Genomic DNA, 230,686 nt, shown 5'->3' with positions numbered 1-230,686 from the left:
ATGGCTTGTTCAATGGTACGTACACTGTGACCTATTTCTAAATTAAGATCCCACAGCATAGTGACAAACTGGCCAATTTTTTCGCAAATATCGTCATTGGGTTGCTGGGTAACAAGCAGTAAAAAGTCAATGTCGGAGTAGGGATGAAGTTCACCGCGACCATAACCTCCTACAGCAATTAAAGCGAGATCGGGCTCGTGGGCTAAATCGAAAACATGAAAGAGTTTAATCAGTAACCGGTCTATAAATTCTGCACGGGCGTTTATTAGATTACCAACAGGTTGTTTTGAGAATTCATTATGCAACCATTTATAAAAATAGGCGGAGCAATCGCGGTATTCGCTAAGTTGCTGAGCATCATTGAGCAACTTTTTTACTTTGTTAGGTAATGCCACTTAGGCTGGCTCCTATATATGGACTGCATTATAAGTCTTGGATTAAGTTATTTTTATACTGTGTTTGCTGCAAAGGGAATAAATCATGTTATTTCCCTTTGCAGCAAACCACTTAATCTGTACGCAGGCTAAAGCCCGTTATTACTATGATTAAGCACACACTACTATTAGTGCTCGATGATTCTATCGATAGTATCATCTGATCGTAGTGTTAAAATTTCAACACCATTTTCAGTTACCAGTAAGGTATGTTCCCACTGAGCTGATAAACTACGGTCTTTTGTTACCACAGTCCAGTCGTCTTTTAGTAATTTACATTGGCGTTTGCCTGCATTGACCATGGGCTCGATTGTTAAACACATACCGGCTTTTAATGTTTCGCCTGTACCTGGTTTTCCGTAATGCATTACCTGTGGTTCTTCATGAAATTCACTGCCAATACCGTGCCCGCAGTATTCACGTACGATAGAGTAATTAAAGCTCTCTGCATATTTTTGAATAGCTGCACCAATATCACCAAGGCGAACACCTGGTTTTACCATTTTAATGGCAAGGTAAAGGCTTTCTTGAGTCACTTCTGCAAGGCGTTTGCCTTGAATGTTAGGTGTGCCAACATGGAACATTTTTGAAGTATCACCATGGTAACCATCTTTAATAACAGTAATGTCAATATTGACACTGTCACCGTCTTTTAATGCTTTGTCGTTCGGAATTCCGTGACAAATTACATGATTTACCGAGGTACAAATTGATTTTGGAAAACCATGATAATTAAGAGGAGCAGGAACGGCATCTTGCACATTAACAATATAATCATGACAAATTGTATTTAGCTCATCGGTGGTGATACCTGGTACCACATGTGGTTCGATCATTTCTAGCACATCAGCAGCCAAACGGCCGGCTACACGCATTTTCTCGATTTCTTCAGGGGTCTTAATCACAGCGCTCATTGAGGCTCCAAAGTTGCGTTTTTAGATGATTATCGTCGCACAATTTTTGCACGAGACGTTGAGTATTTAATTTTAATATGGTATAAAGCGCGCCGTCTTTTTACAAATAAATTCTTAAATGATTTTTTGTATTTAAGGCAAACACAATTTTATTTTAACACACACACGTATCGTCACATACACTTGGGTGCATTTCAGTTTCATTTAACTGCGGTGTTGGTGCTATGGGATATGTGGAGGCCTAACCCTAAACAACTTAGAGGATTTACAAAATGGCAAACGTTTCAATGCGCGATATGCTTCAAGCTGGTGTTCACTTTGGTCACCAAGCACGTTACTGGAACCCTAAGATGAAACCTTTCATCTTCGGCGCACGTAACCGTGTACATATCATCAACCTTGAGCAAACTGTACCAATGTTCAACACTGCACTTAAGTTTTTATCTGGTGCTGCTGCAAACAAAGGTAAAGTTCTTTTCGTTGGTACTAAGCGCGCAGCAAGCGAAGCAGTAAAAGAAGCTGCTTTACAAAGCGATCAATTCTTCGTTAACCACCGTTGGTTAGGCGGCATGTTGACTAACTGGAAAACAGTTCGTCAATCAATCAAGCGTCTTAAAGACCTTGAAGCTCAAAGCCAAGACGGTACTTTCGAGAAGTTAACTAAGAAAGAAGCGTTAATGCTTACTCGTGAAATGGACAAGCTTGAAAAAAGCCTTGGTGGTATTAAAAACATGGGTGGCCTTCCAGACGCTATCTTTGTAATCGATGCTGACCACGAGCACATTGCTATCCGTGAAGCTAACAACCTAGGTATCCCAGTTGTTGCAATCGTTGATACTAACTCTAACCCAGACGGTGTTGATTACATCGTACCTGGTAACGATGATGCTATCCGTGCAATCAACCTTTACACTAGTGCTGTTGCAGCTGCGATCACTGAAGGCCGTGAGAGTAACATCGTTGCTCAAGCTGAAAAAGATGACTTCGTAGAAGCTGAGTAATTAGCTGTCATCAAGTCTTCATCTTTTAAAGGTGAAGACTTGCTATTCTTGTGGAGCGGGTAACCCGCTTATCTAAACCTGATTTCAGATTTGAGGATTTACTAATGGCTGTAACTACTGCCCTAGTTAAAGAATTACGCGAGCGTACTGGCGCTGGCATGATGGATTGTAAAAAAGCGTTAACTGAGACTGATGGTGACATCGAGTTAGCGATTGAAAACATGCGTAAGAGCGGTGCTGCAAAGGCTGCTAAAAAAGCAGGTAACATCGCTGCTGAAGGTACTATCATCATCAAGCAAAACGCAGGTGTTGCAGTACTTGTAGAAGTTAACTGTCAAACTGACTTCGTAGCTAAAGATGCAAGCTTCTTAGCATTTGCTAATAAAGTTGCAGATGCTGCTATCGCTGACACTTCATCTATCGAAGACTTACAAGCTAAGTTTGAAGAAGATCGTGTTGAGCTAGTAACTAAAATTGGTGAAAACATCAATGTACGTCGTCTTCAGTACATCACTGGTGAGCAACTAGTTGAGTACCGTCACGGCGAGCGTATTGGTGTTGTTGTTGCAGGTGTTGCTGATGAAGAAACACTTAAGCACGTTGCAATGCACGTTGCTGCTTCAAACCCAGACTACCTAACGCCAGATGATGTACCTGCTGATGTTGTTGAAAAAGAAAAGCAAGTACAAATCGACATCGCGATGAATGAAGGCAAGCCTGCTGAAATCGCTGAGAAGATGGTTGTTGGTCGTATGAAGAAATTTACTGGTGAGGTTTCTCTTACTGGTCAAGCTTTCATCATGGAACCTAAAAAGTCTGTTGGCGAAATTCTTAAAGAGAAAAACGCAACAGTTACTGGCTTTGTACGTATGGAAGTTGGTGCAGGTATCGAGAAGAAAGAAGAAGATTTTGCTGCTGAAGTTGCTGCTCAAATTGCAGCTGCTAAAGCTAAGTAAGATTAGCTATTTGTGATGCCAAAGGAAAATAGATGCAATTAAAGTACTATTTGCTTTTGCGTCACGCTTAGAAATTCTTTAAAATAACCGCGCTTTTATGTTTAACATAAGCGCGGTTATTTTTTATCCATAATTCAATAAAAGTTGGCCCCAAAACTATGACTATCAATCGCAAACCTATTTTTAGACGTGTTCTTCTCAAATTAAGTGGTGAAGCTTTAATGGGAGACGAAGGCTTCGGCATCGACCCTAAAGTTTTAGATCGTATGGCACAAGAAATTAAAGAGCTCGTAGAACTCGACGTAGAAGTGGGTTTAGTTATTGGTGGCGGTAACTTTTTACGTGGTGGCTCACTAGCCGAAGCGGGTATGAACCGCGTTGTTGGCGACCACATGGGTATGCTTGCAACCGTCATGAATGGCCTTGCTATGCGTGATGCGTTGCACCGTGCATTTGTAAATTGCCGTTTAATGTCAGCCATTCCTTTAAATGGCGTATGTGATGCATATAACTGGGCAGAAGCCATTAGCTTATTAAAAACAGGTCGTGTTGTTATTTTTGCAGCCGGTACGGGTAACCCGTTCTTTACAACTGACTCTGCAGCGTGTTTACGTGGCATTGAAATTGAAGCTGACACAGTAATTAAAGCAACCAAAGTAGATGGTGTATTTAGCGATGATCCGGTTAAAAACCCAGATGCGACACTTTACCGTCACTTAAGCTACAATGAAATTATTGATAAAGAACTAAAAGTAATGGATTTAGCGGCATTTACATTAGCTCGCGACCATAATATGCCATTGAGCGTATTTAATATGAATAAATCAGGCGCATTAAAACGCGTAATAATGGGTGAAGAAGAAGGAACCCTTATTTCTTCACAAGCCTCAGATGAAGTTAGTAACTAGATTAGGATTAAACCGTGATTAACGATATTCAAAAAGATGCGCAAGCGCGCATGCAAAAAAGTGTAGCAGCACTTGGTAGTCAATTATCTAAAATTCGTACTGGCCGTGCTCATCCTGCAATTTTAGACGGCATCATGGTGTCGTACTACGGCGCACCAACACCGTTAAACCAAGTTGCAAATGTAACAATTGAAGACTCACGTACATTGGCTATTGGTGTATTTGATAAGTCATTAGCGCAAGCTGTTGAAAAAGCGATTATGGCATCTGACCTTGGTTTAAATCCAATGTCTGCAGGCACAGTGATCCGTGTACCACTTCCTCCATTGACTGAAGAACGTCGTAAAGATTTAATTAAAATCGTACGTGGTGAAGTAGAAGGCGGTCGTGTTGCTATTCGTAACATTCGTCGTGATGCAAATGGCGATATTAAAAACTTATTAAAAGATAAAGACATCTCTGAAGATGAAGCGCGTCAAGCTGAAGATGCTATCCAAAAAATCACTGATAAGTTTATCAAAGAAATGGATACGCAACTAACAGCGAAAGAAGCTGAGTTGATGGAAATCTAATTGCTAATCTAGGCTCGGATTAACAGCTTTACTAAAGTAACTAAGTCGTTGTTTATATGTCTTCGCACTTAACTTTAATTGTGTGATTTTAAAGGGTAACAGATTGTGTTTACTCTTTGCTATTGGCTCGATTATCAGTAAATACAAGGTTGTTAGCTGTATAATTATTTGCTTTATGTAGATTTATTATCACGGGTACAGGTTAAAATTATTAGTTTTGAAACGCCGTCTGGGGTATACTAGGCGGCGTTTTTTTATGGAATACACAAAATTTATGGTTCTAGACGCTGATACAATTTCACAGCAATGTTTACCTAAACATGTTGCCATCATCATGGATGGGAACGGGCGTTGGGCACAAGCTAGAAATAGACCTCGTGTATATGGGCATAAAAAAGGCGTGGATGCAGTTCGTCAATCCGTGCAGTTTTGTACTAAATTAGGAATACAATCGTTAACCTTATTTGCTTTTAGTAGTGAAAACTGGCGCCGCCCTGAAGACGAAGTAAATACACTTATGGAGCTTTTTTTATTTGTACTGAGTAAAGAAGTTAAAAAGCTGCATAAAAATAACGTAAAACTAACCATCATTGGAGATTTATCTCGATTCTCTGAAAGCTTGCGCGCTAAAGTACATACAGCTCAAGAACTAACAGCGAACAATACCGGGCTGCACTTAAATGTTGCGGCAAATTACGGTGGTCGCTGGGATATGACTCACGCTGCTAAGCAAGTTGCTTTACAAGTAGCGAATGGAGAAATTGACCCAGCAGATATTACAGAAGAACATATTGCACAGCATATGAGTATGGCAGATCAAGCTCAGCCTGATTTATTGATCCGTACCGGTGGCGATGTCAGAATTAGTAACTTTTTACTTTGGCAGGCAGCCTACGCTGAACTTTATTTCACCAATACACTTTGGCCTGATTTTAATGAAGCTGCTTTTGCAGAGGCCATTGCATGTTACGTTGCCAGAGAGCGACGTTTTGGTTGCACGGGCGAACAAATAAAACAATTACTCGCTCAAACCTAAAATAGATTAAGGGTCATCATTTTGTTAAAACAACGTATTTTAACCTCACTAGTGCTAGCGCCATTAGCACTGGCTTTGGTTTTTTACACCCCACTAACGTTATTTAGTTATTTTGCGGGTGCTATTGTATTAATGGGCGCGTGGGAATGGTCTGCCTTTATGGGACTATGCGATAAGCTAAAACGCGGTGCGTTTGTATTATTAGTGGCTGTATTACTTGGTTTACTTAATTTACATTGGCCTATAGAAACCCTATGGCAAGATGGTCAGCTTGTTGGCGATGCTAATTACTTATTTACCTTGTCGTTTTCTTGGTGGTTGGTAGCCAGTTACTTAGTGTGGCGTTACCCTGCTATGGCGAAAGGGTGGAACGAAGGGCTTGTGATGCGCGGCATTGCTGGTTTGTTGACCTTAGTACCGCTATGGCTTGCACTTAACACACTGCGTAGTGCGCAATATACGGAATCTACTCACTATGGCTCTATGCTCATTTTAGTTGTATTAGGCATTGTATGGAGTGCCGATATAGGCGCTTACTTTACAGGTAAAAGTTTTGGTAAACATAAGTTAATGCCTAAAGTTAGTCCAAATAAAACCATAGAAGGCCTCGCAGGTGGCGTGGTTGCTGCGGTGTTATTTGTACTGGCTTTTTGTTATTACACTAACGTTGATACCTCTGTATGGCCTATTTATGCAGTTATGACAGCGTTTATTGCCTTGTTTTCTGCGGTAGGTGATTTACTTGAGAGTATGTTTAAGCGCGAAGCGGGACTTAAAGATAGCGGCAGTTGCTTACCAGGACACGGTGGTATTTTAGACCGTATTGATAGTTTAACTGCGGCAGCACCGATGTTTGTTATTTGCTTTGCTTGGACGCTTAGCTTATGAGTGCTGTGCAACAACTGGTTATTTTGGGTGCGACGGGGTCGATAGGTCTTAGCACGTTAGATGTTGTTGCAAGAAACCAACAGCAATTTAAAGTTTTTGCATTGACCGCAGGACAAAATGCAAAAAAAATGGCTGAACTGTGTATAGCTCACCAGCCTCGTTATGCTGTAATGGCATCTGAATCAGCGGCTAAGCAGCTTTCTGCGCTTTTAAAGCATGAGAGTAAAACGCAAGTAATGCATGGCGAGAAAGCCATGAGTGAGCTCTGTGCTCATGGTGATGTTGATACGGTTATGTCAGCGATTGTCGGTGCAGCCGGATTACTACCTACCTTGAGCGCTGTTGAAGCAGGCAAAAAAGTATTGCTTGCCAACAAAGAGTCACTGGTGATGTCGGGTCAGTTATTCATTGATAAAGTTAAAAAGCATCAAGCAACTTTATTACCCATCGACAGCGAGCATAATGCTATTTTTCAGTGTTTACCTAGTGCGTTACAAAATACCCAATGGCAAGCAAGGCTTGAGCAACATGGGGTTAGCAAAATTTTATTGACTGGCTCAGGTGGCCCGTTTTTAAATCGCGATATCAATACCCTTAACACCGTTAGCGTCAGTGAAGCGGTTGCTCATCCTAATTGGTCTATGGGGCAAAAAATATCAGTAGACTCAGCTACGATGATGAACAAAGGCTTGGAGTTTATTGAGGCTAAATGGTTATTTAACTGTGATGCAAGCGATATTGATGTGGTGATTCATCCTCAAAGTATTATCCATTCTATGGTGCAATACCAAGATGGCTCTATTTTAGCGCAAATGGGTAACCCTGATATGCGCACCCCGATAGCGCATGCACTTGCGTATCCAGAGCGCATTGATGCGGGTGTCAAGCCGTTAAATTTTTCTGATATTTGTGATTTTTCGTTTACCAAACCTGATTTCTCGCGTTACCCCAATTTAAAGCTTGCAATTGCAGCCTGTGATGCAGGCCAAGGAGCCACCACCACCGTTAATGCGGCAAATGAGATTGCAGTCAATGCGTTTTTACAGGGGCAGATTAGGTTTACGGATATTTATAAAGTGAATGCGCAAACATTAGACGCCGCACAACTTACTGATGCGAAAACTCTCGATGAAATTTTAGAGTGTGACCGTTTAGCACGCATCAGCGCTGCGCAGTTTATAACAAAAGTGGTGCATTGATATGTTCGATTTTTTTTGGAATTTAGGTTCGTTTATACTCGCACTAGGCATTTTAGTAACCGTTCATGAATATGGTCATTTTTGGGTTGCGCGTAAAGCGGGTGTAAAGGTACTGCGCTTTTCAATTGGTTTTGGTAAACCCTTACTAAAATGGCACGATAAATATAATACTGAGTACGTTATTGCGGCAATCCCGCTGGGCGGATACGTGAAAATGCTCGACGAGCGTGTTGATGAAGTGCCTGCCAATCAACGTCATTTATCGTTTAATGCTAAATCAGTTCAAGCTCGCATAGCCATTGTGGCAGCAGGGCCGATGGCGAACTTTTTGTTCGCTATTTTTGCTTTAGCGGTGATGTACATGGTAGGTGTGCAAACCATAAAACCAGTTGTGGGTAGTGTTGTTGAAGGCAGCCGAGCTGAACAAGCCGGTATTATGCCAACCCAGCAAATTATTAAAATTGGTGATGACGACATAAGTAATTGGCAAGATGCGACCTTTTCTTTGATGTCTCATTTAGGTGATAAAAGCGTTGCCGTAACCTTACGTAACGAAAATTATCAGCAAACAGTGCAAACACTTAACCTAGATGGTTGGAAGCTTGATCAACAAGATGTACCGCCGCTCAGTTCGTTAGGTATTGTACCGTTTCGTCCTCAGGCAACCTTGGTTATTGCCGCTATTACTAAAAACTCAGCTGCTGAACAGGCTAATTTACAGGTTAACGACGTTATTTTAGCTGTGAATGGTGAAACAATGAGCAGTTGGCAGCAATTAGTTAATCTTATTACTCAATCGGCTAACAAATCCTTACAATTTAGTGTAAAAAGACAAGATAGTATAAAAACAATAACAGTTACTCCAAAGAGCCTGGTCGTCAGTAATGGCATAGAGCAAGGCTTTTTGGGTGTTGCTCCCGTTGTAGAGCAGTGGCCTGATGATTTTGTAGAGACTAGACATTATGGGCCACTAGATAGTATTGTGCTGGGCACAAAAGAAACATGGCGTTTAATTACGCTGAGTTTTGACATGATAGGTAACTTAATAACAGGCCAAGTGTCGGTTAAAAACCTAAGTGGACCCGTCGGCATAGCCGTAGGCGCCGGCACCAGTGTTAGTTATGGATTAGTCGCATTTTTAAGCTTTTTAGCTTTGATAAGCGTTAACTTGGGAGTATTTAATTTACTTCCTCTGCCAGTGCTTGATGGTGGGCACTTAATGTATTACATAATTGAACTTTTTCGTAAAAAGCCAGTCTCTGAAAAGACACAAGAGTTTGGTTTTAAAGTGGGAGCCTTGCTACTCATTTTTCTAACATGTTTCGCTTTGTTCAATGATGTATCGCGCTTGTAGTTATGTAAGCGTGGTAATGACAAATTAGAACACGATTGTAAAGCTCGTAAATATTTAATTTTCGATGCTAAGCGGTAATACAGTTGTAAAGGATAAAGATAATAAAATGGCTATAAAAAAACATTTGGTAGTTTCAAGTTTATTGGGTGCAAGCTTTGCAGCCCTAGGCCAAAACTCCTTTATTGTTGAAGATTTAAAAGTTGAGGGATTGCAACGTGTCGCACTTGGTGCTGCATTAACGCATATTCCTATTAACGTGGGCGACAATGTTGATGAATATACAATTTCAAAAACAATTAAGTCACTTTATCGCTCTGGTCACTTTGACAATATAAAAGCGTTACGTGATGGTAATAACGTTATTTTTAAAGTAACTGAACGTCCAACCATTAGCTTTATTGAATTTGAAGGCAATAAAGACATAAAAGATGAGCAGTTAAATCAGTCACTCGATCAACAAGATATTCGCCAAGGCGAGCCGCTTGATAAAACGGTAATCGATAACATCGAAAAAGGCCTGATTGAATTTTTCCACAGTATTGGTAAATACAATGCAAAAGTGGATATCAGTGTTACTAAATTACCACGTAATCGGGTTAAATTAAGACTTGAGTTTGACGAGGGCGATGCAGCCTCCATTCGTCAAATTAACTTAGTAGGTAATGAGCTTTTCTCAAACGAAGAGTTATTGCAACTAGTTGAGTCACAGCAAGACTTACCATGGTGGCAGTTTATGGGTAGCGACCGCTATCAAAAACAAACCATTGAAGGCGATTTAGAGAAAATTCGCAGCTTTTATTTAGACCGTGGCTATTTACGCTTTAATATTGACTCAACTCAAGTATCAGTTAGCCCTGAACGTGAGTCTGTTTATGTAACGGCAAATATTACCGAAGGCGTTAAATACAAAGTGAAAGGCTTTGATTTCATCGGTGATTTACTCGGTCGTGAAGAATTAATAAAAAGTGTTATTCCACTGCGTACAGGCGAGCTTTATAACGGATCAGTGGTTACCTCATCAGAAGAATTTATCAAAAGCTACTTGGCGCGTTTTGGTTACGCCAATGCTGAAGTACGTACGATTCCAGAAATTGATGACGAGAACCAAGAAGTACAATTGACTCTGTCGGTTGATCCAGGCAAGCGTGTGTATGTTCGTCGAATTATTGTAGGTGGTAACCAAAACACGGCTGATGAAGTACTGCGCCGTGAAATGACACAGCTTGAAGGTGCATGGTTATCTAATCAAAACCTAGAGCGTTCTAAACTACAAATTCAACGTTTACCTTATATGGAAACCGTTGATTTTAATGTGGTGCCAGTTCCAGGTGTTGATGACCAAGTAGACGTTGACTTTACTGTTAAAGAGCAATCTGCGGGCAGCTTCAATGCCGGTCTTGCCTATGGCTCATACTTAGGTCTGCAGTTTAATATTGGTGTAACCGAGTCTAACTTTTTAGGCACAGGTAACCAAATTGGCTTTAATATTAATACTTCACGCGGTTCTGAGCGTGTCAGTGTATCGTATACCGACCCTTACTTTACGCCGGATGGCGTATCGCAGGGCAGCAGTATCTTTTACAGTAACTACGATGCCAGTCAGTTTAGCTTGATTGACTATAAGTCAAAAAGTTATGGGTTAGGGACAAACATTGGTTTCCCAATTGATGCCATTAACCGTATTAACTTTGGCGCACGTTGGATAGAAGAAGAGCTATCTGATATTGCTGAATATGAGCAAACACGTGTACTACGTGAAACCTTCTTAGATCCAGAAAATCCAGATGCGGGCTTTGAATTTACAAAGTACGAGCTAAGTGTTGGTTGGTCACGAGTTACAGTTAACCGTGGTTTATTCCCAACGGCAGGTTCACGACAAACATTAAACTTAACAGCCACAACGCCAAACTCTGATTTACAGTACTTTAAATTAAATTATGATTCGCGTTTTTACTGGCCGATTTCTAACGATCATCGTTGGGTTTTCTCAACGCGTGCTGCATTAGGTTATGGTAATGGTTATGGCTCTACCAACGGCTATGATCAAACTTTACCGTTCCAAGAATACTTCCGTATCACTGAAATGGAATTACGTGGCTTTGATAGAAATACCATTTTACCGCGTGCTGTTTCGCGTATACCGCAATCAATACCAGGTACGCCATCAGGTGATGGCACAACCACAGGTAACATTGGTGGGGCGTCAGAGTTTGACGTGCTAATACCACAAGGTCGTATTGGTGGTAATGCTAAAGCAGTGGCAGGTATGGAGCTTATTGTACCTACTCCATTCTTAGATGAAGAAAATACTAGCTCAGTGCGAACGAGTTTCTTTGTTGACGCTGCCAATGTATGGGATACCGAATTCAGTGTTGATCGCTATCAAAACTTAGGGATTGATGAGCGTGCAAAATTAGATGACTACTCAGACCCAATGCGCTTTAGGGTTGCAACCGGTTTATCATTACAGTGGATCTCACCTATGGGTCCGATGCTGATCAGCTTTGCGTATCCGTTGCAAAAAGAAGAAGATGACGATACCAAGACCATCAGTTTTAATATTAGTAACACTTTCTAAAGGAGTTTATTGTGAAAAAATTATTCAAATCAACAGCAGTTGCCGTTTTAGCTACACTTATGATGGGTACATCAGTTAACGCTTTTGCTCATAAAGTGGGTATTGTAGATATGCAAGAAATCTACAAGCAGCTTCCACAAATGGCTAAAATTGAACAGTCTCTGCAAACTGAGTTTGCAGAGCGTCGTCAAGAGCTTGAAAAGTTACAAGGTGACATTCGCTTTGAAGCTGAAAAGTTTAAGCGTGAAAGCACTACAATGAGTCAAGACCAAAAAGACGCATTACGTGATAAAATTCAAGGTATGCAAAAAAATCTTGCTGAAAAAGGTCGTCCTCTAGAGCAAGAAATTAAATCACGCCAAAATCAAGAGTTGGCTAAAGTTCAGACTCTAATCATTGAAACAATCCAAGAGATTGCTAAAAAAGGCGACTTCGACGAAGTTAAAGTAAAAGACACAACAATTTACTTTAACCCTAAAGAAGTAACTGATCTTTCTGAAAAAGTTGTACAAGCTGTAAGTAAGAAATAATTAATCTATGCAAAATTATACGCTTTCGCAAATTGCGGAACTTCTAAGCGCCGAGCTACAAGGTGATGGCGCTTTAGAAATTAAAAAAATAGCAACACTTGCAAATGCCCAGACTGGGCATATTGCATTTTTAGCGAACAAGAAATATCGCTCTCAGCTTGAAACAACACAAGCCAGTGCTGTGATACTGAGTCCTGAGGATGCGCCTTATTTTTCAGGCAACAAAATCATCGTCGCCAATCCGTATGTGAATTACGCCAAACTCGCTCAGTTAATGGATACCACGCCACGTAGTGCCATTAGTGGTATACACCCAAGTGCGGTTATACATGCCAGTGCGCAAGTCAGTAAAAGCGCAGCCATAGGCGCGAATGTTGTAATTGAAGCTGACGCTGTGATTGGCGATAACGTACAAATTGGTCCGAACAGTTTTATTGGTGAACGTGTTAAAATAGGCTCAGGCACCAAACTATGGTCAAGTGTGAGCGTTTATCATGATGTTGAGATTGGCGCAGACTGTTTATTTCAAGCGAATACTGTTATTGGCAGCGACGGTTTTGGTTATGCGAATGAACGTGGTCAGTGGCTTAAAATTCCACAACTAGGCTCAGTGATCATTGGCGATAAAGTCGAAATTGGTGCAAGCACCACCATAGATCGTGGTGCACTCGATGATACTATTATTCACAGTAACGTTATTATTGATAATCAGTGTCAAATAGCACACAACGTTGAAGTTCAGTCAGGCACTGCAATTGCCGGTTGTACTGTACTTGCAGGCAGTGTCAGCATAGGTAAAAATTGCCAGATTGGCGGCATGACCGCAATTAACGGTCACATGTCTGTATGTGATGGTGTTATAATTACTGGTATGAGTATGGTGACTAAATCAATCACCGAACCGGGTATTTACTCATCCGGTATGCCTCATACGACTAACAAAGAATGGCGAAAGTCAATTGCTCATTTGCGTAACCTTTCAGACATGAAGTCACGTCTAAAAGCGCTTGAAGCATTGAATAAGTCATGAACGTTGAACACTAATAAGGATGCTATTTTGGCAAACGAATTAAATAGCCTTGATATTCAAGAAATTTTAAGTTTATTACCGCACCGTTACCCGATGCTACTGATTGATCGCGTTATAGATTTCACCCCTGGTGAATCGTTACATGCAATTAAAAACGTATCGATTAATGAACCCATTTTCACCGGCCATTTCCCAAACCAGCCGATTTTTCCTGGTGTGCTAATATTAGAGTCAATGGCACAAGCAACGGGTCTATTAGGGTTTAAAACGGTTGAAAATCGTAGTGAAAACGAACTTTACCTATTTGCAGCCGTAGACAATGCTCGTTTCAAGCAGCCGGTTGTGCCAGGTGATACCATGCATCTTCATGTTAAGTTTTTAAAAGAGCGTCGTAACATATGGAAATTTGCGGCTGAAGCTAAAGTTGACGGCAAAACAGTGTGTAGCGCCGAAATCATGTGTGCTAGAAGAGAGTTTTAATTGTGATCCATGCTACGGCAATAATCGAACCGGGTGCAAAACTTGGTAACAATGTGTCAGTTGGACCATACAGTTACATCGGTAATGATGTTGTTATTGGTGATGACTGTATTATTGAGTCTCACGTTGTTGTTAAAGGGCCTGCTACTATTGGCTCTGGTAACCATATTTTTCAGTTTGCTTCTGTGGGCGAAGCCTGCCAAGACAAAAAATATAACAACGAACCAACAAGCTTAATTATTGGCGACAATAATGTTATTCGTGAATGTGCGACTATTCATCGCGGTACAATCCAAGATGAAGGTGTTACCAAAATAGGTAGCAATAACTTATTTATGGCTTACACACACGTTGCACACGATGCGGTGATTGGCGATAACGTTATTTTTGCAAATAATGCCAGTGTAGCGGGTCACGTTCATGTTGGTGATTGGGTTATTTTAGCGGGTAACTCAGGTGTGCATCAATTTTGTAAAATTGGTGCTCATGCATTTGTTGGTATGTATTCTGGTGTAAATAAAGACGTACCTCCTTTTGTTACCACCATTGGGATGCCAGCAGGCCCTGCAGCAATCAATACCGAAGGTATGAAACGCCGTGGTTTTGAAAGCGATGAGATAATGGCAGTACGCCGCGCGTACAAAGCGTTTTATCGCAAGAGCCTAGGCGTTGATGAAGCGATAGAATCGCTTTCAGAAGACGCTGAAAAATACCCAGCGGTGCAGCTGATGATTGATTTTGTTAAAAGCTCAGAGCGCGGTATCGTGCGTTAATAAAGAGCATTTTAATTTATAAAAAAACCACCTTTGAGTAATCAAGGTGGTTTTTTATTAGCTGATATTTGATCAATAACTCAGCCATGAAGTGCATGTTGCTATGTTTATTAAATTCAGTCTCTACTCAGGCTTACCTTATTACACTCCCTACACATTTTCCTATAAAGTATTAATAATGAAACGGATAAAGTTAGTATTGCTTTCAATGCTATTGGTTATGTTAACTGCTTGTAGTACTGCGCCAAGGCAAATAATTAATCAACAAAGTGATATGTCAGAGCGAGGTAAAGCATCATTCTATGCAGACAAATATCATGGCAGAACCACGGCTAATGGCGAACGTTTTAGCCAACAGGCGGCAACGGCTGCGCACCTAAGACTCCCATTTGGTACAAAAGTGAAAGTTACCAATATTGCTAATAATAAGTCTGTAGTGGTCAGAATTAATGACAGGGGGCCTTATATTCGGGGGCGAATTATTGATTTATCTAAGGCGATGTTTAAAAAAATAGCCGACCCTAAAGTCGGCGTTATTGATGTAACGGTCACCGTTATTGATAAAAGTAATACTGCTAAGGACTAAAAGCGGGTCGTTAACGCCACATAGTCAGGGTGTTCATTGAGCAATTGTTGATGTGAACCTTGAGCGATGATTTGTCCACTGTCTAACCAGATGACACTATCCATTTGCGATAACAACGCTGGATCATGAGTAATTGTTAATACACTAGCATGCTCTTTTAGCTGTAAAATACTGTTCATAACGGCTTGTTTAGAAATATTATCGAGCCCTTCAGTGGGTTCATCGAGCACTACAATGGCGGGTTGTTGCAGCAGCGCTTGTGCCAAGGCAATGCGTCTTGACTGGCCTTGAGAGACACTGCGTCCCCCTGTGCCTAAACGAGTATTTAAGCCTTCTTTTAGCGCGCTAAACCAGTTACCCAGCTCGGCTTGTTTTAACGCCGCTGTCATTTGTTGCGGTGTTGCATCAGGTGCCGCATAGGCAAGATTATCGCTTAATGTACCATCAAAAATATGATGCTGCTGGGCTAAAATATTTAATGTTTTTGCACGGCTTTCATTATTTAAATTATGCAGGTTTATTGTTTCTTTTTCGTTTTGTAAGCTAATTGCACCTTGTTGCAGAGGCCATAAACCGCTTAGTAAATTCACTAAGGTTGTTTTACCACTGCCGCTTCTACCAACAATCGCCACTTTATGCTTTGCAGGTAGCTCAAAACTCACATTATTTAATGCCTGCTTTTGGCCATAGTGGTAGCTAATTTTATCTAGCGAAAGTGTCCATTTTTTATTTTTTGAATTAATTACTTGTGACGGTACCTCGTTTTTCTTTAGTACTTTATCTTCAAGGGTAAATAGTCGCTCAGCTGCTTTTAATACATTAGGTAGTTCAATAAACGCGTTGGGTAGTAACAATACGCTTTCAAAACTGGCCAGTACAAACAAACTCAACATCGCCAATTCAACATTTACCATCTCGGCGCTAAACACCAGCGGCACAATAGTGACAATGCTGGCGAGCATAGCCAGTTGCACTATGAGTAAGCTCAAACCATCAGCATTGCCAAGAGCCTTATGACGAATAAATAATTGCTGATTATACTGCTTACTTAACTGATCACACTTAGTGAGTTGTTGGTTTCGAGCTTGGTAAATATTTAGTTCTCTAAGACCCGTTAAGGTATCAGATAGCTCAGCTCTTAATTGGGCGCTGAGTAATGTTTCTTGGTGGCTGTTTTTATCTAATTGTCTGCTCAATATAGCGGGTATAACCACCCCAATAACAACGATGCCCGTAAAGCAAATTAAGGCTACACTTGGGCTGTAAGCAGACATAAACAGCATAATAATAGGCACTGTTAGTAGAGCAACTAACATCGGCAGCAACACATTTAAATAAAATTTATCTAGTGCGTCTACATCATTTTGTAAGCGGTTAACTAAATCGGCACTGCGGCTCATAGCCAAATCAAGATTATTAAGTTTACTGAGTGTGGCGAACATATTTACTCGTATTTCACTTAACAATAAAAATGTGGCGTTGTGAGTAACTAAGCGTTCAGCGTAACGTGAAGCGGTGCGCATAATCGCCAAAAAACGAATGGTGCCAGCTGGGGTAAAGTAGTTCATATGGACGCCTGCAATTCCTGCGGCAGCCATTGAAGCTAAAAACCAGCCGGAAATAGCGAGTAAGCCTACATTAGCTAGCACCGTGAGTGACGCTAGAAACGTCCCTAAAAGCATCGCTTTATAATGAGGGCGGCACAATTTAAGTAAACGAATAAAGTTAGTCATTAGTCGCTCCATGTTGCGCTGTTTGCAGCAGCTTTGCAAATTCGCCAGCTTGCTGGCTGAGCGTTATAAAGTCGCCTTGCTGAGCGATGGCACCGTTTTCCATAACGATAAGTTGTTTGGCATTTCTTACTGTATTTAAGCGGTGCGCTATGGTGATCACTAAGTGTTCTTTTGCATACTCAGCAATAGCGTTTTGAATGAGCTGTTCAGTTTGACTGTCTAAATGAGCGGTTGGCTCATCAAGCATTAAAATAGGGGCGTTTTTTAAAAATGCACGAGCTAAAGCAATACGCTGCTTTTGCCCTCCAGAGAGCCCTTCGCCTTGTTCACCTATTAAGGTGTTAAACCCATCAGGTAAGTCGTTAATAAATTCCAGCGCACCAGCTTGCTGCGCCGCCTGCTCAAGTGCTGCATTTGAAACGCCTGGGTTACCTAGCTTTATATTAGCGCCAATGGTGTCGAAAAATAAGGTTGGCTTTTGTGGGATCCAGGCAATGTTTTGTTGTAATTGGCTTATATCGGCTGTCGTCAATGGTTGTTGGTCAATGGATATGTGTTGTATTACTTCTGGGTGAAAACCAAGCATGCAATCAAGTAGGGTGCTCTTACCTGAGCCGCTAGCTCCCACAATGGCTACTAGTCCTGTGTTTGGCAGGGTTAAATTAATATTATTAATTCCCTCATTGCTATTAGGGTAACTAAAATTGAGATCATGGACGCTGATAGTGCTGTTACCCTCCATGTTTATATGAGCTGTGTGGTTATTATTTTTTGATGGCAGTGGTGCATTTAAAATGATTAGCATATCTGCAGCAGCACTAATTCCTTGTAAGCGCGCATGATAATGGCTGCCTAATTGGCGAAGCGGTAAGTAAAATTCAGGCGCTAGCAGCAATACTACAAAGCCGGTTGCAAAATCGAGCGTGCCAAAAAATAATCTAAAACCAATAATAACCGCTACCAGTGCCACACTAATTGTGGCTAAAAACTCCAGTGCAAAAGAAGATAAAAAAGCAATTTTTAACACGCTTAGCGTTGCATGCCTAAAATCATCTGAAATTTGGGCTATTTGCTTTAGCTCTTTGCGCGTAGCATTAAACAATTTTAGTTGGGTAAGCCCTTGTATGCGGTCAAAAAAGTAGTTGCCTAATACCGCCAGTTGTTGCCAGCGCTTTTGGTTAAGCGCTTCTGCCTTATGACCAACTAGAATCATAAAAAACGGAATAAGTGGTGCGGTTAATAAAAATATCAGTCCTGCTTTATAATCGGTCGGAAATATAACCACTAATATTGCCAGAGGAATAAGCGCACTATAGGCAACCCCTGGTAAGTACTTTGCATAGTAGTCATGCAGAGCTTCTACACCATTGTGCAGCGTGTTGAGCGTAGCGCCTTGGCCGTGTTGTTCTATATAACTTGGCCCAAGTAGCGTGAGTTTATCGAGTAAAGTTTGGCGAATAGCCGATTTGATTTTAAGCGCTGCAAATGCGCTTAAGCGCTCACTTAACGCTAAAAAAATGGCGCGAAGTAAAATAATACCCGCTAAAGGCCATAAAAAGTGGGTTACTTGGGCTAAATTACGACCTTCAAACATCACATCATGAATGGTTTGTGCAAGTAAATAAGCGCCTGCAATCATTAAAATCGCATTAACTGTACCTAGGGCAATGCTTAGCTTTAACCACATTGCTGCCGGCTTACTTTGCTGCTTTAAAAAAGCGCGCAGAGACTGTTGCTGCGCGCGATTAGGTCGGGGGTTAGTCGTCATTATGAGTTGTATTATGCTCGTTTAATAAATCATGGGTGGCTTGTTCATCATCAGCAATGCTGTTTTTATTTTGATGAAACTCATACCACATTACATTTATTACGCCTAAGGTACAGGCAAGTAATACACCTAAAATCCACGCGAAATACCACATAATTTAGTCTCCTTAATAGCTGCCGTGAGGGTTGTTTTCAATTTCATCAACCGTCACTCTGCGCCACATTTTTACATAACACCACGTGGTGTAGGCTAAAATGAGTGGCACAAATATAACCACAGCAATAAACATAACATTGAGTGTTCTGTGGCTTGATACCGCATCCCAAATGGTTAAGCTAATATCAGGGTTGTTGCTTGAGGGCATGATAAATGGGAATAACGAAACGCCCGCGGTCATAATCACTCCAATTAACATCACACTGGTTGCCAGTAAGCCTAAAGCGGGTTTATTTACTTTAGAAAACAGCAGTGCACACAGTGCCATTGCAAATGCCAAAATAGGGAAGGTCATTGTCCATGGGCGTTCGCTGTAGTTATTAAGCCATGCGCCTTGGGCGGTTGTGACTACTTTTGCCAGTGGATCTGCATGGCCTTGAGTATCACCCATAGAAACAATTTGATAGCCCGTTAGGTTGGCAACCCACACACCAGCCGCCGCAAATAACACTATAAAGGCAAGTAATGAGTAGCGACCGTATTGTCCTGAGCGCTCAGCGACCTGATCTGCGGTGCGCAGTTGTAGCCACATTCCCGCGTGTGCAATTAACATGGTAATACTAACTAAGCCGGCAATGAGCGCAAACGGATTAAGTAAAGCAAAAAACGACCCTTGGTAACTGACTCTTAATAAATTATCGATATTAAACGGTACACCCAAAAACAAGTTACCAAACGCGACACCAAATACCAGCGCAGGTATGGCACTACCGGCAAACAAGCCCCAGTCCCAGTTATTACGCCAGCGTTTAGAGTCAACTTTAGAGCGATAATCAAAGCCAAGAGGCCTAAAAAATAATGCAAATAACACCAGCATCATGGCAAAGTAAAAACCAGAAAACGCTGCCGCATAAACCATAGGCCACGCTGCAAACAAAGCACCGCCTGCAGTAATAAACCATACTTGGTTACCATCCCAGTGGGCACCAATGGTATTAATAACGGTACGCCGTTCACTGTCTGTTTTGCCCACAATACGCAGTAACATGGCAACGCCCATATCCATACCATCGGTAATGGCAAAACCAATTAACAGCACACCAATAATTAACCACCAGAGCATTTTTAATGTTTCATAATCAAAAATCATGATAGTTCTCCTTTAGCAGCCGTGCTGTGATCAGGTAATTCAAAATGGTACTTACCGGTATGCAAAGAGCTTGGGCCTTGCTTAATAAATTTAATCATTAACCATGCTTCAACAATCGCCAATCCAGTATAGAAAACAATAAAACCAGTTAAGCTAATTAAAATATCATTTACCGTCAGCGATGACGTTGCTAAAAAGGTCGGTAATACTTCAGAAATAGCCCATGGCTGGCGGCCATATTCAGCCACAATCCAACCAAATTCAATAGCAATCCAAGGCAGAGGAATGCTCAATACCGCCGCCCACAACAACCAACGTTTTTGTTCAATAATACGATGGGCGTTGTAATAAAAAGAGAGAATAAACACGCCAAGCATAATTACGCCACAGCCAACCATAATCCTAAATGACCAAAACATAGGGCCCACTTTAGGGAAGGAGTCTTTAACGGCTTGTTGTATTTGTGCCTCGCTGGCATCTACCACATTAGGAGTGTAACGTTTAAGTAATAAGCCATAGCCTAAATCATCTTTGACGTTATCAAACTTTTCGATATTTGCAGGGGTATCGTCACCTGCGCGAAGTTTTTCTAGGTATTCATAAGCAATCATGCCATTGCGAATACGCTTTTCGTGTTTTTTCTCAAGATCTGAAATACCAATCACTTGCTCATCAAGTGAGCGAGTTGCAATAATCCCTAATGCGTAGGGAATTTTTACTGCAGCATGAGTGACTTGCTCTTCTGAGTCAGGGAAACCTATTGCAGTAAAGGCTGCTGGAGCTTCTTCTGTATGCCATTCAGCTTCTATTGTCGCGAGTTTTACTTTTTGTACTTCACCGACTTCGTAACCAGATTCATCACCGAGTAAAATAACACACAAAATAGAGGCTAAACCAAAGCCAGACGCCACCGAGAACGACCGTTTAGCAAATGCCAAATCACGTCCTTTTAATATGTACCAGCTACTAATTCCAAGTACAAACATAGAGGCGGCCACATAACCTGCAGACACAGTATGAATAAACTTAACTTGAGCTACCGGGTTAAATACCAGCTCTGCAAAACTAGTCATTTCCATACGCATGGTTTGATAGTTAAACTCAGCCCCTACTGGATTTTGCATCCACGCATTAGCGACTAAAATCCACAGCGCAGACATATTTGTGCCCAGCGCCATTAAAAATGTGACCCCTAAATGCTGGCGTTTAGAGAGCCTATCCCAACCTAAAAAGAACATTCCCACAAAGGTTGATTCTAAAAAGAAGGCCATTAAGCCTTCAATGGCCAGTGGCGCACCAAATACATCACCCACATAATGCGAGTAATACGACCAGTTAGTACCAAACTCAAATTCCATGGTGAGGCCCGTCGCCACGCCAATAGCAAAGTTAATACCAAATAACTTGCCCCAAAACTTAGTCATATCACGATAAATTTCGCGACCGGTCATAACATAAACCGATTCCATGATAACTAAAATCCAGGTCATACCGATTGTTAACGGCACAAATAAAAAATGAAATAGAGCGGTGACAGCAAACTGTAATCGCGATAGATCCACAAAGGTTTCATCTATCATTTTTGGCTCCTTTGGTTGTGATGCAGTGACAGCACAAAGCAATTGTTAATGTTTTAATAAACTTTCAGTAATTTCTGAAAGTTTGCATCATTATTAGCGTTTGTACAATTTTTGTCAATATGTATATTAGAAAACTTTAATATACTATGACATTACATCAGTCTATAAAATACGCAATCATCAATTAAGAGTAAGTTAGAAAAAAGTGGTGTGTTTTAAGCGTTTAACCTAGCCTTAAAACACGGTAAACTAATCGGTATGAATGCCGGGTTTACTTGTGAAAAAATAGCAAATGAAAAAAGATAAAAAACAACTACGAATTGGTATTGTGGCAGGTGAACTGTCGGGCGATATTTTAGGTGAAGGGCTCATAAAAGCGCTTAAAATACACTTTCCTGATGCCACTTTTGAAGGTATTGCAGGCCCTAAAATGCAAGCTCAAGGCTGCAAAACGCTGTTTGATATGGATGAGTTGTCGGTTATGGGCTTGGTTGAAGTCCTAGGCCGTTTACCGCGCTTGCTAAAAATCCGCAAACAACTCGTGCAGCACTTTGTTAATAACCCTCCTGATGTATTTATTGGTATTGATGCGCCGGACTTTAATTTACGTGTAGAAAAACCGTTAAAAGATGCAGGCATCAAAACCGTGCAATACGTAAGCCCTTCAGTGTGGGCGTGGCGTGAAAAACGTATTCACACTATAAGTGCAGCAACTAACTTAGTATTGGCTTTATTGCCTTTTGAAAAAGAATTTTACGACAAACACCAAGTACCGTGTACTTTTGTAGGCCATACATTAGCTGACGACATTGCACTTAAGCACGACGATAGCCAAGCCCGCAGCCAACTAGGCTTAAGTGCTGATGATAAGGTGTTAGCGTTATTGCCCGGGAGCCGGGGCTCAGAAGTGGGCTTGTTAAGCGAAACTTACATAAAAACAGCGACGCAGTTACAAGCGCAGAACCCTGCATTAAAAGTCGTGGTGCCACTGGTGAACGAAAAGCGCAAAGCGCAGTTTATTGCTATTTTAAATGCCACAGCGCCCTCACTTAATGTTAACTTACTGGATGGGCAATCAAATTTAGCCATGCAAGCCGCCGATGCTATATTGCTTGCATCAGGTACAGCAACGCTTGAGGGCATGTTATATAAAAAGCCAATGGTGGTTGGTTATAAAATTAAACCCATGAGTTACTGGATTTTTAAAACCTTATTTACCTTTAATATTAAATATTTTTCGCTACCCAATTTATTGGCAGATGAAGAGTTAGTACCAGAGTTTTTACAAAGTGAGTGTAATGTCGCTAACTTAACAGCAGCACTTACCCCTATGCTCAATAGCGATAATAAAGAATTAAAAGCACGCTTTTTAGCCATACATGAAAAAATTAGATTAGATGCAAGTAAACAAGCTGCAAATGCAGTGGCGGAGTTAATAGATGCAAATTGAACGACCCAATGTAACCTTAATAGCCGGTGTGGATGAAGTTGGTCGTGGACCGCTGGTGGGTGATGTGGTTACAGCCGCTGTTATTTTAAATCCCGCTAAACCGATTGCTGGCCTTGCCGACTCTAAAAAATTAACCGATAAAAAGCGCCAATTATTAGCCATCGAAATAAAAGAAAAAGCACTGTGTTACGCCATTGGCCGTTGTAGCCCCAGTGAAATAGATGAGTTAAATATATTACAAGCCACTATGCTTGCTATGAGCCGCGCGGTGGAAGCGCTTAGCACAGTGCCTGAATTTGTGTTTGTAGATGGAAACCGCCTTCCTAAATTAGCCATGCCCGCACAAGCGGTGGTAAAAGGCGATAGCCTAGTTGCTGAAATATCAGCCGCGTCTATTTTAGCAAAAGTTGCCCGGGATGATGAAATGATTGAACTTGATGCACGCTACCCACAATATGGGTTTGCAGGGCATAAGGGGTATCCAACTAAGGCACATTTTGCAGCGCTTGAACAATACGGTGCGATAGATGAGCATCGCAAGAGCTTTAAACCTGTGCAGCGTGTGCTTGCGCTTTCGGGTAAGGAGTAATTATGGCGGCTCCTGAATTTGTTCATCTAAGAGTTCACTCAGACTTTTCAATGGTTGATGGTTTGGCAAAAACCAAACCAATCGTCGCTAAAGCACAAGAGCTTGAAATGCCAGCGTTGGCAATTACCGATCAAATGAACTTTTGTGGTCTGGTGCGTTTTTATGGCGCAGCGCATAATGCGGGTATTAAGCCGATTGTTGGTGCGGATTTTTGGGTACGTAGCCCAGAATTCCCCGACGAACCAAGCCGATTAACATTATTAGCCAAAGATAACATTGGCTATAAAAATATTACTTTATTGATCTCTAAAGCCTATCAACGTGGCCATGTTTTTCATCGCCCTGTCATTGACCGTGAGTGGTTAGTTGATTTAAAAGAGGGGCTTATCATACTCTCGGGCGCCAAAGATGGCGATTTAGGAAAAGCCTTAATAAAAGGTAACCCCGCTATTGTTGAGTCGGTGGTCAGTTTTTATAAACAGCATTTTAGCGATCATTATTATATAGAGCTTATTCGTACCAACCGTGCTCAAGAAGAAAATTATTTGCACATGGCGGTGGAGCTTGCAACAAATGAGCAATTGCCAGTAGTGGCCACCAATGAAGTGGTATTTTTAAAACCTGAAAACTTTGAAGCCCATGAAATTCGTGTGGCTATTTTTGATGGTTACACTCTAGATGATAAACGCCGACCAAAGCGTTTTTCACAAGAGCAATACCTAAAAACGCCAGAACAAATGGCAGAGCTATTTAGTGATATTCCAGAAGCGCTACAAAATACCGTAGAAATTGCAAAGCGCTGTAATGTAACCGTGCAATTAGGTGAGTATTTCCTACCAGATTACCCGACGGGCTCACTAAAAATTGATGAGTTTTTGGTTAAAGTGTCACAAGACGGCCTTGAAGAACGATTACAGTTTTTATTTCCTGACGAGCAAGAACGTCAAGAAAAACGTGGCGAATACGATGAACGTTTAAAAATAGAACTTGATGTAATTAACCAAATGGGATTCCCTGGTTACTTCTTGATCGTAATGGAGTTTATTCAGTGGAGTAAAGATAACAATATTCCAGTAGGCCCAGGGCGTGGTTCAGGTGCGGGTTCATTAGTGGCTTATGCCCTTAAAATTACCGACCTTGATCCGCTCGAATTTGACCTACTCTTCGAGCGATTCTTAAACCCTGAACGTGTTTCTATGCCCGACTTTGACGTCGACTTTTGCATGGATAGGCGTGATGAAGTAATTGATCATGTATCGGCCTTGTATGGCCGTGACGCGGTATCGCAAATTATTACCTTTGGTACTATGGCAGCAAAAGCGGTAATACGCGATGTAGGCCGGGTACTTGGTCATCCGTATGGGTTTGTCGATCGTATTTCTAAGCTTATTCCGGGCGACCCTGGGATGACACTGGCTAAAGCATTTGACGTAGAACCCCGTTTGCAAGAAGCCTACGACGGCGATGAAGAAGTTAAAGACTTAATCGACATGTGTCGTATTCTTGAGGGCTGTACGCGTAATGCCGGTAAACATGCCGGGGGGGTTGTAATATCGCCGACCACCATTACCGATTTTGCGGCGCTCTATTGCGATGACGAAGGCAAGTTTCCTGTTACCCAGTTTGATAAAAACGATGTAGAAACCGCCGGTTTAGTTAAGTTTGACTTTTTAGGCTTACGTACGCTCACCATATTACAGTGGGCGCTGGATATGACCAATGAGCGCTTAAAGCGTGAAGGCAAACAGCCGGTCGATATCAACACCATTCCATTGGATGATAAAAAAAGTATAGAGTTACTGCTGCGCGCTGAAACCACCGCGGTATTCCAGCTAGAATCACGCGGCATGAAAGACCTAGTCCGCCGATTAAAGCCCGATTGCTTTGAAGATATGATAGCCCTAGTGGCCTTGTTCCGCCCAGGTCCACTGCAATCAGGCATGGTAGATAACTTCATCGACCGAAAGCTCGGCAGAGAAGAAATCTCATACCCCGATGCGCAATACCAACACGAAAGTTTAAAGCCGATTCTTGAGCCGACATACGGCATTATTTTGTATCAAGAACAAGTTATGCAAATAGCGCAGGTGCTGGCCGGTTATACACTGGGTGGCGCTGATATGTTACGTCGTGCTATGGGTAAGAAAAAGCCTGAAGAAATGGCAAAACAGCGCTCAACCTTTGAAGAAGGCGCACGTAACAACGGTATTGACGGCGAACTGGCAATAAAAATATTTGACTTGGTTGAAAAGTTTGCGGGTTACGGTTTTAACAAATCTCACTCAGCAGCTTATGCATTAGTATCGTATCAAACGCTGTGGATGAAAACGCATTATCCGGCCGAGTTTATGGCGGCGGTAATGTCGGCTGATATGGATAACACCGACAAAATAGTAACGCTGGTGGATGAGTGTGAAAACATGAAACTCACTTTGTTACCGCCCGATGTAAACGCGGGTGAATACAAGTTTACTGTTAACCTTCAAGGTGAAATTGTTTACGGCATAGGGGCAATTAAAGGCGTAGGTGAAGCGCCGGTTGATGCCATATTAGAGGCGCGAGCAAAAGGCGGCCCATTTAAAGACCTATTTGATTTTTGTGCGCGTGTTGATTTAAAACGCTTAAATAAACGCGTTACCGAGAAATTAATTTATGCAGGCGCATTAGACCAACTAGGGCCTGAAAAAACTCAGCCAGGGCGAGCAACACTATTAGCCAGCTTAAAAGATGCGATGCGCGCAGCCGATCAGCACAACAAAGCTGAATTATTAGGGCAAAGTGATTTATTTGGTTTATTGGCTACAGAGCCTGATGAAGTAGAGCAAGCGTTTATAAAAGCAACACCGCTTACGGATAATCAGTGGCTTGATGGCGAAAAAGACACCCTAGGCCTTTATTTAACCGGACATCCTATAAACCAGTATCGACGAGAGCTTGGGCATTATACCAGTGGGCGACTCATCGACTTACAACCAACTAATCGTGATGTAGTCTCAACCGGAGCAGGTTTAGTGATTGCAGCGAGAACCTTAATTAATAAAAAAGGAAATCGTTGGGGGCTGATAACTTTAGATGACAAAAGCGCCCGAATTGATGTACGCTTGTTTCCAGAACAGTTTGAAATGTACCAAGATATGTTGCAAATCAACAATATTTTGGTGATATCCGGACAGGTCAGCTTTGATAACTTCTCTGGTGGTATTACAATGACCGCCAGAGAAATAAACACCATTGCTCAGGCGCGTGAAAAGCGTATAAAAGCGATTAAGATGACGCTGAATATGGTGCAGATCGAGGCTGGTTTCTTCGATAAATTACAAAAAGTACTCGAACCATACAAAATGGGAACGTGTCCGATCAAGGTATATTATCAACGCCCCGATGCGTTGGTGCAATTAACCCTAGGGATCGAATGGTGTGTTACGCCAAGTGACGACTTAATTCATAAGTTATCGCTGATGGCAGCGCAAAATGTAGAACTAGAATTTAACTAATTAGGTAGTTTAGAGCATGAGCCTCAATTATCTTGATTTTGAGCTTCCAATTGCAGAATTAGAAGCAAAAATTGAAGAATTACAAAATGTAAGCCGCGCTGGCGAATTAGACCTTGGATTAGAAGAGGAAGTCAGTAAACTTAAAGAAAAGAGCGCACAAATGAAGGAGAAAATTTTCTCTGAACTAGGCGCTTGGCAAGTATCACAGTTAGCACGTCATCCGTTGCGTCCTTATACTCGAGATTATATCGAGCGTATTTTTACGGAATTTGACGAATTTGCGGGTGATCGCACGTTTGCTAACGACCCTGCCATTTTAGGCGGCGTAGCCCGTTTAGATGGTGAGCCAGTAATGGTGATCGGTCAGCAAAAAGGCCGTGGTACTGCTGAAAAAATCAAACGTAATTTTGGCATGCCAAAACCTGAAGGTTACCGTAAAGCATTGCGCTTAATGGAAATGGCAGAGCGTTTTAAAATGCCAATCATGACCTTTATCGACACCCCAGGTGCATACCCTGGTGTTGGCGCTGAAGAGCGTGGTCAGTCTGAAGCAATTGCACGTAACCTAAAAGTAATGGCCGCACTTAAAGTACCAACAATTTGTACTGTTATTGGTGAAGGTGGTTCAGGTGGTGCATTAGCCATTGGTGTGGGCGACAGAGTAAACATGTTGCAATACAGCACTTACTCGGTTATTTCACCAGAGGGTTGTGCCTCTATTTTATGGAAAAGTGCTGACAAAGCACCATTGGCTGCAGAGGCAATGGGTGTAACAGCAGAGCGTGTTAAAGAGCTAGATTTAATTAATAATTTAGTTGAAGAGCCTCTAGGCGGCGCGCACCGTAATTATGATGCGATGGCACGTAACTTAAAAGTACGCCTTAAGCGAGATTTAGCAGACCTACAAGCGTTATCGCTTGAAGAGATGCTTGACCAACGTTACAAGCGTTTAATGTCGTTTGGTTATTGTTAAAAATAGCTAAATATAGAAAAAAGCCGCCTATGCGGCTTTTTTTGTTTTAAAATACCGTAACGTAGAGCCTTTATTGTTCGGGTTATTAGCAATTTACTCATTGGGTATATTAATGCACAAAACACCTATTTATCTGCAGGTAAAAAAAGCCCTTAATCACTACTTAGAAAATGGGCAATTCACATTTACAGTAGCCTTATCTGGTGGGGTAGACTCGGTGGTGCTGTTGCAGGTAATGCATGCGTTAAAACAGCAGTGCCCGCAATTAGATTTAAGTGCAATTTATGTCAATCATGGCTTAAGTGATAACGCCCATCACTGGCGGCAATTTTGCCATGCACGCTGTGAGCAGCTTTCAATTGATTTTAAGGCGGCAAACGTCATTATTGAGCCGAAATCGCGCACCAGTATTGAAGCGCAGGCTCGCGAAGCGCGTTATCAAGCGCTTGATGAACACAGCCCAAGTGATAGTGTCATTTTGTTAGGCCAGCATTTAAACGACCAAGTAGAGACATTTCTACTTCGTTTAAAGCGCGGCTCAGGCTTAAAAGGGCTCGGCGCTATGCAGCAAACTCGCGTGCTTGAAAGTGGCCGTGAGTGCTACAGGCCATTACTTGGGGTAAAACGCAGCGACATAGAAGCGTTTGCTCAGCAATTTAATATTAGCCATATTACTGATGAGTCAAACTCCAATGAACGCTTTGATCGTAATTTTTTGCGTCAACAAATAGTGCCTAAGTTGGCTGAGCGTTTTACTGGGTTTGAGCAGTGTACAGCCCGTAGTATAGAATTATTACAACAGCAACAAGCACTGCTTGATGAATATACCCAGCAAGATCTCGCACAGTGTATTAACCAACATCAGGCGCTTAATATACAAAATATGGCTCATTACAGCGCTATTCGCATTGCGAATCTTCTGCGCGCATGGCTGGCTTTATTTACTCATACCATGCCTTCGCAAAAACAGTTAATGCAAATAATGAGTCAGGCTATTCATGCCAAAGCTGATGCGCAAATGGTTATTGAGCTAAGCGATGGACAAATACGCCGTCATCAAGGTTATCTGTATTTTGTGCAACCGACGCCTTTAGCCGTTAATATTGAACACGTAACAAGTCGCGAACTAGTGCTGAATGACGGACAAATACTACAATGCCTGCAGGGAATAGGTATACGCGCCCCTAAACCTGATGAACAAGTCAGTGTTCGTTTTAACTGTAATAGTGCGCGTATTAAACCACTCAAAAAACCAGGCAGTAATACCCTTAAGCATTGGTTTAAAGATGCAAAAGTAGCGCCTTGGCTACGTGCTGATATTCCATTAATTTTTTACAATGATGAGCTAGTTCAAGTGGTTGGCTATTTTATTAGTGATAATCACAAAGATGATACTGGTTTTATTTGGGAGTATAAATCATGAGTCAACAACCTCATGTTGGGCTGTCGCTTATAAATAAGGCACCTACTGGCATATTAATTACGCTATTGATTGCGGTTTTAGCGAATGTATTTTTAACCCTTAATATAATTACATTAGGCTACGCTGTGTTGGGCGGTATGGTATGTGCCGCCATTTTACTTGCCTATTGGTTAGGTAAGGGGGGCGTATTTTTCATTCTAGGGGTGAGTATGCCCTTACTGTTAGTGCTTTTTACACCGCTTGCGACAATTGCCGCATTGCTTAATTTACTCAGTGGCTTCTTTTTTGGCTTTTGCGCCATGTTGCTCATTTATAAGCACGTGATATTAAAAAAGTAGCGTAAAAAAGCCCAGCGGGGGAGGCTAGGCTTTTTAAAAATAATGTTTTTATTACTTAATAGGCTTTTGCGCAGTTTCGCCCAGATGCTTTTGCTTTATATAAGCCTTTATCTGCGCGAGAAAATATCTCGTTCTGGCAATCGTCGCTATTAGTCAGCGTAAAACCAATACTGGCTGTGACGTTGTATTTAGACATAATCGGTGAGTTTCTGACTAAACGCATAATACGTTCAGCCACCACTTTATTGGTGGTAAAAGCCGGGTCTTCGATTAATATTGAAAACTCATCGCCACCAAAGCGAAATACCGAATCAGTCCCCCTAATACTACTAGATAAAACCGCAGCAAACTCGATTAAAACGTCATCGCCAATTTTGTGACCATAGTTGTCATTTACTTGCTTAAAATTATCTAAATCAAGCAGCATTAAACTAAACGAATGACCGTTACGTCGATGATTTTCAAGCTTTTGTAGCAACATGTCATTAAATTGACTACGGTTGTTTAATCCGGTTAATGAATCTTTTGTGGCTAACCTTAATACACGGTTATACATAAGCGCATTACGCAATGGATAAATTAGTACACTATGAAAGTGTTGTAGCTTTTTCTCAATAGCCGCACTAAGCGGATACTTTGTATAATAAGTTAATGTGCCTAAGTACTCATTTTCAACTTTTAAATCAAACGAGTACGCTGGATTTTCAACATCACTATTGGGTGTTTTTACATCAATACTTGTTGCTTTAAAATGCACACCAGAAAAATTAAGCAGTTGTTTTGCAAAATTTGCAAACGTTCCTAAAATATCTTCTAAAACTAAGCTCGTTTGCAGTTTAGCTGCTAGCTCATGCAGTGCTGTCGGTGTATTGCTATTATATTGCTCTGCTGAGAACGGCAAAAATTCGCCGCGACCAGAGATACGTTGTGTCAAAATATGAACGTTTTCCACTATTTCTTCCCCCTATAGTATTACTTTTTATAACTAAGCAGGTTATATGCCATATTTACATTCTGGCTGAAACTTATACGGTTGCTATAGTTAAGTTACATTCCATTGATTGCTTATAAGGATTGCATTGCAAAATATTAATGCTCAGGTTTTTGGACTTTTAGTTGCTGCGGTTCTATTTGTATGGCTATTTAAGCGAATAGGGCTTCCCCCTGTATTAGCTTATTTAGCGGTAGGTTTACTAGCTGGTGGCCATGGCGTTGGTTGGATGGCACAAAGCCATGAAATGGACTTTATTGCTGAGCTGGGTATTGTGTTTTTGTTATTTAGTTTAGGGCTGGAGTTTTCTGTATCGCGCTTAATGGCAATGCGAAATATCGTATTTGGCTTAGGCTCATTGCAAGTCATAGTCAGCAGTATCTTGCTTATTTTAATCCTTTATTTATTAAATTTTAGTTTATTAACTAGTTTTACCATCGGCATTATTATTATGCTCTCCTCTACGGCGGTGGTTGCTAAATTATTAAAAGAGAGTGGTGATTTAAATAAACGCCGAGGGCAATTGGCAATCGGTGTTTTACTATTTCAAGACATTGCGGTTGTGCCGTTACTCATTATTTTGCCATTATTTGCCAGCAGTGATCCCAATAGTATTGGTTGGGCATTACTGTTTGCGCTGACTAAAGGCGCGTTTGTGTGTGTATTGCTATGGGCTATTGGCAAGTGGGTTTTGCCCAAGGTGTTTAAAGAAGTGGCACTAGCACGAAGCGATGAGCTGTTTGTATTAACCACGTTATTGGTGTCTTTGTTTGCCGGGTTACTCACATACTCTTTTGGTTTATCGATGGCATTAGGGGCTTTTTTAGCAGGCATGATGCTAGGGGAGAGCCACTATCGTCATCAATTAGAGGCCGATATTCGCCCGTTTCGCGATATTCTCATGGGGTTATTTTTTGTAACCGTGGGGATGCAGTTAGACATTGGTTTTGTTGTTGATCATGCGGGTATTATTATTGTTGCCTTGATGGGCATCTTAATCTTAAAAATTGCCGTAGTGATGTTATCTTCTTTATTTATGGGAGAGCGAAAACAAGATGCGTTAGCGTGCGCTATAATGTTGTGGCAAATGGGTGAGTTTGGCTTTGTGTTAATTGCACTCGCTGCACAGCATAACTTGCTGAGCGTTGAGCAAGTATCATTTTTAATTGCCATGGGCGTAATTTCTATGGCGCTTACGCCCTATTTAATTGATAAAACCCCTTTTATTTTAAAACGACTAGGCATGTTAGAGCGCGCAAAGTTTGCCTTTGAAGACGAGCTTCAAAGTAGCACGCTTTATCATAACCATGTGGTGATATGCGGTTTTTCTCGCGTAGGACAAACTATTGCCCGCTTTTTATCCCCAGAGGCAATTGATTATGTGGCAATAGAGAGCGACCCCATTTTAGTACAGGAAGGAAAAGCGGCGGGCGAGCCTTTAATATTTGGTCATGTTGAGCAAAAAGATATTTTAAAGTGTGCGGGGGTAGAGCGAGCGCGACTAATCATTATTACTTTTACCGAATTTCAACAAACTCAAATAGTCATTAATGCCATTAAACAGGTTGCACCTAAGGTTAAAATACTCATAAGAACCCGTGATGATAGTCAGTTAGAGCGCTTAAAAGCGCTAGGGGTTACTGAGGTTGTGCCTGAGGCGCTTGAAGCAAGCTTAATGTTGGTGTCGCATGTGTTGTCAATGTCTGGTGTGCCAATGAGCCGTATTATTCGCCGTGTTAGTAGTGAGCGACGAAACCGTTATAAATTATTGCATAGCTTTTTTGCCGGCGAAAATATTGACAGCGATACCAACTTGCCAGAGCGTTTAGAGTATTTACATGCAATAGCCTTACCAGATAAAGCATTTGCGGTTAATAAAGCAATTAGCGAACTCAATTTAGCAAAAAGAAAAGTGCTAATTAAGGCGCTTCGCCGCGAGGGCGAAGAAATAGACACACCACAAGAACACACAATATTGTATGCTAATGATATTCTAGTGCTGCAAGGTAAACCACGGCGTGTAGAACGTGTTGAGCATTATTTACTTGATGGTATAGAGTAGCCCATCAAGCAAAAAAACTTACTCTAGCTCTAAGAACTTTCTGATTTCAGGGAGTTGTTTCATACCATCGTCGTATCCGATTTGAATTAAATGCTGGGTGTAGCGTTTTTCAAATAACAAATAGCTGGTCAAACTCGACTGAGAGCGCTTTTTTACCCCGATCATACGTAATAAAACTTTTATCGCCCAAGGCATATCATCGTAATACTGCGCGGCAATGGCATTGAAGTTTTGCGATGGATTAATAATAAAGCTATCTATTTGTTTCAATTCTTGATGCTTATGCTTATTGGGCAGTAAACCGAGTGTGCGGTTTATTCTGTCCAAGCGCTCTAAATCAGATTGCATGGTGTCGGTAAATACACTGTCGAGTAAATGCCCTGCCACGGCCGAAAGCCCCGGGAAATGTGCAGAGTACCCTGGAGGATGTGGCTCTTTGGGTTGATCAACCCCAATAATAAATATTTTATTTGCCCCTAAGTGAATAGAGGGGCTCAAAGGTGAAAGCTGATGTATTGAGCCATCGCCAAAGTAATGGTTATAAATATTCACACTTGGAAACACCATAGGAATGGCACTTGAGGCCATTAGGTGTTCAACATTGATACGAGTAGCGCGTCCTTCGCGCTTGGCTCGTTGCCAAGAATGCTGCGTATTTGACTGAAAAAAAGCAACAGAATCGCCAGTAGTATAACTGGATGCAGTGATAGACAGCGCCTCTAAATATTCACGGTGTAAATTACGCTCAATACGATGTAAATCCAGTATATCGTTTAACAGTTTTCTAAGTGGTCGGTTATTTAACAAGCTTGCTGGTGGATGGTTTATATGCTCTGACTGGAAACTGGTTAAAATATTACGGGTAATATGACCAAACACACTTAAAAAGTCGCTTTTATATACCATCGAAGTTGAAAAGTTTTTCCAAACTGTTTCTAGTTTTCTTACCGCTAAATGCATACATGAGGCGTAACATGCTAAGGCTGCAGAATTAATTGCACCGGCAGAGGTGCCATTTATCACTCTAAAGGGGAGCGGGGCGGTTCTGGGCATACTTTGCGCTAACGCTTTCAAAACACCCACTTGATAAGCCGCTCGGGCACCACCACCTGTTAGTAATAAGGCAATTTTAGGTTTACTAGGATCGACTTGCTTAATTTTCATGTTAGGTATTTAAACTGTTCGCTGTCTTTACTTTATTTATTTACTGTAAGTCTTTAAGCTAGAAGAATCAAAGGATATGTTAGAGTCTATTTATCTTTCGAGGTTGAATTTTTAGTAGTGTGTTTGTTTTTCAGGCAAGGCTGAGCCTATGTATTGTGGTTACTTCCCATAAATAGGCGATAACGTAGCTTAAAAATTAAACATCCTCTACCCAAGGGGGCTGAACAAATTTTAATCCGGAAAGGTCAACAGACCCTACTTATTAATGAATATTAGTGTAAGTTAGGAATTAAATCTGTTTAGAGTACTCTAAACGGTATCGCATTTTTATATTTATGGAGTTCGTATGTCAGATAAACCATCAGAATCAGATGTTCAAAAACGTCCACCGAATAACAACCTTATCTTCGCAGGGGTTATTTTATTAATCATTATTATTGCCGCCGCGTTTGTATTATTAAAACCAAGCGGAGCCCCAGAAACAGTTATGCAGGTTGAAGAACCCATAAAAGAGCAACCCGTTATGGAGCTAAAACCTGAAAACGACCCAGTGGTCGGTGCGCCATCGGTTAAGCCAGAAAAACCTGAAGAGTTGGCAGTGCCAACACAGCGCCCAGACGTTGAGCCAGAGTCTGAGGTTGTGCCTTTACCAACATTAAATGACAGTGATCCTGTCGTGGTTGCAAAATTAGATGAATACTTAGGCGATGCGGCAATGAGCCTAGTGTTGAACGATGATGTTATTCGTCGTGGTGTGGTGTTTATCGATAACTTAGCAAAAGGTAAGGTGGCTAAGAAACATACCCCAGTTGTAAAGTTAGAAGAAGGTTTTAGCGTAAACGAAGGCGATATTTTAACCATTGACCCTAATAGCTATGAACGCTACACCCCATATGTAAAAGTACTAACAAGTATGAGTGCCGCACAAGCTGTTCGTTTATATGAAGAATATAAACCGCTAATCAACAGTGCATACACTGAAATTGGCTATGGCGATGATGAGTTTACACAAACACTTGAAGATGCCATTGACTTGCTACTTGATACTCCAGAGCCAAAAGGCAGCTTACCTTTATTGCGTGACTCGGTTACTTATCAGTATGCGTTTTCTGAGTGGGAGCAATTACCCGCTGCACAAAAACAACTTTTACGCATGGGCCCAGAGAACATGAAAAAGGTAAAAGCAGCGCTACGTAATATAAAAGCGCAGTTAGAGAGTAATTAATAACCGCTTTAATAACTAAATACCCTGCGATTGTATATGAAGTATGCAATCGCACTTTCTTTTTTGATTATCCCTTGAATAACAGAGTAAAAGTAGCGATAATCTCAATCGCGCCAACCAAGGCCCTCAATGGTAGTCTTATTGGTCCTCTCGCAACACTAGCAGGCGAACCTGGTCAGGCCCGGAAGGGAGCAGCCACAGTTTGTGACGTGTGTGCCGAGATGTGGCTGGTAAGACTGCCACCCAAATTCCTCATTTGGGTGTTGTTTGAAGTATAAGTTGACATATTTGTACTAAAAGATGGCATAAATTGGAAGTATAAGGTGGCATAGTCTAGTATTTAACCAAATGGTTAGATGGTTGATTCACATGCACAGAAGAAAACTCAAACACTCCCGTGTTAAAAACCTCCATAAATTTGCTAGTCATAAAAATAAATCTACCTGTTTAGTTGAATCCTCCTTAGAGTTCGATGCTTGTTTCCATTTTGAATTCTCACCATCAATAGCCGCATTTGAAGCACAACCACTCGGTTACGAATATGAGTTTGATAACCGTACTTGCCGTTACACACCTGACTTTTTACTTACCCACACAGACGGCACGCAAAAATTTATAGAAGTAAAACCGCAAAGCAAAATTGCTGACGAAGACTTTCGTGCACGTTTTATTGAAAAGCAAACCATAGCTAAGCAAGATGGACGCGACTTAATACTGGTTACTGATAAACAAATCCGTGTATACCCAACACTCAATAACTTAAAGCTTTTACATCGCTATTCTGGTTTTCAGTCTTTAACAGAGCTGCAAGCATCGGTGCTAGAACTTGTTAAGCAATACGGCTCTATTAAAGTGGGCCAGTTAGTTAACTTTTTAAAAGTAACTGCCGGTGAGCTACTTGCTACGGTGCTACGCTTATTATCACTAGGGCAGTTATTTGCCGACTTAACTACAAATGAAATATCAATAGAAACAGCAATTTGGTCTAACAATGTTTAATGACGGTTTGTTTGAAGATGAATTTAACCAGCCATTACCAAAAGTAGAAACCAAACTACCTCAAAATTACGCCAAAGATTTACAAGCCCTTCCTGAAAAAATTAAAGCCACAACATTTGCTAAGTTTAAATATATTCAATGGCTTGAGGCTAATATTCAAGGCGGTTGGACGCAAAAAAACCTTGAGCCTATATTGAAAGTAATGCCCGAAGTTGAGGGAGAGAAAAAGCCCAGCTGGAGAACAGCTGCACGATGGTATAGCGCTTATACAAATGCAGATAAAAATATCATGGCGCTAATACCAAGCCACCAAAAAAAGGGTAACAGGGAGCGCGATACAGCCACCGATAAGTTTTTTGAAAAGGCACTTGAGCGTTACTTAGTAAAAGAAAAGCCATCGGTGGCTTCGGCTTATAAGTATTATGCAGACTTAGTTGTTATTGAAAACGACAGTGTTGTAGGCAGTGTTTTAAAGCCTTTAACATACAAAGCATTTAAAAAATAGAGTCGATAATTTACCGCAATACGACGTGATGGTTGCTCGTTATGGTAAGCGCCTTGCTGATATTGCTTTTAATAAAGTAGAAGGGCATACACGGCCTACCCGAGTACTCGAAAAAGTTGAAATTGACCATACACCGCTTGATCTTATTTTATTAGATGATGAGCTACATATCCCGCTTGGTCGGCCGACACTCACCATGTTAGTTGATGTGTATAGCCATTGTATTGTTGGCTACTACTTTAGCTTCAGCGAACCCTGCTATGATGCAGTAAGGCGAGCGATGATGAATGCCATGAAACCTAAAAGTGAAGTGGCAAAGCTATACCCTGATACGGTAAATGAGTGGAAGTGTGCAGGTAAAATTGAAACGCTCGTTACTGATAATGGAAGAGAATTTTGGGGTAACAATCTTGAGCTTGCTGTTTGTGAAATTGGAGTTAACATTCAATATAACCCAACGAAGAAGCCTTGGCTTAAACCTTTTGTAGAACGTATGTTTGGCACTATTAACACTGAGTTATTAGATCCAGTTCCCGGTAAAACCTTTTCTAACATTTTACAAAAGCATGAATACAATCCCAAAAAAGATGCAATCATGCGCTTTACGACCTTTATGCAGCTATTTCATAAATGGGTAGTAGACGTTTACCATCAAGATGCCGACAGCCGCTTTAAGTACATACCAAGCCAATTATGGGATCAAGGCTTTAATACGTTACCACCAACAATGCTGAGTGATGCTGACCTTCAACAACTAGATGTTGTACTCAGTATTTCAAACCATCGGGTGCTTCGTAAAGGTGGAATAAGGCTAGAAAACTTAAGCTACGACAGTACTGAACTAGCAAATTATAGAAAGCAATTTAGCCACAAAGTATCTCAAGAAGTTTTAATGAAATTAAACCCCGATGATATTTCTTATATATACGTTTACCTCGATAAGCTAGAGCATTACATAAAAGTGCCATGCATAGACCCAAACGGTTACACCCAAAATTTAAGTTTGAATCAGCATAAAATAAATATGCGCATTCATCGCGACTTTATTTCGGGCTCTATCGATAATGTAGGCTTAGCAAAAGCGCGTATGTTTATTCATAATAAAATTCAAAACGAGTTTGAAGCGTTAAAAAATGCGCCAAAAAACTCAAAGGTAAAAGGGGGTAAAGCGTTAGCTAAGCATCAAAATGTTAGTAGCGACTCGCAGAAATCAATAGCTCAGAGTGAGCCAGTAGAACACAAAAAGGTTACACCTAAAGAGCAAGTAACTGATAGCTGGGATGACTTTATCTCAGATCTAGATGGATTCTAATTATGCTGACCGAAAAACAAAAAGAAAAGCTTAATGAATTTCGCGATGTATTTATTGAATACCCAATAATAACCACGGTATTTAACGACTTCGACAGATTAAGACTTGGTAAAGGGTTAACAGGTGAAAAGCCTTGCATGCTGTTAAATGGCGATACAGGCACAGGTAAAACAGCACTAATAAAACAGTATAAAGAACGTCACTTACCGCAATTCATTAATGGAGTGATGAATCACCCTGTATTAGTAAGCCGCATACCTAGTAACCCGACACTAGAATCGACTTTAGCCGAGCTTCTTAAAGACTTAGGGCAAGTAGGGAGTACAGAGCGTAAGCTGCGAATAAACGGTACTCGATTAACGACATCATTAATAAAATGCCTAAAAACATGTGGTACAGAGCTTATAATTATTGATGAGTTTCAAGAGCTAATTGAGCACAACCAAGGTAAAAAGCGCCGCGAGATTGCCAACCGATTAAAATACATTAACGATGAATCGGGTGTATCAATTGTCTTGGTAGGTATGCCGTGGGCAGAAAAAATAGCAGACGAGCCCCAGTGGTCATCGCGTTTATTAGTAAGGCGGCAGCTGCCTTATTTTAAATTATCAGAAAACCCAAAGCATTTTGTGCAGTTAATAATTGGCCTAGCCAACCGTATGCCATTTACCGAAAAGCCAAACTTAAGTGAGCAAGCAACAGTATTTGCTTTGTTCTCATTGTCAAAAGGCTGTTTTAGAACCCTTAAATACTTTTTAGATGATGCCGTACTTTATGCATTAATGGATGACGCGAAAACCCTCACAACCAAGCACTTAGTTAAAGCATTTGAGGTACTGTTTCCTGATGTATCAAACCTATTTACCTTGCCCGTTGCAGAAATTACAGCAAGTGAAGTCGAGCGCTATTCACTTTATAAACCTGAAAGCGCCCAAGATGAAGACCCGTTTATAGCGACTAAGTTTACTGACCGAATGCCTATTAGTCAGTTGTTGAGGAAGTGAAGGCAATTATGAAATCACGGTATATGTAAATAGTTTTTTAATTATCGAATTATTCGTATAAAGAATATCAGGAATAAATTGTTCTACACATATGCCTTGTAGCGGTACACGCCAATGCATGAACTGATGGTAATGAGCATTGAAGATGTGCGTAATATAACAAGTGTCATGATGGGCTTTATTTATAATCGGAAGTAAAACAAGGGGCTATTAAGTTCCTTATTTTATAAGACTATTAAACAAATTTTTCATTTCAGCGTCAGAATAGTTTTTGAGCATGTGATCTGAGTTTTGGACATCCGATGGCTTCTTAGTTGTACTTTCCGCTTCTTCCATTTCAGAGGCCATTGAGTCTAAAAGCGTGATGACGTCATCTGTACTGTATTTTGTTATATCAGTTATTTTTTTGAAGCTTTCAAGGTATAGATCTACATCGTACAGATCTTCCAGATATGCATTGCCGTTTTTTACGTTTAGTATTTCATCAGAAATTAAACCATTAATGGTTACTTGGACTTTACTGGTGAAAGACTCGGGCATGAATTCATATAAATACTCGATAGTAGATACGAGATCTTCTATGTCCATGTTGAAACTCAATAAATGGCATATTTTTTTCTCAATCAAGGTAAGTAACGCTATTTTCTGTTGGCTACTGATATCCTCTATTTCCAATATCTCAGCATGTATTTCTGGAAGGTTTCTAGAGTCACGGGAAACATCTAGAGCCAGATTGTCTGCAAGTAATAATGATGTGATCGCCTCGATGGTCTTTATGTCTGAGGTGTCAAAAAATATATTAAGAAGTAGGCTAATTCTATCTGAAAGATAGAGATCATAGTTTTTATAGGTAGTGTACTCATTTTCTTGTTCTACTAAGGAAACAGGTGAAGAAAGAAACAGTGGGAACAAGCTTTCATACTTAAACGTACTAGCTTTTAGGTTTAGTCGATTCTGCTTAAAGAGAAAGCGAATGTGGTGCCATACCTTCTGCACAAATCTCACGCGAGTGGCGCTGCTTAAAACGAGAAATATAAGTTCATCGTTTTTTAGGTGGGCTTTTAAAAAATCTTGAACTGACGGATTTACAAAACTTATTTTAGTATTTGAGATTGAAATAAACCCTGACTCCAAAACCTTAATTGCTTCTTCAAAATCATTTGGTTTTTGTTGATTGGAATAGTGCTCAGATAACAATCTGTGCAGCGGTATATAATAACCTTTTAAATCTTCGACTTCAGTTCCGAAATACTCATCACAAAAAAACAACGTAATCAGCAAGTGACGACAATTAACAGGTAGCTGGTTGAAAGCCTTTTCCCAAATTAAGCTCGGATTTTCAAGGGCTGACAAAATTGATTGTGGATAGTTTTGAGGTGAAGGTAGTGCAATGTTCTCACTAGACATATGAGAAATAACCCGAGGGTTATAGTTTTCGTGATCGACAATTAGGCGTAGCCAATCATTTTCTAATAGCTTAGAAATATGCTCTGAACTAATCTCAGAAATAGATAAATGATTGAATAATATATGTGATTTTATCTTTCTTGTATAGAGCCCTACATTGAGGACAAACTTTGATAGTTCAAACCTCTGGCTGTCTATGTTGTCAGATAAGGTTCTTGCTTCCTCGTAAATATGTGACCTTGTAGTCAGAACAAACTTTGAGTTATTAGACCTTTGGATTTTCCTAACAAAAGTCGCTAAAGCTGATTCGTGGGTCACTAAGGCTTTTCTATTGAGCTCAATTTTGCCTAAAAAGTCATCAAAGAAGAAAATTGTCGGCTTTGTTTCGTTAATTCTCGCATATCCTTGTTCTAGCGAATTTATTGCTTGAAAGGACCAGCCATCTTTTAGATATTGGTAACATACCATTTTTGCTAAGGTAGTTTTCCCAACACCTGGAGGACCTGAAATAACGAGGGTATTTTTGTCGTTTAAAATAGTGGATGCATCAGGGTAGCTTGGGTTCATCACATAGGTTTTTGACTCTTCGATAATTTCTTCTTTAGTGATAGCGGTAAAATTCTCTAAACCCGAATGAAGGATCTTGTCCAATATTGCAGAATCAGTGAGCCATAGTTTTATATGTGATTTAAGGATATCTGGATGCTTTCTAAGGGAACTCTGAATATCTTCAGTACCCCAGATTTCAACATTCTCAATGTATGGAGAAAATAAGTCCTGAAGCCTATCGCTTAGGGCGGGAGTCAATGAGTATGAGGTTAAGAAAATATATTTATTAGCTCCCAATTTTTGGATTTTTGGTAACTCTTTTCTTGCGGCTCTTATTAGTTCAGAAGAGTTTGAGCGTATGTAATGCTTACATTGTAAAATAGTTAAATTATCGCCTTTTGAATGCCGGCCATCAATGCCACCATCAGCTCCTGGTCCAAAAGAAGAAAACCTTTCTTGGGTCTCTTTTTGGATGATGTCGATGCATAATTCCTCAAAGTCAATATGTGATAAATTAGCAAGGTTTGTCATCTGGTAATACTTCCTTAGTCTTTGAAAAAACGGCGGCAAACTAACTTTATGACATCTACCTTATGATTTTACAAATAAAATTAGTTTAAATAATCGAATAAACTACTATGCAATGTAACTTGTATTTTCAAATATGTATGGTTTCTTTCTGGTTGTGCTCAATCTAAAATTATTATTGGTAGCTATTAGTTCTAAATTTAAAAAAGGAGAACTTGTAACTTAACTAAGTATTCCTTAGTACCAAATAGGGCGTTATACTAAGAGAATCTTAGCATAATATAATTTATCGCTAAGGTTCACATGGAAACTCCAACACCTTCACGCCTAAAATCTGCAAGAAAAGCAGCTGGCCTTACTCAGCAACAGCTAGGTATGGCATTAGGAATGGAGCCAAACACGGCTAGTGCTCGCATGAACCAATACGAAAAAGGCAAACATGCCCCTGATTTTTTAACCATGAAACGCATTGCTAAAGAGCTAGATGTGCCAGTTGCTTATTTTTATTGTGAAGAAGATGTTTTATCTGAATTAATCTGCACGCTTGGAAAGTTGAGTAGCACTGATCAAAAAGAATTGTTAATGAAACTTAAGGAAAAGTAAATGTCAAAAGATTGTAAGTCTAATACCGAAGAGCCAAGTGACGAAAAACCGAGTAAATCAGATCTATGGGATATAATTAAGCGCTATGATTCGTACATTGCCACAATTAATTTTAAAAGCGGTCTAATTACAACGTTTAATTTCGGTGTTTTTGCTGGCTTGTTGGTTAAAGCCCCTGAGTTACTTCCTAATTCAGGGTTCTATTTGTGGGCTATCTCTATTAGTCTTATCGTAATTGCCTTGTTTAGTATGCTTAGTATTCTTTATGTAATGGATAGCATAAAACCTAAGCTAGATAGCTCAAAGAAACCTAGTCCTAGTTCTGTTATTTTTTTTAGTTCAGTGGCTGAGTTTGATCGAGAGGATTACATTAATAAATTTAAAAACACGGATGCGGATGCCTTTCTAGAGGATATTTCAGGGCAAGTTCACGAGGTCGCTGGTATTACTAAGAGTAAATTTAATAGCTTAGACAGAGCCACGACAACCACTAAAGCAAATCTATTTCTATTATTAATTCTCTTCATATTAATAGTTTCAGACACATTAGGGATCACATTATGTCAAAGCTAAAAGGAGCTTACGGGTCAATAGATGAAATTTTGAAGCGGAGTTTTGACAGGGAGAGAAGCTCTTCCAAGCAGGAAGAAAGTGTTTATAAGGCTAAAAGCTTTTCACAAGATTCATTGAATTATGAAAGCTACCAAACAAGCCTAGAAACGGCTTCTTCGATTCTAACTACTAACACGGGTTTACCACAGGAACAAAATTTTGGAATTCAAGAGAATATCCGAAAGGCTTTTGGCAAAAAAGGAATAAGAGACTCAAAGATAGGTGGGCATCCTGATTTTGATTATTTAGCTGACACGAAGACCCTAAAAAATGGTTTTAATGTTACGTTATTTATCGATATTAAAGGTTCGACTAAACTAGGCGTTACTTACTCTGCGGAAACAGTTTTTTTAATTAAAAATGCAATTATTAGAGCCGCTATTGAGACAATCCAAGCATTTGATGGTCATGTTCACAGAATTATGGGGGATGCCGTACTTGCTTTTTTTAGAAGTGATAAGAAGGCAAGAAATGCTGCTATTGACGCTATTAATTGTGGTACTTATATAGTTCAAGTTATGAACGAAGTTGTAAGGCCATATTTTGAAAATCAAGGTATTGAAGATGATGTTGGTATTCGAATAGGTATTGATTATGGCGAAAAAGAAAATGTCATATGGGGTATGTATGGTTATTCCGGTGCTTCTGAAGTTACAGCTACATCTTTCTTTGTTGATATTGCAGCAAAGTTGCAGCAAAGAGCCCCTAAAAATAGAGTTTTATTGGGACAATCAATTAAAGAGTTATTAGATTTACCTGAGGATATTTTGGAAATAATGTATGTTCAATCTAAAAACGAAAAAGTAAAAAAAGAATTTGTTGAACCAAATTATCGAAATGCTGATGGCAACCAAATTAATTACAAGCAATATGTACTTAACCATAAAAAATATATAGCTTTGTTACCGAGCCCCGCAACCGACACTTCATTAGAAAATATAAAAATAACTGCATGCTTAAAAGATAATGAGAACGCCCCAACAAAGTTTACTTACTATCCATGTGGAGAAGTAGTCAAGAAATCTTTAGGTATAGATTTTAAAGTTAACTTTAAGTTGCCTCAACAAGAAATAAACACAGAGATTTTGGTAAAATTTAGAGTAAAAAATACAGGCAAAGAAGCTGAGAAATCTGCTGAAAACTCAGGCAACCATGAGACTATTGTTTTTGCTCAGACTACAGATGGTTGTAATTTTAAAGCTAGTCAATGGGAAGAAACTTCTTATCTAGGTCTACATTTTATGTATATTTCTGTTTTGGACAAAAATAATAAAGTTTTATTAAACGAGGAATGTTTTGGAGTATATGTTGGAGATCCTCTTTTAGAAATTGATTAAATATTAATTTTTTGACTATCTAATTTATTTAGCCTAAACCTAAACTAAGATTTTCTTAGTTTAAGTTGGCGATGCATTTTTTAGTTCAAACAAAACCTTATCCTGAAGAGGCACTTGAAAGCTATTTACTCAGGCTTGCAAGTGATAACTCATACAATGGCTATAGTGAGCTTGCTGATATATTATGGCAATGGCTTGCAGAGCAAGATCATGAGCTTGAAGGTGCGTTGCCGTTAGAGCTGTGTAAAGTTGATGTTTATCATGCTAGGCAAGCGAGCAGCTTTAGAATAAGAGCGCTTAAGTTGGTAGCTCAATTAGCTGATGTAAACGCTGGTGATATTCTTGCGCTTGCATGGCGGCGCAGTAACTTTAAATTTGGCAACCTAGCAGCAGTAAGCCGTAATGAGCTGACTATTCCTCTTGAACTACTTCGCACTGATAACATACCTGTTTGCATTGAATGCTTGTTTGAATCTTCATATATTCCTTTTCATTGGCATTTAAAGCCCTATAAAGCGTGCCATAAGCATAAAACACAATTAACCACACATTGTGGTGAATACCATAACTTAATTGATTACAGAGCTTCTGAGACGTTTCTAGAATGTGATTGCGGTTGTAAACTATCCAGTAATGAACAGTTAAACGATGCAGACTTTAAAATTGCATTTGCGCTTGCAAGTAATAACAGCCCAAAAATAATGGGGCTGTTATCGTGGTTTGCGAAGGTTAAACAACTTGATGTAAGTGATGCTGACTTTAACCGTACTTTTGTTGATTACTTTAGTACTTGGCCTGAAAGCCTTACCACTGAATTAGATTTACTCACAAACAATGCGCGGCTTAAGCAACTTAACCCTTTTAATAAAACTAAGTTCAACTCTGTGTATGGCAATGTGATCCGTGATGCTCAGATAGCTGCAACAAGTAACCGTAAAAACAAAGTTCTTGATGAGATTATTAATTATTTTGTCGAATTAGTTGATAGTAACCCTAAAGCTAAACATCCAAATATTGCTGACTTACTGCTTTGTACTTTTGATACCGCAGTATTATTAAATACCACTACAGAGCAAGTTTACAGGCTTCATCAAGAAGGCTTTTTAAACTGCGCTTACCCACAAAAAAAGCACGAACAGCTCAGAGCTGATAGCCATGTTTTTTATTTACGCCAAGTAATTGAACTACAGCAAGCATTCGCAGCTGAAAAGCCTCAAACAAAAAAACAATTTATAGCGCCGTGGTAACTTATGAACTTACAAGATGCACTTGCAATTGAATCACTAAAAGAAAAAACCACAACACTTAGAAAGTTGTTTGCTCCATACATGCCTCATGTTGCGGTAGATGGTTTTGAGGAACAAGCGCTGACTGTGCTCATTAACCTAGTTTATAAGCGAAGTGAGATTGATGATTTAACAAGTGTAAGAACTGCTAAAAGTGTATTACGCGATGAAGTGTTATTGAGTAAGTGCATTAACGAAGTAAAATGGTTTCATACTCATAATTTAAAATACCCTGATATACGAGTAAGCCATCAGCGTTTAATTAGTAAGGTCGTAAGTGAAGATATTGCGGGTATTTGCAGTCGGTCATTACCTTTGAGTTTTGGATGGTCGCACAACAGTGCTGAAATTAATCATGCAAAGCTATTTTTAACCTCTTTTAATTGGCAAGGTGGAGTAACTTGTTTAGCAAAGTTACTAATAACTGAGGAGCCTGTTTGGATTAATTTAATAAGAGCATACGGGTTTTCTAAAAAGGCGGTTTTAGACATAGCTGGTAAAATAAAACAGCAATTGCCAGTAGCAGAGCTCCCATTAGAAGTGAGCTCTTTTTCACTACAATTACAAATGCCATACCTGCAAAGCTACCTTGCGGTTACGCCTGTAGTAAGCCACGTAATGCTAGCTAAAATTCAGCAATTAACAACAGAGCGTAAATTAAACTCTGGTTTAGTTGAGCACTCAAGACCTGCCAATGTTGGCGACTTAGCAAGCTCAGTAGGTGGTAATTTAAGAGTGTTGCGCTACTTCCCTAAAACATATTCTAAGGCTATTAACCGCTCTAAAGTAGCCAATAATGATATTGAGAAAGCATTTAAAGTTCGTGCGCTATTAAGTAGTCAATTTCAACAGGCGCTTTTGGTATTGGTAGACATTAAGCAGTTTAATACATTGAGGCAAAAACGATTAGCGCGAGTAGCGGCTATTAGGCAAGTCCGTGTTAGTTTGCAGTTATGGCTTGATAACATTCTTGAAGCTAAAAATAACGCGCAAGAGCAATCTTACCCTGATTGGGCAAAGCATTACTTAGATCAGAGTATTACTAACTGTATTAGCCAATTTAGTAACATACTAAATGAAAGCCTTGGTAATTTAAGTAAGCTCAAACGCTTTGCATATCACCCTAATTTAATGGGGCTGTTTAAAACGCAGTTAAACTATGTGTTTACTCAGTGTGCAACTGAAGAAACATTAAATGATGAGCAAATAGTGTATGTACATTGCCAAGATATGCGAGTGTTTGATGCCGAGGCAATGGCTAACCCGTATATTCAAGGTATGCCGTCACTTACTGCTTTAAATGGGCTTGCTCATAACTTTGAGCGTAAGCTAAAAAACTTTATAGACCCTTCAATTAAGTGTATTGGCAGTGCCATTTACATTGAAAACTATCAACTACATACGGATAAACCATTACCTGAACCAAGTAAGTTAAAACAAGTTGCTGGCCGTAGTCATGTAATAAGATCAGGAATTATCGATAAACCTAAATGTGACATAACACTCGATTTAGTGTTTAGGCTTTTCGTACCAAATACTGAGTTGTTAGATAAGTTAAATAGTCAGTTTATAAAGCCTGCACTACCATCTTCATTTGCAGGCGGGACTATGCATCCACCTTCGTTGTATCAAAATATAGACTGGTGTCATGTACATACTAAACCGAGTGAGCTGTTTAAAAATATAAAGGCAAAAGCGTTAAATGGCAGTTGGTTGTACCCTTCAAAAAAAGTAGTTAAAAGTTTGGAACAATTGATAGATGCGCTTAACGGTAACTTTAATCTAAGACCCGCTGCAATTGGGTTTGCTGCGCTTGAAGAACCCGTAAAGCGAGATACAGCATTACATGAATATCATTGTTACGCTGAGCCCGTAATTGGATTGTTAGAGTGTGTTAGCAATACGTCAGTTAAGTATGCAGGGGCTAAGCAGTTCTTTCATGACGCATTTTGGGTTATGGATGTTCAAAAAGAGTCTATGCTTATGAAAAAGTCTAAGTTTGAGTATGAATAATGCAATTACCTCGGCACTTAAGTTACTCGCGTTCGCTTTCACCCAGCAAAGCAGTGTTTTTTTATAAAACACCAGAGTCTGATTTTGAACCGCTACAAATAGAACAAAATAAACTAGTTGGGCAAAAATCAGGATTTGGCGATGCGTATCAAAAGCAAAATGTGGCTAAAAATTTAGCGCCACAAGATCTTGCTTTTGGAAACCCTCAAACAATTGATGTGTGCTACGTGCCTCCAACAGTAAAAGAGCTATTTTGTCGTTTTTCACTCAGGGTTGAGGCCAATAGTATTGAGCCTCATGTTTGTGATGATCCTAAAGTTATTTATTGGTTAAAACGTTTTTTTGAAACCTATAAAAAGCACAATGGCCTTAATGAAGTTGCTACCCGTTACGCAAAAAACATACTGATGGGAAACTGGCTTTGGCGTAACCGTCAATCACCGAATGTTGATATAGAAGTACTTACTGAACATGCAGCCCCGATTGTTGTTGAAGGTATACAAAAGCTAAAGTGGCAGGGCAATTGGCAAAATAATCAAACAGCGCTAATAACATTATCAGAAGCTATTCAAGAAGGGCTTAGTAACCCTCAAAGCTACTGTTATTTAGATATAACAGCAAAAATTAAAAATGCATTTAGCCAGGAGGTTCACCCAAGTCAAAAGTTTGTAGATACTGTTGAACAGGGCATGTCATCTAAACAACTTACATACACTCAAGTAGGCGATAAAAAAGCAGCAAGTTTAAACTCACAAAAAGTAGGGGCTGCTATTCAAACTATTGATGATTGGTATGAGGGAGGCTACAAACCTTTGCGCACCCATGAGTATGGTGCAGATAAGCAAATATTAGTTGCACACAGAACACCTAAGACCCATTCAGACTTTTATTCATTACTCCCGCGTATTGCTTTGCATATTAAGCACATGGAAAAGCATGGTTTAGAGCAAAGTGAACAATCAAACGCGGTTCATTTTATTGCGGCAGTGTTGATTAAAGGTGGCTTATTCCAAAGGAGCAAAGGTTGAAGCGCTATTATTTTACCATTACTTATTTACCCAAAAATTGTGATGTAAGCCTTCTGGCTGGGCGTTGTATTGGCATTTTGCATGGGTTTATGAGTTCGCGTGAAATTAGTAATATAGGTGTGTGTTTTCCTAAATGGAATGAGCAAACAATAGGTAATGAAGTAGCGTTTGTATCGACAGATAAAAAGCAATTAATGAATCTATCTCAACAAAGCTATTTTGAGATGATGGCTCATGATAAGTTATTTGGCTTATCAAAAATACTCGAAGTACCAACAGAGCAAAATGAGGTTATGTTTATTCGCAACCAATCAGTAGCTAAAGCTTTTGTTGGCGAAAAGCAAAGGCGGTTAAAACGCGCTAAAAAAAGAGCTGAAGCCAGAGGTGAGGTTTATAATCCTGAATATAAATTTGAGGCAAAAGACATAGGCCACTTTCATTCAATACCCGTATCAAGCAAAGGCAACGGGGAAAATTTTATACTTCATATACAAAAAATTGAGAAAGCTGAACCCATAAATAATCACTTTAACAATTATGGCTTTGCTACAAATCAAACATTTCAAGGCACGGTTCCCTCTTTGAATATCCAATAAAATTAGTTACAGAACAGTAATAATAATTCCAATAAGTTATGCTACTAGTTAGAAGTAAGGGTGAATCATATAAAAGTCACTTAACAGTTTGGTATTTATAGAAATTTAAACTATTTTTATAGTGAACTGCCGAATAGGTAGCTGGAAATTGAGTGCAAGAAAGTAGAGGGGAATTGGAATTGTGAACTGCCGAGTAGGTAGCTGGAAATTTAGAAAATAGTCGTGTAGTTCCTACACGTGTATCTTCTGCCGAATAGGCAGCTGAAATTAGGCCAGGAAGTAAACAACCACAACTTGTGACTTTTAACTGCCGAAAAGGCAGAGGCTAAATAAAAAGACCCCAGCAAACGCTGGGGTCTTTTTATTTGAATTCGATTAAGGTATGAGCTATCAGTGTTTATTCATACTTGAGCTATTTTTTGTTTCACAGATAATTTTATCCTTACCATCTAAGCCATAAAATTTTTCGTTACCGCTCAGTTTTTCAAAATGCTTAGAAAAATCCTGTTCTAAATTAGAGTTTATAGCTTCATCAAAATCATCCATAAATACAGCTTGTTCAGCGGCGCTAAGATCATCTATCGAAAGCCGACCATTTAATGCAGCTTTTACATTGTCGCAATCGAAATTCGCCGATTCATCTATGGTGTTGCTGGTTTTTATTGTTTTAGCCATATTAAACTCCCAAAATATAAAAGATGATGTTATCTAACCATAACTTAATTCTAAAAATTTGCGAAGTTCGGCTATGAGCTGTGAGTTCAACCATTCGATGCAACACACAGATAACCAGTCAGTCAAAAATTGTGTTGTATGAAGAGGAAATTTGACCGCTATGTAATTCATTGTAAGCAATAAAATGATCGCAACTATTAGGTGTGTAACGTTTATAATTGCACCTCAATAGTCTATTTGCTATTTTACGCGCTAATAAAAGGAAATTTTAAGGATTTAAGGATGATTCAACTACAGCGCTACCCAATGCCAGATCGACCAAGTAACCCCAGCCCTTTAGAAATGGCTATTTATAATTATGAATTACTAGCCAAAAAACACTACGACGATAAGCGCCGTAAATCTGCTGCATCTAAGGAAAAGCTACAAAGAGATTACGACCACTTACAAAAAGAACGTAAGCGTTTAGAGCACTTGCTTATCGCGCAGCAAAGCTTAGAGTCTTACCGCGCAGAAAGTGAAGGGAGTTCTGTTAAGGAGCTAGCAGAAGAAGAACATCATCCTACTGAAAAACTTGCTAAGTTTTTACGAGCGGCAGGCGAGCCAAAACCGACTTCATATCATGAAGCACATCATATTGTTTGTGGTAAGGGGCGTTATAGACAACGCCTTACATATGCTGCGCGTTTAAGAATGCATTCGTTTGGTATTGGTATTAATGATCCAACGAATGGGGTATGGCTAAGAAACTTTGAAAAAAATAAGTCAGATGATTGGGCTACGCCTGACACTGTTTCTCACAGAAGGCTGCATCGCCATAATTATGAAGTTTGGGTGTCTACTAGTTTAAGAACCAAAGTAAATAAGCTCGATTTCATAAATGCATTACGAGGCGTGAAAATAAAAATTAAAAATCATATGATGCCAGCCAGCGTAATGATGCGTAAAAATGCTAATTGGGATGGTAAATCATGAAGTTGTTCTCGTTAAAGCCTGTTACTAATTCTTACGACATGGTTGAGTGGGACATACTTTCATTCGCTGAAAAAATACAACCAATATTGCCATCTAATCAAGATGCTTGCATGTTTCTACTTGATATCCATATGAATAATGACTCTTTATTAGAGTATTGGCCTGAAGGTTATGAGTTGTCTTTTTTACCTGGTTATCTAAAAGATAACTACGATATAAGTATCATGGATGGGTTTATCGCTCTTCGGATGAATGCTTATGAAGCTTTAAAAGATTTATTAGCGCCTTTAGGTGAGTTTATTGAAACAAAAGCTGATGGTGAACCTATTGTAATCTTTAACTTGCGTACATTTGGACTAGAAGATGAAGGAAAATGTGAACGCGAATATTTAGATGGTTATCCTTTAGATTATATCAAGATTGCTTTCATAAATGATGATGTAAAAAATAAGCCTGTTTTTAAGAGTAAATTTACAGGTGGTTCTCGTTTGTATTGTACAGATAAGTTTAAATCTGCTGTAGAAGATAATGGATTAACGGGTGTTTATATTGACGAAGATCTCGATAATATTTTTTCTAATTAAGTTAATTTAGAAAATGTTACTCAAAAGGATTTAAGATGATTCCAAAAATCAAGAAATTAATAATCAAAAACTTTGGTTGTATAGGAGCTAATGAAGTAACTGTAGATATTGATAAGATAGTTGTTTTAGTTGGTGCTAATAATGCTGGTAAAAGTACTATTTTGAGAGCTTTTGAAGTCGTTACAGATTGCTTGAAATTAGAACAAGATGATTTCCACAATAAACAAGTTACACCTGAATCTTTTCCGGAAGTTGAGGTTTATTCTTTAGCAACTGATGAAACGAAACCTGGTGATGAGTGGTGCTTGGAACAAGATGATGGGATGTTACTTGTAAGAGAAAAATGGACTTGGAATGGAATCAATGTTGAGCCCGTACGTGTAGGGTTTAATGTGAACTTAGGCCGCTATGCTCAAAAAGGTGATGATGAAACTATGCCTTGGGGTATGAATAACAAGGCTAAATCTAAAAGACCGAAACCTCATAGGGTAAGCACATTTGATGACCCAGAAATTCAAGCGAGAGCAATTAAATCACTTTTGAAAAGTTTACTAGATGAAGGAATTAAACAGTACAAAGAAAATGATGCTGATGAAAAGACTGTTTATGAAAAGGTATTAGATTCTTTGGACAAGCTACGAAAAGATACAAAGGTAACTCAAAATCAAAGTGTTCAAAATTTAGAGGCAACTGCAAACGAAATAATCGGAAAAATATTTCCAAACCATGAATTATCAATTCTAGCTCCTGAGAGCAATTCTACTATCAAAGTGGATTTGCTAGGAGATGAGTTCGACGTTCAAATGGGGGCGATAGGTGGCGAAAAATTTCCTCTGAATAAACAAGGAAGCGGAAGTCGAAGAACTGCTTTGTGGACTATTCTCAAACTTTTAGCTGATAATGGCATTAAAGCTAAAAATACAACATCTAAGTCGGCAAAATCTCAGCATGAAAAATTGGGAAATAATACGTCTCACGTATTATTGTTGGATGAACCAGAAGTAAGCTTACACCCAACTGCAATAGATAGTGCCAGAGATGTTCTGTATTCGTTACCAGAAAGTGATAATTGGCAAGTAATGATAGCTACACATTCACCAAACTTTATTGATCTTAGTAAAGACCATACAACGGTCATTAGGGTTGAGAAAAATGAGCACCGAAACATAAAAACAACCACTCTATATAGACCAGAAGATGCGAGTTTAGATGATGACGACAAAGAAAATTTGAAGTTAACAAATTTATTTGACTCTCATATTTCGCAAGCTTTCTTTGGGGGGAGAGTCCTAGTTGTTGAAGGTGATACTGAATATTCAGCATTTGGTTACATTAAAGATAAAGAAACCTCTAATGATAATTTTGAATATCATGATCTTAATATTGTAAGAGCTAGAGGTAAAGTAACTGTAGCGTCAATGATGAAAGTGTTAAATCACTTTAAAGGTCAGTACTTCGTTTTACATGATACAGATACACAAAAATGTATGTCGAAACGAAGAAATAAAGAGAAAAGCAAAGATGGTTGCATTGCATACGATGTGTTTGAAATGAATAATCCAGCGTGGACAAATAATGGGAAAATACAAGCTCAGATGCAACCTGAATCAAAAGTGGTAGCATCAATAGTTAACTTTGAAGAGGCTTACTTTTCAGAAACAGTTGCAAATGATAAACCTGAAAACTGTATTAATAATATCAAAACAGATCCAGATATGTATTCCAAAATTAAGCAGTTGCTAGATGCGATTTTGGAAAAGGACGGCGTTAAGCTACCAAGTGGTGCCATTGCTTGGGCTGATATTAACGAACTTGATGTTGCGGTAACAAACTATCAAAAATCTGTTCAGCATATTCACACAGAAGACTAGCGATATAACAAACGCATTAAATCTGACGTCACACATCGTGCGATTTTTTGCTTAGAAAGAAAATGACGCAAAAAAGCGTCCAACACGTTCCGCAGCTTATGAGGGCGTTATATACTAATTAACTATACAGAGTCACTACAAAGGGAGTAATAAGTGAAATTAAGATACGATTCTATAAACCAATATAAAAGTCCTCAAGAACTCATATTTAGGCTTAGGTTATGGACAGATCCAGCATTTAAGAAACCACCAATTTTAATGGCTTCGCAGCAGGTAGGCTGGAATGGTATTTCGGTTGTTAATGCTTCGGAAGGTATATACAGTTATTTTATGTCTCAAGATATTCTAGCTTCAATAAAATCTGAAGAGCAAGACGTTATCAAGAAAATTACATCCTTCGACTTAATGGGTGTTTTATCAAAGCTACAACAAAGTTTATCGAATGGAATGAATACAGCAGGTAATATAAATGATGAATTATCGGCTTTGATGTGGTTGGGGCCCAAAATCGGTCCGAGTTTGAATGATGCAAAAAATCATATTATTGAGTATTACAACGAATCTGAACAACATAGTTTAGCTTTTGAAAACGTCAAATTTATTGAGCATTATCCATCTCAGGCAGGGCATGTCCAAGACTGGTTTACACAAGAAAAATTCTTCGTGATTAGTTACAAAGAAGGATTTAGAGATCAAGAATGTATTGTTATGACTCATGATGCAATGCAACGAGAGTATGGGATTAAAGGCATATAACAAACTGCTCAAGAAGGGTTCGCAACGCGTGGCGTTTTTACTATGCGTTGAATTTAGTGATTAAGGTAGTACGCGGCGGGATCTGTATTGCGTTGCTCACTCCTAAGCAGGGCATTATCAATGTCCTCAAATAGCACTCAGTCAATAGTCGGTATAGAGTGGTTTAACTTTCAGTATAAAGCAGTTATTTATATCGCTAACGGGTAAATTGGGCTGTTTCTGGTAAATTCATTATTTTTGTCGGATGGCGAGGCTCCGCCACTTGTCCAACCTACATTAAAAGGTAGGTTGGTTAAGCCGAAGGCGCCACCCAACAGGCTTTCAAATTCACTTTTTATCCGAACGGCACAGACTGTGTAAAAACTAATTTTTAATAAATTGTCTTGGGTATGTTCTTAGTTTAAAACCATCTAGGATGGTTGCGATCGATTTTTTCTCAGTATTGCAATTTTCTCCGCGCGAGCGAAACTGCTATAGCAACGCTACTCTAATCGCTTTACTTAGACCATTAACTCCCATAATTGTGAGCATTCTTCTGAAGTTGTAAGCCAGAACATGAAGACTTATTTCTGTACTCACGCTTTTTAAACCTCGTGTTAGTAAGTGGGTAGCTCCCATCCAGAGTTTAATTGTGCCAAAGGGGTGCTCAACAGTTTGCTTGCGATGAAGCATCAATTCAGGTTCATTCTTTAGCTTTTGAAGCATTTCTTCTGTCAGAATCTCATGCACCCACCGCCTTATTCGCCTAGGGTCTTTTTTAGAGTTAGTGCACTGACTTCTTATTTTACAATCTCGACAAGCAATGTGATTGAAGTAAACATCAAGGTATTTACCTTGCTCAAATACCTGCATTCGATTTTGAAGTTCATTACCAGCGGGGCATAAGTAAATATCTTTATTTGCATCGTATTTGAAGAGTGAGCGGTTAAATATCCCTTTCTTTTCAGAGGACGATGTATCCGTCTTGGGCATGATTGGCTCTGCACCCAAATCGATAGTATCTTTTATATCGGGCTGACTGAAGTAACCTTTATCTGCTAATACCCTTATATCTTCCTTGCGCAATGCTTTTTGTGCGAGTTTTGTCATTGACGCAAGCTGGCCTCTATCTGGCACGTTGGTCACCTCATGCGCCACTATAAGGTGGTGCTTGGTATCAACCGCACTTTGCACGTTATAACTCACAACTCTTGTAAAACCTTGAGTTTTCATTAAACGTGAATCAGGATCAGTAGTGGATATTTGCTTGTCAGGATGAGCTTCAACTTGTTCTTTAATCTCGTGTAGTTTTTTTAACTGGCTGCGAAAGTCAGCTAGCCTATCTTTTGTGGCTTTAATTTTTGTGACGTTAGCTTGCTCTTTATCGGCTTCATCAAGTAATTCAAGGTAACGTTCAATGTTCTTTTCGACTCGGTCGATGTGGAATTTAACTTTGCTTGGCGTAAAATTATTGCCTTTGTTGTTGCTAGCTTTAAACTTACTACCATCGATGGCAACAACTGGTTTCTCAAACATATTCAGACGACGGCAGACTTCAACAAACGTTTTGCACACATTTTTTATACCATCTCCGTTGTCTTTTCTAAAATCAGCAATCGTTTTAAAGTCGGGTGCCAATTTACCAAGTAGCCACATCAGTTCAATATTGCGTTGGCATTCGGTTTCTAATCGGCGGGATGATTGAATACGGTTGAGGTAACCATAAAGATACAGTTTTAATAATGTGGCTGGATGATACTTAGGGCGGCCTGTGGACTTTAAAGTTAATCCTTTAAACCCCAATTCAGCTAGATTTAGTTCCTCAATGAAAACATCAATCACTCTGACCGTATTATCTTCACTGACGTAATCTTCCAACGATTCTGGAAATAACGTTGATTGGTCACGACTTTCACCGCTTATAAACTTTGACATACTGCCTCAACCCTCAACTGAATCAATAGTCTAATTATATAAATATCAGTATATTAAGTGAACTAAATGTATAGATTAATAGATCATAAGCAGAACATACTTAGACCAAAAGGTGATCAGAGTTTTCACACAGTCTGGGCACAGAGCAGTCAACTAAACTGGGCTGCATTATTAAGTGGTTAGCTACATAAAGCCTGTATTTGGTAACTTTATGCCATTATATACTTCAATTTTATGCCAAGTTATACTTCACTTACGACGCTGTAGCTCAGTAAAAGCATATGTTCTTATGCCAACTTATACTTCAAACAACATTGGGTGTATTAAAATTCCATTTTTCAATATTTCTTATTTATATTATTCGTACACTAATTCTAGATCATACCCACTTAGCTAAATTTTTACCTTTATAGACAATAGCTAATGAGTGAGCAATAATTAAAACTCGTGATTATACTTTACGCCGCAGGTGTTAAATAAGCTATTAAGGGTCAATATGACGTCTCAGAGGAATAAGTGGGCGCTTGCTATATTATTAGGGCTTTTGGGGGGATGCGCTAACCTTTTACCTCTGTATTTTTTTGATAGCTCTGAATTTTTATTTGGTCAGACGTTTGTAATACTCAGTTTAGTGTTTGCTGGGCTTCGTTATTCCCTCCTTAGTTTAACTATTGTCACTGGTTTTTTATTTTATCGCTGGGGGCATAGCTGGACCAGTATTGTTTATGTGCTTGAGCTGTTTTGGCTTTATACCTTTTGCTTAAAGCGTTCTAAGCCAATACTTCCTTTAGGCGCAGTGTTTTGGTTTTTAGTCGGCTTACCACTGGTGTGGGCTTTGGGTCACTTTGTTATAGGCCTGCCTTGGCTCACGCTTGTTGTGGCTGCCTCAAAATACTTTATCAATGCCATGATAGCGTTAGCTTTGGTCGACTTAGTGAGTGTGTTTGTTCCCCACGCAAGCCGGGCTTATCAAGGGCAGCCTCTGGCCCGTATATTAAGTTATGTTGTCAGTATCATTATTGTTTTGGTGGTTTTGATCACCAGTGTCTTTTTGGTTAATCAGCATTACTCGCGCTTAGAGTACGAAGTAAATACGCAACTTAAAGAAAAATCACGCTCGATCAGTGCCCAGCTTAGTGACTATTTGTTGTTTCATAAAAATGCAATGGTAATAACCAGTGATGCAATGAGTGCCGGAGCACCAATACAGAAGCAGCTTGAGCGGCTAATGGCTTTATACCCTGGTTTTGCAACTAGTCTGTATGCGAACTCCGAAGGTTATGTTGAGAAAAGTATACCCAGTGAATTGCTCAGTGGTTTAAGTCAGAGTCAGCGTTATGTTAATGATCGTCCCTATTTCGCTGAGGCTCAGCAGTTCCCGTTAGGCTACAGCAGTGGCGTTTTTCAAGGCAGAGGATTAGGCGATCAACCTATTGTTGCGCTTTCGGCTCCCATTTATAAAAATGATGAGTTTTATGGTGTAGTTGAGGGGTCGCTCAAGCTAGATCAGTTAGAGCGGTTTATTCCCAATTTATTTGAGTATAAAGGGGATTTACTTGTTCTTGATGCCGATAAAAAAGTAGTATTTAGCTCGTTAAGTCAGTTTGCTGCGCTGACTGATTTTAAGCATCAGGATCTTAGTATCCAACGTTTTAGTGGTAATCAGCTTTTTTGCTCAAACGATAACGAGGTGTACCATACAAATCAGTATGTTGACGACACCACAGGTTGGCAGGTTATATCGCTCTACAATCGTAAATATTTAAGCTTGGTGGTAGTGGCTGCTTGGTTGCCCACTATGTTGCTGGGGCTATTTTCTATTGCACTGGTGGTATTATTTATTTATAAATTCACCCATTTGCTGGTTAAACCCATCATAGAGTTAACTCATTTAATTAACAGCTTTAGTAAAACTAAAAAACACGTATTTAATACAGACTCTAGTTGGTATGAAGTACTGCAATTACAGCAACAATTTGAAATGTTGGGCAATGCACTTCAGCATTCAATCAAAAGTTTGCAAGCCTCTAATGTAAAAAATGAAGACCTTAATAAACAACTTAGTCAATTTAATCAGCAACTCGCAGATAAAGTAGCAGAACAAACAACTGAGCTAACACAAGCCGTTAAACTCGCTAATGAAGCAAATATCGCTAAGTCACAATTTTTAGCTAATATGAGTCACGAACTTCGCACACCTATGAATGGCATATTAGGTATGGGAGAGGTTTTGCTTCGAGATCAGTCTTTAAGTAATGAACAAAAAGAGTTGTTGCTCACGCAGCAAAAAAGCGCAAAAAATTTGCTTGATATTCTTAACGATATTTTAGATTTTTCTAAAATTGAAGCAAATGCCATGGAGCTAAATAGTAGACCCACGCAGGTCGCTCCATTTATCGAAAATATACGCTCTTTATTTACGCCGATTGTTAGTACTAAAGAAGTAGAATTTAGCATAATTCAAACCACAAATTTACCACTGTACATTAGTGTTGATGAATTACGCTTAAATCAGGTGATTATTAATTTACTCTCTAATGCGTATAAATTTACAGAGCAAGGCTTTGTGCGATTATCGTTCGATTATAACGATAATAAACTTCAGGTTAGCGTTGAAGATAGCGGTATTGGTATTGCAAAGGCACAGCAGTCATTATTATTTAGTGAGTTTACTCAAGCTGATGTGGGCGTTGCTCGTAAGTATGGCGGAACAGGGCTGGGGCTGGCTATTTCTCAAAAGCTAATAAAAATGATGGACGGTGAAATTCATTTACACAGCGAAGAGGGTAAAGGTAGTACGTTCACCTTTAGTATTAGTGCGCCAGAATCAGCAGAGGCTCCCTCAAAGTTACCTAAAAAAACAGCCTCGCAGCCCAGTCTTTTGGATAAACGTATACTGTTGGTAGAAGATAATGCGATTAACCGACAGGTGATTGCAAAAATGCTTGAGCCTACTAAAGCGAGTTTAACAATGGCTGAAGATGGCTTAAAGGCGCTTGAAGTATTAAAGAGTCAGTCGTTTGATTTGATTTTAATGGATTGCCAAATGCCGAACATGGATGGCTATGAATGCACTCGCGCGATTAGAACCACTGAAATTAAAACCGGCTTACGAGTACCTATAGTGGCGATCACTGCAAATGCTTATGAGGAAGATAAGCAGCGCTGTTTAATTGTTGGTATGGATGACTTTATAGCCAAACCCATTAATAGCGATGATTTATATACAGTGATTGGTAATATACTCAGTTGAGCAGCAGTTGAAGAGCACACAACATAGATCACGGTTAGTATGCTAAGTGGCCGAGGCGTGCTCGGCAATTCATGTTATACTTTTTTGGTCAGCCACATACCGCCAAGTACGGAAGCAAAAAATAACCAAAACTCTGTTTTAAGTGATACCAGTTGTACAAGCCCGGGGCCCGGGCACACGCCGCTTAAGCCCCAACCTAAACCAAATAAAATAGAGCCAGTAATTAACCGCGTATCGACCTTTTTTAAATCGCTAAGGCTTAGTTTGTCGTTAAACACCGGCGTGCCTTTTTTAGTGAGCCAAAACCATGCGCCCATCATAATGGTCATTGCAACAGCCATAACAATAATTAAGCTACCGTCCCATTGCTGATTAAAAGTGAGAAAGTTAAGCACTTTATCTGGGTTGGTCATGCCACTAATAATTAGTCCCAAACCAAATACAAACCCTAAAATAAGCGTAATAATTGCGTGCATGATTTACCCTACTAAATTAGCGGTGATAATGGCGATTGCCATAAACGTACAGGTTGATACCCATGAACGGGCCGAAAAGCGAGACATACCACATACGCCGTGACCACTGGTGCAGCCATTCGCTAACGTGGTCCCCGCACCGACCAAAAGCCCTGCAATAATAATCATACAAGGCGATAAGTTTAATTCGCCTACTAACAGCTCAGGGGCAAATAATTGTATAAATACACCTGCTAGTAATAACCCCATCACAAAACACAGTTTCCAACGAGAAGCTGCTGCCAGTGGATTAAAAATTGATTTTATAAGCCCTGAAATTCCCGCTACTTTACCAAATAAAACCAGTAATAACGCGCAGGCTAGACCAATTAAACCACCGCCAATAGCCCCAGATAGTGGTGTGAATTCGGTTGTCATCGTTTAAATCCTCCAAGCAAGGGATACACCCAATCCTGATTGTTCCATTGAAATTGATAGTTGTTGATTAGGCGCTAAATAGTTTGCACCTGTTACATTTTTAGAGGGTGAATAAAAAGCCATTGCGTTAAATTGCACCGCGTCACTAAGCGCATGACTAATGCCTGCTGTAAAATGCCATTCTTGCACACCGGGCGCTAAAATATTAAATAAAATGTCAGATGATGGAATGGGTTGCTCAGTATAAGAAGCACCAAACCTAATTTTTTGTTGCTCAGTGCGTTGCCATTGATAACCCAGTTTATAAATACTCATATCGTGCCAACCAAAGCCTGCACCGGCTTCTGCCCCTAGTGGCGCTGACATTAAATTAGTAATAGGGTTGGCGATACTTTTTACTTCACTGTAATTTATTTTTTGCCAATCAAACACCACTTGGTGCGATGGTAAAAACTGCCAAGCGGTACCGAGCTGAATAGAGCTTGGTAAATCAAACCCGCCTTGCTCTGCAAACAGGCCGCTGTAACGGTCAAATTCATCCATAGACACTGATGAACGGTAACTGGCGCCCCAGCTAAATGACGAGTTAATAATGTGGCTGATCCCAAGTTGCATTCCAATGCCTGTGCTGGTATCAACGCCATTATTAGACAGCGCCTCTGGCTTTTGCGAAAAGGCGGCAAAATTTGCCAAACCTTGTGCTTCAAATTGTTGCACTACATAAATAGCAGAAACACCTAGGCGTATTTGCTCATTTAATTGATAGCTCATGGTTGGACTGACAAATAACTGTTTTAAGTCAACACCAGTGGTGCCGCCATAAAATGTGCCTTGAGGGGCAGAATCAGCCACATATTCTGTGTTCATTCCGCCGTTACCGTAAACTAATAGGCCAATATTAATGCGCTCATTTAGTTGATGGCCAATAGCAAATTCGGGAATTGCAAATAAGCTGTTATCACTTTTTTTGTGGTTGCGTCCAAATACAGTGCATTGGGAAAGTATTCATCGACCTTTGCAGCGGTGTAGTTACGCTCAGGAGCAAATAATTCTATGCCTACCGACATTTGCGTGCCATTAGCTGAAAAAGCAGCCGGGTTATTTGCACCCGACATTAATTCTTCTGATAACGCTACACCAGCACCTGCCATGCCTTTGTGAGTCATACCGTAGCCATGAGTAAAATAGCCATTCGTTGCAAATACATTAAATGTGCTTAACGCAGAGGTGAAAACAAGGCCTGAGAATAACTGTTTTTTCATTTAAATTGAGACTAAGTAGAGAAAGTTGGCGAACAATAGCTAACTTTTTATATTCCAAAAAAGAACTTTAAAAGATTATATATACTAAAAAAGCATATTGTTTGTGGATGAGGAACAGGTAAATGAAAGGGCTTACAAAGGAGGGTTATATACACTGGAGTAAAACAGCATTATTAAGCGCTATTTTACTCCAGCCAAGTAATTACATTGACTCTAACTTCATACCGCGTGTCTCTTTAATGTATTTAACTACAAAAAACACACTAATAAACGCCGAGAGGGTATAAAAGCCATAGGCGCCTGCTAAACCAATACTACCTAGCATGATAGGGAAGGTCATAGTAATAGCAAAGTTAGCTATCCACTGCGCACTAGCAGCAACTGCAAGCGCGGCGCCGCGAATGCGGTTATTAAACATTTCACCAAGCAGTACCCACACAATTGGGCCCCAGCTTAAACCAAAAAATACCACAAACAGGTTAGCCATTATTAAAGCAAAGGTACCCATATTTTCGCTAAGTGCTAACTTGCCCGCTTCATCAAGGCCTGCACTGCCAAAGGTGTAGGTAAGTGCACTTAAACTAATAAACATACCTATACTACCTACCAGTAACAATGGCTTACGTCCCACTTTATCAACTAAAGCAATAGCAATAAAAGTAGACAAAATATTAGTGGTACCCGCAAGCACGTTTATAAACAGTGATTGTGATTCATCAAAACCAGCGGCTTGCCAAAGCTCTGAACCGTAATAAAATACCACGTTAATACCAACAAATTGTTGAAACACTGACAAGGCCACACCCACCCAAACAATAGGGTGTACCTTTTTACTGCCATCGATAAATAAATCGCGAATACTTGGTTTTTTATCGCTTTTCAGAGACTGCTTTACGTCATTGATTTGCGCATCAGCATCATCGTTTGAAATTTTATTAAATACAGTTTTAGCGTGTTTAAGCTTGCCTTGTGCGACTAAGTAACGCGGTGACTCAGGAATAAACAAGACCCCAATTAAAAATAAGCCTGCAGGAACCAGTTCAGCCCAAAACATCCAGCGCCATGCAGCTAAGTCTAACAGTAAAATACCCTCGGCACCGCCAGCAGCGTTAGCAATTAGGTAGTTACTTAAAAAGGCTGCAAATAAGCCAAGAACAATAGCAAGTTGTTGCAATGTCGCTAAGCGACCACGCAAACTTGCTGGTGCTACTTCTGCAATATAAGCAGGCGCTAAAACAGAGGCTGCACCTATGCCTAATCCGCCAAATAAGCGGTAAAAAATAAACTCAGCTGAGCTATCAGCAATACCAGAGCCAAATGCACTGATAGCAAATATAAGTGCAGTGACAATCATAATAGCGCGACGGCCAAATTTGTCAGCTAATGGGCCAGCAGCTAAAGCACCCAGCGCACAACCAAGTAAAACAGAGGCAACATTAAACCCTGTTGCTACACTGCTTGAGTTAAATGTATTACCTAACGCCGATACAGTGCCGTTTATAACGCCTGAATCAAAACCAAATAAAAAGCCACCAATGGCGGCAACAGCCGATATAAAAATAACGTATAAAAGTGAGCACTTTGCCGCTGCGCTTTGCTCACCTTTAGTTGCATGCTGTGTTGTCATGTTGTTCAATCCTAATTTTTATTATGTGTAATGAAGTTAAAGTACCACTAATAATTTGCGGGCAACCTTAGCACAGAGTAATCACGCTAAAAAAGATATTTCAATAGTAATACGTATGCATAAATAAATTAATTGAGTTGCGCGAGGGTCTGTTTATCTTTTGAGATTGAAGTTTCAGCAGTGTGTTTGGTTTTTAAGAAAAATAGATCTTTTGCCATGTGAATGCCCGTAAATAGGTACTAACGCTTCGTTAATGTTAAACACGCACTGCTTGAAGGGTTCTGCTATCTACACAGGTGAAGATAAGGGCCAGGGTATAAAAAGGGTGCTCGGTTTTAACTTAGTTTATTAAGTAACAAACCTCGCTAAAATTAAAGCGCCCGAGATTGAATCAATTTAAATTCTAAAAGGCTATTAACTCCTAATTGGGTTGCTAAAAGCGCTCAAATAATTATACTGTTTTTATATACAGTATTGGCGGTTTTTATGAGAAAAGAGTTACCAGCAAAATATTATTTGGCACATTTTAAAGAGCTAATAGGCTTTGTGAGCGATAAATGTATGCATTTACTTGAGCAAAAGCACATTACATTTATTAATAAAATAAACACCCTCGACGAGCAAAGCCAATGCATGCTAGCACGTATTTATTCTCGTAAACCTTATTTAGTGCAAACTCAGTCATTAAATTATGAAGAGATTATTTCGCCTTATCAGGCACTTTTTAATTTAAAAACAGCTGGGTTAATCTGTGAACCCTCACAAGCAGACGCTAAGCAACTGCTTAGCCATCTAACAAAGCCGGCCTTAATTGAGTTGTTAGCTCAACAAGACCTGCCACCACTATTTAAAAAAAGTGCTGCTAAAGGTTGTTTAGTTGAAGTCGCTATTTCATTTTTTGAATCTAAGCCAGAGCGTCTTTCGCATTTGTATAATCAGTACGTGATCAATAATAGAGATGAGTGTTACCAGTATTTTGAGTTTTTGTATATTGGCAGGCTCAGTGCCGGTGATGTGAATCATCAAAACCGGTTTGTACTAAGAGACTTAGGGGTAACCCCTGTTAGGCAAGGGCATAATGAAAGTTTGTCTCGCTTTGACTCAATTGAGGAAGCGCAATCTAACTATGTGTTAAACCGTTTTCGGTTAGCCGTTAAAAACGCGAAAGATGACAATGAAAATGAGACGTTAGCAAAACAGTTAATAAATGAATTAGCAGTAGGGGTTGTAGCTCGAGAGCTAAAGAATAAGTTATTGGTCATACTTTATAAGCAACTAAAAACAACTAACCCTGTATTAGCGTTTGATGTACTTAATGCCTGCGAAGACGATGCGCACGCACTAGAAATTCAAATAAGAGAGCAATACCGTTTAGGTAATAAAGAATGGGTAAAGGCGCAACTTGAGAAAATTATAGAAAATCCGCTCACCGATGAGTTACTGTACTTTGCGGATGACTTTTTAATGCGCAAATTTAACAAGCAAACACGCTCACGGCTTAGTGAAATGTTAGCCAGTACACGCTGTATTATAGAAGTTGATGAACTTTACCGTGGCGATGTTGAGTTAGGTGTAAGTGATCACTACACTCGTCAAGGCAAACAGGTTTTTTATACTGAAAATACTTTGTGGCAAAGCTTATTTGCGCTGGTTTTTTGGCAGGAACTTTTTATTGAAACCCCAACCCCCCCCTGCAACGAATTTGATATTTATCCGCAAGCCTTAAAAACAGATACATTTTATTTAAATCAATCCTCGCAAGTAGAGGCGCGGCTGGCTGCGTGTAATAGTACCCAAAAATTGCTGCGTTTAGTGTGTAACCATGCAGCGAAGTATTATGAGCAACCAAATGGCTTATTTAGATGGCACAAAGATGTATTAAAGCCATTAGAGATGCTTATTTTAAACAGCCCGATAAATGCGCTATTAAGCCATTTAAAAAACATGGCAAAAAACTACCGACAGCTAAAAGATGGTTACCCCGATTTAATGATTGTTGATAACAGCGCAGTTCATTTTGAAGAGGTAAAAGCGCCCGGAGACAAGCTTAAAAGAAACCAGCTAGTGAGCATCGATAATTTAAAAAACAGTGGTTTTAAAGTCAATATTGCAGCGGTGAAGTGGTATGTAGACCCTAACCGTGTTTATAGTGTAGTTGATATTGAAACTACAGGAGGCCTCAAAGGCGGTAACCGTATTACCGAAATTGGTATTGTTAAAATAAAGCAGGGCGAAATAGTTGATACATGGACCACATTGATAAACCCAGAGCGTCCCATCCCGCGTTTTATTACCTCGCTTACAGGCATTAACGATGCCATGGTAAGCAATGCGCCCATATTTAGCGAGATTGCAGCGCCGTTACTGAATCAATTATCAGGCAGTATTTTTGTGGCGCATAATGTTAATTTTGATTATGGATTTATTAAAAAAGAGCTTGAGAGGATAGGGATTAATTTTAAAATGCCGAAACTGTGTACAGTCGTTGAATCACGCAAAGCATTTAAGGGATTAAAGTCATACTCACTCGGTAATTTATCGGCACACTTTAATTTAGACTTAACCAATCATCACCGTGCATTAGACGATGCCAAAGCGGCCGCGCAGTTATTATTACTGGTTCAGCAAACGGACAGTCAGTGATAGATTTACGTCAGTTAAATGCATTGTGCGTAAAGTAAAGTACCTTGTGTATAAATACAGGGTATTAAAAAAATAGGTTTATCTATTTTTAATGGGCGATTAAAACTGCGCTTATAAAAATAATCGCTGTAAGCTTTGCAATCCCACATAAATATTAAATTTATGTTAACAGGTTTTAGGGCAGATGCTTTAAAAGTGGTTATGTTTCTGAGCAAAAAATAATAAATTAAGGATAATAATGAATCATCAACGATTGAGTGCCACTTTGCTGGTATTGGTGGCTTTAATAACTGGCTGTAATTCGTCACCAATAAGTCTTTACAGCGATAATACCATGAAGAAAAAAGAATATAATGATGTTAAGGCATACAAAAAAGGGGAGTTTGAAGAAGCTTTTAACTATTTAGAAGAGCCTGCTGCATTGGGCTATAAAAGTGCACAATACACCCTAGCGTTTATGTTTTTAAAAGGGCAATATCTAGAGCAATCAACTAAGCTTGGTATGGGGTGGTTAGGTGTTGCAGCAGAAGCTGGCGTTGAAAATTGGTCACAACAATATGATACTTTTTATACTGCTGCGACAACACACGAGAAGCAAGAAATAGATGCAATTGTTGCCGTTTATATTGAACAATTTGGTGTTAAAGCTCAAAACATGACATGCCGTAGATCAACATCACCGAGACGAACATTCGGCGAAATTAAAATTGATTGTAGTAAACATGACGGCGCTGTCACTGTGTATGAAGTAGACACAATTGAATGAAGCTAGTTGTTAACTAGCTTCTTTTCAAAGTCACTTTTTACGATATCGAGCGCTTTTAATACTTCTTCGGGCTCTACATCGTGTTGCTCTAATATCATAATTAAATCAACAGCCAGTTTTATGTGTGTAGGGGCGTCTTCTAGCGGTTTACTCATTAATATCTTTCTTTTTAGCAATCTGATCAATCGCAAAGTTAATGGCAAGTTCAACGCGTTGCTGCATATCTAAACGATCTGTTTGAGTTAAATAAAATGCCATATCTACATCGTATCTAATATAGCGTGGGGGTAATTGATTGAGTACGGTACAGCAAAAGTCAGCCATTACATCGTCGTTGTAACGTTCATTAAGTTTACGTTTTTCTATTTCTTCTAAAACGAGTTTTTCGTAAAAATTATGTATGTCGTCATCTAATCGCATATTCCTGCCACTCTTTTTTATTGTCTTTGTTGAGTCTATACCAAGGATTGTTATAAATCGAGAGCCGCTTTAAATAGTTGCTTATGGACACTGACTAAATTGTTGATGTTACGCTGATAACCACCACCTAAAGCGCACATCAGCGGTATGTTTCGCTGCTTACAAAAGTTAAGAACCTTAAAGTCGCGCTCATATACACCAGCTAGTGAAATATCAAATAAGCCAAGTTCGTCTTTGGTATAAATATCGGCGCCCGCATTATATAAAATAATATCGGGCTGGTGGAGGCGAACACATAACTCAAGAGCTTGCTCTAGTGTTGTTAAATACTCTGCATCTGTGGTGTTTGCAGGTAAGCCAAAGTCGTAGTTTGAGTGCTGTTTTTGCCGAGGAAAGTTTTGTTCACAGTGAATTGAACAACTAATTATCTGCTCGTGCTGTTGGGTTATTTGTGCGCTGTGCCGTCACCTTGATGCACGTCACAATCAAATATTAATACGGTGTCGGCTTGCTCCGTTGCAATAAGGTGGGCTGCAGCAATGGCTAAATCATTAAAAATACAAAAGCCACTGCCGTAATTGCTGTAAGCATGATGATAACCGCCACTTAAATTAGCCGCTAAACCACTTTCAAGTGCTGTTTCAGCGGCTTGAATACTGGCACCAACAGAGTAAAGAGTTCGCTCAACAAGTTTATAAGAGTGAGGAAATCCCATTTTCTTCACCGCTTTGTCAGTCAACGACCCGTTTAAAAAGTCAGCAATATAATCTGAGCTATGACACAATTTCAATTGCGCTGTTGTTGCTGGCGAAGGTGATATAAATTGGGTGTAGCCTAAAAATTCAACTTCATGCTTAAGCTGCTGATACTTTTTAATTGGAAATCGATGGCGGTCAGGTAATTCTAGCTGCGAGTACAGTTCGTGGTAATAAAGCTGCATTAGCGTAGCTGTTGTTTTTCTACTTGTTGAATTTTGTCTTCGGTGGCAGAAATCGCTTTTCTACAACGGCCGAGTCGTGCATGAGTGGTTAAAATTTCCTGGTTAAGCTTTTGTGCTTGCGCAGGCGATGCTTTTTCCATTTGCAATTTACGCTCTTCAATCATTAATACCAGGCGGCGTTCAAATTCATGGTTTTGTTTAAGTTCGTCATATAACTCGTGGGATGATTGCATGATTTTTTGCACCGCTTGTTTGTAAACAGGCTGTTTAGCACGAGGCTTATAATGACTTTTGTTTTCTTTCACCCAAATAGGAGTCGATTTAATAACATTAAATACCGCTTGTACTTGGCTGGCAATGCGCTCAAGTGCATAGGTGTAAGCATGACGGTGATCGCTCGGTGGTAGGCTGGCTATTTCATCTTCTATTTCTACTACGTAATCAACCAAGTTCATGCTTTTGGTGCTAAATACGGCTCTGTCAAATAAGCTTGGCTGTGCCTGCATATAACGGTTTTTAGCAAATAATTTTGCTTTATCAAATTGCTCAGCTTGTTGCTTAAGCGTAGCAACTTGTTGGCGTAGTTTGTCTAAAGCAGCAGATTGCATATTAAAAGTATGCCTCGTAAATTAGTTTTAACGCTAAAAGTATAACCATAGTATTAAATACTGGGCGAATAAATTTACTGCCAAAACGAATCGCTGAATGTGCGCCAAACCATGCACCAAGCATGATAAAGAAGCCCATTGTAATTCCCAGTAAAAAGTTAACATGGCCAAGTGCAACAAAGGTGATCAGCGAGATAAAGTTAGAAACAAAGTTCATTGAACGCGCCAAACCACAATTGAGTAACAAACTCATTTTATAAAGCATACCGTTTGAGGCAGTCCAAAAAGTTCCCGTTCCAGGCCCAGCTAAACCATCAAAAAAACCTAGGCTTAATCCTTGTAGCCACTGTTTTACTTTTATTGTGCGGGTTAATTTAGGCAGATCATCACTTTGTGTGGTACTTAAATTACCAAACAAGCTGTAGCAAGCCACTAAAATAATAATAATGGGTAAGAGCTTATTTAAAAACTCGATACTTAAATGATCAACAATAATTGTGCCTAACAAAGCACCTATGGCGGTAGCCATAATAGAAGCAAACCAAAATCGTGGGTTAAATAGTTGTTTTTTATAATAGGTGATACTGGCCGTTAACGAGCCAAAACTAGCGGCCAATTTATTAGTGCCAAGCGTTAAATGAGGAGGTAATCCTGCCGTTAACAGTGCTGGTACAGTGAGTAATCCACCGCCGCCAGCAATAGCATCAATAAAGCCAGCTAAAAGTGCAACGCCACATAAAATAGCCCAAGTTGTTGGGTCGAGTGCAAGTTCAAACATCAGTAATCTATTTGTCTTTTAAAAGGTGGTAAGGTGTCAAGCATGGCTTTGCCATATCGTTTGGTGACTAGGCGTCTATCTAAAATAGTTATTGTGCCTGCATCACTTTCTTTACGCAGCAGTCTACCACAGCTTTGTACCAATTTCTTTGCTGCGTCTGGCACAGTTATCGATAAAAACGGATTACCGCCTTTACTTTGCACAAACTCTGCTTGCGCTTCTTCGATAGGCGAGGTGGGCACCGCAAATGGAATTTTGGTAATAATCAGGTTTTCTAAATACTTCCCAGGTAAATCAAGCCCTTCAGAAAGGCTTTGGGTACCAAATAAAATACTGCCCTTGCCTTCATCAATATTTTTAGTATGTAATTTGAGTAAAGCTTCTCGTGACATTTCACCTTGTACTAATAAGTTAAATCCTTTTGTTCTAAGAAACTTACTTACATGGTCCATTTGCCAGTAAGAGGCAAACAACACTAAATTGGCTTTTTTAGTGTTTAGATACTCGGGTAGTGTTTTAGCAATATGATCGCTAAACTCTTTATCTGTTGGCTCTATACTTGAGGCCGGAATGCGTAAAGTGGCTTGTTTTGGGTAGTCAAACGGAGAGGGGACTTTAATAAATTTAACGCCTTCTTCTTTAGCAAGACCGCTTTCATAGGCAAAATGATCAAATGAACCCAAGGCGCTCAAGGTAGCTGAACATAACACGGCTCCAGCACATTCGTTCCACAGCTTATCTTTTAAATAATAACCGACTTCAATAGGACAATCGCTAAGCAGGTGATCATGATGGCTTTTATATTCAAGTCGTTTTATCCAACGCGCATGCGGCGTGCCTTCGCCTTTAGTAGCGTAACTAAACCATAATTTATTAAGTTGTTCTAACCGGTTTATGTATTGCCCACTTTCAGCCAGAATGGGGTCGGCAACATAAGGTTTAATATCACCGTCGCTTACATCTTGTGTGAGGGTGTCGTGCATTTTATTTAAACACCGTAATGCATCAAGCGTGGCTTCGCTAATATCTTTTGCCTTAGCGTGTAACGATTTAGGGATTTCACCATGTTCAAAGCGATAGGTATCGTCTTTAGAATATTCAAAATCGGCGTTGTCGAGTATATCCCGCACCACTTTTAAATCTTTGTTAGCATCGTTAACGCTATCGCATAACTTAAAGTTTTGCCCAATACCTTTTTGACCCACTAACACTTTGGCCATTTTGCCACTGAATTTAGTAAGTTTGTCGAGCCAATCTATCGTGCCTTTTATTGTGGCGGCGGCAGATGAAAAGTCGCGGGTAATATGTGCAAGGTGGTGCGCTTCATCGATTACATAAATGGTATTGTCGGGCTCGGGTAAAATTTTTCCGCCCCCTAAGTCTAAATCGGCTAACAGTAACGAATGGTTTATAACCAATACATCCATTTGCATTAACTGCTGGCGAGCCAGTTGAAAAGGACATGTTTGGTGTGCTTTCATCTGGCGTTGGCAGGCATGCTTATCACAAGCAATGAGCCCCCATACTCTATCAGGAATGGTATCGGCCCAGCTGTCTCTATCGCCTTGCCATTTTTTATTGATATAGGCATCGTAAAGTTGCTTTAAGCACTTAGTTTCCATATCGCTTAATGGCGATGTAAGGGTAGGCATAAACTCCATTTGAGTTTGGCTATCGCAGTTTAGTGCATTATGAAGTTTGTGCGCACAGATATAACGTTGGCGACCTTTGACTAAATCAAATTTAAAATCGAGTCCTGAGTGCTTTTTAAAAAACGGCAGTTCTTTAGCGATTAACTGCTCTTGCAAAGCCACAGTAGCCGTAGAAATAACCAGTTTCTTTTTTTGTGCTAATGCCAGTGGCAGGGCGCCTAGGCAGTAAGCTAATGACTTGCCGGTACCGGTGCCTGCTTCAATAACACAAATACGTTGTTTTTTATGGTATTCACCGGCTAATGTTTTGGCGATTTCAGCAACTAAATAGTTTTGACTACTGCGAGGGCGGTAATCGGTTAGGTTATTTGCAACATGCTGGTGTACTTGTCTAATTGTTTTTTTAAGTGAGCTCGATAGCATGTGATGATTAACCTAAAATATGTATATAATTACAGTGTATATATTAAGTGGGATCGAACATTGACACAAGCAATCTATCAGGGCTTTATTTTATCAAGGCAACAATACGCGGCTAAAAATGCACAAGGGATCACCTTGTGCTATTGGTTGAGCTCTGAGCAAGGCCCGATAAAAGTGACGATTGAAAATCAGCAAGCAGTGTTTTTCATCCCATTATCAGCGCAACATACTGCAAATACTTTACTCGCACAGGCAAATATAAAAGCGCAGTTTAATAAGGTTGAGTTGTGTCATTTTAGTGGCAACGAATGTGTTGCCTGTTACTTTAACGATATAAAAAGTTTATATACTGCACGCGCTCTTTTAGAGCAAGCAATGCCTATTTACGAAGCCGATGTACGCCACAGCGACCGCTTTTTAATGGAGCGCTTTATTAAAGGAGGTGTGTGGGTAACGGGTAACGCCACAACTAAAAATGGCTTTATTGAAATTAGTGACGCAAAGTTAAAAGCAAACAAAGATTACACGCCAACGCTTACGTCTGTTTCTTTGGATATAGAATGTAATGGGGACGGGGTGTTATTTAGTGTAGCACTGGTGGGAAATGGCTTAGATTGTGTATTGATGATAGGGGAGCCGCAGCAAAGTGATTCGACATTTGAAATAGACTGGTGCTATGACGAAATTAACCTGCTTACCAAGTTGCAGCAGTACATTATAAATAACGATCCTGATGTTATTATTGGTTGGAATGTTATTGATTTTGACTTTAGTTTATTGCAAGAACGCGCTGAGGCGTTAGGGCTTGCCCTTAACTTTGGCCGAGATAATCAACCTTTATATATTAATAAAGGCCATTACACCCGACTGACTCTTCCAGGGCGGTGCGTCATTGATGGCATTGATACATTAAAAAATGCGACTTACCGATTTGATAGCTTTTCATTAGCTAATGTTGCAGAGCGGGTGCTTAACGAATCTAAATTAATAAAAACCGATAACCGATTAACAGAAATTGTTCGTCAATTTAACGAAGATAAACTTTCTCTAGCCGCTTATAACCGCCAAGATTGTATTTTGGTTAATCAAATTTTCGAAAAATTAAAGCTATTTGAATTTGCCATTGTCAGAACCAAAATAACAGGGCTTGAGCTGGAGCGCATGGGTGGCTCGGTTGCCGCATTTACAAACTTATACTTACCTCTGTTACATCGCAGTGGTTATGTTGCTCCCAATTTAGGCGATCATGGGCTCTCATTTGAGAGCCCTGGTGGTTATGTGATGGAGTCGACCCCAGGGCTGTATAAAAACGTTTTGGTACTTGATTTTAAAAGCCTATACCCTTCAATTATGCGTACGTTTTGTATTGACCCGTTAGGTTTAATCGCAGGGTTAAACGCACCAGAGCATGCGGTTGAAGGGTTTAATCAGGCGTTATTCTCAAGAACGCAGCACCATCTACCCAAATTAATTGCACACCTCACCCAAACACGCCAAGAGGCAAAAGACACTAATCAACCTATGCTCTCACAAGCGATTAAAATTATTATGAATAGTTTATATGGCGTACTCGGCTCTAAGGGTTGTCGGTTTTACGACCCCCGTTTATCGAGTTCTATCACGTTACGTGGCCATGAGATAATGCAAACAACCCGTAAATGGATAGAAGCGCAAGGCTTTGAGGTGATATATGGTGATACCGACTCTACGTTTGTAAAACTTTGTGAAGATAAAAGCCCTGAGCAATGCAACGAAATTGGCTGCCAACTTGTTCATCATATTAATACGATGTGGCAAGCTGATTTAAAACAACGCTATGATTTACATAGTTATTTGGAAATTGAATTTGAAACCCATTACAGTCCGTTTTTTATGCCAACTATTAGGGGGAAAAAAACAGGCTCTAAAAAGCGATATGTAGGGCAAGTAACCAAAAATAATGAAAAAAAGTTAGTCTTTAAAGGTATGGAAACCATTCGCAGTGATTGGACTGAGTTTGCACAAGAGTTTCAAACCGAATTATTTGAGACGTTATTTACTGACAACTTCGAAATACAACAACTGCACGATATTATAAATAGCTACACTCAAAAACTTTATAATGGTGAGTTCGACCGTAAATTAGTATATAGAAAGCGGTTAGGGCAGCACCTTAACGATTACATCAAAAATATTCCTCCTCATGTTCAAGCTGTTAAAAAATATAAAGCGAATCATCCTGAGTTTGAAATAAAACGCGGGCAGGTGATTGAATATGTTTACGCAGCAACCGGCGCTGAGCTTTATACCGGTAAAAACACTCTGAACTACCCACTGTACATTCAAAGACAACTCGACCCTGTTGCGCAAATGATATTAAGCGCATTAAACACAACATCTGAATCTACACAAGCCTCGTTGTTTTAGCTTAACTATGAGCTTAAAAAGTCTTTTATAGTTAATTATTCGCCTATAAACGTCAAAGGTGAATAAAAAATTTAAAGGTAAATTAACAATTGTGGCCTTGGTTACAATTTTATCTAAAAAGAATACAAAGCGTAATTTAAATAATCATTTATTCAAACTATTAAAAATCAATTGGTTACCATGATGTTGTTTCTAATTCTCAAGTTTGTTTCTAAATCGTATCCATAAATTAATTTAAAAAACTAATAAAATACCGCCAAAAATGATAATGAAAAGTCATGCAAAGTGCTTTTAAAGTTAATTTAATGTTGACCATCTTGTGTTTGAAGTATTATCATCTGAAGCGTGATCACAAATTAATTAACAAGCTGTGATCAAAAAAATACAAAAACAAATAGTATTCTAGGGAGAATCAAATGTTAAATAACAAAGTTTCAAAAGCAGTTCGCTTAGCGATCGCTTTTGGTGCAGCTTCTACTGCTGCTTTCTCAGCAAGTTCATTTGCTGCAGAAGAAGGCGCAGAAAAAGTTGAACGTATTCAGGTTACAGGTTCACGCATCAAGCGTACTGATTTAGAAAGTGCTAGCCCGGTTTTAGTTCTTAGCCGTGATGATTTAAATGTTAGTGGTCAATTAAGCATCGGTGACATTCTTCAACAAATTCCAGCTGCGGGTGCTGCACTTAATACTGCCTTTAATAACGGTGGTACTGGCGCAACAAACATGGATTTACGTAACTTAGGCGCACAACGTCTTCTTGTATTAGTAAATGGTAAGCGCTGGGTTTCATCTTTAGGTTCTACAGTTGATTTAAACACAATCCCATCGTCAGCAATTGAACGTGTTGAAGTTGTTAAAGACGGCGCTTCTGCTATCTACGGTTCTGATGCTATTGCTGGTGTTGTAAATATCATCACTCGTAAAGATTTTGAAGGTGTTGAGGTTTCTGTATACGGTGGTGAAAACTTAAAGTACAACGATGGACGTCAGTATTCTGCAGATATCACTGTTGGTACTACTTCAGACCGCGGTGGCTTAATGTTTAATGCTAGCCATGTAACTCAACAAGAAATTTGGGCAGGTGATCGCGATATTTCTTCTATGGGTAACAGCTCTACAACTGAAAAAGGCCGTTTACGTCTTACTTCAAGTGCAATCAGCCCTGATCTTCGTGATAGCTTACTTGCTCAAGGTTACACTGAAAACAACGCTGGTAAGTCAAACGCTGGTTTTGATTTAGTTCCTAATGGTGCAGGTTCAGCTGTAGGTTTAGATTCATTCCGTGACCGAGCTGGTGATGTTTACAACTACGCGCCTGAAAACTACCTTGCAACGCCACAAGAGCGTAACAGTTTTTATGTTCAAGCTTTTTATGACTTAAGTGATGACGTTCGTTTCGTATCAGATTTCATGATGACTAACCGTAAATCTTCTCAGTTACTTGCAGCGATGCCATTAACAATTGGTGCATCTTTTGGTGCAGCCGCTAGCCGAGTAGACATCCACGAAAATAATATCTACAACCCATTTGGTGAAACACTGTATGGTGATGCTTCTCGCTCAGGTGTAGAAGGTTATATCCCATTTGCTGGTCAACGTCGTTTTGTAGAAGCGGGTAACCGTATTTACAGACAAAATGATACTACTTACCGTGCAATGGTTGGTTTAGAGGGCGGTATTGGTGATACATCTTGGGTTTGGGATGCTTCTTACATTTATGGTAAGAATAGCCAAGACGTTTTAACAACAGGTCTACTTAACCTTACTCGTGTTAACCAAGCATTAGGTGACAACTGTAATGCATCTACTTCTTGTGTACCGCTTAACCTATTTGGTGGTGCTGGCTCAATTACACAAGATATGGTTGACTTTGTAACGTTTGACAGTGTTTCTCGTGAAGGTTTAGAACTTAAAGATTACACAGTAAACTTTGCTGGTGATGCGTTTGAATTACCTGCAGGTGTTGTAGGGATGGCTGTTGGCTTTGAACGTCGTGAAGAATCAGGTTACGATACGCCTGATCCACTAACTCAAAGTGGTGAAACTTCAGGTAACCAACGTGATGCAACTTCAGGTGGTTTCCGCTTAGATGAAGCTTATGTAGAACTTTCAATTCCAGTATTTGATGGTTTAACCATTGCACCAGCAATTAGATTCTCTGACCACAGCGCATATGGTAGCAACTCTACAGCTAAAGTTGGTGTTGAATACCGTCCAATGGATGATTTACTTCTTCGTGGTACTTGGGCTGAAGGTTACCGAGCTCCTTCAATCTCTGACTTATATGCAGGTAATGCAGATGCATACCCTACATTAACAGACCCGTGTAATTCGGATGCTGATACAGGTGTTGTTCCAAGCCTACCTGGTTGTGCTGGCGTACCAAATGGTTACACGCAAGCTAATACACAGATCCGTGAAACTCGCGTTTCTTCTCCAGATTTACAACCAGAAGAATCAGAATCTAAAACGTTTGGTATTGTTTATAACCCAAGCTATGTTGATGGTTTAGAATTCACAATCGATTACTACGATATCGAAGTTGAAAACTCAATTGGTCGTTACGGTGCTAATCGTATATTGAACGAGTGTACTTCAGGAAGTAATGCATCTTCTTGTGATTACATTGACCGTGATGCTAACGGTAATATCGTTGATTTACGTAACTTCCTACAAAACTCAGGTACCTACAATGTTGAAGGTATAGATTTTTATACTGCATACAAGTTTGATACTGAGTACGGTAGCTTCAGAACATCTCTTGATTTGTCTTATGTAATGACTAACGAGTTCGATGGCGAAGATCAAGTAGGCGTACAGTATGGTGATGCTGGTTATCCTGAATATAAAGGCACATTTGCTCTAGATTGGTCTCAAGGTGACTTTGATGCGCATTGGCAAACACGTTATGTTGACCGTATGCAAAACTACTATGACATAGCTTACGGCGCAGAAAATTACCCAGGTATGGCTGATTACATTGGTTCTTACTTTGTACATGACGTATCTGTAGGTTATGCTCTTGACGCTTACAACACTAAAATTAGTGTAGGTATTGAGAACTTATTCGCGAAAGAACCTTCTCGTGAATACACTAACAATGATTTTGCAATCTCAACTAACAACTTCTCTGTTACAGAGTACGACGTTAATATGGATCGCTTTGTATATGTACGAGCTACAATTAAGTTCTAATAACTTAGAAACTTAAACTTTATTTAAAAGCCACTTTTTAGTGGCTTTTTTATTTTTGGAATATTTATGATTCAACTAAATAAAAATATTGATGTAGTTAATTTACATAGGGAATACTCTAAAAATAAGAGAATTATGGTTGATAGTGTTTTAGAGTTTGATGGTTTTTCTAAAATTACAGAAAAATTAAAACACAATATTCCTTATTTGAATGCATATTCTTTAAATGGCCAATACATTCAATCATCAGATGATGAATTAAAAAATATGTCTCCCAATAAAATGAGAGCGCTTCAGCAGACTATTTATGAAAATGCGAGTAAAGGGGTTGGCTTTTTTTATGGGCGATATGAAATAACTCAGAATGAAAAAGATGAGTTACTAAAGGATCTATTTAATTATCTTAATGGCCAAGAAGTTTTAAAATTGATTAGTGATGTTACAGGTGTAAAGGGTTTAAAAAGTGCAAGTGTGCAATTAACACGCTATGTACCAGGGAATTTTTTGACACGACATAATGATGTACTCCCTACAAAGCAAAGAGCAATCGCTTTTGTTTTTGGTTTTACACCACAGTGGCACCCAGACTGGGGTGGTTTGTTACATTTTTATGAAATGGATGGAAAGCTGACAGAGACGTTTATGCCCAAAAGTAATGTTTTATCCCTTTTTGATGTGCAATTACCACATTCTGTTTCTTATGTAACTCCATTTGCTCGTGCTGCAAGATACTCAATTACTGGCTGGTTTAACTTAAAATAATATTATTTAAGCGGTGCTAAGTTAGGTGTTGATAACTTATTCAATCGTGGCTTACCAGGAAGTACGACTGGCACAGGTGCAGGCTCAGCGATTTACGATAATATTGGTCGATTTGCCTACCTACAAGCTACTTACAAATTTTAAAGCTATTACCTATTAATATAATATTTTTATACTAATAGAGTTTCTTAGAATTGCAGATAAGTATCTAGCGTCAATTAACTTGGCCGGTTGACACCGAATTTTATTTGCTCTTATTGAGCGCTGTTTTGCGTCGGTAACTTTCACCTTCGCAATGAATAATCGTTGCGTGATGAACCAAGCGATCGATTGCCGCGACAGTCATCGTTGAATCATCAAATAGTTCATCCCATTGTTCGAATGATTTGTTTGATGTGATGATCATGCTGTGTCGCTCATAGCGATGGGCTATCAATTCAAACAGCACGCTCGTTTCCTGTTCCGTTTTTCGAACGTAACCAACGTCATCAACGATTAATAAGCTGTATTTATCGAGCTTTACAAGTTCATCTTGCAAGCGTAAATGTCGCTTTGCTTGCTGGAGTTGTTGAACAATCGCTGACGCGGCAACAAACTTAACTTTATGGCCCTGCTCGATAAGGCCATAACCGATACTACTGCCGATATGCGTTTTACCAAGACCACTGGCGCCAAATAGCAATATATTGCCACCGTGCTTCAACCAATCCGGCTGATTTATTAAATCAGCAACAAGGGGCTTACTAACCCCATCAACAAGGGTAAAGTCGAAGCTGCTAAGGTGTTTACCCACGGGCAATTTTGCATCTTTTAAAAGCCGCTGAAGGCGTTTATCATCGCGTGTCGCAAGTTCAATATGGCACAGCTCAGACAAGTATTGCTGCGGGCTCCATTGCTCTTCTATCGCTTTTTTGCCCAGGGTATTCCACTGTTGAAGCATGGTGCTAAGCTTTAATTGTTTCAGCATTAAAGGTAACGAGGCCGTGAAGTTATCCATGTAGGCCTCCCGGTATCATGCTGCTATAAGCGCTCAAGCTGTGTTGCTTTATTGTTATTGTGGGTATGTTTGATGCAATCACTAAAAATTGCGCTTCACATTCTCGGATGGCCGGTAATTGTCGCTGAGTAATTGACGCTGCTACAAATCGTCCTAATTGACGTTCACACCCACTTTGCTTCGCTAAATGGAGCAATTTCACCATGTAATAGCTCGCTTCATCCGCTAAAAGGTGGGCATTAACGTATTCCCAAATAGCTTTGTAATTGTCGCTTGGAAGTAAGTCGTCACGTAGTTGTGAGTAGCGAAATGCCAATGGTTTTTTAACCAGTGCGTCAATAACATGCAAGTAACTAATATTACGTGCACGGCACCCTTTAGAGGCATAGACACGCGCTAACGTTTGAACTAAATCGCTGCCATAGCGCAGCTCTAAACGGTTGTCATATAAACGAACAAGTAATCGGCTACCAACAAGGCGTGACGGGACGCTATAGGTAACACGTTTCAATGAAATAGTACTCGTACGTGACACCGTTAGATAATGCTCGGTGTAATTGACGCTCATCGTCCGTGGTAAAGCATGTAATTGTCGCTGCTCTACTGCGTATTTATCACTTACACGGCGATTACGGCGAGCTACAATGTCGGCAACAAACGATTCATAGACTTCTCTTGTCTGAAAGTCATAACTACCACGGATTTTTAATGCTTGCTCCAGTTGCGATTTAAGATGCCCATGAGGGCTCTCAATAGCCCCATTTTCATGCGCAATACCGCGGTTATTGCGGGTCGCTTTAAAGCCATAATGGGTGACTAATTCATTAAAGCGCTCTGTAAAATCGTTATCATTAGTGTGATTACGATACGCAGCACTCAGACTGTCTGTACGCACTTCTTTAGGCACACCGCCGGCTGCTTTAAATGCGTTTTGCACGCCATCAGAAAAAGCAGCAAAGCTTTCACCGCCGTAAATCACTTGGGCGTAAGCCCAGCCACTGGCGGGCATACGATAATGAAACAACATATGCTTTAGGGGTTCACTAGCAATGGTAACGGGTGACTTCACATGTGTAAAATCACACATACCTAATAGGCCATACTCGTGTGTTTGCAGGAATACGACCTCTTTACTTGAGCCATACAGTGCCCGCCATTTATGAATTCGACGCTCTAATGTACGCCGTGAGCTAGGGTTAAATTTGTCGGTGTGAAACTCGCAAAGGTGATCAAAAATTCCCACTGGAGTTAACGTTGCATCACCTTGAAGTAGAGGGACAACAATACTGTCCCAGATAGACTCAAGTGGATCTATACGCGTTCGCCATTGGCGTTTATTAGACAATGGCTGCTCATCCAGTTTATCAATGCGCCTTGCTGAACGTTCTGAAATACCTGCTTTCGCAGCCGCGATAACTTGGCTATTACGCTTTCTATGTTTCATATAAATAGTGACCTGCTGATCAGTGATTCGTGTTCCCGGCACAGTGAACTCCTCCGTTCTGCTGTACCGAACCTTATCAGATCAACCGGCCAAGATAATTGTCGCTAGACCGGCCACCGTAATTGTCGCTTAATAAGATAAGTTAAGTATGTAATTAAATACCCTTAATCATTTTGATTAAGGGTATTTTTTTATATTTATACATAATATAGTTCTCTAAATTTATAAACAGTTTGAATATTAGTTTATGAATATAAATTATTTAAACAAATGTGAAATAAAGCTGTCTTCCTAAAACATAACCATTAATTAGATTAAGAATTCTTACCTTTGATGACCTACACCCTTAGACCCTACCAGAGCGAGGCGGTTGAACGCACCGTTTTACACTTTAGAAAAACCAATGATCCTGCTGTCATTGTGCTGCCTACAGGTGCGGGTAAAAGTTTAGTGATTGCTGAACTTGCGCGTATCGCTAAACAAAAAATATTGGTGTTGGCGCACGTAAAAGAATTAGTTGAGCAAAATGCTCAAAAGTATAAAAGCTTTGGTCTTGAGGCAAGTATATTTTCAGCCGGATTAAAAGAGAAGTCGTTAACCCATCAGGTCACTTTTGCGAGTGTGCAGTCGTTATCGCGTAATTTAGACAAACTTAATGAGCACTACTCACTACTTATTATTGATGAGTGCCACAGAGTGAATGGCGAAAAGAAAAGCCAATACGGTAAGGTTATTAATGCACTTAAATCTCACAACCCTGAATTAAAAGTATTAGGTTTAACCGCGACGCCTTACCGACTAGGGTTAGGCTGGATTTATCAGCATCATTACCATGGGTTTGTAAGAGGCAATAAAGAGAGTCCATTCAAACACTGTATTTTTGAATTACCTTTGCGCTATATGATCAAGCATAACTATTTAACTCCCCCTAAAGAGGTTGATGCTGCGATTAGCCATTATGACTTTTCATCTTTAACTAGCAATGCATTTGGGCAATATAGCAATGAGGATATGAATGCGCTGTTAAAAAAATCGACCCGTGCAACTCAAACAATTTTACAACAGGTTATACAATACAGTGAAAATCGTTACGGCGTGATGATTTTTGCAGCTACGGTTATGCATGCACAAGAGATAATGACTTATCTACCAGAGGATCACAGTGCGCTGATCACGGGGGATACGCCAAATAGCGAACGCGATAAAATAATAAAGCAGTTTAAAGCTAAACAGTTAAAATATTTAGTAAATATATCAGTACTGACGACGGGTTTTGATGCCCCTCATGTTGATTTTATTGCTATTTTACGGCCCACAGAGTCGGTAAGTTTATACCAGCAAATTGTCGGTAGAGGCTTGAGGTTGGCTGAGGGTAAAGATGATTGTTTAGTGATTGACTATGCGGGCAATGGCTTTGATTTATTCTACCCAGAGGTGGGAGATAAAAAAGGCGATAGCGATAATGAACCCGTGCAAGTACTGTGTCCTGGGTGTGGCTTTGCCAATATATTTTGGGGAAAAACAGATGCTGATGGCAAAGTAATCGAGCACTTCGGCAGGCGTTGTAAAGGTTTGCTAGAAGATGATAACGGTTTAAGCGATCAATGCGATTATCGTTTTCGTTTTAAAGAGTGTGAGCAGTGCGGCGCACAAAATGATATTGCTGCTCGAAAATGCCATGATTGTGATGCTGTGATGGCCGACCCTGATGATAAGTTGCGCAATGCGTTAAACCTTAAAGATGCATTAGTCCTACGTTGTAGCGGCTTGAGTGTGGTAAAACTTAAAGAGCAATTGTTAAAAATTACTTATTTTGATGAAGACGGAGCCAGTTGTGATGAAATTTTTGATTTATCAAACAAAGGTGTTCGGTATTACTTTAATCAGCAGTTTGGTAAGCGTATAAGTCAGGGCCAATCCCCGATTGAATTTGTCAGTGCAGAGCAAGTTATAAAAGCGCAGTTTGATTTAATACCACCGGATTTTGTGATTGCGCGAAAAAGTAAAAAATATGGCTGGAAAGTAGCAGATAAACTTTTTGATTATAAAGGCAGCTTCAGAAAAGCAAACCAGCTAAGTCGATAGACTAAGCTGGATATCATTCATCATTTAAATTAGGGATTATGCCTCTTCTGCGTCTAATCCCCAACCATCACCATAGCCATTAAAGCTGTTCGCTATGCTTTCAATGTATTGTTCTGCTTGGCCTAACAGAGCATGTTCAGGCACCATTTGTACATGGGCAATTACTTCCCAAACGCCGGTATCTTTGCATTTTTCAACATCAGCAGTTTGCACTAATGCATCGTTTACAATCTCAGTTGCAAATTTTTCGGCATCAACCTGTTGTTCAAATAAAATGTAAAAATCAATTTGTTGCATTTTACTTAAATCTACACCAGCGGCGGAAATTTCAGCAAGTAGCTGGCCATTGTCATCATCAGGGAATTGCATTAAAAAACTCATTAATTTTATTTTGTACTCGTTATAGCTATTGTAACCAAAATAAACCGTTAACGCGTACTAAATTTTGACTGCATCTTTGAGTGTTAATTGCGATTAAGTTAATGTTAGGCTCATTGTGGCTATGGTAGTATATCTCTGTCTAGCGGTTTATTTTATGGATACCACAGTAAGGATATTTACTTGTTCAATCAGCTTTTAAAGTTTTTTGTTTTTTTTGCTTGTTAGTAAGCCTGTCTTCTATTGCTTCTGAAAATATAATTGAAGATTATGAAATTAAAGGGATCAGTGGCGACTTAGAAAATAACGTTGCACTTTATTTAAAACAACTTGTTGGTGAAAAACCAACCCGTACACTTCGTCGGTATGCAAAAACGCAAGTTGAGAACAGTATCAAAGCCTTAGGTTATTACAGTCCAGTAGTAAATATTGATTTTGATAAAGACGAGCGCGAACTTGTTGTAAATATAGAGCGAGGCCCAGCCACACGTATTGAGTCACTTAATATAACTATTAATGGTGAAGCAAAACAGGATCCGTTCGTTCAAAAAACGATTGAAGATCTTAATTTAAAACAAGGTGATATTTTAAATCATGGGGTTTATAGCAGCGCGCATAAAAAAATAGAGTCAGTGTTGCTAGAGTATGGATATTTCGATGCAAAATGGCCTGTTAGAAAATTTGAAGTATCACTAAAAAAACACAGCGCAACCATTACTTTTACTATTGATAGCGGAGTTCGTTATCAATTTGGTGATATTTTAATTGCCAGAAATACTCCAGCCGAAAAATATATCCGCTCTTTGGCGCCATTTAAAATGGGTCAGTCGTACAAAGCATCCTATATTGCCGATTATAATCTTGATTTATCAAGTACCCCTTATTTTAAGAGCGTGCGTGTTTACGCCGATATTACAGCGAGAAAAAACAAGCAAGTTCCTATAAAAGTAGATGTGTTACATAAACCAGAAAATAGTTATGAAATTGGTGGTGGCTTTAGTACAGATTTAGGGCCGAAAGTACGTTTTAAATGGAGTAAACCATGGATCACCGATAACGGGCACTATCTTGAAAGCAATTTAAATGTTTCTCAAAAACAGCAAGATATTTCCATGGCTTACACCGTGCCGGTGAATGATCCGAACGATGATTTATGGCGCTTTTCTGTCGGTTATAAGTTGGAAGATGAATTAACCAATCAAACTTACAGTGAAATACTAACAGGTCAGTTACAGCGCCAATGGTTAACTGAGCATAAATGGGTACGAACGGCTTTTTTAAGGCGTGAGCAAGAAACCTACCGCATAGGGGATGACGAAGAAAAAACAACTGAAATGTTAATGCCTGGGATCAGTTATGCGCGTAAACAATCAAAGGGTGGCACCACACCTTATTGGGGGGAGCAGTGGTCTATTTCAGCTGAGTTTGGACTCGATAGCGTACTCTCAAGTACCAATTTGGTTAGAGTTCAATTACAGCATGCTTGGTTACGTACTTACCTTGACCGCCATCTGCTCTTTTTAAAAGCAAACGTGGGCGCAATGATTGTTAATGATATAAATAACGTGCCATTTTCTTTGCGATTTTATGCCGGTGGCGATCAAAGTGTCAGGGGTTTTGCTTATCAGTCGATTTCTCCGCAAAACGAGCAGGGTGAGCGTATTGGTGGTAAATATTTATTAGCGAGTACCGTTGAATACAACTACCAATTTGCTAAAAATTGGCGAGCTGCGCTGTTTGTTGATGGGGGGACCGCAACCAATGATTTTTCTGAGCAATTTGAAGTTGGTGCAGGGTTTGGTTTTCGTTATTTAACGCCTATAGGGCCAATAAGAGTTGATCACGCGTGGGGGCTCACTAAAGAAAGTAAAAGTACCCGTTTAAGTATTACCATAGGGCCTGAAATTTAATGTCAGTATTTAAAAAAGTAACGGCGATAATTAGCGCCGTTTTAGCAACGCTGTTAGTTACACTGTTTTGCGTTTTGTTTACCGCCCCTGGTAATCAATTGCTTGCTTATACAGCGAATAAATTGGTTGATGGATTAACCATTGAAATAAAAAATGGCCGATTTTTATACAATGATGCGTTTAACTTACAGTTCGACCAAAATGGCGTAAGCGTTAATGCACAGCAACTAAAGATAGATTTATTTTGGTGGCAATGTGATGGTATTTGTATTGATAATTTAAGCGCTAAGTCGATTAAATTAACCTTGCCAAAAAGCGCTGAGAATAAAGATGAGACGCCAACCGAAGCATTAGAAAAAATAACCTTACCCTTTAATATTGCATTAAAAAATCTAGCTATTGATGAATTTATTTTAAATCATTCAAGTGCAAATGTAACACTTAACACTCTGCAATTGTCGGCAAAGGCTGAAGGGTCTGATGTTACAATTAAACGCTTGACCATTCCTCGTATTAATGTGGTATTAAAAGAGCAAACCGCAGCTCAACAAGCAGCGGCTAATCAACAAACAACAACGGCTATTAATGAATTGCCAGCTTTACCCAATATCGATTTTATCTCACCACTTAACATCAATGTTGAGCAGTTCAATATCACCAACGTGACAATAAATCAGGGCGAGCAACACTATTCAATTAATGATATTGCTCTGCAAATGAGCGTAGAAGATGCCACTATTAAGGTACAGTCACTATCGGCAGGTTATCAGCAGTGGCAGTTAAAAACTCAGCTTGATGCAACACTTGAAGGGGCAATGCCAATTAACGGCAACATTAGCTTAAAAGGGAATGAACATGGAGCTACTCTTGATATAAATGGTGATCTAGCCAAGCTTAACATTGCGCTTGATACCACAGGATTATTTCCTTTAAATTTGAGAGCAACAGCCAATCTCAAACAGAAAAATTATCCCTTTAGTGTTAATGGCAAAATTAATCAATGGCTTATTAATACACAAAGTAATGAGCTAAAGGTTAAAAACATCAATTTAAGTGCCCAAGGTAATGCTAACGACTATCAATTAAGTTTAACGGGTAATACTCAGCTAGATGCTTATCCAAGTGTAGATTTAAATGCTCAGCTAAAAGGCACACTAAACAAGGCAACGCTTGAAACGCTTGCTTTAAAAGCTAACGATAGCGCTGCGAATATTAAAGCACAGCTTGATTGGCAACAGGGAATTAAAGCGGACTTTACCGGCGTTTTATCAAATTTAAAAGCGCAATACTTAACCGATGCCCTAACCAGTGATGTTTCAGGGACGTTTAAAGGCGTATTTAACGCCCAAGCCGATACCTGGCAGCTAAGAATGAACAACACTAAGCTAGCCGGCTTACTGAACAACGTGCCCTTAGAGTTTGCTGCAAACTTTAAGTTAGATAATCAACTAAAAGCGGATATCGATAGTTTTTATTTAAGTAGTGGTACTAACAAGTTAACTTTGAATGGACAGGTAGATGATACATGGCAAGTTGACGGTGATATTACGCTTAATAGTGATGAGCAGGCTAATCTGCCTTTTATTGCTAACGGTAAAGCGGACTTAAAAGTACGCGGCAACAGATTAACCCCTTCGGTTGACTTAGTTGTTATGCTAGAGCGCTTTATTTTTAATGAGATAAACATTAATAAACTCGCTATAAAATCTCAATTAGATACGGCCGCTGATTGGCAAACTGATCTCAGTGTTAATGTTGCATCTGCACTGGTCGCTGGGCAGCAAATTAATAATATAGACATAGCTGCCAGTGGTGATAAAACAGATCATCAACTTAGCGCGTCGATTGATGCCGAAAAAGGCGCGGTGGAACTTGAGCTTAATGGCAAAATGAAAAATGCCATTTGGAATGGTGAGCTAAGTGACATAACCCTTAGTGATAAAAAGCTGAGTTTTAATAATACTAAAAAAATATCCGTTATGGTGAATACACAAAACGGGGATTTTGATGTGAGCGCTCATTGTTGGCAATCAGCTCAAAGTAAGTTGTGTATAGATACCTTGTCACAAACAAAAGCGCTAGGGCAGTTTAATGCAAAGCTTGCTAACCTCTCACTTGCAGAGCTTAAGCACTTATTACCAGATAATATTCGCACACGCGGAGACTTAACAGGTGATTTTGCTGCTAATTGGCAGTCAGGTGCACTTAAAACGCTCAGAGCGAATGTAAATTCTAATGGGTTAAATGCAGTGCTAACCTCAGAAGAGGATCAATTTAAACTCCCAATAGAAACACTCAATATTAGTGCTTTTTCAGATTCGCAGGTTGGTAAAATTGAAGCTAACTTGGCATCCAGTGTGCTAGGTAAAATAGCTACCGAGATAAATATTGACGACATTCAAAATACACAAACACTCTCTGGTAACGTTAATATAGATAAAATTTTACTCTCAGACATTCAGCCATTTTTAGATACGCTTGAGCAACTTAAAGGGGCAATCAGTGGGCAGGTTGCATTAGCAGGAACGCTCAAAGATCCTCAGTTAGATGGTGAGCTTAATATTGCAGACATTAATTTAGAGGGAGAGCAATTACCTGTTGCACTTAAAGACTCTAATATACATATTTTATTTAATAAAACCACAGCAACAATTAAAGGCAACTTAAGTGATCCTCAAGGCGGGCAAGTTAAACTTACCGGTGATGTTGATTGGCAAGGCGAGCAACCCGCGGTTAATGTTGCAGTTATTGGCAATGAGTTTTTTGTTAGAGCGCAACAGGGTGTGATATTTAAAGTATCACCCGATCTAAAAATCGGCATAGCAGATAACGCGCTTAACCTTGTTGGTGAAGTGGTTGTGCCTTATGGACGTATAGAAATTGAAGAGCTGCCCGAGGGCGCAGTGCAAGTAAGCGATGATGAAATAATTATTGATCAAAAAACACAAGCGGCTAAAAAAGTCCCTTTTGATTACGATATAGACTTAAAAGTAACAGTAAAAAATGATGTAAAAGTTGAATCGTTTGGGCTCAAGTCTAAAGTAACTGGTGATTTAGCGCTTAAAATGAGCCAAGGTACGCCAATTATTGCCACCGGAGAGCTTAATTTAATAGAAGGGACGTATTTAGCCTTCGGGCAAGACTTGATAATTAGAACAGGGCAAGTAGGTTTTAGTGGCGCAATCGACAAACCGTATCTCAACATTAAAGCGATTCGTAACCCAGATAATACCGCTGATGGTGTGATTGCCGGGGTGACTTTAACCGGCAGTGTTGAGCAACCTACGTTAAAAGTATTTTCTGAGCCTGCGATGGATCAAGCCCAAGCCTTAGCCTATTTACTCAATGGGCAACCATTAGGAGAGGGCGACAGCTCTACAGATGCTATGTTAACTCAGTTATTACTTTCTCAAGGTGTGAGTCGCAGTGAGGGAGTGGTTTCTAAGGTGGGTGAAACCTTTGGTTTATCTGATGTAAGCTTAAGCTCTAAAGGCAGTGGTGAGCAAACAAAAGTAGAGATATCAGGTTATATAGCCCCAAGCTTACAGGTTAAGTACAGTGTCGGGGTATTCGACTCACTCAGTGAAGTGGCTGTGCGCTACCAGTTACTCTCTAAACTATACATAGAAATAACCAGTGGCTTATACCAAAACGTAGACATACTGTATAAGTTTGATTGGGACTAGGGTCTGTTGACCTTTGCGGATTAAAATTTGTTCAAACTAGGGGCAGTTTAATCGCGGCGCGAGGTTTGTAACCTAGTGGGCTAAGTAAAAACCGAGTAACAAAGAGTAAATTGCCCCTAGGCAGAACCCGAAGGGCAGCGCCTGTTTGGCATTGATGCTGCGTTATCGCCTATTTATGGGGAATAACCACACCACATAGGCTCTGCCTTGCCTAAATACCAAACAGGCTGCTGCAAATTTAACCTTGAAAGGTCAACAGACCCTAATAGATAACAATAAAAAGGAAAGGTATGAAAAAGTGTGTAGTGACCCTTTTAGTGTCGGCCTTGTTAGGTGGGTGTGCCCAGCAAAGTACTCAATCATCAGCCTCATCGGCTAAAAAGCTAACAAGCAGTGAGATTATTGCGGCGGCTAAAGATGATGAATGGCGATGGGTCGAATCAGAGAATATTCTAAAGTTAACCCTGCCCACAGGCGCCGCATATATTGAGCTTAACCCCAAACTTGCGCCTAAACACACTGCGAATATTAAAAAACTGGCAAGACAAGGCTTTTATCAAGGTACTCACATTTACCGTTTTGTTGAAGGGTTTGTAGCTCAAGGTGGCGATAGTACGGGTAAAAAGTTAGCCAAAACTAAACATAGCACGGTGCCAGCGGAATTTTATTTAACCACCACTGAGCCACTTTCAATAACCCAGATGGGCAGTGATGGTTATGCACCCGTAACGGGGTTTTTAGGTGGCTTTGCGGTTGCACAAAACCAAGCGCATACACAAACGTGGCAAGTCCATTGTCATGGCATATTTGCAATGGCGCGCGATAACGATATAAACAGTGCCAGCAGTGAGTTTTTTGTCACCATAGGTCAAGGGCCGCGTTATTTAGACAAAAATATTACCGTGTTTGGTCGGGTGCTTAAAGGCATGGCACATTTTCATCAGCTAGCGCGAACGCCAACTGAGAATACCGAGTTTAACCCCATTACAGATCTACAAGTATTAGCGGATGTAGCAGACGATAGCAGTCAATTTAAAGTAATGAAAACAGACTCTGATTCATTCAAACAATTAATTATTGCTAGGGGTAACCGCAGCGAGGAATGGTTTGCGTACAGCCATAATTATATTGATGTGTGTGGCATGGCGGTGCCAACTAAGCAACTTAATGACTAAAAAAGGAGCCTCAGGCTCCTTTTTTGTTAAGGTAACGCGACACTTATTGTCGGTTTATTTTTACCGCAAATGGGGTTTCGTTATAATGTGTTGAGCGATATGGGTTTATATCAAGCCCACCACGGCGCGTATAACGAGCGTATACTTCAAGTTTTTTAATATGGAGTTGAGTGGTTAAGTCGCTGTAAATACGTTCCACACATTGCTCATGAAACTCATTGTGAGTTCTAAATGAAATTAAATAGCGTAATAATGACTCACGACAAACTTGCTCACCGGTATAGCGAATAATAATACTCGCCCAATCCGGTTGTGAAGTAATTAAACAGTTAGACTTAAGCAAGTGGCTATGCAAAGTTTCGGTGACTATTTTATTGCTTTGTGATTTAAGTGAATGGGCATCAATATGGTAGTTATCTATCTCAATATCTAACTCATCTATACACTCACCTGGCAGTGGTGTGCAAGGAATACAATTGTAGTCATCAGCGCTGTATAAGGTTACCTTTACAGGGCTGTTTACCGCATTGGATAAGTCGTCAATTAAATGTTGTTTAACAATTTCAATACTCCCAAAACGGCTTTGATTAAAGCTGTTTAAATAAAGCTTAAACGACTTTGATTCAATAATATGACTACTTTGACATTCGAAAGTAAACAATGCCACCGCAACTTGAGGCTTACCTTTAGTATTTAACCAAGACAGTTCGTAACCTGTCCATATGTCTTGGCCTTTAAACGGCAGCGCAGTTTCATCAATACTTAATGAATCACGATTAAGCTTGCGAGCAATAGGAAAAAGCAAGCTGGGCGTGTATTGATCGACATACTCAGTAGATTGACCAAGTACGCTGCCTTTAAGATCAGGAGAATTGCTGTAATCTGTCATGTTTGCTCTTAAATAGTTACAATGGGGGCATTATATATAAATTAAATGAGTTTCACAGTATGTCTGTTGCAATGCAATTAGCTCAACTTCACGAAAAATTTAGCCAACAAACGATTACTAATACACAAAAGCGCCCATTAATCGTCCACGATGAGCAATGGCCAAGCCCATGTGAAATAGGTAGCGCCGATGAACATGGTATGATCCAATGGCAAGCGATAGTTAGAGAGCCTTCAGGTTCATTAACCGATCTCGCTAACGCATTGGAGCTTGAGTTTCCAGAGGCGTTGAGTCAATTTTATGGTCATATGTTTGCTGGCAGTGTTGTAGCCAATATTGACGGACATCAAGTGGAATTATTACAAGCATGGAATGAAGATGATTTTGACCTACTGCAACAAAATATCACCGGTCATGTTTTAATGAAACGTAAACTCAAACAAGCGCCAAGTGTATTTATTGGGTTAACCGACCAAGACGATTTGCTTGTTACCGTATTAGTAGAAACAGGTGAGGTGTGCCTAGAGTATGTAGGTAAAAAACCACATCATGTACTTGCCAAAAACCTCAGTGAATTTATAGCATCGTTGACAGTATAATTATAAGGTAGTTTTAAGGTGTGATGTTTTTAGACATAGCACCTTAAGTGTGGGATTTATTGAAAATCCCACGAAATATTAGAGACTATACCACACGGTTCACACCTAAAATCAAACAAGCCAAACCAAGGCTCGGGTAATTTCCATTCACCATGGCAACTCGGGCATTTACGCTCAAGTTCAGAGGCTTTATCAACCCCCCCCACACGGTATAAATAATAGTAAACAGGCTTTTTAGTTAAAAAACTAATCCGTTTAGTTATATCTTTACCACGGCGGTATAAATCACTTTGGGTGCTGGCTATTTCTTCAAGCGCTGGAAATTCACAGCGTGTTGCACCATTAATTTGAATTTGATCGCACGCTTGCCAATCTTCTTGCCATTTAATTAGTGTTTTATAGTCACCATTAGCAATCGCAGGAATATTAAATAGCGGCACGGGTAAAAAGTCATCGCCACAATACAGTGGGCTACATGTATGCACATAGGTGGTATATAAAATATAGCTTGATGGCTCTTTACAGCCATCGGCACCATTGGAGTGAATATCTTGGCCGATGACCTTTACTTTGGGAGCAAGCAAACCAGCGCCATGAAGCTTTTCAACACTGTGTTTAACAAACGCACTGTTATTAAGTGGGTGCATGGCGTCTTCGGTCGGGCACATTACACGAGTAATAAAATAGCCATCTTTTAAAACCGTTGGAAATTCCTCTCCAATGATTTGGCCATTAAAGCGTAATGCATTCACTAAGCGGTTTATTGCCTGCTCGGCTTGCTCTAGGGTTGTGTCTTGGTAGCAATCAAATGTTAAATCAACAACAAACATTTATAGTCTCAAATTATTTTTGCTCTAGCAAAGCAAGTAATCGGTCAAGTTTTTGCTCAATTCTATCTAACTGAGTGTTTTTAGGATCTGAGTTACTTGCTTGCTCGGGTGTTTTCATTAAATTATAAATTGAATCGGGATTATTTTTATATTGACTCAGTGCCGCAATAATAACCGGCATAGGAAGTGGTTTTACTAAACGGCTTTTAGTTAGTGCAACAGTGGGGACTTTGCCTTCATCAAGAAGGACTTTAATAGCTTCAAATACAGCAGCATTCATTCGATTTATAACTCTTTAATAAAGTAAGCTCGCAACATGGAAGTTGCGAGCAGGTATGGTAACAATAAAGTGGCTCAGACACATTAAAATGTGCGATTTAATTATTTTGACGAAGGCGAGAGTCGAGTTCGTCAATTACCTCACTCCAATCGCCATCAACCGCCAGCGATTCAGCAATAAAGTGTTGTTGGGCTTCATCCCAAAAGGGAGCATCTTGCAATAATGTGGTATCCGAAATGGCATGCGATGCAATAAACGCATCTATTTCTGCTTCTGTATTAGGTAACCCTAATTGTGCGAACAATGTATTTATGTCGTGCTTAGTCGTATCCATAATCGTGCTCCTTAATGAATTAATACTTAATACTTATTAACTCTAGGGGGGAATGATATATCTAGCCAGTTTAACCCTTACTGAATTTACGCTTTATTTACTCAGTAGTAAGTCGCTAAAGCATGATCTGACTCAATGCAGTGGGTGAGCGTACTAACTAAAATGTAAATTCGCTTATTTGTCCCACTTAGGTATATAGTTATATGAGCATTTGGTCATCGTTGTAGTTCAAAATTAATCCCAAACAAGTTACGCGGCGTAATGACAAAGGGTATAAAATAATAAAGGAAATAAAATGACAGCCACAGCAGAATCCACAGACACGTTTAGCGTGCAACATATTGCACCAGAAGATATCAGTACCGCTGCAAGCCTTATATATCAGGCCTACCAAAATGACCCTATTTTACAAACTCTGCTAGGGTATAACGAAAAAAGCCCTCTGGACTATGAAAAAAAACTCCGTGCGCTTATTCGCGAAGAGCTCAGTAGCTTTTGGCAAGAAAAACAGCCTTTAATTGGCCTTTACCGTAACGATAAGTTAAAAGCAGTTGCTTGTGTATTTGAGTCAAGTAGCCAACTTCAAGCAGAGCGTTATTGGCATTGGCGATTAAAGTTGATGTTAAGTGCCGGTTATTTGCAAACGAATCAATTAATTGAAAAAGAAAAAACTATTCGTGATGCACTAAAGCCACAAGGCAATTACTACTTTTTAGCGTTTATAGCCGTTGACCCACATTTTCATGGTCAAGGGTTTGGCCGCCAATTACTTAAAGGCTTAGATGGTTTATTACATGACAATCCTGAGTCCTCTGGTATAGCGGTATTTGTGACTCGTGACGAACATACGCAATTTTTTAAATCACAAGGCTTTGAGCACTTTAAGCAGCTCACATTTAACCGAGTTAAAGGTGAATTACTTTTTAAAGCTGCTCTATCTGTACAAGGCTAGGTGTTTAGAATTGTGATTATGTAAGCCAATGTTCCAAATAGGGCGCACTTACGTGAGATATATCTTACATTAACGTGCGCCTTGTCAGTTTAACTCCGTATTTTATCTTCTTAAAAACATCAAGCCATTGTTATTTATAGTTATTTTTATTTTTCAATTTTATGACCGTAATTTTTTTTGTTTTCCTCACTATCATACGAAGCCGTTTGCTTTAAACTTTACTTTGTCAAGACGACATAGCCCAATGATTGAGCTACTGCCACGGATAAGGAATCAGGCAACTAAGTAGTTACTAGCAGGAAGCACAAAGGACAAGTTAACACGGATGCAGGGATTAAACAGGAAGTACACGGAGTACTAAAATAGCTGGGAGCTATTTAAAGGACACCAAGGATGATGCGATAGGAAATTGCAGGAGCGTTAGTTTACGCAGGATAGCCAAGGCGGCAAGTGGATATTGCAGGATGCAATGGAGAGTAAACACGGTAGTTTGCTCGTTCAGAGGATGATAAACAGGGAATAGGTAAAGGATACCTTACAGGATGTTTGCAATTGGGGCGTAACTGAGGTTACGCCTTAGTTTTTTGTGCTAAGAAATTATATTCTATGTGGTGGCACAACCACACTTTTTAGTTTTTCATCTTCCATGATTAATACCCCTTGGTAGGCGTTTTCACCGTCACTTGAAAACTCAAAAATAAATTCGCTTTTCATGCCCGGTTTACCACTTTTTAAAATGCCAAATCGACGCTTGTTACAAGCTACACTCATAAGTTGCACTTGCAATTGCTCGCTTTGGCGTTTGGCATGAACGTTCGCTGCTTCGGCTATTTTACGATTTAGCCAAAAAAAATAAATTACAGCACCAATAAGTATGAACGTCCATAAACTAGCCATTTAAGAGAATAACCTTCCAATTGCGCGAGCTAATGTCTCGCTTCTGTTTTCTTCACGTAATAAAGCTAATAAGTGAGGGCGAATAGTCGCAATTGCAACTAAATCTGCAAAAACGCTAGGAAATAATTCAGCTATTTTCTCATGATGCGCACAGTTATCCATAAACACATGTAAACGCTGTGGCTGTTCTAACTGTTTGAAGCAGCGACCAGCAATGGTCAACAAAATATCAGAATCCTGCCCTAAAGGTGAGTTAAGCGCGCAGTCAACAAGTTGTGCGCTAAGCCCTGCTGCTTGCCCTGATGATATTGCACGCAGCGCGGCAGAGGCCGCAACAACATCATTATTACTAAGGGCGGTTTGCCCATAACTTAACAATAACTCACTTAACGAGGGCGGTATTTCGATGTGTTCAAGCATTGCACTTAATGGCTGTAATACTTCAACTGGTAATTTAGGCCACGCTGCTTGTAAGTGCTTTAAGTTATCAGCACTATGAAGACGATAAGCAAAATCGGCAATGCCTTGTAACGCGACATTTTGCCAATTATCAAAGCCAATTTGGCCACTAAAGTAGAGTTGGGCGTGCTCGTAGTATTGCGACGCTGGTTGCTTTAGCAACACTTTAACTTGTGCATTAAACGCCGCTAATTTATTCGCGTTCGGAGTAAATACATAAGGGTTGTTATCGAGTGTGCCATCGGCTTGCTCGCCGGTAATTTCTGTTCCTAGTGCCTGAATAACCATATCTGCAAAGTGATCACGGCTCGCGCTTACTAACTTACTTTGCTCATCAAGTGGGAATTTTAAGAACCACACATAGGGTTCTTTACTGGCTTTGCTATCCCAAAACTGAATCGCTAACCATGCATGACCTGCTAATGGGTAAGGATAAGGAATTTGCGCTTGTTCAACGGCTAAAAATTGTTGTTTATCAAGCTTGGTAATGTGCCTGCCAATATCAAAAGCACGCCATTGAGTGCCTGCACCATCTAAAAGCTGGCCTAACGTAGCTATATGTTCACTCATGGATTTCCAACTGTTTTTACTACAAAATTACCTTAATTATACGCCATAGCGACTGTTGTGGGAACAGGGTATAATTGCATAATACACAGACCAAAGGGTGATTATGTACCAGCAAACCCACATATATTTACAGCAATTAGCGGCGCTACTTAAAAAGCATCAACTGTGGCAGGTTGAGCCACTGAATCCCGATTTATTAGATTCTAGCGTACCGTTTTGTCACGATACACTGGCATTTGAACAATGGTTGCAGTTTGTATTTATTGAAAAGTTACAGCGGCTAATTGACAACAAGCAGCCGTTACCGCGCAATTTTGCAGTCGCCCCGATGGCGCAAATGACACTCACTGATAAATCAGGCAGCGAAGACATTATCGCTTTACTGACCCAATTAGATTCATATTTAGGAGAGCCTAATGAGTGAGCGCCCAGAGCCTATTGAATACGGCGAACTGTCGATTCTTTATCAAGATGAAAATTATGTAGCAATAGATAAACCCTCTGGGCTACTTGTTCATCGCTCATTTTTAGATAAACATGAAACTCAATTTGCAATGCAAATGCTGCGCGATCAAATAGGGCAACATGTGTTTCCTGTTCACCGTCTTGATAGGCCTACTTCGGGTGTATTACTGTTTGCATTAAGCTCAGAGGCGGCGCGTGATATGAATCAATTATTTATTGAGGGCACAATAACAAAACGTTATTTAGCGTTGGTACGCGGGTTTGCGCCTGAATCTGTTTTTTTAGATAAACCGTTAAAAGAAGAACTCGACAAAATAGCCGATAAGTTTGCTGATCAAGACAAAGCCGCGCAAGAAGCACAAACACAATTTAATTGTTTGCATCAAGCTGCGCTGCCTATCCCAATAGGAAAATACCCAACGGTTCGTTATTCTTTGGTAGAGTGTTTTCCTAAAACGGGTCGCAAACATCAAATACGCCGGCATTTAAAGCACTTGTCTTTACCTATTATTGGTGATGTAAATCATGGCGATAACCAGCATAATCAGTTTTTTAGGGAGCATTTTTCGCTTCGCCGTCTAATGTTGTTTGCATCAGAGCTTAGCTTTGTGCACCCTTATAATAATGAACCCATAACAATTAAAGCGCCGCTGGGTGATGCAATGTTAAACATTTGCAAACAGCTGGGGTGGCCAGAACAAGAAGAGGATTATTAAATGGCACATATTAGTATTTTTGTTGGCAGCGTGTATGGCGGTGCAGAGCGATTAAGTGAGCAAGTTAGCGACACGCTAGAGCAAGCTGGTCATCAGGTTAGTGTCTTCGAGCAGCCTACTTTAGATGATATAAAAAATGCTTCGCATATTTTAATTGTTACCTCGACCACTGGGCAAGGCGATATTCCTGATAATTTAGCGGATCTTTATCATCAATTAAATAGTACTTTTCCAATGCTAACAGACAAGCCTTTTGGTATTGTTGCCATGGGTGATAGAAGTTACGGTGATACGTTTTGTGGGGCAGGGCGCAGCTTTGATGAGCTACTACGTGATTTACAAGCTAAACCTGTTGGTAACCGACTAGAAATCGATGCCTGTGAAGACTTTGAGCCATGGCCGGTAACTGAGCCTTGGTTGCAAGCTTGGCTTGGTAAATTACCCTCATAAATGCGCAGACTCTAAATGAAAAAACATAAACTGAGTTTGGTTGTGCTTGCGGGTGGCTTAGGTAGTCGCTTTGGTGGCAATAAACAAATAGCAGCAATCCCTGGGCTAAATTGCACGATTATGGAGTTAAGCATTACTGATGCGTATCGCGCCGGTGTGACACAGGTTGTACTGATCATCAATCAAGCCGTTCGCAGTGAGATAGAACACACTATTTTACCTCGCTTACCTAAAGCCCTTGACGTGGTATTAGTAGAGCAACATAACGCGCTTGTTCCTGATGCATACAAAGCACTATCACAGCAACGTATAAAACCATGGGGCACAGGGCATGCGTTACTGTGTGCCAAAGCATATATTAACAACCCTGCAATTGTTATTACCGCAGATGACTATTATGGTGCGTCTTCATTTTTATTGCTTAGTGAGCATTTTAAAAATAGCCCCGAATGGGCAATGGTGGGGTACCCGATTATCAATACCCTCTCTGAGCACGGTGGGGTTAATCGCGGGGTATGTAGCATTGCTGATGGAAAGCTTGTTGCAGTGACGGAATATTTAAATATTCAAAAAGAATCTGCACATATTGTTGGAAATAATCCGCAGGGCTTGCGTGAAAAAATTAGCCGAGATGCGCTAGGATCTATGAGTTTTTGGGGGATCACGCCGTGCTTTTTTGATTATTTGCAACAAGGTTTTGAGACGTTTTTACAGCAATATAACGCTAATACTCAGCAAGAGTATTACTTACCTGATCAAATCCAGCAAGCGATTAATGTAAAAGCACAGCCTGTATTTGTATACACTGCAAAAGAGCCTTGGTTTGGTGTTACCTATAAATCAGAACTGACAAGCATTGCGGCTACTTTGTGCGCATTGCGTCAAGCGTAAAGGTGTTAATACCAATTTTATTAAAAATATGATCAATCTAGCGTATTAAATAACCCGCTTCCTGCGTTAAAAATTATTTATATAGAACAACTATGTATCATAATTTTCGCCTTGCTATCGCGTTATTTCCTTGTCGCTGTAATCGTTCACTAATTTAATGCAATTGATATAAATTATTGTCGCCTTGGGCGAAAAGAGTGAAGTAGAAAATGAATTCAATTCCTATAGAAGTTTACTTATCTGAGAGTTTTGGCCTTGACGATAAGCATGCGAGTATAAAACCCATTGGTAGTGGGCATATCAATACTACCATGTTATTGAGCACACCTAAGCGGTCATTGGTTGTACAAAAGCTCAATACGGTGGTATTCCCAAAACCACAGTTACTTGTTGATAATGCAAGATTAATAGAACAACACTTAAGCAAAAAGCAGCAAGTCGGTGAGTTCAACTTAGCAATTGTGCGGCATGTAGCAACAACTCAGCATGACTATTTAGTAAATAATAATAACGATACTTGGCGAGCCCTTGAGTTTATTGGTGGCAGTTACAGCGAAGATGTGGTTAATACTGTTAGCCAAGCGCAAACCGCGGCTAATGCATTTGGCCAATTTGCTGCAGCATTAGAGGATTTTGACGCTAACAAATTACATGCAGTTATCCCTAACTTTCATAACTTAGCCATGCGTGCAGAGGTTTTTAAGCAAGTTATTAACGCCGATCCTCATAAACGTGTAGCTCATTGTCAGGAGGAGGTTGATTTTTGCTTGTCGCAGTTCTCACTCATTGATGAGCTCAATGCATTAGCTGGAAAAGTCCCTATTCGCGTGTGTCATAACGATACTAAAATAAACAACATGCTATTTTGTTCAGATTCAAATGATGCAAAAGCGGTGATTGATTTAGACACCTGTATGCCAGGTTATTGGCTTAATGACTTTGGCGATATGGTCAGAACATTCTGCTCTGCAGAGCAAGAAGATTCAACAGCGCTTGAAAAAGTAGGTGTTCGTGAAGACATTTTTGCAGCAATTGTTAAAGGTTACGTTGAACCATTAAAGTCAGTATTAACGGCCGCAGAAAAACAAAGCTTTTGGTTAGGTGCTAAAGTAATGCCTTTTATGATTGGCTTACGCTTTTTAACCGACTATATAGACGGCGATAATTACTTTAGTGTTAAATATGAGAGACACAATTTAGATCGCGCAAAAAATCAATTTGCGTTGTACAGGGATATAGTAAGTAAGCAGCAGGTATTAAAGGCGATGTTAACTCAGATATAAGCCCAATTGGTTATATTGCTCAAAGTGTTAAAGCTAAGCTTTGAGCAATATAAAGCGAGGTTAAACGCTGAAAATACGTATAAACTTCCAACCCCTCAATCGTTATTAAGCATCGGCTAGTTTTACGCGGATTTTGCTTTTATCAACGGTTGTTTGATTAAGGGCTTTAATAGCGCCTTTAACTTCAATGTCGTTTGGCATTTCTACAAAAGCAAAACCTTTTGATTGGCCAGTTTCTTTATCGAGTACTAAGTTACAGGTGGTCACTTTACCGTGCGCTGTAAATAAAGTACGAAGCTCATGCTCAGTGGTAGCACGAGATAAGTTGCGAACTAATAGTTTCATAATGAACCTAATTAAGGGTATCAGCGGTAATTATCTCAAGTAACCCCGCTTTAGCCTAACTTTATTTTACATTTGCTGAAAATAACACCCATAAACAAAAAAAGCTGCTCGTTGGCAGCTTTTTGTTAATCAGCAGGCTTATTTTACTTCTTTACCCGCTGCTTGTTGATCTGCGTGATAGCTTGAGCGTACAAACGGGCCAGAAGCCGCGTGTGTAAAGCCAATTTCATCAGCATACTCTTTTAGTGCATCAAACTCAGCAGGCGGCACGTAGCGTTTTACTGGTAAGTGATGCTTAGAGGGTTGTAGGTATTGGCCTACGGTTAGCATATCAACGTTGTGCTCACGTAAATCACGCAGTACTTCTTCAATTTCGCTAATTTCTTCACCTAAACCAACCATTAACCCCGATTTAGTTTTAACCTCAGGGTGTGCTTCTTTAAAGCGACGTAATAATTCAAGTGACCACTTGTAATCAGCACCTGGACGCGCCAATTTGTACAAACGTGGTGCTGTTTCTAGGTTGTGGTTAAATACATCTGGCGGCGTTTCAATTAATATTTCCAACGCTCTGTCCATACGACCACGAAAATCAGGGACTAATATCTCAATGGTGATTTCTGGATTGTGCTTGCGAATTTCACGGATACAATCGGCAAAGTGCTGAGCGCCACCGTCACGTAAATCATCACGGTCTACCGAAGTGATCACTACGTAGCTTAGCTTCATGTCTTTAATGGTCAGTGCAAGCTTTTCAGGCTCTGCTGCATCGGGCTTTAATGGACGGCCATGTGCTACATCACAAAATGGGCAACGACGTGTACAAATAGCCCCTAAAATCATAAAGGTCGCCGTACCGTGGTTAAAACATTCTGATAAGTTAGGGCACGAGGCTTCTTCACATACAGAGTGAAGGCCATGCTTGCGCATTGCTTGTTTTATGCCGTCAATCCGCTCGGTTGACTTAGGTAAGCGGATTTTAAGCCACTCTGGCTTACGGAGCATTTCGGTTTTTTCAGTTGGTAAAACTTTAACGGGGATCAACGCCATTTTTTCTGCGTCGCGTAGTTTTACACCTGGTTCCATTTTGACTGGTTTATTCATTCGTTTTCAAACCCTTCAGTATGCTTAACCTGTGTTGCATTAAGCTTTTTGATCATGTGTTTTACCAGCCCTTGACCTGCAGCTTCAAGGTTTTGAGGGCCATTTAATTCTTTAGTTTGCACCATATTCATGCCCGCATAACCACAAGGGTTAATGCGTAAAAATGGACTTAGGTCCATGTTAACATTTAATGCTAAACCATGAAATGAGCAGCCACGACGAACTCTTAGGCCTAAAGAGGCAATTTTGCTGTCGTTCACGTAAACACCGGGTGCATCGGCTTTTGCGTATGCATCAATACCGTACTCAGCAAGGGATTCAATAATACATTCCTCAAGCCATGTTACTAGCTCTCGTACGCCAATCTTTAAACGACGTAAGTTAAATAATACATACATCATTTGCTGACCTGGGCCGTGGTAAGTTACTTGTCCGCCACGATCCACTTTAATCACTTCAATGTCACCTGGGGCGAGCAAGTGCTCATCTTTACCGGCTTGGCCTTGGGTAAATACACTTTCGTGCTCTACCAGCCAAATTTCATCTGGGGTATTTTCATCACGGGTGTCGGTAAACTCTTGCATTTTTTGCCAAATCGGCATGTAACGCTGACGACCCAGTTGGCGTACGATTAGGGTGTTTTCGCTCACAACAAATCTCAACTATGGATTAAAGCATATGGCGTACGTCATCGATGTTGCTGATCACGTTGTAAATTTCTTCAATGTGTTTGCCGCTTGTTACAGTAGCTACTAGCGTTACAGACTCGTAATTACCTTTACTGCTTGGTTTTACTTTTGGCGCATAATCACCTGGAGCAATAGGTTGTAATTTAGCTAAAATTTGATCAGTTAAGTTTACATTAGCTAGACCCATAATTTTAAATGTAAATGGGCAAGGGTACTCTAAGTACTCATCAAATTTAGTGTCTTTAACAGGTTCAACCACGACGGGAACTCCTCAAACAAAAAGTGTTGGCTTTGCTAAAACGCGAAGCTTAAAACTGACAGGCTAATGGCAATCTTGAAATGATGCTATTGTTGACCCAAGCCAATGATAGTCATTCAATACGATTGGTATATATGGGGCGCATTCTAGCACTTTTCAAGCAAAAAAAAACGCCTCACAGTGGAGGCGTTCATATTACTTTACTCGCAATTACATAATCTGTAAGCGTAAGTAGTCATATATTTTACTAAAGAAGCTACCTTCTTGTATTTCTTCAAGTGTAACTAGCGGATATTGTGCAATATCTTCGCCTTCAAGCTGTAAAAATAAAGTACCTACTTTTGTGCCTTTAGCTAAAGGTGCCTCAAGGGTATCGTCTAGCTCAAAGTTTGCTTTAAGGTTTTTATGCTGACCACGAGGAATAGTAATAGGTGTATCTTCTAAAATTCCTAAAGAAACATTCTCTTTATTGCCCATCCAAACACGTTGCTCAGCAAAGCTGTCGCCGGCTTTATACGGGGTAATTGTTTCAAAAAAGCGAAAACCGTAGTTTAGTAGTTTTTTACTTTCTACTTTACGCGCGCGCTCACTTGAGGTGCCCATTACAACGGCAATTAAACGCATGTCGTTTTTTGTTGCAGAGGTGACTAAGCTGTAACCCGCCTCAGACGTGTGACCTGTTTTAATACCATCTACATCTAAGCTTTCATCCCATAACAACGAGTTGCGGTTATATTGCTTTATACCATTAAAAGTAAAAGACTTTTGTTTATATAGAGCGTATTCATCAGGCACATCTCTGATAAGTGCAGCCCCTAATGTTGCCATGTCGCGTGGCGTTGTATAATGCGCATCAGTATCAAGGCCATGGCTATTAACAAAATGCGTATTAGTCATGCCTATTTTTTCGGCGTGAGCATTCATTAAATCTGCAAACGCGCTTTCGCTACCAGCAATATGCTCTGCCATAGCAACACATGCATCATTTCCTGATTGAATAATAATGCCATGGTTAAGATCATCGACACTAACTTGTTTACCGACTTCAATAAACATTTTTGATGATTCAGGGAAGTTTTTTGCCCACGCTTTTTCACTAACAGTAACCATATCGGTAGGCGCAATATTACCAGCATTAATTTCGGTACCAATTACATAACTGGTCATCATTTTAGTTAAGCTGGCCGGTGCGAGTTTGGTATCAGCCTCGCCTTCTGCAATAACTTTACCTGTGGTGAAGTCCACCAAAAAGTAACCTTTTGCATTAACTTGAGGAGGCGCTGGAATAATTTGGGCGGTGGCTGAAAAGACGGCGGCAGAACAGACTAAGCCGCAAACACCAGTAAGAATTTTATGTTTAATAGATTTCATCATACTCATTAATGGTTAAAGTTAAAAATATGCGTATTCCCATTCTAAAGGGCTTACTGAGTGTAAAGCAAGAACGCGTTTTGAAATTGATTTTGTTTTAATGTTTCTAGTACTTGTTGCGCATGTTGGGCATCTTTTATTGGCCCTAAGTGCAATCTATAAATAGCGTCTTTTTCAACGATATTTGTCGGTAACTTATACTGTTCTCGCAGTGTACTTGCTAACGCTTCTATGTTGGCTAAGGTACTGCCCGCGGCAACTTGAACGTAGGTTTTTCGTGCATGGGTATCGGCTAGAGTAATGGCTTCTAGCTTAACCTCTGCTGTACCGTACTTATGATATCCAAGTTTGTATGCAGCGGCATAAGAAAGGTCAATAATTCTATTATCATGAAAGGGGCCACGGTCATTAACACGAACAATAATTGATTTGCCATTAGCCGTATTTGTTACCCGCACAAAACTAGGTAAAGGCAACGTTTTATGGGCTGCGGTCATCGCGAACATGTCGTAAATTTCGCCGTTAGAGGTGTGATACCCATGAAATTTACGGCCATACCACGAAGCAATGCCCGTTTCTGAATAGCCGGTTTCATCGAGCATCGGGGTATAACGTTTGCCAAGCACTTCGTAGGGGCGCGTAGTACTCGCACTTTTAATAACTTGAGTAACAATGGCATCTTGCATTTCTAATTCGGTCGGTGCACGAAGCGGCGCCGCATCATGGCGCATGCTGTAACGACTATTTGAACTGCTGCATGCACTTAAAAAGAGGCTAACGAGAATAATAATTATAAGTTGTTTGTAAAGGCGCATTATTTTAAGAGCATCCTTTTATCTGTGGCAATCGACATAATAATGCCAAATGCAGCCATCAGGGTCACCATCGAGGTACCGCCATAACTAATTAATGGTAACGGTACACCTACAACAGGCAGCAAACCCGATACCATGCCAATATTTACAAAAATATAAACAAAAAATGTAAGTGTGAGTGAGCCGGCTAATAGTTTACCAAACGCATCTTGTGCGTTAACCGCAATATAAAGCCCACGGCCAATAATAAATAAATATAAACTAAGTAAAACACACACACCAAATAAGCCAAACTCTTCACTCAGTACTGAAAAAATAAAGTCAGTATGTCGCTCAGGTAAAAATTCTAGTTGCGATTGCGTGCCTTGCAGCCAGCCTTTACCTTCGATACCGCCTGAACCAATGGCAATTTTTGATTGAATAATATGATAGCCAGAACCCAGCGGATCGCTCTCAGGATCTAAAAAGGTCAGTACCCTTTGCTTTTGATAATCGTGCATACCGTAGTGCCAAAATGGCCATGCTGCCAAAGCAACAACCGAGCTTAAAAAGCCGATTAAACGCCAGCTTAAGCCTGATAAAAACAACACAAATACACCGGAACTGGCGATTAAAATTGAGGTACCCAAATCAGGTTGCTCTTTAATTAGTAGGGTAGGCAGCATAACAATGGCAAAGCCAATGACTAAATGTAACGGACGCGGCGGCAAATGGTGGCGGCCAATATACCAAGCAACCATCATCGGAACCGCTAGTTTCATTAGCTCTGAGGGTTGAAAGCGAGTAATGCCTAAATCTAACCAGCGTTGAGCTCCCTTAGAACTTACACCAAATAGCAGTACCCCAACCAGCATGAGTAATCCTAGGCAATACATGGGAATAACTAAGCGTTTTAAAGTCGCTGGTGGAATTTGAGCAAGTACAAACATACCTATAATGGCGCCAGCCATTCGCGTAATATGGCGAACCATCATGGCAGAGTCTTGCCCTGAGGCGCTGTATACAATGGTGATACTACCGGCCATCATCAGCAATAACGCAATAAAAAGTGGCAAATCAATATGCAGTCGCAGCCAAATAGAGCGTTTATCATGTAAAGCCGTCATGGTGCTTTGTCCCCTGAAGGTTGGATTGGGTTAGCTGCAAAATAGTAATCCATTAATTGGCGCGCAATGGGCGCACCTACTGAGCTTCCCCCACCGGTATTTTCTACCACAATAGAGACAACAATTTGTGGGTTATTAAACGGGGCAAAACCTATATAAATGGCGTTGTCGCGTTGGCGCTCTTTGAGTGCATCGGCGTCGTAACGCTCGCCCTGAGCAATACTCACCACTTGGGCAGTACCGGTTTTACCTGCAGGGTCATAAGTAGCCCCTTTAAACGCACGATGGGCAGTTCCGGTGGTTTTTTTAACGGTGTTATGCATGGCATCAATCGCGATGCGCCAGTTATCTTCGTTATTGAGTACAACCGGCGGTTTTTCTTCATTATTGAGCTGAGTAATTTGATCTTCTTTTTTAGCAACTTGCACTAAATGCGGAGGGTGATTTATCCCTCTGTTAACTAAAATATTAGTGGCATTCGCTATTTGAATGGGGGTGGCAGTCCAATAACCTTGGCCAATTCCTACAGAAATAGTATCTCCAGGCCACCAAGACTCTTTAAAACGGGCTTCTTTCCACTCTTTTGAGGGTAAAATAGCGGTTGTTTCTTCATGAATATCAATACCGGATAATTCACCAAAGCCAAAGCGAGCCATAAAATTACTTATTTTTGTGATCCCCATTCGATAGGCTGCGTCATAAAAGTAGGTATCGCATGACTCTTCTATTGCTTTATAAACATCCACATGGCCATGGCCCCAACGTCGCCAATCACGCCATCTATGCTCTACGTTGGGAATTTGAAAAAAGCCCGGATCCCACATGCTGGTGGTTTCTTGCACTATATTTTCTTCTAATGCCAAAATAGCCATGTGTGGTTTAACAGTAGATGCTGGTGCGTAGCGACCTTGAGTCGTGCGATTGATCAGTGGACGATCAGGGTTGAGTAAGGCTTTGTAGTCTTTACTGCTAATACCATGCACAAATAAATTGGGATCATAACTTGGGTTTGAATACAGCGCTAAAACGCCGCCATCTTTTGCATCCATTACCACAATAGCGCCGCGCATATCTTTAAGTGCATGTTGGGCTATTTGTTGTAAACCAATGTCGAGAGTAAGTACTAAGTCGTCACCCGCTTGCGGTGGATCCATACTTAAAGTGCGGATAATTCGGCCGCGGTTATTAACTTCAACTCGTTGTGAGCCAACTTGACCATGTAATAACGGCTCGTAGTACTTTTCGATACCCAGCTTACCAATATCATGCGTGGCTCGGTAGTTTGTGGCTTCATCTTGTTGTTCAAGCTTGTTTAACTCTTTTCTATTGAGCTTTGCGACATAGCCTAATGCATGGGTTAAAGTATCGCCAAAGGGGTAATATCTCGCTAGACGTGCCTCAATACTAAAGCCTGGGAACTTATGTTGGTTTACTGAAAACATCGCTACTTCGTTTTCATTTAAACGGGCTTTGAGGACTTGACTTTTAAAACGTCGAGTATGTTTTATATCATCAAGAAAATCAGCTTGTTGCTGCTCGGTTATTTCAATGATTTTGCTGATAGACTTCAAAGAGGCGGTTAAATCATTAACTTCTTCGGGGATCACCTCAAGGTTATAAACGGGCTTATTTTCGGCTAGTAAAACACCATTGCGGTCGTAAATTAAACCGCGATTGGGGGCTATAGGTATAACTTTTATACGGTTATCATTAGAACGAGTTTGATAATCTTGATGATCATCTACCTGAATTTTATACAAGTTAGACAGCAATATTGCTACAAGGACTAATATAAAAATAAAACCCACGAATGCACGCCGAGCAAATAAATTAGCTTCTGCTGAGTGGTCGCGAATGGTGGGTCTTCGTTTTAGCATGGCAAGAAACTACTCGCGATGATAAGGATGGTTGTTATTTAAGCTCCAGCCTCTGTAGAGGCTTTCAGCAACAATAATGCGTACTAAAGGGTGTGGGAGCGTTAAATTTGATAACGACCATTTTTGCTCAGAGGCAGCAATACACTCTGGGGCTAAGCCTTCAGGTCCGCCAATTAATAAACTGACATCGCGACCATCTAGTTGCCACTTTTCCATGTTTTTCGCTAGTTGATGAGTATCCAGTGCTTTACCGGTTACTTCTAGTGTGACAATACGATTGCCTTTAGGTATGGCGGCTAAGGTTTTTTCACCTTCAATGTGCAAAATACGCTTTATATCGGCATTTTTTCCACGTTTACCAGCAGGGATCTCAATGAGTTCCAATGCCATATCTTTGGGAAAGCGGCGTTGATACTCTGCAAAACCTGTCTCTACCCATGCTGGCATTTTTGTACCAACAGCAATCATTTGTATTTTCACGACGTTACTTCCAAGCGTTGTCTAAAATAGGGAGCAATTAGCCCCAAAGCTTTTCTAGATCGTAATAGCTACGTGCTTGATCTTGCATAACGTGAACAATCACATCACCTAAATCAACGAGTGCCCATTCACCATCGCTTTGGCCTTCATACCCTAATGGCTCTTCACCAGCGTGGCGAGCTTCTTTTGCTAAGTTATCAGCAATTGACAATACATGACGTCTTGATGTGCCTGAACATACAATCATGTAATCGGTTACGTCTGAGCTGCCAGTTACGTCAAGTTGAATCACATCACGTGCTTTCATATCGTCAATTTTGTCTAGTGCAAAAGCGAGTAGTTGTTTCGAATCCAAGGTTTTGTCTCAATTTAAAATTTAATAGCGGTTATTTTAACACGCTGAGGGGTTTATACCAATCACTCTTGATAAAGCTGGTGCTGCTTAATATAGTGACTCACGGCGTCGGGTAATAGTTCACTCTTTTTAGTACTTTTTTTAAGGGCTTGACGGATCTCGCTGGATGCGGCATCCAGCTGTTCCCCCTCTAAAAAGTAAAGGTGTCCGGCATTTGTTTTTTGCAGCAAGGCAATATCAGTGGTAACAGCGTTATGTTGATAGCATTTAAGTTCACCCTGTGTATCACAAATTTGGCCAGGGCGTTGATACACCACCAGATGACAAAGGCGAGTTATTGTTTGCCATTGATACCATTTATCGAAATTGTTGAATGAGTCCATGCCAATTAAAAATAAAATAGGGGTATCGGGGTTTTCTGCTCTTAGCTCTTGCAAACTTAATAAAGAATACGACGGGCCGCTGCGTTGCAGTTCTCGTAAATCAAGTTTGAACGGCGCATAAGGTGTAATTGCGGCTTTAAGCATTGCTATACGATGCTCGGTGCTGATCCCCGGTGCCGCTTTGTGTGCGGGTATTGCACAGGGCATAAAATAGAGTGAGTGTAATTTAAAGGTCGCAACGCATTGCTGCGCCATATTAAGGTGTCCCAAATGAACGGGATCAAAAGTACCACCAAAAATTGCAATCATGTATTTCCCTTTACTGACGGTTACTATGGCAGGGAAGTGGAATATCGAGCGGTTGGCAGAACTTAATGCAAATATGCGCCAATGCTTGGTAAGGGGCAATCAATGCGCCTTGCTTGTAACTTGCATCAAACAATGCCAGTTCACTGCTAATATTCTCTAGGGTATGAATGTTTAGCCTGTTAATGGCTGTTTGTACTGGCGCTTGTTGATTTTTCCAAATCGCTTTTTGTTTAAATAAGGTTGCTAATGACTCACCTTGCAATAATCCCTGCTGCACACTCAATAATGTATTAAGGTCTTTATTGATGGCCCATAAGATACTCACAACCTCAGTGTTATCACTGGCAAGTTTGTTAAGTACTTTTATAGCCTGAGCGGTGTGGCCGTTTAAAAGCGCATCATTTAAATCAAAAATATCAAACTTAGCTTGGTTTAGTAGTCCTTGCATCACCAGCTGTTGCGTGATCAGAGCGTCACCGTGTATTAATGCTAGTTTTTCAAGCTCTTGGTAACACGCAAGTAAGTTGCCTTCAGTGGCATTAATTAAACTGAGTTTGGCCTCGTTTTGAATATTTAGTGACAAGCGTTGGCACTGCTCATCAAGCCAACGCTTTAAGTGATTTCCGCTAAGTGGGTAACAGGGTACAAATAACCCATGCTTATCAAGTGCTTTAAACCACGCGCCGCGCTGAACATCTTGACTGGCCTTAGCGCCTTTTACGATTAAGATCGTATCAGGGTTTTCAAGCTCTACTATTTTTTTAAAGGTGTTTGCGCCGGGTGTCCCCGGTTTTTGCTGGTTTAAATCAAGCTCAATAATAGTGCGCGCGCTAAACAACGACATACTTTGGTATTGCGCGATTATTTCTTGCCAATCAAAGCCCTGAGCTAAAGTGAATTTAATTACTTCATCAAATCCTTGTGCCTTTGCCGTGTCGCGAATGAGCTGTACACATTGCGCTTCTTGAAAAGGCTCTTCGCCAAAAACCAAATAAAAAGGTTTTAAGCCTTTTTTTAATTCACTCGATAGCTGATTTGCATAACAACGCATTATAGTTGCGACAACTCTCTAACAATACGACGACTCGCTTGTTGGCGAATTTCGCTAATTAGCAGCTCAAGCTCTTTTGCTTTTGCTAGTGCGTTATCTGGATCGTCTTGGTAGTTACGGTTTAACTCAAAGCGTTTTTCGATGGCTTTTTGTTTCGGGCGTTTTACTACATAACTTACGCTGTATGCCAGTTCGTACTCAGCTACTTGTCCGTTTTGGAACAACGATAAGGTTTGACGCTCTAGTTGTTCTTTAAATAAATAAAGCTGCGCTGATTGTTTACTTGCAGGCACTAAAGTGACATCGCTCATAGCCAGTTCGCTTTGCAAATAGCTAAATAAAGCAGATTTTTGATCATCCCCCACAAGCGTTAGCTGTTTTAAATCATCGGGTAGGCTTGATGCTTTTTTAAGATGAAAGCCACAGCTCGATAACAAAAAACAGACTAGCACTAAGGCTAGTCCGTTTTTAATGGCGTTTAAAGCAGCCATATTAGTTAGCTACCACGTTAAGTAATTTACCTGGTACATAAATGACTTTGCGTATCGTTGCACCATCAGTAAATTTAGTCACGTTAGACTCTGCAAATGCCAAAGCTTCTACTTGCTCTTGCGTAGCATCAGCAGCCACTGTTAGTTTTGCACGCAGCTTACCGTTTACTTGTACGATGATTAGTTTTTCATCTTCAACAAGAGCAGATTCGTCAACTTTTGGCCATGCCGCATCTAAAATATCACCTCCTTTACCTAGGTCTTGCCATAATTGATGCGATAAATGCGGTGTAATAGGTGCCAGCATAATTATTAATGCTTCCAGTGCCTCGTTAGCAATGGCAACATCTTGTGTGTCACTTAATGGCGCTTTTAATAGCTTGTTAGAAAGCTCCATAATTGCGGCAATAGCGGTGTTAAAGGTTTGACGACGTTCTACATCATCGCTCACTTTTGCGATTGCTTTGTGTAGCTCACGACGTAGTACTTTTTGCGGATTAGTAAGCGCCGATTTATCAAGTGCTTGGTAACCTACTGTTTTAACATCTACCGCATATTTCCACACACGCTTTAAGAAACGATGTGCGCCTTCAACGCCTGAATCTGACCATTCAAGTGTTTGCTCTGGTGGTGCAGTAAACATCATAAATAAACGCACTGTATCTGCACCGTATTGGGCAATAACTTCTTGTGGGTCTATACCGTTGTTTTTCGACTTAGACATTTTGCTCATGCCAGATGAGAACACCGGTTCACCATCATCTTTATGCCATGCCTTAGTTACGCGACCTTTGTCGTCGGTTTCGGTGTTTACATCACTTGGCGAAATCCAAATGTCGCCACCTTTTTCATCTTTACGATAAAATGTTTCAGCAAGTACCATACCTTGACAAAGTAAGCGGTCGAATGGTTCATCTGAATTAACTAAACCAAAGTCACGTAATAATTTGTGGAAAAAGCGCGAATATAATAAGTGCAATATAGCGTGCTCAATACCACCGATGTATTGGTTTACTGGTAACCAGTAGTTAGCGGCTGCAGGGTCTAACATGCCTTCGTCATGACGTGGGCTACAGTAGCGAGCGTAATACCACGATGATTCCATAAAGGTGTCAAAAGTATCTGTTTCGTGAGTAGCGGGTACACCGTTTACAGTTGTTTTAGCCCAATTCGGATCGGCTTTAATTGGCGATGTAACACCATTCATTACCACATCTTCTGGTAAACGCACAGGGAGCATATCTTCAGTGGCAGCAAGCTCGTTACCGTTTTCATCGCTCAACATTGGGATTGGAGAGCCCCAGTAACGTTGGCGACTTACGCCCCAATCGCGAAGACGGAAGTTTACTTTACGCTCACCTACACCTAATGCTTCTAGTTTGTCGGCAACAGCGTTAAAGGCGTGTTCAAAATCAAGGCCATCAAATTCACCGGAGTTAACCAGTACGCCTTTTTCGGTGAATGCTTCTTTGCTTAGGTTTACTTCAAGCTCAGAACCTTCAGCAGGGGCAATAACTTGTTTAATATCGAGGCCGTAAGCGGTGGCAAATTCAAAGTCACGTTGGTCGTGCGCTGGTACTGCCATTACCGCGCCTGAGCCGTAATGCATCAATACAAAGTTTGCAACCCAAATAGGCACTTGCTCGCCCGTTAATGGATGCGTGGCGTAAAAGCCCGTTGCAATGCCTTTTTTCTCCATGGTTGCCATATCCGCTTCAGCAACTTTAGTGTTTTTACACTCTTCAACAAACATCGCAATCGCGTCGTTGTTTTTAGCCGCTTCTTGCGCGATTGGGTGGCCACCGGCAACGGCTAGGTATGTCACGCCCATAAATGTATCTGGACGAGTGGTGTATACACTAAATTTTTCGTTATTGTCGGTACGCGTAAACTCGATATCTAATCCTTCAGAGCGACCAATCCAGTTGCGCTGCATAGTTTTAACTTGCTCAGGCCAATCTTCTAGTTTGTCTAAGTCGTCTAATAGCTCTTGAGCATAGTCGGTAATTTTAATAAACCACTGTGGAATTTCTTTTTGTTCTACTACTGCGCCTGAACGCCAACCACGACCATCAATTACTTGTTCGTTAGCTAATACTGTTTGATCCACAGGATCCCAGTTAACCGTTGACATTTTTTTGTACACTAGGCCTTTTTCGTAAAGCTTAGTGAAGAACCATTGTTCCCATTTATAATATTCTGGGTGACACGTCGCAATTTCGCGATCCCAGTCGTAGCCAAACCCTAATTGCTTAAGCTGGTTACGCATGTAATCAATATTTTCGTAAGTCCACTTTGCAGGGGCTGTTTTATTTTTAATAGCCGCGTTTTCTGCAGGTAAACCAAACGCATCCCAACCCATAGGTTGCATTACGTTTTTGCCTTGCAAGCGCTGAAAGCGAGAAACCACGTCACCAATGGTGTAGTTACGCACATGACCCATATGCAGTCGACCACTTGGGTAAGGAAACATTGAGAGGCAGTAGTACTTTTCTTTGCTCTCGTCTTCTGTGACTTTAAATACTTGGTTTTCTTCCCAGTAGCGTTGGACTTTTGACTCTATGTCTTGTGGGTTATATTGCTCTTGCATTTACGTTTCCAAACTTCTTGCATACTAATAAAAAATTGTCGATAGGATACCCCAAATAAAGCGTTATTCACAGCGCCAAAGCGGCGCTTTTTATAAATTTGCCGCTAAATTAGTTTTCAGTGCAGGTTAACCTATACTTATCTATGTTAGGAGTCAGTTTTAACTTAGCGTTTGTTAATCTTTTTAGTTAAGTTTACACGCAAGTATTTGAGGTTTAAGCTAGGGTCTGTTGATCTTTGTGGATTACAATTTGTTCAAACTAGGGGCGATTTAATCGCGACGCGAGGTTTGTAACCTAGTGGGCTAAGTAAAAACCGAGCAACAAAGAGTAAATCACCCCTAGGCAGAACCCTTCGGGCAGCGCCTGTTTGGCATTGATGCTGCGTTATCGCCTATTTATGGGGAATAACCACACCACATAGGCTCTGCCTTGCCTAAATACCAAACAGACTGCTGCAAATTTAACCTTGAAAGGTCAACAGACCCTAAACAAAGCCTGTATGGTGTTGTTTTTATCAACAGCTAATAGCGCCGTATAAATATCAGTCCCCTCACAATTTTGAAGGAGTAAAAAATGGCAGATTACAGAGCATGGCTAAGCGATTTAACCGATTGGTTAAAAGATGTAAAAGAGCATGAAGTTAAAGCAGCAGTAAAGCGATTTATTGAATCCGAGCAGACACTTAAAGATTTAGGTGAAGAAAAATATTATCTTTATCGTAATTACCTAATGCGTGACATTTCTCATCTACAAGAAAATAACAACTACTATAATTCGCTTGCATGGCAGGAGCTTAAAGAGTCATTGTGGTTTGAGCTTTCTCATATTGAAGACAAAACACAGCTTGAATGGCAGTCATTAAGTGAAGATTTTAAGCATAATGGTGTTTATCACGCAGGTGAATGGATAGCCATGGGCACATTAGTATGTAAGAATTGCAACCATAGTTACGATGTTTATCATGCAACGCAAATTATTCAGTGTACACAGTGTGATGGCATCTATTTTAGCCGCCAGGCTTTACAACCTTAAATATGAATATTGAGTGGCTTATATAGCCACTCAATACGTCCAAAACCTAGCGAATATGCTGGTAAAAAAAGAAGTTAGAATGACGAAAAAATTGCTGCCACTACCCGTATCAAATCTTGCACCGAGTATTTCATCGAGCCATGTAAACACTTGCATGAGTAATCCATACCCTGAGCAACTTACCTTTATAGGCCAACAACGTGCGCAAAGTGCATTGGACTTTTCTTTAGGAATGGACCTACCGGGTTACAATGTTTACGTGATGGGAGAGGCGGCACACGGGCGTTTTACTTTAGTAAAAGACAAATTAAAACAACACGCTAAAGAGCGCACAACACCGCATGAATGGTTATATGTTAATAACTACGACGATCACCGTGAGCCTATTGCGTTATTTATGCATGCAGGGCAAAGCAAACAACTAGCCGATGATATTGACTCATTTATTGATGAAGTACTCGACACTTTTCCTGCTGCATTTGATAACCCAGCCTATCAGCGCAAGAAAAAATCGATAGATCGTGAATTTAACGATGCTTACGACGGCGCAATTACCGCAGTAGAAATAGCAGCACTTGAACAAAGTGTGGCACTAATTGAAGAAAAAGGTGTAGTCGGCTTTGCACCGCTGATTGATGGTAAACAACTTACCGATAATGAGTTTTCTGATCTTGAAGATGACTTACGCGAGATGTTTTTTGAGCGTATAGAAAAATTAGAAGATGCCCTCATTGAGGCGCTTATTGAGTTACCGCGCTGGAAACGAGAGTCGAAAGAAAAGCTCCGCAACCTTAAAAAGTCTACTGCTGAGCAAGCCACTAAACCGTTATTAAAAGATTTAGAACATAAATATGCCAGCCATATTGGTGTACTGCGTTATTTAAAAGATATACGTGTAGAAATTATTGATGCCGTCCTTGAATGGCTTGATGATGAAGGTGAAAGCGAAGAAAACAAAGAAGACTTTGATCGTAAAGGCATGCTTACCGACTTTTTTGCGCCTAATATTTTGGTCGAATATAAAGAAGGCGATGCGGCACCGGTTGTTTACGAGCCGAACCCCACTTTTGGTAATATTTTTGGCAAAATTGAATATGCCACATCGCAAGGGTCGTTAATTACCAGCTATCGATCAATTCAACCAGGTGCATTGCACCGCGCGAATGGCGGCTATTTAATTATGGATGCTGAAAAAGTAATGGCTCAACCCCAAGTGTGGGATGGGCTAAAGCTGTCGCTAAAAACGCATCAAATAAAAAATGACTTACCTTATCAAGACAGTGTAGTTGGCAGTAGCTTTACGCTTCGCCCGCAGTTAATACCGCTTGATGTGAAAATTATTTTACTCGGCTCACGTGAACTTTATTACACCATCGGTGAATACGACGAAGAATTTGCCGAGTTATTTAGAGTACTTGCCGATTTTGATTATTACTTACCAAGCAGCGATAAGCTGCAGTATCAGTTTATTACTAAAGTCAGTGATTACTGCGAGCAAACATTAAAGTGCACGTTAAACGAATCAGCAATGGTGCGATTGCTTAAGTTTAGTTATCGCCAAGCTGAGCACCATAATAAACTCTCAGCCCGTTTTGCTGATGTACTAGAGCTTGTGGCTGAGGCTAGTTTTTACGCTAAGCAAGATAAGCTGACGGTGATTGATGCTCGCCATATTGACGAAGCGATTGAAGGCAAACAATACCGTACAGGGCAAATTAGTGAAAATATGCTCAGCGATATAAAAGAAGGCCACACCTTAATTGCGACCGACGGGCAAGCCGTAGGTAAAGTAAACGGTTTAACGGTACTGCACATTGGTGATACTTCGTTTGGTACACCTGCACGCATTACCGCCACTGTTTATGCGGGTGCTGATGGCGTTATTGATGTGGAACGCGAAGCTGAGCTGGGTAAAGCAATTCACTCAAAAGGGGTAATGTTGCTTACCGGTTATTTAGGTAACAAATATGCGCAACACTTTAGCTTAACACTCAGTGCGAATATAGCCATTGAACAAAGCTATGGCTACATAGATGGTGATAGCGCCTCATTAGCTGAACTTTGTGCGCTAATATCGGCGATCACCAGTTTACCAATAAGCCAATCTATTGCACTAACCGGCTCTATTAATCAGCATGGTGATGTGCAAGCAATCGGTGGCGTAAATGAAAAAATAGAAGGCTTCTTTAAGCTATGTAAAATGCGTGGTTTAACGGGCGAGCAAGGCGTTATTATTCCAAAATCAAACCAAGTTAACTTAGTACTTGATGATGAAATACTGAATGCGGTTGAACTGGGTAAATTTAATATTTTCGCCGTTGAAACAGTTGACCAAGCGCTAAACTTACTAATGGATATTGACGCGGGTGACATGCTTGATGAGCAGTACCCAGTAGATTCAGTGAATGGCATTGCATTAGCACGATTAAAAGATATTGCTGATATTGTTAACGGCGATAACAGCGACGATAAAGACGACTCAGAAGATGAAAAAGGGGAGTTATGATCAATATTATTTTACTGATTGCTATCGCTATTTTTTGCGTTTTGATTTTTAAAAACAGTAAAAAAGCCAAGCAGCAAGCAATCGCTAATGCGCAAATTGAAAGTGATTACTTAATTGCCAATGCAAAGGTAGAAGGCGTTCAAGAAACCGCGTCTGGCTTGCAATATAAAATAATCCATAAAGGGGATAGCGAAAATACACCTAGCTCAACGAGTATGGTGAAAGTGCATTATCACGGCACTTTAATCGACGGCACTGTATTTGACAGCTCAGTGGAGCGTAAAACGCCGATTAGCTTTGGCTTGCACCAAGTTATAAAAGGCTGGACTGAGGGTCTGCAACTGATGAGCCCGGGCGATAAATTTCAGTTTTATATACCGCATCAGCTCGCCTATGGTGAAAAGCGAGTAGGCAGCATCCCGCCTGCATCATTGCTTATTTTTGAGGTGGAATTACTGGCTATAGAGTCGTAATTTTAAAGTAAAAAACACTTTAAGCCCTACTTTAATCAAGTCGGGCTTTTTTATTTGCTCTTATTAGCCAATCCTACTCAAGAATTTAAATCGTCAGTCGATACCTAAAATAGTGACAAATTCATTTTAGGGATAAAATAATGAAGATTTCAACCGCCTCAATCCAATATCAAGCATCTAATTACAACAACCAGCCTTTAATAGAATCAGAACAGCAACGCATTGATGATAAATCAGAGGAAGAACCTGACTATGTTTTATCAGAGTTTTTAGATGCTAAGGTTCAAAAATACAGCGAAGATAACGCAACATTTGCTGAGCAATATCAAAATTTAGAAAAGGCATATAAATATTTCACCCAGCAAGTGGTTGCATTGCAAGAACAAGTAAATAAGCTTAAGCAGAGTACGGTACAACGCAGTTTAACCATTGATAATAGCCAATATGGGCCAGCTGAAGACGATAGTCGCTTAACTATGGATGCTGAGCATATGGGAGCTAAAAAGTATAAAACCGAGCAACAACAAGAAGAGATAAATAGATTGGAGCTGCAACTTAGTGAGGTAAAGTCTCAGCAGGCAGCAATAAAACAACAAATTATTGAGCTAGTAATCAACGAAATGAAAAGGCGAGGCGACGACTTTACTATTTAACCAAAGTCTAACTGTATTAGTTCAGGTTATTTAACCTTGTAATGTACGCAGAAAAGTTAGTTTTTAAACTCAATTTTTTCAACCTCAAGCCTAAATTTCCCCGCCTGTTTACCTGCAATCATAAAGCCAAGCTGCTTTATCTCTTTAAAGCTAATTGTAGGCTGTTGTTCAAGTAAGCGGCCGCGATAAGTAAGCTGAAAATCCTCAGGTAAAAACTCAATATTAAGCCACTCACTCTTCGTGGTACTGAACGAACGTGTATAAGCCGCCCCATCCATGTACTCATTAGTTCTTAAACGTAATTGGTAGGTTTGACCATCGCCCTTAACACGCAGCACTATTTTGGTAATGTTTTGGTTTTTTACATCCAATAGCGTTCGAATAGAAGCAAACCCGCCATTGTTTGCAAGCGATACATTGCCTGTAAACACTAAATTGTCGTTTTCATACAAAACCTGACTATTAGAAATGCCACCCATCACCGAATCATTCACTACATACCAGCGAGCATTGGCGTTTGCCTCGGTTGTGGCAAACAGTAAGTTAAAAACGAAAAGTGATGAGAGTTGTTTGGTGGTCATGAGTAATTCCTTAAAACCATTATTAACAATAATACGTTTTGATGTAATAATTGTTCACTTAATTATTTTAATACTGGGATAAGGTAATCCTTAATTAAAATATCAGCTAAATTAAAGATGTCATAAAATATAAGGATATTAATTTATATGACTAAAAAGCGTGTGATTCTCATTATCCTAGCATTTATTGTTATGATGATCGCGCCTGTCGGCCTATATGAGTGGTACTCTTCAATCGACCCTTCGTTTATTCCTAACCGTTTTTATGACTTTTTAAGTCATTGGATTTTAAGCTTTATTACTATTTCTTTAGTGTTTGCCTTTCTATTTCATTTAATAAAAACGCCAAATGCGAGAGAAGAGTTTAATACTTACTTTGATCAAGAGGGGATTATACTTAAGTATTTAAGCATCATTATGATACCCATTTTGCTGTATGCGTATCTTTGGGCTGTCATTTGTGCGCCGATTCAACTATGGGCGCATTATCATTTAGGCGATTATTGGTCTGAAGAATATACCTTAGTTGAGTCTGAAGCTTGTTATAGCGATTATGAGCCGAATTGCGTTCGTTTACTCTTTGAAGATACATCTACAAACAAACAGCACACCATCAGGTGGTATTTAGATAAGCATAAGCTTTTAAAACTTAAAAATACAAAAGTGAACTTAGTTGGTGAAAAAAGTTACTTTGGCTATGTTGTTACTGAAATACAGTGGTGATTTATGCAGTTTTATAAAAAAGAGGTACGACGGGGTTTTTTATTTCTTCTATTCGTGTTTGTTTTTACTATGCTAATTGGACTCTCTTTGGATTGGGATGAATTTTATGATCCTGCATTTATACCGAATGCGCGCTTCGCTTTTATAGAATTTAAGTTACTACCAATTTTAACAGTGTTAATTATCTATATACTGTTGAAAAAATACAGAAACAATAACGACGTTAAAAGCCAATTTTTTACAGGAAGTAAACTCGTTAAAGGGTTTCTTTTTCTAATGTACCCATGTTTAATTTATATGTCGTTATGGTCTTTAAGCATAGTACCTATCAAATATATGGCAGTGCATAGGTTGGGAGAAATTTGGTCAAAAGAATATTTATTAACAAGCATAGGAGTATGTCGTAGTGATTACGGCAATCAATGTATTAAGCTAAATTTATTAGACTTATCAACCAAGAAAAACTATTCCATACGTTGGTACTTAGATACTAAAGAGCTACAAACACTTAAAAACAAGAAAATAAATTTAGTCGGTGAAAAAAGTTACTTTGGCTATCTTGTTAACGAAATACAATGGTAAAAACTAAAGGGAATTAAATGGACAGTAATAATTTTAATCAGAGCATAAAAGGCTTTTTTTGGGGAGTTGGGTTTGTAATAGCAATGCTTGGTGGCATTAGTGTGTTCGCCCTGACGATCGCCGCTGATGTTGACAATGGATTCAAAACAATGGTTTCTAATAAAGCATTAGAAACCAGTGATGAATTTAATAATGACTATAAACTTACTCTTTCTGAAATATACAAAGAAAATGGTCAAGTAAGAATAGCGGCTGAAATAAAAAATATTACTGATGAGAGCATTTATACGGGAACCGTTATTGCTTCTACATTTGACGAAAGTGGCAAGTTTATCGGTAACTGTGTAGGCAAAAGCACAGACAACTTTCTAGAGCCTAACCAAATTAGCTATGTTGACATTAAATGCAATTTATTTAGATCACAAGCAAGTAAAGTTCACTCGACAAAGCTTAAAATTAAGTGGTTTTAGAGCATGTATTCGAGTTTTTTTAGAGTAATTATAGATGCCAAATAAGTTATTTAGTTGGGAGCGTGGGCGACAAAAGTCAGGCTACGACAAAATGCTACTCTGCTGTATTTTCGCTCCGTTTAAGTTTGATGCCTACTTAATTAAATTCCCACAAGGGAGTGAAATAAAACCGCATACCGATAAAGTGAGAACTGGTAAGCACTTTAGACTTAACATTGTGCTAAAACATGCGGAAGAAGGCGGTGAGTTTATTTGTGACAACCCAATTATAAATTACCACCGAGTTAAGCTGTTCAGGCCTGATATAGAGCAACACCAAGTATCAAAAATAGAAAAGGGCAGTCGTTATATTTTAAGCATAGGCTGGATTAAAAAATAGATTTGCTAAGATTGGTTAGATACCAGAGCAACCTTTCTCTTACTGATAGCTGACCACTAATAGTTATCAGCTATAATTTACTTCTTAAACCTAACCCCAAATCCAATCATACCCAACAACACCATTACTCCCCACACAACCATATTGCCGTATTGGCTATACACGCTATCCCCTTGTATGAGCTTTATATTGGCTTTGAGAGTAGTAGCTTCAAACTGTGGCATAGTTTGGCGTGTTTGGCTTATGGGGTCATATACACCGCTTATGCCGTTGTTGGTAACACGTACCAATGGGCGCTGTAGTTCAAGGGCGCGCATGCGGGCAATTTGCATATGCTGGTGGGGGCCGATTGAATCACCAAACCAGGCATCGTTGCTTACGGTAAATAGTAAATCAGAGTCGCTTTTGTAGTTACCCCGCACTAAATCGGCAAAGACTATTTCATAGCAAATAGCGGGCAGTAGATTAAAGCCATTCGCGCGTAAGTTATTTTGCACTTTATCACCGCGAGAGAACGACGACATAGGCAAATCAAATAACGGAGCTATGGGGCGTAGTATGTCTTCAAAAGGAACAAATTCTCCAATAGGCAATAACTGATGCTTTTGATAGCGGTTACTATCTAAGTAACGGTAGTGGCCGTGTTCATCATTTTGCTCTTTGTTACCGACCACAATCAGCGTATTAAAAATGGTTCTTGTATCGCGTTGGTAATCGACAATACCCGTTACTAGCGCGGTTTTATTAAATGAGGCGGCACTGTCTAAGCCTGCTAAATATGAATTAGCGAGGGCTTCTATTTCAGGGACTGCGGCTTCAGGCCACACAATTAAATCAGCATCCCAGTGACGGCGCGTCATATCCTGATACTTACTCATGGTGGTCCAAAACTCACTGGGGTCAAAGCGCAAGTGTTGTTTTATATTACCTTGTACAAGCAGCACAGAAAGGTCTTTATTGGAGTAATGGGGTGCCTTTGTAAAATGTGCACCTGCAAAAGCTAAAACAACCACAGCAGCGGTAATAGCAGGCACTTTATATTGTTTTTGGGTTAAGCTGTACAATGCAAAACCAATGGCAATACATAATAGCGTGAGTCCAAATTCACCAATAAAAGGAGCAAGGGCATTCAGTGGACTGTCGGTTTGTGTATAACCAAAGCTTAACCAAGGAAAACCGGTTAACAGCTTGGCTCGCAAATACTCACTAATCGCAAAACAAGGGAGTAGTAGCGCTGCAAAACTTATAGAGCCGTTTGAAAAACGAGTGGTTGCCCACAGCGCCAACGCAGGAAATAATGCAAGGTAGCTGCACAGTAATACCATTAACGAAATGGAAGCGATAAGTGGCATACCACCAAAGGTGGCAATAGATACATGCACCCAGCTAATGCCTGCACCAAACCAGCCTAGACCAAATATAAAGCCATATTTAGCCGCCGTTTTAGCGTGGTTTTTTCCGGTGAGGTTTGCAGGGATACAATAAAATAATGCGGCCAAGCTAAAAAATACAATTGGCCAAATACCAAAAGGCGCGTAGCTAAAAGTCAAAACAAGGCCCGCAACCAGTGCGAGCCATGCTTTTTTATCTTTTGCTAGTAGGGTGAGGCTAGTTAGCAGTTTCTTCACTGTCGTTATCATCAGCCTTAGGAATGGTGACTTGCAGTTGTAATATACGACGGTTATCAGAATTAGTTACTTTAAACTGAAATCCGTCTATATCAATGGTTTCGCCACGACTCGGCATATGGCCAAAGGCATGTAATACGGTACCACCAATAGTATCGGCGTCTTGCGAACTATAGCCTGATTTAAAATGCTCGTTAAAGTCATCTACAGGCGTTAGTGCCTGCACAACGTAAACATGTTTAGCTAGTTGACGAATATCTTGTTGTTCTTCTTCTTCATCGTGCTCATCTTCGATTTCGCCAACAATGATCTCAAGAATATCTTCAATGGTGACCAAACCAGATACGCCGCCGTATTCATCAATCACAATCGCCATATGGTAGCGTTGCTGACGAAACTCGTTAAGCAGGGTATCAACCCGTTTACTTTCAGGCACCACCATAGCTGGACGTAAATAGTCACGTAGCGATGGTAAATGCTCATCTTTGTTTAAAATGAGAGGTAATAAGTCTTTTGCGAGTAAAATCCCTTCTACATGGTCTTTATCTTCACACACAACCGGAAAACGAGAGTGGGTAGAGTCAACCATCATAGGTATATGCTCTTCAAGCGGGCTATCAATTTCCAAAGTGACCATTTGTGAGCGCGGTATCATAATATCTCGCACTTTAAGCTCAGACACACCAAGCACACCTTCAATCATTTCTTTGGTTTCAGGATCGATTACATCCCGCTCTTGGGCATCGGCAATCACCTCAACCAGCTCTTCTCTATTCTGGGGTTCCCCTTGCAACATGTGGGTTATACGGCCCAGCCAAGTCCTGCCAGAAGAACCCTGGCTAGATTGCGAGTTATCGTCGCTCATTACGTCTAATTGCTCCGTTTATTTAAATATCGTCCCGGTATGGGTCTGCTATGTTTAGTTCAGCAAGTAATTGCTTTTCTATACTTTCCATCTCTAACGCATCTTCACTCTTTATATGGTCAAATCCAAGTAAATGCAAGCATCCATGAATAACCATATGGGCAAAGTGGTCATGAAATGACTTTTCTTGCTCTTGCGCCTCAGCCAAAACGATGGCTGGACAAATAATTAAGTCACCCACAAGTGGGATATCAATACCCGGTGGCGCTTCAAATTCAAACGATAATACGTTGGTAGGCTTATTTTTACCACGGTAGTCATTATTGAGCTGTTGCGACTGTGCTTCATCGCTAATGACAATGGTCAGCTCAGATTCATCGCGGTATTGGCTAAGTACTTTATCGGCCCACATTGCAAACTGCTCAAGGCTGGGTAAGTTGTCAAACTCACACGCTATTTGTAAATCAAGTTCTGTTTTCACGGTATTACTCTTTAGTCGCAGGTTGCTCATGGGCGGCGAGCGCTTCTTTAGCTTGTTGTTTCTCTAATCGCTTAAGGCGCTCACGTTCATCGTTGCGCTCATAGGCTTCAACAATACGTGCTACCACTGGGTGGCGTACTACATCATGCGATTTGAAAAAGTTAAAGCTAATTTCATCAACGCCATCTAACACTTCAATAGCATGACGAAGGCCAGAGCGCGCTCCCCGAGGTAAATCAACTTGGGTTATGTCACCGGTGATCACCGCTTTAGAATTAAAGCCAATACGGGTTAAGAACATTTTCATTTGCTCTGTGGTGGTATTTTGGCTTTCATCTAAAATAATAAACGCATCATTAAGTGTGCGTCCGCGCATATAAGCCAGTGGCGCAATTTCGATGATGTTTTTTTCAATCAGCTTTTCAACACGCTCAAAGCCAAGCATTTCAAATAAGGCATCGTAAAGTGGGCGTAAGTAAGGGTCTATTTTTTGGCTTAAATCACCGGGTAAAAAGCCAAGTTTTTCACCCGCTTCAACCGCAGGGCGAGTGAGCAATATACGACGTATTTCTTGGCGCTCTAGTGCATCAACTGCCGCCGCAACGGCAAGATAGGTTTTACCTGTACCCGCAGGGCCAATACCAAAGGTAATGTCGTGGTGCAAAATATTAGCAACATACAAGCCTTGGTTATCGTTACGCGGTTTAATAACGCCACGACGGGTTTTAATCATCATTTCTTTGCCGTAGGCGCTACTTGAGGTGTCTTGCTCAAGCGCTTTAGACTCAGTGATGGCTAAATGGACGTTGTCAGGTTCAATTTCGCCAATTTCCCCACGTACAGGCTGAGTATCAATATAAAGGTTTTTTAAGATCTCTACCGCGCCAGCGCTACTGTGTAGTTTACCGGTTACTTTAAAAAAGTTATCACGATGAATAATTTCAACACCTAGACGGCGTTCAATTTGTTTGATGTTTTCGTCAAACGGGCCACATAATGAAGAAAGGCGTTTGTTGTCGGCAGGTTCTAAATAAATCTCTAATGTTTTTAACTGATTACTCAAAATTACTTCCTATTACAGTGCGCCAGAGTTAACTGGCGCAATGAATTTTTGCAACTAAGGTACGAAAGTAGCAACGCCAATTTCGTTAGCTGTCTCGGTTTTTTGCTCACTCGCTGCTTTGGTTAAAATAGCAGAAGGGGCAATTTCGCGGCGTAAGTTCATTTCTGATTCTGTACGAATTAAATCGCCACGTAAAGAGTTTGGTAGTGCCTCGGTAATACGTACATCAACAAACTGACCGATCACTGTGTGTGGGCCAACAAAGTTAACTACACGGTTGTTTTCAGTTCGGCCACGTAATTCCATTGGGTTCTTCTTAGAAGGACCTTCAACTAAAATACGTTGTTCGGTATCAAACATTTGGCGGCTAATTTGCTGTGCCATTTGTGTAATACGGTTTTGTAATAAGTACAGGCGCTCTTTTTTCTCTTGCTCGGTTACGTCATCTGGCAAATCGGCCGCTGGCGTACCTGGGCGTGCACTGTAAATAAAGCTAAAGCTCATATCAAAACCAATATCGTTGATAAGGTTCATGGTCGCTTCAAAATCGGCCTTGCTTTCACCTGGGAAACCTATGATGAAATCTGACGACATACTTAAGTTAGGGCGAATTTTACGTAGCTTACGAATAGTTGATTTGTACTCAAGTGCAGTATGGCCGCGTTTCATTAAGTTTAAAACACGATCTGAGCCACTTTGTACTGGAAGGTGTAAGTGATCAACCAGCTCTGGTACATCGGCATACGCATCAATAATGTCAGGCGTAAACTCAACGGGGTGTGAAGTGGTGTAACGAATACGGTCAATCCCGTCAATTGCGGCTACTAAACGGATAAGGTCTGAGAAATAGCAAATTTCACCATCGTGTGTATCACCACGGTACGCATTTACGTTTTGACCTAGTAAGTTAACTTCACGTACGCCTTGCTCGGCTAACTGTGCAACCTCTAATAACACGTCATCAACAGGGCGACTTACTTCTTCACCACGCGTGTAAGGTACAACACAGAAAGTACAGTATTTAGAACACCCTTCCATAATTGATACAAACGCAGAAGGACCTTCTGCTTTTGGCTCAGGAAGACGGTCAAATTTTTCAATCTCTGGGAATGAAATATCAACCACTGATGACCCTTTGTTACCTTGCACTTGTTTGATCATTTCAGGTAAACGGTGCAAAGTTTGTGGACCAAAAATAACATCGACAAACGGCGCGCGTTGACGAATTGAATCGCCTTCTTGCGATGCTACACAGCCGCCAACACCAATAATCAGGTCTGGTTTGTCATCTTTTAATAACTTCCAACGACCTAATTGGTGGAATACTTTTTCTTGCGCTTTTTCACGAATTGAACAGGTGTTAAGTAATATAACATCAGCATCAGCAGCTTCTTCAGTTAGCTGATAGCCGTTGGTCGCATCTAGAAGATCAGCCATTTTCTGAGAGTCGTATTCGTTCATCTGACAACCCCAGGTTTTAATATGCAGCTTTTTGCTCATTGAAATATAGCCTCGTGTTCAATTCGATAGTGGCACAAACATGTGCTAGAAACAGGTATAAGTGGCGCAATTATTAAATTTTGCTCGACTTAAAGGACGCGTATTTTAGCTGGATACACGCTCAAAACCAAGTATAGATTTCATGTTTGTGATCTGAAATCGATATAGTATGGGTTTAATAAGAGAATTAAGCGAAGCGCTCACACAGAGCAAACTAATTACGATACAATCAAAGCAGAGTTAAGTCAGAAGTAAAATGATGAAAAACATGGCTAAAAATAATGTAATTGTAGTAGGCGGCGGCATGGTTGGTGCCGCTATGGCTATTAAATTAGCGCAACAAGGCAAAGCCGTACGTGTTATTGAAAAACACCCAATAGATGCATTACTAGTGCTTAGCAGTGATGAAGTTGATATACGAGTATCAGCTATTAACCGCTTTTCGGAAAAACTGCTTGATCAGCTTGGTGCTATGCCATTGCTGCGCGAAAATAGACTCGCTCCCTATGAGCAATTAGAAGCCTTTGAGCGTGGTAACGATCATTTATTATTTGATTGCCATGCCATCAATACCACGCATTTAGGTCATTTAATCGAGAATAAGTTAATTCAAGCAAGCTTATGGCAGCAATTTGGGCAGCATAATATTGAAATGATTAATCCTTCATCGGCTTTAACTGCAATAGAGCAAAACCCTGATAGCATTACTTTGCACTATAACGAACAAAGCTATACTGCTGATTTAGTCATTGCAGCCGATGGTGGGCAATCACAATTACGTAGCAAAGCCAATATTGGTATAACTGGGTGGCAATATCAGCAGCATTGTATGGGCGTGCTAATAAAGCTCGATGCACCACAACAAGTTAAAACATGGCAGCAGTTTACACCTACAGGGCCTGTTGCGTTTTTACCTATGCAAGCACCTTATGCAAATTTAATTTGGTATGACGATGCAAATACCCTCAAAGCATTTAAAGCCCTACAACCTAGCGCATTAAAAGCTCATATTATTGAAAAGTTTCCAAAGCTCGCTGGTGATTTTGAAGTACAAAGCCATGCTATATTTCCTCTAGCAAGGCAGCATGCTAATAATTATTCACAAGGGCGACTCGTTTTAGTGGGTGATGCGGCGCACACCATTAATCCTCTGGCAGGACAGGGCGTTAATTTAGGCTTTCAAGATGTGGCTGCCTTAGCTGAAGTGTTGCGTACGGCTGATGATGTAGGTTGCCCGCTAATGCTTAAAGAGTACGAACGTAGTCGTCGTAACGCTAATTTATTAATGATGAGTATGATGGATGCTTGCTACTTTGGTTTCTCAAACCAAATAGCCCCATTAAAATGGGCGCGCAGCACATTTTTAAAGTTAGCTAATAATACAGGGCCGGTAAAAAACTGGGTATTAAAATACGCAATAAGTGGTGAGCTTAGTTAGTTGATGAAAAGGCTCAAACTTGGGTCTTTTTTTATATCGTAAAAAATGTGGTATTGGATTATAAAAGTAAAAATATTAGTGGCTTTGAAGCTAGTGTGGGGGTGCAATCAAAAAAGCGTGCAAATTGGCTGGGATACCAGGATTTGAACCTGGGAATGCCAGGATCAAAACCTGGTGCCTTACCGCTTGGCGATATCCCAACTAAGAAATTGCTGATAATTTTAATTCTTATCAAGAATATGGTGCGGAAGGAGAGACTTGAACTCTCACATCCTAAGATACTGGAACCTAAATCCAGCGCGTCTACCAATTCCGCCACTCCCGCATTATCACTTTGAATTAATCAAAGAAATGGTAGTTATTTTAAACTCTTCATTGAGCAACAAAAAATAAATGGTGGCTAAGACGGGATTTGAACCTGTGACCCCATCATTATGAGTGATGTGCTCTAACCAGCTGAGCTACTTAGCCATCTTTTTTGTTAGCACTTCATCGCTGAGTGCGGGGCGTATTATGCTGATATGCCCCAAATTCGTCAACACCTTTTTTGCAAAAAAACACTTAAGTTGGTTTGTTTGCAGGAAAAATAGGCTAACCGGCTACTTTTTAATTAAAACGTTGCTTTTTTAACACTCTTTGTGGGCTTTGTATTGTAATTTTGGCTTTGCCTTACAATTCTAAGCCTATAGTAAGGGTAGACTAATTATTACTTTTATTCGGCTGAAAAATAAAAAGGCTCGTAAAAACGAGCCTTTAAAAAACAATGAGCCACTTAACGTGGTGCAATGTTTAATTATACGTTGAACAAGAAGTTCATTACATCGCCATCTTTAACAATGTACTCTTTCCCTTCTTGGCGCATTTTACCTGCTTCTTTTGCACCGCTTTCACCTTTAAATGCAATAAAGTCATCAAAAGCAATTGTTTGTGCGCGGATAAAGCCACGTTCAAAGTCGGTATGAATTTTACCCGCTGCTTGTGGCGCTGTTGCACCCACTGGGATAGTCCATGCACGTACTTCTTTTACACCCGCAGTAAAGTAAGTTTGCAAATGTAGTAGCTCATAGCCACCACGAATAACAAGGTTAAGTCCTGGCTCTTCAAGACCAAGGTCAGCCATAAACTCTAATTTGTCTTCTTCGTCAAGCTCAGATAGCTCAGATTCGATAGCTGCACACACAGGCACAACAACCGCATCTTCAGCAGCCGCTATTTCACGGACACGATCTAGCAATGGGTTATTTTCAAATCCGTCTTCAGCCACGTTAGCAATATACATAGTTGGCTTAATAGTTAAGAAGTTAATAGGCGCAATGGCTGCTTTTTCTTCTTTTGTTAGCGCTAAAGAACGTAAAGTTAAGCCTTCATCAAGATGTACTTTTACTTTTTCAAGTACCGCATTTTGCTCTTTAGCGTCTTTATCGCCACCTTTTGCTTTTTTTGCATTACGGAACATTGCTTTATCGGCACTGTCCATATCAGCAAGTACTAGCTCGGTGTTGATCACGTCAATATCGTCAGCAGGGTCGATAGTACCAGCAACGTGAATAACGTTTTCATCTTCAAAACAACGAACTACATGACCAATCGCATCTGTTTCACGGATATTTGCTAAAAACTGATTGCCTAGGCCTTCACCTTTCGATGCACCTTTAACTAAACCTGCAATATCCACAAATTCCATACTGGTTGTAAGAATACGTTGTGGGTTAACAATTTTAGCAAGTTCGTCTAGGCGAGGATCTGGCACCGGTACCACACCTGTATTAGGTTCAATGGTACAAAAAGGAAAGTTAGCGGCTTCAATACCCGCTTTAGTCAATGCATTGAAAAGTGTTGATTTACCAACATTAGGCAAGCCAACGATGCCACATTTAAAACCCATAGTAAGATACCTTGTTTAGATTCGTTTAATACGTGCGACCGTATACCCAAAAATTAGGGTTTAAACGAATGTAGTCTGTTTTGTGCTTTTAACACACCGTCTTTAGCAAGTATTTCCATACAACGAACTGCTTCATCAACTGCGGCATCCATTTTTTCTTGATCGTCCTTGGCTGCTTTACCAAGCACCCAACCGGTGACCATTTCGCGATGTCCTGGATGACCTACACCTATGCGCAAGCGCATAAAGTCTTTTTGATTTGCCATTTTTGCAATAATGTCTTTTAAGCCATTATGACCGCCATGTCCGCCGCCTTTTTTTAATTTAGCAACGCCCGGGTCTAAATCCAATTCATCATGGGCAACAAGTATGTCTTCCACGGGGATTTTAAAAAAATTGGCTAAACTACTCACCGCTTTGCCACTTAAGTTCATGTAAGTGGTGGGGATCAGTAATTTGAATTCTTTGCCTTGAATAATCACTTTGCCAGTAAGGCCGTGATATTTAGGGTCGTGTTTTAGCGTGCAGTTGTAGCGTGCAGCGAGTTCTTGAATGAACCAAGCACCTGCGTTGTGGCGTGTATTTGCGTATTCGGGGCCTGGATTAGCCAGGCCCACAAGCATTTGAATAGAATTCAAGGTGCGAGACCTTAAATATTATTCTGCAGCGTCTGAAGCGTCGTCTTCAGTTGGAGCTGCTTTGTTAGCTTTGATAGTAACGATAGACTGATCGTGGCCTTCGCCTTTACCAAGCTCAACAGATTGAACACCTTTAGGGAACGCAAGATCTGTAAGGTGGATTGAATCACCAGCAACAAGATCAGATACGTCTACTTCGATGAATTCTGGAAGTGACTTAGGAAGACAAGAAATCTCAACTTCAGTTAACTGGTGAACAACAGTTGCACCTAACTTAGTTACTTTCTCTTCACCGATGAAGTGTAAAGGAACCTTAGTTACTAGTTTATGAGTTGCGTCTACACGTTGGAAATCAAGGTGAGTAAGCTTAGGCTTGAAAGGGTGACGTTGGATATCTTTTAAGATTGCTTCAACTTTCTCGCCACCTACATTTAATGTAAGGATGTGAGTGTAAAAGCCTTCGTCTTCTTGTGCTTTGATCATATCTTTATGAGCAAAAGTAAGCGATACCGCTTCTTTATCAGCTCCATAAAGGATTGCCGGCACTTTGTCTTCGCGACGTAGGCGGCGGCTCGCACCAGTACCAGTTTCTACGCGAAGTTCAGCGTCATAAGTATAAGTTGTGTTAGACATGATGTCTCCAATAATTAAAAGTGTTAGGGCCTTTGCGACCAAGGTCCCTAGCCAAAAGGCGCGCTATCATACCACTGCGGGTTTATAAAATAAACATCGCTTACAAAAAAAGCGCCAAAAGGCGCTTTTATACTCATTAATGTTTAACTTTAGTGTTCAAACATTGCCGAGATAGATTCTTCGTTGCTAATGCGACGAATAGTCTCTGCTAACATATCTGCAAGCGTTAATACTTTTACAATATCAAGCGCTTTTAGTTCGTCAGACAGTGGAATTGAGTCAGTTACAATCACTTCGTCAATCACAGAGTTACGTAAGTTTTCTGCAGCTGTACCAGAAAGAATAGGGTGAGTAGCGTAAGCAAATACACGTTTAGCACCATGCTCTTTAAGAGCTTCAGCGGCTTTACACAATGTACCACCGGTATCAATCATGTCATCAACAATAATACAATCGCGGCCTTCAACGTCACCAATAATGTGCATTACTTGAGAAACGTTAGCTTGAGGGCGACGTTTATCGATAATTGCTAAGTCGGTATCGTTTAATAGTTTTGCAATTGCACGGGCACGCACCACGCCACCAATATCAGGTGATACAACAACCACGTCATCAAAGTCGCGGTTCTTCATATCTTCTAATAGTACAGGGCTACCAAATACGTTATCCACTGGTACATCAAAGAAGCCTTGGATTTGCTCAGCGTGTAAATCAACCGTAAGAACGCGGTCAACACCTACACTTGATAAGAAATCCGCAACCACTTTAGCTGTAATTGGTACACGGGCAGAACGTACGCGACGATCTTGACGAGCATAACCAAAATAAGGGATAACAGCAGTGATACGACCGGCAGATGCACGGCGTAACGCATCAACCATAACGATAAGTTCCATCAGGTTATCGTTAGTAGGGGCACAGGTTGATTGCAAGATAAAAACATCCGAGCCACGAACATTTTCATTAATTTGAACACTGATCTCACCGTCACTAAAACGGCCAACAACAGCATCGCCTAATTCAATATATAAACGTTTTGCAACTTTTTGAGCTAGGTCAGGTGTTGCGTTACCAGCGAAGAGCTTCATGTCAGGCACGGTAGGGTTCCTCAGGCACTGAATTTTTGGACTAACTTACATTGAGTGAACAAAGTAGGTTAACTTATGATTACTTGTACGTTACTTCATTTATCAATGATGGCGGCTAACTCCGTATGAGCAGGAGAGGTACTAACGCTGGATGCGATAAAACCCTGCCAAGTATGGGGGAGGTTAGCAAGTACATCTTGTGCTTGAACTTGGCTAGCAAATTCAACAAAACAACATGAACCTGTTCCGGTCATCTTTGATGGAGCGTATTTTAGCAACCACTGCAGGGTTTTTTCAACCTCGGGGCACAGCTTTTTCACTAAAGGCTCACAATCGTTGGTTAAAATTTGCTGTTGCCAGTCGCCAGAAAGTTTTGGTGTATCACGTTTTAAATCTGGGTGAGTAAATATTTGTGCTGTGCTGACATGTTGATTTGGGAAGACAACACAATACCACTTCGGCGGCAGTTCTAGGTACTCTAATTGCTCGCCAATGCCATGTGCTATGGCACTTTTACCTTTAATGAACACAGGTACATCAGCACCGAGTTTCAGGCCTAAATCAGCCAGTTCATCTAAAGATAGGGCTGTATTCCAAAGCGTATTAAGAGCTAAAAGCGTTGATGCAGCATCGGATGAACCGCCTCCAACACCTCCCCCCATGGGTAAGCGTTTAGTTAAATTTATTTTTGCACCCATATCCACTTTACAGTGGGTTTGTAATAATAACGCCGCTTTGTAAATCAAATTGTCGGTTAGCGCAATGCCATTGGTGTCGCCGCTAATACTTATAAGAGTATCCGTGCTTAGTTTAAAATGGAGCTCGTCACCATAATTTAAAAACGTAAATAAAGTTTCTAATTCATGGTAGCCATCATCACGGCGGCCATTAATGTGTAAAAATAAATTAAGCTTGGCTGGGGCAATCAGCGAAAATTCAGAGTGAGTATACATAGTTAGTTAAACTGCCAGTCATAGAGTTTGATTTTAATTTTAATCTTTTCATGGGTTAAGGTTAAAGCATTCGGTAACCAAAAACCGTATTTTTGGACGTAACTTGTGTAACTTATTTGCCACTTTTTGCCATTATCATCAAACCATAACACGCTTTTAGCACGCCCTAACTGATCAATTTCTAGGGTGTGATCGTCAATGGTAGCTTTTAACCATGGGCCTGCGTTATTAACCGGTAAAGTAAACCCTGTTAAACGTTGTAAAAGTGCACTGGCGTTACTATCAAAATACGGTTGGTTATCAAAGATTAATTCGGCGCCGACTGCGGTTTGTTTAAGCGATAAAATCCGTGTGCCAATAAACGTGGTTAACACTAAATGATTACTATTTTGTGTTTGTTGCCAATTTAAGTTGGCAGATTGGCGCTCATCTGGGCTAATAAACGCAAGTTTACCGTCTACTTGCCAAGTTTTTTGCTCGCCAAGGCGTAACTTCCAGTCTTCGTAAAGCTCTGTTTTGTAATTGTTTTTACTCACGCAGCCGGTTAAAAATACAAATAGCAGTGTTAAAATCAAATATTGTCGAGTCAAATGTTGTTCCTTACTTTCCATATTCCTGAGATTTTTGATAAAATTGCCGCCTATGTAGTAGGGCTCAGCAATATTTGGCAGATATGACCATAATAGCACTTGGTATTAATCACAAAACCGCATCCGTAGAATTACGAGAAAAAGTGGCCTTTTCGCCTGAGCAAATTTCAGAGGCGCTACAACAATTAAGTGGCCATGCCGACTTTAATGAAGCGGTTATTGTCTCTACCTGTAATCGCACTGAGGTGTATTGTAGCCTTGCACAGCAAAATTCCCAAACATTGTTGCAATGGTTGGCCAGTTTCCATGGTTTAGATGAACATGAACTGAGTAAAAATATCTACTGTCATGAAGACAGCGCTGCAATAAATCATTTGATGCGTGTAGCCTGTGGGCTTGACTCGCTGGTGTTAGGCGAACCACAAATTTTAGGGCAAATAAAACAAGCCTATAATAGTGCCAAAACCCATGATGCGGTGGGCGTTACGTTTGACCGTTTGTTTCAAAAAACGTTTTCGGTGGCAAAAGAAGTCCGTACCGAAACCAACATTGGTGCCAGTGCAGTATCTGTCGCCTTTGCGGCAGTTAATTTAGCAAAGCATATTTATGGAAAGCTGGATAAAACCAAGGTGTTACTCATTGGTGCCGGTGAAACCATAGAGCTGGTAGCAAAACATTTATACCAAAATGAGCCGCAAAAAATTACAGTTGCCAACAGAACAATAGAAAGAGCGCGCAGTTTAGCCGATGAAGTATCAGCCGATGTTATTGCGTTGGCACAATTGCCTGAACGTTTGCATCAAGCTGATATTGTGATTAGCTCCACCGCCAGCACTTTGCCCATTATTGGTAAAGGTGTAGTTGAGCAAGCACTGAAACAACGCCGCTATAAGCCGATGCTGTTTATTGATATAGCTGTACCACGCGATATTGAAAGCCAAGTCGGTGAACTCGACGACGCCTACTTGTACTCGGTCGATGACTTACAAGCCATTGTTAGTGAAAACATGGCTGCTCGTGAGCAAGCGGCAGAGCAAGCACAAATTATTATTAGTGAGCGCACCAAAGAGTTTTTTATGTGGTTGCGCTCGCTTGATTCAGTGGATTTAATTCGCCACTACCGTAATGATGTACAAACAACAAAAGCAGAACTTGTAGATAGGGCGCTTAGTCAGCTAAATACAGGTAAAGACGCAGAAAAAGTAATTTTAGAGCTGGCCAATAAATTAACCAATCGCTTAATGCACGCGCCTACCCGTGCCATCCAAGATGCAGCGAAAAAAGGTGAAGTGGCTCAGTTAAACCAATTGAAAAAAATGTTAGGTATAGATCAGGAATAACAGTTAAATGAAAGAGTCCGTTTATCGTAAATTAGAAACCTTAGTTGAGCGCTATGAAGAAGTTCAAGCGCTACTAAGTGACCCATCGGTCATTAGTGATCAAAACCGCTTTCGTACTCTTTCAAAAGAATACTCTGAGCTTGAAGAAGTGGTGAAAACGTTTTTAGCATACCAGCAAGCACAAGAAGACTTGAGTAGCGCTGAAGAAATGCTAAAAGATTCAGATCCTGAAATGCGCGAAATGGCACAAGAAGAATATAAAGAAGCAAAAGCACAAATTTCGACTTTAGAAGACGACATTCAAGTGCTTATGTTGCCTAAAGATCCGAAAGACAATAACAACGTGTTTTTAGAAGTTCGTGCCGGAACAGGGGGCGACGAGGCCGCTATTTTTGCTGGCGACTTGTTTAGAATGTACAGCCGCTACGCAGAAACAAAAAAATGGAAAGTAGAAGTTGTGACGACCAACGAAGGTGAACATGGCGGCTACAAAGAAGTAATTGCTAACATCAGCGGTGAAGGTGTGTATGGGCAATTAAAATTTGAATCAGGCGTGCATCGTGTACAGCGCGTCCCAGAAACTGAGTCACAAGGGCGCGTACATACCTCAGCATGTACTGTTGCTGTAATGGCTGAAGTGCCAGAAGCAGAGGCCATAGAAATTAATACCGCCGATATTAAAGTTGATACCTTTAGAGCATCGGGCGCGGGTGGTCAGCACGTTAATAAAACCGACTCTGCCATTCGTATTACTCATTTACCAACCGGTGTTGTGGTTGAGTGTCAAGATGAGCGTTCTCAACATAAAAACCGTGCAAAAGCGATGTCGGTATTGGCGGCGCGTTTGCAACAGGCTGAAGATGAAAAACGTCATGCTGCTGAAGCGTCTGAACGTCGTAATTTAGTGGGCAGTGGCGATCGTTCTGAGCGTATTCGCACATACAACTATCCGCAGGGGCGAATTACCGATCACCGTATTAACTTAACGCTTTATCGTTTAAACGAAGTGGTAGCCGGTGATTTAGGCGCTGTGGTTGAGCCGCTAATGCAAGAGCATCAGGCCGACTTATTAGCAGCGATGGGCGACGATTAATCGTGAACCTCACTGTTGAAAACGCTATTACTACCGGTGCTAATTTATTAGCATCAAGTAGTGATAGCGCAAAGTTAGATGCTCAAGTACTACTGCTTAATATTTTACAAAAGCCACGTAGTTATTTATTTACTTGGCCAGAAAAACAATTAACGGATGAGCAATCACAAGCGTTTGAGCGTGCATGTGAGCGTCGTTTAAACGGCGAGCCTGTTTCGCACATTACAGGGTATCGTGAGTTTTGGAGTTTACAGCTTGAAGTAAATCCAACAACACTCATTCCTCGCCCTGATACAGAAACCTTAGTTGAGCTTGCGCTTTCATGTAATGTACCAAATGACGCCAAAGTGCTCGATTTAGGCACAGGCACTGGAGCAATTGCACTTGCGCTTGGTAGTGAAATGCCTACATGGGATATTATTGCCGTTGATCGTATTGATGATGCGGTGGCACTGGCCAAACGTAATCAAAAACGATTAGCGATAAATAATGTGTGTGTTGAACAAAGCAATTGGTTTAGCGCGTTAAATAATAAAAAATTTGATCTAATTGTAACCAATCCCCCCTATATAGAATATAACGATAAACACTTGCACCAAGGTGATGTGCGCTTTGAGCCTTTGTCTGCATTGGTTGCAGATGATGCTGGATTAGCTGATATTAAACAAATAATTACACAATCACGTGACTATTTACATTCTAATGGCTATCTTTTAATTGAACACGGATTTGAGCAAAGTGCAGCTGTTCGCCATATATTCAACCAAATGGCGTTTATAAATGTAAGCACAGTGAAAGATCTTGGTAATAACGACCGCGTAACTTTCGGACAATGGCCTTAACTTATTAAAAATAGCCCCGTTGTTTGTTTGCATATGTTTTAAGGAACTCTTTGTGATGGAAGATTTTTTATTTTCAAATGAACAACCACCTGAAGTAGTAAGTGAAGAGCAAGGAACATGGAAAGTTCTAATTGTTGATGATGAACCCGAGGTTCATGCTGTTACGCGTTTAGCGTTGAGTGATTTTAAGTTTCAAGATAGACGCTTGGAGTTTATAAGTGCTTATTCCGGCGCAGAAGCGAAAAAGTTGATTGATGATCATCCTGATGCGGCCATCATCCTACTCGATGTTGTTATGGAAACAGACGATGCGGGTTTGCAAGTAGCAAAATACATTCGTGATACCGTTAAAAATAATTATATTCGCATTATTCTACGAACCGGGCAGCCAGGCCAAGCACCCGAGCGCCAAGTAATCGTAAATTACGATATTAATGACTATAAATCTAAAACAGAACTTACCGCACAAAAATTATTCACCGTTATGATGGCAAGTCTTCGCTCGTATCGCGATATTATTTCGATTGAGCAATCGCGTGAAGGGCTAGAAAAAATAATCACCGCTTCGCGCAATATTTTTGCAACCCATTCAATGGATAACTTTATTGAAGGCGTGATGCAGCAGCTTACTTCTTTACTAAACGTTGCTGATGAAGCCATGTATGCCACCACCTTAGTTGCACAAAATCCGTCAGAGGAGATGAATAAAAAACTGATTGTTTGCTCTGGTACCGGCGATTTTGCTAAGCGCGAGGGAGAAGAGCTAGAAACCGTACTAGCAGAAGACCAACTGTTAGCGTGCCAAGAGGCCCTTGCTAACAAAGCAATTGTGTACAGAGATGATTATTTGTTTGCTTATTGCAGCAGTAAATTTAACCATAATTCAATGTTGTTTGTATCAGGTGTGCCGTCAAAGTTGACGGATACACAACGAAACCTAATTGAAATCTTTTCTCAAAATGTGCAGTTGGCATTTGAAAATGTGCAGTTACATACTGAAGTTGAAGCCACACAACAAGAGCTTGTTTATCGTTTAAGTGAAGCCGTTGAACAGCGCTCGTGCGAAACGGGTAATCATGTAAAACGGGTTGCTTATATTTGCTATGAATTAGCATTAGCCTACGGGTTATCTGAAGAGCAAGCGAATTTAATTCGCTTTGCATCGCCTTTACATGATGTGGGTAAAATAGGTATTCCGGATGCAATTTTAAATAAGCCTGGCAAGTTAAATAGCGAAGAGTGGGAAGTTATGAAAACTCATGCTGGAAAAGGCTATGCTATTTTGAAAGATTCACCGCGTAAAATAGTCAGCGCAGGGGCATTAATCGCACAGCAGCACCACGAAAAGTGGGATGGTTCTGGTTACCCTAGTGGATTAAAGGGGGAGCGTATTGATATTTTTGCCAGAATAGTGGCATTGGCTGATGTGTATGATGCACTGCGCCATAAACGTTGTTATAAAGGTGCGTGGACACTTGAAGAAGCGGTTGCGGAGATCAACGCAAATAAAGGAACGCATTTTGATCCTAAACTTGTTGATGTATTTAATGATAAACTTGAAGATCTCGAAGCGGTACTTTTACGCTTTCCTGACAAAACACATAACTAAACAGAAGTAACAATACATATGGATTATTTAGCATTAAAACACTCACACATGGCCATTGCGCTAGTGAGTATTATTTTATTTTACGTACGTTCTTTTTCTCGTATGGGCAGTGGCAGCCTTGCCAAAAATAAATTGGTTTTTATTGGTAGCCACAGTATAGACACTTTATTAATTGTCTCAGCCATCGGTTTAATGGCAATGGCTAAAATAAACCCATTAGAGCAGCTTTGGTTATTAGAAAAAATTATTCTAGTTATCGTTTATATTGTTGTGGGTATTATTAGCGCTAAACAAACGACAACCGTTCCAAAAATCGTATTTTTAGTACTTAACACCGCTGTTATTTTAGCTATTGGTTACTTAGCAACAGCTAAAGCCCCGCTGTTGTTATAATTAACAATGCCTATTTAAGCTTTGCACACCAAAGGTGTAAAGCTTACCTCTTCAATTCATTTCTGATTATTGGTATCTAGCTTTAAAATTAGGTAAACTACGTCCTCGTTTTCTAGAATGTTGTAGTATGAATGACCACCCTCGGGTTTGATGAACACGATGAATCTTATATAGAAGATGCTTACGATGATTTTTTGCCGCCGGCTATATATCGTTGTATCAAAGCGGAAGCTAAATGGGACCCTCAAATAGACTTAACACCAAGTCTTGAAATACTCACTGCGTTTGAGCAGCAAATAGAGTCTATTTGTCAGCAGATGCCGGACGAACACGATCGCCTAGATAAACTACTTGATAGCTTTTATAGTGAGTGGCTATTTAGTGCATCAAGCTTGAAAGTTCCTGAGTATAAGTTAAATAGCATCAGCTACACCTTGTCTATGCGCAGTGGCACACCGACAACCTTAGCTATTTTGTTATGCCACTTTTTACAGCATGCTAAACTCGATGCCAGTGTAAGCATAACTCAAGGCGAAGTGGGCATTCACGTCGCAATGAGTGATGAAGAGGGTTATCTTGTTGACCCTAGCAGTGGCCAACAAAGTTGGTACATCATTCCTGAAAATATTGATGAAGAAAATCCTCAAGAACAAGAGCCTTTAGAGCTTATTTTTGAAGACGAAGTGTATAAATTATTTTTAGCGCAGCAAAAATGGTCTTTCATTAGTGAAAATAAATTTGGTCATGCCTTAACTTGCGTCGATTTATTAATGGAAATGTTAGGTGATGATCCCTATGAGCGACGCGACAGAGGTTATTTACTAAATCAGCTTGGCTGCCCTAAAATGGCACGAGATGATTTACAGTTTTTTGTTGATGAATGTCCTGATGATCCTGCTATTGAAATCATTCTACATCAAATTGAAGAACTTGAAGACAATCATAAAACTCACCACTAAGAATAAAAAAATAGGAAATGTTATGGCTGATCCCCAAACTGCATTAATTACCAATGATGCCGTTGTACTTGGTTTATTGGCGATTATTTTAGGGTTTATTTTCAAAACCTCAAATAGTCAACGCCCAGGTCTTGTGGCATTTTATAAATATGTACCGGCATTATTGCTGTGTTATTTTTTGCCGTCATTGTTAAATACCTTTGGTATTGTTGATGGTTCTCAATCTAACGTGTATTACGTCGCTTCGCGATATTTACTGCCAGCGTGTTTAATTTTGCTTACCATCAGTATTGATTTAAAAGCGATTATTAATTTAGGTCCTAAAGCATTAATTATGTTTTTAACCGGCACCGTAGGTATTGTGATTGGTGGCCCATTAGCTATTTTAATAATGAGTGCTGTTTATCCAGAAGCGGTAGGGGGACATGGCCCTGACGCTGTTTGGCGTGGTATGACAACCATTGCAGGTAGCTGGATTGGTGGCGGTGCAAACCAAGCATCTATGAAAGAAATGTTTGAAGTGGGTGGCGATATTTTCTCAGCCATGGTCACCGTGGATGTGATAGTGGCTAATTTATGGATGGCAGTATTATTATTAATGGCAGCTAATCATAAAGCGATTGACGCTAAAGCCGGTGCAGATACCACCGCGATTGAAGACTTAAAGCAACGTGTTGAAAAATACCATGCAGAGCATGCGCGTATGCCAACGCTAAATGATTACATGATGATTATTGCTATTGCCTTTGGTATTACCGGTTTAGCGCACTTTTGTGCAGATATTTTAGGGCCCTTCTTTGCCAATAATTATGCGTGGGCAAAAGAATACAGTTTAAACAGTAAGTTCTTTTGGCTTATTGTTATATCAACGACGATAGGTATTTGCTTATCGTTTACCAAAGTACGCCATATTGAGGCGTTTGGTTCATCGAAAGTGGCGTCAGCCTTTTTGTATATTTTAGTGGCATCGATTGGCCTGCATATGAATGTAATGGCGATTTTTGATTCACCGATGTATTTTGTTATTGGTGCAATTTGGATGTTAACTCACGCAAGCTTAATGCTCATTGTGGCTAAATTAATTAAAGCGCCATTATTTTATATGGCTGTTGGCTCACAGGCCAATGTAGGTGGCGCAGCGTCTGCCCCTGTTGTGGCCGCTGCGTTTCATCCGTCACTGGCACCGGTCGGCGTATTATTAGCTGTACTTGGCTATGGTGTAGGTACATATATGGCGTATATTTGTGGATTAATGATGCAAGCAGTTGCACCATAAGGAATTAAAATGAACAACCAAGTTATTAATATCAATGAAATAGAACTGGCAAATAATAAACCTTTTGTTTTATTTGGTGGCATGAATGTGCTTGAATCACGCGACTTAGCGATGCGTATTGCCGAGCATTATGTTGAAGTGACCACTAAATTAAATATTCCTTATGTATTTAAGGCGTCATTTGATAAAGCCAATCGCTCGTCCATCAATTCTTACCGTGGTCCAGGCATGGAAGAAGGCTTAAAGATATTTGAAGAGATTAAAAATACCTTTAATATTCCGCTTATCACCGATGTACATGAACCTCATCAAGCAGCACCGGTTGCAGAGGTTGTTGATGTTATTCAGCTACCGGCGTTTTTGGCTCGTCAAACAGACTTGGTGGTTGCAATGGCTAAAACAGGCGCGATTATTAATGTGAAAAAGCCACAGTTTTTAGCTCCGCATGAAATGCGTCATATCATTACTAAATTTAATGAAGCCGGAAATAATAATGTGGCCTTATGTGAACGTGGTTCAAGCTTTGGCTATAATAACCTAGTGGTTGATATGCTAGGTATGGATGATATGAAAACCATGGCTCCCGTTATATTTGATGCAACTCATGCACTGCAGCGTCCTGGCGGTCGAGCAGACTCAGCCGATGGTCGTCGTGCCCAAGCTGCCGAACTTGCTCGTAGCGGCATGGCTCTTGGTATCGCAGGCTTATTTATTGAAGCGCACCCCAATCCAAATGAAGCAAAATGTGATGGCCCCTGTGCATTAGCATTGAGCAAGTTAGAAGGGTACTTATCGCAAATGAAAGCGGTGGATGATTTAATCAAGAGCTTTGCCCCTCTTGATACCAGTGCTAGCGATTTATAAAGTTGATTAACACTTTAAAAAGCGACTTAGGTCGCTTTTTTTATGGCTTGAATATACTCTTTCCTAGCATAGGTATATAATTCACCGCATAAGAAAAACTAATTCTAAGCTTGGTTGCCATGTCAAGACGAGTTCCTCCATTAAACGCGCTGAAAGCTTTTGAAGCTGCAGCACGTCATTTAAGCTTTACTAAAGCCGCAGAAGAGTTGTATGTCACGCAAGCTGCGGTGAGTCATCAAATAAAAACGCTTGAAGAGCATTTAGGCTTAAAGCTGTTTTTACGTAAAAATCGCTCGTTATTATTAACCGAAGAAGGCCAAGGTTACTTTTTAGATATTAAAGAGATTTTTACTCAGCTAATAGATGCAACTGAAAAGCTATTAGCTCGTGGTGCCAAAGGCTCGTTAACCGTAAGTTTAACCCCCAGTTTTGCGATTCAATGGCTCATTCCTCGATTGAGCTTATTTAACGAATTACACCCAGAAATTGATGTGCGAATTAAAGCCCAAGATCAGGATGAAAACTCGTTAACAGACGATGTTGATATCTCAATTTATTATGGTCGCGGTCATTGGAGTGGGGTGCAAGCCTATAAACTGCACACTGAGTATTTAGTGCCGTTATGTAGCCCGTTACTGTTAAATGGCCCCAGAGCGCTTAACCAACCCAGTGATTTAGCAAACCATACCTTGCTACATGACACCACCCGTAAAAACTGGAAAACCTGGATGAAAACCGCCGGCGTACGTAATGTACAAGTTAACCAAGGACCTATATTTAGTCATTCTTCTATGGTGTTACAAGCTGCGGTACATGGCCAAGGTGTTGCAATTGGTAACAGCGTACTAGCAAAACCAGATATTGATGCAGGACGTTTAGTGATCCCGTTCAATCACAGTTTAGAGAGTAAAAATGCCTATTACTTAGTGATCCGTGAGTCACAAAATGAGTTAGGCAAAATTGTATCGTTTAAAGACTGGATGTTAAGTTTAGTTGAGCAGGAGCAAGAATATTAATGAGCATCGAATGGGTTAGAAGTAGTCAGCAACCGGCAATCGCACAGTTTATATTTGCTCATGGCGCAGGGGCTGGCAGTGATTCTGAGTTTATGCAAATCATGGCTAAACAACTCAGTGAGTACGGTATTGACGTTGGCTTGTTTGATTTTGAATATATGCAAATTGCTAAACAAACTAACAAACGTCGCCCACCAGAGCGAGCGCCTAAACTACTTACTTATTTTGAACATATAGTGACTCAAGCTGATGCAAATTTACCGCTATTTATAGGGGGTAAATCAATGGGCGGGCGCATGGCATCGATGCTTGCCTGTTCGACCTCTCATCCTGTTTTAGGTGTGCTTGCGTTTGGTTATCCGTTTCATCCTCCGGGCAAGCCAGAAAAACTGCGTACAGATCATTTTGCAGACATACCGTGTCCTTTTTTAGTATTACAGGGGGAAAGGGATACCTTTGGCACCCGCGAAGAGCTTGCCACAATGGCCATGCCAAAGCAGCCAAAGTATGTATGGTTAACGGATGGTGACCACTCACTAAAACCGCGTAAAAAAAGTGGCGTGACTGAGCAACAAAACCTGAATGCTGCGGCAATACAGGCAGCAAGCTTTATAAAGAATACGCTTGAAAATTTAAAAGAGGATAAACATGATTAAACTATTTTTATTAGCAGGCAGCTTTTTTTGCATGCTTTCAGTGATACTGGGCGCATTTGCTGCTCATGGTCTGAAAAGTCGTTTATCAGAGTACTCCATTGGTATTTTTAAAACCGCCGCTGAGTATCAAATGGTGCATGGGCTGGCGTTAATTGCAGTGGCTATTTTAATTAAGTGGGGTATGCACCTCAGTATGGCGGGTGGTTTTTTTATTGCCGGTACGTTGTTATTTAGTGGCAGCTTATACTTATTGGCTTTAACAGGGTTGAAGTGGCTGGGCCCAATTACCCCATTGGGTGGGCTGTGCTTTATTATTGGTTGGATAGTTATTTTAGTGCAAGTTGCACGATTTAAGTTTTAAAGAGTTTAAGGGTTAATATGTCTAGTGTTGTGATTTACTGTCGTAGTGGTTTTGAAAACGATGCCGCTGCTGAAATAACGTTTCACGCTGCCGAACAAGGATTTGCTGGGTATGTAAAAGCAAAACCAAATACCGGTTATGTTATTTATGAATGTTTTGAAGCGCAGCACAGCGACGAAATAATCAAAAAAGTTGATTTTAAAAATATGGTGTTTGCACGCCAATGGTTTGCCGGTAACCTAATTGAAAATATGCCCGTAGAAGATAGAGTAGGCGCTATTGTAGATGCCGCAAAAGATTTTACTTTGTGTTCTGAGCTTCGTGTCGAAACACCCGATACCAACGAGGGCAAAGAGTTACTGACTTTTTGTAAAAAAATATCGACCCCGCTTAAAAAAGCCCTCGAGAAACAAAACACTGTATTGCGTAAGCCAAAAGCAAATCGCCCAGTAATGCATGTGCTGTTTTTAGCTAATAATACTGCGTATGTGGGTTACTCATATAGTTATAACAACTCTCCTTTTTTTATGGGGATCTTACGTTTACGTATGCCAAGCGATGGCCCAAGTCGTTCAACGCTTAAGTTAGATGAAGCGTTTAATGTGTTTATTCCTGAGCAACAGCGTGAGTCACGCGTACAAGCTGGAATGCGCAGCGTTGATTTAGGTGCATGCCCAGGTGGCTGGACTTATCAGTTAGTTCGCCGTGGTATGTTTGTTAGCGCGATAGATAACGGCCCAATGAACGAAAGTTTAATGGAAACGGGTCAGGTAAAGCATTTTAGAGAAGATGGTTTTAAATACCGTCCAGAAAAAAGAAACATCACTTGGTTGGTTTGCGATATGGTAGAAAAGCCGACTAAAGTGACTAACTTGATGATTGACTGGGCAGTAAATGCTTATGCAAAAGAGCTTATTTTTAATCTGAAATTACCGATGAAAAAACGCTTTGATAGTGTGTATGAATGTTTAAAAATGATCAGAGAAGAAATGGCGAAGTACGGTATAAGCTATGAACTTCAAGCTAAGCATTTATACCATGATCGTGAAGAAGTAACGGTGCACTTAAATGTCACTAAAGTGCCACAGAGCTTATATAGTTAATCTACTAGCGAGTATAAAAAATGGGCCAAGTGGCCCATTTTTTATTTTAACTACGGTATTGTGGTCGGTAATTTTCAACCCATAATCGTGTGGCACCACATACCGCCACAGGCATAACAATTAAATTTACAAATGGGATAGCGGTTAGCAGCATCACGGCAAAGCCAAACCCATAAGATAACCCTTGTTTGCTTTTTAAGTCATTTTTCATTTGTGTAAAGCTAATTTTGTGATTATCAAAAGCATAATCTTTATATTGCACCGCATACATCCAGCAGGTAAAAAGCACCCATAGCATTTGGCCTATTACAGGTAGTACCCACAATAAAATAAAAAAGCCGATAGCGCGTGGGAGGTAGTAGCAAAGCTTAGTCCATTCCCGGCCCAGCATTCGCGGAACATCTTTGACTAAATCAGCTAATCCGTCGTCGTTAATTTTTTGACCAGTTAAATACAACTCGACTTTTTCACTTAAAAGGCCATTAAAAGGTGCGGCGATAAAGTTAGTAATAACGGTAAATAACATACTGTAACTAAACAGCACCACCAGCACAGCAATTGGCCACATTAACCATTCGAGCCAACTTAGCCATTCTGGGAGCATGGCGTTTACGGCATTAAAGCCATCACTAAGCCAGCCAAATAAAAAGAATAAGGAGCTACCAAATAATAAAATATTAATAAGTAGGGGTATAAGTACAAAGCGTTTTAGCCCTTTTTGACTAATTAACTTAAACCCTGAAAAAAAATATTCCATACCTTGTGTTATTTGCACACTAACCTCATCGATTATTTATGTTTTAGCTATTATAAATAGCTTGATGATTTTAAACAGTACTTTTAAGTAACAAAGTATTTAATAAAGGGTATTTACAGATGGTATGTAAATAAATGATTTGTTGATAAGTACATTTCAAATCGCCACCTTGTATTGAATGGCAAGCGCTCGTGAAATAGACGAAAATAGCATAGATGCTGATTTCAATATTATGTATAGTCAAAAGACTATAATAAATTATTATAAACAGGCCCTAAAATAGAGCGACGCATTTAGCGTTAGTGATTGTTGAGGAATATAATTTGATTGAAATAATGAGAGTCAGAAAGCTGCTTTCTCAGCAACAAAGTATATTATCGAAAATAGCACTCGGTGCGCCACTTGATGAGGTACTGGAAAATATTTGTTTATCTATTGAGGAGCTTATTGAAGACTCCTCTGCAAAGTGCTCTATATTAACGCTCAAAGGAGAGCAGCTATTTCATAGCGCGGCACCTAATATTGCACAGGGTTACTGCCAAGCAATTAATGGTGTGAAAATAGGGCCAACTGTCGGTTCATGCGGTACTGCAGCCTATGAAAAAAAACGCATTATAGCCGCAGATATTTCAACATCGCCATTATGGGATGATTATAGAGCATTGGCGTTAAGTTATGGTTTAAGGTCATGTTGGTCTACCCCCATTATTTCAACAAAATCAGACATATTAGGCACTTTTGCAATTTATCATGACAGCGCAAAGTCACCGACACCACAAGATTTAGAATTAATAGATTTTTTTGTTGATTTCACCAGTATTGCTCTTGAAAAGCACACCGAGTCACTAAGATTAAACGCGTTGCTTTTTGAATTACAGCAAAGTAATGAAAAGTTTAAAGCCTTTACAAAAGTGCTTCCTGATCTAACCCTCATTTTGAGTGAAGAGGGGGAGTATACCAATGTTTACGGCACAGCTAATGAAAGTTTATATTTAAGCCAAGAGCACGTTATTAATCAAAATGTCAGAGATATTATGCCTCCTGAAGATGCAAATCCTATTCTGGCGGTGATTGACAAAACGTTGCAAACTAATGAAGTTCAAGTGTTTGAATATCAGCTCAATATAAAAGGTAAGCAGCTTACATTTGAAGGGCGAACAGCTCCCCTTGAAAGTTACCAGCCTACTAACCCGTCACTGAGACATGTGGTGTGGATGGCCAGAGATATCTCTAATCGCAAAGCTGCCGAAGAAGAAGTACAACGGTTAGCATTTTTCGATCCGCTCACTAACCTTCCTAATCGCAGAATGCTCAATGATAGGCTCAGTATGTATGTGGAGCGAATTAAGCAGTCTCATCATTCTGGCGCACTCTTATTTTTAGATTTAGATAATTTTAAACGCATAAATGACTCACTAGGTCATAATGCAGGCGATGAAATACTGGTTGAGTTATCACAACGATTAACAGCTATTTTGAACCCGGCAGATACCCTCGCACGAGTCGGTGGTGATGAATTTATTATTCTTATCGAGCATGTCGGTGATAGCCACATGCAAGCTAATAGTGAATCTGAGTTGATTGCTAAAAAAGTACAAAGTGTCTTTTATGAAAAATTTGAAGTGGGCGATTTAGCGTTTCAGGTCAGTTGTAGTATTGGTATTTGTTTGATTAACACGAGCAATGCCATAACCGCTAATATTTTAAAATTTGCAGATACCGCTATGTATCGCTCTAAAATGAAAGGCGGTAATAGTAGTAGCTTTTACGACCCCGCACTGCAAACCTTACTGGAAAATCAAACTGAGCTTGAAACTGACATTGTTAGGGCTATCGCGTGCGATGAGTTTTGTGCTTATTTTCAGCCACAATTAGCAATTGATGGAACCCTTGTGGGTGCTGAGGCATTAATAAGGTGGAATCATCCAACCAAAGGACTTATCCCCCCTAATGCATTTATTCCAATTGCCGAGCAATTTGGCTTAATTCAAAAGTTACAAAATATTGTATTAAGAGATATTTGTATTTTACTTGAAACACTTCGAGATAATAACTTACTCGATGACAGTTTTAGCGTATCAATTAACATTAGCCAGTGTCAGTTTAATTCATCCACTTTAAAAGGTGAGCTATTTAAAGCAATTGAAGCGTTTGACGTCTCGCCAACTCGAATTAAATTAGAGATCACTGAATCAATGTTAGCGGGTGACTTGATGGGGACCGTAAAGCAAATGGAAGAATTAAAATCGCAGGGATTTGTGTTTTCAATTGATGACTTTGGTACGGGCTACTCGTGTTTAAAACATTTAAGCGTGTTTCCTATTGATGAGTTAAAAATTGATAAAAGCTTTATTGATAAAGTGCTCAATAGCGCATCGGGTCAAAGTATTGTGCAATCTATTATTGGCTTAGGTCATAGCTTAAATATTAACATTGTGGCCGAAGGGGTCGAAAGTGCTGAGCAACTAACAATATTAAAGTCGATGGGCGTGAATGCAGTGCAAGGTTATTTATTTGCAAAACCATTAACCCACAGCAACTATTTAACATGGCATAAACAGCATCAATAACCCTGTATTTATCACTAACAGAGCGACAGGTTTAGTTGCCCTAATCGATAAGCCGCGTTGTTTGCGTACCCACTGCGCAGCAACGTTTAATAACGTACCGCGCTTTTGCTAAAGCAAAAATGTATATTTTTTGTTTGTTTGATACCGTGATGTAATTTATCTTTTATTATTGTGTAACTACTACACAAATCATTCCTGAGGCATTGGTTTAGCGTTTTTAACGCGTTAAACTAGTAAGGAATTGGCAATAAGTCTACTTGTTGTGACATTACCTAGACGTGAACATGACAAGTACTTAAAACTCGCTTTTGAGTTGCTTTGTCGTTTGTTGAAACTAGGGTTTAGTGTGATGTCATGGTGTGTCGCTATGTCGGTAACTTTAAAGAACCATTAGGAGCGATAAATGAATACCACTAAAGCAACTTTAAAGTCGGGTGAAACACATTCTTCCCGAGTTAAGTTTCTGGATGGGGTTGATATACCCGTATTTTTAATCAGTGGCGGTATATTAGTTTTATTTGCCGCGCTGGCACTTTACGACATTAAACTGATGTCTGATTGGATAAATACGGCCTTTGCCTTCTCAACCAAAATATTTGGCGCCTTTTGGCAAGTCCTACTTTTATTAACCTTTGTGATTGGCATTTTCTTAGCTATCGGCCGCACTGGCTCAGTGGTACTGGGTGGCTTAAAAACCCCTGAAATTTCTACCTTTAAGTGGATAAGTATTATTATGTGTACTTTGCTTGCTGGTGGCGGCGTATTTTGGGCCGCAGCAGAGCCAATGGCACATTTTATTTCTCCGCCACCGCTATTTGGTGGTGAAACAGGCACTAACGATGCCGCCTACAACGCACTTGCACAAAGCTTTATGCACTGGGGATTTTTAGCCTGGGCTATATTAGGCAGCTTAACGGGCATTGTTTATATGCATCTTCATTACGAAAAAGGCTTACCGCTTAAACCTCGTACTTTGCTTTATCCCGTATTTGGCGATCGTGTTATGAAAGGGGCGCTTGGTACAATTGTTGATGCATGTTGTGTACTCGCTGTGGTTGCTGGCACTGTAGGTCCCATTGGTTTTTTAGGCTTACAGGTGAGTTTTGGCCTAGATAAATTGTTTGGCATTCCTGACACATACACCACACAAGTAGTTATTTTATTTAGTTTAATTGGCATTTACACACTTTCAGCGGTAAGTGGCGTTACTAAAGGTATTCAGCTGTTAAGTCGTTTTAATGTTGTATTGGCTGTAGTGCTGATGTTGTTTATATTCCTGATGGGGCCCACTGCGTTTATTATTGATAGCTACATTCAATCGTTTGGCTTGTACTTAGATAACTTTATACCTATGGCTACGTTTCGTGCCGATAAACCATGGTTAGACTGGTGGACCGTATTCTTTTGGGGCTGGTTTTTAGGTTATGGCCCTTTAATGGCGATGTTTGTTGCGCGTATATCGCGTGGCCGAACTATCCGTGAAATGATTTTACTCATCTCTGTGGTTGCGCCAGTGATCACCTGCTTTTGGTTTACCATTGTGGGTGGCTCAGGCATATTTTTTGAGTTAAATAATCCAGGTGTTATATCAGAACCTTTCGCAGGGCTTAATTTACCAGCGGCATTGTTAGCCATTACTGAGCAGTTACCCATGGGGTTTGTTGTGTCGGTATTATTTTTAGTGCTGACCACTATTTTTGTGGCAACAACCGGTGACTCAATGACGTACTCGGTATCTATGGTGATGACCGGTACCGATCATCCGCAAACATCAATTCGTGTGTTTTGGGGAGTTATGATGGGGGTAATGGCTGCATTACTCATCTCAATTGGCGAGGGCGGAATTTCAGCGCTACAGTCCTTTATTGTGGTGACCGCGGTGCCAGTTTCCTTTGTGTTACTACCGTCACTGTGGACAGCACCACAAATAGTTAAAAAAATGGCAGATGAGCAAGGGCTCTAATAGCACATAAAAAAGGCGCTCGTTAGCGCCTTTTTCTATTTTATACATCACTTAAATTTTAACAAAAAACAGCCACATTTCTTCAGGCCACAGAGACTCTACCGGATTAAAATAATTCACTAACAAACAGTTTAATTTGTTGATTGAGCAAGTTTGTTAAGTTTTTTCAAACTATTTAATTATTTTAAAAATGAAGCCAGCTCGTCAACGTGCGTTTGAGTTTCATTTATTAAAAGTCCAATTTGTGCCGCTGCTTCGTTTGATGTTTTGGCAAGGTTACGTACTTCGTCAGCAACCACGGCAAAACCTCGTCCAGCTTCACCAGCTCTCGCAGCTTCAATGGCCGCATTAAGAGCAAGTAAATTAGTTTGATCTGCCACGGCATTGATGGTGGTGACCGTAGTTTGAATTTTCCCTAATACGGTTGACATTGATTGATGCGTTCCAGTAACCAATTTGTTTCTAGAAGAGACATTACTACCAAATACAACGTATTTAGAAACCTTACCGTTTAAATCGGTAATAGAAGAAATAATGCAATCTAGCGTTACGTCTTCATTTTGATGCGTCAATGACATCATTACTTCAGTCGGCTTGCCTTGGTTGAGTATTTGAATACGTGAAGCGTCTAAATGATCCCTTAAATTACCAAACACACTCGCTATGTTTGAGCCCTCAGATATGTTTAATTGCTTTTTGGTATACTCATTGGCAGATAGGAACTGGCCATCTTCATTAAACTCAATCACAGCCGAGTGGCTACTTATTGCATCTTTTTGGTTTATTTGTTCAAGTACTTGGCGCTTAATTTCGCGAATATCTGAACTGACGCCCACAAACCCTGTGTGCTGGCCATTATCATCAAATGTTGGGTTTACCGACAGAACAATCCAATATGGCACACCATTTTTATCAAAATTTAGTATTTCTTCATAAAATGGTTGTTTGTTTTTAAGGTTTTTTGAAATCCGCTTAACGGTTTCTTTGTCTGTTTGTTCTCCCTGCAAGAAATTGCCTGGTTTTTTGCCTTTTACTTCTGCAAGTGTATAACCTGAAAGTACTTCAAAGCCAGGGTTAACATATTCTACTAAGCCATCTTTATTGGTAATAAGTACACTAGTACTGGTATTGCTGACCACTTTAGATAACAGTTCAAATTGCTTATAGTCTTCAACTTGTGATTGTTTTGATAATATAAATGCAGACAACAAGGTATTATTGAAGTTAAAAGTAGTGTGGGCAAGATTATAATAAATATTGTCTTTTACAGATAAACACAGTGAACCGTGTTCGCTATTTAAAGCATCTTGTAAAACGTTTAGCAATTTAGTGTTTTCTTTGGGCAGTAGTGCAGCGTCGGCACTGTTCGACGTATCTAAATTATTCGCAACAAGCTTTGAGTTATCATCGAAGACTGCATAGATATCTTCACCTAAACTCAGAAGTGTTTGCCAAGCTTGCTCATCTAACACTCTTATCGGCTCAGGTTTAAATACATGGAGCGAGCATGTATCAAGCTCTTTTAATGTAAGCGGGCTAATGTGTTGGGTTAAAAACAAGTTATTTCCACAAGCAATGGTTTTGCTTGTTGGATTATAACGTTTATTTAAATAAGTTAATGTATTAGTGTCATTAGTTTGGTTAAGTGTCTTACTTAGCGATGTAAACTCGTCATTCCCTGCAATAACAGTGTTGTCGTTGTTAACGATAATCGCAGCTGCTTCGTGTGTACTAACTAGCTGTTTTGCAAACGCCTGTTTTCTTTTTTTTGGGCTAAACCACATTATTTATTCCTAATTTACACTCTAATTGATTGCATTATACGCCCGTCATAGTACATCTAGGTCAAACTATTGTTTTTTATTTTGCAATAATAATTTTGTGTCGGTATTTTTTAAAAGTAATGACATAAAACATAGTTATTGTTCATTTGTTACAATGCGTTATAGTTTGCTAACAAATAAGAAAATAAATTAGAGATAACCTATGCAGTTAATAGATTTAACCCCTGATGATCCCGATGTGATTAATGTTTTTTCTGATATCGACAGACTTATTAATTCTTTATATCCAGTAGCGACAGCACAGTCATTGTCTGTTAGTCAATTGGGTCAACCCAATGTCTATGCAATAGGCTTGAAAAATGAAGAGGGGATTATTGCTTGTGGGGCGATTGTTATGCAGTTTGATACCCAGCCCTATGGTGAGATACGCCGTTTATATGTCAAACCTAGTTATCGCGGAAAAGGCTTATCGCGCCGTATTATGCAAATATTATTACACCATGCTGGCGAAGAAGAAATCCCAATCATAAAGCTAGAAACAGGGCCAAAGCAAAGACAATCAATCCATCTTTACGAGAATTTAGGGTTTGTACAATGTGCCCCTTTTGGTGAATACACAGAAAACCCGAACAGCCTATTTATGGAGCTTGCGCTCAGCTAATAATACGCTATTTACTGTTTTTCTTTATCAATTTTAATCCTCACTCGTTACGAGTAGAAATACTTGTTGGACATGAATCGCTATTTTTCTTTTAATGCGCGCAACTAGCCGGTTTGGCATTCATAAATAAAAGAGAAAGATAAATGAAAGAGACAACATCACTTGAACAAGCTCGTACGAGCTACAACGTTCGTCATTGGAGCCAAGGTTTTTTTGGTATTAATGATCAAGGTGATGTGTATGTTGCGCCCAAGGCTGATGCCCCACAGCAAACCATTGCATTAACAGACATTGCTAAGCAGCTTGAAGAAAAAGGCTTAAGTTTGCCGGCGTTAGTTCGCTTTCCACAAATTTTACATCATCGCGTGCATAGCTTATGTGGTGCATTTAATACTGCTATAGAAAGCTATGGTTACCCAAAAGACTATTTATTAGTTTACCCAATTAAAGTTAACCAACAACGCGAAGTAGTTGAAGAAATTGTTGCCAGCCAAGCACAAGTAGAAAAAAAACAGCTGGGTTTAGAAGCAGGCAGCAAGCCAGAGTTATTAACCGTATTAGCGTTGGCTGAAAAAACCAGTGCGGTGATTGTGTGTAATGGCTACAAAGATAAAGAATATGTGCGTTTAGCGTTGATTGGCGAAAAGCTGGGCCATAAAGTGTATATCGTACTTGAGAAACTGTCTGAGCTGGATATGGTACTTAGCCAAGCTAAAGAATTAAATGTAAAACCACGCATTGGTATTCGTGTGCGTTTAGCATCGCAAGGCAAAGGTAAGTGGCAAGCCAGTGGCGGAGAAAAATCTAAGTTTGGTTTATCTGCTTCTCAAGTGCTGTATGTAGTAAACCGTTTAAAAGAAACAGATCAGCTAGATTTAGTCCAACTGGTGCATTTTCACTTAGGTTCGCAAATGGCCAACATTCGTGATGTGCGCTTAGGTGTAAGCGAGGCTGCGCGTTTTTATTGTGAATTACGTAAGTTGGGTGCACACATAGAGTGTCTTGATGTAGGCGGCGGTTTAGCGGTTGATTACGACGGCACGCGCAGTCAATCACACAACTCAATGAATTACAGTTTAGCTGAATACGCAAATAATATTGTGTACACCATCGGTGATATTTGTAAGCAGTATGAACAGCCTTTCCCTACCATTATTTCAGAGTCGGGAAGAGCATTAACGGCGCATCATGCAGTGCTTATTTCCAATGTAATTGGCACCGAAACGTATACACCAGAAGAAATAGAAGCACCAGCTGACGAAGCGCCGCAGCTACTTAAAAATATGTGGACGTCATGGCAACAACTCCATGTGCTTACTGATGACCGTGCATTAATTGAAATTTTTCACGACAGCCAAGGTGATTTAGCCGAAGCGCATAGTCAGTTTGCGATGGGATTATTAGATTTAACCCAGCGTGCATGGGCAGAGCAAATAAACTTACGCGTTTGTTATGAACTCAATAAATTAATGGATAACAAAAACCGTTTTCATCGACCGATTATAGATGACCTAAATGCGCGTTTAGCGGACAAGTTTTTTGTAAATTTCTCATTGTTTCAGTCATTGCCAGACGCGTGGGGAATTGATCAAGTGTTTCCAGTATTGCCATTAAGTGGTTTAACGCAAGCACCGCAAAAGCGCGCGGTATTATTGGATATTACTTGTGACTCAGATGGCGCTTTAGAGCATTATGTAGATGGCCAAGGTATTGAAAGTACGTTACCAGTACCTGAATACTCAGCCGATAAACCGTATTTAATGGGATTTTTCTTGGTGGGTGCCTATCAAGAGATTTTAGGCGATATGCATAACTTATTTGGTGATACGCACAGTGCTATTGTCAATATGGATGAGCAAGGTGTTGCCAGCATTACAGAAATTAATCTCGGTGATACTGTTGCTGACATGATGCGTTATGTACATTTAGATGTTGAAGGTTTTCAGCAGTCTTATGCGCAGTTAGTCAGCGCAAAAATTGCAGTAGATGAACAGCAAAGCGTCCTCGACGAATTGCAAAGCGGCCTTGACGGCTACACTTATTTAGAAGAGTTATAAGCAATGTCTAGCTTGTTTGGTCATGTTGACCACTCATTATACTCAAATGGGATGACGTTTTTACGTCGTCCTATGGTACAAAATATTAACGCCATAGACGCCGATGTAGTAGTACTAGGTTTACCGTTTGATTTAGCCACCTCTGGGCGCCCTGGTGCCCGCTTGGGGCCAGATGCAATTCGCAGAGCGTCGGTGCATTTAGCATGGGAAGATACTAAATATCCGTGGACGTTTCCTTTGTTTGAACGGCTAAAAGTAGCGGATGCTGGCGATTTTACCTATCCGGTAGGCGATCCTGAGTATTTTACTGCCCAGCTAGAAATGGCGGCAGAGCAAATACTTCGCCAAGGTAAAACATTATTAGGCTTAGGTGGCGATCATTTCGTAACGTTACCGCTATTGCGCGCACATGCAAAAATTCATGGCAAAATGGCGTTAGTGCATTTCGATGCGCACACCGATACCTATAGCAATGGATCGCGTTTTGATCACGGTACTATGTTTTATCATGCGCCAATGGAAGGGTTGATTGATGTTAATCACAGTATTCAGCTCGGTATTCGTACCGATTTTGATCAAAGCAAGCATGAGTTTGCAGTGATTGATGCTATGCAGGCCAATGATCTTCATGCGAATGATATTGCAGCGCAGATTATTGAGCGAGTGGGCGATTTACCGGTTTACTTAACCTTTGATATAGATTGTTTAGACCCTGCCTTTGCGCCAGGTACAGGTACACCAGTATGTGGTGGTTTAACTTCTGATAAAGTGCTGAAAATTTTACGTGCACTCAAAGGCATTAATATGGTGGGTATGGATGTAGTTGAAGTATCGCCTTCTTATGACCAAAGTGAGCTCACCGCCATTGCCGCAGCAACGATTGCCAGTGAATTATTGCATTTGTGGGCACTTAAGCATAAATATTAGTATGTTTTAATGCAGCTCAAAAAAGCGCCAATTTGGCGCTTTTTTGTATAAAAATAAGAGTACTATGAAAACTGCATATTGTGCTTTTTAGCATAAATAAAAAACACCGGAATTTCGATTATTACGTAAGTTAAAAAAGTAAACCAAAACCAATTAACTTCAAATAGTAACCAGCTAAATTGCACGCCCGAGTTGTAATAAAGGCGAGATGCAATTAATAGCGTAATGCCTGTTGCAAATAAATCTTGTACCGATACCTTTTTAAAGCTGCTGCCTGCAAAGCGCGGATAAATAAACCCGTAGCCAAGCGTTATCATAATGATGACTAATAACAATAAATTCAGTTCAGGGGTCATAGTGGTTTATATTGCCTCGCATATTCTATTCGCTCTTGAGAGCTTGGGTGTGTTGATAAATACTTTAACCAAGTATCATCAAGGGTCGCCTCTTGTGCTTTTAAATTATTTTCCAGTGCTTCAATTGCATCAGCAAAGTCGTGGTTAGAATATCCTAATTTTAAAAGATTTTTAATAGCATATTCATCGGCCTCTTGTTCCATATCTCGTGAAAACGCTTGTTGTAAAAAAGATGAACCAGAGCCAAGCACGACCTCTAATATCCCTTCTAAATCACCAAAAATAACTGCAAATACAACGGTGCTCGCTGCAGCTTGTGCTGCAAGGCGAATGCTGTGATGGTGTTGAACATGACCAATTTCATGAAGTAAAATAGCACGCAGGGCATCAGGTTCATTCTTTAATAGCTCAACAAGTTCGTCAGTCACAACAACCCGCCCATTAGGAAGAGCAAACGCATTAACTGAAAAATAATCTGACTGATAAAAAGAGAGTCTAAATTTTGTACTGTCTAAATTGAGTGAGTTAAGCATTAAACGCCATTGTTGCTGTATTTCTGATTGCTTATTAGTAGAAAGTTGAGAAGGTTCTAATGCGACTTTTTCTATCACACTGAGCGTTTGCTTTCCCATAGTTTCAATTGTCGAGGCAGGTGCTAAGTTAACGCTATATACGGCTACTGATGGTATTAAGCGGTATAAAATTAACCAAAGCAATAGGGGAATTAGCAGCACGGATGCAACAATAAGAATCTTATTTTTTTCTAAGCGTTCACTTAGTCCATGCTTTTTAAGCGCGAATGGCCATCTAAATTCTACATCTTGAGGAACAAATCGCCCACCATCAGCAAAATTTAACTCTGATGCCATGCCCGGTAACGGACTATCAAGTTGGCAATCGTCTAAAGTTGATGAAAGTAACGTCGTATTCTCAGAGTCAACAAGCGTTATTTGCTCATGGGAAAGGTATGCGTAGCTTTTAATATATTGGCTGCTATTAGGGTAATAATAACAGCCAAAAATAGGATAATTACTCATTAGGTGAGTGAAATATCAATATCAAACACATTAGCAGCTTCTTCAGCAAATGATGACTGCTCATTTTGTGCAACATCAATCAACGAAAGTGCGCCGCTATAAATAGTGACTTCTGTAACTGATGCTAATAGCTTTGCTCTGCGTATTTTAGCCCAAGGGTAGGCAAGTCCTAAGGTAAATATAATTGCCAGTACATTGGTAAATAGTAAGATGGCATAGTCAATGGCTTTTAAGTTCGAATCAAAGGTAGCGACTTCTGTAAATTCACTGTTATTAAAAATATGATTTCGAATAAGCGAATGATAAACAGCGCCTACCAGTGTTAAAAACGCAACATACAACGCAGCAATTAATAGCGGCACTACAATTGTCGAAAGGCTAAAGTTTTGTGTGTTTAAGTTATCGATCGTTAAGGCACTTGCACCAGCAAAGAAGCCAAAAATAACTAAGCCACCTATTGCAACTCCCAGGGTAATAAGTGCTGCGATGTAATAGCGTTCGCCCTGAAGATTTACTGTAAGTGGTTTATTTCCATAGCTGATGTTTTCATGCATATATTGATCAATTCGCTTTAATACATACGGCAGTAATAGGTGTAATGTGAATACACTTGCAATAGGCAATAAAACAAAGTTAATAAATGCATCGCCGTAATTACCTGAAAAAGCAAAGCGTACATTACGATGGCGGGTCATACGCATGTTAAAGCGCAAACCTTGGTTAATGATCCATGGCAACAAAAATAAAAAACCAATAGCAAATAAAAGGCCTATCGCCGGTGCGAGGCTGCTTAGTATGGTGTAAATTAAAAACACGATTACCGCTAAAATGCGGCCTTTTAGAATTTGTATAGGAGTGGCTAGGTAGTCAAAGCTATGACCGTCGATACGCGTATGACCGTAAAAATAACGGTAGGTGCGTACTTTTGCCCATGCAGAATAAATTCCTAAAGTAATAATACTTAGCAGTATATTGACACTCCATATGCCAAAAAATTCGCCGCTTTTGCCGCTAAATTGTACTTTACCGCTAAAAATAGAGGAGGGTGTTTGGTTTGACTCAGATGAAGTTGGGTGTATTGATTCCATTTAAAAAAAGTCCTTGTAATTTTTTGTAAATTTACCCTTTTTAGAGAATAAAAACAATCTTTATGATTAGCTAGCTTATTGTAAGTAGGCTAATTTTATTGCTTTTGCTGTTTATAGGGCTGCACTTTAAGTCTCCTCTGGTATACTGTGCAGATAATTTAACGGGGCTGACATGATTTCAAAAAACCAACTTAAACTAATTCGCCAGCTTGGCCAAAAGAAGTACCGCAAGCAACTTAATCAATACCTTGTACAAGGCGAAAAAAATGTACTGGAGTTATTAAATAGCCCATTAAAAGTAACCGATGTGTTTGCAACGCAAAACTTTATTGATAATAACCAAAGCGCATACCCTCAAACGCATTTTATTACAGCAGATGAAGAGCAGTTAACAAAGGTAAGTACTTTAGTCAGTAATAATGCGGCGATTGCCATTGTTGATATGCCAAGTACCACATTACCCGATGAAAACAGCTTAATATTGGCCTTAGATGGAGTGTCTGATCCGGGTAATTTAGGTACCATCATTCGCGTGGCTGATTGGTACGGCATAAAACACATTGTTGCCAGCACCGACAGTGCCGATCCGTATAACCCAAAAACAATTAGTGCCACTATGGGGTCATTTGTTCGTGTATCGGTAAGCCAAGTTGATTTACCTAGCTATTTAACATCTTTGGATGTGCCTATTTATGGTGCATTTTTAGAGGGCGAGAATGTCCATCATTGCCAGTTTGCTGGGAAAGGGGTGTTATTAATGGGCAGCGAGTCACATGGTATACGTCAGCAGTGTGCCGCGCTGGTAACAAATAAAATTACCATCCCTGCCTTTGGTGGCGCTGAATCACTTAATGTGGCAATGGCAACGGGCATTATTTTAGATAACTTTAAACGCCAAGCTTAACCTTTTGCCTAAAAATAGGTTAAATTGTAACAACTAACAAAAATAATAAAAATTGGTAAAACAAACAGATGCGCTTAAGCACTATAAAATTAGCGGGCTTTAAATCCTTTGTAGAGCCCACTAAAATTCCATTTCCGGATCAAATGACGTGTGTTGTCGGCCCTAATGGCTGTGGCAAATCGAACGTGATTGATGCGGTGCGATGGGTGCTTGGTGAAAGCTCAGCTAAAAATTTACGTGGCGATGCCATGACAGATGTTATTTTTAATGGCTCCACTAACCGCAAGCCCATCTCACAAGCTTCTGTTGAACTCATATTTGATAATACCCAAGGTAAATTACCCAATACCTTTGCTGATCGTAACCAAGTGGCTATTAAGCGTTTGGTAACTCGCGATGGCCAATCGCTGTACTTTTTAAATGGTAGCAAATGCCGCAAACGTGATATTACCGATATATTTTTAGGCACTGGGCTTGGGCCGCGTAGTTACGCCATTATAGAACAAGGCATGATCTCGCGTTTAATTGAGAGCAAACCGCAAGAGCTGCGTGTTTTTTTAGAAGAAGCGGCAGGCGTATCGAAATACAAAGAGCGCCGCCGTGAAACACAAACCCGCATAAAGAGCACCCGAGAAAACCTAGAGCGACTCCTCGATGTTCGCCAAGAGTTACAAAACCAGCTTGATAAACTTGCAGTACAGTCGGTTGATGCTAAAAAATATCGCGAATTTAAAACCCAAGAACGCACTTTAAAGGGGCAAATAGCGGTATTAAAATGGCAAAAGCTGCATCAGCAACAAGTTGATAAAAGCGCACAAATAAAAAAACTGGATGAACAAATCAGCTTTTTTAAAACGGCGCATTCAGGCCATGATGATGTTCTGGCAAGTCTTGAAGCTCAAGTACAATTTCAGCAAGATAAACTTAATGATGCACAGCAACAGCAGCACCATACACATACAGAATTGACTCGCAGTGAACAGCAGCAAATTAGCATTCAACAACAAACGCTGTCACTGAAACAAAATTTAGCCAAGTTAGAGCAACAAAAAAATCAAAGTGAAGAAGTCAAAACGCAGCAACAAAGTTTCTGCCAAGAGTTAGATGACAGCTTACAACAGGCTGTAGAGCATAACTTAATGTGTAGCGAGCAGGTTATAGAGCTTAGCGATGAGGTTAATCGGCTGCTGGAGATTAAAAATGCCGACACATCACACTGGCAATCGCTAAAAGAAGATTATCAACAATTGCATAATCAGCAGTTAGCGCATACCAACGCAGTAAAACACACAGAACAGAAAAGCAGTTATGTTAAGCAACAACTAACGCAGCTTGATGAGCAAATAGATGAGTTAAAACACAGTGAGATAGAGCAGCTATTAACTCAGCAACAACAGCACAGACAAGCCCTGACTGAGCAGCTAGCGAAAGCGCAAACGGCTCACAGTAAAGGCCAAACTGCGCAAACTACTCAGCAGCAACAGCTAGATGATGCACAGCAAGATTGGCAGCATTTATCTCAGCAAGTAAATGAATTAAAAGCCGGTATAGCGGGGCTACAAACTACTCTTGGGCTTGAAAAAAGCAGCGATGAAAGTTTAACCTTATTTAAGCAGTTAACTGTTCAGTCGGGATATGAGTTTTTAGTCGAGCAGGCGCTGTCATCACTTGAGCACATTCATATATCACAAGGTAAAGCAGAAAATAGCACGTGGGAAATTGCATCGCAGTCTGCAGCTAAGCACAGTATTGCCGCGTTTATTACCACAGGTGTGTATCCTGAGTTATTAAATCATATTGCTTATGATGAAGCCGGCGATATAAGCGCACTTAACGACAATAGTTATATTGCGGTTATAGATAAGCAAGGGGCATTACACGGTCGAAACTGGCATGTAAGTGGCGATAAAAATGCAGAAAATTCCTTATTATTAATGCACAAAAAACTCAAGCAGCAAGAAACCTTACTTGAGCAACAACAACAGGCATTGACGAACGCACACTCCACGCTTGAAGAACATAAAACGCAGGCTGCATTGTTAACTGTTCAGCAAAATGAGCGCAAAGACACTATTCATCAATTAGCACAACAACTTGCTGTAGCAACAACGCGTGGCGATATGCTTAAAGCGCAAGCTGATCAGCATCTGCAGCAGCTAACAAAATTACAACAACAGCGTCTGCCTCTGCTAGAGCAACAACAGCAGTTAAGCGAATTATTGAGCGAAGAGCTCGATAAAAATGAACAGCTTGCACAGCAGTTACAGGCCTTAGCTGAAGAGCTTAACCAAGCCGATAGCACACGAATAAATAGTGATGAGCGTTACAAACAAGCTTTGAATAATGCTGAACAATATAAAACACTAGCGCATCAGGCAAACCTTAATGAGCAAAAAGCACGAAGTGAATGGCAGCTCAGTCAAACAAAACTTAGCCATGCTGTACAGGCGCTTGCAACTGCTGCAGAGGGTGCGCAAGAGATAATAGAGCAGATTGAAGCGTTACTTATTCCTGAGCAAGAGCTTGCAGAGAGTATTGAGCAATTATTAGTACAGCACCAACAAGGCGAACAAACCCTTGTGGATACCCAGCAGCAGTTAGCTCAAGCAAAACAAGAATTACAAAACAAACAAGCGAGTTTAAAAAGTTCACAGACTGAGCTGGTGGCATTGCAAGAGCAGCATCAAAAACTGAGTATTGAAGAGCAAAGCTTACTAATAAAAGCGCAAGCGGTACTAGAGCCACTTAGTGAGCTTAATCAAAATTTAAAACAGGTATTAGCAGAGCTTCCTGCAGAGTTGTCATTAAATGCGGCGCAAAATCAACTTGCTGGAGTAAGTAATCAGCTAGAGCAATTAGGAGCTGTTAACCTTGCAGCCATTGATGAATTTGAACAAGCGAAGCAAAGAAGTGATTATTTAAATAATCAGCTGGACGATTTAACCCAAGCATTAACAGCTTTAGAAGGCGCTATTCATAAAATAGATCGTGAAACAAAAACGCGCTTTAAGTCTACGTTTGATCAGGTAAATCACGATTTTGGCCAGCTTTTCCCCAAAGTGTTTGGCGGCGGCAGTGCTTACTTAGAATTAACCAGTGACGATTTACTCGAAAGTGGTGTTAGTATAATGGCAAGGCCACCAGGTAAAAAAAATTCGACAATTCATTTGTTAAGTGGTGGAGAAAAAGCGCTGAGCGCATTATCATTGGTGTTTTCTATATTCAGGCTCAATCCAGCTCCATTCTGTATGCTGGACGAGGTAGATGCTCCATTAGATGATGCCAATGTGGTTCGTTTTTGCCGTTTGGTTGAAGAAATGTCACAATCTGTGCAGTTTATTTATATTAGTCATAATAAAATTGCAATGGAAATGGCGGGTAGATTAACGGGTGTAACCATGGCAGAGCCCGGCGTGTCGCGCATGGTTGCTGTGGATATTGAACAAGCGGTGCAACTTGCACATGCATAATTTTATAGTCATTTGCTGGTTATTTTAGGTAAAATGATGGCTGTTAGGCATATTAATAATAAAAGGTGAGGGGATGGCCGAAGAATTAAGATGGGTTTTAATTGTGATCAGTGTATTTGTCATTGGTGGCTTATTAATACACGGTTTGTGGTCAGTAAGAAAAAAAGAGAATGCTGAACTCCCTGCAAATGAGCGAGTCGAGCCTGTTCAAGAACAGCAGCCTTCATCTGTACATACTGAGCCACAAGAGCCAACGTTAGCGCAACGAGAAGAGCCACAAATGAGTGAGTTAAACTTCAGCGCTGATGAACCACAGATAGACGAAAGCCCAGTAAATACACCTATCGAGGATGACCTTGAAGTGGTAACAGAAGAGGCCGCAGACACACAACAAGATGCCCCTAAAGACGTTGCAGACTTTGTCATTGTGCATATTCAAATGCCAGAAGGGCTCACTATGCAAGGCAGTAAATTACTGCCTGCTGTTAACATGCTAGGTTTTAAATATTCAGAAGAAGGCTTTTTTAATCGCCACCTAGACCCAGCAGGCCAAGGGCCGGTGTTATTTAGGCTGGTGAATATGTATAACCCAGGCACGTTCGATATTGATAATATGGAACAATTTAGCACCGCTGGGGTGAGCTTATTTATGACTCTGCCATGCGATGGCGACGGTTTAGCCGCGTTTAACATGCTGCACAGCGCCGCTAAAAAAATGCGGATGAATTTGGTGCCGATATTTTAGATGCAGAGCGAAATGTAATGACGGTAGAGCGTATTCGTCAATATGTTGAACAGGTTCGCGCATTTTCTGCGTAACATACGCATAAGTTAAATTTTGTAAGCCACTGGGCGTTCACTCGTCAAAGTGGCTTTTTTTATGTTTTTTGAGGTCTACATGACAAGCAGCATTAGTGAGCAAATTAATCATCTTCGTACCACGCTTGAGCAACACAATTATAGTTATTATGTGCTTGATACACCCAGCATACCTGATGCCGAATATGACCGCTTGTTACGGACACTAAGTGAATTAGAAACCCAGCACCCTGAGTTTTTAACAGCCGATTCACCCACTCAAAAAGTTGGAGGAGCGGCGCTTGCCAAGTTTGAGCAAGTAGCGCACCAAGTGCCTATGTTATCGCTTGATAACGCCTTTGGTGAGGATGAATTTAGCGGTTTTAATCGTCGTATTAAAGAGCGCTTAATGAGCACTGAAGAGCTTACATTTTGCTGTGAGCCTAAACTGGATGGTTTAGCGGTATCGATTATTTATCGCGATGGAGTACTGGTTCAAGCGGCGACCCGTGGCGATGGTTTTACTGGCGAAAATATTACTCAAAATGTAAAAACAATCCGTAATGTGCCATTAAAATTGCGCGGTGATGATTACCCTCGTGAACTTGAAGTGCGCGGTGAGGTATTTATGGATAGCGCGGGCTTTGAAAAATTAAATGCAGAGGCAGAAAAACGTGGCGATAAAGTCTTTGTTAATCCACGTAATGCGGCGGCAGGAAGTTTACGCCAGCTCGACTCAAAAATTACCGCAAAACGCCCATTGATGTTTTATGCCTACAGCACCGGATTAGTTGCCGATGGCACCTTACCTGAAGATCACTACCAGCAACTTGCTAAGCTTACCGATTGGGGATTACCGCTGTGTCCAGAAACCAAATTAGTTGAAGGCCCAAAGGCTGCGCTTGCCTATTACAATGATATTTTAACGCGTCGTAGCGAGCTAAAGTACGAAATAGATGGCGTGGTAATAAAGGTAAATAAAAAAGCCTTACAAGAGCGCTTAGGCTTTGTAGCTCGTGCACCGCGTTGGGCAATCGCTTATAAATTTCCGGCGCAAGAAGAAATAACGCAATTATTAGATGTTGAATTTCAAGTAGGGCGTACAGGGGCAATTACACCCGTAGCAAGACTAGAACCAGTATTTGTTGGGGGTGTTACGGTATCAAATGCAACGCTGCATAATGCCGACGAAATAGCTCGTTTAGGCGTTAAAGTGGGCGACACCGTGATTATTCGCCGCGCAGGGGATGTTATCCCGCAAATTACTCAAGTGGTACTTGAGCAACGCCCAAGCGATGCAAAAGAAATTGTCTTTCCAACTATGTGCCCCATTTGTGACTCGCATATTGAACGGGTTGAAGGTGAAGCCGTTGCACGTTGTACCGGTGGCTTAGTATGCCAAGCACAACGTAAACAAGCGATTAAGCATTTTGCATCGCGTAAGGCATTAGATATTGACGGCTTAGGCGACAAAATTGTTGATCAATTAGTTGACCGAGAGCTGATCAAAACCCCGGCTGATTTATTTATTTTAAAGCAGGGACATTTTGAATCACTTGAACGAATGGGGCCAAAATCAGCAAAAAACTTAGTTGCCGCACTTGATGATGCAAAAACGACTACCTTAGCAAAGTTTTTATATTCACTGGGTATCCGTGAAGTCGGTGAGGCAACCGCGCAAAACTTAGCTAATCATTTTTTAACGCTTGAAAACGTAATCGATGCCAGCATTGAACAGCTGATTGAAGTAAGCGATGTAGGTGAAATAGTGGCAAAGCACGTGCGTGGCTTTTTTACTGAAGAGCATAATTTAACCGTGGTGAACGAATTAATAGCCCAAGGCATTAACTGGCCACAGTTAACAGCGCCATCAGAGCAAGAACAACCGCTAGCGGGTTTAACTTATGTGCTAACTGGGACGCTTAATACGCTTAATCGCAATGATGCGAAAGCGCGCTTACAACAATTAGGTGCCAAGGTATCTGGCAGTGTTTCAGCCAAAACGGATGCGCTAGTGGCGGGCGAAAAAGCCGGCTCTAAACTAACTAAAGCGCAAGAACTCGGTATAGAAATACTGACAGAGGATGATTTAATTACTTTGTTAGAGACTCATAATGGCTAGTTTTACAAATATACTTAATACCTTGTTAATTGACCTAGGCCAGTGGCTACAAGGCTATTTACCGCATTTATCATTGCTTTTGATGGTGTGCTTAGTGTCGCTTTATGCGGATGATATTTTAAAGCTCACCAAAGGCGTGGTAGCTAGGCGTCACTTTATTATAAGGGTGGCATGTTTTGTGTTGATCACCGCGTTTGGGTTTGGTTTATTAGTGGTGTGGTTAAGCCCACTGCTAACTAAAGCCTTACTGTTTTTTGGTACTAAGTGGTTAGGGCTCACATTATTAGCTGCATTTTTTATTTTGGGCACTATTGCCGATAGGAAAAACCAGTTGTGAGCCGTTATGGACCTGAATACTGGGATAAATATGGTAGCTATCGTACGCCAATAGCGTTTCATTTGAGTATTTTAGTGTTACTGCGGGCCTATTTTATTTGGGTGATTGCCGCGCTGAGCCGTCGTCCTGAACTTGATCTAATGTCATTGTTTTTTAAATCAAAAAATGATTTTTTTATTGCCATAGCAATTGGTGCCGTGGCAATTGTACCCACTATTTTGTTTTGTTTACGCAGACCCAGAGACTCGCATCAAGCTACGAAACGGTTAGCGCGTATTTGGCGATACATGCGTTGGCCGCTTATTGCTTGCGCGCTAATAGACTTGTCGTGGTTAAGTATCCAGGCGGCCCATAGTCATTATCGCTTTTCACTGTTTTTAGCCATACAAATGGTGATTGTATTGTGGGTATTGTGGTATTTGGCAAAAAGTCGTTATTTAAGTGTTTTTTTAGTGATTGGCCTGAGCCGACAGAAAAAGCAACCGATAAAAAGTAAGAGATTATGCACACTATTAATAAAAAAATAGCGCAAGTAGTGGCCTTTATAGGGCTGATTATTATCTGCGTTGGCTATTTTTTATCATTAGGCGAACATATTTGGTTTAAAGGGATATTGCTATTGTGGATAGTGGTATTTTGTTCGTGCTGTTACCGGTTAACGCCGTTATTTAAAATGCGTAACCCGCTGCGTAACTTTATTCAGCGTGATGCACAGCATTTGTTTGTTTTTAGTTTAACCGGGTTGTTTGATAAAAAGAATGGCCCGCATTGGTTAGTCATCAGCAATATTGAGTCAATAGAGATAAAAGACGATGAGCTAATAGTGCATAGTAATAATGACAGGCAATTAAGCGTGAGTATTCCTGGTAGTCAAGCTCAATTACACGCTTATATAAGCTGTATACTTACAGCAACAGAGAAGCACCGTATAGTGTTTAAATAGCGTTGATCGTGGTATTAGCCACGGACGTAATGATAGGCTGTCAGCCAATGCTTTTGGCTCAGTATGAAGCAAATTTATAACGCAATGAGGTTGTTATGTTGAAATGGAACGATATTGTTAATTTTGCCAACCATGGCAATCCGACACCGGTTCAAAAAGTAGTTAAAACAGAACAGCAATGGCGTGAACTGTTAAACGAAGAGCAATATTACGTGACCCGTAAAAAAGGCACAGAGCGACCAAATAGTTCAACTAGTTGCACACTATTAGAACCGGGAAAGTACGTATGTGTGTGTTGTGACAACCTACTGTTTGATGCGGATGAAAAGTTTGATAGTGGCACAGGATGGCCTTCATTTACACAACCTGCAACGGTTGATGCGATAGGGTATGTAATGGATAACAGCCATGGCATGGAGCGAGTTGAAGTTGTTTGTAATGTGTGTGATGCGCACTTAGGGCATATTTTCCCTGATGGCCCACTTCCTTCCGGCTTGCGCTACTGTGTAAACGCACTGGCAATGAAAAAGCTCTAGGGCCTGTTGGCCTTCCAAGGTTAAATTTGCAGCAGTCTGTTTGGTATTTAGGCAAGGCAGAGCCTATGTGGTGTGGTTATTCCCCATAAATGGGCGATAACGTAGCATCAATTCCAAACAGGCGCTGCCCAAAGGGTTCTGCCAAAGGACGATTAACTCTTTGTTGCCTACATGGATGTAGGTAAGGGGCGTGAGCAGGACGCGGAAGCTTTGCTCGGCTTTTACTTATTCTTACATGGATGTAAGCCAATAGAATAACGCAGGAGCAGTTATCGAGCCCACTAGGTTACAAACCTCACGCTGCGATTAAATCGTCCCTTGCTTGAACAAATTTTAATCCGCAAATGTCAACAGGCCCTAGCTAATCTCTAGTTTCATTTCTTTAGCAATCTGAAGTAGTTTATCGAACCGCTCTGATTGCTCTTCTGCTAAGGGTGATTTTTTTAATAGTTTAAAGCACTTTTGAGCCAATAGACTATTGAAAGAGCCCCCCTGTTTTTTTGATTTATCCACTAAACACTGTAATAAGTTAAGCGCAATACTTGGGTTGTGTGGCATGACCCTAAAGGCTTGACTGAATGCCTCTAAAGCAACATTTAACTGGCCACGCTCAAACTGTTTAACTGCATGATTGTTAAGTTCCTTCGGCCCCATTTTAATATCACGTCTTTCACTTTGCTGTTGCTGTATATAACGCAAGTACGTCGCGTCGCTCCTACTTGGGTGGCGTTCGCAATGATCAATAATTTGGCTAAATAGCGCTTGCGCCTTCTGATGAAAACCTAATTCATGTAATGCTTTTGCTTTATCTAGGGCACCATCGACTGAACGTATTTGAGTATCGCTGTCATCAAGTTGTTCAATCAACTGTTTCGCTTTTTTATGTTCATCTTTTAAATAATAAAGGCGTGCATTGAGCACATCGATTTGAGTTTGTGCATTACTGGTTGGGAATTGTGTTTTTAGCTCATTAATATATTTATTTGTTTGACGGGAGATTCTGTTTATTTGGTCAGTTTGATCTGTGGTTAGTGCAAAATCAATCCCAGCACGAGCGGCATTTAAATAAATGTCTGGGCTATCATGCATAGAGTACTTAGCAAAAGTGGCAATATCCTTTTGAGTTAAGTAGCTGGTTTCATAATCTCTATTAATGAGAGATACGCTGTTCAGTGACTTTTGACGGTCTATATTACGTGGAGCAATATGTGCCGCTTGGCTTAAAAACTCTTGGGCTAGCTCAAATTGGTTTAGTTTTATTTCTAAACGCCCTAATAAGTCTAATGCAACTAGTCGTGTTTCATTACGTTCAAGCATAGTTTTAAGCATGCGTTGAGCTAAAATATGCTCATTGTTAGCAATTAAGGCTTCTACCAATCCTACTTTTGCCCATGCAAATTTTTGAATATTCAAAACTGACTTAAAAAAGTCTTTCGCTTCTTGGTTTTTTTTTAGCGCCAGTAAAATATTACCTTTTAATCTAAGCAGAATAGGGCTGTATTTATTACTTTTATCGAGTTGGGCATTAATTTGTTTTAATGCTTTAGACTGGTTATCGTCATCAATTAAAGTGTATATAGCTTTTAAGTCGCTTTTACGTTTGAGAATACGCTCTATGCGCACTCTTAATTCTTGTACAGAGAAGGGTTTTACTAAAAAGTCATCGGGTTGAAGTTCTAATACACTGTGAACTAACTCTCCGCTAGTTTCCGCAGATGTAAAAATAAACCCAGTAGAGTGTTTTATTAATGCTTTAGCGCGTAATTCTTCATAAAGCTGGTAGCCATCTTGGCGTTTGCTTAGATTAAAAGAGCAAATTACCAAGTCAAATTCTTCATGTAAGCATTGTTCTTTTGCCGCTAGAGCATGATCTGCAAAACGCATATGTCCAAAGCCAATTTTTTCGAGCGACTGTTTCATGTAGCTTTGAGCAAGTGGCTGCTCTTCTACAATCAGTATTTTTGCTTCATTAAAAATATTTTTAGACATTGGCTTAAGCGTAATTGAATTTAACACAGACTATAATCAACAGTTTAGACGCTTACAAGGTAATTTAAAGATTCGCTTCGAAGATGAGAGTTTATTAAGCAAATTAATTCTAAAGGTTTATATTTTTATCTTAAAAGACCTAAAAACCATTTAAAGTAAATGGGTAGCACGCGTAATAAAGTAAGTTTAAAAAAATGATTTTGGAGATAATAAAACTCGGAAGATAGGTTTTTGGCATGAGATTGGTAATACTGATTTTTTGAAACCGAAGAATTGCTTGATAACGAATTTCTAAATGGCAATTAATACTGAACGTGAACTAAAAGAGTGGAGGATAATGAAAATTAAAATGGAAGATGATACTAGAGGGTTTAGATTTTTGTAATATGCACCATTCAAAGAATGGTGGGTCGTACTGGACTTGAACCAGTGACCCTCGCCTTGTAAGGGCGATGCTCTCCCAACTGAGCTAACGACCCATATTACAAATTTACACATGTAACTATTTATATAATAAATTTTTATATGTGGTGGGTGATACTGGACTTGAACCAGTGACCCTCGCCTTGTAAGGGCGATGCTCTCCCAACTGAGCTAATCACCCACATATAAATTAAAACGCTACTATTAAAATAAATAGTACTGGACTTTAACCAGTGAACTTCGCCGTTATTTGTAAATAGCGGTGACGCTCTCTTTTTCTAACTGAGCTAATCACCCATTTAGACATCTTGTAATATGCACCATTCAAAGAATGGTGGGTCGTACTGGACTTGAACCAGTGACCCTCGCCTTGTAAGGGCGATGCTCTCCCAACTGAGCTAACGACCCATATTACAATTTTAATACATATCACTATTAACATAATAATAGATTTTATATGTGGTGGGTGATACTGGACTTGAACCAGTGACCCTCGCCTTGTAAGGGCGATGCTCTCCCAACTGAGCTAATCACCCACATATAAATTAAAACGCTACTATTAAAAAAATAGTACTGGACTTTAACCAGTGAACCTTGCCGTTACTTGTAAATAACGGTGAGCTCTCTTTTTTCTAACTGAGCTAACGCACCATATAGAATATTAGATACGACACATTAAAATGTGGTGGGTGATACTGGACTTGAACCAGTGACCCTCGCCTTGTAAGGGCGATGCTCTCCCAACTGAGCTAATCACCCGCATCTAAACAACACCACATTGCTGCGTTGTTGTGGGGCGCTATTATAGATAGAGTTGCAAATGTGTCAACACTTGAATGATAAAAATGTGCTGAATGAAGCTTTTATAAACAATACAGTGCGAACGGTGTTCACTTTATCAACAAACTAATATTAAACGAACAATTGTTAAGCTTAATGTTTATTTAAAGTCGGCGGCGTAGACTAAATAGATATCATTGGTGGTGGGATAAACAATAAAATATTTATGTAATAAAAGGCTAACTTTCAATAATTGTATTGCGTGATACAAATTAGCGGGTAATAAAAGTTATTTAAAGTTTAACATGCCAATGAACAGCGCTTTTTTAGTAGTAAAACAGCACCAAGCTAATTTGCATATAAATGTATACCCTTTAAATCATATTCAAACTCATATTATCGGTTGAATAGGGTACTCAGTCGTATACATGTGGCGAGTACAACAACGTAAAGCGCAACGTGACATCTAAATTAGTATGAAAATCTGTTTTTTAGCACGTATGATAGCCAGTTTGTTGAAATTTAAACCATTTAAATAATGTCGCACAAAAAACTGTTGACTTTATTTTGGGGGGTGCATAGAATGCGCCCCGCACTAAGCGATACACGACGTGATTATCACCGAGCGTATTGAATAAGTTGGGGCTATAGCTCAGCTGGGAGAGCGCTTCGCTGGCAGCGAAGAGGTCTGCGGTTCGATCCCGCATAGCTCCACCAATTTTTAGTGTTTGTCCTAGGGTAACAGTTTTCTGTGTCCCCATCGTCTAGAGGCCTAGGACACCGCCCTTTCACGGCGGTAACAGGGGTTCGAATCCCCTTGGGGACGCCACTTACTTATTTTAAATAGGGAAGTGAGTGTTATTGAGCAGCTCGCCTGAAACGAGTCAAACCATTCAGTTGTCCTAGTGACACATATTCTGTGTCCCCATCGTCTAGAGGCCTAGGACACCGCCCTTTCACGGCGGTAACAGGGGTTCGAATCCCCTTGGGGACGCCACTTACTATTTTAAGTATTGTATAAAGCAGAGTTACATAACACTCTTTTTGCACGATGTTATCAAGAGTATCAATCTCTTAGCTATGTCATTTACTACTTAGATAGGACGTGCAGTGTTATTAGAATAAAACTACAAATTAATACCCTCATTTCATACTTCATATTCATATCATTCTATTCACACTTTGTTACAAAACCAAAGCTGTAATCACTCCATATTCCTTGTTGTACTTTTAATTAGTCTTTAAACTCATAGAGTTAATTTAAATATGGACTAAAAAATGAAACTCACAAAAATTGCACTTGCTGTTTTACTTGCATCAGGGTTAGCTGCATGTAATAGCTCAACTCAAGCTGTTGATAAAAATATTGTTACAGAAACATCAATTCCTGGCGTTACACTTATTGAATCAGTGGAATCTAATGCAGGCGAAATCAACATACCGTATAAAAAATACAAACTAGATAACGGTTTAACTGTAATTGTACATGAGGATCATTCAGATCCCTTAGTACACGTTGATGTAACATACCACGTTGGTTCTGCTCGCGAGGAGTTGGGTAAGTCAGGCTTTGCTCACTTTTTTGAGCATATGATGTTTCAAGGTTCAGAAAATGTTGCTGATGAGGAACATTTTAAAATAATATCTGAAGCAGGCGGTACTTTAAATGGTACTACTAACTCAGATAGAACAAATTATTTTGAAACAGTACCTGTAAATCAATTAGAAAAGATGTTGTGGCTAGAAGCTGACCGAATGGGCTTTTTACTCGATGCTGTAACCCAAGAAAAATTTGAAGTACAACGCGAAACAGTAAAAAATGAGCGCGGCCAACGTGTTGATAATCGCCCTTATGGTCGTTTAGGTGAGCGTGTTGCTCAAGCTATGTATCCAGATGGCCATCCATATTCATGGCCTGTAATTGGTTTTATGGACGATTTAAATCGCGTAAATGTAAATGACTTAAAAGCATTCTTTTTAAAATGGTACGGACCAAATAATGCAACGCTTACTATTGGTGGCGACATCAACGCTAATGAAATACTACCATTAGTTACTAAATACTTTGCACCAATACCAAAAGGTCCTACAATACCTAAAGTTGAAAAAACAGCGGTAACACTAGATGCCGATAGATATATTTCAATGGAAGATAAGGTTCACTTACCTTTATTAAGTATGAGTTTCCCAACGACTTATGCTCGCTCTGAAGATGAAGCACCTCTTGATATACTTGCTGAAATACTAGGTGGAGGTAATAATTCACTACTATACAAAAACCTAGTTAAAACTCAACTTGCTGTTCAAGCAAGTGCAAATCATCCATGCCAAGAGTTAGCATGCTCAATTAGCCTTTATGCTTTACCTAATCCTACAGCAGGAAAAACGTTAGCTGATATGGAAAAAATCATTCGTGATTCATTTACTGAATTTGAAAAGCGTGGTGTTACACAAGATGATTTAGATAAAGTAAAAGCTAAAATAGAGTCAGGTGCAATTTTTGGTCTGCAAAGCGTATCAGGAAAAGTCTCTCAACTAGCCGCATCTGAAACGTTCACAGGTAACCCAAACTCAGCTAAAGATGAGATTGCACGTTATAACAAAGTTACAAAAGCCGATGTTATGCGTGTTTTTAATCAATATATCAAAGGTAAGTCTGCCGTTATTATGAGTGTTGTGCCAGAAGGCCAAACTCAACTTATAGCTGCCCCAGACAACTTTACTCCTAAAGCGTATGATTTTGGAGGTCCATCTACAACTTCAGCTGATGATTTAGTGGCACGAAGAGCTGTTGATACATTTGACCGAAGTGTTCATCCAGAGGCCGGCGCTAATCCTGCTGTTGATGTTCCTACTCTTTGGCAAACTAAGACCGAAAACGGTGTTAAAATATTAGGTACTCAAAGTATAGAAACGCCAACTACTGCTATTTTTATTAAAGTTCCGGGTGGCTTGTATAATGAGCAAGCTGGTAAAGTGGGTTTATCGTCAATGACTGCATCGTTAATGAGCGAGTCAACGCAAAACTACACTACGGAGCAAATGAGTAATGCGCTTGAAAAACTGGGTAGCCAGGTAAACATATACGCTGATAAAACACATACTAATGTGTATGTTTCTAGCTTAACCAAAAATGTAGATGCAACGCTAAAGCTTGTTGAAGAGAAGTTATTTAAACCATCATTCAATGCCGATGACTTTGAGCGTAATAAAAAGCAAATCATTCAAAATATTCAACATTCAATGAAGGATGCAGGTTATTTAGCATCTAATACATATAGCAAATTACTATATGGCGACAATATAGCTGCACTTCCAAGTACTGGAACGCTTAATAGTATTGAGGCTATTACATTAGATGACGTTAAAGCTTTTTATAACGCAAACTTTAAACCACAGGGCGCGCAAGTCATTATTGTTTCTGATTTAAAAGAGTCAACAATTGAGCCAAAAGTTAAAGCTGCACTTGCAAACTGGCAAGGTAAATCGAGCCCAATTGCCGTTGATTTCAGCGAACCTAAAGTCGAAACTAATGTCATTTATTTGGTTGATAAACCAGACGCTCCTCAATCAGAAATTCGTATTGGTAAACGCGATATGGTTGAAGACATTACAGGTGAGTTTTTTAAAGCTAACTTAATGAACTTTGCATTTGGTGGCACTTTTAACAGTCGTATCAATCTAAATTTACGAGAGGATAAAGGCTACACTTACGGTGCTCGCTCTCGTTTTTGGGGTGACAAAACATCAGGTGGCTTTACAGCCTCTGCAGCGGTGAGAGCCGACTCTACTGCAGCGTCTATTACAGAGTTTACTAATGAGCTTAATAACTATGCTCAAAACGGTGTCACTGACGAAGAGCTTATGTTTATGCGTAAAGCCATCAATCAAAAAGATGCGCTTAAATACGAAACGCCTAATGCAAAACTTGGCTTTTTAGCACAAATATTAGAGTTCGATTTAAAACCTAGCTTTGTAAAAGAAAGAAATGAGATTGTTAGCAATATTAGCAAAGAAGAAGTTAACGCCTTAGCTAAAAAACACTTAAATACTAAAGATATGATTTATTTAGTAGTGGGTGATGCTAAAACACTTCGTCCAGAGCTTGAAAAATTAGGCATGAAGGTTATTGATTATAGCCTTTAATATTTAAATAAATAATTAGAATTATAAAGCAGTTTTTTTAGCTGCTTTTTTTTGCCTAATTGTAGGGCGTTTTAAACTTTCTGTGAAAATAGATTACAAGGAACAACTACAGCGCCTTTCCTTAAGATATAATTTTGCAGCTTTAGCCTTCAAAGAACATCACATTCCTAGCTTTATCATTCAGTACTTATAAAGATTCAATTTGGTAACATAAATTTAAACATCCAACCTTATTAGGAGGATTTATGGCAAGTGGATGGGCACGCGATGGTGCAATTCAAGATCAAATCGACGCCAGCGTTAATGATGCTGTGCAATATGCTAGAAGTAACTTAGTTTCTGGAGCCAGTGCCGAGCTATGTGAAGAATGTGAAGAACCAATACCACAGGCACGAAGACTTGCGTTACCAGGTGTTAAGTATTGTGTAAGCTGCCAAGTTGAACTAGAAGGTAAAGGCGCACTTTCTAAAGGGCTTAATCGGCGTGGCAGTAAAGATAGTCAATTACGATAAAAAGGTGCATACAGCACCTTTTTTAAAATTGTATCAGAGTTAAGCTTAAATAATTAAAAAGCCGCTTAGTAAACCTATTAAATATATTTACAAAAATTTATTCATATTTTCTTTTTTCTGAATAAGTTCAATTGAGTAGCCATCTGGATCTTTTACAAACGCTATTTCTGTTGTGCCACCCTTTACTGGACCTGGTTCACGGCTTACGTTACCGCCAGCGGCCTTGATATCAGCACAGGCTTTATAGATATCATCAAACTCAATCGCGATATGACCATAGGCATTGCCTAAATCATAGCTGTCGGTATCCCAGTTATAGGTCAGTTCAAGCACTGTTGTGTCAGTTTCTTCACCGTAGCCTACAAAGGCGAGGGTATAGCGGTACTCTTCGTTATCAGCACGGCGTAACTCTTTCATACCAAGTACTTGAGTATAAAACGCAATTGATTTATCTAGATCTGCAACCCGTAACATGGTGTGTAGTAAACGCATTTAAATCCTCTTTAAAATTCATATAAATTTTTATAACGCAGCTAGTTTTAAATACTATTGCTGCGCAGTTAAAATATCAATAATCCGATTATAAATTATTTCTGTGAGCATCACAGTATCATCGCCATTAGTATTTATAAACTGCACAACGACTGTATCGATATCTTTATAATAACGAGCAATGCTTGAATACCCTAATACCCAACCTGTGTGTTCATACTTATAAAGTGATGCATACAAAGCTTGCTCTTGTTCGTCGAAAAAAGTCCCTTTGTTTAAAGCAAAAATAAAGTCGCCTACATCTTGTGCGGTTGCCACATAGCCTTGATCGAGTGCTTTAAAATCATTCTCATAACCTACGTAGTAACCACTCATCAAATCTACTAAATTGATTTCATGTACAGATGAAAACGTATGCGTTAGGCCCTGTGGCGTTAAAATTTCATCTTTAATATATTGGTTATGATCATAACCCAGCACGTTAGACATAATTTTTCGCAGCAACAAATAATTGGTATTAGAATAGCCATAGTCAGCATCAGGGCTAAAATCAGCGGGTTTATCGAGTACTAATGCAAGTGGGTCAGGGTAGGTGATTGACCAATCGAAATTATCAGTGTCTGTGTAATTGGGTATGCCACTTTTGTGTTTTACCATCATTCGTAGTGTTATTTTATCTGCGTTTTCAATGCGTCCAATTAACGATGGAAGATAATCAGCCAGTGTTTTATCTACATCAATACGTCCAGCGGCTGAAAGTTTGGTTAAAGCGGCTGCATCATATAACTTTCGAATGCTGCCAATTTTAAAAAGTGCACTAGGGTAAGCGGGTATTTTGTGCTCTCTATTATGCCAACCATTTGCAAAATATTCAGGTTGCTGCCCTTGTTTATGAATATACACAATAATGCCATCGACTCCTTGTTCAATAGCCTCTTGTGTTTGTGTTTGAACGTTAGCGGGCAGTGGGTGAAAGTAATATAAAGCAAACTGCCAAGGGGCAAAAATGTATATGCTAGTAAGAGTAACAATGAGAGCTGCAATCCGCAGAAGTGTAAGCGCTTTTTTGTTCTTCAATTGTATCATTGCATTCTGGCTTCATTTATTTTTGGAGTGTGAGGAACAGCTTTTTACTCTACTAAACAGCAATATCATGTGATATTGCTGTTTAGTTATGGGGAGTTTGACTGTATTAAAGTATATTTTTACTTATTAACTTTGCCCTTAAGAACATAGATTTCACCATCGAAACTCCCTTGAATCGTCAAACCTTGTCCTGCTAGCTCTTTAAGGTACTCTATGTGTTCCTCTGTAATATGCTGCCCAGGCACCAAAAGCGGAATACCTGGCGGATAGGGGGTAACTAAACCGGCACAAATACGGTTGTTACTTTTACCGATAGGCACAGATTCGCGCTCGCCATAAAAAGCATCACTTGGAATACACGCAAGGTCTATAGCGGGTAGGTTTTCAGGCAAGCGAGATCGTCGCGTCGATTTTGACAACTTCACTTTACCGCTGTCGAGTTTTTTGAGCGCATTATAAAGACGAATTATTTTTGAGCGCGTGCCGCCAAGCGTCAGTAACACTAAGATGGTGCTGTGAGTGTATTTTTCTATTTCTAGGCCAATTTCATCCAGCAGGTATTTATGAATATCCTTTAACGAATAAGGTAATTCGCTTATGTCGATGAGAATTTTTAGCGGATCGTGACCCATGTTATCACCACTGAAGTGCGGAAATATTTCCATAAAGTCTTGCTTACCTAGTACTTTAATTTGTTTGAGTGAAGCCATCTGTTGTTTAAATTCTTCCACATGGTTCAACAAAGCATTGAGTAACTTATAGCCTTCCATCTCTAATTGCTTTTGGCACACATCAAGCGACGCGATAAGCTGATATTTTGGCGATGTACTGGCGTAAATACTGTAAATCTCACGAAAGAAATCAGCATCGAAATCAGGGTCGTTAACATGAATATAAGACGCTTGAGAAAACGCCGATACCACTTTATGCGCCGAATGAGTGACGTAGTCAGCGCCAGCATGAATGGCGGAATAGTATCGTAGGCTTGGATGAAACAGCGAGTAAGCAAACCATGCCTCGTCAATAAATACTTTAATACCATGTTGATGGGCAAAATCGACCACCTGTTTCAGATCGCTCAGTAGGCCATCGTAAGTACAACCGGTGAGAACCAGCAATTTTGCATCGGTATTTTGTTCTATCGCTTGTTTTATATCGGCCAACGACGGCGGCGCAAAAATGCCATATTTAGGATTTAAAATACTCGACAAATAAACAGGTAAACTCGCTGATTGCAAAATGCCATAGTGCACAGATTTATGACAATTGCGGTCGATGATCACTTTATCGCCCTTACGCAGCAATGTCTGCAAGATGATTTTATTTGAGGTAGACGACCCATTGGTAACGAAATAGGTATGCTTGACTTCAAACGTCGCCGCTGCTGACTCTTGCGCACGGCCAATGGTATTAGTACTATCTGACAATGAACCTAACGAATCAACAGAAACCGACAGATCGCCCACGAACACATTACGACCATAAAACTGATAAAAATCTTTAATATAAGGAGAATTTCTAAAGCTCGAGCCGCCACTGTGACCTGGTGTGTGCCAAGAATCGTTTGCTTCGCCAACATAGCGGCGGTACGCAGTCCAAAATGGGGTCTCTGAGCGGTCATCGAAATCGTTGATCATATAGCCTAAAATTGCTTCAGGATCAGAAATTACCTCATCTTTAAAAAAGAAAGACTCAATCTCCTCCGACTCATTAACGATTTCAAGCCCCTTCGTATCATCGCCAATAACATAAACAGGCAGCTCAAGGCGGATCCCTTTTAACTGCTCGATAAAGCGACTATAAGTGCGTTCGCCAACCTTATTTTGCAAATCCCAGCTAAGCACTACAGCCTGAATATCACCATCTTCCTCTACAATGTCCAACGCTTGTTTTAGCTCAAGACGCTCAATAATATCGATATGAATATCATCTCGCTCAAAATTGACAATAGTCTTCGACAGATTCGTTGAAAGCTCTTGTAAGGTGACTGGATCTTGCTCAATTAACAAGATACGAAGTATTGGTAGCATAGGAATTCTCGTAATAAAATTTCATAATGCTCAACAGCATAACTAAAGGATTGACGCTTGTGAAATTAATACTTTGAAAATGTTCCAATAATTACGGCAAATCACGAATAAACAGATTTTATTTGAATTGATTTACAAGGTATGAAAAATGAAAGGTGCCAAAGTTAGACACCTACTTTGAATAAACAAAAAAGTAACACTGGAATACGAATTAATCATTGAGCTTATTCTTATAAGCCTGATAATTGAGGTTTAGTATTAACAATCGGAGGGCGTTCAGAATTCTGTGTCAGCCTAAGTTGCTAAATATCTAGCACACCATCTAACCTACCTTCGAAGTGGATGGCCAATTGCGACAATGTCAGATTCCAATTATGGATTGGCATTGTCCATTTCTTCGAGGCATTCAATATGCCTGCATACAATAATTTCATCAAGCTGTTTTCATTAGGGAATGCTCCCTTAGTCTTGGTGAGTCGTCTAAACTGACGATGTACAGCTTCAATTGCATTTGTGGTATAAATAGCTTTACGCACGTAATCTGGATACTTGAAGTAAACCGACAGATTGCCCCATTTACGACGCCAAGACTCGATAACGATAGGGTATAACTTGCCCCATTTGGCATCTAATTCGGCGAGAGCGGCTTCTGCTGCATCTTTAGTGGCTGCCTTATAAACGGGTTTCAAGTCAGCCATAAACTCTTTTTGGTGCTTTGAAGCAACATACTTCATCGAATTACGAATTTGATGAATAACGCACTCCTGCACTTCGGCGTCAGGATAGATTGTTGCTATTGCTTCAGGGAAACCTTTTAGTCCATCAACACAGGCAATTAAAATATCGGATACACCACGATTATGTAAATCTGTTAATACTGATAGCCAATAGTTAGCCCCTTCACTTTCAGAGATATATAAACCAAGTAACTCTTTGCGGCCCTCGATATTGACACCTAGTACGGTATAAATAGCCTTACTCACGTAGCGCCCATTTTCTTTAATCTTATAATGAATGGCATCAAGCCAGATAAACGGGTAAAGCGTGTCTAAGCTGCGCGCTTGCCATGCTTTAAGCTCTGGTATCAGTTGGTCTGTTACGGCAGTGATGGTGGCCTCTGATACCTCAACGCCATACATATCCTGTATGTGGCCTCGAATATCTCGGTAGCTCATACCTAAAGCAAACATAGATAGGATTTTCTCATCAATTTCAGGCGTTAACTTGGTTTGGTTCTTTTTAACAAACTGAGGTTCAAACGAACCTGAACGATCTCTGGGCGTTTCAAGTTCGAATTGACCTATGGATGACTTAACTGTTTTTTTGGTTGAACCATTTTTACGGTTAACTTCGGTCTCAGATTCTAAATGCTGCTCTAATTCAGCTTTAAGAGCCGCTTCGGTGAGTTGTTTAATTAATGGTGTTAGAACACCGTCTTCGCCAGTAAGGCCTTTACCAGCTTGAAGTTCAGCTAATGCTTTGTTGAAGTCGAAAGATTGAGTCATGTGTCACTCCTGTTTTCTTAATAATACTGAAATGACACAGATTTCTAAACACTACCAACAATCGTGCTAAATGAACGTTTTTTATTTACGGATCTATTCTGCTTTATCTTTAAACTCTTTAGGCACTACTTTTTCGAGCTTCTTTTCTACTTCAACAACGTTCTTACCCATAGCAAACTTATCAAGGTTTGAGTCGGCCAGCCGAAAGATAATAAAAGTAGATGCAAAAGGTAATACCTATAGGATGCTTTTATTAACTTCCTGACTGTTACTATCGACATAGCATTATTTACCCTAATTAAACAGCTAACAGTCTCAATAGTTTTAGTTTTTTAGAACAATGTTTTGGCCTACTAAGTGCATTTTTTAAAAATCCATTCTAAAGGCCCGTGTTTAAAATACTTGAGCCAAAACACACTGAAAATTATGCTAATTATGCAAAAGACCAATGCGGAAAATATTGACAAGTCTATGGTTTGATTAACGAGTAAGCCAGTTGCCTCAAGAATTCCCATGCCAATAATGACATGTGCTACATACAGAGTTAACGTTAACTGCCCAGTTTTGCTTAGCCACTCAATTAACCGGTTGGTAGGAAATACACTTGCTAGTTTTAGAGAAACCAGCAAAACAAGAACGGCAGAGCTTGCAGCTGAAAACATATATTGTGGCAACGGCGGTATTATTGACGTGGTTAACAAAAACTCAATTTCATCTTTTGACATGCCAATAGACGGGTCATCTCCTGCCCACATTCTCAGCATATAGAAGCTTGCTTCTACAATAAGTAAAATACTTAAAGACCATGTAAACAAAGACTTCCTTACATTAGCATTGGATAAATCTTGTTTACCCAACCATATGCCAAATAACAAGAAACCACACCATGGTAAAACTGGGTGATAACCATTAAAGAAAAGGTGTCTAATCACTCCTTCATTTGTCCAAAAACCAGAATAACTAAGCTCAAGCCAATCCCATCCTTTTTCGTAATCAAAGAATAGCCACATTAATGGAAATGCAAAAACAAAACCGATAGATGCACTGAGCAGTTTCTTGCTGCTAAGAGTAAATAATAATGCAGCTATCAAAAAATAGAATGCATAGAATTTCAAGATGTCGGCTTCCCAAATAGGTGTAAAAGCCAAGCCAATCAAAAGTAGTAAAACAGACCTTTTTATCAAAGAGGTTCTTACTTGCTTGATGTGTTCAAGTGATTCACTGGTAACACATTTTTTAGTTAAAAACGCAATACCTATACCCGCTAATATAACAAACAAAGCCGAAGCCCGACCTTCGAATAGAGCCGCAAACTCTATTAATTGTGGTGTGCCAATATCGGCGTTCATGGCTAACTTAAAGTTGACAATAACCATACCAAAGAGCGCTAACGCTCTTGCAAAGTCAATACCGATTAGTCTATTCACTCTCTTGCTCCACAGAATTCATTTTTAACTTTTGAGACATTGCTGTATCACAATGGAACTTAATAGATGATACAAGGCTGTCTCATAAAATGGATGCAAGAACAAATAATTCGAGAAAAAAAATTATTCAATCGGGGTTAAAACTGTTTATTCAAAACGAGGACTCAACGCTAGTTGACGTGGCTAAAAGGGCTGAAGTTGGTAGAGCAACGGTGTACCGCCAATTTAAGCATAAGGAAGCGCTTCAAGAAGAGATTGCGTTATATTGTTTAGACCGCTTTGATGAAGTAAATATGTCCGTTGAAAATAAAGCTAAAGACTCATTGGATGCTATTAGGCTTGTATTCGAAAATACTTTGCCGTTATACGAGGAATTCGCTTTTTTGCAAAAATTCGAGAAGATGTTTCAGAAAAGTGAAAAGCTTCAAGTTCGTATACAACAGCAAGATAACGAGATACGAGAATTGATAAAACTTGCGAAAGATGAGGGGTTATTAAGTAAGCACTTCTGTGTTGATTGGGGTTTTTATTTTTTGAAGGTTTATTGTACGCAGGTTACAAGATGAGTCATCTAGATAATTACAGTTCAGGTAAGGCAGCACATTTAGCTTTTTTATCGTTCAAGAGTGGGGTTGCTTCATAATCCCCTGCAAGAATATAGATGTAACATTAATTTACTGAAGACAGTTACTAAGCACATCTTGTGGTTAATTTATTTAAAAGATCAGTTTGCTACCTATCTGTTCTTTTTTGGGTGGAAATCGACACAACTTAAGCCAGCGATGTCGCAACATGACACTGGGTAAGCCAAAGCTAAGGTCCGCTTTCGTATCTTAACAGGTGGGAGCTATTCAGTCTTATCTTTAAACTCACATAAATCTTCAATTATACAGCTGCCACACTTTGGCTTACGCGCCACACAGGTATAACGTCCATGTAAAATGAGCCAGTGATGTACATCTACTTTAAACTCTTTAGGCACTACTTTTTCGAGCTTCTTTTCTACTTCAACCACGTTCTTACCCATAGCAAATTTAGTACGGTTTGATACACGGAATATATGCGTATCTACAGCGATGGTGGGCCAGCCAAAAGATAATTAAGGTAGATAGCAAAAGGAAAACCCATGTACTGCTTTTAGCCATATGCTGACATTAAGCCTTAGCAAATTCAGGAGCATATTTAGGGCTATATATCTACATTGTTTTGACGGCTAACCTTAGTTTTTTTGAGGTTTGATTGTTTGCATCAATAGGCATAGTGATACTAAAGCTACGCCTGCCCAACCTATTACTTTAAATTTTTCCCCAATAATGACTATAGCTAAAACAGTTGCAACTAATGGTTCAATTAAGGTGATTAATGTCGCTTTACTTGCATCTATATAATTCAAGCCAAAACCAAATAATAAATATCCTAAAAACATTGGAATTATTGCCATATATAAAGATACGAAAGCATTAGATGAACTTGAAAATAAGTTATCACCCGTAAACCATAATGAAGGAAGTAACAGTAGTGCAGCACAACCGAATAGCCCAGACATGGACGATGTTGAGTGAACGCCACTTTCAATTAAACACCTTGCCGCCCATGAATAACCTGCATAAGTTAAACCAGCAATACAACCTAAAATAATCCCCAAACCCTGTTGATTGATACTGTAAGCATTATTATTACTCTGGTCTTTACCTAAAGTTAACAGAGCAATACCTATAGCACCAATGACAAAGCTCAACATCCATTGCAATGAAATGTCCTTTTTGCTAATAAGACGTTCAAGGATTCCAGCAAAAAAAGGTGCAGTGGCTATAGATACTACAGTACCAATGGCAACACCTGATAAGCGCATTGAGGTATAGAATGCTAATGGGTAAATAGCGACAGAAGTGACACCTAAGAGAAATATTTTAGGCTGTTCGAGCATCAGCTTATAATCTATAAGTAGCTTTTTTCGAGCTGTGATTACAAGTAACACTCCTCCTATCCCCATAGAGAATGCACCAATAGCCAAAGAGCTTACATCTGGGGAGTAGCTTGCAGCAGTACCAGTTGTCCCCCACAAGAAACTAGCAACAATAATCGCCATTACACCTTTAAAACTTCCGTGATGATTTTCCACAATGAGACTTATTTATAATAACTTCAATATAGAAATAGTATGCTAATTATGTAGGGTGTTTTTAACAATTAAGACGCAATAGTTAACAATTCCGACTAAGTTTACTTTTTGAATTTTGTTGGTGATAGACCAAAGTATTGTGAAAACTTTCGGCTAAAGGCCGAGGGTTCTTTATAACCTACTTTTTCACCAATAATTGGTAACGGATAATCTGTATGCGTAAGTAATGCTTGGGCTTTTTCCATTCGAAGTTTTGTTACGTACTTCATCACGGTCATACCTGTTTGTATTTTAAATAGTTTCTTAAACTGTGTTTCACTCAGGAAAGCAGATTCAGCTAAACATTTAATTTGAAGCTGCTCTGCAATATTTTGCTCTATGAAGGATATTGCTGTACCAATGCGACTATCTACCTTTGGTAATAAAGTTTGCTCTGCCAGCAGTAAGCTGAACATTTCGAACATCGCCTGTTCTAATTGAGCATTAACTTTGTTTTCTAGTTGGTTTTCGATAAAAGTTAAGTAACTTCTAAGAGATGAGTTAATTGCAAAAACAATACATTGTGAAGATGAAATATTTAGCGGAAGATTTTTCATATCTACGACTACAAACCTAGCTTCAGTGTTTGCAGTGAACAGGTGCTCTTCGTTGGCTTTAACTACAACACATTCACTTGGTGCAACTTTTCCATTGAAATCACCAACACATATATTTATGACACCACGTAAAGGTAGAACCAACTGATTAAATTGATGTGAGTGACGAACTGGCTTTGTGCTATAGGAGCGGATGGATAATAGATTTTTCATAATAATAGAAAACGTATTGCCTTATTTCATCATGATTAGGGTTATATATCTTAGAGTAATGAATTCTAAAGTGAAGTCTTAGTTTCTACTGGTGTTTTTAATTAAAGTTTATATGATCAATGTGGCGGCTTAGTTGACTGTCAAGATGATGATAGCTCTACGTTTAATGGATACTAAAAATATCTCTGAAAACTATTGATGCTAATGTCCGTTATCGTATCAAAGCAGTCTAAACATTACTCAGTCTTATCTTTAAACTCACACAAGTCTTCAATTATACAACTGCCGCATTTTGGTTTGCGGGCTGTACAAACATAACGTCCATGTAAAATGAGCCAGTGATGTACGTCTACTTTAAATTCTTTGGGGATCACTTTTTCAAGCTTTTGTTCAACGGCTACCACGTCTTTACCCATGGCAAGCTTAGTACGGTTTGATACACGGAATATATGCGTATCAACTGCAATTGTCGGCCAGCCAAAAGCGGTGTTCAGTACCACATTGGCTGTTTTACGGCCAACGCCAGGCAGGGCTTCGAGCGCTTCACGATTCTCAGGCACTTCACCGTTATGCTGATCAACCAGTATTTGGCACATTTTGTAAACATTAGCGGCTTTGGAATTAAACAAACCGATGGTTTTAATGTAATCACGCAGTGTGTCGTGGCCAATATCTAAAATAGCTTGCGGTGTATTAGCAACCGGAAAGAGTTTACGGGTGGCTTTATTTACCCCTACATCGGTGGCTTGTGCTGAGAGTGTTACGGCAACTAGCAACTCAAACGGGCTTGAATATTCAAGCTCCGTTTCAGGATGTGGGTTGTCATCGCGCAAGCGAGTAAGTATTTGGTAACGTTTTTCTTTATTCATCTCACTTAAAACGCATTAGCTTTTATTAAGTTAATGTGTTTTCCCCTTAGGTTAAGCTAGTAACACGTGCACGTGGGCCTTTTTCAGCTTCTGGCGGCGTTACTTGTTTTGATTTTATTTGTGCATCAATGACGTTTTTTGCGGCGATCAGCAGCCCAAGCCCTAAGAATGCGCCTGGTGGTAAAATGGCCAGTAAAAACTGGCTATCAAAGCTAAATACTTCGATGCGTAAAGCTGAAGCCCAAGGACCGAGTAATAAATCGGCGCCATCGAATAAGGTGCCTTGGCCAATCAGCTCTCGCATAGCGCCAAGTACAATCAGCACCAACATAAATCCTAAGCCCATCATCAAGCCATCAAAGGCAGATAAATACACTGGATTTTTAGAGGCAAATGCTTCAGCACGACCAATAATGGCGCAGTTAGTCACAATCAACGGAATGAAAATCCCCAGAGATTGATAAAGGCCAAAAGTGTAGGCGTTCATTAACAGCTGCACAATCGTCACAAAACCGGCAATGATCATTACAAAAACCGGTATTCTGATATCTTTAGGCACCCAGTTGCGCACAAATGATACGGTAATATTAGAGCCCACTAACACTAACAAGGTTGCTAAGCCTAAACCTAGCGCATTAGTGATTGTGGAGGTAACAGCAAGTAAAGGGCATAAACCTAATAACTGTACTAAGGCGGGGTTATTTCCCCATAAGCCTTCTTTGTAAAGGGTTTTTAATTCACTCATGGTGTTACCTCAGGGCAAGCATTCGCTGCTGCAAAAAGATCATCAAAGTTATTTTGTGCATACACTACGGCGTTTTTAACTGAGCCAACTACAGCGCGAGGCGTAATGGTTGCGCCAGTAAACTGATCAAACTGACCGCCATCTTTTTTAACGGCCCAACGCGCGTCACTTTCGCTTTGTACTGTTTTTGAATTAAATGAGGTGATCCAGTCTGATTTTTTAATTTCGACTTTATCGCCCAAACCTGGGGTTTCTTCATGCTTAGTAACCCTTACACCAGCAACGCTGCCATCGCGATATACCGCGCTAAGCAAGTTTATATCGCCACTGTAGCCGCTAGGAGTGACATGACGAATGACTAATGCAACGGGCTCGTCATCTTTACGTGCACGGTAAATTACTTGGTTGTCGTATGGCCCAAGTAAAGGGTCTGATATAATCACACAATCTTGAGAAAGTTCATTAGTGTACTTGCTGTGCGGTAATACTTCTTGTAACTGATTAGTTAATTGCAGTTGCTCTTGCTCTGCAATCTTATCGGCCGTTAACGAGTTTATGGTGGCCACTAACCCTGTTGTAAGGAGTGCGAAGCCGCATAATATTGCGCCATTTTTTACCATTGAAGAAATAATCATTTTACTGCTCCATGGCCATAGGTTCTTGGTTGTGTGTAGTAATCAATAAGCGGAACTGCAATATTGATCAGTAATACGGCAAATGCAACGGCATCCGGAAAGCCACCAAATGTACGAATTAAATACACAATTAAACCAATCGCGGCACCATAAATAAGGCGGCCTCGATTAGTGGTCGCAGCTGATACAGGATCGGTTGCAATAAAAAAGGCTCCGAGCATAGTCGCACCACTAAATAAGTGAAATACCAGACCCGGCTCAGTGCCTGGCGAGGCAATATAACCAATCGCAGCGCATAGGCTTAAACTGGCAATAAAACTCATTGGTATATGCCAGTTAATCACTTTTGTTTTTAATAAATAAAGGCCACCGAGTAAGAAGGCTAAATTAACCCAACCCCAACCTAGGCCAACCCATTCATTAAATACCGGTTTTTGCATACTTTCAGTGACGGTAAGGCTATGAGCAATATCTGTTTTTAACGTATCAAGAGGGGTGGCCATCGTGCTGCCATCAATACCCACTCTGAGCTGATCTAAGCTGTATCCTAACGTTGTAAAGTCACTAAATATTAGACTAAGCTGCTGGCTAAAAGTAATGCCCTTATTGAGTAACTCTGTAACGGGTAACCAGGCCGTCATTTGCACAGGGAACGACACTAATAAAAGTACATAAGCTGCCATTGCAGGGTTAAATAAATTAAAGCCTAAACCACCATAAAGTTGCTTAACAATAACAATGGCAAACAAACACCCTATAACAATAACCCACCACGGCGCTAAAGGCGGAACACTAATCGCTAATAGCACGCCGGTTAGCCATGCGCTGCCATCGCTTAATGAAGGCCAAATAGGGCGCTTACGCATTAGCATAATGGCTGCTTCAAATGCGCTTACACACACTAACGCTAATAATAATTGAATAAGGACACCGGTGCCAAAAAATACAACTTGTGCAATAACACCAGGAATACAGGCCGCAATCACAGTTAGCATTAACCGTGTCACAGACTTGTGACTATGATTGTGGGGTGAACTGGCCATGGTTAGTTTCATGACTGATCGTTTCCTTCTTTTTGTTGCTTTTTAGCTTTAGCACGGGCAATGGCGGCGGCTACGGCGGCTTTTTTCTTCGCTTGAGCTGTTTGCTGTGAATTTTCTGAAGATTCATCGTTGCCTTGTGGCTCAGCGTTTTCATTCTGTTGTGCTAATGCATTAGCTTGTGCTGCTTTCTTAGCTTTAGCACGGGCAATAGCAGCAGCTACCGCAGCTTTTTTATCATCGGCAGCGACTGGCGATTCACTTACTGTGTCATCACTTTGCGCTTGCTTCATTGGCTTGTGCTGCTTTTTGGCTTTAGCACGGGCAATAGCGGCAGCAACGGCTGATTTTTTATCATCTACAGGCTCGTCATCACCATTGTTTTGTGCTTTTTGCTCTTTATAAAGGCGAGCTTGCTCTTTACGTGCTGCGCGCTCTTTTGCAACTTCACTGTTATCTGGCTCGAGTTCGCCACCTTGCTTTTTCGCTTTAGCACGCGCAATTGCCGCTGCTACAGCTGATTTATTGTCACCATCGCTGGTTTTATCTTTAACGCGGGCAAGGGCATCGGCTACTTTTTGCTGCTCTTCGGTCGATTTAGGGGCAGGTTTACGTTTATGGCGATTTTTTCGCTCAGCTTGTTCTTGCTCTAAACGCGCTTTACGTGCATCAAAGCGCTCTTTAGCGCGATCTGATTTTATCTTCTCGGCAATTTGCTCTTTAATTTCAACTTTTGCAACGCGGTAATACTGAACAAGTGGTATTTCACTAGGGCATACATAGGCACAGGCACCACATTCAATACAGTCAAATAAGTTATGCTCTTGGAGTTTGTCGTATTCTTTTGATTTAGCAAACCATTGTAATTGTTGTGGCAATAACGAGGCAGGGCAGGCATCGGCACAGGCACTGCAGCGAATACAGGCTTTTTCTGGGCCAGGCTCTGCTAATTCTTTATGATCTGGGGCAAGTATGCAGTTTGTTGTTTTAACAACGCCAATACGAACTGTGGGTAAGGTAAAGCCCATCATAGGGCCGCCCATGACCACGCGTTGTTGTGGCACCGGTGAAAAACCTTGGCAATCAAGTAAGTGCTTAATTTCAGTACCTAATAACGCCCATACATTGCCTGGATTATGTATAGTATTGCCGGTAACGGTAACGACACGTTCAATTAACGGTTTACCTTCGTATACAGCTTGCTGAATCGCAAATAAAGTGCCGGTGTTATGTACTAAAATGCCGATATCAGCAGGGATACCGCCGTTTGGTACTTCACGGTTAGTGAGCAGTTTTATTAGCTGTTTTTCACCGCCAGAAGGGTAAACAGTAGGCACGGTTTGTATTAAGATATGCTCGTTATGCTTCGCCGCTTCTGTCATGGCTGTGATAGCCTCGGGCTTATTGTCTTCAATGCCAATAATACACAGCGTCGGATTGAGTAACTGCTGCATTAGCTCAATACCTTTGACTATTTCAGCGGCGTGCTCACGCATTAAGGTATCGTCAGCCGTGATGTAAGGTTCACACTCAACCGCATTAACAATCAAAAATTCAATAGGTTGTTTAATATCAGCTTTTACATAGGTTGGGAAGCCTGCGCCGCCCATGCCAGAGATCCCCGCATTATGAATAACATCAACCAGTTCATCGTGTGATGCAGTGGCTGGGTTTGCTAAAGGCGATAATTCACACCAGGTTTCGTTGCCATCGGGTTCAATAATAATGCTCAATTCAGGTAATGCCGAAGGATGCGCTGATGGCATAGGCGTAATATCAATAATAGTACCTGATGTAGGTGCATGTATTGGCACCGACCAATTAGCTGATGGCTTTGTTAACGCTTGGCCTTTTAACACGTGCTGGTTTTTTTCAACTATTAATTTACCACTAGCGCCAATGTGCTGCTTTAAAGGCAGAACAAGTTTTTCAGGCAAAGGGAGTCTGGCTATAGGCGCACTATTAGATAATGATTTCTGCTGAGGAGGATGTACGCCGCCAGGAAATGCCCAAACGGTGCCTTTTTTTATTTGTTCAAGTAACTTTTCCACTCAAACCTCTAATCTATTTGGGTAACAGGAATAGCGTCTAATTGCCATTTCCAGGTTTGTTTTGTTGGTGCAACAGGTAGCATGTCAATACAATCGACCGGACAAGGTTCAACGCACAAATCGCAGCCAGTGCATTCGTCAATTAGAACGGTATGCATTTGACGTGTTGCACCCACAATGGCATCAACAGGGCAGGCTTGAATACATTTAGTACAGCCAATACATTCATCTTCGCGGATATACGCCACTGTTTTAACCGGATCTGCTTGTTCGCCGCCAGCGAGGGGTTTAGCCTCAACCCCCATTAAATCAGCTAGCTTTTTAACGGTCGCTTCACCACCTGGAGGGCATTTATTTATTTCATCGCCATTGGCAATGGCTTCTGCATAAGGACGACAGCCCGGGTAACCACATTGGCCGCATTGTGTTTGCGGTAAAATAGTGTCGATTTGTTCTACAACAGGATTACCTTCAACTCGAAAGCGTACTGCTGCAAACCCTAAAATTAATCCGAAAATTAACGCCAGCAAACCCAGCGCTATTAAAGCGTACAACAAGGTCATATTAAAACTTCACTAATCCAGTAAAACCCATGAAGGCCATTGACATTAAACCTGCCGTTATCATTGCGATTGAGGCACCTTTAAATGGGGTTGGTACGTCTGCTGCGGCTAAACGTTCGCGCAATGCAGCAAATAAAACCAATACTAATGAAAAACCCACCGCAGCACCAAAGCCATAAACGGCCGATTGTAAAAACGTGTGATCTTCTTTGATATTTAATAAAGCAACACCCAAGACCGCACAGTTAGTGGTTATTAAAGGTAAAAATATTCCCAGTAACCGGTAAAGCGTTGGACTGGTTTTTCTGACAACCATTTCAGTAAATTGTACAACAACAGCTATCACTAAAATAAAGCTCATTGTTTTCAGATAGGTAATATCCAATGGTAATAAAATATACTCATTTACTAAATAGCTTGTCACAGAGGCAAGCGTTAGCACAAAGGTAGTTGCCAAAGACATACCTATGGCTGTGTCAAGTTTCCCAGACACACCCATAAACGGGCAAAGGCCTAAAAATTGTACTAATACAAAGTTGTTGACTAACACTGTTCCAATTAATAACAAGACGTATTCTGTCATGTGTGCCTCACGCTAATAAAATCCCGTGTATTATCCTTTTTTCTACTGTGATTAACAACACGTTGAGTGATTATCAGTTAAATAAACAACGTTAAATAATGGGCTAATTGTAAAGGGTTAAAATCAAGGAACATTGCAATTAAAAAACTGTCAGCATTTTAACGGCTGAAAATTCATAAAAGCACACTTTAGAACGTAAAAAAGAGCATACATGCTCTTTTTTACGTTAATTGGAGTAGAGGCGTTAGATGTCTTTGGGCTTTTCAATGTAGTAACCTTGAACACCATCTAGGCATAACGTTTCTACAATGTGTTTTTCTTCTTGGCTTTCAACGCCCTCAGCAAAAACACTGACACCAATTCGGTGAGCAAGGTCGACCATTAAACGCATAAAGTACTGATTATTTTTATCATCCTCTAAGCCTCGGGTATAACTTGCATCCATTTTAATAAAGTCTGGTTTTAAATCTCTGAAAAACTTAAATGATGTGAGTCCTACACCAAAGCGTTCAACAGTAATTCTGGCTCCAACGCGATGCACCATATCAATAAAACGTTTGCTTGCTTTAATGTTTTGTTGCAGACCAAATTCACTCACCTCAAAAATTAACTTAGAAGCAATATGGGTATCTTTAAGCAAACGACGCTCTAACCAAATCATAAATTGGTCACTGTGCGCACTTGAAGGGGTAATATTTAAGCCAAAGTATTTTTCAGATAAATTACTCGATTTTATTCTTTCTAATGACGATTCTATAATTAACTTATCAATTTCTATTGCCATATCGAGCTTTTCAGCCATTGCTAAAAATGAAGCGGTAGGCAAAGCTTGATTTTCTTCTGTTTTGAAGCGGGCTTGAATTTCAGCATAGGCTTTAATGCTTTTACCTAATGGCATAATATTTTGGATCACTAAGTGGACGCTTTTAGACTCGATCACTTCGTTAATCACTTTACGCCAGTTTTGGTTACCAAACCCTGCGCTCACATTATTAACAAGATCAGTATCGCGCTGCACATGCCACGCATTAGCTTGCTTAGATTGCGCCATACTCATTGCGTTATCAACGATAGAGAGCAACTCACCTAAAGGTTTGGCTTTTTCGTATCCCACAATACCTGTGTTTGCAACCGAGCTAAGCTCTTGGTTTTGCATATATTGAGTAAAGCGAGATTGTAAGTTTTCACCAAATTTTTCAGCTTCTTTTAACGGGGTATTCGGCAATATAATTATAAAGTCAGAGCTGTTTACTCTAAAAACTTGACTGCCGGAATAGGTACCACTGATATTTACTATGATATCTGCAACCGACTTAATGTACTCATCACCTTTTTGATAGCCTCGACTTTGATTAATTGACTGTAACTCACTACAGCGGACAAGTGCTAAAGAGCCAAATGTACTTATTTCGGTGTTTTCTATATTTTTTTCGTAGTAATCAACAAACATATTGCGATTACCTAATTCAGTAACACCGTCTTTGTAGGCTTCACGTTTAATATCGTGGGCTGCATTTTTTATATTGTCGTTTTTACTTTTTAAAAAGTGCGATAAACGATTAAAGCTAGGAATTAAACTTTTCCCTAACTTAGCTAACTCAGGTGAATCAATTTTAGTTGCAAAATCATCACCTAGTTGGTTTTGATTGATATATACATCAATAACATCAGCAACGTCCGTACATATATTGTCATTAATGTGCTTAACAATGGTTTTCATCAATATAATAGGTATTAGGGCGAGTAGGGTGCTAACAATTAAAATAACAAAAAACGCGGTTTGAAACTGCTCACCCAAGTGAGTAATGTTTAATTTAAATTCAATTTTTATATCGGCGTTATTATTTGTGGCGTACTGAGGACGTACTGAGTTGCTACTAGATTGAATAAGCTCAGCAATAAAAGGTAATTGCACTGCATTGTTAACCGAAAATACTTCAACGCCTTGATAGTCACGTAAAACAAAATTTGAAAAGGTTTCACTAGTTGCAAGCGTATTTTTAAGATTTTCTGCTGATATATCTGTCGCAGAGAGATTTTTAATGTATTGCTCAACGGTCGCTTGTGCATTTTTTTGAGCGTTGCCGATGGCATTATCAAAATTTTGGCTAATAAAATAACTACCAGCGGAAACAAGTACCAGCCAAGCTAACAGTTGTATAAGAATAAGTTTTTTGAAAGCTGCCATTATTTAATCTTTTTATGTCAAATGGGGGAGGACACAACCTCATGATTATTAAACTAATTATAGCTCGATATCAATAGTTATCAAATGGTTAGTTTTTTAAGCAAAAAAGTTTTTATTTTAAAAGAAGAATGGTAGAGCAAATTGGAGGGTATGTCTATGTGATTGTAGTAAATTGGCTCCCCCTCCCCGACTCGAACGGGGGACCTGCGGATTAACAGTCCGTCGCTCTAACCAACTGAGCTAAGGGGGAAGCGTCTTGCCTTTCAACGGGGCGAAATATTAATGACCGCATAGCAAAGTGTCAACATATAAAAGATCATAAATTCAAAAAAGAGGTCTATTCGTTGTTTTTATGTGCAATCTGCGCGTTTTGTAACACTATTTAAGTAAAGCGCAGTGATATTGTTTTATAAAAACAGGGTAATATTTGCATGAAGTTTGTAATTTGAGCTAATAAAGTGATGAGTAAAATTTAAGAAAACGGCTTTTAATAGCAAAAACGCGTTCTATTTCCTGTATTTTTATAAAGCGATAATTAACTTATTTAAAATAAATGGCTCCTTTTTATTTTTGGTACGTTAAAACGGTTGAACTAAATGCGTATTAGTTACGTAAACTAAAATAGCGCTAAAACATAATATAAATTTTGACTGCAGCAGCAATGCTTTGTACAAAAATAAAACAATCAATGAGTTAGCTACCTGTTTGAGTGTGTTACTCACTGATATTAGTCTAAGAAAAAATCACCTTCATACACATAACAGGGGCATACAATGCTGTTTGCATATTGGTAACGGAAAAAACCAAATGATCAGACAATTTAGCACTCGGTTGTAGCCCTTTATAAACGTGGGGTTGATTGAGTTATCCACGGTTTCTGTGGATAACTCTGTTTATGAAACTTTAAGAACATCAGCACCCCCAGCATTGTAGGGCGCTACAACGATTTCAAGTATTTAAAAGCTTTTTTTTTATACATTTAAAAACAATAGCTTACGATTCAGCTAAGTTACTCACTTAATCGATAAATAAAATTTTTCGTGACGATAAAACACAGTCTCTGACTGTGTGATAAATCAACAAAACCTAAAAAATAAATGTTGCAAAAGTTACATAAATGTATTTTATTTGGTTTTTAGTGTGTTAGCGCAAAATTTGTTTACAAAGGCATAAAAATAACAGTTTGTAGATTAAACGTTTAATTAATTGTTTAGATTTAATAAAGCATGGCTTGAACAGCTCGGATGCTTTAAAATATGCCGTTCAGTAAAAGAGGCTTATTTATTTTATGCGCGCACATTCTCAATCACATACTCGCCCTGATTTACTCACCGCCCCAATCTTGCCTACATTAAAGAAAATGACCATTCCGATGATCTTTGGGATGATCACCCTAATGATGTTCAACATAGTTGATACTTTTTTCATTAGCTTATTGGGTACTGAGCCGCTTGCTGCAGTGAGCTTTACATTTCCCGTCACTTTTACCGTTATTAGTTTAGCGATTGGTTTAGGCATAGGTACCTCAGCGGTAATAGCAAAAGCATTAGGCAGTAACAATATTGAAGAAGCGCGTTTTGATGCCAGTATATCGTTGTTGATTGCGGTGGTATTAGTGTTGGTTTTATCTGCGTGTGGCTATTTATTAATTGATCCTATTTTTACTTTACTCGGAGCTGGGGAGCAAGTATTACCGCTCATTCATGAATATATCAGTATTTGGTTTTTAGGCAGTGTATTTTTAATTACCCCGATGATTGGTAATTCTGTACTGCGTGCCAGTGGCGATACTAAAACACCGAGTATTATTATGGGTGGAGCGGGGCTTATCAATGCGGTACTCGATCCTGTACTTATTTTTGGTTTTGGCCCCATTCCTGCGTTTGGCATTAAAGGAGCCGCCATCGCCAGTGTTATAGCATGGGCAGTTGCTGTGGCAATTATTTTATACTTATTAATTGCTAAAAAGCGCTTATTGAGTTTAAAAGCAGGGTCGCAAACGGTTATTGGAGCTATTCGTAAAATATTAAAAATAGGCTTACCCGCAGCAGGTGCTAACATGCTAACACCGGTTGCTATGGCAGTAATGACAGCATTGGTTGCACATCATGGTCCAGAGGCTGTGGCTGCTTTTGGAGTAGGGAGTCGAATAGAATCAATAGCGAGTTTGGTGGTATTAGCATTATCGATGACTTTGCCACCTTTTATTAGTCAAAACTTTGGAGCCAGTCATTTTTCTCGCGTAAAGGATGCCTACCTAGGAACCTTAAAATTTGTGATGTTATGGCAGTTTGTTATTTATATTTTATTAATTATGTTCTCAGGCGTCATCAGTGAAATATTTGGTAAGGAGCAAGCCGTTGTTGATGTCATAAAACTGTTTATTTATACCATCCCATTAAGTTATGGCTTGCAAGGAGTGATCATTTTATCCAACTCCTCGTTTAACGCTTTACACAAACCCATGAACGCCTTAGTTTTGAGCGTAATTCGGTTATTTATTTTTTATGTTCCCTTTGCGTATATCGGGAATGAACTGGCAGGTTTAATCGGCTTGTTTATTGGCGCGGCCATTGGTAATTTATTCACAGCCCTTGTAGCCTATAAGTGGTTTATGAAAGAAATTGAAGCGTTAAGCAGTCAAGCATTACAGGAGTGTAGTCATTGAGCGATCATTTTCAGTTAGAATCAAAATTTAAACCCGCTGGGGATCAGCCTACCGCTATCGCTCAGTTGTGCGAAGGTTTAGAAGCAGGGCTTGCTCATCAAACCTTATTGGGCGCAACAGGGACGGGAAAAACCTTCACGATGGCTAACATCATTAGTGATTTAAATCGCCCCACTATTATTATGGCGCACAATAAAACCTTAGCGGCGCAATTATACGGCGAGATGAAAGAATTTTTCCCGCATAATGCAGTTGAGTACTTTGTATCTTACTACGATTACTACCAACCAGAAGCCTACGTGGTAGCCAGCGACACCTTTATTGAAAAAGATGCATCCATCAATGAACACATTGAGCAAATGCGGCTCAGCGCCACTAAAGCGCTGTTAGAGCGTCGCGATACCATAATCGTTGCGTCGGTATCGGCGATTTATGGTCTGGGCGATCCTGATTCATACATGAAAATGATGCTGCTTTTAAAAGTGGGCGAAAAAGTCGACCAGCGCGATATGCTGCGCCGCCTTGCAGAGCTGCAATACACCCGTAACGATATTGATTTTAGTCGTGGTACATATCGTGTTCGCGGCGAAGTGGTGGATATATTTCCCGCTGAATCAGATACCTATGCAGTACGTGTAGAAATGTTTGATGATGAAGTTGAACGCCTAAGTATTTTTGACCCCCTCACTGGTGCTGTTGAAAAACATATAGTGCGTGCAACTATTTACCCTAAAACTCACTATGTAACGCCACGAGAAAAAATACTCGAAGCCATCGAAAAAATAAAAGTTGAGCTTAAAGAGCGCAGGGCACAATTACTCAGCGCTAATAAATTAGTTGAAGAGCAACGTATTGCGCAGCGTACCCAATACGACATAGAAATGATGACCGAGCTTGGTTATTGCTCAGGCATTGAAAACTACAGTCGTTACTTATCGGGGCGTACACCTGGTGATCCACCGCCAACATTACTCGATTATTTACCCGACGATGCATTAATGATTATTGATGAATCGCACGTAACTGTCTCGCAAATTGGCGCTATGTATAAAGGCGATAGAAGTCGTAAAGAAAACCTCGTTGAATACGGTTTTAGAATGCCCTCGGCCATGGATAACCGTCCACTGCGTTTTGAAGAATTTGAAGCCATTGCACCGCAAACTATTTATGTGTCGGCCACACCGGGTGATTTTGAATTAGAGCGCAGCAATGGCGAGGTTGCTGAACAAGTTATTCGTCCAACCGGCTTACTTGACCCATTAATAGAAGTGCGCCCGGTTGGCGATCAGGTTGATGACTTACTCTCAGAAATTTATAAAAGTGTTGAAAAAGGCGAGCGCGTGTTAGTAACAACACTGACCAAACGCATGGCTGAGGATTTAACTGATTATTTAAGCGAACATAATGTAAAAGTACGCTATTTACACTCTGACATAGACACCGTAGAGCGGGTCGAAATTATTCGTGATTTACGTGCCGGTGTGTTTGATGTGTTAGTAGGCATTAACTTACTACGTGAAGGTTTAGATATGCCAGAAGTGGCATTAGTAGCTATTTTAGATGCCGATAAAGAAGGCTTTTTACGCTCAGCTCGCTCGCTTATTCAAACCATAGGCCGTGCTGCGCGCCACCTTGATGGTCGTGCTATTTTATACGGTGATAGAATCACTAAGTCGATGGCCAAAGCCATTGATGAAACCCAGCGACGCCGCGATATACAGCATGCTTATAATGTTAAGCACGGTATTGAGCCTAAAGCACTGATCAAAAAGATACTCGATGTAATGGATGTAGGTGAAGATGCTTCACCACAAGATAACTTACAGCTTATTCGTAAAGAGTCTAAAAAAATTCTTAGTGCGAAAGAAATTGCCACGCAAATTAAGCAGCTTGAAACCAAAATGCATGCCTACGCCAGTGATTTAGAATTTGAAAAAGCCGCCTCTGTACGCGATGAAATACATGAACTACAACAACAGTTGATTAATTAAATGACAATCGATTTTACTCCTCTTATTAATGCATTAGCAGACACGCCTTTTGCAGATAACGAATTATGCCGCGTATTTCATGGTCGCGGCCACAGCGTAGAAGCGCTAAGCCATATTAACTTAGACTTTTATCCACCGAGTTTGTTTTTGGTGTCATACAGTGAAATTGATGAGGTAACACTCACTACGCTCACCGATACATTATGGCAGTGGGCACAACAACATCATCCAGAGCTAATTACTGCATTGGTGTATCAGCAGCGAGCGGGGCTACAAAGCCATAACACCCTTGTTCACGGGCAATTGCCCGCGCGCCATAGCGTAGCCGAAAATGGTGTGCGTTTTTTGGTTGATTTAATGAGTAAGCAAAACACCGGTATTTTTCCAGATATGCGAAAAGGCCGTGAGTTTGTCATGCAAAATAGTAAACACGCCAAAGTACTTAACCTGTTTTCTTATACTTGTGGTTTTTCGGTAGCGGCTATGCACGGCGGTGCCGATCATGTGATGAACATGGATATGAGCAAAGGCGTGTTAAAAGTCGGTAAGCAAAACCATCAATTAAACAATGTTGATAGGGGCGTCAGTTTTTTACCGCATGATATTTTAAAGTCGTTTGGTAAGCTAAAAAAAGCCGCACCGTTTGATTTAATTATTGTTGATCCACCTAGCTTTCAAAAAGGCAGTTTTATATTAACAAAAGACTACCAAAAAGTGCTGCGCAGACTTCCTGAGCTTTTAAACGATACTACACAGCTGTTGTTATGCGCTAATAGCCCAGAGCTTTCAGAAAACGACTTTAAAGCACTTATTCAAGAACATACTCAAGGTGCTATTGAGTTTGTTAAACGCCTAGAACCGACTGATCGCTTTATTGAAATTGATAGCGATAAAAGCTTAAAAGCATTGGTGTACAAAACAAAAACATAGTGAGTTAAATGAAACTGAGTAAACGTTTAAACGCCATCAATTCATTAATTACAGAGCCTTACGATATTGTTTGGGATTGTTGCTGCGATCATGGCTTTTTAGGGATGGCGTTACTTGAGCGCGGTATAGCAAAACATATAAATTTTGTGGATATTATTCCAACGTTAATGGAAGCGCTCGAACAGTCGCTGCAACAATTTGAGCAAGGTAAATCTTTACCTTCATGGCAAGTGCGCTGCGAAGATGTTGCGCAAATTAAATTGCCAACAGCTGCAAAGCAAGTGGTGGTTATTGCTGGTGTGGGGGGCGATTTATGTTTAAAGCTTATTGAACAAATTATTGCCAACAACCCGCAAAGCTTGCACCAACTCAGTTTTATTATTTGCCCCATCCAGCATCTTTACAAAGTGCGCGAAGGTTTAAAAGCCTGTAATTTAAAGCTCGAAAACGAGCAAATTATTGTTGAAAAAAAACGTTTTTACGAAGTATTATACGTTAGTGTAAATGCTAGCCAAACACTCACTCAAACCGGTGCTCAAATGTGGGATAAACACAATCCACAACATCATCAATATCAGCAGCAATTGCTTAACCATTATACTCGAATGCTCAATAAAGATAGACTTTACTATCAAAAAGTTATAACAGAGTATCAACGAGTATTTGAATGCTAAATACTCCTGTCAGTGTGATCGGTTTTTGTGATTAACTACGTAAAGTGCTTCATAGTTAATATCTTGCCATCAGGCGGATTTATTTGGTTTATATATGTCAGATAAAAATATAAAAATTGAGCCATTATTAGGCGATGGGCAAAAGTGGCAACACAGTTACGAGCAACCGATTTCGTATGCGCCGTTAGTACAACTGGCCAATAATAATTGGATTGTTCCCCAGCATTTTTTACGTTACAAACATACGCTAGCCAGCGTTAATGAAGTGCTTAACGACATTAGCTTTTCTACTCACTTTAGTGTGTTAGCTGCAGAAAAAAACAGTGATATTTATCTGCAAGTGGCGGTACTTAGTCCAGATAATTACCGTGCTGAGAACAAAGCAAAAAAGTTACTGTTTGGTCGTCGCTGGCCAGTAGAGCAAAATTTGCCAACCTCAGAGCTTATTCAAACAGCATTTTTAGCATTGAAAGTGGCACGCGAGCATGAAGTAAGAGAGCTTTTTCAGCTGCAGCATCAAGGCGCAACCAGCACGCCGTTTAATAATCATCATGATTTACCTGTTATGGCGCAAAACCCTGAGCTTGTTAAAAGCACATCGTTTAAAAATATTCCATTGAACGACCTGATAGAGCGCCTGGTGTTTGCGGATAATAAAATTGCGCTAATTAACTGCCAAGCCATAATCACCGGCGAGCAGGTGTATACGGTTAAACTTCATTGCGATAGTTGTCAGCTAAGCGAATTTAATAATAAAACCTTGTCATTTTTAGCACCTGATGCAACAACCAACAGCTTTTTACATAGCTTTATTGCCGCACTTGTTGCTGTAAGTAACGAGTATGTGAGTGAGCATTTTAAATACCAAGGCTTTGCGCGCTTTAGTAAAGATGTACACGCAGAGCAGGTCGGGGAGCTAAGCATTGCCATGCGTTCACCAAGTTCAGTTAGTTTATGTTCTATGGGTAAGCAAGAGGCGAATCAGTTAAACTTTGAAATAGACAGCGGCAGGGCACCCCAAGGGTGTGGACAAGCCATTGGCGGGTTTTTAGCTGCCCATGGTATAGAGCAGCCAGAAAATGCACATTTATACCCTAATTATTTATAACTAAGGGACAGCTATAGTTTGTTTATTTCTTGTTTTACGCTATAGCTTGAGTCGGTAACAATGGCTTCAAGTGTTTGTACTCGCTGTTTGAGTTCAGTCACTTGCGCGGTTACTTCTGCTAGTTGCTTATGAGCATCTTGATTGTTGTCTTGAACTTTATGTTTAAATTCAAGGTGCTTTTTATACATATCGTAAATAACCCCCGAACCTACAGAAATAAGTACAATGAGAACTATCATTGTTGTGCCAGACATAATTACTTCCTTTAATTTTATTTTAAGTTTAAATTATAACCATAATTAAGCGCCGATAAAGGCAATAAATTGTAACTTTATTTGTATTTATAAAGTCATTGTTATTATTTGCGCCGCCACCATATAGTAACCATGTAGTTTTTTAATCGATACAAGGAATAGGTATGTTAAATAATAAAATTCCACCGGTTGTCGTTGTGGTATTTTTCGCTGCTGTTATGGCACTGATTGCGCATTACACAGTAATAGACTTTACCGCCTTCATAACTTACCTAGCATTAGGATTAGTCGCCATAGGTTGTTTCTTTTGTATTGCTGGGGTCGTCAGTTTTCGTTTAGCCAAAACCACGGTACTACCAAATAAACCTGAGCAAGCAACAAGCTTAGTTACCTCAGGGGTATATAAACTCTCACGTAACCCTATGTATTTAGGCTTTGCTTTTATACTGGCGGGGTGGGGCGTGTGGCTAAGCTCTATTTGGGCTTTTTTAGGTATTGTGGGCTACGTTGGTTATTTAACGCTGTTTCAAATCATTCCCGAAGAGCGGGCGTTACATCAGTTATTTGGTGAGCAATTTGAGGATTACAAATCGCGGGTAAAACGCTGGCTTTAATGTTTTTTCATACTATAAGGCTACCCTTGGTAGCCTTATAGTATGCTTATTTTAAACTTTACTCGTATTCAAGCGGGTCGGTTACGTTGTTCAGCTCAAAGGCTTCTAAACGTTCTTGGCAAGCGCCACATTTGCCACAGGCCTTATCACGACCGTTATAACAGGTCCATGTTTGGCTGTAGTCTAATCCCATTTTAATACCATCGGTTAAAATATCGATTTTAGTATTATTTAAATACGGGCTAAAAATTTCTACCGCATCGTAATTAGCAATACGACACACATCATCCATCTTTTTAACAAACTCAGGGCGGCAATCTGGGTAAATAGCATGATCGCCCGAATGCGCACCGTAATATACTTTGCTTGCTTTAAGCGACACCGCATAACCTACCGCTAAAGAAAGTAAAATCATGTTGCGATTAGGCACAATGGTGCTTTTCATGCTTTCTTCTTCGTAATGGCCTTCTGGCACATCAATATCGTCTGTTAACGACGAACCACCAATAAGCTGATTAATTGCCGATATATCAACAATTTTGTGCGGGACATTTAGCTTTTCACATACGCTGGCGGCGACTTTAAGTTCTTTAACATGACGCTGACCATAATCAAACGAGAGGGCATAAACATCATGGCCTTGCTGCAGGGCTTTATTTAATACAGTAAATGAGTCCATACCGCCGGAATAAATAACAACTACTTTTTGCGTCATACGTGGTTTGCTCTTTAGTTTTGATAGAGGTTTATATCAGGGCGCGATATACTACACGGCCAAGGCATAAATGACAATTTTTGCACCGTGCTTTGTGATTTCTAATAGTAACAATTTTGCCGTCAGGTTGTAAGTGAGATTTCTTTTGTACAAAATTAATGAAGTGTTTGAAACCATTCAAGGTGAAGCGAGTTTTACTGGTACGCCGTCTATTTTTTTACGCCTGCAAGGTTGCCCTGTGGGATGTTCATGGTGCGACACAAAGCAAACCTGGGATGTTGATAACGTATATAAAGTATCACTTGATGACACGGTAGAAAAAAAAGCCGACTCAGATCATTGGGCCGAGGCCAGTGCAGCGCAGGTACTGGAGTTATTTAAATCCCGTGGCTATACCGCCAAGCATGTTGTTATAACCGGTGGCGAACCTTGCATGTATGATTTGAACCCAGTATGTAATTTACTGCATGATCATGGCTTTAGCACACAAATAGAAACCAGTGGCACCTTCGAAATACTCGCCCCTGCACAAACGTGGGTCACGGTATCGCCAAAAATTAATATGCGCGGTGGTTACAAAGTATTGAGCAGTGCTATGCAACGCGCCGATGAAATTAAACACCCGGTTGCTATGCAAAAACACGTAGAAGAACTGGAAGAGCTATTTACCGCCACCGGCGTAAACCCAAAACTGGTATATTTGCAGCCAATCAGCCAAAAAACCTCAGCCACTAAATTAGCCATTGATACTTGTATCGCTAAAAACTGGCGCTTATCAATTCAAGTACATAAGTATTTGGGGATTAGTTAAAGAGCAGCTGTAAGCTGCTCTGCGTTAAGTTATATTACGTAGATACAAGGTTGGGTTATAAACCCAACCTAACTAAACAAATTTCAACTCATAAAGTTAAGCTGGCTTTAAATATAATTTTCATCAATAAACTGACACCACAGCTGTGTATTTAATTCTGGTACATTTGGCTTATCTCTAATACCGAGTTTAAACATGATCGCAGAGCGCCATTCTAAAGAGCCAATGTCTGGCCCATGTCCATAACCGTCACCGGTATTAATTTGCTGTTCAACATAGTTAAACCATGCCTCAGAGCACGGCGAATATTGTTCATCTTTTTGCGCAACACTACTGCATCCAGCAATAAGGAGTAATAAAGGGGCCATTAATAGTTTCATATTTTACCTATGTGTTTATTTTGCTAATCGCTGCTGTGTTAAGTTTAAACGCTTATGTGAGCTGTATACTTGCAACCTTTCATCGTCCGTAATTAAAAATGCATCCATTTCTACAGATATTAAAGCAGATATGGGGAAAATCTCTAAAATACCAAGGTCAGCAAGTTTAGCTGAAAGAAGTGCCGTTTTGCCATTAGCAATAAAAGTAGAATGTTGATCACGAAAATCGCCATCAACATATAGTTTTACACCACCAAACCATGAGTTAACAATTTTAATTTTATGACCCTTGACCGTGAATTCGAACTCTTTTCTCATTTTCAAACTCCATTATGGTTGTTATGTTTTTTCTTTAAACTCAACAGGTACTTCAATTTCAATGCCGCAACCTTTTCCATAGCTAAAAATAAATGCATACTTTTCGCCATTAAGAGGTTTAGCAATAAACCAAGCTTTTGTCTTTCCTTCTTCTTTGACCACAGTTGTTGGTATGGCAAATAGTGGGTCATCTTGCTCACCTACTGCAACCCAAACAAAATTAAACATCTCTTCTTTAATTTTCTCTGGTAAATATACTGTAACGGAAAATGAACTATTATTTTGCTGTACACTTACATTAAATAAATGATTGTATTTTAAGTTCCATGCTGCAACTTGATCATCAGTTTGAATGCATGATGCAGCAGAAGAGCCAAATCTAAACAGATATAATAAAAATAAACATCGCATTATCGATTTACCTAAAACCAATAGTTATTTCTCCTGATTAGTTGCTTGTTAGGTGCATTATGCTTCTATTTCAGCTTCTGACTTAATAAGCTCCGAGATCTTAGATAAATCGAATTCATCGTGAGGAATAATTTCAATTTTATCAGTAAACTTTGATGACATGGATTTAAGATTTTTGGCTAGGAAATGATCCCACTCATATAAGAGTTCGAGGATGTCTGCCTTTACAAAATGATCTTCACCCTTTGTATTTGACGAATAGCCTTCAACAGAACCATTTAATAGTGCATGTCGGTCGAGAATATAAGAACGTCTATCAGAGCTATATCCTGTGTTTACGGTGTGTGAAGCGTAATACGTCCTAAATAGAAAGATTGGTAACTGGTCCGCCTCACTCTTTGAAAATGGTATTTTTAATTTAGAAGATAGTGCTATTAAAGCTTGTAGCTGAAGATAACAGGCATTGAATATTCCGTACATGCGTAAGTATGCTTCACCAAATTTTTCGTTTCTCGATTCATGTATATTGATTCCATGATTGTAGAAGTCATCCTTAGCTAGTTGAGTATCTTCGAGCAGATACAAAGAATCTATTACAAATCCATAGTCACGGATATTGTCTAATTCGAGTATTGAAATAATTTGAGAATTAAAATCATCAGAGATGTTTATTGAGCATAAGCTTAAAACTTCTAGCATTATTTTAATGCGTAAATCAATTAAATTAATATTGCTCATTCGCTTAATATTTACTCCTTGCACCTTACTATTTTCTAGTCCGCGCGTCGCGCAGGTTTCTACTATGTCACGCTCATTTATTTAATTTATATAGTTTTAACAAATTACCTAAGATATTACTATCACAAACTTTTCCATGACTTTTAAGCAAAGCTGTTACTAAATGCGTTGTTATTGATCAGCGCTTTTGTTTTTATTTTGTTGAACCTTGAACCTTGAACCTTGAACCTTGAACCTTGAACCTTGAACCTTGAACCTTGAACCTTGAACCTTGAGCTAAAACCTAAGTTTGCAAAGTACACAGGGGGTGCATATATTAAACTAAGTGATTGGGAGAATGCGCTTGGCTAAATACCTACTACTGTTGTTTGTTTTTTCTTATGTTTTTATAAACTCGGCTTTTGCTACTGTAAAAGTGGGCGTGACTCACTGGGTTGATTACACTAATCCGGATGAAACAGGCGTTTATATTGAATTATTAAAAGAAGTTTATGCGGATGAACAGCTCGAGTTCGATTTTAGTACTTACAAACGAATCACCAATTTATTTGAACAAAAACAATATGATATTGTTGTTGGTGTTGCTAAAGAGGATATTCCTTTAGCTTATTATCCTAATTGGTATTTAGACTACGATTACCCAATTAATGCGTATTTTGTAGATTCTGCTCATAAGTTTAATAAACTGTCTGATTTAAACAACAAAGTATTAAGCTGGCTTGATGGCTACAATTTCGATAAGTTTATTGAATACCCACACGATTATTACCCGGCTTCTACTATTGAAAACGCAGTGGCACTGCTACTCAATAAACGCATAGATGCTTTCGTTGATTTTGACTACAACATTCCCAAAGAGTACAAATCAAAGCTTAATTATGTAGAGGTTGTGCCAGCAAGGCCTATTTATTTAGCCTTTTCGAATAATGAAAAAGGGAAAGCCTTGGCGCGAAGATTTGACCAAACAATGCCAAAATTAAAATCATCGGGAAGGTTGCAGGCATTATATAAATCAGATTATGAAAATACGCGTTTTGCAGAGTTTGACGCAAATAAAACAAAAATTGTATTGAGTAGTAACGATGAGTCTTTGCTACGACTGAACTCAGTTACCGAAGGAAAATCACTCGACGCGCAGCTTTATAAGTTAATTTTGGCTGAAATGCGAGATTACAGAATTGAGTTTGTAAAAGCGCCAGATACCAATGTTGAGGTGCAATTTGGCATTAGTCATTGTTTCGCCAATAAAATTAACACGCCAGAACGAGCAAGCCGCTATTTAATATCAAAGCCGTTTTCTTTGTATCTCGCACCGCGACTTTATTCTCCAAATAACTTGGCTCAATTTAAACATATAAAAAATTTAGACGAGTTGGTGTCACAAAGTGGATTAAGGTTGGGGTTATCAAAATTCAGAATATTCTCCAAAGACATTATGTCTCTACTTGAAGAGGTAGATAAAACTAAAATAAAACCAGCTCCCACTAATATATTCTCTAGATTACAACAATTAGCGAAGTTGCAAGAGTTTGATGCGTCTATTGAATACCCCAGCGATGTAGCCACGTATTGGCACGATATAACAGATGCTGATATTCACTCCTTTGATTTGAAATTAAAAACATCGTTTACTGTTGGGCATTTAATGTGTGAGCGCAGTGAAGAAAATATAAAATTTATGCAGAACTTTAATAATACACTCTCAAAATTAATTCAAAGCGATGAATATAAAGCGCTTATATACCACTTTGCGGCTGACTTACCTGCTGAACAGTTTAATAAAATTTATCAGCAAGCACTGTTAGATGAAGAGTGAGAACGCAAGCACAACGTGGTTTTTTAACCGCTAGGGTAGGCATATTTATCATTGAAATAATAAGCCGATGATAAAAATAAAGCCGCCTTTGTAAGGTAGATTTGTATAACGCTGAATACTTGGCTCTGAAAATTCAAACAATGGCACTAACAAGTGCACCTGCGTCAGTAATACCGGCGTCTTTCATGGCTTGGCTAATCATTTGTACCAGCGCGACTACTTGAGATTGTGTTGATGAAACGATATTTGCCTGTGCTTCAATTTGTGCTTGTATGACCTCGTCTTCCGGATCGGATTGAGTTTTTAATTGAGAGAGTAGCTCTTTTTGTTCTTCAAGCTGCTGTTTGAGCTCTTTAAGTTGCTCTATCATTTTTGCGATATATTCAGGCATTTCTGAATTTGTTGCTTTTTCAGCGTTTTGCTCAGCCTCTTTTCCTGAGAGTTTATTGCGTTCTTTGTCTGATAATTGATAATCAGTGTTGTTCTGATTTTTTGTTGTGTCTTTTGTTTGTTGTGTAATATTTGTTTTTTCGGCTGTAATTTTAACGTCAAAGGCTGAGTGTATATTTAGCTGTATCACGGTTTATTATCCATAATGTTATTTGTTACTAATTTAACTATCGGCAGGAATGCTAAAGTACTAAAGCGATAAATACAAAAAAGCGTTGCCCTTGAGCAACGCTTTTATTTTTATCTTGTTTAGCCTTTAGCCTTTAGCCTTTAGCCTTTAGCCTTTAGCCTTTAGCCTTTAGCCTTTAGCCTTTAGCCTTTAGCCTTTAGCCTTTAGCCTTTATTCAGCGGCTAAATAATCTAATACCACTTGGTGATGATCTTTGGTTTTGAATTTATCAAACAAGTGTTTAATTTTACCGTCTTGGCCTACTAAGAAAGTGAGGCGGTGGATACCGTCGTACTCTTTGCCCATAAATTTTTTGTAGCCCCACACCCCAAATGCGTCAGCAATGGCATGATCTTCATCTGAGAGTAGGTCAAAGTTAAGCTCTTTTTTTGTTTCAAAGTTTTTAAGACGCTTAATCGGATCTGGGCTTATGCCAACAACATGGGTGTTAAATTTAGCAAGCTCGGCTTGTTGGTCACGCAGGTTTTCGGCTTGTACTGTACAGCCAGGCGTTGACGCCTTAGGATAAAAGTATACCAGTACTTGTTTTTCTTTTAATAACTCGCTGAGCACGACGGTTTCGTCATTTTGGTTTTGTAAGCTAAAAGCCGGTGCTGTGTCGCCACTTTGTAATGGGGTAATTTTGTTCATGCTAAACTCCTTAGCGAATACGTCGAAAGATGTAATCTACGTTTAAAACGTGCGAAAGGTTTTCAAAACTAATTTTAAATTGGTCAATATCAACGTCAACGGGAATATTAAATTCAAGTTCACAGCGCATTTTTAGCTCAGTTTCTTCTTCGTAGGTGTCTGACTTTAATGAGCAAATATTAATATTATTATCTGCAAAAAAACGCGTTACTTTACTTAATGTGCCAGGGGTGTCTATGCCGGTATATTCTAAGGTATAGCCTGCACAAAATTCGCTTTGATTATGGCTTGAAGTACGCTTCATCATAGTGAGCAGGCCAAGCTCCATACCTTTGGTCGGTAATGTATGCTCTATGCGGCTAATGGCTGACATATCACCGCTTAGTAGCATAATAAAGGTGAATTCGTTGCCTAAAATTGCAATACGGCTATCTATAATATTACAGTGGCAATCGCTTACGAGTTGCGTAAGTTCACTGACGATGCCCGATCTATCCTCGCCAATTGCGGTTAAAACAATTTGATGATTTGAAAATGCAGTCATGGGTTTTAAAGTACCTAAGTTACTTGGATGAAAACAACCGACTTGGCAACAAAAAAATAAACACGTAGCGTTGCACGGCGGCAAAGTTTAACACAAAACCCGCGTTAAACTATAGCGGCGGTTAATTTTAGGCGGTTAATAGTGCAGTGTTTCTTGTTTTTACAAGCTTGTGAAAGTACCATAGCAAAAATGTGTCTATTTGTAGCCTAGTCCGTTTGTTATCTCATAGGCTGAATGCAGTTAGGCAAGCAAATTATAAATGTAAAGTTAATATTGATTTTACACTGAACCAAATCGGCATTACCCACTCATATATTTGTTAAAACAATTAAGGGTATGCTAAGGAGAATTATCTGTGCAGTATTGGATCCCAAAAGCACTAGCAGTAAGTGTATTGGTAAGTTTGTCAGGGTGTAGTGTATTTACAAGTGATGCTCATAATGAGCGTAATTACCGCGCCCATGAGCCGGTTAAAGCGCCTGCATCGTTATCTCAACCCGCTCAAGATCCTGTTTATAAAATGGATGTGGGTCAATATGATAATAATCCAGAGGCAACAAACTATCGTCCGCCAGCGCAAGTTTTAACCATTGCTAAAGGCAGTTGGGTTGAGGAAGCAGATAAACAAGCGCGTATTTATTTTGATAAAAATGACGGCATTGAAGATTTAGATGTGTTTATTTGGGATTCGATTCAAGCGGTGCTTGCTGATAATAACATTAGTGCAACACAGCTAGATAAAACGCAAGGAACACTCGTAACCGATTGGTACGCTATTGTAAAGCCTGAAGAAAGCTGGTTATGGGGCAATGATGAAAGCGTTGATTTAGAGCGTTTTAAATTTACCATTGAAGAAAAAGAACACCAACGCACAGCCTCGTTAACCGCTGAGCTTATTGATTTTAAAGGTGATAAGCCGCTAACTGATTTATTAAAACAACAGCTTGAAGTGCGTGCACTTAACCAAGTAGTGAGTGAGTTTGATTACCGCTACCGTCAGCTTGAAGTTGATATGCGTAAGCGCCAAGGGATCATCTCGTTAGAACTCGGGTTTGATAACAAAGGCAATGCCGCACTTGTTACTGAGCAGGCTTACGATACGGTATTCGATCGCTTTTCTGGATTCTTAGAGCGTTTATCTTTTACTATTGTTGAAATAAACCAAGAGACAGGTTTAATTACAGCAGATTATGCGAAAGTAGAAAGCAGTGTGTGGGATTCAATTTGGGGCGATGAACCAACAGAGCTTCCAATTGATGAAGGTCAATACCAAATTTTGGTTAGCAAAACCAAACAAGGTGGCACCAGTCTAACGTGGATGGATGACAAAGGCGAAACGCTTGAACCAGGTACAATGAATGGGTTACAACAAGCATTAGAAGCGGCGCTAATTAAGCGCGGTATTAAAATTTAATAATTATAAATACTTCCCACAAAAAGAGCTTTTTGCTCTTTTTGTGGTTTTTACAGGTTGAAAATATGTCTCAGTTAGATTCATCACGCCCAGCACCAGTCCAAAAAAGTTATGATTTGAAAGTGTGGTTGGTTTTTTTAATTCCTTCATTAATCGGTGTGTTTTTGTTTATGACGCCAGTACCGTCTGGCGAAATAATGACGATTCCTATTGCGGTAATGGCAAAAGCAATTCAAGCTTTATTTAGTGAGATAGCGCTTGGGTTAATAGCGACAATTATTTGTATTACTGGCGTTATGTCGTTGGTATTTAGTGTGTTTAAACCGAAAAGCTTAACCAAATTTCGCTTATTAAATCATTTGTTTAATGTGAGTTGGATTTGGTTAGTAACACGGTTATTTGGTATGGCGTTTGTGCTTTTAACTTATTTTCAAGTTGGGCCGCATGCTATTACCTCAGAAAATACCGGCTTGCTGGTATTGAAAGATTTACTACCAGTGTTGTTTTCGGTGTTTATTTTAGCGGGCTTGTTACTGCCGTTATTACTTAATTTTGGTTTACTTGAGCTGGTGGGTACCTTACTTACTAAAGTAATGCGTCCATTGTTTGGGGTGCCGGGGCGCAGTGCAGTTAACTGTGTTGCTTCGTGGTTAGGTGATGGCAGTGTCGGTATTTTGATGACTGCACGCCAGTATGAAGATAAATACTACACTCAACGTGAAGCTGCGATTATTGGTACCACTTTCTCTGCTGTATCAATTACCTTTTGTTTGGTTGTTATTGGCCAAGTAAAGCTTGAATATTTATTTGCACCTTTTTACCTAACCGTGTGTTTAGCGGGTGTAGTGGCTGCGATAATTGTTCCGCGTTTACCGCCACTGCGTTTTAAAAAGGACGTGCTTATTGATGGTGAAGAGCCCGATGGAAACGCTGAATTGGTTCCTGAAGGCAAAACATTATTTAAGCATTCACTTGATGTTGCATTAACTAAAGCAGAAAAAGCACCAGGCTTAAAAGGCACAATTGAAGAAGGCTTACACAACGCATTTGATATGGTGTTTGCAGTATTACCTGTGGTAATGGCTGTGGGTACATTTGCGTTAATTATTGCTGAGTACACGCCAATATTTCAATATTTAGGTATGCCGTTTATTCCATTTTTAGAATTACTACAAATACCTGAAGCTGAAATGGCGGCGCAAACGATTATGGTGGGATTTGCAGATATGTTTATTCCGTCTATTTTAGCCGCAGGCTCAATTGAAAGCGATGTAACACGTTTTATTATTGCTGCCATGAGTGTAACGCAACTTATTTATATGTCTGAAGTGGGCGCACTTTTATTGGGTAGTAAAATACCGGTTAATATTTTTGAGTTATTTGTTATTTTTATTCTCAGAACTTTAGTAACCTTGCCTGTTATTGCCTTAATGGCACACTGGTTAGTTGGCTAAGTGATGATTTAAACGAAAAAAAGCCCTGATTATTCAGGGCTTTTTTGTTTCTTTGCTTTGCGCAGATGAGCGTGGTGCTGAGGGATTAAACTCGCTTTTTGCACTTAAACGCAGCAGTACTAAATTGCCGATAACAATAGCCAGTACAATCACGATAACGAGTACGATTTGCCAAATTTGCATTGCGATGCTCTTATTTTTTATTAAGCGGTAATTATGACCACTTTAAATAAAAGCCGCAATCCTCTCTAGGACTGTAAATAAGCAATTAGAACCGTTGTGCCACCGATAATGTTAAAAAGTTAATGCCTGGGTTGGGCGCTTTAAATCCGGCGTTTGAATAGTGAATAATTCGCAGCGCTACATTGGTTTCACCAAAATCTGCCACTAGGCCTATCCTATCTTCAAACTGATAGTGAGTACTTAGGTTTTTACCGGCAAAATAGCGCTCATCAAGTAATGAAAAACCAATACCTGCCTCTACATAAAAGGGGGTGTTGTATAAACTAAATGCTGGAAATTGCACCACCGGTGACACAGCTAAGACTACGTTGGATTGTGATTGTTGATCATGGCGGTATTGCCACACGTTAACGCTGCTTTCTAAATAAAAACGAGCATCGCCGACAAAGTTTTGCATACCTTGAGGGTGATATTGATACGCAAGCTTTGCCCCTGTTACATTGCCTTCTCCTTTTAATAAATCGACGGCATAACCATGATTAGAGGATGCATAAGCGGCTTTGGTAGCTAATATAAACAGGGTAAAAACAAGAACTAAAAGTCTGTTGTATGAGGTTTTCATAACGGCCAACTAGGGTTTAAGTCAAAATAGTAAAGGGATAATAAGGGCGGTGAATTGGTGTTTTCAATGAGGACAAAAAGCCGCTTGTATATGGCTTGTTAACTGATTTATTTAACCAATTGAATTTATTTAATTAATTCAATTGGTGCCAATTAGGCATTAATAAGTTGCTTATTTATGCCTTTTTTATTGCCTGTTATTTGCGTAAATTACGCTTAAATTAATTATTTAAACTATGCATTTTTTTATGAAACTTATAAAGCTTTTAGTGGTTATTGCTGTTTTTTTCAGTAGCGCTTTGTATGCACAAACGCAGCCATCACCTAAGCAGTTATTGCAAACTGTAGCAGAATCATTATTTAACGATATTGGACAGGTAAATGCGAAAGGCGATGCCAGCAAAGAAGCCATGTCGTTAATTGTTCAGCAGCGTTTAATGCCACATATTGATGTTAAGTTTGTGTCGTTTAAATTATTAGGTAAGCATATTAAAGGTATTAACCGCGACCAAGGTGTTGCGTTTATTAATGCTGTAGAGCATTACTTAACAGGGACTTATGCCGGTGCGCTTATGAAGTACACAGGGCAGGATGTAATATTTGAGCAAGACGCTGCTGCAAGCGACTCTAAATTTGCTACTGTTAAAACGCAAATTATTGAACCGAATAAGCCAACCATTGATTTGCACTTTAAATTGCGTTTAGGTAATAACAATCAGTGGAAGGTATACGATATTGTTGCAGAGGGAATTTCGTTACTCAGTGCTAAGCAAAAAGAGATCATTCAACGTATTTCTGATGTGGGATTAGACCAAGTCACAGCAGAACTTCAGCAAAGCTAGTACTTTTGCAATTAACAGCTCCAACCTTAAAAGCAGCTAATGGCAGATGTCGTTAGCTGCTTTTGTATTTTGGCCTATATTGCATGAGTTTACGCTAGCTTGGCTACCTAGCTGTGGTAGAATATTGGCTTCTTTGATTAAGCGTGGTGTCAGCTAAATACTGTTATAACTGACTACTCACCCGAGCTACACTGGAGTTGTGTTGTTTTAATGGAAAATGTACTAATTTGGCCAAAGGAATACCCGTTACTGGTCAAAGGGCTGGTTGAACAAAACGGTGCCTTCATTTTAGATGCTTTAGAAGCTTGGCCCGCCTGTCGCTCTACTGAAGAAGATAATGGTGTATGCACCACTGTTTTACCCCCAATTTATTATTTAACCTGGTTAACCCCCTTAGAGCCATTTGAAGAGTGTTATTTTCAGCATATTTCTGAATATGATGAAAACGCACAAGAGTATATTGCTGCACTAAAAGAGCATTATTTTGCCAATGATTACAGCATAGAAAATATTGTGCTAATGCTGTGTCAGCGACTTGAAAAGTATGCAAGTGTGTCGGCACAAAATAACATTGAAACGCCACTTTCTTTAATTAGCTTATTTTTTAGTAAACGCTTTTTTACTCTGATAGAGCATGCGCTAGAGCAAGGTGCAAAGCTCTCAGCTGAAGATACCTTATCTATTTGGAAAGAGGTCGATTTTAGAGAGCGTTTAAGTGCGCATATTCCCCAGTCGATTGCTGATATTGATCACTTAGCAGAGCTGACCAGCGAAAAAGTGGCTGCTGGCAAAGATTACTTTACTTTGTTAACTCAGGTGTCTCCTGATGTTGACTCTATTGTGTTGTTAGAAAATGCCTTACTTGCGCATTTAAACAAGAAAAAAGCTAAGCAAACCATGGCAATGCGCTTTATTGAGCAAGGCGCCACGGGCACCTTAACCGATACAGATGATAAAACAGCATTTATGTGGGCGGCAGAAAAAGGCTACGTAAATGTAGTAGAAACACTCCTGCAGTACCAAGATAAAAAAGCGGTAGACGGCCAAGGTAATACAGCGCTGCATTACGCGGTGATAAGTAAAAACGAATCGTTAATGATTTTATTGCTCAAAGCAGGATATGACTTTAGAGCGCGAAATAACGAGGGGTTAAGTTGTTACCGATTAGCGGTTAGTATAAAAGCCAGCAACTTAGTTAAGTGCCTCGAGCGTGACTTTGGTATTAAAGAGTTATCGCCAGAGGGGCAGCTAGAGCGAATTAAAAAGGTACATGTGCTACATGCGGTTGTGGCTTTATTATTACCGCTACAGTTATTCTTCTTTTTTGATGAAAACATCACTATAAAAAGTGAGCTTACTCTTTTTATGACCATGACGGCGGTGGTGTGTTTTTTCTTTGCAACGAACTTAAAGCGTTGCTCATTGTATCCGCATGTAAAACACCCATGGGGATTGTTTTTAATACGAATGATGTCGGTTTTTAGTCTTGTTGCACAACTAGGTTTAGCCTGTATTGTGGGGCTGGCAGCTTTAAGCGAGTTAGTTTAAAAGTTAATGTTTTGCTACAAAAAAACGCGCTAACTAGCGCGTTTTTGCATTGTTGGATATTTATTACGGATTGTTTTTATCGTGCTCGTGTGCGGCTTTTTCTTCAGCGAGTTCATCTTTAAGCTTGCGAATTTTAAGCCCAAGTTCTTGCCCTCTATGGCGCGCATAATAAGTACAGCCAATAAACATAGATGAGGCAAATAATAACTCAAGCAATACCCATATAAGCTCATCTTGTGCGACCCACAGCAATGTAAAGCCATGAATAAAGTAAAACATAACAATAAAATTAGCCCACGCATAGGTGTAGGTTTTATCTTGTAATATGCCTTTTAATGGCAGTAATAGTGGCAATACATACACTAAGAAAAGAAAGGTGTTACTGTGGCCGTCTCTAGGGGCTAATACAAACATCCATAACGGCATTAAAATAAGCAGACCAATATAACCAAATAAGGCTAGGCGCTGAAATTTAATGGTAATCGGTTTTTTAGCAGGCTCGCTTGCTTGAATCATTTAAGTTTACTCGCAACTTGAGTCAGGCGTTTTCCTACGCTTTGACATATTTTAATTTCATCCTTACTCAGGGTTGAGCTGTTATTGCTACCTGCAACGTGCGAGGCACCATAAGGTGTTCCTCCTGTTTCGGTGCCGAGCAACTCAGGTACATCGTAAGGTACGCCCATCAACATCATCCCATGGTGTAACAAAGGCAATGACAAATTGAGTAGGGTTGCTTCATTGCCACCATGCATACTGCTTGATGATGAAAACACACAGGCAGGTTTATCAATAAGTTGGCCTTTGAGCCAAAGATCGCTGGTGGTTTCCCAAAATGTTTTTGCTTGTGAGGCCATCATGCCAAAGCGGGTCGGCGTACCAAATGCAAGCCCGTCACAGGCAACTAAATCATCTTTACTGATCACAATGTCATGCGGGTTTTTGGCCACAAAAGTACGCAGTAATGCGGTTGCGCCTTGTTGCTCTATTGACTCTGCAATCTCATGCGCCATAGCCTCTACTGAGCCATGGCTTGAGTGATACAGCACCACGATAGTTGTGCTCATTATAGAACGCTTAATACGTTTTCAGGCGGGCGACCTAGGGCGGCTTTGTTGTTATTTACTACAATAGGGCGCTCAATTAGTTTTGGGTGATTGACCATGGCATCAATAAGCACTGACTCGCTGTTTTCATCTTTTAAATTAAGCGCTTTGTACTGCTCTTCTTTGATGCGCATCAAATCTCGTGCCGAATTAAACCCAAGTTGAGAAACTAAGGTACTAATTTGCTCATGAGAAAGGGGTGTTTTTAAGTATTCAACAACACTCGGTTCAATGTTTTTACTTTGTAATAGGTTAAGGGTTTCGCGTGATTTTGAACAACGCGGATTATGATAAATAGTAACTGACATAAAAATACATCCAAAGTATAAATTGTGGCTATTTTAGGTGAACTCACTAAAGACTTAAAGCCTCGCAAGCTCTTTTTGCAATAACCGATACTGTGTGAGTAACGCTTTTAAGCGCTGTTGCTTAACATTTTCACTTGGCTCTACAAAATTAAGCGCTTTTTGTATTTCATCGGCCGCTTTTAAATACGCACCATACTGAGATAATACATCGGCATTGGCTTCATGGTAGGCCGCCAATTTTTCTTGTTTTTTGTAGGCGTCAGTTAAAAGCTGTTTGCCTAAACTGTGATCGGGTTTTTCCAGTAAAAACGACTTTAATATATTTTCAGCTAACTCATATTGCTCAGCCTCTAGTGCCGCGTTGGCGTAATTTAAGGTGATCACTTGGTTATTTGGCCGATAATTATTTAGCTCGCTTAAGTAACTAACAGCCTCTGCGGCTTTTTTTTGTGCAATGAGTAAATCTGTTTTGGTATCAATATAAAATAAGTTTTTAGGATCGTCTGCTAGTAACTTATCAAGTATAGGCTGTGCTTCATCCGTCTTTTTTTGATCAAGCAAACTAATAGCTAAGCCGTACTGTAATGCTACGTTGTTATAGGTGTTTTCGCGCATTAACTTTCTAAATAAGGCTTCTGCGTTTTCGGGTTTGTTATCGTAACGCGCCAGGACTCGGCTTTTTGCTAAGTCAAAATCAAGGCTCGAGCTTACCTGGCGTTTAGGGTATTGCTCGGCGCGAAGGCGAACATCTGACACACGACTTTCAGGAAGAGGGTGAGTGAGTAAAAACGCCGGTGGTTTATATTTATAACGAATTTGTGCGGCAAGTTTAGTTAAAAATTCACTTGATGCTCTGGCATCAAACCCTGCGTTGTTGAGGGTTTGCATGCCCATTCTGTCTGCTTCTTGCTCGGCAGAACGGCTATGTGTCAGCTGACTGAAAGCTGATTGTGTTTGGCTGGCTGAAATAATAGCCATACCGGCATCAGGGGCTACAACCGCGGCTAAAATACCAGCAATCATGCCTGCAATGGTAAGCCCGCTATTATCTTGTTGCTGCTGAATGCGCCTTGCTAAGTGGCGCTGTGTAACGTGTGCAATTTCATGGCCAAGAACCGATGCAAATTGACTCTCGTTATCGGCTTGGGCTATTAATCCGGTGTGTACACCAACATGGCCGCCATAAAATGCAAATGCATTGATTTCGGGATTATTTAACCAAAAGAATGAAAACCCAAAACGTACATCATTGGCGTTAGCAACTAACTTTCTACCTAAAGTTGTTAGGTATTCATCAAGCACCGGATCGTTAATCAAAGGCGATGAGCCTCTGATCTGCATCATCATCACTTCACCAATCGCTTTTTCTTTTTCAATTGGCAATGCTTGTAAGGCTGAAGTGCCTAAGTCGGGCAGTTGAAGATTGGTTTGTGCCTTTAACGGCTCACTTATCAGTAGGCTAAATGTAAGCGCTGCACTGCATAAAGTGATAAAGGCTGATTTTAGCTGCATTATATTCCTTGTTTATTTTTTATCAGGGGCACTAGCACTTGAAGGATCATCTGTGTATAAACGGCTGTCCTTTTCACATAGTTGATAAAACGCCTTTATTGTGACCCCATCAACCTTAACAATGTTCAATTGAGTTTGTAAAAAAGCAATAATTTTATGAACCACTTTGTGAGAATGTAATATAAGCGCTTTATCTGCCTCATCACCTTGGTCTAAGTAAAAGCCAATGAATTTATGTAACTGATTAATGCGAATAACGGTTTTCATCGTCAATGGATCCCATAACCTAAACTCCATTGTCTCATCATGTCGTGCGTACCTATCGATGGCGGTATCATTAGAAAAAGGGAAGGCTTGTAATTCAAAACCACGCTCGGTAAACACTTGATGCAGTGAAATTCGTGGTTTGTTATTGCTTTCTTTTTCATAAAGCTCGTTGGGGTCTATTCCCAGCGCTTCTAAATTCCAATTGCGTTTGTCGATAATACGCTTAATGGCATTATCAAATCCGTGATCTAAAATACTTTCACATTCACTCACCGATGAAGCCACTAAATGATAAAAATGCGGCAGCTCCCCCCAATTAATTTGCTTTTTAAACCAATTAATTTCTTTGAGAGTTGGATTGCTAGGCAATTGCGCTTTATTATGCGAATTAGGCATTAACGTATCCTTATAGCTAACGATGTTATAAGGATAAACCATTGCAGAGGTTGTTTTAAGAAAAAGTTAAATTTAACTGCGGTTAATCTCAATTGGCCCTGTTATAGGACTTATTATTAATGTGAATAGGTAGCGAAACGAGTATGCTAGAGCTAAATTTACGCGCTTATAAATGCCCACAGCAATTTATTCAGTTTAAATTAGGGCTGCGTGATGCAATATCGTTAAAACAAGCAATTACCTTTAATATCTCACAAGAACAAAACACTGATGATATTGAACGATATTTGCAAAAAAAAGCGTATTATTACAAGTTAAATAAACAACAGGGGTTGTTATTAGTGGAGCCGTTACGTGTTTGAATATGTAAAAGCATGGTATGAAAAAAAGTTTTCTGATCCTGATTCAGTCACTTTACTTTTTTTATTGTTGGCACTGGTTGCCATGTTGTATTTTTTTGGCCCATTAATTGTGCCTGTGTTAGTGGCACTGATCATAGCTTATTTATTAGATTGGCCTGTGGTTCACTTAGAACGGTTTGGCCTTAAGCGTTTTACTGCCACCGGCATAGTAATGCTGATATTTATTGGCATTATGCTCACTTTAATATTGTTTATAGGCCCTGTGCTTTGGCAGCAAAGCAGTAACTTAGTCCAAGAAACACCGCATATGGTCGAGCAAGGTAAATCGTTTTTACTCGATCTGCCTGATAAATACCCCAGCCTTATTAGCGCAGAGCAAGTACAGTCAATTGTAGTAACCGTTGAAACCAAAGTACTCGACTTTGGCCAAGTGGTATTATCTGCGTCGCTTAATTCATTAAAAGACGCTGTAGCATGGTTAATTTACCTTATTTTGGTACCGCTACTGGTGTTTTTTATGCTCAAAGATAAAGTAGAGCTCAGTGCCAGCATTGCTAAAATGATCCCACGCCAACGCCGCTTAATTTTACAAGTGTGGCATGAAATGAATCAGCAAATAATGAATTATATTCGTGGCAAAGTATTTGAAATTTTAATTGTTGGTTCTGTGTCGTTTATTGCTTTTACCATACTGGACTTACGGTACGCCGCGCTTTTAGGCGTTCTCGTAGGCTTTTCGGTGCTTATTCCATTTGTGGGCGCAGCGTTAGTAACTATACCAGTGGCCGCAGTAGCGCTGTTTCAGTTTGGTTTAGAAACTCAATTTTGGACCGTTTTAATTATATACGGCATTATTCAAGCGCTCGATGGCAACGTATTGGTGCCTTTATTGTTCTCTGAAGCGGTTGATTTAAATCCGGTATTTATTATTGTTGCGGTGCTATTTTTTGGTGGCCTATGGGGTTTTTGGGGAGTGTTTTTTGCCATTCCATTAGCATCATTAGTCAAAGCACTTATTAATGCCTGGTCATCCAAACACGAAGAACTCGCGCAAGAGCTCGGTAACTAAAAGGTATAGTAAACGCACTTTAATTACGAAAGATTATTATTCATTCCTGTCAAAACTATGTACTATTGGGAATAAGATATATTTTTTAGTAATAAGGTGCGTTTTTAATGTCAGAGTTTTTATTGCCAGATGAACCCAAAGCTCAAGTTTATCTCGATGCAAATGCGACCACACCTGTATTGCCATGTATTGCAGAGGTGGTGTGCCATGCTATGCAAATTTGTTTTGGTAATCCCTCAAGTCCTCATATAACCGGCATTCAAGCCAAGCACTTATTAGAACAAACTAGGCAAAAAGCCCGTACCGTCATTGGCGCGCAGCAAGGTGATATTTTATTCACCTCCGGTGCCACTGAGGGGATTCAAACCGCCATCGTATCGACGCTCATTAATGCAAAACACCATACAAAGCCAAACCCCGTTTTATTGTATGGGGCAACCGAACATAAAGCGGTGCCTAATACGCTAAAGCATTGGAATACAGTGCTTGAGATTAACGCTGATATTATTGCTATTCCGGTTAATCGTGATGGTATTTTAGATTTAGACTTTATTGCTCAGCATATTGATAACGCTTTGATGATTTGCACGATGGCCGTTAATAATGAAACCGGTGTTTACCAAGATCTAAGCGCCATAGAAAAGGTGATTCGTAGTCGTAATAGCCAAGTCACTTGGATGGTTGATTGTGTACAAGCGCTTGGCAAACAACAGCTCAACCTAAGTGAAACAACGATTGATTATGCGCCTTTTTCAGGGCATAAACTTTATGCACCTAAAGGCATAGGTTTATTGTATATTCGTCAAGGCAGCCCATACACGCCCTTTATAGCCGGTGGCGGCCAAGAAAGTGGCATGCGCTCTGGTACAGAAAACCTGCCTGGTATAGCTGGGCTCAATAAGCTGTTTAGTTTGCTGCTAGATGAACAAGACGAGACTTTTAAATCAATAGATGTACTTAACTTGTATCGGGATAAACTGCATAGCGCCTTAGTTGATACTTTTGGAAGTATTACCTTTAATCATGACTTTGCCTGCTCTGTGCCCACAACGCTTAATTTTGCGGTTAACGATTTAACTAGTAAAGAAGTTATTGATTTGTTTGACGCTGCAGGTATTAGGGTCAGCGGTGGCTCTGCATGCAGCACGGGAGCTACGCAGAGCTTTGTGCTTGATGCGATGGGAGCCTCACAGTGGCAAAGTGAAAACGCTATTCGTTTGTCATTTGGCCCTGCTGCTACGATGGCGCAAATAGATGATGCATGTGAACAAATTAGAGCGCTTAAAACGGTATTACAAGCTAACTGTTTAGTGATTTCTGATAGCAGTTTTCCTTTGCAAGAAGTATGTGCTTTAGGGCTTACCCAATTTAGACACCAAGGTGCATGTAGTTGGTTGTATGTAACAGATGATCAACATGCATTTATTATCGATCCGATTATTGAACTGATCCCTCGCTTTGAAAAAATAGTAACTACGCAAAATTTAACTATTACCGCTATTTTAAATACGCATGAGCATCAAGAACGTCACTGCGCACTTGATTTAATGCGCAGCGCACTTAAAGAATACTTAGTCGCTGGAGAGGTTGATAAATTAGGTTGGCCAACTAATAGCGACAAATTGCAATTAACCACTCACGTACTCGAAAAGCTAGCCACACCAGGGCATAGCCAAGATAGCGTGAGTTATTTATTAAAAGCGAATAATGGAGATGTTCAGTATTGCTTTTGCGGTGATTTAATTTTACCTGCAGGGCTTGGAAATACCGCGCTTGATGGCGGGGATGCAATGAAAATGGCGCATTCTTTGACGATGTTAGCAGCAAAGCTTAATCCGCAAAGTGTGGTGTGTTCAGGGCATGATTACCAACAGTGCTTTGCAATGAACTGGGCTGTTCAACAGCAGCAAACGCCATTGTTACAAAAGCTAATTAAAGGTGATATTGATGACGCTGAATTTGCCGCACAAAAACAGCAAGCAGATTTACAACAACACACACAAGCCAACACGCTCTGTGGTTATGTTAATGCTAAGCCTGCTGTAGAAACTTCGCAATTAAGTTTTAACCAAGCAAAAGAAATACTGGTAGAGGGCAATGCGTATTTAATTGATACCCGAGAACCTTATGAACACGGCGCTAATAATTTAAGCGCATTGCTAAACGTACCCATAGCTAAAACCTTAAATATTCCTTTAAGTCGAATGGCTCATGCACTTACGCAAGGCCAATTGGACAAAAACAACCAGTATATTTTAGTGTGTCGCAGTGGTAACCGTTCAAAAATTGCGGCAGCAAATTTGACTGAGCTTGGTTACAGCAGTGTTTATAACTTATCGGGTGGTTTAGCGTTAACCGGTTAATTGTTTATTTAGAGGAAAGGCCGACATTTGTCGGCCTTTTTTTTGCTCGCTTTAATTTGGATCAGTTAGAAATTAATAAAATCTTCATTAAAGAGAAGGGCTGATCAGTTGTTAAATTCAATTTTTAATTTTATGATACCGGTGTCAAAAGCAAAAAATTGCGCTATTATCTGCATCGAAGCTTATAAAAATAACGCAAATTAGACTTTTTAAGCTATAATATTGGGCTTTGCTTTTTACAAAATTCGGTTATTTTGCGTCGTAAAAAATTAAATAAAGCGCTTTAAATCAATAGATTAATAAATTAGGGGATGTTTACATGGCGAGCCGTTCTGAGTTAGTAAGTTGGCAAGCACTAGAAAATAGTGCACAAAAGATGGCACAAACACATCTGAAAACTTTATTTGCACAAGACGATTCTCGTTTTTCTCAATTTTCTACTCACATTCCTGGTGTATTGTTTGATTATTCAAAACAACGTATTGATGAGAAAGTTTTCGCTCAATTAATCTCATTAGCTAAAGAGTGTGATATTGAAGCGTGGCGTGAAAAAATGTTTGCCGGTGAGAAAATAAATATCACCGAAGACCGTGCCGTATTGCACACCGCACTTAGAAATCGCGCCCATACACCGCTTATTGTTGACGGTGAAAATATTACTGAGGCGGTCGATAGCGAACTTGCTAAAATTAAAACCTTTGTTGAAAAAGTACGCAGCGGGCAGTGGTTAGGTTACACCGGTAAAGCGGTGAAAGATGTAGTGAGTATTGGAGTAGGGGGGTCAAATCTAGGCCCTCAAACGGCAACTGAAGCACTTAAAGCAGTGGTTGATAAGCCGTTAAGCGTTCATTATGTTTCTAATGCTGATGGCGTACAAATTGCGTCAGTATTGAATAAAGTTGACCCTGAAACAACGTTATTTGTTATTTCGTCAAAAACCTTTACTACCTCAGAAACCATGACCAACTCAAAAACAGCGGTTGATTGGTTTTTAAATAGCGCCAAAGATAAAAGCGCCATAGCAAAGCATTTTGTGGCAGTAAGCACCAATTTAGAAAAAACCGCGGCATTTGGTATTAGTGACGAAAACGTATTTACCATGTGGGATTGGGTTGGCGGTCGTTTTTCACTTTGGAGTGCCATTGGTTTACCTATTGCACTTTATGCCGGCTTTGAAGCATTTGAAGCTATTTTAGAAGGGGCGTTTGAAGTTGACGAGCACTTTAAGTCGGCACCGCTTGAGCAGAATATTCCTTTAATTATGGCGCTGTTGAGTGTATGGAATACCAGCTTTTTAGGATTTGATTCGCAAGCTATTTTACCTTACGACCAAGCATTACATATGTTGCCTGCGTATTTACAACAGGGTGAAATGGAAAGTAACGGTAAGCACGTCACTTTTGATGGGCAAACCGTACCTTACACTACCGTGCCTATTATTTGGGGCATGACGGGAATAAATGGCCAGCATGCGTTTTATCAATGTTTGCACCAAGGCAATGTAATTGTCCCTGCGGACTTTATTGGCTCTGTAAAACCACAGGTTAACGTTGATAAGCATCACAATATTTTATTATCGAACTTTTTTGCACAAACCGAAGCATTAATGAACGGGGTAGATGCGCAGCAGATAACCGCTGATTTAGCAGCCAAAGGCAAAACGCCTGCGCAAATTGAAATGCTACTAAAGCATAAAATTCATCAAGGAAACCGCCCAACAACGTCTATATTATTAGACACGGTTGATGCAAAAGCGGTGGGTCGTTTAATTGCACTGTATGAACATAAGATTTTTTGCCACGGTATTCTTTTACAAATATGTTCATTTGATCAGTGGGGCGTTGAGCTTGGTAAAGGTTTAGCCTCTAAAATTGAAGCTGAATTAACCGACGATAACGTGGTTAATGAGCACGACAGCTCAACACAGGGCTTGATGGCGTACTACAAACAACACCGTACGCAGTAACACATTCACTTATTACACAATAAGTAACCAAATACCTTTGAACGGGTAGCGCTGGAGTCCTAGGGCCTGTATTTTTGTGAGAGGAATTACAGTGTCCCTAGACCCATTTTTTATGGCGCATATAACGAACAACATTAGTAGGCTTTGTGCTAAGGCCTGCATATCCAGATAATAAACCGCTATAACTGATTACCAATACGGTAGTGGCAGGTAGCATAAACGTAGAGAGTAACTATGCTTAATCCTTTTGATATTATAATTTTTGGGGGCGGTGGTGATCTTGCGTTACGCAAATTACTTCCTGCAATGTATCGAGCATATCAAGAAGGTAACTTACCGCAAGGCTCACGTATTTTGCCTACCGTGCGCGAACAAAGTAAATGTGATGAATACATTGATACCGCACACAAAGCATTACAAGAATTTTTAAGCGAAGGCGAGTATAACGCTAAGGATTGGAAATCGTTCTCAGCGTTTTTAGTGCCTGTAGTGAGTAATGTTACCGAAGCGGATGATAACTGGGATGTACTGAAAAAAATTCTTGATGAAGACGACAGCGATAAATCTCGTGTGTTTTACTTATCTCTTCCGCCAGCTGTGTATGGCACTTGCTGTGAAATTCTATCCACTAAAAAATTAATAACAGCCAATTCACGTGTTGTTGTAGAAAAACCAATTGGCTATTGTGGCGAGTCTGCAGAAGTTATTAATGCGAAAATTGCACAGTACTTCGACGAAGATCAAATCTTCCGTATTGACCACTACCTAGGCAAAGAAACCGTTCAAAACTTAATGGCATTGCGTTTTTCAAATTCATTATTTGAAAACATGTGGGATGCTAAATCGATTGATAATATCCAAATTAGCTTATCAGAAACGGTAGGGCTTGAGAGCCGCGCTGGTTTTTATGATAAAGCCGGTGCTTTGCGTGACATGGTGCAAAACCACTTGTTACAGCTACTTTGCTTAGTCGCAATGGAGTCACCGCATAAACTTAAAGCCAATAGTATTCGCAATGAAAAGTTAAAAGTATTAGAAGCATTACGCCCATTAGAGGGCAGCGATGTTGATGACAATATTATTCGTGGGCAATACGTACCGGGTGATTTAAACGGTAAAATAGTCCCAGGTTACTTAGAAGAGCTAAACGAAGGGGCAAGTAAAACTGAAACCTTCGTGGCTATTCGTGCGCACATTGATAATTGGCGTTGGGCAGGTGTGCCTTTTTACCTGCGTACCGGTAAACGTATGGCAAAGCGCTGCGCTGAAATTGTGGTTGAATATAAAAAAGTATCTCATAACGTGTATGAGGACAGCGTAGGTAATATCGAGCCAAACCGTTTGGTAATCCGTTTACAACCACAAGAAAGTATTCAATTAACGCTGATGTCGAAGCGTTTAGATAATTTAGACATGCAACTTGAACCTGTAACGATGAACATTGAGCTGTCGCAAGCATATAGTAATGGCTTTCACTCAGATGCTTACAAACGTTTAATGCTTGATGCTGCAGCGAATAATCCATCATTATTTATTCATCGTGATGAAGTACGCCAAGCATGGAAATGGATTGATCCAATAATTGAACGTTGGCAAGAAAAAGGTAAACCAGCACTGTATAGAGCCGGTAGTTGGGGCCCTGAAGATGCAGATGAATTATTAGCAGAGAATAATCATGTTTGGTTTAATACTGGCGATAAGGCATAAGTGATGGCAACAATAGTAGAAAAGTTTTTTGACGATAAAGCTGCGCTGACTGATGAATTATCTCAGTCACTAGAGCATGCTTTACGTGATGGCATTGAACGTGATGGCCGTGCAGTATTAATGGTTTCAGGCGGTTCATCGCCAGAGCCGGCTTATAAACATTTATCGACCCTTGATTTAAATTGGGCAAACATTGATGTTGCTATGGTTGATGAGCGCTGGGTTGAGGCAAGTCATGAAAAGAGTAATGAAGCATTCATCAAGCGTACTTTGTTACAAAACCATGGTGCAGCGGCTAATTTTATTAGCATGAAAAATACAGCAGCCACTGCAGAGCAAGGGGTAGATGCCTGTGAAGCGCAGTTTCAAGCATTAAAACGTCCTTTTGATGTGACTATTTTAGGCATGGGCCCAGATGGCCACACCGCGTCATTATTCCCACATGCACAAGGCCTGAAAAACGGCTTAGATTCAAGCCAACTTGTGTGCGCTATCAACGCGATACAAAGTGACGTAACAGGCAGTATTACTGAGCGCATGAGCTTAACGTTAAATGCGATTGCACAATCTAAAGTGGTTAAATTGCTAATTAGTGGCGATGAAAAGTTGGCTGTTTATAAACAAGCTTTAGCGGGGGGCGATGTGAATGACATGCCGTTACGTGCGGTATTAAATCATCCTGAGATCAACATTGAAGTGTATTGGGCGCCCTAATTTTAATATAAATTAGATGTGCGCTAAACCTCTTTGTATTGATGGTTTAATGAAAGGTCAGTCGCTTTTGCTACTGACCTTTTTTATTGCTGATCTGTTTTATTCTTTGCTGAATTATAAAAAGCAGCGCAGAGATAAAGATGAAATGCTGAGTATTGCCTCCACAATTAGCAGTATAAAATAGGCTTTTATACCGATTGTAAATACTGAATAAATTTTACTTATAGCCAAAAAATCAAATGGTTATATTTATTAAACACTAACTCACAAGCATGTTTTACGGTTTGAAAATTCCTACTCACCACGTTGTTTTAAACAAAATCAATTTAAAAATGCTTCAAGTACATGCTGGAAATGTGAACGAATTAAACAAATTTAATTCGGCTTTTTCATGCAATAATTAATTTCTTTAAAATCATTTGCTTAATGTTGAATTAGCTATTTTTCATACAAAAAGAGCGGAAAAATGTAGCAAAATTGTAATTTTGCATGTATGGTTTGTTACTACTATGACAGCGCTGTCATGGCGGTAGGCAAAATGATAAACAAAAACCAACAAAATGATTCAAGGGGAATCCTGTGTTAGCTAAAAATTTTAAAAAAAGCTTATTAGCAGTAAATATCGGCTTAGTAATGGGAGCCGGGTTCACTGGTGCTGCATTCGCAGCCGATGAAACTAAAGTTCAAGAAGATGTTGAAGTAATCCAAGTTACGGGTATTCGCGCTTCAAATAAAGAAAACTTAAACGGCAAGCGTTTTTCAAATGCCGTTGTTGATGTTGTAACAGCTGAAGACGTTGGTAAGTTTCCTGATGGCGATGTAGGTGAATCTCTTGGTCGTATTTCTGGTGTCAGTGTATCTCGTCAATTTGGACAGGGTCAGCAAGTATCTATCCGTGGTGCATCAGCACAATTAACACGCACATTACTTGACGGTCATACTGTTGCCTCAACTAGCTGGTTCGATCAACAAGCGGTCGATCGTAGCTTTAATTATTCATTACTACCTTCTGAATTAGTAGGTGGCTTAGAAGTTTATAAATCATCTCAAGCTAATCTAGTTGAAGGTGGTATCGGCGGTACTGTAATTGTTAAAACTCGTAAACCGCTAGATTTAGATGCAAACACTGTATTTGCTAGTGTTAAAGCTGATTACGGTACAGTATCTGAAGAGACAGATCCTGAGCTTTCAGGCTTGTACAGCTGGAAAAATGATGGTGAAACATTTGGTATCTTAGCTGCGGGTTCATTATCAGAAGTAGATTATCAACGTAACGGTATTGAATCGTCAGGTGGTTGGAGTGGCGGTATGGCACCCACAACCTTCCAGCAAGCTCGTGAGCGTACTGCGTATAACGTAGCTATGCAATATCAGCCATCAGATTCGCTAGTTTTAGGTCTAACTTATACAAGTTTAGAGCTAGATGCTAACAATGCTAACTCGCAAATCATTATATTCCCAGGTGATGATTCATGTGAACAAACGAACGCCTCAGGTAACTGTGTTTCGCGTAATATCGACGGCAATGGCACGGCTTTTTTCCAAACATGGGCGCGTAAAGCAAGCATGAAGTCTGATACTATTGACTTAGATTGGAAATATGACTCAGAGTTATTCACCTTTAAAGGTCGTGTAGGTAAAACAAGCGCAGACAGTGATGTAACAACGGCAAACTATGGTATGTTTGCAAATAACAATAGCGACTTAAATGGGTCTATTGATATGACTGGCGACGTGACTAGATTTAATTTAGCTAACCAATCATACGATGCTAGCATTTTACCTGATACCATCAGCCCACAAACTTGGGCGCCTGAATACAACCCTGATTCAGATGAAGAAAGTTACTTAAATTTAGACTTTGAAATTCCTGTTGAGCTTGGTGTTATTACCGCAATTAAAACGGGCTTAAGATATGCCGATCACAAAGTTGTACAAGATGGTAATGCAGCTAATGTGAATGCCGATTTAGTACCTGTACGTAATGCTAATGAATACTACCCAGGTACCGTGACTGCCGGTGGTGGTTTTGTAATACCTGAACCTTATATGGATCTAATGATTGCTGATTCATTAGCAATGACAGAAGGTTATACAGCACGTCCACAAGCATACGGCACCATAGAAGAAGAAAATTTTGCTTTATATGCGATGGCTGATTTTGACACCGGTGGTATTCGCGGTAATTTAGGTGTTCGTTACATATCAACTGATATTTCGTCAGATTACTATGATTTAAGTGATGAAGGTGTTTACGACTCGACGTTATCTACAGACAAAGCCGATTACAGTGAGTTCTTACCAAGCTTAAACGTGGTTATGGATTTAGCTGACGACTTAATCTTACGTACCTCAGCAGCACAAGTTATCTCTCGCCCTAATTACGCAGATTTATTTGCAACGCGTAATCTAGCGGGTTATACAGATAACCGTCCTTTAAATGAAGTTTTAAATACGGGTAATGTAGGTTTAAGTCCATTTAAAGCGTTCCAAGCAGACATTGGTGTTGAATGGTATTTTGATGACGATGCTATGTTAAGCGTCACATACTTCACTAAAGAAGTAAGCTCATTTATTTCTACCCAACAACAAACCAATCAACAAATTGGTATCGACATCCCCGTTTATACGACTAACCCAGATGCCGGCGAGCCACCGTGTGGTGCTCAGCAATATGACTGTTGGACAGTAAGCTCATCGACAAATGGTACGGGTGGTTCAATTGAAGGTATTGAGTTCCAAATTCAAGATTCATTCGATAACGGCTTTGGTTATTCATTTAACTACACCTATTCAGATGCGCAAGCACCAGCAGAAAACTACCCAGACCGTGTTGGGGTATTCTCTGATTCATCGAAAAACAGCTATAACGTAGTTGGTTTTTATGAAAATGATGATTTTTCTGCTCGTTTAGCATATAACTGGCGTTCAGAGTTTATTATTCGTGAAGCACCAGGTTGGTACGGTAACCGCGAACATCAAGACTACGGACAGCTAGATTTCAGTGCAACATACTCTGTAACTGATTACTTAGATGTCACTTTCGAAGGGATTAACCTAACAGAGGAAGACAGCGTTCAGCTGGGTAACAATGATGCATCTACCTCATTACCAAACCCTGATTTACTGAATGATTTTCCAGTGTGGAGTTTTGAAGGTGAAGCACGTTACAAGCTTGGTGTAACAATGCGTTTTTAATACGCTAAATGAGTAAAAATAACCTAGGCCCAGCATTGCTGGGCTTTTTTACGAGGTTAAACTTTATTGGTGATTTATGGATATAAAAAAAGTTGCAATTGTAGGTGGTGGAACTGCAGGGTGGTTAGCTGCAAACCACATTGGCAAAGAGATGCTCAATCGTAAAGGTATATCTGTTACTTTAATAGAGTCCCCAGATATACCGCCAATTGGTGTCGGTGAAGGCACAGTCCCCGATATTAGGAATACCCTAAAAAGCTTTGGTATTCGTGAAGATGAATTTATTAGGCAATGTGATGCAACGTTCAAGCAGTCTATAAAGTTTATTAACTGGATGGATAAGAAAAAACATGGCGAAGGCAACTTTTTTCATCATTTATTTGATGTGCCAAGCCCTTATGATGCCAAGCATTTAACTTCTTATTGGTTAAATAACAAAGAGAAAAGTCAAAGTTATGCGCAGGGCTTATCTTCTCAGCATGTTATTTGTGAGGCAGGCTTAGCACCTAAAAATATCACTAATGCTCAATATGAAGGGGAGTTGGCTTACGCGTATCATTTTAATGCAGGCAAGTTTGCGCAACTACTTGCTTGTAATGCAAAAGAAAAGTTTTCTGTAGAGCATATACACACCCATGTTACACAGGTAAAGCTTGGCGATGACGGCGCTATTGCTGCACTTATTACAGATAACAATGAAGAGCTTGAGTTTGACTTTTATATTGACTGCTCAGGCTTTGAATCTTTACTTATGAGTAAAGCGTTAAAGATTCCTTTTGTTGATGTATCTGATAGTTTATTAATTAACAGCGCATTAGTGGTGCAAGTACCAACCAAAGCCGATGATGCTATTCCTCCTTACACACTTGCCACCGCTCATCAAGCTGGCTGGATTTGGGATATAGCGCTCACCAATAGGCGTGGAGTCGGTTTTGTTTATTCAGATAACCATATGACGGATGAACAGGCACATGAAAAACTTGACCGTTATTTAGGTGATAGTAAGCAAGATCTTACCTACAGAAAAATACCAATGCGGGTCGGTTACCGGAAAAAGTTTTGGCATAAAAATTGTATTGCCCTTGGCTTAGCGCAAGGCTTTTTAGAACCATTAGAGGCAACGTCAATATTATTAACTGACTTTTCAGCTAAATTTTTAACGTTGCGCTTCCCATCATCAACAACGCAGCTAGAGCAATTAGAAGAGCGTTTTAATCATGCTATTGGGTATGCATGGGAGCGGGTGATTGATTTTATTAAACTTCACTACTGTATATCAGACCGCACTGATTCAGCTTTTTGGATAGCAAATAAAAACCAAGACACTATTTCCACGTCATTAAAAGAAAAACTTAATTTGTGGAAAGAGTTTACCCCAGTCAGAGATGATTTTTTTAGTCAGTTTGAAGTGTTTTATCTAGAGAACTTCTTATTTGTACTTTATGGAATGAATTACAATACTAAGGCGTCTAACAGCCCCGATAAAGAACAGGCACACTGTTTAGCGCGTTTAAAACAAAGAGCTGAGATTGATCACTATTTAATAAATAAGCTTCCTGATCACAGAGCGCTTTTAAATAAAATTAAACAGTATGGGCTTCAGTCAATCTAACCTTATCTTACACTTGCAAAAGAGGCTATCGACAGACGGCCTTTTTTAGCATCGGCTAAGCAGCTTTGCTCAGAGTAAATATTTGCACTGTGTAATAAGTTACCTTGGTAAATAACAAGGCGATTAAATTTAGCATCTATTTTAAATACCTGCTCAAATAAGCTAGTGGTACCCGCTAAATAGCCTTGATGTTCATCAGGGTTATTTTTAACATCGTTAACTATATCTGCCAATAGTGGTTTGTGTTGCTCTTTAAATTCAATAATGTTTTGCGGTATGTATTTATAAATACTGGTGCCACCGAGTTCCTCACCAGATAAATAATGCACAAACGCATAGTCTCTTTCATCACATGAATCGATATGGGGCACTTTTTGATCGACAATTAAATTAGCCGGTTTACATGAAACTAATGAAAGCAAACTTTTATGAAGAATAGACTCGTGGTAGTTTTTGTTTCCTATTTTAGGCAGTATTTCATTTTGAAAAAATGCGTGCAACAACCTCAAGTACGGTTGTGGCATATTATCGCGGATCCCAGGATAAAAGGAGTTATCTGAGAACATAGGATTAAAGTAAGCTATGTTATGGGCAAAATTCATTACACTACTTGTATCTAAAAGAAAATCATCAACAACGAAGGCTGATAGCTTGGTGCCTGGGAACATCAATTTTTCAATTTTTAAGTTCGGGTTTACAGTTAAATTTTTCATTATTTTAGTGTCTATTTTTGCTGAGATTATCTAAGTGTGAATTTTTTATTTAGGCACAAAATCAATATACCACCGAAGA

General features: G+C 39.9%; 204 protein-coding genes, 12 tRNA genes, 1 other RNA gene and 5 pseudogenes (1 of these 222 cut by a window edge). 115 read left to right on the top strand and 107 right to left on the bottom strand.

Going from position 1 to position 230,686, the window contains the following annotated elements; genetic code table 11:
• Positions 1-395, bottom strand: the 5' portion of a protein-coding gene (glnD, locus tag PSM_RS10255; protein ID WP_013465431.1) for a [protein-PII] uridylyltransferase. 2,224 nt of this gene lie to the left of the window's left edge; only the first 395 of its 2,619 coding nucleotides appear in the window; the start codon lies at positions 393-395; the stop codon falls past the left edge of the window.
• Positions 396-562: 167 nt separating this feature from the next.
• On the bottom strand, positions 563-1,348 hold the full coding sequence (gene map / locus PSM_RS10250; protein WP_008467527.1) for a type I methionyl aminopeptidase: 786 nt from the start codon (positions 1,346-1,348) through the stop codon (positions 563-565).
• Positions 1,349-1,620: 272 nt separating this feature from the next.
• Here map and rpsB point away from each other — a divergent pair, with 272 nt between their 5' ends.
• From rpsB to PSM_RS10180, 14 genes are all read left to right on the top strand, one after another.
• Complete coding sequence (gene rpsB / locus PSM_RS10245) at positions 1,621-2,349, top strand: 30S ribosomal protein S2 (protein ID WP_013465430.1); 729 nt, start codon at positions 1,621-1,623, stop codon at positions 2,347-2,349.
• Positions 2,350-2,453: 104 nt separating this feature from the next.
• Positions 2,454-3,305, top strand: a complete 852-nt coding sequence (gene tsf, locus PSM_RS10240) for a translation elongation factor Ts (RefSeq protein WP_013465429.1) — start codon at positions 2,454-2,456, stop codon at positions 3,303-3,305.
• A gap of 158 nt (positions 3,306-3,463) precedes the next feature.
• Positions 3,464-4,213 carry a UMP kinase gene (pyrH, locus tag PSM_RS10235; RefSeq protein WP_016899281.1) on the top strand — a complete coding sequence of 250 codons (750 nt, stop codon included), beginning with the start codon at positions 3,464-3,466 and terminating at the stop codon, positions 4,211-4,213.
• Positions 4,214-4,263: 50 nt separating this feature from the next.
• Positions 4,264-4,785 carry a ribosome recycling factor gene (gene frr / locus PSM_RS10230; protein WP_013465428.1) on the top strand — a complete coding sequence of 174 codons (522 nt, stop codon included), beginning with the start codon at positions 4,264-4,266 and terminating at the stop codon, positions 4,783-4,785.
• 256 nt (positions 4,786-5,041) lie between these two features.
• The gene (locus PSM_RS10225; RefSeq protein ID WP_008110986.1) at positions 5,042-5,821 is read left to right on the top strand and encodes an isoprenyl transferase; all 780 of its coding nucleotides are present in this window, start codon (positions 5,042-5,044) and stop codon (positions 5,819-5,821) included.
• Between the two features lie 21 nt (positions 5,822-5,842).
• Positions 5,843-6,709 (top strand): phosphatidate cytidylyltransferase, encoded by an 867-nt coding sequence (locus PSM_RS10220; RefSeq protein ID WP_008110985.1) that lies wholly within the window; start codon positions 5,843-5,845, stop codon positions 6,707-6,709.
• Positions 6,706-7,908 carry a 1-deoxy-D-xylulose-5-phosphate reductoisomerase gene (gene ispC, locus PSM_RS10215; protein ID WP_013465427.1) on the top strand — a complete coding sequence of 401 codons (1,203 nt, stop codon included), beginning with the start codon at positions 6,706-6,708 and terminating at the stop codon, positions 7,906-7,908. The genes PSM_RS10220 and ispC overlap by 4 nt, the downstream gene beginning before the upstream one ends.
• 1 nt (position 7,909) lies before the next feature.
• Positions 7,910-9,262, top strand: coding sequence for a sigma E protease regulator RseP (rseP, locus tag PSM_RS10210; RefSeq protein WP_013465426.1), 1,353 nt, complete (start codon positions 7,910-7,912; stop codon positions 9,260-9,262).
• A gap of 106 nt (positions 9,263-9,368) precedes the next feature.
• Positions 9,369-11,840 carry an outer membrane protein assembly factor BamA gene (gene bamA, locus PSM_RS10205; RefSeq protein WP_013465425.1) on the top strand — a complete coding sequence of 824 codons (2,472 nt, stop codon included), beginning with the start codon at positions 9,369-9,371 and terminating at the stop codon, positions 11,838-11,840.
• Positions 11,841-11,851: 11 nt separating this feature from the next.
• Positions 11,852-12,370 carry an OmpH family outer membrane protein gene (locus tag PSM_RS10200; protein ID WP_041695743.1) on the top strand — a complete coding sequence of 173 codons (519 nt, stop codon included), beginning with the start codon at positions 11,852-11,854 and terminating at the stop codon, positions 12,368-12,370.
• A 7-nt stretch (positions 12,371-12,377) separates the two neighbouring features.
• Entirely contained in the window at positions 12,378-13,400 is a 1,023-nt protein-coding gene (lpxD, locus tag PSM_RS10195; RefSeq protein ID WP_013465423.1) for a UDP-3-O-(3-hydroxymyristoyl)glucosamine N-acyltransferase, read from the top strand.
• 27 nt (positions 13,401-13,427) lie between these two features.
• Entirely contained in the window at positions 13,428-13,880 is a 453-nt protein-coding gene (gene fabZ / locus PSM_RS10190) for a 3-hydroxyacyl-ACP dehydratase FabZ (protein WP_008110974.1), read from the top strand.
• A gap of 2 nt (positions 13,881-13,882) precedes the next feature.
• Complete coding sequence (gene lpxA, locus PSM_RS10185) at positions 13,883-14,653, top strand: acyl-ACP--UDP-N-acetylglucosamine O-acyltransferase (protein WP_013465422.1); 771 nt, start codon at positions 13,883-13,885, stop codon at positions 14,651-14,653.
• 178 nt (positions 14,654-14,831) lie between these two features.
• Positions 14,832-15,239 (top strand): septal ring lytic transglycosylase RlpA family protein, encoded by a 408-nt coding sequence (locus tag PSM_RS10180; RefSeq protein WP_013465421.1) that lies wholly within the window; start codon positions 14,832-14,834, stop codon positions 15,237-15,239.
• Here the strand turns inward: PSM_RS10180 and cydC are convergent.
• From cydC to PSM_RS10155, 5 genes are read right to left on the bottom strand one after another with little or no spacing between them, the layout of a single operon-like run.
• Positions 15,236-16,972 carry a thiol reductant ABC exporter subunit CydC gene (cydC, locus tag PSM_RS10175; RefSeq protein WP_013465420.1) on the bottom strand — a complete coding sequence of 579 codons (1,737 nt, stop codon included), beginning with the start codon at positions 16,970-16,972 and terminating at the stop codon, positions 15,236-15,238. The two genes, PSM_RS10180 and cydC, sit on opposite strands and share 4 nt — an antisense overlap.
• Positions 16,965-18,740, bottom strand: a complete 1,776-nt coding sequence (cydD, locus tag PSM_RS10170) for a thiol reductant ABC exporter subunit CydD (protein ID WP_013465419.1) — start codon at positions 18,738-18,740, stop codon at positions 16,965-16,967. Before cydD ends, cydC begins: the two co-directional genes overlap by 8 nt.
• Positions 18,730-18,894, bottom strand: a complete 165-nt coding sequence (gene cydX, locus PSM_RS10165) for a cytochrome bd-I oxidase subunit CydX (protein WP_013465418.1) — start codon at positions 18,892-18,894, stop codon at positions 18,730-18,732. Before cydX ends, cydD begins: the two co-directional genes overlap by 11 nt.
• Before the next feature lie 12 nt (positions 18,895-18,906).
• Entirely contained in the window at positions 18,907-20,046 is a 1,140-nt protein-coding gene (cydB, locus tag PSM_RS10160; protein ID WP_013465417.1) for a cytochrome d ubiquinol oxidase subunit II, read from the bottom strand.
• Positions 20,043-21,626 (bottom strand): cytochrome ubiquinol oxidase subunit I, encoded by a 1,584-nt coding sequence (locus PSM_RS10155; RefSeq protein ID WP_013465416.1) that lies wholly within the window; start codon positions 21,624-21,626, stop codon positions 20,043-20,045. Before PSM_RS10155 ends, cydB begins: the two co-directional genes overlap by 4 nt.
• 292 nt (positions 21,627-21,918) lie before the next feature.
• Here PSM_RS10155 and lpxB point away from each other — a divergent pair, with 292 nt between their 5' ends.
• From lpxB to PSM_RS10125, 6 genes are all read left to right on the top strand, one after another.
• Positions 21,919-23,076, top strand: a complete 1,158-nt coding sequence (gene lpxB, locus PSM_RS10150; RefSeq protein WP_013465415.1) for a lipid-A-disaccharide synthase — start codon at positions 21,919-21,921, stop codon at positions 23,074-23,076.
• The gene (gene rnhB / locus PSM_RS10145) at positions 23,066-23,665 is read left to right on the top strand and encodes a ribonuclease HII (RefSeq protein ID WP_008110956.1); all 600 of its coding nucleotides are present in this window, start codon (positions 23,066-23,068) and stop codon (positions 23,663-23,665) included. The genes lpxB and rnhB overlap by 11 nt, the downstream gene beginning before the upstream one ends.
• 2 nt (positions 23,666-23,667) lie before the next feature.
• The gene (gene dnaE / locus PSM_RS10140; protein WP_013465414.1) at positions 23,668-27,159 is read left to right on the top strand and encodes a DNA polymerase III subunit alpha; all 3,492 of its coding nucleotides are present in this window, start codon (positions 23,668-23,670) and stop codon (positions 27,157-27,159) included.
• Between the two features lie 16 nt (positions 27,160-27,175).
• The gene (gene accA, locus PSM_RS10135; protein ID WP_008467493.1) at positions 27,176-28,132 is read left to right on the top strand and encodes an acetyl-CoA carboxylase carboxyl transferase subunit alpha; all 957 of its coding nucleotides are present in this window, start codon (positions 27,176-27,178) and stop codon (positions 28,130-28,132) included.
• Between the two features lie 112 nt (positions 28,133-28,244).
• Entirely contained in the window at positions 28,245-29,555 is a 1,311-nt protein-coding gene (gene tilS / locus PSM_RS10130; protein WP_013465413.1) for a tRNA lysidine(34) synthetase TilS, read from the top strand.
• Positions 29,552-29,893 carry a hypothetical protein gene (locus tag PSM_RS10125; RefSeq protein ID WP_008467489.1) on the top strand — a complete coding sequence of 114 codons (342 nt, stop codon included), beginning with the start codon at positions 29,552-29,554 and terminating at the stop codon, positions 29,891-29,893. The genes tilS and PSM_RS10125 overlap by 4 nt, the downstream gene beginning before the upstream one ends.
• Positions 29,894-29,948: 55 nt before the next feature.
• Here PSM_RS10125 and PSM_RS10120 read toward each other — a convergent pair whose 3' ends face one another.
• Positions 29,949-30,845, bottom strand: coding sequence for a GGDEF domain-containing protein (locus tag PSM_RS10120; protein ID WP_008467488.1), 897 nt, complete (start codon positions 30,843-30,845; stop codon positions 29,949-29,951).
• A gap of 127 nt (positions 30,846-30,972) precedes the next feature.
• Here PSM_RS10120 and PSM_RS10115 point away from each other — a divergent pair, with 127 nt between their 5' ends.
• Positions 30,973-32,946 (top strand): monovalent cation:proton antiporter-2 (CPA2) family protein, encoded by a 1,974-nt coding sequence (locus PSM_RS10115; protein WP_013465412.1) that lies wholly within the window; start codon positions 30,973-30,975, stop codon positions 32,944-32,946.
• A gap of 18 nt (positions 32,947-32,964) precedes the next feature.
• On the opposite strand, the gene PSM_RS10110 is transcribed toward PSM_RS10115, so the two are convergent.
• Complete coding sequence (locus PSM_RS10110) at positions 32,965-34,110, bottom strand: patatin-like phospholipase family protein (RefSeq protein ID WP_013465411.1); 1,146 nt, start codon at positions 34,108-34,110, stop codon at positions 32,965-32,967.
• A gap of 346 nt (positions 34,111-34,456) precedes the next feature.
• Between PSM_RS10110 and PSM_RS10105 the strand changes: the two genes are divergently transcribed.
• The 6 genes from PSM_RS10105 to PSM_RS10085 all read left to right on the top strand — a co-directional run bounded on the left by PSM_RS10105 (position 34,457) and on the right by PSM_RS10085 (position 39,155).
• The gene (locus tag PSM_RS10105) at positions 34,457-35,335 is read left to right on the top strand and encodes a DUF3014 domain-containing protein (protein WP_013465410.1); all 879 of its coding nucleotides are present in this window, start codon (positions 34,457-34,459) and stop codon (positions 35,333-35,335) included.
• A 139-nt stretch (positions 35,336-35,474) separates the two neighbouring features.
• Positions 35,475-35,571: signal recognition particle sRNA small type (gene ffs, locus PSM_RS18430), an RNA gene on the top strand.
• A gap of 133 nt (positions 35,572-35,704) precedes the next feature.
• Positions 35,705-36,334, top strand: a complete 630-nt coding sequence (locus tag PSM_RS10095; protein ID WP_013465408.1) for a TnsA endonuclease N-terminal domain-containing protein — start codon at positions 35,705-35,707, stop codon at positions 36,332-36,334.
• Positions 36,327-36,839: a hypothetical protein gene (locus PSM_RS18760; protein WP_236613512.1), complete on the top strand. Its 513-nt coding sequence runs from the start codon at positions 36,327-36,329 to the stop codon at positions 36,837-36,839. Before PSM_RS10095 ends, PSM_RS18760 begins: the two co-directional genes overlap by 8 nt.
• 28 nt (positions 36,840-36,867) lie before the next feature.
• Positions 36,868-38,151, top strand: coding sequence for a Mu transposase C-terminal domain-containing protein (locus PSM_RS10090; protein WP_236613540.1), 1,284 nt, complete (start codon positions 36,868-36,870; stop codon positions 38,149-38,151).
• Between the two features lie 2 nt (positions 38,152-38,153).
• The gene (locus PSM_RS10085; RefSeq protein ID WP_013465407.1) at positions 38,154-39,155 is read left to right on the top strand and encodes a TniB family NTP-binding protein; all 1,002 of its coding nucleotides are present in this window, start codon (positions 38,154-38,156) and stop codon (positions 39,153-39,155) included.
• A gap of 219 nt (positions 39,156-39,374) precedes the next feature.
• On the opposite strand, the gene PSM_RS10080 is transcribed toward PSM_RS10085, so the two are convergent.
• A complete protein-coding gene (locus tag PSM_RS10080; RefSeq protein ID WP_013465406.1) occupies positions 39,375-41,642 on the bottom strand; it encodes an ATP-binding protein in 2,268 nt (755 codons plus the stop codon).
• Between the two features lie 300 nt (positions 41,643-41,942).
• On the opposite strand from PSM_RS10080, the gene PSM_RS10075 reads away from it, so the two are divergent.
• The 7 genes from PSM_RS10075 (at position 41,943) to cas6f (ending at position 49,114) form a co-directional block, all read left to right on the top strand.
• A complete protein-coding gene (locus PSM_RS10075; protein ID WP_013465405.1) occupies positions 41,943-42,242 on the top strand; it encodes a helix-turn-helix domain-containing protein in 300 nt (99 codons plus the stop codon).
• Positions 42,243-42,815: a Pycsar system effector family protein gene (locus PSM_RS10070; RefSeq protein ID WP_013465404.1), complete on the top strand. Its 573-nt coding sequence runs from the start codon at positions 42,243-42,245 to the stop codon at positions 42,813-42,815.
• Positions 42,803-44,191, top strand: coding sequence for a nucleotide-binding domain-containing protein (locus PSM_RS10065; RefSeq protein WP_013465403.1), 1,389 nt, complete (start codon positions 42,803-42,805; stop codon positions 44,189-44,191). Before PSM_RS10070 ends, PSM_RS10065 begins: the two co-directional genes overlap by 13 nt.
• Positions 44,192-44,262: 71 nt before the next feature.
• Entirely contained in the window at positions 44,263-45,438 is a 1,176-nt protein-coding gene (locus PSM_RS10060) for a TniQ family protein (RefSeq protein ID WP_013465402.1), read from the top strand.
• Positions 45,439-45,441: 3 nt separating this feature from the next.
• Positions 45,442-47,490: a type I-F CRISPR-associated protein Csy2 gene (locus tag PSM_RS10055; protein WP_013465401.1), complete on the top strand. Its 2,049-nt coding sequence runs from the start codon at positions 45,442-45,444 to the stop codon at positions 47,488-47,490.
• The gene (csy3, locus tag PSM_RS10050) at positions 47,490-48,518 is read left to right on the top strand and encodes a type I-F CRISPR-associated protein Csy3 (RefSeq protein WP_013465400.1); all 1,029 of its coding nucleotides are present in this window, start codon (positions 47,490-47,492) and stop codon (positions 48,516-48,518) included. Before PSM_RS10055 ends, csy3 begins: the two co-directional genes overlap by 1 nt.
• On the top strand, positions 48,515-49,114 hold the full coding sequence (cas6f, locus tag PSM_RS10045; RefSeq protein ID WP_013465399.1) for a type I-F CRISPR-associated endoribonuclease Cas6/Csy4: 600 nt from the start codon (positions 48,515-48,517) through the stop codon (positions 49,112-49,114). Before csy3 ends, cas6f begins: the two co-directional genes overlap by 4 nt.
• Before the next feature lie 390 nt (positions 49,115-49,504).
• Here cas6f and PSM_RS10040 read toward each other — a convergent pair whose 3' ends face one another.
• Positions 49,505-49,789: a hypothetical protein gene (locus tag PSM_RS10040; RefSeq protein ID WP_013465398.1), complete on the bottom strand. Its 285-nt coding sequence runs from the start codon at positions 49,787-49,789 to the stop codon at positions 49,505-49,507.
• A gap of 282 nt (positions 49,790-50,071) precedes the next feature.
• Between PSM_RS10040 and PSM_RS10035 the strand changes: the two genes are divergently transcribed.
• The 4 genes from PSM_RS10035 (at position 50,072) to PSM_RS10020 (ending at position 53,975) form a co-directional block, all read left to right on the top strand.
• Positions 50,072-50,764, top strand: coding sequence for an AHH domain-containing protein (locus tag PSM_RS10035; RefSeq protein ID WP_013465397.1), 693 nt, complete (start codon positions 50,072-50,074; stop codon positions 50,762-50,764).
• Positions 50,761-51,348: a hypothetical protein gene (locus PSM_RS10030; protein ID WP_013465396.1), complete on the top strand. Its 588-nt coding sequence runs from the start codon at positions 50,761-50,763 to the stop codon at positions 51,346-51,348. Before PSM_RS10035 ends, PSM_RS10030 begins: the two co-directional genes overlap by 4 nt.
• Before the next feature lie 35 nt (positions 51,349-51,383).
• The gene (locus tag PSM_RS10025; RefSeq protein ID WP_013465395.1) at positions 51,384-53,219 is read left to right on the top strand and encodes an ATP-dependent nuclease; all 1,836 of its coding nucleotides are present in this window, start codon (positions 51,384-51,386) and stop codon (positions 53,217-53,219) included.
• Between the two features lie 153 nt (positions 53,220-53,372).
• Positions 53,373-53,975 carry a hypothetical protein gene (locus PSM_RS10020; protein WP_013465394.1) on the top strand — a complete coding sequence of 201 codons (603 nt, stop codon included), beginning with the start codon at positions 53,373-53,375 and terminating at the stop codon, positions 53,973-53,975.
• Between the two features lie 471 nt (positions 53,976-54,446).
• Here PSM_RS10020 and PSM_RS10015 read toward each other — a convergent pair whose 3' ends face one another.
• Positions 54,447-55,889: an IS1182 family transposase gene (locus PSM_RS10015; RefSeq protein ID WP_013465392.1), complete on the bottom strand. Its 1,443-nt coding sequence runs from the start codon at positions 55,887-55,889 to the stop codon at positions 54,447-54,449.
• 496 nt (positions 55,890-56,385) lie between these two features.
• On the opposite strand from PSM_RS10015, the gene PSM_RS10010 reads away from it, so the two are divergent.
• Entirely contained in the window at positions 56,386-59,142 is a 2,757-nt protein-coding gene (locus PSM_RS10010) for a hybrid sensor histidine kinase/response regulator (protein ID WP_013465391.1), read from the top strand.
• Positions 59,143-59,216: 74 nt separating this feature from the next.
• Here PSM_RS10010 and PSM_RS10005 read toward each other — a convergent pair whose 3' ends face one another.
• The 5 genes from PSM_RS10005 to PSM_RS09990 form a co-directional block, all read right to left on the bottom strand.
• Complete coding sequence (locus tag PSM_RS10005) at positions 59,217-59,618, bottom strand: DUF6691 family protein (RefSeq protein WP_013465390.1); 402 nt, start codon at positions 59,616-59,618, stop codon at positions 59,217-59,219.
• Between the two features lie 3 nt (positions 59,619-59,621).
• Positions 59,622-60,035, bottom strand: coding sequence for a YeeE/YedE family protein (locus PSM_RS10000; RefSeq protein WP_013465389.1), 414 nt, complete (start codon positions 60,033-60,035; stop codon positions 59,622-59,624).
• Between the two features lie 3 nt (positions 60,036-60,038).
• Complete coding sequence (locus PSM_RS09995) at positions 60,039-60,962, bottom strand: OmpP1/FadL family transporter (RefSeq protein WP_236613538.1); 924 nt, start codon at positions 60,960-60,962, stop codon at positions 60,039-60,041.
• The gene (locus PSM_RS18750) at positions 60,947-61,297 is read right to left on the bottom strand and encodes a hypothetical protein (protein ID WP_236613511.1); all 351 of its coding nucleotides are present in this window, start codon (positions 61,295-61,297) and stop codon (positions 60,947-60,949) included. The genes PSM_RS09995 and PSM_RS18750 overlap by 16 nt, the downstream gene beginning before the upstream one ends.
• A 202-nt stretch (positions 61,298-61,499) precedes the next feature.
• Positions 61,500-62,924, bottom strand: a complete 1,425-nt coding sequence (locus tag PSM_RS09990) for a sugar porter family MFS transporter (protein ID WP_013465388.1) — start codon at positions 62,922-62,924, stop codon at positions 61,500-61,502.
• Between the two features lie 486 nt (positions 62,925-63,410).
• Here PSM_RS09990 and PSM_RS09985 point away from each other — a divergent pair, with 486 nt between their 5' ends.
• Positions 63,411-65,567 (top strand): exonuclease domain-containing protein, encoded by a 2,157-nt coding sequence (locus PSM_RS09985; protein WP_013465387.1) that lies wholly within the window; start codon positions 63,411-63,413, stop codon positions 65,565-65,567.
• 238 nt (positions 65,568-65,805) lie between these two features.
• Positions 65,806-66,333, top strand: coding sequence for a sel1 repeat family protein (locus PSM_RS09980; RefSeq protein WP_013465385.1), 528 nt, complete (start codon positions 65,806-65,808; stop codon positions 66,331-66,333).
• 2 nt (positions 66,334-66,335) lie between these two features.
• On the opposite strand, the gene PSM_RS18420 is transcribed toward PSM_RS09980, so the two are convergent.
• The 6 genes and pseudogenes from PSM_RS18420 to dinG form a co-directional block, all read right to left on the bottom strand.
• The gene (locus tag PSM_RS18420; RefSeq protein ID WP_008467474.1) at positions 66,336-66,488 is read right to left on the bottom strand and encodes a YbaM family protein; all 153 of its coding nucleotides are present in this window, start codon (positions 66,486-66,488) and stop codon (positions 66,336-66,338) included.
• Positions 66,481-66,753, bottom strand: a complete 273-nt coding sequence (locus PSM_RS09975) for a late competence development ComFB family protein (protein WP_013465384.1) — start codon at positions 66,751-66,753, stop codon at positions 66,481-66,483. The genes PSM_RS18420 and PSM_RS09975 overlap by 8 nt, the downstream gene beginning before the upstream one ends.
• Before the next feature lie 50 nt (positions 66,754-66,803).
• Positions 66,804-67,693, bottom strand: a pseudogene (locus PSM_RS09970) (histone deacetylase family protein).
• Complete coding sequence (locus PSM_RS09965) at positions 67,693-68,301, bottom strand: primosomal replication protein (RefSeq protein ID WP_008467469.1); 609 nt, start codon at positions 68,299-68,301, stop codon at positions 67,693-67,695. Before PSM_RS09965 ends, PSM_RS09970 begins: the two are co-directional and overlap by 1 nt.
• Position 68,302: 1 nt before the next feature.
• Complete coding sequence (locus tag PSM_RS09960; RefSeq protein WP_013465382.1) at positions 68,303-69,079, bottom strand: TSUP family transporter; 777 nt, start codon at positions 69,077-69,079, stop codon at positions 68,303-68,305.
• The gene (dinG, locus tag PSM_RS09955; protein ID WP_013465381.1) at positions 69,079-71,154 is read right to left on the bottom strand and encodes an ATP-dependent DNA helicase DinG; all 2,076 of its coding nucleotides are present in this window, start codon (positions 71,152-71,154) and stop codon (positions 69,079-69,081) included. Before dinG ends, PSM_RS09960 begins: the two co-directional genes overlap by 1 nt.
• Positions 71,155-71,214: 60 nt before the next feature.
• Between dinG and PSM_RS09950 the strand changes: the two genes are divergently transcribed.
• The 3 genes from PSM_RS09950 (at position 71,215) to PSM_RS09940 (ending at position 77,516) form a co-directional block, all read left to right on the top strand.
• Positions 71,215-73,560 carry a DNA polymerase II gene (locus PSM_RS09950; protein WP_013465380.1) on the top strand — a complete coding sequence of 782 codons (2,346 nt, stop codon included), beginning with the start codon at positions 71,215-71,217 and terminating at the stop codon, positions 73,558-73,560.
• Positions 73,561-73,976: 416 nt separating this feature from the next.
• Positions 73,977-76,754, top strand: a complete 2,778-nt coding sequence (locus PSM_RS09945) for a TonB-dependent receptor plug domain-containing protein (protein ID WP_013465378.1) — start codon at positions 73,977-73,979, stop codon at positions 76,752-76,754.
• Between the two features lie 66 nt (positions 76,755-76,820).
• On the top strand, positions 76,821-77,516 hold the full coding sequence (locus PSM_RS09940) for a 2OG-Fe(II) oxygenase (RefSeq protein WP_013465377.1): 696 nt from the start codon (positions 76,821-76,823) through the stop codon (positions 77,514-77,516).
• A 244-nt stretch (positions 77,517-77,760) separates the two neighbouring features.
• Here PSM_RS09940 and istB read toward each other — a convergent pair whose 3' ends face one another.
• Entirely contained in the window at positions 77,761-78,513 is a 753-nt protein-coding gene (gene istB / locus PSM_RS09935) for an IS21-like element helper ATPase IstB (protein WP_008115339.1), read from the bottom strand.
• Complete coding sequence (istA, locus tag PSM_RS09930; protein ID WP_013465376.1) at positions 78,506-79,999, bottom strand: IS21 family transposase; 1,494 nt, start codon at positions 79,997-79,999, stop codon at positions 78,506-78,508. The genes istB and istA overlap by 8 nt, the downstream gene beginning before the upstream one ends.
• A gap of 291 nt (positions 80,000-80,290) precedes the next feature.
• Between istA and PSM_RS09925 the strand changes: the two genes are divergently transcribed.
• The gene (locus tag PSM_RS09925) at positions 80,291-82,042 is read left to right on the top strand and encodes a DEAD/DEAH box helicase (protein WP_013465375.1); all 1,752 of its coding nucleotides are present in this window, start codon (positions 80,291-80,293) and stop codon (positions 82,040-82,042) included.
• Between the two features lie 36 nt (positions 82,043-82,078).
• On the opposite strand, the gene PSM_RS09920 is transcribed toward PSM_RS09925, so the two are convergent.
• Entirely contained in the window at positions 82,079-82,411 is a 333-nt protein-coding gene (locus tag PSM_RS09920; protein WP_008109396.1) for a ribonuclease E inhibitor RraB, read from the bottom strand.
• A gap of 230 nt (positions 82,412-82,641) precedes the next feature.
• On the opposite strand from PSM_RS09920, the gene PSM_RS09915 reads away from it, so the two are divergent.
• From PSM_RS09915 to PSM_RS09905, 3 genes are all read left to right on the top strand, one after another.
• On the top strand, positions 82,642-84,330 hold the full coding sequence (locus PSM_RS09915; protein ID WP_013465374.1) for an autotransporter assembly complex protein TamA: 1,689 nt from the start codon (positions 82,642-82,644) through the stop codon (positions 84,328-84,330).
• On the top strand, positions 84,330-88,016 hold the full coding sequence (gene tamB / locus PSM_RS09910) for an autotransporter assembly complex protein TamB (protein ID WP_013465373.1): 3,687 nt from the start codon (positions 84,330-84,332) through the stop codon (positions 88,014-88,016). The genes PSM_RS09915 and tamB overlap by 1 nt, the downstream gene beginning before the upstream one ends.
• A 290-nt stretch (positions 88,017-88,306) precedes the next feature.
• Positions 88,307-89,191 (top strand): peptidylprolyl isomerase, encoded by an 885-nt coding sequence (locus tag PSM_RS09905; RefSeq protein WP_013465372.1) that lies wholly within the window; start codon positions 88,307-88,309, stop codon positions 89,189-89,191.
• A gap of 43 nt (positions 89,192-89,234) precedes the next feature.
• On the opposite strand, the gene queF is transcribed toward PSM_RS09905, so the two are convergent.
• Positions 89,235-90,080, bottom strand: coding sequence for an NADPH-dependent 7-cyano-7-deazaguanine reductase QueF (gene queF / locus PSM_RS09900; RefSeq protein WP_013465371.1), 846 nt, complete (start codon positions 90,078-90,080; stop codon positions 89,235-89,237).
• 59 nt (positions 90,081-90,139) lie between these two features.
• Between queF and syd the strand changes: the two genes are divergently transcribed.
• Positions 90,140-90,679 (top strand): SecY-interacting protein, encoded by a 540-nt coding sequence (gene syd / locus PSM_RS09895; RefSeq protein ID WP_013465370.1) that lies wholly within the window; start codon positions 90,140-90,142, stop codon positions 90,677-90,679.
• Between the two features lie 56 nt (positions 90,680-90,735).
• Here the strand turns inward: syd and PSM_RS09890 are convergent, their stop codons facing one another.
• From PSM_RS09890 to PSM_RS09880, 3 genes are all read right to left on the bottom strand, one after another.
• Positions 90,736-91,509 (bottom strand): Zn-ribbon-containing protein, encoded by a 774-nt coding sequence (locus PSM_RS09890; RefSeq protein WP_013465369.1) that lies wholly within the window; start codon positions 91,507-91,509, stop codon positions 90,736-90,738.
• 13 nt (positions 91,510-91,522) lie between these two features.
• Positions 91,523-91,789 carry a hypothetical protein gene (locus PSM_RS09885; protein ID WP_013465368.1) on the bottom strand — a complete coding sequence of 89 codons (267 nt, stop codon included), beginning with the start codon at positions 91,787-91,789 and terminating at the stop codon, positions 91,523-91,525.
• Between the two features lie 97 nt (positions 91,790-91,886).
• On the bottom strand, positions 91,887-92,123 hold the full coding sequence (locus PSM_RS09880) for a DUF2789 domain-containing protein (protein WP_013465367.1): 237 nt from the start codon (positions 92,121-92,123) through the stop codon (positions 91,887-91,889).
• A gap of 295 nt (positions 92,124-92,418) precedes the next feature.
• Between PSM_RS09880 and PSM_RS09875 the strand changes: the two genes are divergently transcribed.
• Positions 92,419-93,075 carry a GNAT family N-acetyltransferase gene (locus PSM_RS09875; protein WP_013465366.1) on the top strand — a complete coding sequence of 219 codons (657 nt, stop codon included), beginning with the start codon at positions 92,419-92,421 and terminating at the stop codon, positions 93,073-93,075.
• A 597-nt stretch (positions 93,076-93,672) separates the two neighbouring features.
• Here PSM_RS09875 and PSM_RS09870 read toward each other — a convergent pair.
• Both PSM_RS09870 and PSM_RS09865 read right to left on the bottom strand, forming a co-directional pair.
• Positions 93,673-93,972 (bottom strand): DUF3301 domain-containing protein, encoded by a 300-nt coding sequence (locus PSM_RS09870; RefSeq protein WP_013465365.1) that lies wholly within the window; start codon positions 93,970-93,972, stop codon positions 93,673-93,675.
• A complete protein-coding gene (locus PSM_RS09865) occupies positions 93,973-95,001 on the bottom strand; it encodes a DUF3549 family protein (RefSeq protein WP_013465364.1) in 1,029 nt (342 codons plus the stop codon).
• A 103-nt stretch (positions 95,002-95,104) separates the two neighbouring features.
• Here PSM_RS09865 and PSM_RS09860 point away from each other — a divergent pair, with 103 nt between their 5' ends.
• From PSM_RS09860 to PSM_RS09840, 5 genes are all read left to right on the top strand, one after another.
• Positions 95,105-95,425, top strand: a complete 321-nt coding sequence (locus tag PSM_RS09860) for a YqcC family protein (RefSeq protein ID WP_013465363.1) — start codon at positions 95,105-95,107, stop codon at positions 95,423-95,425.
• On the top strand, positions 95,418-96,182 hold the full coding sequence (gene truC / locus PSM_RS09855) for a tRNA pseudouridine(65) synthase TruC (RefSeq protein WP_013465362.1): 765 nt from the start codon (positions 95,418-95,420) through the stop codon (positions 96,180-96,182). Before PSM_RS09860 ends, truC begins: the two co-directional genes overlap by 8 nt.
• Complete coding sequence (locus tag PSM_RS09850; RefSeq protein WP_013465361.1) at positions 96,183-96,632, top strand: flavodoxin; 450 nt, start codon at positions 96,183-96,185, stop codon at positions 96,630-96,632.
• 15 nt (positions 96,633-96,647) lie between these two features.
• Complete coding sequence (locus PSM_RS09845; RefSeq protein ID WP_013465360.1) at positions 96,648-97,523, top strand: NTP transferase domain-containing protein; 876 nt, start codon at positions 96,648-96,650, stop codon at positions 97,521-97,523.
• Positions 97,524-97,732: 209 nt separating this feature from the next.
• A complete protein-coding gene (locus tag PSM_RS09840; RefSeq protein ID WP_013465359.1) occupies positions 97,733-98,806 on the top strand; it encodes a phosphotransferase enzyme family protein in 1,074 nt (357 codons plus the stop codon).
• 105 nt (positions 98,807-98,911) lie between these two features.
• On the opposite strand, the gene PSM_RS09835 is transcribed toward PSM_RS09840, so the two are convergent.
• The 14 genes from PSM_RS09835 to leuS all read right to left on the bottom strand — a co-directional run bounded on the left by PSM_RS09835 (position 98,912) and on the right by leuS (position 112,031).
• Positions 98,912-99,151, bottom strand: coding sequence for an RNA recognition motif domain-containing protein (locus PSM_RS09835; RefSeq protein WP_008109433.1), 240 nt, complete (start codon positions 99,149-99,151; stop codon positions 98,912-98,914).
• A 138-nt stretch (positions 99,152-99,289) separates the two neighbouring features.
• Positions 99,290-100,255, bottom strand: coding sequence for a lipoyl synthase (lipA, locus tag PSM_RS09830; protein WP_013465357.1), 966 nt, complete (start codon positions 100,253-100,255; stop codon positions 99,290-99,292).
• Positions 100,252-100,905, bottom strand: a complete 654-nt coding sequence (gene lipB, locus PSM_RS09825; RefSeq protein ID WP_013465356.1) for a lipoyl(octanoyl) transferase LipB — start codon at positions 100,903-100,905, stop codon at positions 100,252-100,254. Before lipB ends, lipA begins: the two co-directional genes overlap by 4 nt.
• Before the next feature lie 19 nt (positions 100,906-100,924).
• Positions 100,925-101,203 carry a DUF493 family protein YbeD gene (ybeD, locus tag PSM_RS09820; RefSeq protein WP_016898950.1) on the bottom strand — a complete coding sequence of 93 codons (279 nt, stop codon included), beginning with the start codon at positions 101,201-101,203 and terminating at the stop codon, positions 100,925-100,927.
• Positions 101,204-101,413: 210 nt separating this feature from the next.
• On the bottom strand, positions 101,414-102,574 hold the full coding sequence (locus tag PSM_RS09815; protein WP_013465353.1) for a serine hydrolase: 1,161 nt from the start codon (positions 102,572-102,574) through the stop codon (positions 101,414-101,416).
• Positions 102,575-102,627: 53 nt separating this feature from the next.
• Positions 102,628-103,389, bottom strand: coding sequence for a septal ring lytic transglycosylase RlpA family protein (locus PSM_RS09810; RefSeq protein ID WP_028834084.1), 762 nt, complete (start codon positions 103,387-103,389; stop codon positions 102,628-102,630).
• Complete coding sequence (rodA, locus tag PSM_RS09805) at positions 103,389-104,495, bottom strand: rod shape-determining protein RodA (RefSeq protein WP_013465351.1); 1,107 nt, start codon at positions 104,493-104,495, stop codon at positions 103,389-103,391. Before rodA ends, PSM_RS09810 begins: the two co-directional genes overlap by 1 nt.
• Positions 104,492-106,372 carry a penicillin-binding protein 2 gene (gene mrdA, locus PSM_RS09800; RefSeq protein ID WP_013465350.1) on the bottom strand — a complete coding sequence of 627 codons (1,881 nt, stop codon included), beginning with the start codon at positions 106,370-106,372 and terminating at the stop codon, positions 104,492-104,494. Before mrdA ends, rodA begins: the two co-directional genes overlap by 4 nt.
• A gap of 9 nt (positions 106,373-106,381) precedes the next feature.
• Positions 106,382-106,852, bottom strand: coding sequence for a 23S rRNA (pseudouridine(1915)-N(3))-methyltransferase RlmH (gene rlmH, locus PSM_RS09795; RefSeq protein WP_002958522.1), 471 nt, complete (start codon positions 106,850-106,852; stop codon positions 106,382-106,384).
• A 37-nt stretch (positions 106,853-106,889) separates the two neighbouring features.
• Complete coding sequence (gene rsfS / locus PSM_RS09790; RefSeq protein ID WP_013465348.1) at positions 106,890-107,207, bottom strand: ribosome silencing factor; 318 nt, start codon at positions 107,205-107,207, stop codon at positions 106,890-106,892.
• A gap of 62 nt (positions 107,208-107,269) precedes the next feature.
• A complete protein-coding gene (nadD, locus tag PSM_RS09785) occupies positions 107,270-107,899 on the bottom strand; it encodes a nicotinate-nucleotide adenylyltransferase (RefSeq protein ID WP_013465347.1) in 630 nt (209 codons plus the stop codon).
• A 10-nt stretch (positions 107,900-107,909) separates the two neighbouring features.
• Positions 107,910-108,950, bottom strand: a complete 1,041-nt coding sequence (gene holA, locus PSM_RS09780) for a DNA polymerase III subunit delta (RefSeq protein WP_013465346.1) — start codon at positions 108,948-108,950, stop codon at positions 107,910-107,912.
• Positions 108,950-109,441 carry an LPS-assembly lipoprotein LptE gene (locus PSM_RS09775; RefSeq protein ID WP_013465345.1) on the bottom strand — a complete coding sequence of 164 codons (492 nt, stop codon included), beginning with the start codon at positions 109,439-109,441 and terminating at the stop codon, positions 108,950-108,952. Before PSM_RS09775 ends, holA begins: the two co-directional genes overlap by 1 nt.
• Before the next feature lies 1 nt (position 109,442).
• Positions 109,443-112,031, bottom strand: a complete 2,589-nt coding sequence (gene leuS, locus PSM_RS09770) for a leucine--tRNA ligase (protein WP_013465344.1) — start codon at positions 112,029-112,031, stop codon at positions 109,443-109,445.
• A gap of 574 nt (positions 112,032-112,605) precedes the next feature.
• On the opposite strand from leuS, the gene PSM_RS09765 reads away from it, so the two are divergent.
• From PSM_RS09765 to PSM_RS09750, 4 genes are all read left to right on the top strand, one after another.
• Positions 112,606-113,064, top strand: coding sequence for a zinc ribbon-containing protein (locus PSM_RS09765; RefSeq protein WP_013465343.1), 459 nt, complete (start codon positions 112,606-112,608; stop codon positions 113,062-113,064).
• A 79-nt stretch (positions 113,065-113,143) separates the two neighbouring features.
• Positions 113,144-115,570 (top strand): Lon protease family protein, encoded by a 2,427-nt coding sequence (locus tag PSM_RS09760; RefSeq protein ID WP_236613510.1) that lies wholly within the window; start codon positions 113,144-113,146, stop codon positions 115,568-115,570.
• On the top strand, positions 115,567-116,043 hold the full coding sequence (locus PSM_RS09755; protein ID WP_013465341.1) for an FKBP-type peptidyl-prolyl cis-trans isomerase: 477 nt from the start codon (positions 115,567-115,569) through the stop codon (positions 116,041-116,043). Before PSM_RS09760 ends, PSM_RS09755 begins: the two co-directional genes overlap by 4 nt.
• A 140-nt stretch (positions 116,044-116,183) precedes the next feature.
• The gene (locus PSM_RS09750; RefSeq protein ID WP_013465340.1) at positions 116,184-116,696 is read left to right on the top strand and encodes a hypothetical protein; all 513 of its coding nucleotides are present in this window, start codon (positions 116,184-116,186) and stop codon (positions 116,694-116,696) included.
• 56 nt (positions 116,697-116,752) lie between these two features.
• On the opposite strand, the gene PSM_RS09745 is transcribed toward PSM_RS09750, so the two are convergent.
• Positions 116,753-117,277, bottom strand: a complete 525-nt coding sequence (locus tag PSM_RS09745; protein WP_013465339.1) for a CIA30 family protein — start codon at positions 117,275-117,277, stop codon at positions 116,753-116,755.
• Between the two features lie 147 nt (positions 117,278-117,424).
• Between PSM_RS09745 and PSM_RS09740 the strand changes: the two genes are divergently transcribed.
• Genes PSM_RS09740 through PSM_RS09725 form a run of 4 tightly spaced genes read left to right on the top strand, consistent with a single transcriptional unit; the run spans position 117,425 to position 119,431 of the window.
• Positions 117,425-118,000: a hypothetical protein gene (locus tag PSM_RS09740; protein ID WP_013465338.1), complete on the top strand. Its 576-nt coding sequence runs from the start codon at positions 117,425-117,427 to the stop codon at positions 117,998-118,000.
• A 3-nt stretch (positions 118,001-118,003) separates the two neighbouring features.
• Complete coding sequence (locus PSM_RS09735; protein ID WP_008467987.1) at positions 118,004-118,582, top strand: hypothetical protein; 579 nt, start codon at positions 118,004-118,006, stop codon at positions 118,580-118,582.
• 17 nt (positions 118,583-118,599) lie between these two features.
• Positions 118,600-119,052: an FxLYD domain-containing protein gene (locus PSM_RS09730; RefSeq protein ID WP_013465337.1), complete on the top strand. Its 453-nt coding sequence runs from the start codon at positions 118,600-118,602 to the stop codon at positions 119,050-119,052.
• Between the two features lie 34 nt (positions 119,053-119,086).
• A complete protein-coding gene (locus tag PSM_RS09725; protein ID WP_013465336.1) occupies positions 119,087-119,431 on the top strand; it encodes a 2OG-Fe(II) oxygenase in 345 nt (114 codons plus the stop codon).
• 77 nt (positions 119,432-119,508) lie between these two features.
• Here the strand turns inward: PSM_RS09725 and lnt are convergent, their stop codons facing one another.
• Genes lnt through miaB form a run of 5 tightly spaced genes read right to left on the bottom strand, consistent with a single transcriptional unit; the run spans position 119,509 to position 124,968 of the window.
• Entirely contained in the window at positions 119,509-121,059 is a 1,551-nt protein-coding gene (lnt, locus tag PSM_RS09720; protein ID WP_029609895.1) for an apolipoprotein N-acyltransferase, read from the bottom strand.
• Positions 121,040-121,924, bottom strand: a complete 885-nt coding sequence (gene corC, locus PSM_RS09715; RefSeq protein ID WP_013465334.1) for a CNNM family magnesium/cobalt transport protein CorC — start codon at positions 121,922-121,924, stop codon at positions 121,040-121,042. The genes lnt and corC overlap by 20 nt, the downstream gene beginning before the upstream one ends.
• A 22-nt stretch (positions 121,925-121,946) precedes the next feature.
• Positions 121,947-122,405 (bottom strand): rRNA maturation RNase YbeY, encoded by a 459-nt coding sequence (ybeY, locus tag PSM_RS09710; protein ID WP_008115159.1) that lies wholly within the window; start codon positions 122,403-122,405, stop codon positions 121,947-121,949.
• A 4-nt stretch (positions 122,406-122,409) separates the two neighbouring features.
• The gene (locus tag PSM_RS09705; protein WP_008115160.1) at positions 122,410-123,468 is read right to left on the bottom strand and encodes a PhoH family protein; all 1,059 of its coding nucleotides are present in this window, start codon (positions 123,466-123,468) and stop codon (positions 122,410-122,412) included.
• A 54-nt stretch (positions 123,469-123,522) separates the two neighbouring features.
• The gene (miaB, locus tag PSM_RS09700) at positions 123,523-124,968 is read right to left on the bottom strand and encodes a tRNA (N6-isopentenyl adenosine(37)-C2)-methylthiotransferase MiaB (protein WP_008467975.1); all 1,446 of its coding nucleotides are present in this window, start codon (positions 124,966-124,968) and stop codon (positions 123,523-123,525) included.
• 256 nt (positions 124,969-125,224) lie between these two features.
• Here miaB and PSM_RS09695 point away from each other — a divergent pair, with 256 nt between their 5' ends.
• Positions 125,225-126,406: an FAD-dependent monooxygenase gene (locus tag PSM_RS09695; protein WP_029609894.1), complete on the top strand. Its 1,182-nt coding sequence runs from the start codon at positions 125,225-125,227 to the stop codon at positions 126,404-126,406.
• Between the two features lie 125 nt (positions 126,407-126,531).
• Here the strand turns inward: PSM_RS09695 and PSM_RS09690 are convergent.
• From PSM_RS09690 to lolB, 9 genes are all read right to left on the bottom strand, one after another.
• Positions 126,532-126,606 (bottom strand) — tRNA-Gln (locus PSM_RS09690).
• Positions 126,607-126,646: 40 nt separating this feature from the next.
• Positions 126,647-126,731, bottom strand: a tRNA-Leu gene (locus PSM_RS09685).
• A 69-nt stretch (positions 126,732-126,800) separates the two neighbouring features.
• A tRNA-Met gene (locus PSM_RS09680) sits at positions 126,801-126,877 on the bottom strand.
• 322 nt (positions 126,878-127,199) lie between these two features.
• Positions 127,200-128,291, bottom strand: coding sequence for a redox-regulated ATPase YchF (gene ychF, locus PSM_RS09675; RefSeq protein WP_008467970.1), 1,092 nt, complete (start codon positions 128,289-128,291; stop codon positions 127,200-127,202).
• A 53-nt stretch (positions 128,292-128,344) separates the two neighbouring features.
• On the bottom strand, positions 128,345-128,929 hold the full coding sequence (gene pth / locus PSM_RS09670) for an aminoacyl-tRNA hydrolase (RefSeq protein ID WP_008467968.1): 585 nt from the start codon (positions 128,927-128,929) through the stop codon (positions 128,345-128,347).
• Between the two features lie 18 nt (positions 128,930-128,947).
• Positions 128,948-129,562: a 50S ribosomal protein L25/general stress protein Ctc gene (locus PSM_RS09665; RefSeq protein ID WP_013465331.1), complete on the bottom strand. Its 615-nt coding sequence runs from the start codon at positions 129,560-129,562 to the stop codon at positions 128,948-128,950.
• A 149-nt stretch (positions 129,563-129,711) separates the two neighbouring features.
• Positions 129,712-130,659 carry a ribose-phosphate pyrophosphokinase gene (locus PSM_RS09660; protein ID WP_008115168.1) on the bottom strand — a complete coding sequence of 316 codons (948 nt, stop codon included), beginning with the start codon at positions 130,657-130,659 and terminating at the stop codon, positions 129,712-129,714.
• A gap of 86 nt (positions 130,660-130,745) precedes the next feature.
• Positions 130,746-131,603, bottom strand: coding sequence for a 4-(cytidine 5'-diphospho)-2-C-methyl-D-erythritol kinase (ispE, locus tag PSM_RS09655; protein ID WP_013465330.1), 858 nt, complete (start codon positions 131,601-131,603; stop codon positions 130,746-130,748).
• Positions 131,604-131,605: 2 nt separating this feature from the next.
• The gene (gene lolB, locus PSM_RS09650; protein WP_013465329.1) at positions 131,606-132,193 is read right to left on the bottom strand and encodes a lipoprotein insertase outer membrane protein LolB; all 588 of its coding nucleotides are present in this window, start codon (positions 132,191-132,193) and stop codon (positions 131,606-131,608) included.
• Positions 132,194-132,276: 83 nt separating this feature from the next.
• Here lolB and hemA point away from each other — a divergent pair, with 83 nt between their 5' ends.
• From hemA to rlmM, 12 genes are all read left to right on the top strand, one after another.
• Positions 132,277-133,533, top strand: a complete 1,257-nt coding sequence (gene hemA / locus PSM_RS09645) for a glutamyl-tRNA reductase (RefSeq protein WP_024602657.1) — start codon at positions 132,277-132,279, stop codon at positions 133,531-133,533.
• Positions 133,534-133,540: 7 nt separating this feature from the next.
• Positions 133,541-134,626: a peptide chain release factor 1 gene (prfA, locus tag PSM_RS09640; protein ID WP_008115176.1), complete on the top strand. Its 1,086-nt coding sequence runs from the start codon at positions 133,541-133,543 to the stop codon at positions 134,624-134,626.
• A gap of 2 nt (positions 134,627-134,628) precedes the next feature.
• Positions 134,629-135,468 carry a peptide chain release factor N(5)-glutamine methyltransferase gene (gene prmC / locus PSM_RS09635; RefSeq protein ID WP_013465327.1) on the top strand — a complete coding sequence of 280 codons (840 nt, stop codon included), beginning with the start codon at positions 134,629-134,631 and terminating at the stop codon, positions 135,466-135,468.
• 55 nt (positions 135,469-135,523) lie between these two features.
• The gene (locus tag PSM_RS09630) at positions 135,524-137,077 is read left to right on the top strand and encodes a DUF3369 domain-containing protein (RefSeq protein WP_013465326.1); all 1,554 of its coding nucleotides are present in this window, start codon (positions 135,524-135,526) and stop codon (positions 137,075-137,077) included.
• An 18-nt stretch (positions 137,078-137,095) separates the two neighbouring features.
• Positions 137,096-137,470 (top strand): SirB2 family protein, encoded by a 375-nt coding sequence (locus PSM_RS09625; protein ID WP_013465325.1) that lies wholly within the window; start codon positions 137,096-137,098, stop codon positions 137,468-137,470.
• Positions 137,471-137,601: 131 nt separating this feature from the next.
• Complete coding sequence (locus PSM_RS09620) at positions 137,602-138,429, top strand: tetratricopeptide repeat protein (RefSeq protein ID WP_013465324.1); 828 nt, start codon at positions 137,602-137,604, stop codon at positions 138,427-138,429.
• Positions 138,430-138,451: 22 nt separating this feature from the next.
• The gene (locus tag PSM_RS18620; protein ID WP_013465323.1) at positions 138,452-139,705 is read left to right on the top strand and encodes a DUF819 family protein; all 1,254 of its coding nucleotides are present in this window, start codon (positions 138,452-138,454) and stop codon (positions 139,703-139,705) included.
• Between the two features lie 9 nt (positions 139,706-139,714).
• Positions 139,715-140,569: a 3-deoxy-8-phosphooctulonate synthase gene (kdsA, locus tag PSM_RS18615; protein WP_013465322.1), complete on the top strand. Its 855-nt coding sequence runs from the start codon at positions 139,715-139,717 to the stop codon at positions 140,567-140,569.
• 119 nt (positions 140,570-140,688) lie between these two features.
• Positions 140,689-141,585, top strand: coding sequence for a transcriptional regulator GcvA (locus PSM_RS09605; RefSeq protein ID WP_013465321.1), 897 nt, complete (start codon positions 140,689-140,691; stop codon positions 141,583-141,585).
• On the top strand, positions 141,585-142,241 hold the full coding sequence (locus PSM_RS09600) for an alpha/beta family hydrolase (RefSeq protein WP_013465320.1): 657 nt from the start codon (positions 141,585-141,587) through the stop codon (positions 142,239-142,241). Before PSM_RS09605 ends, PSM_RS09600 begins: the two co-directional genes overlap by 1 nt.
• Positions 142,234-142,602, top strand: a complete 369-nt coding sequence (locus PSM_RS09595) for a DUF423 domain-containing protein (protein WP_016900429.1) — start codon at positions 142,234-142,236, stop codon at positions 142,600-142,602. The genes PSM_RS09600 and PSM_RS09595 overlap by 8 nt, the downstream gene beginning before the upstream one ends.
• Before the next feature lie 17 nt (positions 142,603-142,619).
• A complete protein-coding gene (gene rlmM, locus PSM_RS09590; protein WP_013465318.1) occupies positions 142,620-143,705 on the top strand; it encodes a 23S rRNA (cytidine(2498)-2'-O)-methyltransferase RlmM in 1,086 nt (361 codons plus the stop codon).
• 46 nt (positions 143,706-143,751) lie between these two features.
• Here rlmM and cysZ read toward each other — a convergent pair whose 3' ends face one another.
• The gene (cysZ, locus tag PSM_RS09585; protein ID WP_411737475.1) at positions 143,752-144,462 is read right to left on the bottom strand and encodes a sulfate transporter CysZ; all 711 of its coding nucleotides are present in this window, start codon (positions 144,460-144,462) and stop codon (positions 143,752-143,754) included.
• A 323-nt stretch (positions 144,463-144,785) separates the two neighbouring features.
• On the opposite strand from cysZ, the gene PSM_RS09580 reads away from it, so the two are divergent.
• Together PSM_RS09580 and PSM_RS09575 are read left to right on the top strand one after the other, a co-directional pair.
• Positions 144,786-147,032: a putative bifunctional diguanylate cyclase/phosphodiesterase gene (locus PSM_RS09580; protein WP_013465315.1), complete on the top strand. Its 2,247-nt coding sequence runs from the start codon at positions 144,786-144,788 to the stop codon at positions 147,030-147,032.
• A 403-nt stretch (positions 147,033-147,435) separates the two neighbouring features.
• Entirely contained in the window at positions 147,436-148,995 is a 1,560-nt protein-coding gene (locus tag PSM_RS09575) for a BCCT family transporter (RefSeq protein ID WP_013465314.1), read from the top strand.
• Positions 148,996-149,174: 179 nt separating this feature from the next.
• On the opposite strand, the gene PSM_RS09570 is transcribed toward PSM_RS09575, so the two are convergent.
• On the bottom strand, positions 149,175-150,779 hold the full coding sequence (locus PSM_RS09570) for a methyl-accepting chemotaxis protein (RefSeq protein WP_013465313.1): 1,605 nt from the start codon (positions 150,777-150,779) through the stop codon (positions 149,175-149,177).
• 202 nt (positions 150,780-150,981) lie between these two features.
• Between PSM_RS09570 and PSM_RS09565 the strand changes: the two genes are divergently transcribed.
• The 3 genes from PSM_RS09565 to speB all read left to right on the top strand — a co-directional run bounded on the left by PSM_RS09565 (position 150,982) and on the right by speB (position 154,424).
• Positions 150,982-151,440, top strand: a complete 459-nt coding sequence (locus PSM_RS09565; RefSeq protein ID WP_013465312.1) for a GNAT family N-acetyltransferase — start codon at positions 150,982-150,984, stop codon at positions 151,438-151,440.
• 143 nt (positions 151,441-151,583) lie between these two features.
• Positions 151,584-153,497, top strand: coding sequence for a biosynthetic arginine decarboxylase (speA, locus tag PSM_RS09560; RefSeq protein ID WP_013465311.1), 1,914 nt, complete (start codon positions 151,584-151,586; stop codon positions 153,495-153,497).
• Positions 153,498-153,500: 3 nt separating this feature from the next.
• The gene (gene speB, locus PSM_RS09555; protein WP_013465310.1) at positions 153,501-154,424 is read left to right on the top strand and encodes an agmatinase; all 924 of its coding nucleotides are present in this window, start codon (positions 153,501-153,503) and stop codon (positions 154,422-154,424) included.
• 62 nt (positions 154,425-154,486) lie between these two features.
• Here speB and PSM_RS09550 read toward each other — a convergent pair whose 3' ends face one another.
• Genes PSM_RS09550 through PSM_RS09540 form a run of 3 tightly spaced genes read right to left on the bottom strand, consistent with a single transcriptional unit; the run spans position 154,487 to position 156,905 of the window.
• A complete protein-coding gene (locus tag PSM_RS09550; RefSeq protein ID WP_013465309.1) occupies positions 154,487-154,780 on the bottom strand; it encodes a hypothetical protein in 294 nt (97 codons plus the stop codon).
• Positions 154,777-155,817: a M48 family metallopeptidase gene (locus PSM_RS09545; RefSeq protein ID WP_013465308.1), complete on the bottom strand. Its 1,041-nt coding sequence runs from the start codon at positions 155,815-155,817 to the stop codon at positions 154,777-154,779. The genes PSM_RS09550 and PSM_RS09545 overlap by 4 nt, the downstream gene beginning before the upstream one ends.
• Positions 155,817-156,905, bottom strand: a complete 1,089-nt coding sequence (locus PSM_RS09540; protein ID WP_013465307.1) for a YjgN family protein — start codon at positions 156,903-156,905, stop codon at positions 155,817-155,819. The genes PSM_RS09545 and PSM_RS09540 overlap by 1 nt, the downstream gene beginning before the upstream one ends.
• A gap of 172 nt (positions 156,906-157,077) precedes the next feature.
• Here PSM_RS09540 and PSM_RS09535 point away from each other — a divergent pair, with 172 nt between their 5' ends.
• The 8 genes and pseudogenes from PSM_RS09535 (at position 157,078) to msrB (ending at position 166,015) form a co-directional block, all read left to right on the top strand.
• Positions 157,078-157,809: a TrmH family RNA methyltransferase gene (locus PSM_RS09535; protein ID WP_013465306.1), complete on the top strand. Its 732-nt coding sequence runs from the start codon at positions 157,078-157,080 to the stop codon at positions 157,807-157,809.
• A 68-nt stretch (positions 157,810-157,877) separates the two neighbouring features.
• On the top strand, positions 157,878-161,279 hold the full coding sequence (locus PSM_RS09530) for a chromosome segregation SMC family protein (RefSeq protein ID WP_013465305.1): 3,402 nt from the start codon (positions 157,878-157,880) through the stop codon (positions 161,277-161,279).
• A 73-nt stretch (positions 161,280-161,352) separates the two neighbouring features.
• Positions 161,353-162,098: pseudogene (gene zipA / locus PSM_RS09525) on the top strand (cell division protein ZipA).
• Between the two features lie 79 nt (positions 162,099-162,177).
• Positions 162,178-164,199, top strand: coding sequence for an NAD-dependent DNA ligase LigA (gene ligA / locus PSM_RS09520; RefSeq protein WP_013465303.1), 2,022 nt, complete (start codon positions 162,178-162,180; stop codon positions 164,197-164,199).
• Complete coding sequence (locus PSM_RS09515) at positions 164,192-164,536, top strand: DUF3392 family protein (RefSeq protein WP_013465302.1); 345 nt, start codon at positions 164,192-164,194, stop codon at positions 164,534-164,536. Before ligA ends, PSM_RS09515 begins: the two co-directional genes overlap by 8 nt.
• Positions 164,533-165,032: pseudogene (locus PSM_RS09510) on the top strand (DUF2919 domain-containing protein). Before PSM_RS09515 ends, PSM_RS09510 begins: the two are co-directional and overlap by 4 nt.
• Positions 165,033-165,038: 6 nt before the next feature.
• Entirely contained in the window at positions 165,039-165,479 is a 441-nt protein-coding gene (locus tag PSM_RS09505) for a hypothetical protein (protein WP_013465300.1), read from the top strand.
• Positions 165,480-165,574: 95 nt separating this feature from the next.
• Positions 165,575-166,015, top strand: coding sequence for a peptide-methionine (R)-S-oxide reductase MsrB (gene msrB / locus PSM_RS09500; protein WP_013465299.1), 441 nt, complete (start codon positions 165,575-165,577; stop codon positions 166,013-166,015).
• Between the two features lie 357 nt (positions 166,016-166,372).
• On the opposite strand, the gene PSM_RS09495 is transcribed toward msrB, so the two are convergent.
• From PSM_RS09495 to PSM_RS09470, 6 genes are all read right to left on the bottom strand, one after another.
• Positions 166,373-168,004, bottom strand: a complete 1,632-nt coding sequence (locus tag PSM_RS09495) for a response regulator (protein ID WP_041695867.1) — start codon at positions 168,002-168,004, stop codon at positions 166,373-166,375.
• 403 nt (positions 168,005-168,407) lie between these two features.
• Positions 168,408-168,483: transfer RNA gene (locus tag PSM_RS09490), tRNA-Val, on the bottom strand.
• Between the two features lie 49 nt (positions 168,484-168,532).
• Positions 168,533-168,608, bottom strand: a tRNA-Val gene (locus tag PSM_RS09485).
• A gap of 151 nt (positions 168,609-168,759) precedes the next feature.
• Positions 168,760-168,835 (bottom strand) — tRNA-Val (locus PSM_RS09480).
• Positions 168,836-168,887: 52 nt separating this feature from the next.
• Positions 168,888-168,963: transfer RNA gene (locus tag PSM_RS09475), tRNA-Val, on the bottom strand.
• Positions 168,964-169,110: 147 nt separating this feature from the next.
• Positions 169,111-169,186: transfer RNA gene (locus tag PSM_RS09470), tRNA-Val, on the bottom strand.
• 662 nt (positions 169,187-169,848) lie between these two features.
• Here PSM_RS09470 and PSM_RS09465 point away from each other — a divergent pair.
• From PSM_RS09465 to PSM_RS09445, 5 genes are all read left to right on the top strand, one after another.
• Positions 169,849-169,924, top strand: a tRNA-Ala gene (locus PSM_RS09465).
• A gap of 36 nt (positions 169,925-169,960) precedes the next feature.
• Positions 169,961-170,036, top strand: a tRNA-Glu gene (locus PSM_RS09460).
• Between the two features lie 92 nt (positions 170,037-170,128).
• A tRNA-Glu gene (locus PSM_RS09455) sits at positions 170,129-170,204 on the top strand.
• A 281-nt stretch (positions 170,205-170,485) separates the two neighbouring features.
• Entirely contained in the window at positions 170,486-173,353 is a 2,868-nt protein-coding gene (locus PSM_RS09450; RefSeq protein ID WP_013465297.1) for a M16 family metallopeptidase, read from the top strand.
• Between the two features lie 245 nt (positions 173,354-173,598).
• A complete protein-coding gene (locus tag PSM_RS09445) occupies positions 173,599-173,865 on the top strand; it encodes a DksA/TraR family C4-type zinc finger protein (RefSeq protein WP_013465296.1) in 267 nt (88 codons plus the stop codon).
• 87 nt (positions 173,866-173,952) lie between these two features.
• Here the strand turns inward: PSM_RS09445 and gloA are convergent, their stop codons facing one another.
• The 6 genes and pseudogenes from gloA to PSM_RS09420 form a co-directional block, all read right to left on the bottom strand.
• Positions 173,953-174,357: a lactoylglutathione lyase gene (gloA, locus tag PSM_RS09440; RefSeq protein ID WP_013465295.1), complete on the bottom strand. Its 405-nt coding sequence runs from the start codon at positions 174,355-174,357 to the stop codon at positions 173,953-173,955.
• A gap of 54 nt (positions 174,358-174,411) precedes the next feature.
• Positions 174,412-175,443, bottom strand: coding sequence for a serine hydrolase domain-containing protein (locus PSM_RS09435; protein WP_013465294.1), 1,032 nt, complete (start codon positions 175,441-175,443; stop codon positions 174,412-174,414).
• A 119-nt stretch (positions 175,444-175,562) separates the two neighbouring features.
• Complete coding sequence (locus tag PSM_RS09430) at positions 175,563-177,473, bottom strand: aminotransferase class V-fold PLP-dependent enzyme (RefSeq protein WP_013465293.1); 1,911 nt, start codon at positions 177,471-177,473, stop codon at positions 175,563-175,565.
• A 302-nt stretch (positions 177,474-177,775) separates the two neighbouring features.
• Positions 177,776-178,978, bottom strand: coding sequence for an IS256 family transposase (locus PSM_RS09425; protein ID WP_013463204.1), 1,203 nt, complete (start codon positions 178,976-178,978; stop codon positions 177,776-177,778).
• Between the two features lie 108 nt (positions 178,979-179,086).
• Positions 179,087-179,170, bottom strand: a pseudogene (locus PSM_RS18745) (endonuclease III); the annotation flags it as partial.
• A 161-nt stretch (positions 179,171-179,331) separates the two neighbouring features.
• Positions 179,332-180,405 (bottom strand): DUF418 domain-containing protein, encoded by a 1,074-nt coding sequence (locus tag PSM_RS09420; protein ID WP_013465292.1) that lies wholly within the window; start codon positions 180,403-180,405, stop codon positions 179,332-179,334.
• Positions 180,406-180,494: 89 nt separating this feature from the next.
• Here PSM_RS09420 and PSM_RS09415 point away from each other — a divergent pair, with 89 nt between their 5' ends.
• Positions 180,495-180,971 carry a TetR/AcrR family transcriptional regulator gene (locus PSM_RS09415; protein WP_013465291.1) on the top strand — a complete coding sequence of 159 codons (477 nt, stop codon included), beginning with the start codon at positions 180,495-180,497 and terminating at the stop codon, positions 180,969-180,971.
• A 281-nt stretch (positions 180,972-181,252) separates the two neighbouring features.
• On the opposite strand, the pseudogene PSM_RS09410 reads toward PSM_RS09415, so the two are convergent.
• The 12 genes and pseudogenes from PSM_RS09410 to PSM_RS09355 form a co-directional block, all read right to left on the bottom strand.
• Positions 181,253-181,501 (bottom strand): annotated as a pseudogene (locus tag PSM_RS09410) (endonuclease III); the annotation flags it as partial.
• A 123-nt stretch (positions 181,502-181,624) separates the two neighbouring features.
• Entirely contained in the window at positions 181,625-182,494 is an 870-nt protein-coding gene (locus PSM_RS09405) for a DMT family transporter (protein WP_013465289.1), read from the bottom strand.
• A gap of 134 nt (positions 182,495-182,628) precedes the next feature.
• Positions 182,629-183,336 (bottom strand): helix-turn-helix domain-containing protein, encoded by a 708-nt coding sequence (locus PSM_RS09400; RefSeq protein ID WP_016900424.1) that lies wholly within the window; start codon positions 183,334-183,336, stop codon positions 182,629-182,631.
• Between the two features lie 236 nt (positions 183,337-183,572).
• Positions 183,573-184,205 (bottom strand): endonuclease III, encoded by a 633-nt coding sequence (nth, locus tag PSM_RS09395; RefSeq protein ID WP_013465287.1) that lies wholly within the window; start codon positions 184,203-184,205, stop codon positions 183,573-183,575.
• A gap of 46 nt (positions 184,206-184,251) precedes the next feature.
• Positions 184,252-184,950: an electron transport complex subunit E gene (locus PSM_RS09390; RefSeq protein ID WP_013465286.1), complete on the bottom strand. Its 699-nt coding sequence runs from the start codon at positions 184,948-184,950 to the stop codon at positions 184,252-184,254.
• Entirely contained in the window at positions 184,947-185,585 is a 639-nt protein-coding gene (gene rsxG / locus PSM_RS09385; protein ID WP_013465285.1) for an electron transport complex subunit RsxG, read from the bottom strand. Before rsxG ends, PSM_RS09390 begins: the two co-directional genes overlap by 4 nt.
• Positions 185,582-186,640: an electron transport complex subunit RsxD gene (gene rsxD / locus PSM_RS09380; protein ID WP_016900423.1), complete on the bottom strand. Its 1,059-nt coding sequence runs from the start codon at positions 186,638-186,640 to the stop codon at positions 185,582-185,584. The genes rsxG and rsxD overlap by 4 nt, the downstream gene beginning before the upstream one ends.
• A complete protein-coding gene (gene rsxC / locus PSM_RS09375; protein WP_013465283.1) occupies positions 186,637-188,676 on the bottom strand; it encodes an electron transport complex subunit RsxC in 2,040 nt (679 codons plus the stop codon). Before rsxC ends, rsxD begins: the two co-directional genes overlap by 4 nt.
• Positions 188,677-188,684: 8 nt before the next feature.
• A complete protein-coding gene (rsxB, locus tag PSM_RS09370; RefSeq protein WP_013465282.1) occupies positions 188,685-189,239 on the bottom strand; it encodes an electron transport complex subunit RsxB in 555 nt (184 codons plus the stop codon).
• A gap of 1 nt (position 189,240) precedes the next feature.
• On the bottom strand, positions 189,241-189,822 hold the full coding sequence (gene rsxA / locus PSM_RS09365; protein ID WP_008115244.1) for an electron transport complex subunit RsxA: 582 nt from the start codon (positions 189,820-189,822) through the stop codon (positions 189,241-189,243).
• A gap of 244 nt (positions 189,823-190,066) precedes the next feature.
• On the bottom strand, positions 190,067-192,010 hold the full coding sequence (locus PSM_RS09360) for a bifunctional diguanylate cyclase/phosphodiesterase (RefSeq protein ID WP_013465281.1): 1,944 nt from the start codon (positions 192,008-192,010) through the stop codon (positions 190,067-190,069).
• A 173-nt stretch (positions 192,011-192,183) separates the two neighbouring features.
• Positions 192,184-192,260 (bottom strand) — tRNA-Asn (locus PSM_RS09355).
• Between the two features lie 1,038 nt (positions 192,261-193,298).
• Between PSM_RS09355 and PSM_RS09350 the strand changes: the two genes are divergently transcribed.
• The 5 genes from PSM_RS09350 to PSM_RS09330 all read left to right on the top strand — a co-directional run bounded on the left by PSM_RS09350 (position 193,299) and on the right by PSM_RS09330 (position 199,381).
• Positions 193,299-194,678 (top strand): MATE family efflux transporter, encoded by a 1,380-nt coding sequence (locus PSM_RS09350; protein WP_013465279.1) that lies wholly within the window; start codon positions 193,299-193,301, stop codon positions 194,676-194,678.
• Entirely contained in the window at positions 194,675-196,669 is a 1,995-nt protein-coding gene (gene uvrB / locus PSM_RS09345) for an excinuclease ABC subunit UvrB (protein WP_013465278.1), read from the top strand. Before PSM_RS09350 ends, uvrB begins: the two co-directional genes overlap by 4 nt.
• Entirely contained in the window at positions 196,670-197,599 is a 930-nt protein-coding gene (locus tag PSM_RS09340) for a class I SAM-dependent methyltransferase (protein ID WP_013465277.1), read from the top strand.
• An 8-nt stretch (positions 197,600-197,607) separates the two neighbouring features.
• Complete coding sequence (locus tag PSM_RS09335; RefSeq protein ID WP_013465276.1) at positions 197,608-198,273, top strand: tRNA (adenine(22)-N(1))-methyltransferase TrmK; 666 nt, start codon at positions 197,608-197,610, stop codon at positions 198,271-198,273.
• Positions 198,274-198,367: 94 nt separating this feature from the next.
• Positions 198,368-199,381 (top strand): hypothetical protein, encoded by a 1,014-nt coding sequence (locus PSM_RS09330; RefSeq protein WP_013465275.1) that lies wholly within the window; start codon positions 198,368-198,370, stop codon positions 199,379-199,381.
• Positions 199,382-199,392: 11 nt separating this feature from the next.
• On the opposite strand, the gene PSM_RS09325 is transcribed toward PSM_RS09330, so the two are convergent.
• Complete coding sequence (locus tag PSM_RS09325; protein WP_013465274.1) at positions 199,393-199,635, bottom strand: hypothetical protein; 243 nt, start codon at positions 199,633-199,635, stop codon at positions 199,393-199,395.
• Positions 199,636-199,799: 164 nt separating this feature from the next.
• On the opposite strand from PSM_RS09325, the gene PSM_RS09320 reads away from it, so the two are divergent.
• Positions 199,800-200,249, top strand: coding sequence for a methyltransferase family protein (locus PSM_RS09320; RefSeq protein WP_013465273.1), 450 nt, complete (start codon positions 199,800-199,802; stop codon positions 200,247-200,249).
• A 58-nt stretch (positions 200,250-200,307) separates the two neighbouring features.
• Here PSM_RS09320 and queC read toward each other — a convergent pair whose 3' ends face one another.
• Positions 200,308-200,964 carry a 7-cyano-7-deazaguanine synthase QueC gene (gene queC / locus PSM_RS09315; RefSeq protein WP_013465272.1) on the bottom strand — a complete coding sequence of 219 codons (657 nt, stop codon included), beginning with the start codon at positions 200,962-200,964 and terminating at the stop codon, positions 200,308-200,310.
• Positions 200,965-201,109: 145 nt separating this feature from the next.
• Here queC and queE point away from each other — a divergent pair, with 145 nt between their 5' ends.
• On the top strand, positions 201,110-201,775 hold the full coding sequence (gene queE, locus PSM_RS09310; protein WP_016900421.1) for a 7-carboxy-7-deazaguanine synthase QueE: 666 nt from the start codon (positions 201,110-201,112) through the stop codon (positions 201,773-201,775).
• A 107-nt stretch (positions 201,776-201,882) separates the two neighbouring features.
• On the opposite strand, the gene PSM_RS09305 is transcribed toward queE, so the two are convergent.
• Genes PSM_RS09305 through PSM_RS09290 form a run of 4 tightly spaced genes read right to left on the bottom strand, consistent with a single transcriptional unit; the run spans position 201,883 to position 203,622 of the window.
• Positions 201,883-202,155 carry a hypothetical protein gene (locus tag PSM_RS09305; RefSeq protein ID WP_013465270.1) on the bottom strand — a complete coding sequence of 91 codons (273 nt, stop codon included), beginning with the start codon at positions 202,153-202,155 and terminating at the stop codon, positions 201,883-201,885.
• 15 nt (positions 202,156-202,170) lie between these two features.
• Positions 202,171-202,473, bottom strand: coding sequence for a hypothetical protein (locus tag PSM_RS09300; protein WP_013465269.1), 303 nt, complete (start codon positions 202,471-202,473; stop codon positions 202,171-202,173).
• 21 nt (positions 202,474-202,494) lie between these two features.
• Positions 202,495-202,905, bottom strand: a complete 411-nt coding sequence (locus PSM_RS09295) for a hypothetical protein (protein WP_236613509.1) — start codon at positions 202,903-202,905, stop codon at positions 202,495-202,497.
• A gap of 36 nt (positions 202,906-202,941) precedes the next feature.
• Positions 202,942-203,622: a hypothetical protein gene (locus tag PSM_RS09290; RefSeq protein ID WP_013465267.1), complete on the bottom strand. Its 681-nt coding sequence runs from the start codon at positions 203,620-203,622 to the stop codon at positions 202,942-202,944.
• Positions 203,623-203,959: 337 nt separating this feature from the next.
• On the opposite strand from PSM_RS09290, the gene PSM_RS09285 reads away from it, so the two are divergent.
• Entirely contained in the window at positions 203,960-205,438 is a 1,479-nt protein-coding gene (locus tag PSM_RS09285) for a substrate-binding periplasmic protein (protein ID WP_016900420.1), read from the top strand.
• Positions 205,439-205,571: 133 nt separating this feature from the next.
• Here the strand turns inward: PSM_RS09285 and PSM_RS09280 are convergent, their stop codons facing one another.
• The 3 genes from PSM_RS09280 to PSM_RS09270 all read right to left on the bottom strand — a co-directional run bounded on the left by PSM_RS09280 (position 205,572) and on the right by PSM_RS09270 (position 207,252).
• Complete coding sequence (locus tag PSM_RS09280) at positions 205,572-206,018, bottom strand: hypothetical protein (RefSeq protein ID WP_013465265.1); 447 nt, start codon at positions 206,016-206,018, stop codon at positions 205,572-205,574.
• Between the two features lie 210 nt (positions 206,019-206,228).
• Positions 206,229-206,708, bottom strand: a complete 480-nt coding sequence (gene bcp, locus PSM_RS09275; RefSeq protein ID WP_013465264.1) for a thioredoxin-dependent thiol peroxidase — start codon at positions 206,706-206,708, stop codon at positions 206,229-206,231.
• A gap of 10 nt (positions 206,709-206,718) precedes the next feature.
• Positions 206,719-207,252 (bottom strand): glycine cleavage system protein R, encoded by a 534-nt coding sequence (locus tag PSM_RS09270; RefSeq protein WP_013465263.1) that lies wholly within the window; start codon positions 207,250-207,252, stop codon positions 206,719-206,721.
• A gap of 355 nt (positions 207,253-207,607) precedes the next feature.
• Between PSM_RS09270 and bamC the strand changes: the two genes are divergently transcribed.
• Positions 207,608-208,666 carry an outer membrane protein assembly factor BamC gene (gene bamC / locus PSM_RS09265; protein ID WP_013465262.1) on the top strand — a complete coding sequence of 353 codons (1,059 nt, stop codon included), beginning with the start codon at positions 207,608-207,610 and terminating at the stop codon, positions 208,664-208,666.
• 65 nt (positions 208,667-208,731) lie between these two features.
• Entirely contained in the window at positions 208,732-210,120 is a 1,389-nt protein-coding gene (locus PSM_RS09260) for a YjiH family protein (protein ID WP_029610015.1), read from the top strand.
• 33 nt (positions 210,121-210,153) lie between these two features.
• Here PSM_RS09260 and PSM_RS18390 read toward each other — a convergent pair whose 3' ends face one another.
• Together PSM_RS18390 and PSM_RS09255 are read right to left on the bottom strand one after the other, a co-directional pair.
• Entirely contained in the window at positions 210,154-210,303 is a 150-nt protein-coding gene (locus PSM_RS18390) for a DUF2897 family protein (RefSeq protein WP_013465260.1), read from the bottom strand.
• 85 nt (positions 210,304-210,388) lie between these two features.
• Positions 210,389-210,925, bottom strand: coding sequence for an acyloxyacyl hydrolase (locus tag PSM_RS09255; RefSeq protein ID WP_013465259.1), 537 nt, complete (start codon positions 210,923-210,925; stop codon positions 210,389-210,391).
• A gap of 247 nt (positions 210,926-211,172) precedes the next feature.
• Between PSM_RS09255 and PSM_RS09250 the strand changes: the two genes are divergently transcribed.
• Both PSM_RS09250 and PSM_RS09245 read left to right on the top strand, forming a co-directional pair.
• Positions 211,173-211,766, top strand: a complete 594-nt coding sequence (locus PSM_RS09250) for an MlaC/ttg2D family ABC transporter substrate-binding protein (protein WP_013465258.1) — start codon at positions 211,173-211,175, stop codon at positions 211,764-211,766.
• Positions 211,767-211,976: 210 nt separating this feature from the next.
• The gene (locus PSM_RS09245) at positions 211,977-213,314 is read left to right on the top strand and encodes an ankyrin repeat domain-containing protein (RefSeq protein ID WP_013465257.1); all 1,338 of its coding nucleotides are present in this window, start codon (positions 211,977-211,979) and stop codon (positions 213,312-213,314) included.
• Between the two features lie 63 nt (positions 213,315-213,377).
• Here the strand turns inward: PSM_RS09245 and PSM_RS09240 are convergent, their stop codons facing one another.
• The 5 genes from PSM_RS09240 to PSM_RS09220 are packed head-to-tail and all read right to left on the bottom strand — an operon-like array spanning position 213,378 to position 216,903.
• Positions 213,378-213,830, bottom strand: coding sequence for a DUF2069 domain-containing protein (locus tag PSM_RS09240; protein WP_013465256.1), 453 nt, complete (start codon positions 213,828-213,830; stop codon positions 213,378-213,380).
• Positions 213,827-214,381, bottom strand: a complete 555-nt coding sequence (wrbA, locus tag PSM_RS09235) for an NAD(P)H:quinone oxidoreductase (protein ID WP_013465255.1) — start codon at positions 214,379-214,381, stop codon at positions 213,827-213,829. The genes PSM_RS09240 and wrbA overlap by 4 nt, the downstream gene beginning before the upstream one ends.
• On the bottom strand, positions 214,381-214,728 hold the full coding sequence (gene arsC, locus PSM_RS09230; RefSeq protein ID WP_013465254.1) for an arsenate reductase (glutaredoxin): 348 nt from the start codon (positions 214,726-214,728) through the stop codon (positions 214,381-214,383). The genes wrbA and arsC overlap by 1 nt, the downstream gene beginning before the upstream one ends.
• 54 nt (positions 214,729-214,782) lie before the next feature.
• Positions 214,783-216,240: a M48 family metalloprotease gene (locus PSM_RS09225; RefSeq protein ID WP_013465253.1), complete on the bottom strand. Its 1,458-nt coding sequence runs from the start codon at positions 216,238-216,240 to the stop codon at positions 214,783-214,785.
• 12 nt (positions 216,241-216,252) lie between these two features.
• On the bottom strand, positions 216,253-216,903 hold the full coding sequence (locus PSM_RS09220; protein ID WP_013465252.1) for a hypothetical protein: 651 nt from the start codon (positions 216,901-216,903) through the stop codon (positions 216,253-216,255).
• A 143-nt stretch (positions 216,904-217,046) separates the two neighbouring features.
• On the opposite strand from PSM_RS09220, the gene PSM_RS09215 reads away from it, so the two are divergent.
• The 8 genes from PSM_RS09215 (at position 217,047) to PSM_RS09180 (ending at position 229,894) form a co-directional block, all read left to right on the top strand.
• Positions 217,047-217,265, top strand: coding sequence for a hypothetical protein (locus PSM_RS09215; RefSeq protein WP_013465251.1), 219 nt, complete (start codon positions 217,047-217,049; stop codon positions 217,263-217,265).
• Positions 217,258-218,334: an AI-2E family transporter gene (locus PSM_RS09210; protein ID WP_013465250.1), complete on the top strand. Its 1,077-nt coding sequence runs from the start codon at positions 217,258-217,260 to the stop codon at positions 218,332-218,334. The genes PSM_RS09215 and PSM_RS09210 overlap by 8 nt, the downstream gene beginning before the upstream one ends.
• Before the next feature lie 107 nt (positions 218,335-218,441).
• Positions 218,442-220,697 (top strand): aminotransferase class V-fold PLP-dependent enzyme, encoded by a 2,256-nt coding sequence (locus PSM_RS09205; RefSeq protein ID WP_013465249.1) that lies wholly within the window; start codon positions 218,442-218,444, stop codon positions 220,695-220,697.
• A 319-nt stretch (positions 220,698-221,016) separates the two neighbouring features.
• Entirely contained in the window at positions 221,017-222,663 is a 1,647-nt protein-coding gene (pgi, locus tag PSM_RS09200) for a glucose-6-phosphate isomerase (protein WP_013465248.1), read from the top strand.
• 234 nt (positions 222,664-222,897) lie between these two features.
• A complete protein-coding gene (gene zwf, locus PSM_RS09195; protein ID WP_013465247.1) occupies positions 222,898-224,370 on the top strand; it encodes a glucose-6-phosphate dehydrogenase in 1,473 nt (490 codons plus the stop codon).
• Between the two features lie 3 nt (positions 224,371-224,373).
• Positions 224,374-225,084, top strand: a complete 711-nt coding sequence (gene pgl / locus PSM_RS09190) for a 6-phosphogluconolactonase (RefSeq protein ID WP_013465246.1) — start codon at positions 224,374-224,376, stop codon at positions 225,082-225,084.
• A 579-nt stretch (positions 225,085-225,663) separates the two neighbouring features.
• Entirely contained in the window at positions 225,664-228,282 is a 2,619-nt protein-coding gene (locus PSM_RS09185; RefSeq protein WP_013465244.1) for a TonB-dependent receptor, read from the top strand.
• Between the two features lie 76 nt (positions 228,283-228,358).
• Positions 228,359-229,894 carry a tryptophan halogenase family protein gene (locus PSM_RS09180; protein ID WP_013465243.1) on the top strand — a complete coding sequence of 512 codons (1,536 nt, stop codon included), beginning with the start codon at positions 228,359-228,361 and terminating at the stop codon, positions 229,892-229,894.
• 2 nt (positions 229,895-229,896) lie between these two features.
• Here the strand turns inward: PSM_RS09180 and PSM_RS09175 are convergent, their stop codons facing one another.
• Entirely contained in the window at positions 229,897-230,607 is a 711-nt protein-coding gene (locus PSM_RS09175; RefSeq protein WP_013465242.1) for a DUF6445 family protein, read from the bottom strand.
• Positions 230,608-230,686 lie beyond the last annotated feature (79 nt).

The organism is Pseudoalteromonas sp. SM9913 (genome assembly GCF_000184065.1).
Taxonomy (GTDB): Bacteria; Pseudomonadota; Gammaproteobacteria; order Enterobacterales; family Alteromonadaceae; genus Pseudoalteromonas; species Pseudoalteromonas tetraodonis.
This window is presented reverse-complemented; position numbering and strand designations above follow the sequence as displayed.

Excerpts from the sequence above, each read along its gene's own strand:
- tilS (WP_013465413.1), top strand. The coding sequence starts at position 28,245 with ATGCACAAAACACCTATTTATCTGCAGGTAAAAAAAGCCCTTAATCAC.
- bamA (WP_013465425.1), top strand. The coding sequence starts at position 9,369 with ATGGCTATAAAAAAACATTTGGTAGTTTCAAGTTTATTGGGTGCAAGC.
- PSM_RS10040 (WP_013465398.1), bottom strand. The coding sequence starts at position 49,789 with ATGGCTAAAACAATAAAAACCAGCAACACCATAGATGAATCGGCGAAT.
- PSM_RS09980 (WP_013465385.1), top strand. The coding sequence starts at position 65,806 with ATGAATCATCAACGATTGAGTGCCACTTTGCTGGTATTGGTGGCTTTA.
- PSM_RS09835 (WP_008109433.1), bottom strand. The coding sequence starts at position 99,151 with ATGAAACTATTAGTTCGCAACTTATCTCGTGCTACCACTGAGCATGAG.
- PSM_RS09300 (WP_013465269.1), bottom strand. The coding sequence starts at position 202,473 with ATGAGAAAAGAGTTCGAATTCACGGTCAAGGGTCATAAAATTAAAATT.
- PSM_RS10125 (WP_008467489.1), top strand. The coding sequence starts at position 29,552 with ATGAGTCAACAACCTCATGTTGGGCTGTCGCTTATAAATAAGGCACCT.
- rnhB (WP_008110956.1), top strand. The coding sequence starts at position 23,066 with ATGCAAATTGAACGACCCAATGTAACCTTAATAGCCGGTGTGGATGAA.
- holA (WP_013465346.1), bottom strand. The coding sequence starts at position 108,950 with ATGCGTTGTTATGCAAATCAGCTATCGAGTGAATTAAAAAAAGGCTTA.
- PSM_RS09175 (WP_013465242.1), bottom strand. The coding sequence starts at position 230,607 with ATGAAAAATTTAACTGTAAACCCGAACTTAAAAATTGAAAAATTGATG.
- PSM_RS18750 (WP_236613511.1), bottom strand. The coding sequence starts at position 61,297 with ATGAAAAAACAGTTATTCTCAGGCCTTGTTTTCACCTCTGCGTTAAGC.
- PSM_RS09815 (WP_013465353.1), bottom strand. The coding sequence starts at position 102,574 with ATGAAATCTATTAAACATAAAATTCTTACTGGTGTTTGCGGCTTAGTC.
- PSM_RS09535 (WP_013465306.1), top strand. The coding sequence starts at position 157,078 with ATGATTTCAAAAAACCAACTTAAACTAATTCGCCAGCTTGGCCAAAAG.
- msrB (WP_013465299.1), top strand. The coding sequence starts at position 165,575 with ATGTTGAAATGGAACGATATTGTTAATTTTGCCAACCATGGCAATCCG.
- PSM_RS10080 (WP_013465406.1), bottom strand. The coding sequence starts at position 41,642 with ATGACAAACCTTGCTAATTTATCACATATTGACTTTGAGGAATTATGC.
- PSM_RS09285 (WP_016900420.1), top strand. The coding sequence starts at position 203,960 with ATGCGCTTGGCTAAATACCTACTACTGTTGTTTGTTTTTTCTTATGTT.
- speA (WP_013465311.1), top strand. The coding sequence starts at position 151,584 with ATGAAAGAGACAACATCACTTGAACAAGCTCGTACGAGCTACAACGTT.
- cydD (WP_013465419.1), bottom strand. The coding sequence starts at position 18,740 with ATGACGACTAACCCCCGACCTAATCGCGCGCAGCAACAGTCTCTGCGC.
- PSM_RS10010 (WP_013465391.1), top strand. The coding sequence starts at position 56,386 with ATGACGTCTCAGAGGAATAAGTGGGCGCTTGCTATATTATTAGGGCTT.
- PSM_RS09405 (WP_013465289.1), bottom strand. The coding sequence starts at position 182,494 with ATGGCGATTATTGTTGCTAGTTTCTTGTGGGGGACAACTGGTACTGCT.
- lpxD (WP_013465423.1), top strand. The coding sequence starts at position 12,378 with ATGCAAAATTATACGCTTTCGCAAATTGCGGAACTTCTAAGCGCCGAG.
- PSM_RS09945 (WP_013465378.1), top strand. The coding sequence starts at position 73,977 with ATGTTAAATAACAAAGTTTCAAAAGCAGTTCGCTTAGCGATCGCTTTT.
- PSM_RS09755 (WP_013465341.1), top strand. The coding sequence starts at position 115,567 with ATGATCAATATTATTTTACTGATTGCTATCGCTATTTTTTGCGTTTTG.
- PSM_RS10055 (WP_013465401.1), top strand. The coding sequence starts at position 45,442 with ATGAACTTACAAGATGCACTTGCAATTGAATCACTAAAAGAAAAAACC.
- PSM_RS10090 (WP_236613540.1), top strand. The coding sequence starts at position 36,868 with ATGGTTGCTCGTTATGGTAAGCGCCTTGCTGATATTGCTTTTAATAAA.
- PSM_RS09775 (WP_013465345.1), bottom strand. The coding sequence starts at position 109,441 with ATGGCTGCTTTAAACGCCATTAAAAACGGACTAGCCTTAGTGCTAGTC.
- zwf (WP_013465247.1), top strand. The coding sequence starts at position 222,898 with ATGCTTAATCCTTTTGATATTATAATTTTTGGGGGCGGTGGTGATCTT.
- PSM_RS18420 (WP_008467474.1), bottom strand. The coding sequence starts at position 66,488 with ATGAGTAAACCGCTAGAAGACGCCCCTACACACATAAAACTGGCTGTT.
- PSM_RS10225 (WP_008110986.1), top strand. The coding sequence starts at position 5,042 with ATGGAATACACAAAATTTATGGTTCTAGACGCTGATACAATTTCACAG.
- PSM_RS09270 (WP_013465263.1), bottom strand. The coding sequence starts at position 207,252 with ATGACTGCATTTTCAAATCATCAAATTGTTTTAACCGCAATTGGCGAG.
- PSM_RS18620 (WP_013465323.1), top strand. The coding sequence starts at position 138,452 with ATGGCTGATCCCCAAACTGCATTAATTACCAATGATGCCGTTGTACTT.
- PSM_RS09625 (WP_013465325.1), top strand. The coding sequence starts at position 137,096 with ATGGATTATTTAGCATTAAAACACTCACACATGGCCATTGCGCTAGTG.
- PSM_RS10035 (WP_013465397.1), top strand. The coding sequence starts at position 50,072 with ATGATTCAACTACAGCGCTACCCAATGCCAGATCGACCAAGTAACCCC.
- PSM_RS09205 (WP_013465249.1), top strand. The coding sequence starts at position 218,442 with ATGTCAGAGTTTTTATTGCCAGATGAACCCAAAGCTCAAGTTTATCTC.
- PSM_RS09335 (WP_013465276.1), top strand. The coding sequence starts at position 197,608 with ATGAAACTGAGTAAACGTTTAAACGCCATCAATTCATTAATTACAGAG.
- PSM_RS10095 (WP_013465408.1), top strand. The coding sequence starts at position 35,705 with ATGCACAGAAGAAAACTCAAACACTCCCGTGTTAAAAACCTCCATAAA.
- accA (WP_008467493.1), top strand. The coding sequence starts at position 27,176 with ATGAGCCTCAATTATCTTGATTTTGAGCTTCCAATTGCAGAATTAGAA.
- PSM_RS09745 (WP_013465339.1), bottom strand. The coding sequence starts at position 117,277 with ATGACCACCAAACAACTCTCATCACTTTTCGTTTTTAACTTACTGTTT.
- PSM_RS10065 (WP_013465403.1), top strand. The coding sequence starts at position 42,803 with ATGTCAAAGCTAAAAGGAGCTTACGGGTCAATAGATGAAATTTTGAAG.
- PSM_RS09600 (WP_013465320.1), top strand. The coding sequence starts at position 141,585 with ATGAGCATCGAATGGGTTAGAAGTAGTCAGCAACCGGCAATCGCACAG.
- PSM_RS09180 (WP_013465243.1), top strand. The coding sequence starts at position 228,359 with ATGGATATAAAAAAAGTTGCAATTGTAGGTGGTGGAACTGCAGGGTGG.
- PSM_RS09445 (WP_013465296.1), top strand. The coding sequence starts at position 173,599 with ATGGCAAGTGGATGGGCACGCGATGGTGCAATTCAAGATCAAATCGAC.
- PSM_RS09750 (WP_013465340.1), top strand. The coding sequence starts at position 116,184 with ATGAAGATTTCAACCGCCTCAATCCAATATCAAGCATCTAATTACAAC.
- rsxB (WP_013465282.1), bottom strand. The coding sequence starts at position 189,239 with ATGACCTTGTTGTACGCTTTAATAGCGCTGGGTTTGCTGGCGTTAATT.
- PSM_RS10075 (WP_013465405.1), top strand. The coding sequence starts at position 41,943 with ATGGAAACTCCAACACCTTCACGCCTAAAATCTGCAAGAAAAGCAGCT.
- rsxD (WP_016900423.1), bottom strand. The coding sequence starts at position 186,640 with ATGAAACTAACCATGGCCAGTTCACCCCACAATCATAGTCACAAGTCT.
- PSM_RS09245 (WP_013465257.1), top strand. The coding sequence starts at position 211,977 with ATGGAAAATGTACTAATTTGGCCAAAGGAATACCCGTTACTGGTCAAA.
- queF (WP_013465371.1), bottom strand. The coding sequence starts at position 90,080 with ATGACAGATTACAGCAATTCTCCTGATCTTAAAGGCAGCGTACTTGGT.
- PSM_RS09545 (WP_013465308.1), bottom strand. The coding sequence starts at position 155,817 with ATGAGTAATTATCCTATTTTTGGCTGTTATTATTACCCTAATAGCAGC.
- speB (WP_013465310.1), top strand. The coding sequence starts at position 153,501 with ATGTCTAGCTTGTTTGGTCATGTTGACCACTCATTATACTCAAATGGG.
- wrbA (WP_013465255.1), bottom strand. The coding sequence starts at position 214,381 with ATGAGCACAACTATCGTGGTGCTGTATCACTCAAGCCATGGCTCAGTA.
- csy3 (WP_013465400.1), top strand. The coding sequence starts at position 47,490 with ATGCAATTACCTCGGCACTTAAGTTACTCGCGTTCGCTTTCACCCAGC.
- cydB (WP_013465417.1), bottom strand. The coding sequence starts at position 20,046 with ATGATTTTTGATTATGAAACATTAAAAATGCTCTGGTGGTTAATTATT.
- arsC (WP_013465254.1), bottom strand. The coding sequence starts at position 214,728 with ATGTCAGTTACTATTTATCATAATCCGCGTTGTTCAAAATCACGCGAA.
- PSM_RS09255 (WP_013465259.1), bottom strand. The coding sequence starts at position 210,925 with ATGAAAACCTCATACAACAGACTTTTAGTTCTTGTTTTTACCCTGTTT.
- PSM_RS09360 (WP_013465281.1), bottom strand. The coding sequence starts at position 192,010 with ATGGCAGCTTTCAAAAAACTTATTCTTATACAACTGTTAGCTTGGCTG.
- PSM_RS09435 (WP_013465294.1), bottom strand. The coding sequence starts at position 175,443 with ATGATACAATTGAAGAACAAAAAAGCGCTTACACTTCTGCGGATTGCA.
- pyrH (WP_016899281.1), top strand. The coding sequence starts at position 3,464 with ATGACTATCAATCGCAAACCTATTTTTAGACGTGTTCTTCTCAAATTA.
- PSM_RS09515 (WP_013465302.1), top strand. The coding sequence starts at position 164,192 with ATGGCTAGTTTTACAAATATACTTAATACCTTGTTAATTGACCTAGGC.
- leuS (WP_013465344.1), bottom strand. The coding sequence starts at position 112,031 with ATGCAAGAGCAATATAACCCACAAGACATAGAGTCAAAAGTCCAACGC.
- rsxG (WP_013465285.1), bottom strand. The coding sequence starts at position 185,585 with ATGATTATTTCTTCAATGGTAAAAAATGGCGCAATATTATGCGGCTTC.
- ispE (WP_013465330.1), bottom strand. The coding sequence starts at position 131,603 with ATGTATACTCACTCTGAATTTTCGCTGATTGCCCCAGCCAAGCTTAAT.
- cysZ (WP_411737475.1), bottom strand. The coding sequence starts at position 144,462 with ATGGAATATTTTTTTTCAGGGTTTAAGTTAATTAGTCAAAAAGGGCTA.
- PSM_RS09220 (WP_013465252.1), bottom strand. The coding sequence starts at position 216,903 with ATGCCTAATTCGCATAATAAAGCGCAATTGCCTAGCAATCCAACTCTC.
- nth (WP_013465287.1), bottom strand. The coding sequence starts at position 184,205 with ATGAATAAAGAAAAACGTTACCAAATACTTACTCGCTTGCGCGATGAC.
- PSM_RS10070 (WP_013465404.1), top strand. The coding sequence starts at position 42,243 with ATGTCAAAAGATTGTAAGTCTAATACCGAAGAGCCAAGTGACGAAAAA.
- queC (WP_013465272.1), bottom strand. The coding sequence starts at position 200,964 with ATGACGCAAAAAGTAGTTGTTATTTATTCCGGCGGTATGGACTCATTT.
- istB (WP_008115339.1), bottom strand. The coding sequence starts at position 78,513 with ATGGATAACTTCACGGCCTCGTTACCTTTAATGCTGAAACAATTAAAG.
- PSM_RS10000 (WP_013465389.1), bottom strand. The coding sequence starts at position 60,035 with ATGACAACCGAATTCACACCACTATCTGGGGCTATTGGCGGTGGTTTA.
- PSM_RS09990 (WP_013465388.1), bottom strand. The coding sequence starts at position 62,924 with ATGACAACACAGCATGCAACTAAAGGTGAGCAAAGCGCAGCGGCAAAG.
- dinG (WP_013465381.1), bottom strand. The coding sequence starts at position 71,154 with ATGCTATCGAGCTCACTTAAAAAAACAATTAGACAAGTACACCAGCAT.
- hemA (WP_024602657.1), top strand. The coding sequence starts at position 132,277 with ATGACCATAATAGCACTTGGTATTAATCACAAAACCGCATCCGTAGAA.
- PSM_RS09920 (WP_008109396.1), bottom strand. The coding sequence starts at position 82,411 with ATGCAATTCCCTGATGATGACAATGGCCAGCTACTTGCTGAAATTTCC.
- PSM_RS09550 (WP_013465309.1), bottom strand. The coding sequence starts at position 154,780 with ATGACCCCTGAACTGAATTTATTGTTATTAGTCATCATTATGATAACG.
- PSM_RS09215 (WP_013465251.1), top strand. The coding sequence starts at position 217,047 with ATGCTAGAGCTAAATTTACGCGCTTATAAATGCCCACAGCAATTTATT.
- PSM_RS09740 (WP_013465338.1), top strand. The coding sequence starts at position 117,425 with ATGACTAAAAAGCGTGTGATTCTCATTATCCTAGCATTTATTGTTATG.
- dnaE (WP_013465414.1), top strand. The coding sequence starts at position 23,668 with ATGGCGGCTCCTGAATTTGTTCATCTAAGAGTTCACTCAGACTTTTCA.
- PSM_RS09735 (WP_008467987.1), top strand. The coding sequence starts at position 118,004 with ATGCAGTTTTATAAAAAAGAGGTACGACGGGGTTTTTTATTTCTTCTA.
- PSM_RS10110 (WP_013465411.1), bottom strand. The coding sequence starts at position 34,110 with ATGAAAATTAAGCAAGTCGATCCTAGTAAACCTAAAATTGCCTTATTA.
- PSM_RS09530 (WP_013465305.1), top strand. The coding sequence starts at position 157,878 with ATGCGCTTAAGCACTATAAAATTAGCGGGCTTTAAATCCTTTGTAGAG.
- PSM_RS09865 (WP_013465364.1), bottom strand. The coding sequence starts at position 95,001 with ATGAGTGAACATATAGCTACGTTAGGCCAGCTTTTAGATGGTGCAGGC.
- ligA (WP_013465303.1), top strand. The coding sequence starts at position 162,178 with ATGACAAGCAGCATTAGTGAGCAAATTAATCATCTTCGTACCACGCTT.
- PSM_RS09760 (WP_236613510.1), top strand. The coding sequence starts at position 113,144 with ATGACGAAAAAATTGCTGCCACTACCCGTATCAAATCTTGCACCGAGT.
- PSM_RS09415 (WP_013465291.1), top strand. The coding sequence starts at position 180,495 with ATGGATGCAAGAACAAATAATTCGAGAAAAAAAATTATTCAATCGGGG.
- mrdA (WP_013465350.1), bottom strand. The coding sequence starts at position 106,372 with ATGCTAAAACGAAGACCCACCATTCGCGACCACTCAGCAGAAGCTAAT.
- PSM_RS09860 (WP_013465363.1), top strand. The coding sequence starts at position 95,105 with ATGTACCAGCAAACCCACATATATTTACAGCAATTAGCGGCGCTACTT.
- PSM_RS09965 (WP_008467469.1), bottom strand. The coding sequence starts at position 68,301 with ATGCAATCTGCTGCTTTAGACAAACTACGCCAACAAGTTGCTACGCTT.
- rlmM (WP_013465318.1), top strand. The coding sequence starts at position 142,620 with ATGTCTAGTGTTGTGATTTACTGTCGTAGTGGTTTTGAAAACGATGCC.
- lpxB (WP_013465415.1), top strand. The coding sequence starts at position 21,919 with ATGAAAAAAGATAAAAAACAACTACGAATTGGTATTGTGGCAGGTGAA.
- ispC (WP_013465427.1), top strand. The coding sequence starts at position 6,706 with ATGAGTGCTGTGCAACAACTGGTTATTTTGGGTGCGACGGGGTCGATA.
- PSM_RS09430 (WP_013465293.1), bottom strand. The coding sequence starts at position 177,473 with ATGCTACCAATACTTCGTATCTTGTTAATTGAGCAAGATCCAGTCACC.
- PSM_RS09450 (WP_013465297.1), top strand. The coding sequence starts at position 170,486 with ATGAAACTCACAAAAATTGCACTTGCTGTTTTACTTGCATCAGGGTTA.
- PSM_RS10025 (WP_013465395.1), top strand. The coding sequence starts at position 51,384 with ATGATTCCAAAAATCAAGAAATTAATAATCAAAAACTTTGGTTGTATA.
- tsf (WP_013465429.1), top strand. The coding sequence starts at position 2,454 with ATGGCTGTAACTACTGCCCTAGTTAAAGAATTACGCGAGCGTACTGGC.
- PSM_RS09890 (WP_013465369.1), bottom strand. The coding sequence starts at position 91,509 with ATGTTTGTTGTTGATTTAACATTTGATTGCTACCAAGACACAACCCTA.
- PSM_RS09250 (WP_013465258.1), top strand. The coding sequence starts at position 211,173 with ATGAAACTTATAAAGCTTTTAGTGGTTATTGCTGTTTTTTTCAGTAGC.
- PSM_RS09595 (WP_016900429.1), top strand. The coding sequence starts at position 142,234 with ATGATTAAACTATTTTTATTAGCAGGCAGCTTTTTTTGCATGCTTTCA.
- tamB (WP_013465373.1), top strand. The coding sequence starts at position 84,330 with ATGTCAGTATTTAAAAAAGTAACGGCGATAATTAGCGCCGTTTTAGCA.
- PSM_RS09940 (WP_013465377.1), top strand. The coding sequence starts at position 76,821 with ATGATTCAACTAAATAAAAATATTGATGTAGTTAATTTACATAGGGAA.
- miaB (WP_008467975.1), bottom strand. The coding sequence starts at position 124,968 with ATGAGCAAAAAGCTGCATATTAAAACCTGGGGTTGTCAGATGAACGAA.
- nadD (WP_013465347.1), bottom strand. The coding sequence starts at position 107,899 with ATGATTGCAATTTTTGGTGGTACTTTTGATCCCGTTCATTTGGGACAC.
- PSM_RS09330 (WP_013465275.1), top strand. The coding sequence starts at position 198,368 with ATGTCAGATAAAAATATAAAAATTGAGCCATTATTAGGCGATGGGCAA.
- corC (WP_013465334.1), bottom strand. The coding sequence starts at position 121,924 with ATGAGCGACGATAACTCGCAATCTAGCCAGGGTTCTTCTGGCAGGACT.
- PSM_RS09575 (WP_013465314.1), top strand. The coding sequence starts at position 147,436 with ATGAATACCACTAAAGCAACTTTAAAGTCGGGTGAAACACATTCTTCC.
- kdsA (WP_013465322.1), top strand. The coding sequence starts at position 139,715 with ATGAACAACCAAGTTATTAATATCAATGAAATAGAACTGGCAAATAAT.
- PSM_RS09225 (WP_013465253.1), bottom strand. The coding sequence starts at position 216,240 with ATGCAGCTAAAATCAGCCTTTATCACTTTATGCAGTGCAGCGCTTACA.
- PSM_RS09540 (WP_013465307.1), bottom strand. The coding sequence starts at position 156,905 with ATGGAATCAATACACCCAACTTCATCTGAGTCAAACCAAACACCCTCC.
- frr (WP_013465428.1), top strand. The coding sequence starts at position 4,264 with ATGCAAAAAAGTGTAGCAGCACTTGGTAGTCAATTATCTAAAATTCGT.
- PSM_RS10180 (WP_013465421.1), top strand. The coding sequence starts at position 14,832 with ATGAAACGGATAAAGTTAGTATTGCTTTCAATGCTATTGGTTATGTTA.
- lipA (WP_013465357.1), bottom strand. The coding sequence starts at position 100,255 with ATGAATAAACCAGTCAAAATGGAACCAGGTGTAAAACTACGCGACGCA.
- PSM_RS09290 (WP_013465267.1), bottom strand. The coding sequence starts at position 203,622 with ATGAGCAATATTAATTTAATTGATTTACGCATTAAAATAATGCTAGAA.
- ychF (WP_008467970.1), bottom strand. The coding sequence starts at position 128,291 with ATGGGTTTTAAATGTGGCATCGTTGGCTTGCCTAATGTTGGTAAATCA.
- gloA (WP_013465295.1), bottom strand. The coding sequence starts at position 174,357 with ATGCGTTTACTACACACCATGTTACGGGTTGCAGATCTAGATAAATCA.
- PSM_RS09840 (WP_013465359.1), top strand. The coding sequence starts at position 97,733 with ATGAATTCAATTCCTATAGAAGTTTACTTATCTGAGAGTTTTGGCCTT.
- PSM_RS18760 (WP_236613512.1), top strand. The coding sequence starts at position 36,327 with ATGTTTAATGACGGTTTGTTTGAAGATGAATTTAACCAGCCATTACCA.
- PSM_RS10005 (WP_013465390.1), bottom strand. The coding sequence starts at position 59,618 with ATGCACGCAATTATTACGCTTATTTTAGGGTTTGTATTTGGTTTGGGA.
- prfA (WP_008115176.1), top strand. The coding sequence starts at position 133,541 with ATGAAAGAGTCCGTTTATCGTAAATTAGAAACCTTAGTTGAGCGCTAT.
- PSM_RS09350 (WP_013465279.1), top strand. The coding sequence starts at position 193,299 with ATGCGCGCACATTCTCAATCACATACTCGCCCTGATTTACTCACCGCC.
- PSM_RS09320 (WP_013465273.1), top strand. The coding sequence starts at position 199,800 with ATGTTAAATAATAAAATTCCACCGGTTGTCGTTGTGGTATTTTTCGCT.
- PSM_RS09875 (WP_013465366.1), top strand. The coding sequence starts at position 92,419 with ATGACAGCCACAGCAGAATCCACAGACACGTTTAGCGTGCAACATATT.
- PSM_RS09985 (WP_013465387.1), top strand. The coding sequence starts at position 63,411 with ATGAGAAAAGAGTTACCAGCAAAATATTATTTGGCACATTTTAAAGAG.
- PSM_RS09810 (WP_028834084.1), bottom strand. The coding sequence starts at position 103,389 with ATGCGCCTTTACAAACAACTTATAATTATTATTCTCGTTAGCCTCTTT.
- PSM_RS09505 (WP_013465300.1), top strand. The coding sequence starts at position 165,039 with ATGCACACTATTAATAAAAAAATAGCGCAAGTAGTGGCCTTTATAGGG.
- PSM_RS09400 (WP_016900424.1), bottom strand. The coding sequence starts at position 183,336 with ATGAAAAATCTATTATCCATCCGCTCCTATAGCACAAAGCCAGTTCGT.
- PSM_RS09975 (WP_013465384.1), bottom strand. The coding sequence starts at position 66,753 with ATGCGATTAGATGACGACATACATAATTTTTACGAAAAACTCGTTTTA.
- PSM_RS10030 (WP_013465396.1), top strand. The coding sequence starts at position 50,761 with ATGAAGTTGTTCTCGTTAAAGCCTGTTACTAATTCTTACGACATGGTT.
- PSM_RS09870 (WP_013465365.1), bottom strand. The coding sequence starts at position 93,972 with ATGGCTAGTTTATGGACGTTCATACTTATTGGTGCTGTAATTTATTTT.
- PSM_RS10105 (WP_013465410.1), top strand. The coding sequence starts at position 34,457 with ATGTCAGATAAACCATCAGAATCAGATGTTCAAAAACGTCCACCGAAT.
- map (WP_008467527.1), bottom strand. The coding sequence starts at position 1,348 with ATGAGCGCTGTGATTAAGACCCCTGAAGAAATCGAGAAAATGCGTGTA.
- PSM_RS10015 (WP_013465392.1), bottom strand. The coding sequence starts at position 55,889 with ATGTCAAAGTTTATAAGCGGTGAAAGTCGTGACCAATCAACGTTATTT.
- truC (WP_013465362.1), top strand. The coding sequence starts at position 95,418 with ATGAGTGAGCGCCCAGAGCCTATTGAATACGGCGAACTGTCGATTCTT.
- pgl (WP_013465246.1), top strand. The coding sequence starts at position 224,374 with ATGGCAACAATAGTAGAAAAGTTTTTTGACGATAAAGCTGCGCTGACT.
- PSM_RS09880 (WP_013465367.1), bottom strand. The coding sequence starts at position 92,123 with ATGGATACGACTAAGCACGACATAAATACATTGTTCGCACAATTAGGG.
- cydC (WP_013465420.1), bottom strand. The coding sequence starts at position 16,972 with ATGACTAACTTTATTCGTTTACTTAAATTGTGCCGCCCTCATTATAAA.
- PSM_RS09630 (WP_013465326.1), top strand. The coding sequence starts at position 135,524 with ATGGAAGATTTTTTATTTTCAAATGAACAACCACCTGAAGTAGTAAGT.
- PSM_RS09960 (WP_013465382.1), bottom strand. The coding sequence starts at position 69,079 with ATGTTTGAACTTGCACTCGACCCAACAACTTGGGCTATTTTATGTGGC.
- PSM_RS10085 (WP_013465407.1), top strand. The coding sequence starts at position 38,154 with ATGCTGACCGAAAAACAAAAAGAAAAGCTTAATGAATTTCGCGATGTA.
- rsxA (WP_008115244.1), bottom strand. The coding sequence starts at position 189,822 with ATGACAGAATACGTCTTGTTATTAATTGGAACAGTGTTAGTCAACAAC.
- PSM_RS09425 (WP_013463204.1), bottom strand. The coding sequence starts at position 178,978 with ATGACTCAATCTTTCGACTTCAACAAAGCATTAGCTGAACTTCAAGCT.
- PSM_RS09850 (WP_013465361.1), top strand. The coding sequence starts at position 96,183 with ATGGCACATATTAGTATTTTTGTTGGCAGCGTGTATGGCGGTGCAGAG.
- pgi (WP_013465248.1), top strand. The coding sequence starts at position 221,017 with ATGGCGAGCCGTTCTGAGTTAGTAAGTTGGCAAGCACTAGAAAATAGT.
- PSM_RS09665 (WP_013465331.1), bottom strand. The coding sequence starts at position 129,562 with ATGTCTAACACAACTTATACTTATGACGCTGAACTTCGCGTAGAAACT.
- PSM_RS09925 (WP_013465375.1), top strand. The coding sequence starts at position 80,291 with ATGACCTACACCCTTAGACCCTACCAGAGCGAGGCGGTTGAACGCACC.
- PSM_RS09905 (WP_013465372.1), top strand. The coding sequence starts at position 88,307 with ATGAAAAAGTGTGTAGTGACCCTTTTAGTGTCGGCCTTGTTAGGTGGG.
- PSM_RS09325 (WP_013465274.1), bottom strand. The coding sequence starts at position 199,635 with ATGTCTGGCACAACAATGATAGTTCTCATTGTACTTATTTCTGTAGGT.
- PSM_RS09495 (WP_041695867.1), bottom strand. The coding sequence starts at position 168,004 with ATGTCTAAAAATATTTTTAATGAAGCAAAAATACTGATTGTAGAAGAG.
- rpsB (WP_013465430.1), top strand. The coding sequence starts at position 1,621 with ATGGCAAACGTTTCAATGCGCGATATGCTTCAAGCTGGTGTTCACTTT.
- PSM_RS09730 (WP_013465337.1), top strand. The coding sequence starts at position 118,600 with ATGGACAGTAATAATTTTAATCAGAGCATAAAAGGCTTTTTTTGGGGA.
- bcp (WP_013465264.1), bottom strand. The coding sequence starts at position 206,708 with ATGAACAAAATTACCCCATTACAAAGTGGCGACACAGCACCGGCTTTT.
- syd (WP_013465370.1), top strand. The coding sequence starts at position 90,140 with ATGTCTGTTGCAATGCAATTAGCTCAACTTCACGAAAAATTTAGCCAA.
- PSM_RS09620 (WP_013465324.1), top strand. The coding sequence starts at position 137,602 with ATGACCACCCTCGGGTTTGATGAACACGATGAATCTTATATAGAAGAT.
- PSM_RS09565 (WP_013465312.1), top strand. The coding sequence starts at position 150,982 with ATGCAGTTAATAGATTTAACCCCTGATGATCCCGATGTGATTAATGTT.
- PSM_RS10155 (WP_013465416.1), bottom strand. The coding sequence starts at position 21,626 with ATGATAGATGAAACCTTTGTGGATCTATCGCGATTACAGTTTGCTGTC.
- PSM_RS09765 (WP_013465343.1), top strand. The coding sequence starts at position 112,606 with ATGGCAGATTACAGAGCATGGCTAAGCGATTTAACCGATTGGTTAAAA.
- PSM_RS09605 (WP_013465321.1), top strand. The coding sequence starts at position 140,689 with ATGTCAAGACGAGTTCCTCCATTAAACGCGCTGAAAGCTTTTGAAGCT.
- PSM_RS09340 (WP_013465277.1), top strand. The coding sequence starts at position 196,670 with ATGACAATCGATTTTACTCCTCTTATTAATGCATTAGCAGACACGCCT.
- PSM_RS09725 (WP_013465336.1), top strand. The coding sequence starts at position 119,087 with ATGCCAAATAAGTTATTTAGTTGGGAGCGTGGGCGACAAAAGTCAGGC.
- PSM_RS09845 (WP_013465360.1), top strand. The coding sequence starts at position 96,648 with ATGAAAAAACATAAACTGAGTTTGGTTGTGCTTGCGGGTGGCTTAGGT.
- cydX (WP_013465418.1), bottom strand. The coding sequence starts at position 18,894 with ATGTGGTATTTCGCGTGGATTTTAGGTGTATTACTTGCCTGTACCTTA.
- PSM_RS09305 (WP_013465270.1), bottom strand. The coding sequence starts at position 202,155 with ATGAAACTATTAATGGCCCCTTTATTACTCCTTATTGCTGGATGCAGT.
- PSM_RS18390 (WP_013465260.1), bottom strand. The coding sequence starts at position 210,303 with ATGCAAATTTGGCAAATCGTACTCGTTATCGTGATTGTACTGGCTATT.
- PSM_RS10060 (WP_013465402.1), top strand. The coding sequence starts at position 44,263 with ATGCATTTTTTAGTTCAAACAAAACCTTATCCTGAAGAGGCACTTGAA.
- rseP (WP_013465426.1), top strand. The coding sequence starts at position 7,910 with ATGTTCGATTTTTTTTGGAATTTAGGTTCGTTTATACTCGCACTAGGC.
- PSM_RS09390 (WP_013465286.1), bottom strand. The coding sequence starts at position 184,950 with ATGAGTGAATTAAAAACCCTTTACAAAGAAGGCTTATGGGGAAATAAC.
- rodA (WP_013465351.1), bottom strand. The coding sequence starts at position 104,495 with ATGACGGCTTTACATGATAAACGCTCTATTTGGCTGCGACTGCATATT.
- PSM_RS09885 (WP_013465368.1), bottom strand. The coding sequence starts at position 91,789 with ATGAATGCTGCTGTATTTGAAGCTATTAAAGTCCTTCTTGATGAAGGC.
- PSM_RS09240 (WP_013465256.1), bottom strand. The coding sequence starts at position 213,830 with ATGATTCAAGCAAGCGAGCCTGCTAAAAAACCGATTACCATTAAATTT.
- PSM_RS09570 (WP_013465313.1), bottom strand. The coding sequence starts at position 150,779 with ATGTGGTTTAGCCCAAAAAAAAGAAAACAGGCGTTTGCAAAACAGCTA.
- PSM_RS09260 (WP_029610015.1), top strand. The coding sequence starts at position 208,732 with ATGTCTCAGTTAGATTCATCACGCCCAGCACCAGTCCAAAAAAGTTAT.
- PSM_RS09695 (WP_029609894.1), top strand. The coding sequence starts at position 125,225 with ATGATGAAAAACATGGCTAAAAATAATGTAATTGTAGTAGGCGGCGGC.